Genomic DNA, 228,312 nt, shown 5'->3' on the forward strand with positions numbered 1-228,312 from the left:
CGCTGACCAAAGCGTTGATGATGCCACGCACTGTCTCATGGATCAGCCGCCGCCCATCCAGACCGGGGTGACGGGCCAGCACTTTGTCCAAATGTGTTTTAAACAGACGAACCTCGGCGGCCTGTTCCAGCGTAATCAGCCCGCTGCGAAGGCCATCATCGATGTCGTGATTGTTGTATGCAATTTCATCGGCCAGGTTGGTGACCTGGGCTTCCAGCACAGGCCTGCGGTTGGTCAGAAACCGGTCAGCCACGTCACCAAGCCGCTCGGCGTTGGGGCGGCTGCAATGCTTGAGAATGCTCTCGCGGGTTTCGAAACACAGGTTCAAGCCGTTGTAGGCGGCGTACTTTTCTTCCAGCTCGTCCACCACCCGCAGGCTTTGCAGGTTGTGCTCAAAACCGCCGTGGGGCTGCATGCATTCGTTCAGGGCGTCTTGCCCGGCATGGCCAAACGGGGTGTGGCCCAAGTCGTGGGCCAAGGCCACCGCCTCAGTCAGCTCTTCGTTCAGGTCCAGGTTGCGGGCAATGCTGCGGGCAATCTGCGCCACTTCAAGGCTGTGGGTCAGGCGCGTGCGGTACAGGTCGCCTTCGGTGTTCACGAACACCTGGGTTTTGTACTCAAGCCGGCGAAAAGCCGCACTGTGGATGATGCGGTCACGGTCGCGCTCAAATTCACTTCGGCCAAAAGGTGGGGCCTCGGGAAACTGCCGCCCACGCGAATTGGCGGCGCTGACGGCGTAGGGGGCCAGGTGCTGCTCGGCGTCTCGCATTCGGCTCAGTCCCCTGCGCCCATTTCCTGCAAGGTCTGGCGCACCAGCGCTTCATCCGCAGGCGATGTGTTGGCGCTGCCCAAGCCATTGAGCAGCACGTATTTGATGGCACCGGCGTCGTTCTTTTTGTCATGGGCCATCAACTCCATGAAACGGTTGACGCCAAGCTTGGGGGGCAAGGCCGGCAGGCGGGCCTGAATCACCACCTTTTTCAGCCGGGCCGCTTCCTCTCCCGTCAAGCGCCCCATACGGCGGCACAGTTCGGCGGCAATCACCATGCCGCAGCCCACGGCCTCGCCGTGGTACCACTGCCCATAACCCATGCCCGCTTCAATGGCGTGGCCAAAGGTGTGGCCGAAATTCAGGATGGCCCTCAAGCCGCCCTCTTTTTCGTCCTTGGACACCACATCAGCCTTGATCTCGCAACTGCGTTTGACGACCAAGGCCAACAGTTCCGGGTCTCGGGCCAGCAAGGCGGGCATGTGTTGTTCAACCTGGTTCAGGTAGGCCGTGTCGGCAATGGCACCATGCTTGATGATCTCCGCCAAGCCACAGCTCAATTCCCGGTCGGGCAACGTGTTCAGCGTGGCAATGTCAGTGATCACCAACTGCGGCTGATAAAAAGCCCCAATCATGTTCTTGCCCAGGGGGTGGTTGATGCCGGTCTTACCGCCTACAGAACTGTCCACCTGGCTGAGCAAGGTGGTAGGCACCTGGATGAACGGAATACCCCGCATGAAGGCCGAGGCTGCGAAGCCGCCCATGTCGCCAATCACGCCGCCGCCCAAAGCCAACAACACGGTTTTACGGTCGCAGTGGTGTTGCAGCAGCGCATCAAACACGCGCTGCAAGGTGGGCCAATCTTTGTATTCTTCGCCATCGGGCAGGGTTACGGTAAGCACACTCCGGGCACCGGCCTCCCGCAGGGTTTGCGCAACGCGGTCTGCGTACAGGGGCCCCACCGTGGTGTTGGTGCAAATCATCACGGTTCTGCCCTTGACGACTGGCTCAAACAGGCCCGCACGGGCCAGCAAACCGCTGCCAATGTGTATGGGGTAGCTGCGCTCGCCCAGATCCACGTTCAATGTGTACATGCTCATTCGTTGTCCTCTGCGCCCCTGGTTTGGGGGGCCACGACCGACGCCACCAAACCCAAGGCATCGCAAATCCGCTGAACCAGATGGCTCACGGGTTGACGGCCGGTTTCTATCGTCAAGTCTGACACTTCAGTGTACAGGGGATGACGCAAGGTCAGCAGGTCTTCTATGGTTTTGCGGGGGTTGGGGCTTTGCAGCAAGGGGCGGTTTTTGTCCATGCGGGTGCGCTGGTACAGCTCCGCAGCAGACGCACTGAGGTACACCACAGGGCCCACTTCTTTCAGGTGCACACGGTTGGCCTGGGCCAGTACAATGCCGCCCCCTGTGGCCACCACCAAGCCTTGGCGCCCGGTCAAGCTGGTCAGCACCTGGCTTTCGCGGCGGCGAAACCCGGCTTCGCCCTCGATTTCAAAAATGGTGGGAATGCTGACGCCCGTTTGTTGTTCAATCAAATGGTCGGTGTCAACGAATTCCCAGGACAGATGTTTGGCCAAGGCCTTGCCGACTGTGCTTTTGCCGGCACCCATCATGCCCACCAGCACAATGCTTGGATGAGACACGTTGTCTGTTTTCGGTGAATGACCAAGCCATTGTACGGCGGAAAACCCCTGCTGCGGGCAGGGGCTGGGGCTCAGGAGTCTTGTAGCACCACCGGGGTCAGGAAGATCAGCAGTTCAGCCCTGCGTTTGCGGTCATTCATACCCGAGAACAGCTTGCCAAACAGGGGAATGTCACCCAAGCCCGGCACCTTGGTTCTGGTGTCGTTGTCCTCTTCCTCAAAAATCCCACCCAGCACCACGGTACCCCCGTCGGACACCAGAACCTTGGTCTTCACCCGGCGAGTGTCAATGGCAGGGCCATTGGCCGTTGTGATGCCGACGGAGTCCTTGGACACATTCACATCCAGCAACACGGCGCCATCCGGAGAAATCTGCGGAGTCACCTCCAGCTTCAGGTTCGCCTCTTTGAACTCAATCGCTGTAGCGCCACTGCTGGTGGCGATCTGATACGGAATTTCCGTGCCCTGCTCAATCAAGGCGGGCTCTTTGTTGGATGTAATCACCTTGGGATTTGAGACAGTTCGGATTTTGTCTTGTTGCTCCAGCGCCTGTAGCTGCAGGCTCAGCAAGCGCGTGGAATTGGAGTTCAGCAGCGTGTAAGCCAAGGTTGTACTGGCGTCCGGGGATGAGTTGATAAAACCCTGCTTGCCCACTGAATTGGACACCGCTGTGAAATCTGCGGAACGGCTGGACGCGCCGCGCACCCGCACACCGAGTTCACGCGACACCGTGGTGTCAGCCAACACCACCCGCGCTTCAATCATCACCTGTTTCACAGGCTTGTCCATGCTTTCGATGATGCCTTGAATGCGGGCAATCCGTGTTGGGGTGTCCTGAATGAAAATCTGGCTGGTGCGCTCGTCAGACAGAATCGTGCCGCGCGCCGACAGCAACTTGGACTCCTTGGCCTTGAGCACGTTGACCACATCGGCCGTCTTTTGATAACTGACCACAAAGGTGCGCGTCACCATCGGCTCCATGTCGTCCTGAGCCCTGCGAATGGCCGTGTCCAGTTGCTCGCCCGCCAAATCTGCGGCGTTGGACACCAACAGCACATTGCCGGACTGGCTGTACACCAAACCCTTGGAACGCATCACAATTTCCAGCGCTTGATCCCAGGGCACATCTTTCAAGTGCACAGTCACCTTGCCCTGCACGGAATCACTGACCACCAGGTTCATTTTGGTGAAATCCGCAAACACCTGCAGCACCGTGCGAATATCGGCATCCTTGAATGCCAAGCTGATGGGCCTGCCAATGTATCGGGCCGAATTGCTCACCACCGCCTCATCCCGTTTCACTGTGGGTGGGCCAGACACCGCAGCCTTCATCTCCTGCAAGGCCACGGCCGGAATGGCTTCGGGTTTGCCCATGGCTGGGCGAGTTGCCGAGGCTTTCACCAAGTCGGGCAGCGCAAAAGTTTGGGCAGGTGTGGCGGGGTGGTTGAACACCAGCTCCACGCGGTTACCCACCTTGCGCATTTCGTGGCCGGTGGTGGGTTTCCGCATCCACACCGACAAAGCCTGATCACCTGGCGAAAGGTAAAGGTTACGCAAGGCACCAGAGGGCGTGTCTGGCAGTTGTCGATTCACCTTGTCGCCCATGCTGACCTTGGGCAAGCGGAACCGCAACTCGTCTTTCACCGTGGCGCTGTCAATGCGTACATCGGGGCGGTCAAACTCCAACCCAAGAATGTCCTGGCCGGCCTCTGTCCTGACCGACCAGGACAACAGCATCGGCCGGTGTTCCACCACATCAGGGCTTTTGACAACCTTACTCACATCCGCCAGCAAAGGGCTTGTGGCTTTGATCGCAGCCGCATCAACCAAGCCGGGCGTGTACGGCTTGGGCCCTGAGAACACCAACTTCAATTGCTGGCCGTTGTCCACTTTGTCCAAGGTGTAGGGGTTGGCCGCAAACACCACCAAGCGGGCACGGTCCTCACCGCTGACCCACTGCAGTTGCTTCAGCCTGCTGCCGGGCCCAGGGTTCAAGGATACCCGTGAAGCATCCACCGACTCGGAAAAATCAATCACCTGACGGTCCGGGTTGCTCACCCGAAACACCTTCACCGACTTGTCCAGCGGCTTGTCGAAGGTCAACACCACCACGGTGCTGTCCTGGCCTTCTTGCAACTCAGCCTGGGTGACGGTGGCTGCAAGGCCATGCCCCCCCGCCACCATGCCCGCGAGCAAAGCAGCCATTCTGGTAAGCCGCACAGGCGACATTGCTGCGGATTGGTTTGATCGCATGATCATGGGTTGTCCCCCTGGGCGGTGCTGTTCGAGTCGAGAATAAGATGCATGGTTTTCATTCGTTGGCTGTCGCGTGACGGATAGCTCAGTTCCACCTCACGCTGGGCCACCGACACCACGCGGAAACGGCCTTTGAGGGCGCTGCCGCGCACGGCGACAAAATCCTGCGCGCCATCATTGAGAATGGCGGCCAGTTGCCCGTTGACTTCCAGCATGCCGACCAATTTCCACCCTTGGTCCTGCGCGTCCTCGGCAGCCACCTGCGCCTGCATAGGCCCAACATACTGGGCCAACAAGCGCCCCTCTACGGGCGATACCTGCGGTGGCTTGGGTGGGTCAAACACCAATTGCGCGGGGTCGATGGGGGTGGGTACTTCGCTGGCCTTCAAGCGGGCCATCACGGTATTCATGGCCGGCTGGTGTACCTCATGGGGTTCACGTAACTCGGGCAGCAAGGGCACCACCAGGGTGGTAATTAACCAACTGATCATGGCTTTGACGCCTCCTGACTCGTGACACTGCCCGGCGGGCTCTCTTCCAACTGGGCGTAGGCAAACAACTTGCCACTGAGTTTCCAGCGGGTGTGGTCGTCTTCCAGATTGAGTTGAAATTCCTCAAAATTGGCCTGACGGGACAGACGCGCAACATGGTTGGGCAACAGTGACATGGGGGCGCCACGCCCATTGACCACCAGCGACACTGGCACGATCCGCATCACATCCAGATTGTTGGAGGCCTGAGGCACAAATTCGGTCAGGCCAAGGTTGTTGCTTTGAATGGTTGCATTGAGCTTTTTCAGGAAGAGTGCAACCTCGTCGCTGTCCGGCAAAGACTGTTGCAACAAAGGCAAGCGAACCCGCAATTGGGCCAGCCGCAACTCAATTTGGGGTTGCTGCAATAAAAGGCTGGACTTGGATTCCAAGCGGCCGACTGCATCGTTGATCTGGGTGTCCTGTTGGGCCAACACCTCATAACGGCCTCGCCAATCCAACAAATAAAAAGCCCCGGAAACCACCACCAAAAGCCCGAGATAAACCCCCACCCACTGCACGCGGGTGAGGCCCTGCAAGCGGGCAATCCACTGCGACAGCTCAGCGTTGAATGCGTCCATGGGCCAATTCCTGTGAAGCTGGGGTGAAGGTGCGTAGCTCGGTGGTTTTGATGGCCAACTCGAACTCATGAGGGGAGGCCGCTTTGTCACTGGCTGAATTGGCGGGCCCAGCGTTAGGGTTTTGTGCATCAACCTGGCGCAGATACTTCACGCGCACATCCTTGAGCAAACTGCCCTCTTTCTCCATGCCCTGAACCCATTCGGCAAATTGGGGCACCGAATCGGTGTAGCCAGACACCGACCAATCACCCTCTTTCATGGTCAGCGACTTCAACCCAACCTGGCCCGGCATGGTGGCCTCCAGGTAAGAGAACATGCGGCTGACACGCAATGATTTGCGTTCCACGTCTTCCAGCGCATCCACCTGGTTTTGCAGGCGGTTCATCTCATCCTTCAAGGTCTGTACTTTGGCAACACGGTCAGCAATCTGGCGCTCCACGGTGCCCAACTCCTCCATGTAGGCGGTTTGGGCAGCCTCTCGTTCCGACAAGTCCAAGCTCACGCACAGAGGAATCAGCAATGCCACAACCACAGCGGCCGCCAATGTTGCGGTTGTACGCAGGCGGGCAAGGCGGTAACGGTGCGCCCGGTAGGGCGCCAGGTTGAACAGAATCACGCGCATGGCAGGGCCTCCAAAGCACCAAAGGGCACCACGTCCTCATGCCAATGGGTGGCGAGGTCCCGCCGTGGGGAAACCTCCAGCCACAGGGGGGCCAAAAATGCACTCCGACGGATAATCACATCAATGCCTCGGGTGCCCATCATGGCCCCACCCACAATCAACACTGGCTTTTGCTCGGACAAGGCCCCATGGTCTCGCGACCAAATCGTGACAATCCGCTCCAGCGCTGACACGGCCTGCACCGTGGTGAACCCCTCGTCGCTGGTTTCCAGCGCTTCATTGATGAGCATGGCGTCCTGATACACCGTCAGGTGAATCCGGTGTTTGTCCAGGTGGGCATACAGCATGAGGCTGCCGCCGGTGCGTGTTTGGCCCTGGGGCAGCATCTGCAGGTAACCATTCAACGCGGCCAGGTTACTGACGGTGATGCCGCACAGTTTGAGTTTGAGCGTGCTGCAGGCCATTTCAATTTCGTCCACGTGGCGCTGGTCTATACCCGCCACCGCCCAAGCCACAGACCCATCGCTGAGTGTGGACTTCAATTGCCAATCGTGCGCAATCGCCCGGTCAGCGTCGCCCACGACAGATTCCAGCAACTCCTCCACCTGATAGCGGATGGTGTCTTCCTGCTCGTTCTCCGGGGTGTTCAATTCACCGAAATAGGCCCATTTGTCGGGCACGCTGATCACCACACCGGAAGGCTTCACGCCGCTGGGCAATTGGCCCAAGGCATTGCTCAACGTATTGGCCAGCGCCTCGGATTGCACAATGCCAGTCTCGGGGTTAAGCCATTGGGACAGGGGGCTGGCCCCGGAGGCCAACACGCGTGACAGCTTGAAACGCTGTTGTTGCTCCACAACACCACACACCCAACGGGCCTGGTTTTCCTGAAGACTCAGCGAGAGCACAGTACTGCTGTTGTGCCGCAACGACGACAGCCACGCATCGACCCATTTCATGTGTAAAGCCCCATATGCAAGGACTTCAGCGTAGGGCAAGCAGTGTCAGGGTTCTAACCCTCAACCGAGGGTCCAACCAGTAGGGTTAGAACGTTCGAGTGGACATTCCGGTTTTACCGGGGCAGGAAGGCTACAATGGCCACTCCCGGTTACCACTACACAACACCTGTGACTACACCCCACAAGCCCACCCTTTCCTCGCAACGCGGATTCCTGGCCACAGCCCTGATGCTGGCTGGGGGGCTGGCGGTTGCTGGTGCACTGCTGCTTGGTGTCGCCCTGTCCCTGATTTTTCCCAAACTGCCAGCGCTGGACAACCTGACGGACTACCGCCCCAAAGTGCCCCTTCGGGTGATGACGAGTGATGGGGTGCTGGTGGCCGAGTTTGGCGAGGAACGCCGCAGGCCCGTCCAAATCTCCCAAGTACCGCTGGTGATGCAGCAAGCCATTCTGGCGGCCGAGGACGACCGCTTCTACCAACATGGCGGCATCGACTTCTTCGGCGTGGCCCGTGCATTGGTCACCAACATCACCTCGGGCGGGCGCGCGCAAGGCGCCAGCACCATCACCATGCAGGTGGCCAGGAATTTCTTCCTGACCCGCGAAAAAACATGGACCCGAAAACTGTACGAGGTGCTGCTCGCCTACAAAATTGAAGCCAACCTGAGCAAAGACCAAATTCTTGAGCTGTACATCAACCAGATCTACCTCGGCCAGCGGGCTTACGGCTTCCAGGCGGCCGCGCAGGCTTACTTCGGCAAAAAACTTCAGGACATCAACCCCGCCGAAGCGGCCATGCTGGCGGGCCTGCCCAAAGCCCCCTCCGCCTTCAACCCGATTGTGAACCCCAAGCGAGCCAGGGTGCGTCAGGAATACGTACTGCGCCGCATGCACGACCTGGACTACCTCACGAAAGAGCAGTACCAGACAGCGCTGAGTACCGAGCTGGTCTACCGCACGCGCAAAAACATGGACGATCCGGATGCCCCAACCGATTTCGTCAACGCCGATTATGCGGCTGAAATGGCCCGTCAAGCCGCTGTCGAGTTGTACGGTGAAGAGGCCTACACCGCGGGCATCACCGTCACCACCACGCTGATTGCCGACGAGCAGCGCGCTGCACGCCGCGCCTTGCGCAACACCGTGATGGATTACGAAGTACGCCAATACTTCCGTGGGCCGGAAGGCTTCATGGCCCTGCCCGATGACGCAGCCCAGGCCGAAGAAATCATCGCTGACGGCATCAGCGACTACCCCGACTACGGCTTTTTGGAAAGCGCCGTGGTGCTGTCGGCCAATGCCCGCGAAGTGGTGGTGTCGCAAGGCCATGGCGAATCCCTGAAACTCACCGGCGCCAGCCTGAAACCCGCAGAAAGCTGGCTCAACGACCGGGCGCCCGCCAACAAACGCCTCAAACGCGGCGCTGTGGTGCGCATCCTCAAGCGCAAAGACCAACCGGTCATGCTCACGCAAATTCCTGAGGTTGAGGCCGCCTTCATCGCCCTGAACCCCAAAAATGGCGCCATTCGCGCCATGGCCGGTGGCTTTGAATTCCAGCGCAACAAGTTCAACCACGTCACCCAGTCCACACGCCAGCCCGGCTCCTCATTCAAACCCTTTGTGTATTCGGCGGCACTGGAAAAAGGCGTGATGCCCACCACCATCGTCAACGACAGTCCCATCTTCTTCCCGGCCAGCGTACCCGGCGGACAGGACTGGAGCCCCAAAAACTACGACGGCAAATACGACGGCCCGATGCAGTTGAAAGACGCTTTGGCCAAGTCCAAAAACATGGTATCCATCCGCGTACTGCAAAAAGCCACGCCGCAGTTTGCACAAAAGTGGGCCATGAACTTCGGCTTCTCCGAAGAAGCCGTACCCCCTTACCTCACCATGGCACTGGGTGCTGTCACCACAAACCCCCTGCAAATGGCCAGCGCATACGCCGTGTTTGCCAACGGGGGCTATCGCATCAAGCCTTACCTGATTGAGAAAATCACCGACAACACCGGCCGCGTGGTGGCCACTGCCAAACCCGCAGTCGCTGGCGAGGAAGCCAACCGGGTCATCGACGAACGCAACGCCTTCATGATGACCAAACTGCTGCGTGAAGTGGTGGAACGCGGCACCGCCACCCGGGCCAGGGCCTTGAACCGTGGCGACATCGTCGGCAAAACCGGGACAACCAACGACAGCCACGACGCGTGGTTCGCTGGCTACAACCGCGACATCGTGGGCGTGTCCTGGGTCGGCTACGACCAACCCCGTAACCTGGGCGCCCGCGAAACCGGTGGCGGACTGGCGCTGCCCATGTGGATCGAATACATGAAAGTGGCACTGAACAGCTCGCCAGAGGTACCGCTGGTAGTGCCTGCCGGGGTGGAAATGGTGGCAGGCAACTACTACTACACCGAATACACCCCAGGCCAGGGCGTGGCCAAAATTGAAGGCGGCGAAGGCGAGGAGGATGGCCCCGGCCTGTTCAATTTCCTGAAAGGCCTGGGCGGGGTTTTCAACTCTGAAGGCGGCGCACCACCCCAACCCCCTTCAGGCGGCGACTCCACCCTGGCGGTGCCGGTTCCAACCCCCAAGAACCAGGTGCCCGATGAAATTGAAAAGCGGTTTGGCAACCGCTAAGGCACGCTGAAGCCTTCAAGCCTTCAAAGCAAGCGCCGGGCATGGTTGACCAATCTGCCCGGCCAGCAACTGAACAAAATGCTCGGCAAAGGGTGAGCCGCTGCGCGTGTCCACCCAAGCCTGGCCGTTGTGTTTGTAGTGGAACCCTCCAGACCGCGCAGCCAGCCACAATTCATGGTTAGCGACCTGGCTGTTCAGAATCATCTTGCCGTGGTCTTCAAAATCCAGCGTCAACACATTGCCGCTGCGGCTTGAATCTGCATCCAGATCCAACGTGTCCGTCAGGGTTTCAATATACTGTTCAACTTGAACCAAAGTGTGGTCCACCAAGGCCTGAAATTCGGTGTCTGTCATGAAACGATCTTCCCTTTACGCATGTGCGGTGCTTGTGTTGGCGACTGGCCTTAACGCAGCCTGTGGGCAACGTGGCCCGCTGACCCTGCCCAACCCGCCTGCGCCCATGGCCAAGCCTGATGGCGCAACCACCGCCAAGCCAGCCTCAGCAGGCCCGGCTGCCTCCAGCAGTACCCAACCTTAAGAAACACCGAGATTCTACCGTGCCCAACACCGACGTGAACCCCAGCAGCCTGAGCGAACAACTTCAAACTGACCCCAACACGGGCCGCCTGGCCTTTGAAGGGGCCGACCTGCACTCCCTGGCCGAACAGTTCGGCACACCGTTGTATGTGTATTCTGCAGAAGCAGTGCGTCAGGCCTATCTGGGGTACGCGCAGGCTTGTGAAGGTCTGGCTGAGGTCACCATCCACTACGCCATCAAGGCCAACTCCAACATTCACCTGCTCAAGCTATTGGCCAGCCTCGGTGCTGGTTTTGATCTGGTGTCCGCCGGGGAATTGGCGCGCGTGCTGGCGGCGGGCGGCAACCCCGCCAAAGCGGTGTTTGCCGGCGTGGGCAAGTCCGTGGCCGACATTGAATACGCACTGAAAGCTGGCGTGGGCTGCTTCAACGTGGAGTCAGCGGCTGAAATGGTGCGGCTGGGCGAAGTTGCCCAACGCCTGCAAATCAAGGCCAATGTGTCGGTTCGCGTCAACCCGGATGTGGACGCCAAAACCCACCCCTACATTTCCACGGGCCTGAAGGAAAACAAGTTCGGCGTGTCCATGGCTGTGGCGCCCAGCGTGTATGCCCATGCCCAAGCCCACCCTTGGTTGAACGTGCATGGCATTGACTGTCACATCGGTTCCCAACTGACAGACCCCAGCCCCTACTTCGACGCGCTGGACCGCGTGCTCGGCTTGGTGGACCAACTGTCTGCCCAAGGCATACAAATCGACCATCTGGACTTGGGCGGCGGCATCGGCATTCGCTACCGCGACGAAAACCCGCCCAAACCTGCCGATGTGCTGCCCCAGTTGATTGCACGCGTGCGTCAGTGGGCGCAGGCCAAGGGCAGGCCCATGCCCACACTGGCTTTCGAGCCCGGGCGCTCCATCGTCGGCAATGCCGGGGTGCTACTCACCCGGGTGGAATTCCTGAAGAACAACGAAGACAAACACTTCGCAATTGTGGACGCGGCCATGAACGACCTGATGCGCCCCGCCATGTACGAGTCATTCCATGCGATTGTGCCTGTGGCCCCCAACCCCACCGCCACGGCGCAGGACTACGACATTGTGGGCCCTGTGTGTGAATCAGGCGACTGGCTGGGCCGCAACCGAACACTGTCGATTGCACAGGGCGATGTGCTGGCAATTCTGTCTGCCGGGGCTTACGGCCTGACCATGGCCTCAAACTACAACAGCCGCGGACGGGCTGCCGAAGTGTTGATTGAGCAGGGCAAAGCCCGCCTGGTTCGCAGGCGGGAAACTATCGAGGACCTGCTGGCGCCCGAACTGGGGCTTTGATCACCCACCGCGCTGCAAGAATCACCAAAACCCCGGCGCCATAAAGTGCCGGTCTTTCCCACAGGTTTTTGTCCAGCTTCAGCCACAGAAAATGCGTGGCTGCCAGCGGTGCGGCACAGTAAGCCAACAGATGCACCCGCTTCCACCGCGCGCCACCCAGCCTGCGCACCACCGCCTTGGGCGAGGTCACAGCCAAAACCAGCAACGCAGTAAACGCCACGGCGCCCAGCATCACGTAAGGACGCTTGGTCAAATCCAGCAGCACTTCTGACCACAGCAAGACCCGGTCCAGCACCGCGTACACCACCACATGCAAGGCGGCATACCAAAAGCCCGCCAAGCCCAAGGTGCGCCTAAGTGGCGCCAGCTCAGTGCGGCCGGTCGCCACCCTCAACGGGGTGACGCTCAGGCTGCACATCAGGAAAATCAGCGCCCAAATGCCCAGCTCACGCTCCAGCGTTTCTACCGGGTTAGCGCCCAGGCTTTCAGTCAAAGCACGGCTGATTAACAAAGCCAAGGGCACACTGCACAGCACCCAAGCGGCCCGGCGCAAAGCCACGGGGCTGAAACGCCCCAGCGTGCTCAAAACCACTTGGCCAAATCCATGCCGGTGTACAAACGGCCCACAGACTCGGCGTAGCCATTGAACATTTCTGTTTTGCGTCGGGGTGCAAACAGGCCCCCGAGAGCCCCCTCACCCAGCCTGCGCTCACTGGCCTGGCTCCACCGTGGGTGGTTGACTTCCGGGTTTACGTTGGAGAAAAAACCGTATTCGCGCGGTGCACTCTGGTTCCAACTGGTCACAGGCTGCTTTTCGGTCAAGCGGATACGCACCAGCGATTTCGCACTCTTAAAGCCATACTTCCACGGCACCATCAAGCGAACCGGCGCACCCGACTGGTTGGGCAACACTTTGCCGTACTGCCCGAAGGTCAGCAGGGTCAGGTCATGCAAGGCCTCATCCATGCGCAAACCTTCCTGGTAGGGCCAGTCCAGCACGGGTGATCGCAAACCCGGCATCTGGGCCGGGTCCGCCACGGTTTCAAAGGACACAAACTTTGCGCGGCTGTTAGGCTCCACGGCCTTCAACAAGGCCGACAGCGGATAGCCAATCCAAGGCACCACCATGGACCATGCCTCCACGCAACGGAAGCGATACACCCGCTCCTCCATGGGCGCCAACTTCAGCAAATCCTCAATCGCGAAAGTGCGGGGCTTGTTGCATTCGCCCTCCACCACCACCGCCCATGGCCGGGTTTTCAGGCTGCCACCCAAACGGGACGGGTCGGACTTGTCGGTGCCAAACTCATAGAAGTTGTTGTAACTGGTGGCAATGGTCGCTTCGGTGGGCTTTTCCACCGTGGTCCATACCGTGCTGGTTTTGGCTTTCAAGTCGGCCAACTCATCCAGCCGGGTTGAACCCGTCACTTTCACCGCAGCCTGCGCGCTGCCCAAACCACCAAACGGCAAGGCCAAGGCGCTGACGCCCACAGCGCCGAGCAGGCGTCGCCGCTCCATGAACACGGCTTCAGGGGTCAACTCGGAGGACGGCACTGCCTCCCAAACAGGTTGAATAACAGGTGCACTGCGACGACTCATCACGCTTCTCCAGCAAGTCCAAGGTCAAGCATGACGATCAAGCCCGTACCCCCTCTGCGGATACAGACTCACCCCATGTGATTAAAGTTCCCCGTAGGAATGCAGGCCCGACAGAAACATATTCACGCCCAGAAAGGCAAAGCCCGTCACCAACAGGCCCACCAAGGCCCAGTAAGAGGCCACCACACCGCGCAAGCCTTTGACCAAGCGCATGTGCAGCCAAGCGGCGTAGTTCAGCCACACCACCAGCGCCCAGGTTTCCTTCGGGTCCCACTGCCAGTAGGCACCCCAGGCTTCTGCGGCCCACAGGGCACCCAGAATCGTGGCCACGGTGAAGAAAGCGAAACCCACTGCGATGGATTTGTACATCACATCATCGAGCACTTCCAGTGAAGGCAGGGCGTCTGCAATCCGCTTGCGCATCAGCAAAATCCCGCCGACCACCACGCAACCCACACCGAAGTAAACCGCCCAGTACACCGACAGCCCGCCGTTGCGAAACACCAGTGGTTCTAGGAACATCAACACACCCAGCACGCCGGTGGGCAGAAGGGCCTTGATGCTCGGCGCATTGGCATGCACCTTCAGCAAATAGGCGAAAGCCACCATGGCCGCCAGTGAGAATGTGCCGTAACCAATGAAGTTGGCCGGCACATGAATTTTCATCCACCAGCTTTGCAGCGCGGGTACCAAGGGTTGAATCGCATAGGCTTGGCGCTCCACACCGTACCATGCCAAAAAGCCCACCGCCGCCACCACCACCAGCATCACAAACGCACCCAACTGTCGGGTTTTGTAAGCCTGCTCGTAGTACAGGTAGTACAGGCCCGTAATCAGGGAAAACAGCACAAACACTTCGTACAGGTTGGACACAGGAATGTGCCCTACATCAGGCCCAATCAGATAGCTTTCGTACCAGCGCACAAACATGCCGGTGAACCCCATCAGCACCGCGCCCCAAGTGCAGGCTGTACCCACGAAGGACGCCGTTGGGGAACGGCCCAACAGCCCAATCCAGTACGCCGCCGTGGCCAGCACAAAAAGCACGCCCATCCACAGAATGGCCGACTGGCTGGACAACAGGTACTTCAAGAAAAATCGCTGCTCTGCGCTGGCCAGGCTGCCACCGTACATGGCCAGCGAACCCAGGCTCAACACCGCCACCGCGGAAACCAAGGCCTTCAAGGCACCCCAGCGGTACCCCATGTAAGCCACCACCGGCACACAGCACCAGAGAATGGCCAGTTCATACACATCCATGAACGCTGAGTATTGGCGGGTTGCATAACCGGCACCCAGCAACAAGGCCAGCGTGTAGGCGGCATCGGTCCAATGAACTCGGCGGGCAAACCAACCTGCTCGTTCAACCGGCAAGCCGGGCTTACCTTGTTCGGCATTCACCCAGGTAGTACTCATTCACACTTCTCCATCAACTACAGGCTTAGGCTCGGGCTTCTGAATGGCCCGGCTCGACAATTCTTCAACCAAACGGGCAAACTCGCGCTCGAATTCCAAAGTGCGGCGGGGGGTCGACATCCCCACCATTAAACGGGTGCCCTGTTCCGTCGGTGTGACCCAGAAAAACACCCGGCGTTCCCGAATGTAGAACATCGAAAATACGCCGATGCACAAGAACAGACAACCCAAATACACCACCCACTGACCCGGTGCTTTGGCCAACTGGAACACGCTGGCCTTCACCTCGGAAAACTGGTCCAACTGGAACATCACTGGCGCGCCATACAAGGCCAGGTCCGACAGGGCAATCTGCGCATCCTGCACAAAACGGCCATGCACCGCATCGGCTTTGGCGGGCGGCAATCCGTGGCCTTCACGGCTGAACTGGTACACCTCCCACATGGCCCCCTGCAGCAGCCTCACCAACACATCCGTGGCCCGTTCGCGCTGGTCTTCGGGCACCGTGTCTTCAATGAACTTGGCCAAGGCGGCCAAGCCCCCGGGCTGCCCATTCAAACCCGCAAAATGGTCCAAAGCCTTGCGGGCGCTTTGGGCCACGCTGGCCACCAGCTCGGGGCCTTCGCTGCGGTCCCCAAAGGCCACTTTGGCAAAACGCCGGGCAGCCGCTTCACGGACGGTTTCATTCTGCAAGGCAGCCCTCAACCGCATAAATCCGTCCAATTGCCCTTGGTCGTCCACCGGCATGCGCACGTACTTGAAACTTTCGGCCGGGGTGTCGCGCACGCCACTCAAGTAATAGCGGCCACCATCCAGGTCCACAGGCAGCATGTAGTTTTGAAATTCACGGGCCTGCCCTGCTTCATCCCTGAGCTTGTAGGTGATTGAAGGCCCAATGTTGGTGGGCTTTGTCGCCTGCTTGCCTTTCACACCCGGGCCAATCACGCTGGCCAGATTACTCCTGAATGGCGTCAGGCCATCCCCGGCGGTGGGCGAGCCAGTCGCCGCACCCGCATCTTGCGGGTTGGTGGGCAACTGCTCCACGTTAATGGCCTTGAACCCGGTGAACTCAATTTTGTACGGCAAGTTCAACAGCCCCAGATTAGCCGTTGTGCCCACGGTGCCCGGCAGGTCCACGCGGTAATCGCGGTCGCCGGTCAAGGGAATGCCTTTGAGCGACAGGCGGGTACCCCCATCGTCAAAGCTGGACTGGTACACCGTCACCCCTTTGTAAATCAGGGGTTTGTTCACCTCAATGGTCGCGTTGAAACGCTTTTGCGTCTGCGGGTCAAACACCTCCACATCGCTGGCGAACAACTTGGGCATGCCCGTGCTGTAGAAATCAATGCGGAACTGCTTCAGGGTCAACTCAAAGGGCAAATCTTGAATCAGCAACCCCTGATCGGTGTTGAGCACCGCCACGCGGCTGCTCTCCCCCTCCGGCAACAACAGGCTGGCCCGGTAACTGGGGTTCATCACCCCCAAACGCGACTCTTCAGGAATAACGGATGAAATCTCGCCGCCCGCCACGGGCTGTTTGCCGGTGGCCCACACCGCCACTTTCAAGGGAATTCCGCTGTCCAGCAAACCGCCCACGCAAATGACAATGATGGCCATGTGGGCTGCAATGTACCCGAAGCGGTTTGCACTGCCCGCCTTGGCCGCCACCATGGTGCCGTTGCTGCGCACATCCTGCCGCGACTTAAACCCCTTGTGGGCCAGCCACTCCGTCAGAATTGCGGGCATCTGGGCAGGCTGCTCAGTGAACTCGCCTTCCCAGCGGTGCGCAAAGGCGCGCAGGCTGTTTTCGCGCATGGTTTCGCGATACACCCGCATTTCCTTGATCATCTTGGGCGTGTTCCGGTACACGCACAGGGAAGTCGATGTCACCAAAAAGGCCATCACCCCAATGAACCACGGTGCGTTGTACACCTGGAACAAGCCCATGGGCTTGAAAAACTCCGCCCAAAACGGGCCAAACTGGTTGATGTAATTCACCCAGGGCTGGTTCTGCTGAACCACAGTGCCTATCGCCGACGCCACACAAATCAGGGTCAGCAATGAAATGGCAAACCGCATGGACCCCAGCAGCTCCATCCAGCTCGCCCACACGGTTCTGCCTCGGTTGCCTCCCGGCGCTTGCTGCAGGTCTGTTCCGCCTGCTTGACTCAGTTCATCCACTGCACTCTCCACACCACTTCAGTCCACTGGGCCTTCAGGCGCAAAAAAGGGGCCGATGTAGCCCCTTTCTCACAGCTCCCTTGTCAGACCCGAATTCGCGGGATTCGTTTCAGGCCCACAGGCCTGTCATCAACGCAGGCCAGCGATGTAATCGGCCACGGCCTTCATTTCACGGTCCGACATGCGCGCCGCAATTTTGCTCATTTGTTCACTGTTTTTGCGCACGCCTTCACGGAAGGCCACCAGTTGGGCCTCGGTGTATTGGGCATGCTGTCCGCCCAAGCGTGGATACTGCGCAGGAATGCCAGCGCCATTGGGGCTGTGGCAGCCAGCACAGGCGGGCACCTTCTTCTCTGCAATGCCACCGCGGTAAATTTTTTCGCCCAAGGCAAGGGTGTCTTTGTTCCGTGCGGTGCCTGGCTTTTGAGTTTGGCTGGCCAGGTAAGCCGACACATTGCGCATGTCTTCATCCGACAAGCCAGCCGCAAAACCCGCCATCACGGCATTTTCGCGCTGGGCTTTTTCCTGGCCGGGTTGCACTTTGAAGTTGCTCAACTGCTTGACGAGGTACTCGGGGTGCTGGCCAGCCAGCTTGGGGTAAATGTTGGCGCTGGCATTGCCATCGGCACCGTGACAGGCGGCACATTGCTGCTCAACAATCGCCTTGCCCTTGTTCAGGTCAGGCTTGGCCACCTTGGCCGTTTCGCCGGCCTGAGCGGCCGACACTGCAAGAACCAAAGACGCGAATACGGCAGACGCAATGCGCATGTCACAACCCCATGAAATTGATATTTTTTTATGTCGCAGAAACCCGTCTAGCACGAAGATTTCCACAAACTCCCGATTATAACCACGCAAAAAGAATCCATGCATCTAAAATGGGCGCATGACCATCAATTTCCACAACACTCACTTCGAGATTTCCGCCTCCAAAATGGCGGAATGTCCGGGCGCCAGCGTACCCGAGATCGTCTTTGCAGGCCGATCCAACGCAGGCAAGTCCACAGCCATCAACACCCTGTGCAAACAGCGCCAGTTGGCCTACGCCAGCAAAATGCCCGGGCGCACCCAGTTGTTGAACTTCTTTCACATTCTCAAAGAAGGCGAACCATTTGCCCGCTTGGTCGATTTGCCAGGCTACGGCTTTGCGCAACTGGCCCAGAGCAGTCAAAGCCACTGGGACCGCGAACTGGGCAGCTTCCTGGCCCAACGCATCAGCCTTCGGGGCTGTGTGCTGATTGTCGATGCCCGCCGTGGGCTTCTGGAACTCGACCACGCCCTGCTGGACTGGCTGACGCCGCGCCAATTGCCCGTGCACATTCTGTTGTCCAAGGCAGACAAATTCAATCGGCAGGAACAAACCCAGGCCCTGCGCACCGCGCGTCAAGCCGTTCAAGCCCGCGTCGACAAGGGGCAACCCATCACCATCCAAATGTGGTCCGCACTGAAAAAGCAGGGCTTGCCCGAACTCGAAACCTGCCTGAACCAATGGATCTTCCCGGAAGAACCCGGCCCAACCACTGACTCCGGAACCGCGTCATGACCCAACACCTCGCCCAACGCCCGCGCAGGCTTCGCCGCACCGACGCCCTGCGCCGCTTGGTGGCTGAAAACACGCTCACCGCCTCAGACCTCATTTACCCAGTGTTCCTGCTGCCGGGCGCCAACCAACGTCAAGCCGTGGCGTCCATGCCCGGCGTAGAGCGTCTGTCACTGGACCTCCTCTTTCACCAAGCCGAGCGCTGCCTCGAGTTGGGCGTACCCGTGCTGGCGCTGTTCCCGGTCATCGAAGCCGAACGCAAAACCGAAGACGGGCGAGAAGCCACCAACCCGGATGGTTTGGTGCCCACTGCCGTGGCCGCGCTCAAGGCCCGCTTCCCCGAATTGATGTTGCTGACCGACGTGGCGCTGGACCCGTTCACCACCCATGGCCAGGATGGACTCATCGACAAAAACGGCTATGTGCTCAACGACGAAACGGTCGAAGTACTGCGGCAACAAGCCTTGGTGCAGGCTCAGGCTGGCGTGGACATCGTCGCTCCCAGCGACATGATGGACGGCCGCATTGGTGCCATCCGCGAAACCCTCGAAGCGAACCGCTGCATACACACCAACATCATGGCCTACAGCGCCAAGTATGCTTCCGCGTTTTATGGCCCATTCCGCGATGCCGTGGGCTCACAAGCCAACCTCGGCAAAAGCAACAAGAAGGCGTACCAGATGAACCCGGCCAACAGCGATGAAGCGCTGATTGAAGTGGGCTTGGACATCGACGAAGGCGCCGACATGGTGATGGTCAAACCCGGCATGCCCTACCTCGATATTCTGTGGCGTGTGAAAGAACACTTTGCCCGCCCAACCTTTGCCTACCAAGTCAGCGGCGAATACGCCATGATCAAGGCCGCCGCCCAAAACGGCTGGTTGGACCATGACGCCGTGATGATGGAAAGCCTGCTCGCCTTCAAACGCGCGGGGGCAGACGGGGTGCTGACTTATTTCGCGCTTGAAGCAGCTACGCTGCTCAAACAAGGCTGACCACGCATGACCCGCTGGACCCTGTTCACCGACCAAGGGCCCCAGCGCCTACATGCTGCCCCCGATGCGCTGCCGCCCAGGCACGCCGAGTCAGGCCAAACAAAGGCATTTCTCTGGCTCGACACCGACCTGGATGAACCGCTGGATTGGCTTGCCGAGGTGACACGCCTCACCGGCCAAACGCTGGATGAAATGCACCTTGAGGACCTGAACAACCCCCTGCATCCCAGTCACCACGACCGGGCCGACCATTACAGCAGAACGATTGTACGAACCTTGACCAATCGGCCAATCTTCGACGACGAACACCGCCTCACCATCAAAACAAGGCCAGCTTATTTTCTGCTGTTCGATCGGCTGTTGGTCACCCAACGCGCCAAAGACAGCCGAACCTTCTGTTCAGCCATCGACCACCTGAATCAGCCCAATTGCACCCATCCTGACCAAGTGGAGCAGTTCCTCACCTTCAGGAAGTTTCCGGAATCGCCTGACGAACTGATGTCCCAATTGCTGAGCAACCTGATCGACCGTTTTCTGGCCATCCGCGTTGAACTCAGTGACCGCCTCGAGCGCTGGCAGCGCGACCTGCTCAGCCCCAGAAAAAAGTTTGAAGATTGGACCACCCTACTGGCCGTTCGCGCTGAACTGAACAAACTGGAATCACTGGCCGAAGACCATTACGACGCTGTTCGGGATTGGGAAGAAGACCTGCGAAAGCACCACCGGCCAAGCCAGGCTGTTCAAGTCAACCTACGCGACACCTTGGACCACATCCGGCGTGTGGTCAAACTGGCCGACCGTCTGGGGGCCAACACCGAAGCCGCCGTACAACTGCACTTCTCGGCCACCGCCCACAAAACCAATGAAATCGTCACGGTGCTGACCATGCTCACCGCCGTGTTCATGCCACTGACCTTGATCACTGGGGTGTTCGGCATGAATTTTCAGAGCATGCCCTGGATCGAATCAGGCTGGGGGTTTTGGGCCTGCATGGGCCTGATGGGCGCTTCATTGCTCAGCTCGGTCGCACTGATGCTACTTATCCGCGGGCGGCGACACGTCAAGCGCTAAGGAGCGCCCCCCTCAGTTCAACCCCAACAAAGGGCGGGTGCCACGCAAGGTGGCGGAAAACTTGCCCGCATTTTCAAAACCGATCACCCTGTGCACCTCACTCACCTGCGAGGCCGGGAAAAACAGCATCGCAGGCGGGCCAAACAGGGCATACCGTTTCATCAGGGCTGCATCGTCCGGCGTGTTGGCGGTCACATCCACCTGCACCATCCGCACCCCCGTGAGCAACTTGCGCACCTCAGGGTTTGGCAACGTAAACGCCTCAAACTCCTTGCAGGCCACACACCAGTCCGCATAGAAGTCCAGCATCACCGGTTGCTCACTGGTCCGAAGCAACTGCTCCACCTGCCCGGCGGGCACACGCTCAAAATCCGCATGGGCAATGTCAGCACGCGCCAACGGCGAACCACCTGCAGTCAGCGGTTTCAAGGGTTGCAGCACACTGTCCGAACCTGCCCACCAACCCACAGTGAACACCGCGGCAGACACCGCTGACAACAAGGCCAGCGCCGACATCAGCACCCTGCCTCGCATGGAGAGGGCCGTGCCCGCACGCCACAACGCGCTGGCCAACACCGCTGCCCACATCGCCCACAGGGCCAGCAACACTGGCGCAGGGGTCACCGGTGCCACAGTCCACAGGGCCACGGCCAACAGCACAAAGCCGAACAGCACCGTCACCGACTCCATCCAGGCCCCAGCCTTGGGCAAATAGGTGCCTGCACCCGCAGCAAACACCACCAAAGGCAAGCCCATGCCCAAGGCCAACAAAAACAGCGCAGCCCCACCCATCCAGACATTGCCAGTCTGGCCGATGTACAACAGCGCGCCCGCCAAGGGCGGTGCAACACACGGCCCCAACAACAATGCCGACAACACCCCCATCACCAGCACCGGTGCGTACTGCCCCCCGGCCAATTGGCCCGTCCGCGCCTGAATCCACCCTTGCACTGACGACGGCATCTGCAAGGAATAACCCAGCAACATCACCAAACCGAGAGCACCCAACAAGCCACCAAACGCCCACAACACCGGGGGCTGCTGCAGGGCAACCACCAGGCTTTGTCCACTCAACCCCGCCAACACCCCCAACACCGCATAGGTCAGCGACATGCCCAACACATACACCAGCGCCAAGCCCACGGGCCGGGCACCGCGGGCGCCCTGCGGGGCTCCTTGTTGGCCCACAATCAAACTGCTCAAAATCGGCAACATCGGCAACGTGCACGGGGTGAAGGCCAGCAAAAGCCCCAAGCCAAAGAAGGCCGGCAGCACCAACCAGGCGGGCTGTTGGCTCAAGCGCATCATCAACTCACTGGACTCGTCTTTGACAGTGGCCGAGGCCTGCGCCGCATCCATCGGGGCGTTCTCAGCCTGCGCGCCGCCCAGCCAATTCGACAAAGCGCCTTTGCCCCGGTCCAACGCATCACCCAAGGCTGATGTGGGCATCAGGCCCAGCGCTGTCAACATGGGTGGGTAACACAGCCCCGCATCCGCACACCCTTGTGACACCAGGTTGCCCAAGGCCTGTGGTGAAGCCCCATCGGCCAGCTCATACCTCACTTGAAAAGAAAGTTCACCCCGAAGCGCCTCAATCTCCTGATTCAAAAACTCATCGAACTTGCGGTCACCCTTGGGCAATTGGACAAAGTCCAGGTACTTCACCCCGGCAACGGGCTCCAGCTTGAACCGCTCGCGATACAGGTAGTACCCTTGGGCCACCTCAATGCGCACATTCATCAGGCAATCCGCATGGCACGTGGGGTCAACCGCTTGTACATGAACCTTAAAGGCCTGCTCCGGCGGCAAGAACTCCTGCGCATGGGCAATGGGCATGGCCGACAACACAACCATCCAGCACCACGCTTTCACCAACAACCCCATCTTGTTCAACATCGCAGTCCCAATCCTTCTTGCGGCCCGCCCCAGTCGGTGCCATCGTGCTTACTCAAGGGCAATGCCCATCACCCATTCTGCCGAGCAAAGCGCTGTTTGCTCAAGGCCACGGCCCAATAACTGGCCAACACGGTGTAGACCACAATCTGCAGCAAAAGTGCGGGGGCATCGGTCCACACCCCTTGGTGCACACCCCGCATCAAGTCCACCACCAGCGAAAGGGGCAAATGCCCGGCAATGGCCGCCAACCAGCCCGGCAATTGCTCTCTTGGAAAGAACGCGCCAGACAAAAACGTCTGGGGCGTAATCACCAAGGTGAAATAAAACATAAAAAAGTCATACGATGGGGCCCGTGCATTCACACACAAACCCATCGCCGCAAACATCAAACAGGCCAGGCACAGCAATAGCCAGCCGAACAGCCAGAAAGCCCAGTCCCCCACGCCCAGCAAAGCCAGTACCACCATCATCGCCAAAGTGCTGATGCCGCCTTTGGTGGCCGCCCACAGCCATTCCCCCAACACAATTTCACTCAGCCGCACCGGGGTGTACATGATGGATTGCCAGGTGCGCTGCACCTGCATGCGTGAAAAGGCCGAATACAGCGATTCAAACGTGGGCGCATTCATCGCGCTGATACACACCGCACCCACCGCGATGTACGTCAGGTACGGTTGACCTCCCACCGTATCAACCAACGATCCAATGCCCAAACCGAACGCCATCAGCGCAAACACTGGGTCGATCACATTGGCCAACAACGAAGGCACGGCCAACTTCCGCCACACCAGGGCATTTCTGCGCCACACCTGTACCACCGCATACGGGCTCACAGTCCAAGCCTTCATGCCGACACCTCCTGAACACCGCTGCCTTCAAGGGTGCGGCCCGTCAGCCGGAAAAACACATCTTCCAGATTGCCCGGGCGATACAAACAATCCACCTGCTCGGGGCGATCAAGCCTGATGCGCTCCAGGCAGCGGTTGGCCATGTCATTCCTCACAAAGGCAGTTTGTCCGCGCCATTCAAGGTCCGCATCATCGATGTGCAATCGGCCCTTTAGGTAGGTTTGGGCGCCCGCCCCCCACACCTCCAGCACGGTGTGCCCAGCATGGGTATTGATCAACTGCTCCGGGGTATCCAGTGCTGCAATCCTGCCTCCATCCAGCACAGCCACCCGGTCAGCCAAACGCTTGGCCTCGTCCATGTCATGGGTCGTCAACAAAATCGCCATACCCTCCAGCTTCAACGCTTGAAGCCCTTCCCAGATCGCATGGCGTGCGGCAGGGTCCAGCCCCGTGCAGGGCTCATCAAGAAACAGCATGCCGGGCGCATTGATCAGGGCGCGCGCCAGTTGCAAGCGTCGCCTCATTCCACCTGACAGGGTATTCACATGGTCATGGCGTCGGTCTTTCAAGCGCGCAAAATCCAGCAAGGCATCCACTCGCCCGCTCAATTCGTCCGCCTTCAGTCCAAAATACCGGCCAAACACCTGCAGATTCTCCTGCACCGTGAAGTCCGGGTCCAAGGCATCGTATTGCGGCACCACACCCACACGTCGTCGGGCAGATTCCGGGCTATCAAGCACAGTCACCCCCATCAACTGAACATCGCCAGCGGAAGGCGCAGTCAGCCCCAAGGCAATGCCCACAGTGGTTGACTTGCCCGCACCATTGGGCCCCAGCAAGGCAACACACTCACCCTGCTCAATCGTCAAATCAAGCCCTTTCAGCACTTCACGCTCGCCAAATCGCTTGAGCACACCGCGCATGCTCAAAGCCGGCAATCCATTAAAACCGCTCATCATCATCCCGAAACAAAAAATGCCGTGTCAGCATAACGCTAACACGGCATTGTCTTGGGTTAGGGGCCTGTTTCACCAAAGCGAAAGCTGCACCCTGATCCGGTGAGGCAACGAACACGCCGTCGCCTCTTGGCAATTACGCCTGCTCTTCAGCCACTTCAACCACTTCAGCGGTTTCAGGACGGTCCACCAGCTCAACCAGAGCCATTGGCGCATTGTCACCCTTGCGGAAGCCGAACTTCAGAACACGCATGTAGCCGCCAGGACGGGTGGCGTAGCGGGGTCCGATTTCGTCAAACAGCTTGATGACCATTTCACGGTCACGCAGGCGGGAGAAGGCCAGGCGCTTGTTGGCCAGGGTCGGTGTCTTGCCCAGAGTGATGATGGGCTCAGCAACCTTACGCAGTTCCTTGGCTTTCGGCAGAGTGGTTTTGATCACTTCGTGCTTCAACAAGGCATTGGTCAGGTTCCTGAACATGGCCAGACGGTGGCTGCTGGTGCGATTCAGCTTACGCAATCCGTGACGGTGACGCATTTTTTGTATCCTTCAATCAATCAAACGCTAAGCTCAGGGCTTATCGAGGCCAGCGGGAGGCCAATTTTCCAATTTCATACCCAGTGTCAGACCACGTGCGGCCAACACCTCCTTGATCTCGTTCAACGATTTGCGACCCAGGTTAGGGGTCTTGAGCAATTCGTTTTCAGTGCGCTGAATCAAGTCACCGATGTAGTAAATGTTTTCAGCCTTCAAGCAGTTCGCGGAACGAACAGTCAGCTCCAGGTCGTCGACAGGGCGCAGCAGAATCGGATCGACCTGCGGTGCACGAGAGACAGCCTCGGGCTCAGCCGTGTTTTCAAGCGCGGCAAACACAGACAGTTGCTCCACCAAGATACGAGCCGCCAAACGGATCGCTTCTTCAGGGGACAACACACCGTTGGTGTCGATGAACATCACCAAACGGTCCAGATCGGTACGCTGTTCCACACGGGCACTTTCCACCGCGTAGGACACACGCTTGACCGGGCTGAACGATGCGTCCAACACGATACGACCAATGGCCTTGCTGGGCTCGTCAGGGAAACGGCGCACGGTACCGGGCACATAACCACGGCCCTTCTCAACCTTGATCTGCATGTCCAGCTTGCCGCCTTGCGACAGGTTGGCAATCACATGCTCAGGGTTCAGCACCTGAACATCGTGAGGCAGCTCGATGTCACCCGCAGTCACTACACCAGCGGTGTCGCGCTTCAGGGTTACTGTCACCACATCACGTGATTCCAGCTTGAACACGATGCCCTTCAGGTTCAGCAAGAGGTCAACAACGTCTTCCTGAACACCGTCCAGTGTGGAGTATTCATGAACAACACCCGCAATCGACACTTCGGTCGGGGCATAGCCAATCATGGACGACAACAACACACGGCGCAGAGCGTTACCCAAAGTGTGGCCGTAACCACGCTCAAAGGGTTCCATCACGATTTTCGCGGCGCTTGGGCCAACTGACTCAACCTCAACAATCCGAGGCTTCAGCAAACTTGCATTAAACATTCACAATCCTTGTCAATACCCTCGGCTCGTTACACCGATAAGGCTGGGGATTAATCGATTCAGAGATTCAGTCCAGCAATGGGCTATCAGCGTGAATACAATTCAACGATCAAGCTTTCATTGATTTCCTGGGACAGGTCAGCGCGATCTGGCAAAGCCTTCATGGAACCTTCCAACTTCTTGGCATCCACGGAAATCCAGATCGGGAAACCGGTCTGCTCAGCCAAGCCAACAGATTCCAGAATACGGGCCTGTGTTTTGGACTTTTCGCGGACAGACACCACGTCATTGACCTTGACCACGTAGGAAGGAACGTTGACGGGCTGACCATTCACCAGAATGGCCTTGTGGCTAACCAGCTGACGTGCTTCGGAACGTGTCGAACCGAAACCCATGCGATAGACCACGTTGTCCAGGCGGCTTTCCAGCAACTGAAGCAGCGTTTCGCCAGTGTTGCCCTTGCGGCGGGAAGCTTCGGCGAAGTAACGACGGAACTGACGCTCGAGAATGCCATACATGCGTTTGACTTTTTGCTTCTCACGCAGTTGCAGGCCATAGTCGGACGTGCGCGCACCGGAAGTGCGGCCATGTTGACCAGGTTTGGAATCCGCTTTGCACTTGGAATCCAGGCTGCGGCGGGTGCTCTTCAGACCGAGATCGGTGCCTTCACGGCGGGACAATTTACATTTTGGACCAGTATAACGAGCCACTTGAAACCTCTTTCATTAGACGGGCGAACCCGCTTCAGTCAAACCCGGAAGATTTGACAATGGACTTACGAAAATCAGATGCGACGACGCTTGGGAGGACGGCATCCGTTGTGTGGGATCGGGGTGATGTCGGAAATGCTGGTCACCTTGATACCCAATGCATTCAGGGCACGAACACTGGACTCACGGCCAGGCCCAGGACCCTTGATCAACACCTCAACAGTCTTGATGCCACATTCCTGGGCGGCCTTGCCGGCCACTTCAGCAGCCACCTGGGCAGCGAAGGGGGTCGACTTGCGTGAGCCCTTGAAACCTTGAGCACCAGAGGTAGACCAAGCCAGTGCATTGCCCTGACGGTCAGTGATGGTGATGATGGTGTTGTTGAACGATGCGTGTACGTGCGCAATGCCGTCAGAGATGTTCTTCTTGACCTTCTTGCGGGCACGGGTATTTGTAGTTCCTTTGGCCATTTGGCGACTCTTCCCTTAAATCCGATTATTTCTTCAATGCAATACCGGCACGCTTCGGACCCTTGCGAGTACGGGCGTTGGTGCGGGTACGCTGACCACGCACGGGCAAGCCCTTGCGATGGCGGAAACCACGGTAGCAACCCAAGTCCATCAAACGCTTGATGTTCATGGTCACTTCACGACGCAGGTCACCTTCGGTCAGGTATTTGCCCACTTCGTCACGCAGGCCTTCCAGATCCGCGTCGTTCAGGTCTTTGACCTTCTTGTTTTCCGGAATGGAAGTCACCGCACAAATTTTCTTGGCAGTGGAACGACCAATGCCAAAAATCGCAGTCAAACCAATGACGATGTGCTGATGGCTTGGAATGTTGATACCGGCGATACGAGCCATTGAAATCCCCTTCTATTAACCTTGACGCTGCTTGTGGCGCGCATCAGAACAAATCACACGGACCACGCCTTTGCGCTTGATCACTTTGCACTTTCTACAAATCTTCTTTACCGAAGCCTGAACTTTCATGGCGAACTCCAAAAAGAACCAACTTACTTGGCTCGAAAAACAATACGTGCCCTGGACAGGTCGTACGGTGTCAATTCCACCGTCACCTTGTCACCTGGAAGAATGCGGATGTAGTTCATTCGCATCTTTCCAGAAATATGACCGAGCACAACGTGACCATTTTCCAACTTCACCCGGAAAGTGGCGTTGGGGAGGTTCTCAACAACCTCACCCTGCATCTGGATAACGTCGTCTTTAGACAATCCTTACCTCGTCGAACCGGAGCCCTTGAAACTGGACTTCTTCAAGAGACTTTCGTACTGATGGGACATCACGTAGGCCTGAACCTGCGCCATGAAATCCATCGCAACCACCACGATAATCAGCAGCGAAGTGCCACCGAAGTAAAACGGCACGTTGAAACCCAGCACCAAAAACTCAGGCAGCAAACACACCAAGGTGATGTAAGCCGCACCCACTAGCGTCAACCGCATCAGAACCCGGTCGATGTAGCGGGATGTTTGTTCGCCTGGACGAATACCGGGCAAAAATGCACCACTGCGCTTCAAGTTGTCTGCTGTCTCACGGCTGTTGAACACCAGCGCTGTGTAGAAAAAACAGAAGAACACAATGGCTGCCGCATACAACAACATGTACAGGGGGTGCCCCGGGGACAGCGTCTGAGACACTTCCTTCAAGAACCCAACCACAGCCCCTTCGCCAGACCCAAACCAGCTACTCAACGTTGCAGGCAACAGGATAATACTCGAGGCAAAGATGGGAGGAATCACACCAGCCATGTTCAACTTCAATGGCAGGTGGGACGTTTGCCCACCGTACACCTTGTTGCCGACCTGTCGTTTGGCGTAGTTCACCGTGATCTTGCGCTGGCCGCGCTCAACAAACACGACCAAATAAGTCACAGCAACCGCCAAGACGCAGATCAACAGAGCAACCAGCGCACTCATCGCACCAGTCCGAACCAATTCAAACAAACCGCCGATGGCACCGGGCATTCCGGCTGCAATGCCTGCAAAAATCAGAATCGAAATACCGTTACCCAATCCGCGCTCGGTGATCTGTTCACCCAGCCACATCAGGAACATCGTGCCTGTGACCAAGGAAACCGCTGTGGTAAACCGAAAACCCAGACCAGGATCGATCACCAAGCCTTGCTGCGATTCCAGCGCTATCGAGATACCGATGGCCTGAAAAGTCGCGAGGAAGAACGTCCCGTACCGGGTGTACTGGGTAATCTTGCGACGCCCAGCTTCGCCTTCCTTTTTCAAGGCTTCCAACGAAGGCACAACCACCGCTGCCAGCTGCATCACAATCGACGCAGAGATGTACGGCATGATTCCAAGTGCAAACACGGTGAATCGCGACAAGGCACCACCAGAGAACATGTTGAACATGCCCAAGATGCCGCCCTGCTGGGAATCAAACAGTTGCTTCAACGCTGCGGGGTCGATACCAGGCACAGGCACATGCGCACCGATGCGGTAAACCACCAAAGCCAACAACAAGAACACCAACCTGCTGCGCAGGTCGGAGAACTTGCCCGATGAGGCCAATGAGGTTGGATTCAGAGCCACGCGTCACTCACATCAAGCGTTGACGGAACCACCCGCTGCCTGAATGGCGGCCAAGGCACCTTTGGTGGCCTTGATCCCGTTCAGGGTAACAGCGCGTTTGATTTCACCGGCCAGAATCACCTTGACGGTCTGTGCATTGGCAGCAATCACGCCTGCTTGCTTCAGTACAACGGGGTCAATCTGGTCAACACCCAATGCTTCCAGATCGGACAGGCGAACCTGAGCGTTGAAGGCACCAGTCAGCGAGGTGAAGCCACGCTTGGGCAGGCGACGATGCATAGGCATCTGACCACCTTCAAAACCTACTTTGTGGAAACCACCAGCACGGGATTTTTGACCCTTGTGTCCACGGCCTGCAGTTTTACCCAGGCCCGAGCCGATACCACGACCAACGCGACGCTTGGGGAACTTGCTGCCAGGAGCGGGAGCGAGTGTATTCAGTTCCATTATGCAGCCTCTACTTTCAACAGGTAGGACACCTTGTTAATCATCCCACGCACGGCCGGCGTATCAATCAACACCTTGCTGTGGTTCAGACGACGCAGACCCAACCCACGAACCGTGGCGCGATGGTCTTCCTTGGTGCCAATAATGCTCTTGACCAGGGTTACTTTGACTTGAGCGCTCATGATCAGGCCCCGAACAGTTGATCTACCGACAGGCCACGCTTGGCAGCAATCTCGGCAGGAGTTTGCAGTTTGGACAAAGCGTCCAAAGTTGCACGAACCAGGTTGTAGGGGTTGGAAGAACCGTGGCTCTTGGCCACGATATTACGTACACCTACAACTTCCAGCACAGCGCGCATAGGGCCACCAGCGATCAAGCCAGTACCTTCCTGGGCGGGCGCCAGAAACACCTTGGAGGCGCCATGGCGACCTTCAACCGTGTGATGGATAGTGCCATCGCGCAGAGAAACCTGAGCCATTTGGCGACGAGCCTGCTCCATGGCCTTCTGAACTGACACAGGCACTTCACGGGACTTGCCCTTGCCCATGCCGACACGACCATCGCCATCACCAACCACAGTCAGTGCTGCGAAACCCAGAATCCGGCCGCCCTTGACCACTTTGGTCACGCGGTTCACGGCAATCATTTTTTCCTTCAGACCGTCATCACGGGCCTCGGGTGCCGCATTTTTACCTTGCATTCTTGCCATGATCACACCTTAGAATTTCAAGCCAGCTTCACGGGCTGCATCGGCCAGCACCTTGACGCGGCCGTGATAAGCCAAACCGGAGCGGTCGAACGCAACTTCCGAAATACCTGCGGCAATCGCACGCTTGGCAATCTCGGCACCCACCAAAGCGGCTGCGTCCTTGTTGCCACCGGACTTGCCGCCCAGTGATGCACGAACTTCCTTGTCCACTGTCGACGCGGAGGCCAACACTGAACCGCCGTCAGCGGAGTGGATGGCTGCGTAGATGTGAGAGTTGGTGCGGTAAACGCACAGACGCGTAGCGCGGGCCAAAGCGATGCGCTTGCGGGTCTGTTTTGCACGACGTAGACGTGCTTCTTTTTTCGTTTCCATAATGGTCCTCTACACGCCTTATTTCTTCTTGGTCTCTTTGATCACCACGTGCTCGTCCGAGTAACGAACACCTTTGCCTTTGTAAGGCTCTGGTGGACGGTACGCACGAATTTCCGCGGCAGTCTGACCAACGACTTGTTTGTCGGCACCTGTCAGGATGATCTCTGTGGGTGTCGGGGTCGCGGCTTTCACACCTGCTGGCAGCTTGTGCACCACAGGGTGAGAAAAACCAAGGGCCAGATTCAGAGAATCACCTTGAACAGCGGCTTTGTAACCCACGCCAACCAGCTGGAGCTTGCGCTCAAAGCCTTTGGTGACACCGACCACCATATTGGCCAGCAGGGCACGGGCTGTACCCGCTTGGGCGTTGTCTTCTGTACCTGCCTCATTGAGGGGCTTAACAGTCAACACACCATCAGCAAAACTGGGAACAACCAGGTCATTGACCACCAGCTTCAACTCGTCTTTGGCGCCCTTCACGGACACTGTCTGACCAGAGATCGCCACGGTCACGCCGCTGGGCACTTGAATAGGAGCCTTCGCTACACGAGACATGTTCTATTCCCCTTAGGCAACCAGGCAGATAACTTCGCCGCCGATGCCGTTTGCACGGGCCTTGCGGTCAGTCATCACACCCTTGGATGTTGAAACAATTGCTACGCCCAGGCCATTCATCACCTCGGGAATATCGCCCTTGCCTTTGTAGATACGCAAGCCGGGACGTGAAACACGCTCGATCTTTTCGATCACAGGGCGGCCAGCGTAGTACTTCAGCTCGATGCTGAGAACAGGCTTGGCAGCCTCGCCAACAACAGCGTAGCTCTCGATGTAACCTTCGTCTTTCAGCACTTTCGCAATAGAAACCTTCAGCTTGGAAGAAGGCATTTCAACCGTCGCCTTGTCCACACCCTGCGCATTGCGGATGCGTGTCAGCATATCGGCGATTGGATCACTCATACTCATAATTCAGAACCCCTTACCAGCTAGCCTTGGTGATGCCGGGAATCTCGCCACGCATGGCAATTTCACGGATCTTGTTACGGGCCAAACCAAACACGCGGAAGGTGCCACGAGGACGACCTGTCAATTCGCAACGATTGCGCTGACGCGTGGGATTGGCATTGCGGGGCAGCGCCTGGAGCTTCAAACGAGCTTCATAACGCTCGGCTTCGCTCACAGATTGATCTGCAATAGTTTTCTTCAGTGCATCGCGTTTGGCGGAATACTTCTTCGCCAGATCCGCACGCTTCTTTTCACGATTAATCAAAGCAAGTTTTGCCACGATGCACCTCAGTTGCGGAAGGGGAACTTGAATGCGGCCAACAGGGCTTTCGCCTCTTCGTTGGTTTTCGCAGTCGTTGTCACGCTGATGTTCAAACCACGCAGCGCATCAATCTTGTCGTACTCGATTTCCGGGAAGATGATCTGTTCTTTGATGCCGATGTTGTAGTTACCACGGCCATCAAAAGACTTGCCAGACACACCACGGAAGTCACGAACGCGGGGGAAAGACACAGTGATGAGTCGATCCAGGAATTCGTACATGCGGGGACCGCGCAAAGTCACCATACAACCAACTGGGTAACCTTCACGAATCTTGAAACCGGCGATCGCCTTCTTGGCACGAGTGACCACGGGCTTTTGACCTGCAATTTTTGTCAGATCACCAACGGCGTGCTCAATCACTTTCTTGTCATTCACGGCCTCACCCACACCCATGTTCAGGGTGATTTTGGTGATACGGGGCACCTGCATGACCGACTTGTAACCAAACTGCTTGGTCAACTGACCAACCACTTCAGTTTTATAAAACTCTTGGAAACGGGACACGATGAACCTCTCAGTTGGCCAGTTGCGCGCCGGTCTTTACCAGCACTCGCACGGACTTGCCATCAACTTCCTTGACCGCTACGCGGCTTGGCTTTCCGGTTTCTTTGTCAAACAAACTGACGTTCGACTGGTGGATAGGCAAAGTTTTGTCAACAACACCACCAGTTACGCCACGCATTGGGTTGGGCTTCTGGTGCTTCTTCACCACATTCACGCCCTCAACCAGCAGGTACTCAGCATCAACACGCTCGAGAACCACACCTTTTTTGCCCTTGAATTTGCCGGTCAACACCAGCACTTCGTCGCCTTTGCGAATCTTGTTCATTTCGACCTCACAGGACTTCAGGGGCCAGAGACACAATCTTCATGAACTTCTCATTACGGAGTTCACGGGTCACTGGTCCAAAAATACGCGTGCCGATGGGCTCGAGCTTGGCGTTCAGCAGCACAGCCGCATTGCCGTCAAACTTGATGAGCGCGCCGTCAGGACGACGTACACCTTTGGCGGTGCGAACCACAACAGCGTTGTAGATCTCGCCTTTTTTGACACGACCACGAGGCGCCGCATCCTTGATGGAAACCTTGATGACGTCGCCAATGCCGGCATAGCGGCGCTTGGAACCACCAAGAACCTTAATGCACATGACAGAGCGTGCACCAGTGTTATCGGCCACTTCGAGCCGTGATTGCATTTGTATCATGGATTGTCTCTAACCAACTTAGTCACTGAAGTGACCAGTTTTGGTCCCGCATGGGTTGAAAAGAATAGCCTGCTAGTCTAGCAGGCTAGTACTACACAATCAAGCAAAAGTTTAGATAACTTTCGCTTTTTCCAACACTTTTGTCACACTCCAGGATTTTGTCTTGGAAATGGGACGACCCTCACTGATCTCAACCAAGTCGCCTTCGGCCACTTCGTTGGTTTCATCGTGGGCGGTGAACTTGCGGGTTTGAACCACAAACTTGCCGTACACGGGGTGCTTGATACGATTTTCAACAGCCACCACAACCGATTTGGTCATTTTGTCGCTGATGACGCGGCCTACCAGGCTGCGCTTCAAACTGGTCTTGACTTCGGCGTTCATGCGGACCTCTTCAGTTGAGTCATCACGGTTTTGACGCGCGCGATGTCTTTACGGACTTTGGACAACTGGGACGAGTTGGCCAGCTGCTGGGTAGCAGCTTGCATGCGCAGGGAAAACTGTGCGCGCAGCAGCTCTTCCAACAGTGTGACCAATTCGGCGACGGTCTTGCCACGCAATTCAGACGCTTTCATGATTAACCTCCAATCTGACGGGTGACAAACACTGTCGAGAGGGGCAGCTTGGCCGCAGCCAAACGGAACGCCTCACGCGCCAGCTCTTCACTCACTCCGTCCATTTCATACAGCACCTTACCGGGCTGAATCTCGGCGACGTAGTATTCCACGTTACCCTTACCGTTACCCATACGAACCTCTGCAGGCTTGTTGGTGATCGGCTTGTCGGGGAATACGCGAATCCAAATCTTGCCGCCCCGTTTGATGTGGCGAACCATTGCACGACGTGCAGATTCAATCTGGCGTGCAGTCAGACGGCCACGGGCAGTCGACTTCAAACCAAATTCACCAAACGACACACTGGCGCCACGTGTGGCCAGGCCAGTGTTGCGACCCTTGTGCTCTTTCCTGTATTTGCGACGTGATGGCTGTAACATCATGCGCTCCTAATCACTGTTCAGCGGAAGATCCAGCGGATGCTTCCTCTTTGTTAGACCCAGGACCATCTTTGCGGGGCTTGCGGGCACCAGCAGGACGACCGGCCGGACGACGTGGGCGACGCTCTTCCTTCTCGACTTCAGCAGGCGCTGCAGCCACATCACCACGACCAAGGTTGTCGCCTTTGTAGACCCAAACCTTGATACCGATAATGCCGTAGGTTGTCGCCGCTTCGCTCGTGGCGTAATCGATGTCTGCACGCAGGGTATGCAAAGGCACTCGGCCTTCGCGGTACCACTCGGTACGCGCAATTTCAATGCCGTTCAGACGACCGGAAGACATGATCTTGATGCCCTGGGCACCCATGCGCATCGCATTTTGCATCGCACGCTTCATGGCGCGACGGAACATAATCCGGCGCTCGAGCTGCTGGGCGATGCCGTCGGCGATCAACTGGGCGTCCAGTTCTGGCTTACGGACCTCTTCAATGTTGACGTGCACGGGCACACCAACCAGCTTTTGCAGGCTGGCCTTCAACACTTCAATGTCTTCACCTTTCTTGCCGATGACCACACCTGGGCGCGCTGAATAGATCGTCACACGGGCGTTCTTGGCAGGACGCTCGATGAGTACGCGAGCCACGGAGGCGTTCTTCAGCTTTTTCTTCAGATAATCGCGGACTTGAATGTCCTCGATCAACATCTTGGAAAAATCGCGGTTGGACGCATACCAGCGAGATGCCCAGTTGCGAGATACAGCCAGGCGAAAGCCGGTTGGGTTAATCTTCTGACCCATGTAACCCCCTTAATTTCCAACCGTCACATAAATGTGACTGGTTCGCTTGGTAATGCGGTTGCCGCGACCTTTTGCACGAGCGGTGAACCGCTTGAGCACAGGACCTTCTTCCACATGAATGGTTTTGACCTTCAATTCATCAACGTCAGCACCGTCGTTGTGCTCAGCATTGGCGATTGCGCTTTCCAGCACCTTCTTCACGATGAAGGCGGCCTTCTGGGGTGAAAAGGTCAGGATGTTCAGAGCCTGATCCACCTTTTTACCGCGGATCAGGTCAGCCACCTGGCGCCCACGCTGGGGAGACAGGCGTACACCTTTCAAAATTGCACGAGTTTCCATGTTCTACCCCTTAGCGCTTGGCCTTTTTGTCGGCGGCGTGACCCTTGAACGTACGGGTCAGCGCGAATTCGCCGAGTTTGTGACCAACCATGTTTTCGTTGATGTACACAGGCACGTGTTGACGGCCATTGTGAACAGCAATCGTCAGACCAATGAACTCTGGGAGTACAGTGGAACGACGCGACCAGGTTTTGATAGGACGCTTGTCCTTGGACGCTACAGCGGCCTCGACTTTTTTGATCAAGTGGGCGTCGCAGAACGGACCTTTTTTCAGTGAACGAGACATATTGACTTACCCCACTTATCGCTTGTGACGGCGCTGGACAATCATCGTGTCCGTGCGCTTGTTGGAACGTGTGCGGTAACCCTTGGTTGGTTGACCCCATGGGCTGACTGGCACACGACCTTCACCGGTCTTACCTTCACCACCACCGTGTGGGTGATCGATCGGGTTCATTGCAGTACCACGCACGGTTGGGCGAATGCCCTTCCAGCGCACTGCACCGGCCTTACCGATTTTGCGAAGGCTGTTTTCTTCGTTACTGACTTCACCGATGGTGGCGCGGCATTCGATGTGAATGCGGCGGATTTCACCGGAGCGCAGACGCATCTGAGCGTAAGTGCCTTCACGGGCCATCAACATTGCGGAACCACCTGCGGAGCGAGCCAGCTGCGCACCCTTACCAGGCAGCAACTCGATGCAATGCACCGTCGTACCCACGGGGATGTTGCGGATGGGCAGGGTGTTACCAATCTTGATCGGCGCTTCAGAACCGTTCAGGAGCGTTTGTCCGACTTGCAGACCACGAGGTGCAATGATGTATGCACGCTCACCATCGGCGTAACAGATCAGGGCAATGTGCGCAGTACGGTTTGGGTCGTATTCAATGCGCTCAACTTTGGCGGGAATGCCATCCTTGTTGCGCTTGAAATCCACCAAACGGTAGTGCTGCTTGTGACCACCACCTTTGTGACGGGTCGTGATGTGACCATTGTTGTTGCGGCCGGATGTCTTGGACTGTGACTCGAGCAAAGGCGCGTAAGCCTCACCTTTGTGCAGGTGTGGATGCACAACCTTGACAACGCCACGACGACCTGGCGAAGTGGGTTTAAGTTTGACCAATGGCATGTTACGCAGCCTCCGAGAAATTGATTTCCTGACCGGCTTTCAGCGACACGTACGCTTTGCGCACGTCGGAGCGACGACCCATGGTCCGTCCGAAACGCTTTTGCTTGCCTGCCCGATTGATCACACGAACGGCCTCAACCTCCACCCTGAACATCAGCTCAACGGCGGCCTTGATCTCGTCCTTAGTCGCATCGGCGCACACTTTGAACGCCACTTGCTCGTATTTGTCAGCCAGCATGGTGCTCTTTTCGGACACGATGGGGGCCAACAGGATTTTCATCAAACGCTGGGTATTCATGCGTACATCTCCTGCAGCTTGTCGAGCGCAGCGCGGGTAACCACCACTTTCTTGAAGTGAATCAAGGAGAGGGGGTCTGCGTAACGGGGCTCAACTACAGCAATATTGGGCAGATTGCGAGAGGCGAGATACAGGTTCTCGTCAACGCTATCCACGATGATCAGAGCGGACTCCAAACCCAGGCCTTTGATCTTCTGATCCAGCAGCTTGGTTTTGGGAGAGTCGAGCTGGAGAGACTCCAGAACAACCAGACGCTCTTCACGACCCAATTGGGACAAAATCGAACACACACCAGCGCGGAACATTTTCTTGTTCACTTTCTGGGTGAAGTTTTCGTCGGGGCGGTTCGGGAAAATCTGGCCGCCTCCGCGCCACAACGGGCTGGACACCGCGCCAACACGAGCACGACCGGTGCCTTTTTGCTTCCAAGGCTTACGTGTGGAGGCCTTGACTTCCGCACGGTCTTTTTGAGCACGTGTGCCTTGACGCGCATTCGCCTGGTACGCAACCACCAGCTGATGAATCAGCGGCTCGTTGTACTCACGACCGAACACCACATCAGACACCTGAACAGTTTGAGAGGCCTGCCCAGAATCGCCAATTACTTTCAATTCCATCAGGTTCTCCTTATGCCTTCGCCTTGACAGCCGGCTGAACCAGCAGCTGACCACCTTTGGAACCGGGAACGGCACCCTTGATCAGCAACAGGCCGCGCTCTGCGTCAACACGAACCACTTCCAGGTTCTGGGTTGTACGATTTACGTTACCCAACTGACCCGCCATGCGCTTACCGGGGAAAACACGACCCGGATCCTGGGCCATACCAATGGAACCAGGCGCATTGTGGGAAATCGAGTTACCGTGGGAAGCCCGCTGGGAGCTGAAGTGGTGACGCTTGATGGCACCGGAGAAGCCCTTACCCTGAGTAACACCACTCACGTCAACCTTTTGGCCAACAGAGAAGATGTCCACGGACACAGCCGCGCCAACCTGCAGCTCTGCAAGCTTGGCCGCCTCGACGCGGAATTCAACCAGGGATGAAGGGGCTTCGATAGAAGCTTTGGCGTAATGACCCGCCTGAGCTTTGGAAACGCGAGACGCACGGCGAGAACCATACGCGAGCTGAACAGCGGTGTAGCCGTCTGACTCTTGCGTTTTGAGCTGCGCAACACGGTTAGACGACACATCCACCACAGTCACGGGAATAGAAACACCCGCTTCTGTAAAGACGCGCATCATGCCGATCTTGCGACCAATAAGGCCTAGACTCATGATTTCTCCAATTTCGGCTACGATTGGCCGAATGATAAATTCTCTCGGACTTACACCCTTTTTGGGGTAAGCCCTCGAGTATAAACGCTATTTTGATTTACTGCAACTTGATCTCAACATCCACGCCAGCAGGCAGGTCGAGTTTCATCAATGCATCCACTGTCTTGTCGGTGGGGTCCACGATGTCCATCAAACGCTGGTGAGTGCGGATTTCGAATTGATCACGAGATGTCTTGTTCACGTGGGGTGAACGCAGAATGTCGAAACGCTTCATGCGAGTGGGCAGAGGCACGGGGCCTTTGACCACAGCGCCGGTGCGCTTGGCGGTATCAACGATTTCCAAGGCTGACTGGTCGATCAGTTTGTAGTCGAAGGCCTTGAGGCGGATACGGATTTTCTGGTTGTTCATAACAATTCCTAAAGAGCTGTGGAGTGTGACCGTACCATTACGGCTCACCTCATTCATTCAACCAAAGGGCTGCACCCGCAACCCTTTGGTCCCAAGCAATTGAATTACTTGGTGATCTTGGCAACCACACCGGCGCCCACCGTACGACCGCCTTCGCGGATCGCAAAGCGCAGACCTTCTTCCATCGCGATCGGGGCGATCAATTCAACATTGATCGACACGTTGTCGCCGGGCAGTACCATTTCCTTGTCAGCAGGCAAGCTGATGGAGCCGGTCACGTCCGTTGTACGGAAGTAGAACTGGGGACGGTAGTTGTTGAAGAAGGGGGTGTGACGACCACCTTCTTCTTTGGACAGCACGTACACTTCGGCGGTAAAGCCTGTGTGTGGCTTGATCGAACCGGGTTTGCACAGCACTTGGCCGCGCTCTACGTCTTCACGCTTGGTGCCGCGCAGCAGTACGCCCACGTTGTCACCGGCTTGGCCTTGGTCCAGCAGCTTGCGGAACATTTCCACGCCTGTACAGGTGGTCTTGGCGGTGTCTTTGATACCCACGATTTCAATTTCTTCGCCGACTTTGACGATACCGCGCTCGATACGGCCTGTCACTACGGTACCGCGACCGGAGATGGAGAACACATCTTCGATAGGCATCAGGAATGCGCCGTCCACTGCACGCTCAGGCGTGGGGATGTAGCTGTCCAGGGCTGCGGCCAGGGCCTTGATGGCACCTTCGCCCAGTTCGCCTGCGTCACCTTCCAGGGCCAGCTTGGCTGAACCTTTGATGATGGGCACGTCGTCGCCTGGGAAGTCATAGGAAGACAGCAGTTCGCGCACTTCCATTTCAACCAGTTCCAGCAGTTCGGCATCATCAACCATGTCGCACTTGTTCAGGAACACGATGATGTAAGGCACGCCAACCTGACGGGCCAGCAGGATGTGCTCGCGAGTCTGGGGCATGGGGCCGTCAGCGGCGGAACACACCAGAATGGCGCCGTCCATCTGGGCCGCACCGGTAATCATGTTCTTGACGTAGTCGGCGTGGCCGGGGCAGTCAACGTGCGCGTAGTGGCGAGTCTCGGTTTCGTACTCAACGTGCGCTGTGTTGATGGTAATACCACGGGCCTTTTCTTCAGGGGCCGCATCAATCTGGTCGTAGCCTTTGGCTTCACCACCAATCAGGCGGGCCAGAACCGTTGTGATCGCCGCTGTCAAAGTCGTCTTTCCGTGGTCCACGTGACCAATCGTTCCTACGTTGACGTGCGGCTTCTTACGCTCAAACTTTTCTTTTGCCATTGCAAATACCTCTCGATTCTTTAAATTTCAATTACTTGGCACGGGCGCTGATCACAGCATCCGCAACGTTCTTGGGCGCTTCGGAATAGTGCTTGAATTCCATGGTGTAGGTTGCGCGACCTTGAGTCAGAGAACGCAATGTAGTTGCGTAACCGAACATTTCAGCCAGAGGAACCTCGGCCTTGATGGCTTTGCCACCACCAACCATGTCATCCATACCCTGAACCACACCACGGCGTGAGGACAAGTCGCCCATCACGGTACCGGCGTAGTCTTCCGGTGTTTCCACTTCAACCGCCATCATCGGCTCAAGCAGAACCGGGCTGGCGCGACGCATACCTTCCTTGAAACCCATGGAGGCGGCGATCTTGAACGCAGATTCGTTGGAGTCCACGTCGTGGTAAGAACCGAAGTGCAGGGCGACCTTCACGTCAACAACGGGGTAGCCAGCCAACACACCACTGTGCAGAGACTCTTCGATACCCTTTTGAACCGCAGGAATGTATTCGCGAGGAACCACACCGCCCTTGATTTCGTCCAGGAACTCGAAGCCTTTTCCAGCTTCGTTGGGCTCAACACGCAGCACAACGTGACCGTATTGACCGCGGCCGCCGGACTGGCGAACAAACTTGCCTTCCACTTCCTTGACGGTTGAGCGGATGGTTTCGCGGTAAGCCACTTGAGGTTTGCCCACGTTGGCTTCAACACCGAATTCCCGCTTCATGCGGTCGATGATGATCTCCAGGTGCAGCTCGCCCATACCGGCGATGATGGTTTGACCGGATTCTTCGTCGGTGCGAACACGGAAGGAAGGATCTTCTGCAGCCAGACGGCCCAGAGCGATACCCATCTTTTCCTGGTCAGCCTTGGTTTTTGGCTCAACGGCCTGCGCAATCACAGGCTCAGGGAACACCATGCGCTCCAGGGTGATCACAGCGGATGGATCACACAGGGTTTCACCGGTGGTCACTTCTTTCAAGCCCACGCAAGCGGCGATGTCGCCAGCGCGAATTTCTTCAACTTCCTGACGGTTGTTGGCGTGCATCTGAACGATACGGCCGATACGCTCTTTCTTGCCTTTGACCGGGTTGTACACGGTGTCGCCTTTGTTCAACACACCGGAGTACACACGCACGAAGGTCAGCTGACCAACGAATGGGTCGGTCATCAGCTTGAATGCCAAGGCAGACAGTTTTTCGTCGTCGCTGGCATTGCGGCTGGAGGGCTGCTCGTCTTCATCGGTACCGGACACGGGTGGAATATCCACGGGTGAAGGCAGAAATTCGATCACAGCGTCCAACATGCGCTGAACACCTTTGTTTTTGAACGCGGTGCCGCACAGCATGGGCTGAATTTCAGTGGAAATCGTGCGGGTACGCAGGCCCAGCTTGATTTCTTCTTCGGTCAGATCGCCCTCTTCGAGGTACTTGTTCATCAGGTCTTCAGACGCCTCAGCAGCGGCCTCAACCATCTCGCTGCGCCACTTTTCGGCATCAGCCTGCAAGTTGGCGGGAATGTCGCGGTACTCGAACTTCATGCCTTGTGAAGCGTCGTCCCAAATGATGGCCTTCATCTTGATGAGGTCAACCACGCCTTCGAAGTTTTCTTCAGCGCCGATGGGGATTACGACGGGAACGGGGTTGGCGCGCAGACGCAACTTCATCTGGTCATAGACCTTGAAGAAGTTGGCACCGGTGCGGTCCATCTTGTTCACGAATGCCAGACGAGGCACGCGATATTTGTTGGCCTGACGCCACACAGTTTCAGACTGAGGCTGAACGCCACCCACCGCACAGTAAACCATGCAAGCGCCATCCAGAACACGCATGGAACGCTCAACTTCAATGGTGAAGTCAACGTGCCCTGGGGTGTCAATGATGTTGAAGCGGTGTTCTGGGAAGTTCAGGTCCATGCCTTTCCAGAAACAGGTTGTCGCAGCGGACGTGATGGTAATACCACGTTCCTGCTCCTGTTCCATCCAGTCCATGGTGGCCGCACCGTCGTGCACTTCACCGATTTTGTGGTTTACACCGGTGTAGTACAGAATACGTTCGGTGGTTGTGGTCTTACCGGCATCGATGTGCGCGGAAATACCAATGTTGCGATATCGCTCAATGGGCGTCTTGCGAGCCATGTGCTGCTCCAGTGAATATTAGAAACGGAAATGCGAGAAAGCCTTGTTGGCTTCGGCCATGCGGTGAACTTCGTCACGCTTTTTCATGGCACCACCACGACCCTCGGCCGCTTCCATCAGTTCGCCTGCCAAACGCAGATCCATGGACTTTTCGCTGCGCTTTTTCGCAGCTTCACGCAACCAACGCATGGCCAACGCCAGACGACGGGAGGGGCGAACTTCCACCGGAACTTGGTAGTTCGCGCCACCGACACGGCGTGACTTCACTTCAACAACAGGCTTAACGTTGCTGATTGCGGTGCTGAACACTTCCAGAGGGTCTTTGCCAGCTTTGGTGGCAATGTTGTCGAAGGCGCCATACACGATACGCTCAGCGACGGCTTTTTTGCCGGACAGCATGATGACGTTCATGAACTTGGCAACATCGGTGCTCTGGAACTTGGGATCTGGCAGCACTTCTCTGCGCTGCACTTCGCGACGACGTGGCATTTTAAATTCCTTATCTTCAGCGTGGGACCTGCCCACTATTGCATCTGCTTACTCGACCCAACCGGGCCGCACGGAATGCTTTCTCAACACACCAAAACCGTAGTTTCGGCACTTTTTTGGCACTGCAATTTGGCAATGTAGCCGGGGTACGTGACCCGCAAATGAATGCGGATTACTTGGAACCGCCACCTGCTTTTGGACGCTTGGAACCGTATTTGGAACGAGCCTGTTTACGGTCTTTAACGCCTTGGAGATCCAGAGAACCGCGCACGATGTGGTAACGCACACCTGGCAAGTCCTTTACACGACCGCCGCGGATCAATACCACGGAGTGTTCCTGCAGGTTGTGGCCTTCACCACCGATGTAGGAAATCACTTCGAAGCCGTTGGTCAGGCGAACTTTGGCCACTTTACGCAGCGCAGAGTTTGGCTTTTTAGGAGTAGTTGTGTACACGCGAGTGCATACACCACGCTTCTGGGGACAGTTCTCCAGAGCGGGGCTTTTGCTTTTCGCAGTCACACTGGTGCGGGGTTTCCGCACTAGCTGATTGATGGTTGGCATAGTCTCTAAGTTCCGGTTTAGAAAAAAACAAAAGGGCTACGATTGCTCGCAGCCAATTTAGCCCGCGATTGTAGTACGTAACCGAATCGCAGGTCAATGACTCGGGGCGACTTTCGTCGCCCCAAATCGATGCACCAACAAGGACTTAGGCGTCCTCGGAGGTGTCCGCCGCTGGCATATTGAACAGGGCTTCGGCTTGCGCACGTGGGTCCTGCTCCGCTTCCAGCATGCGGAGTTCCTCGGCCTCGCGGGCCTCTTTGTCTTTGCGGGCCTTGTGGTACGCCAAGCCGGTACCGGCTGGGATCAAACGACCCACAATGACGTTTTCCTTCAGACCACGCAGATCGTCGCGCTTGCCCATGATGGCCGCTTCGGTCAATACGCGGGTGGTTTCCTGGAAGGAAGCCGCGGAAATGAACGAGTCGGTGGACAAAGACGCCTTGGTGATACCCAGCAAGATATTTTGATAGGTGGCTTCACGCTTGTTCTCGGCGCGCATTTTGTCGTTTGCATCCAACAATTCGGAGCGTTCGACCTGTTCGCCAGGAATAAACCCGGTTTCGCCAGCGTCATCCACCACCACACGGCGCAGCATCTGACGAACAATCACTTCAATGTGCTTGTCGTTGATCTTTACACCCTGGAGACGGTAAACGTCTTGAACCTCGTCCACGATGTAGCGGGCCAGCGACTCGATACCGAGAAGACGCAGAATGTCGTGCGGATCGGCTGGGCCGTCAACAATGGACTCGCCCTTGTTGACCACTTGACCATCGTGAACCATGACGTGCTTGTCTTTGGGGATCAAGAACTCATGAGACACGCCTTCAAGGTCGGTGATGACCAGACGCTGTTTGCCTTTGGTGTCTTTACCGAAGGACACGGTACCGGTCACTTCAGCCAGCATACCGGCGTCTTTGGGTGAACGGGCTTCGAACAGCTCGGCCACACGGGGCAGACCACCGGTAATGTCACGGGTTTTCTGGCTTTCCTGAGGAATACGGGCCAGAACTTCACCCACTGAGACGTCCATACCGTCACGGACGGTGATCAGCGCACCCACGGGGAAGCTGATGTTCACGGAATGGTCAGTGTTGGCAATTTTGACTTCATTGCCTGCCGCATCCAGCAGTTTCACCTGAGGACGCTCACCTTTGCCACCGGCGGTACGACGCTTGGCGTCAATCACCACCAGTGTGGACAGACCTGTGACTTCGTCGATCTGCTTGGCAACGGTTGCGCCTTCTTCGATGTTCTCGAATTTGATCTTACCGGCGTATTCGGTCACGATTGGGCGAGTCAACGGATCCCAGGTGGCCAACACGGTACCAGCCTTGACCTGATTGCCGTCAAGAGCGGACAGGGTAGCACCGTAAGGTACTTTGTGACGCTCACGCTCACGGCCAAAGTCGTCGGTGATCAGCACTTCGCCCGAACGGGAAATGACGATCTGCTCGCCCTTGCCGTTGGTCACGTAACGCATGGTCGACGTAAAGCGGATGATGCCGTTGGACTTGGCTTCAATGCTGGACACCACGGCAGCGCGGGACGCCGCACCACCAATGTGGAAGGTCCGCATGGTCAGCTGTGTACCGGGTTCACCGATGGACTGCGCGGCGATCACACCCACCGCTTCACCGTTGTTCACCAGCGTACCGCGGCCGAGGTCACGGCCGTAGCACTTGGCACACAGGCCATAGCGGGTGTCGCATGACAGCGGGGTGCGTACGCGCACTTCGTCAATGCCCAATTGGTCGATGAGTTCAACAGCGTCTTCATCCAGCAGCTTGCCGGTTTCGAACACGGTTTCCTGAGTTTCAGGGTTGACCACGTCAGCCACGGTGACACGACCCAGAATACGGTCTCGCAGTGCTTCGATGACTTCACCACCTTCAACCAGGGCTTTCATGGCCACACCATTGGATGTGCCGCAATCGTCTTCAACCACCACCAAGTCCTGAGTCACGTCAACCAGACGGCGAGTCAGATAGCCGGAGTTCGCAGTCTTCAAGGCCGTGTCGGCCAGACCTTTACGCGCACCGTGGGTGGAAATGAAGTACTGCAACACGTTCAGACCTTCGCGGAAGTTCGCGATGATCGGTGTTTCAATGATGGAGCCGTCAGGCTTGGCCATCAGGCCACGCATACCCGCCAACTGGCGAATCTGGGCGGCAGAACCCCGCGCACCGGAGTCGGCCATCATGTAAATGGCGTTGAACGATTCCTGGCGCACTTCCTGACCGTTGCGATCGATCACTGGCTCGGTCGCCAGTTGCTCCATCATGGCCTTGCCCACCTGGTCGCCAGCGCGGCCCCAGATGTCAACCACTTTGTTGTAACGTTCGCCTTGGGTTACCAGACCAGAGGTGTACTGCGCCTGAATTTCCTTCACTTCCGCTTCAGCAGCGGCAATGATGGTTTGTTTCTGTGCGGGTACGACCATGTCGCCCATGGCGATGGAGATACCACCGCGAGTCGCCATGCGGAAGCCGAACTGCATCAGTTTGTCCGCGAAAATCACGGTTTCACGCAGGCCACAGCGACGGAAAGAGGCGTTGATCAGGCGGGAGATTTCTTTCTTCTTCAGCGGACGATCGATGAAGGAGAATGGCAGCCCGGGTGGCAGGATTTCAGACAGCAAGGCACGACCAACCGTTGTTTCATAGCGGGTGCGCTTGGCGGTTTTTTCGCCGGTTTCCTTGTTCACCACGAATTCGTTGATACGCACGGTGATGCGGGTGGCCAGCTCGACTTCTTTGTTGTCGTAAGCGCGATTGACTTCGCCCACGTCTGCAAACACCAGACCTTCGTTTTTGCCGTTGACCTTGTCGCGGGTGGTGTAGTACAGGCCCAACACGATGTCTTGTGAGGGTACGATGGAAGGGTCACCGTTGGCCGGGAACAGCACGTTGTTGGAGGCCAGCATCAAGGTGCGGGCTTCAATCTGTGCTTCCAGGGACAAGGGGACGTGAACAGCCATTTGGTCACCGTCGAAGTCGGCGTTGAATGCCGCACAAACGAGGGGGTGCAACTGGATGGCCTTGCCTTCGATCAGGACCGGCTCAAACGCCTGAATACCCAAACGGTGCAGCGTTGGCGCACGGTTCAGCATCACAGGATGTTCGCGGATGACCTCTTCCAGAATGTCCCACACAATGGGTTCCTGGTTTTCGACAAACTTCTTGGCCTGCTTGATGGTGGTGGCAATGCCCATCACTTCCAAGCGGTTGAAAATGAAGGGCTTGAACAGTTCCAAAGCCATCAGTTTGGGCAAGCCGCACTGGTGCAGTTTGAGCTGTGGGCCCACCACGATCACCGAACGACCGGAGTAGTCCACGCGTTTGCCCAACAAGTTTTGACGGAAACGACCGCCCTTGCCTTTGATCATGTCGGCCAGCGACTTCAATGGGCGCTTGTTGGCACCGGTCATGGCTTTGCCGCGACGGCCGTTGTCCAGCAGGGAATCCACCGCTTCCTGCAGCATGCGCTTTTCGTTGCGCACAATGATGTCAGGAGCGTTCAGCTCGAGCAGACGCTTCAGACGGTTGTTCCGGTTGATGACGCGACGGTACAGGTCGTTCAGGTCGGAAGTCGCGAAGCGACCACCGTCCAACGGCACCAGTGGGCGCAGTTCGGGAGGCAGCACAGGCAGCACTTCCAAAATCATCCACTCGGGCTTGATGCCCGACTTCTGGAAACCTTCCAGCACTTTCAAGCGCTTGGCAATTTTCTTGATTTTGGCTTCGGAGCTGGTGGCAGCCAACTCGTCGCGCAGTGTGGTCACTTCGCGATCGATGTCGATGGACTTGAGCAACTCACGAATGCCTTCAGCACCCATGTGGGCAATGAAGTCATCGCCGTACTCTTCCTGCTTGGCCAAGTAGTCTTCTTCGGTCAGCAGTTGGGCGCGTTTGAGCGGGGTCATGCCGGGCTCAACCACCACAAAGCCTTCAAAGTACAGAACACGCTCGATGTCGCGCAGGGTCATGTCCAACACCATGCCCAAACGGGACGGCAGGGACTTCAGGAACCAAATGTGCGCAACAGGGGAGGCCAGGTCGATGTGACCCATGCGCTCACGGCGGACCTTGGCCAGCGTGACTTCAACGCCACACTTTTCACAAATCACACCACGGTGCTTTAAGCGCTTGTACTTGCCGCACAAACATTCGTAATCCTTGATGGGACCGAAAATTTTGGCGCAGAACAAACCATCCCGCTCGGGTTTGAAGGTGCGGTAGTTGATGGTCTCAGGCTTCTTGACCTCACCGAAAGACCACGAACGGATTTTGTCAGGAGAAGCAATCGCGATCTTGATTGCGTCGAATTGCTCGTCCTGTTGGACCTGTTTAAACAGATCAAGTAATGCTTTCATCGAATAACCTCCGTCGCGACCGATCAGAAACGGTCCAGATCAATGTCAATGCCCAGTGAGCGGATTTCTTTCACCAACACGTTGAAAGACTCCGGCATGCCGGCATCGATGGTGTGATCACCCTTGACCAAATTCTCGTACACCTTGGTTCGACCGTTCACGTCGTCAGACTTGACGGTCAACATTTCCTGCAGCACATACGAGGCACCGTAAGCTTCAAGCGCCCAGACTTCCATCTCACCGAAGCGCTGGCCACCGAACTGGGCTTTACCACCCAGCGGCTGTTGCGTCACCAGCGAGTATGGACCGGTTGAACGGGCGTGCATCTTGTCATCGACCAAGTGGTGCAGCTTCAGCACGTGCATGTAGCCCACAGTCACCTTCCGGTCGAAGGCTTCGCCAGTGCGGCCATCGATCAGGGTGATCTGCGTTTTGTGGTCGTTAAAGCCCAAGGCTTGCATGCGTGGGTCATCGCTGGGGTAAGCCAGCTCGAGCATGTCAAGAATGTCTTTTTCATTCGCACCGTCGAACACGGGTGTAGCGAACGGCATACCTTTGGACAGGTTCTTGCCCATTTTGATGATTTCTTCATCAGTCATGGAGTCCAGATCAACCGGTGTGCCAGTGCTGTTGTACACCTTGTTCAGGTATTCACGCAGACGGGCCACAGCGTTTTGCTGTTGCAGCATTTCGCTGATGCGATCGCCAATGCCCTTGCCAGCCCAGCCCAAGTGGGTTTCGAGAATCTGACCCACGTTCATACGGGAAGGTACGCCCAGCGGGTTCAGTACGATGTCCACAGGACGGCCATCGGCCATGTGCGGCAGATCTTCGACGGGAACGATCTTGGAGACCACACCCTTGTTACCGTGACGGCCGGCCATTTTGTCGCCGGGCTGCAGACGGCGCTTCACAGCCAGGTAAACCTTGACCATTTTGAGCACGCCTGGGGGCAACTCGTCGCCCTGAGTCAACTTCTTGCGCTTCTCTTCGAAAGCAAGGTCAAACTGGTGACGCTTGTCTTCGATGGACTTCTTCAGCGTTTCCAACTGGGTAGCGGCCTCTTCGTCGGCCAGACGAATGTCGAACCAGTGGTGACGATCGACTTCACCGAGGTAATCGGCGGTGATTTTGCTGCCCTTGGCCAACTTGGATGGACCACCATTGGCCACCTTGCCCACCAGGAAACGCTCGATACGGCTGAATGTGTCAGCTTCTACGATACGCATCTGGTCGTTCAGGTCCAGGCGATAGCGCTTGAGTTCATCGTCAATGATGGACTGGGCGCGCTTGTCGCGGACAATACCTTCACGGGTGAAAACCTGAACGTCAATCACAGTCCCTGTCATGCCGGAAGGCACGCGCAGTGAGGTGTCTTTCACGTCAGAGGCTTTTTCACCGAAGATTGCGCGCAGCAGTTTTTCTTCAGGAGTCAGCTGGGTTTCGCCTTTGGGGGTTACTTTACCAACCAGCACATCGCCGGCCTGAACCTCGGCACCGATGTACACGATACCGGACTCATCCAGACGTGACAGTTGGGCCTCGGACAGGTTGGAAATGTCGCGTGTGATTTCTTCGGAGCCCAGCTTGGTGTCGCGGGCAACCACAGACAGCTCCTCGATGTGGATCGAGGTGTAGCGGTCTTCGGCCACCACACGCTCGGAAATGAGGATGGAGTCTTCGAAGTTGTAGCCGTTCCAGGGCATGAACGCGACCAGCATGTTTTGACCCAAGGCCAATTCGCCGAGGTCGGTGGACGCGCCATCAGCAATCACATCGCCACGGGCGATGATGTCACCCCGGTTCACGATGGGGCGCTGGTTGATGTTGGTGTTCTGGTTGGAACGGGTGTACTTGATCAGGTTGTAGATGTCGACACCGACAGAACCGGTTTCAACTTCATCGTCGTTCACGCGAACCACGATACGGTTGGCGTCGACGTAGTCAACCACACCACCGTGGTCAGCCGTGATCACGGTGCCCGAGTCGACAGCCACAGTCCGCTCAATGCCGGTACCGGCGAATGGCTTCTCGGGGCGCAGACAGGGCACGGCCTGGCGCTGCATGTTGGCGCCCATCAAGGCCCGGTTCGCATCGTCGTGCTCAAGGAACGGAATCAGTGACGCCGCAACGGACACGATCTGACCAGGGGCCACGTCCATCAGTTGAACGCCAGAGGGATCAACCAACTCGAATTCACCGGCCACCCGGCAGGACACGAGGTCGCCAACAAGGCGCTTCTTCTCGTTCACTTCCGCGTTCGCCTGAGCGATCACGTAACGGCCTTCTTCGATGGCGGACAGGTACACGATTTCATCGGTGACCACGCTGTTCTCAACCTTGCGGTACGGGGTTTCGAGGAAACCGTACTCGTTCAGGCGGGCGAACATCGCCATGGAGTTGATCAGACCAATGTTTGGACCTTCAGGAGTTTCGATCGGGCACACACGGCCGTAGTGGGTGGTGTGTACGTCACGAACCTCAAAGCCGGCACGCTCACGAGTCAAACCGCCCGGGCCGAGTGCGGACACACGACGCTTGTGGGTGATCTCGGACAGTGGGTTGGTCTGGTCCATGAACTGCGACAGCTGGGACGAACCGAAAAACTCCTTGATGGCCGCAGAGATGGGCTTGGAGTTGATCAAGTCGTGGGGCATCAGGTTTTCGGCTTCAGCCTGACCCAGACGCTCTTTCACTGCACGCTCAACCCGCACGAGGCCAGCACGGAACTGGTTTTCAGCCAATTCACCAACGCAACGCACGCGGCGGTTACCGAGGTGGTCGATGTCGTCGATCTCGCCGCGGCCATTGCGCAGGTCGACCAGAATTTTGATGACGGCCAGAATGTCGTCATCGGTCAACACCATGGGGCCTTCCACTTCAGGGCGACCCACGCGGCGGTTGAACTTCATGCGACCAACGCGGGACAGGTCGTAGGCTTCTTCGCTGTAGAAGAGGCGATTGAACAGCATTTCCACGGCTTCTTCCGTGGGCGGCTCGCCAGGACGCATCATGCGGTAGATGGCCACGCGCGCAGCAGTCTGGTCAACCGTTTCATCGGTTCTCAGGGTCTGGGAAATGTAAGGCCCTTGGTCCAGTTCGTTGGTGAAGATGGTCTCGATGGACTTGACGCCGGCATCGCGGATCTTGCCCATGGTTTCTTCAGTGATTTCATCGTTGGCGTTGGCCACCACTTCCCCGGTGCTGGGGTCGATGATGTTTTTGGCCAAGGTACGGCCCACGAGGAAGTCCTCGGGCACGGTGATCTTGGTCAGGCCGGCGGCTTCGATGTCACGGATGTTCTTGGCGTTGATGCGCTTGTCTTTCTGGACCAGCACCTTGCCGGATTTGTCCACGATGTCGAACTTGGCCACTTCGCCCTTGAGACGGCTGGTGACCACGTCCATTTGCGCGCCTTCGGATTTGATCTCGAATTGATCAAAGTCAAAGAAGGTGGACAGGATCTGCTCGTTGTTCATGCCAATGGCTTTGAGCAGGATGGTGACCGGCATTTTGCGGCGACGGTCAACACGGAAGTACAACACGTCTTTGGGGTCGAATTCGAAGTCGAGCCAAGAGCCGCGGTAAGGAATGATCCGCGCGGAGAACAGCAGTTTGCCGGAGCTGTGGGTTTTGCCACGGTCGTGCTCGAAGAACACACCGGGTGAACGGTGCAACTGGGACACGATGACACGCTCGGTGCCGTTGATCACGAAAGAACCATTACGGGTCATCAGGGGCAGTTCGCCCATGTACACCTCTTGCTCCTTGACCTCCTTGACCGTGGGCTTGCTGGCCTCGCGGTCCAGCAACACCAGGCGCACGCGTGCGCGCAGGGGCGAGCAGAAGGTGAGGCCACGCTGCTGACATTCCTTCACGTCGAAGGCGGGCTCACCCAAAGCGTACTGGACGAATTCCAGACGGGCGTAGCCGTTGTGGGACACGATCGGGAAGACAGACTGAAACGCTGCCTGCAAACCCTGTTCCTTACGTTGTTCAACGGGTGCGCCCAGTTGCAAGAATTCCGTGTAGGAGTCCAACTGGGTGGTGAGAAGGTACGGAACATCCAAAACTGGAGGCCGTTTCGCAAAGCTTTTGCGTATGCGTTTTTTCTCGGTGGCAGAGTAAGACATATTTTCTGTCCTGATGGTCGAGCGGATTAAGCGATGGGCATGCAGACGCGCATGGCTTAATCAACTACAGAGTGTTTTCCGGAACTGAAGCGCAAAAAGCCCGGAGGCAAAAATACCTCCGGGCGTTTTGCACAGCGACATTACTTAACGTCGACCTTGGCACCAGCTTCTTCAAGTTGCTTCTTGATGTCAGCGGCTTCAGCTTTGGAAACGCCTTCCTTCACTGTCTTGGGTGCGCCGTCAACCAGATCCTTGGCTTCTTTCAGGCCCAGACCGGTCAATGCACGAACAACCTTGATCACGTTCACTTTGCTTTCGCCAGAGGCGGTCAGCACAACGTCGAACTCGGTTTTTTCTTCAGCAGCAGCAGGCGCAGCGCCAGCAGCAGGAGCAGCAACTGCAACAGCAGCAGCAGCGGCGGATACGCCGAACTTTTCTTCCAGATCCTTGATCAGTTCAGACAGTTCGAGTACGGACAGGCCAGCGATGGCGTCGATGATTTCGGCTTTAGTTGCCATGGTATTTCTCCAGTTAAAAGTTTGATTCGGTGAATCTGAACAAAGTTATGCAGACTGCGATTCTTTCTGGTCACGCACTGCAGCCAATCCACGTACAAATTTCGTTGGTACTTCGTTGAGGGTACGAACGAACTGTGCGATGGGGGCTTGCATGGTGCCCAGCAATTTCGCCAACAACTCTTCACGGCTTGGCAGGGTTGCCAGGGCTTTGACGCCGTTGACATCCATCACCTGTCCGGGCATAGCACCGGCGGTGAGCACCAATTTGTCGTTGGTTTTGGCAAAATTGACCAACACCTTGGCTGCTGCTACGGGATCATTGCTGATGCCATAGATGAGCGGGCCGGCCATCTTGTCGGACAGCGCCTCGAAAGGCGTGCCGGAGACGGCGCGACGGGCCAGGGTGTTTTTCAGAACGCGCAGATACACACCTGCAGCACGGGCTTCCCGGCGCAGTTGAGTCACACTTTCCACAGACAGACCACGATATTCAGCAACGATGATCGATTGGGCGCCAGCCACTTGGGCGGACACTTCTTCAATCACAGCTGCTTTTTCTTGGCGGTTAAGAGCCACGGTCTTTCTCCAAAAAGAAGCGCTATTGCACTGTTAAAAACAGGCGACCGAAATCAAGCTTTGAACATTCATTCATTACTTTCCTCGGGACCGCCATCTACGTTGGATCACATGTTTTAAAGCGTTGCCTGAACTACCAGCGCCGCTTCCAACGGTCTTTGATAACCTGCCACCTGCTGTGCGGCGAACCACACCGCGGGTGACAGCCCAAAGTTCTTATTGACCCAGCACGGTGGCTGAATCGACGCGAACCCCACCACCCATGGTGCTGGAGACCGCAATTTTCTTGAGGTATACGCCTTTGGACGAGGCTGGCTTGGATTTGTTCAAGGCATCAACCAGGGCAGCCAGGTTGGTCTTGAGCTGATCCACGTTGAACGAGGCGCGTCCGATGGTGCAGTGGATAATACCGGCCTTGTCGGTACGGAACTGCACCTGACCAGCTTTGGCGTTTTTCACTGCAGTGGCCACGTCGGGCGTCACTGTACCAACCTTGGGGTTAGGCATCAGGCCGCGAGGGCCGAGAATTTGACCCAGGGTACCCACAACGCGCATGGTGTCGGGGGAAGCGATAACCACGTCAAAGTTGATGTTGCCAGCCTTGACTTCAGCAGCCAGGTCTTCCATGCCGACGATGTCAGCACCAGCGGCTTTGGCTTCGTCAGCCTTGGCACCTTGGGCAAACACAGCCACACGAACGGACTTGCCAGTGCCTGCGGGCAGAACCACGGAACCACGAACCAGCTGGTCGGATTTACGTGCATCGATACCCAGGGCGATTGCCGCGTCGACGGACTCGTCGAACTTGGCAGTTGCTGTTTCCTTGATCAGGTTCAGAGCCTGCTCAACGGGGTAGGTGGAGTTGCGATCGATTTTTGCGCGGATCGCTTGTTGGCGCTTGGACAGTTTTGCCATGTTACAGACCCTCTACCGTGATGCCCATGCTGCGTGCGGAACCGGCCACTGTGCGAACAGCAGCTTCCAGATCGGCGGCAGTCAGGTCAGGCATTTTTGTTTTGGCGATTTCTTCAGCCTGAGCGCGGGTGATCGAGCCCACTTTGTCCATGTGAGGACGAGGTGAACCCTTGGTGATTTTCGCCGCTTTCTTGATCAGGATGGTCGCGGGGGGCGTCTTCATGATGAACGTGAAAGACTTGTCCGCGTATGCAGTGATCACCACAGGAATTGGCAGACCAGGCTCAACGCCTTGAGTCTGGGCGTTGAACGCCTTACAGAATTCCATGATGTTCAAACCGCGTTGACCCAGGGCTGGACCGATGGGGGGCGAGGGGTTTGCTTTACCGGCTGGCACTTGCAGCTTGATAAAGCCAATAATCTTCTTGGCCATGAATGCTCTCCGTGAGTTCTAACGCAACCGAAGTTGCTCCTCGTTTTGCTTGTCGTACCGTGAACCCTGCCAGCAAATAAAACAGGCGGCTGAAAACTGACGCTTAAACTTTTTCGACTTGATGGAAATCGAGTTCAACAGGCGTGGCCCGACCGAAAATAGTGACTGAAACACGCAGCTTGCTTTTTTCGTAGTTCACTTCTTCGACGTTGCCGTTGAAGTCCGCAAACGGACCTTCCTTGACACGCACCATTTCGCCCACTTCGAACAGCACTTTCGGACGGGGCTTCTCAGCGCCTTCCTGCATTTGCTGCATGATCTTGTCGACTTCTTTCTGGGAAATCGGCGTGGGGCGGTTGCCCACACCACCCACAAAACCAGTCACTTTGGAGGTGTTTTTAACCAAGTGCCAGGAATCGTCGGTCATTTCCATCTCGACCAGCACATAGCCGGGGAAGAAACGACGCTCGGTGATGGACTTTTGACCACCCTTGATTTCCACCACTTCTTCAGAGGGGACCAAGATGCGGCCAAACAGGTCGGAAATCTCGGAACGATCAATGCGCTCCTGCAGGGCGCGCTGAACGCTCTTCTCGAGGCCCGAGTAGGCGTGAACGACGTACCAACGTTTAGACATTATCGGGTCCACCCCAGAAGCAGATCGTAGAACACCCATTCAATGGTCTTGTCGACGATCAAGAGGTAAATGGCCATGACCACCACAAAACCGAACACGACCGCAGTCATTTGGGTGCCTTCTTTGCGAGTGGGCCACACAACACGCTTGGACTCATTCACCGAATCTTTGGCGAAGGCCACAAAACGCTTGCCGGCAGCCGACACAAGAAATGCACCCAGAGCCAGCGCCACACCCAAGACAACCACCGCCAAGCGAATGAAGAAGTCTTGCGAAGAAAGCACCTGATAGGCGACCGCGCCACCGATGGCAAATACCACGGACAATGCCAAGAGGGCTTTGTCCTTGCCCGACGATACGGTTTGAATGTCGCTCTGTGCCATGTTCTTAAAATGTAAGCCGCCGCTGAGCCATGTCAGCGGCGACGGTCCTACCAAAATTGGCAGGGCAAGAGGGAATCGAACCCCCAACCTTCGGTTTTGGAGACCGACGCTCTGCCAGTTGAGCTATTGCCCTTCAGAATCACTTAGTGATCTTGGCAACCACACCGGCGCCCACCGTACGACCGCCTTCGCGGATCGCAAAGCGCAGACCTTCTTCCATCGCGATCGGGGCGATCAATTCAACATTGATCGACACGTTGTCGCCGGGCAGTACCATTTCCTTGTCAGCAGGCAAGCTGATGGAGCCGGTCACGTCCGTTGTACGGAAGTAGAACTGGGGACGGTAGTTGTTGAAGAAGGGGGTGTGACGACCACCTTCTTCTTTGGACAGCACGTACACTTCGGCGGTAAAGCCTGTGTGTGGCTTGATCGAACCGGGTTTGCACAGCACTTGGCCGCGCTCTACGTCTTCACGCTTGGTGCCGCGCAGCAGTACGCCCACGTTGTCACCGGCTTGGCCTTGGTCCAGCAGCTTGCGGAACATTTCCACGCCTGTACAGGTGGTCTTGGCGGTGTCTTTGATACCCACGATTTCAATTTCTTCGCCGACTTTGACGATACCGCGCTCGATACGGCCTGTCACTACGGTACCGCGACCGGAGATGGAGAACACATCTTCGATAGGCATCAGGAATGCGCCGTCCACTGCACGCTCAGGCGTGGGGATGTAGCTGTCCAGGGCTGCGGCCAGGGCCTTGATGGCACCTTCGCCCAGTTCGCCTGCGTCACCTTCCAGGGCCAGCTTGGCTGAACCTTTGATGATGGGCACGTCGTCGCCTGGGAAGTCATAGGAAGACAGCAGTTCGCGCACTTCCATTTCAACCAGTTCCAGCAGTTCGGCATCATCAACCATGTCGCACTTGTTCAGGAACACGATGATGTAAGGCACGCCAACCTGACGGGCCAGCAGGATGTGCTCGCGAGTCTGGGGCATGGGGCCGTCAGCGGCGGAACACACCAGAATGGCGCCGTCCATCTGGGCCGCACCGGTAATCATGTTCTTGACGTAGTCGGCGTGGCCGGGGCAGTCAACGTGCGCGTAGTGGCGAGTCTCGGTTTCGTACTCAACGTGCGCTGTGTTGATGGTAATACCACGGGCCTTTTCTTCAGGGGCCGCATCAATCTGGTCGTAGCCTTTGGCTTCACCACCAATCAGGCGGGCCAGAACCGTTGTGATCGCCGCTGTCAAAGTCGTCTTTCCGTGGTCCACGTGACCAATCGTTCCTACGTTGACGTGCGGCTTCTTACGCTCAAACTTTTCTTTTGCCATGACGACCTCGATGCGAGCACCCGGCGCGATTGGGTGCGGTTTAAACACAAAATTTTGGTGCTCATGGGCAGGATCGAACTGCCGACCTCTCCCTTACCAAGGGAGTGCTCTACCACTGAGCCACATGAGCATGTCTTACAAAGCCTGGAGCGGGTGAAGGGAATCGAACCCTCGTCTTAAGCTTGGAAGGCTTCAGCTCTACCATTGAGCTACACCCGCACACCTTGTGCGCCTTACAGCACGCACTCGGTTAAACTGCTTGAATTCTGGTGGAGAGAGCTGGATTCGAACCAGCGTAGGCGTAAGCCAACAGATTTACAGTCTGCCCCCTTTAGCCACTCGGGCATCTCTCCGAAAGAGAACCCCGGATTATGTCCCTTATTTTTGTATTCGTCAACCCCATGCCTGCATTCCGTTTGTTTTGTATTCTCATTCTCGGCTTTTCCAGCGGCCTTCCCCTTGCGCTGACTGGCAGCACCCTTCAAGCCTGGCTGACCGTGGAAGGCGTGGACATCAAAACCATCGGCCTTTATGCAGTGGTGGGGTTTCCTTATACCTACAAGTTTTTGTGGTCGCCTTTGCTGGACGCCATCAATCCACGGTTGTTTGACCAGCGACGGGGGTGGATTGTGTTGATGCAACTGGCCTGTGCCGGGCTGGTGGCCGCCATGGCTTTTGTGGATGCCCATTCGGCCTGGAACGTGGCTGCGGTGGCGGTGGCGATTGCGTTTTGCTCTGCCACGCAAGACATGGCGATTGATGCCTACCGAACCGACCTGCTTCCGGCCCAGGAACGTGGACTGGGGGCTGCTTATTACGTGGCGGGCTACCGCACGGCCATGCTGGTGTCAGGCGGGCTGGCCTTGATTCTGGCCGGTGAATACCTGGGCTGGAAGGGCACCTATTTGTTGATGGCTGGCCTGCTGGCTTTGAGCGCAGTGGTGACCGGCTTTAGTCCAACAGCAGAAAACCCGGATGCTCAGTCGGCCCGAAAAAATGTGCTGGGCTTGGTTCGGGAGTCGGCCCGGGACTTTTTCGGTAAGCCTGCGGCGGTCTGGATTCTGCTGCTGATTGTGCTTTACAAGATGGGCGATGCCTTTGCAGGGTCGCTGACAACAGCCTTTCTGCTCAAAGGGCTGGGCTTTACGCTGACCGAGGTGGGGGCGATCAACAAGACGGTCAGCCTGATTGCCACCTTGATTGGCGCATTCGCCGGTGGCTATGGTGTCAAGCGTTGGGGGCTGTTCAATGCGCTGTTGGTGTTTGGTGGTTTGCAAGCGGTGTCGAACCTGACGTTTTGGGGGCTGGCAGTGAGCGCGCCCAATGTGGTGGCGATGGGTGCCGCGGTGTTTGTGGAGAACCTGTGTGGCGGCATGGGCACTGCGGCTTTTGTCGCCCTGCTGACCAGCCTGTGCAGCAGGGAGTTTTCGGCCACGCAGTACGCGTTGCTGTCGTCTTTGGCGGCGGTCGGCCGGGTGTACCTGAGCGCCCCCGCAGGTTATGCGGTGGCGGCTTGGGGTTGGGACGGCTTCTTTTTGGCGTCGACTGCGGTGGCTTTACCCGGCCTGGTTGCTCTGTTTCTCTTGCGTTCGAGCCTCAAGAAACTGGCGGGGTGAACAGCTGCGCCATTTTTGAAAGGCATGGATGAATGCCGAGGTGGAGGCGTACCCCAAGCGGGACGACACTTCGGACACACTCAAACCAGTGGAACACAGCAGTTCTTCGGCCATGGTTTGACGCACCTCGGTGAGCAGGTCACGAAAACTGGTGCCTTCATCGGCCAGGCGGCGGCGCAGGGTACGCTCGGTCATGAAGTGGTCGCTCGCGATTTGGGCCAGGCTGGGGGTGTTGGAAATGTTGGCCAGCAGTTTGTTGCGGATCCAGGCCGACGTTCCTCCACGCTCCGTGCGCAGTTGCAGCAACTGCTGCAGTTGGCGATCGAAATACTCGACGGACGCCGGGTTGCCTTTGGGCAGGGGCGTGCTCAGCAAGTCGCGTGAGAACACGACCGCGTTTCTGGACGACTCAAACCGGGGCACTCGACCATACACGGCCTCGTATTGGGCCAATGGCGCAGTGGGACGCATGGAAAATTCAAGGTCCATCAAGGGCATTGCTGCGCCAAACAATTCCCGTTGAATGACCTGAATGGCTGAGGAATCGCGCTCAAGCACAAAGGCTCGGGCTGCGGGTGGCAGGTGATCGACATTCAGCACGATGGCCACGGAATCACTGCGCTCGTCCAGGTCGATCCGGGAAAAAGCAAAGGACAAATCCAGATAGCGCAAGCCCATGTGGACCGCCTCTCCAAAGTTTGGACAGGTAAGCAAGGCATACCCCCAAAGGCCATAGGTGGCCAGGTGATATTCCGCCCCAGCCATCAAGCCCAAACCGGGTGTTTGCCCCTGAAGGCGAACGAGATTGAGTATGACTTGAAGCTCTTGCTCGGGCCGGATTTCAAGATGAGGGTCCTGCAGGTGGGCAGGCGCAATCGATGAGCCCGACAACAAGCCACTGAGCGGTGAGCCCAGCCGCTGTCCGAGTTTGCAGAGAATTCCAACACTGGTTACCGATCGCCGAGGGGCGGCCGCCTTGTTCATGGTGCGTGTCTCCTTCCGTGATTTGCATGTCCGGAATTATCAATTTTTATTGATTGTAGACCAGTTGGCCGATGGATGTCTGCTTCTACACTGAGATGATGATGACGAATGGAGAAAGGCGATGTCTTCGGTAGAACCCCTTGAGGTGTTGATTCTGGGTGCTGGCTTTGGCGGCCTGGGCATGGGCATCGCGTTGAAAAAGGCGGGCGAGCGGCGTTTTGCCATTTTGGAAAAAGCCGCCGAGGTGGGCGGATGCTGGCGGGAGAACACTTACCCGGGCGCAGCCTGCGATGTGCCTTCGCACTTGTATTCATTTTCGTTTGAACCCAAGGCCGACTGGAGCCGTCGGTTTGCCCATCAGGCTGAAATTCTGGGCTACCTGAAAAGCTGCGCCCTGAAATATGGCCTGCATGACCATCTGAATTTCAATGCGGAGGCCAAGGAGGCCTGGTTCGATGAAACCAATCAGTTTTGGGTGGTGAAAGACGCCAAAGGCGGCGTGTGGCGGGCGCGACACGTGGTCAGCGCCGTGGGGCAATTGAGCCGCCCGTTGATTCCCGCCATTGAAGGCCGATCTTCATTCAAGGGGGCGGTGTTTCATTCCGCACAATGGGACCATGACACGGTGATTGATGGCCGCAGGGTGGTTGTGATTGGCACGGGGGCCAGCGCGATCCAGTTTGTGCCGGAGCTGGCCAAGCGGGCAAAGTCGGTGACGGTGTTCCAGCGCTCGGGGGCTTGGGTGATTCCCAAACCTGACAGGGCGTATGGGGTGGTGGACAACCTGGTGTTTTCCGCCGCGCCTTTGGCACAGGCCATAAGCCGCGCCTGGACTTACGTGGAACATGAAAGCCGGGCCATTGCATTTACGCAGCAGCCGTGGATTTTGAAGCTCTTTGAAAGCCGGGCACGAGCGCAGATGCGCAAGCACATCAAGGACCCGCTGTTGCTGCAGAAGATTGAGCCCGACTACGCGTTGGGATGCAAGCGGGTCTTGATCTCCAATGACTGGTACCCGGCCTTGGCGCGCGCCAATGTGGATGTGGTCACCGAGGGAGTGGCCCACTTCGAGGAACACGGGGTCCGCGACGCCAGCGGGGTGTTGCAGGAGGCCGATGTGGTGATTTATGGCACCGGGTTTGCTGCCACAGAGTTTCTGTCGCCGATGAAGATCACTGGACGGCGGGGCATGGTGCTCAATGAGGTGTGGGCCAAGGGGGCGGAAGCCTACCTGGGCATGACGGTGCACGGATTCCCGAATTTTTTCATGCTGTACGGCCCAAACACGAATTTGGCCCACAGTTCGATCGTGTACATGCTGGAATCGCAGATTGCGCATGTCATGGGCGCCTTGCGCTTGAAGCAACGCAAGGGCGCCTCCTTGATTGAGGTGAACGCAGACACGCAATTCGGATTCAATGACCGTTTGCAGCAACGAATTTCGAAATCGGTTTGGGATAGCGGCTGCACAAGCTGGTATAAAAACGAATCCGGGAAAAACATCAACAATTGGCCCGGCTTCACCTTCGAATACCGGTGGAAAACCAAAAAGCCGGACACCCGACATTACAGCTTGAGCTGAGCCGCAACCAGCGGGCTTGCTTGCCAACAGGAGACACCACTTTTGAACGCCCTGCTTCAGGAATTTGGTTTAAACGGCCCCGATTTTGAGGCCCTGAAACGCAAACACAGTACACCCCATTCTCGCTTTGTGAAGTGCATGGGGCTGGATGTCCATGTCAGCATCGAAGGCCAAGGCCCCGATGTGGTGATGGTTCATGGCTTTGCTGCCAGCCTGCACACTTGGGACGATGTGGCCCGCGAACTGGTGAAACAGCACCGGGTGATTCGCTTTGATTTGCCCCCCTTCGGGCTAACAGGGCCCGTGTTGGATGAAAGCGGCAAGCCACGAAAGCTGGATGTGGCGTTTTATCAAACGTTTGTGGATGCGCTGCTGGACACGCTGGACGTTAAGCGCTGCGTGATGATTGGCAATTCGTTTGGTGGCTTCCTGAGCTGGGACCAAGCGCAACGACACCCGGAGCGGGTTCGGGGTGCGGTGCTGAGCGACTCGGTGGCCTATCAGCAGCCGTTGCCGATTTACATCAAGCTGTTCACGATTGCGCCGATTGCGGGGCTGGTGAAACACTCGGTGCCCGCATTTTTGCTGCGCATGGCAATTCGGGATGTGTATGGCGATGCCAGCAAGATCAAGCCTTTTGTGTTGAAACGATACCTTGAGTTGTTCATGCACAAGCCCAACCGCAGCGCAGTGCCCGGAATGGTCGGCGTGTTCACGGATGGCGAGTTGGGTGCCCACCGTCTGCCCGACATCAAAGTGCCCTGCCTGATTGTTTGGGGCGATGCGGACCGCTGGGTGAAACCGGAGATGGGTGAGCGCATGCACAAGGACATCCCGGGTTCACGGCTGATCAGATACCCGGGGGTAGGGCATATTCCGATGGAGGAGACACCGGAACAATTTGCCTGTGATTGCATGGAATTCATTTCGACCTTGCCGGGGGCTTGAGCCATGAAGAACAAAGTGGTGTTCATCACTGGCGGTGCACGAGGTTTGGGTGCTGGCTTGGCACAACGGGTGGTGTCGGCTGGCGGCCAGGTGTTTGTGGTTGACCTCAACGAGCGGGATGTATTCACGCAAACAGAGGCGCTGGGGGCCAATGCGGCGGGCTGTGTGGCCAATGTGTGCTCGCTTGGGGACATTGAGTTGGCGATGGAGGCCTGCGCTGCACGTTTTGGTCGCATTGATGTGGTGGTGGCCAATGCAGGCATTTTGCGCATGGGCTCGATTGAGTCGATGAACCCTGCAGATTTCAAAGCAGTGCTGGATGTGAATGTGAATGGGGTGTTCAACACCATTCGCGCGGCGATTCCTTACCTTCGGGACACGCAAGGTTATCTTCAGGTGGTGTCGTCACTGGCGGCGGCCATTCACACACCCCTGATGGCGCATTACGCAGCCTCGAAAGCCGCTGTGGAGGCGCTGGCGGACGTGGCCCGACAGGAGCTGGCGGTCGACGGCATCGCAGTGGGCTGCGTGCACCCCACCTTCACCAACACGGCGATGATCAAGGAAGTGGATGCCGGGGTTTTGTGGGGCGGGCACAAGGGTGCGTTTGCCGCTGTTGAACCGGAGCAGGTGATTGATGCGATGTTCAAGGGCATCCGCAAACGGCAACGCAAGATCATCGCGCCCAAGCAGATCGCGCCGTTGATTCTGGCGCCGGGCTTGTTCCATTGGGCGGCCGAACAGATCAGCCGCCTTCATGGCTCGGACGCCGCATTCAAGGCCTTTCAGCGGGAAGAGCGGAAAACCAGCCGCAAAACCAAACAGCCCGCCTAAAGGCCGGGCGCTGGGCTTAATCGGCGTAATCGGGGCTGATGCGGTTCAGTTTGCGCAGCAAGGCAGGCCAGGCGATGTTGCCACCGGCATTCAGGGTGACCTTTCGGGCGGCCTGCTGGATGCCGGCTACGATGGCACCGGGCACTTCGATGACATCGGCACCCTGCGCCAGGGCATGCACCTGAATTTGGCATGCCCGCTGCAAAAAGAACATGCGAAGGAAGGCCTCGGCGACGGTGGTGTCGCAAGTCAACAAACCGTGATTGCGCAGAATCATGCTGCGTGTGGCGCCCAAGTCGGCCACCAGCCGAACCTTTTCGTCCGGATTCAGGGCCACGCCTTCGTAATCGTGGTAACTCAGGCCCGACAAGGGGAACAGCGAATGCTGTGACAGGGGCCGCAAGCCTTCGCGCTGCGTGGACACGGCAACACCTTCCACTGTGTGCAGGTGAATGACGCAGTTGGCGTCTTCGCGGGCCTCGTGAATGGCGCTGTGAATGGTGAAACCAGCGGGGTTGATGTCGTAGCTGGACTCCATGACCTTGTTGCCCTGCAAGTCAACTTTCACCAAGCTGCTGGCCGTGATTTCTTCAAACAACATGCCGTAGGGGTTGATCAGGAAGTGATGGTCGGGGCCGGGCACCCGCGCGGAGATGTGGGTGAACACCAAGTCATCCCAGCCATACAGGGCCACCAGGCGATAGCAAGCGGCGAGGTCGACTCGCATTTGCCATTCGGCGTCGGACACGAGCGGCTTGACACTGGATGGCGTGTGGGGTGCATTCATGGCTGTCTCCTTGCTGGGGGCTGTTGTGCATTGATGGCTGTAGGTTCGCCCGCCTGTTTTTCAGTGTACCAGCGGCGCTGGGGTGCGCGTGCGAATATTTCGGATTGAAGTGCATGACATTCGGGGGCATGATGCTGGCAGAGACAACGGGCCATTGACCGCTCACCAACACTCCAGAGGCGAAAAGCCCATGACTGACACGCACGAAACCCAAACGATAGAACTGGAACAATGGCGTGAGGAATACCGGCAGGCCCACATTGGCCCCGGTTATCGCGGTCTGCTGCATTTGGCTTTCACCACCAGCCTGTCGCTGCTGATCATCGGGCTGTGCATCCACCACCTTGCCCCCATGCATGGATGGGAATGGGGCACAGTGCCACTGACCTTGGTGTACGCCAACTTTGCCGAATGGGCCGGGCACAAGTTTGTGATGCACAGACCGGTTCGGGGATTGAACTTGGTGTACAGGCGGCATGCCTTGCAACACCACCGCTTCTTCAGCCAAAACCACATGGAAATTGGATCGACCCGTGACTTCAAGGCGGTGCTGTTTCCGCCGGTGCTGGTGAGCTTCTTTTTGGTGGCGTTTTTTCTGCCGATCGCCCTGATGCTGGATTGGGCTGTGGGGCGCAATGTGGCGCTGTTGTTCACCGCGTCAGGCTTGGGATACTTTCTGAATTACGAGCTGCTGCACCTGTCTTACCACCTGAGGGCCAACCATTGGGTGCATCGCATTCCCGGGTTTTCAGCATTGGCCCGGCTGCACACCACTCACCACGACCCTCGGGAGATGGCGCATCACAACTTCAACATAACCTACCCACTGATGGACTACGTGATGCGAACTTGGAAGCGCCGCTGAGCAATGACGGGTAATGGGTCAGTGGGCGCCGGACTGGTCATCCCATGCCGCCAAAATAGCGGCCCCCATGATCAGCATCCCACCGATAGCCACTTGCCCGGTGAGTACTTCGTTCGCAAAAAGCACCGCACTTGCCGTGGCGAACACCACTTCGGAAAGCATCACCACCGAGGTGACATTGGCCGGCAGGCGAGACGCGCCAAACTGCAAACCATAATTGGCCACCAACAAAGCCACGGCAAACCCAGCCAGCACAGCAACACCCAACCACCCCGGGAAGGCTGGAACTGGAATGCCAGAACCGGTGAAGGCCAATACACCCAAGGCCAGCGCAACCACCGCAGGCACCACCGCCCCGCCGAGGAACATGCCAAGCAGGCGGGCCTGCGCCGAGCTGGATTGCTGATGGCGCAAGAGGACATTGTTCAAGGCAAAAGCGGCACCGCCCATGAGGCCCAACCACTCGCCGAGTGCCGAGGGCACCGGGAAAGCCACTTGCCCCTCAGGGCTTAGCACCAGGGTGGCGCCCAACAGGGCCAGTGCGATTCGAATGATCGATTTGACTGTGATGGCTTCGTTGAGCACCCACCGGGCCAAAAGTACCGCCCAAACAGGCATGAGATAAAACAGCAGGACCACCCGGATGACATCCGCGATGGTGATGCCCCAGTTAAAACCCACCATGGTTGTGCCTGCAGCCAGGGCCAGCAACCACAGGGCTGGGGTGGCCAAGACTTCCCTGAGGGTGGAAGGACGAAACAGCACCAACGCGGCCGAGCCCAGCAGATAGGTGGCCGAGGACGCCCACAGGGCGTGCAAGCCCAACTCGTTGAGCGTGCGCAAGGGCCACCAGGACGTTCCCCACACCAGGGCGTTAAGCACCAAGGCCAGATAAGGCCAAAGGGACAGAGGCTGCTTAGGCACAGTTCACCACCACCCGGCCTTGCAACTGATTGGACAGAACCAGACGCGCGCTGTCGAGAGCCTGGGGCAGACGCACTTCTTTGATCATGAAATCGAGGTCGTATTCGCCCAAGGCCTCGGCCAACATGCCCCAAGCACGCGCCCTTTCTTCGTGGCTGCGATACACACAGTTGATGCCCCGCAAGGTAATGCCGCGGAGAATGAAGGGGGCCACTGACGCGGAAAAATCCATGCCCTGCGCCAAGCCACAGGCTGCAACTACGCCCCCATATTGAGTTTGTGCGCAGGCATTGGCCAAAGTGTGACTGCCCACGCTGTCCACCACGGCGGCGAACTGCTCTTTTTGCAAGGGCTTGCCGGGGCGAGACAGTGAATCGCGGTGAATGAGGTGCGTAGAGGCCAAGCCCAACCTTGCAAAATGCGCAGCCGCCGATTCGGACACAGGTGCGCCCGTGGCATCGATGGAGCCGGTCAAACCAACCACCTCGTAGCCGAGGTGTTTGAGTAACAGGCAACTGACCGACCCTACACCACCGCTGACGCCAGTGACCAACACTGGGCCATCGCCGGGGCGAACGGGGTGATCGAGCAGCGCCATGACGCACAACGCGGCCGTGTAGCCAGCGGTGCCCAAGGCGGCGGCCCAACGGGCACTGCGGCCTTCAGGCAGGGGCGACACCCAGTTGGCTGGCACACGCACTTGCTCGGACAGCCCACCCCAGTGGGTCTCGCCCAAGCCCCAGTCATTGACTTGGCAAAGCGTGCCCACAGGCCACAGGTCGGACTGGGACTCAATCACCTGCCCCACCGCATCAATGCCATGCACCATGGGGTAGGTGCGGGCAATGGGTGCAGTGTGGGTCAGCGCCAGCGCGTCCTTGTAGTTGAGGCAGGAGTACAGGACTTTGATGCGGACCTCACCCGGCGGCAGGGATGCCTCATCCAGGCTCCTGAATTGGGCTTCTTCGGCTTGCGCCGTGTCCGATATCCACGCGTTGATCATGCTGTCTCCTGTTTTTCGCCCGGCAATCATCGCACAAACGAGGGCACAGGTTTGCGCCGCAGGGTCAGCTTCAATACACTCTGGGCTTGTCCTTCAATTGATGAACGAACTGTGCGCAAACCCACCGCAAAAAGCCTGATTCTCGACCTGCTGCTGGCCAACGATGGCCGCCCCTTGTCGGCACGGCAAGCCATTGCGGCCTGCGCGATTTTCGACATCAGTGTGAACAACACCCGTGTGGCGCTGGTTCGGCTGTCGGCTGAAGGGCTGATTGAATCGGCTGGACGGGCCTTGTACCAGTTAACTGACGATGCCCACCTGCTGGCCGACGACGTGGCCACTTGGCGCACAAAGGCCCAGCGGGTTCGCCCTTGGGCTGGCGATTACCTCGTGGTTCAAGCCGACAAACTGACCCGGGCTGAAGCCAAGCAACAACGTGCGCGCAACCGTTCCCTGCACATGTTGGGCTTTCAGGCCTTGAACCCTCACCTGTTCATTCGTGCCGACAACATTGAGGACAGCCCTGACGCGGTGCGGGCACGCCTGTATCGGCTGGGGCTGGAAGAAGACGCACCCGTGTTCCGCGCCAGAGATTTTGATAAAGACACGGAAAAACGCATTCACGCTTTGTGGAACCCGGGCCAATTGGAGACTTTGTACACCCAGCATGAGCTGAAAATCAGGACGTGGTTGGAGCGCCATGATTTGCTGGAGGTGGAGGTGGCTGCGCGGGAGAGTTTCCTGCTGGGCAGCCAAGCCATCAAACATGTGGTGTATGACCCATTTCTGCCTGAGCAGTGGGTGAACATCGACGCACGGGAACGGTTCATTCGAATCGTGCATGAACTCGATGGCGTGGGAAAAACCATCTGGATGAAACTGTGGAGCGAACTGGACACTTAGGCCAATTCCTTCACTTCTAGAGTAAACATTCATCCGAAACGACCAACAGCCCGTATACACTTCGACTTCGTGATTTTTCGCAACGCAACACAGGCCGGCTTGACGTGAAAACATTATTCAAAACAGCGCTAAAGCTCAATGAAGTGGCTGCACAGACTGCAACGAATGCTGCGGACTGGCTGTTTCGCAAGGACATTCTGGTTCAGTCCGGAAAGACCGGCTATGACGTGATTGCTGAACTGGACCCGATGCGGGTTCGGTATTACGAACCGGAGTTGCAAGCCCCACGGGCTAGCTTGGTGGACGGCGAAGAAGAAACCCCACCCCAGCGCCAACACGGCATTCCCTTGGTGCTGGTGCCCCCACTGGGTGTGACCACTGAAACCTTCGATTTGATGCCAGACCGCAGCCTGGTCAAATTCATGGTGCAAGCGGGCTTTCGTGTGTACCTGATTGACTGGGGCAAGCCTGAGCGCAAACACGCCCACCTTGGGCTGTACGACTACAGCCACGACATGATGGGCGAGGCGCTGAAGGCCATCCGCGCGCACAGCCGGTCGGAGGACATTTCCCTCATGGGCTGGTGCATGGGTGGGCTGCTGTGCCTGCTGTACGCCGGGTACGGGGAAGACCGACGGATTCAGAACCTGGTGACCATTGCCAGCCCGGTCGACCTGCGCAACGGCAGGAACATCATGAGTGTGGCCTCAAACACGTTGAATGTGACCGCACGGTTTATTCGCAAATACAGCGAATTCCGGCTGGACCGGATCAACCCTGCCCTGTTCAGCCCACCGGGCTGGGTGGTCAGCCTGGGCTTTAAATTGACCGCGCCTGTGGCCAGCATCACCACCTATTGGGACTTGTTGACCCGCCTGTCTGACAGGGACTTTGTCGTGCAGCACACCACCACCTCGGATTACCTGAACAACATGATGCTGTACCCGGGCGGTGTGGTGCGTGACTTCATGGTTCGGTTCGCGGTGGACAACAAATTGGCCAAAGGCCGCATGAAGGTTGGGGATAAATTCACCGAACTGCAAAACATCCGCAGCAATCTGTTGGTGTTTGCGGGCGACACCGACCACTTGGTGCCCGCCAGCATGGCCAAACAGAGCTTGAAGCTGGTGAGTTCTGATGACAAGACGTTCATGCTGGCGCCCGGCGGCCACATGGGCGTGATTCTGGGCAGCAAGGCGGTGAGCAATGTGTGGCAAACCAGCGCGGACTGGTTGCGGCCCAGGTCTCAGGTTACCAAAACACCCGCCCGCCGCAAGAAGGCTGCCAAAGCAGCCGCTTGATCAAAGAACGATAGACACCAGCTCGTGCCCGGTGAGGGCACGGTAGATGGCATCGAGCTCATCTTGACTGGAGACCCTGACGGTGCAAGTCAGGCTGATGTAGGTGCCCTTGCTGCTGGGACGCATCTCGATACTGCCGGGGTCAAAGCCGGGGTTCATGGCGCCGAGCAGGTCGGCGATGACCTGCGCAAACTCGGGCACGCTCTTTCCCATCACCTTGATGGGAAAGTGGCATGGGAACTCGATCAGGCTGTCCTTGCGCGGGCCGGAACCAATCACATCCATCACAGGCCTCTTATTTGTCGATCCAGAGCTTGGCTGAATCCACCAAGCGGCCGAAAATACCAGCCTCGTCCACATTGCTCAGTGCCACCAGCGGCACAGTGCCCACGAGTTGGCCATCCAGGGTCAGCTTCAAGGTACCCAGCTCAGTGCCCGCCTTGATGGGGGCGATCAGGGTTTCCTTCTTTTCCACACTGGCTTTCAGGTTGGCCGCGCTGCCTCGGGGCACGTTGTACATCAGGTCGCGTATCACGCCGAGTTGAACCTCGCGGGCCTGGCCTTTGTACACGACGCTCGTGCTGATGGGCTGACGGGCGCCATACAACTTGACGGTGTCAAACATCTGGAACCCATAGTTGAACAGCTTCAGGCTTTCCTGAGTGCGGGCTTGGTCCGATGCGGTGCCCAACACAATCGACAGCAAACGACGGTCAACGCCATTGGGCAACTTGCGAACGGCCGAGCTGACCAAGCAATAACCGGCGGCGTCAGTGTGGCCGGTTTTCATGCCATCAACGGAGGAATCGATCCACAACAGTCGGTTGCGGTTGGGCTGGCGAATGCCGTTGTAGGTGTACTCCTTGGTGGAATACATTTTGTAGTAGCTTGGAAAGTCTTGAATGATGCGGCGGGCCAGAATGGCCAGGTCGTTGGCCGTGGTGTAGTGCTGCGGGTCGGGCAGGCCACTGGCGTTGCGGAAGTTGGACTCGTTCATGCCCAGGCGTTTGGCCTGCTGGTTCATCAGGTTGGCGAAATTGCTTTCGTCGCCGCCCAGCAGTTCGGCCAGCGCACGCGTGGCGTCATTGCCGGACTGAACGATCATGCCGTAGAGCAGTTCTTCCACGTTCACGGGTTTGTTGGGCTCGATAAACATGCGGGAGCCCTCTGCCTTCCACGCGGTGGGCGACACGGGCACCTGCTGGTCCAGTTTGATCTGCTTGTTCTGCAAGGCCGAGAACACGAGGTACGCAGTCATCAGCTTGGTGAGTGAGGCGGGCTCAAGCCGCTGGTGGCTGTTCAGTTCGGCCAAGGTTTGGCCAGTGGTCAGGTCCAACAACATGTAACCCTTGGCGCCGATGTCGGGCACAGGGGGCATGGCTGAATTTTGGGCATGCACGGCTGTGGCCGCCAGGGTGCAGGCCAGCGCTACAGTGCGCAAGGTCTGCCGAAACAGAGTGAAACCGGACTTGAACAAAACACGCTCCTTGATTGTTGTGAATTCGACAGGCCTTCAGGCTCAGGCTGGGTAATAACGCACCAGCATGTCTTTGAGTTGAGGCAACTTGCCATGAAAAAAATGCTCCACGCCGGGCATCACCATGACGGGTATCTGCTGGCGATTGGCCCATTGCATCACCGTGTCCAGCGGCACGGTGTCATCCACTTCGCCGTGGATGACCAGCGTGTCCGCAGGCACATCCGCCACATTGAAGCGGCTGGTGGCCGTGCCGACCAAGGCCAACTTACCCACGGGCACGCCTTGGGAGCGCAATACCTGGGCCGCATGGCTGGCCACAAAAGCACCAAACGAAAAACCGGCCAGCGCCACCGGTTGCTCGAGCAGTTCAGCAGGCAACAGTTCAGACCGGGCCCGCTGGACAAGGTTCACCAAATCATCACGCTCGCCCTGCCCATGGTCGTGGACACCCGCACTCTGGCCCACACCCCTGAAATTGAACCGCACCGTCACCAAACCCAATTGCAGGAAGGCCCGGGCAATGGTTTGCACCACTTTGTTGTCTTTGGTGCCACCAAACAGCGGATGCGGATGCGCCACCACGGCCAAGCCGCGCAAAGCCTCTGTGGGCTCGTCAATGGACACCTCGATGTCGCCGGCCAAACCTGGCCACACTGCATGACGGGTTCTGGGGTTCATGGCAGTCGCAGGCGCTCAACCACCTCACCACGGACCAAGTGACTGTCGATGATTTCATCCACATCCTCTTTGTCCACGAAGGTGTACCAAACCCCCTCTGGATAGACCACCAAAACTGGCCCCTCATCGCAGCGATCCAGGCAACCCGCTTTGTTCATCCGAACTTTGCCTTGGCCATTCAGGCCCAGTTCCTTGATGCGGGCTTTGGCGTAGGCGTGCACCTCGGAGGCGGCACAATCGCCACAACTGCGCTCGCCGTTGTCACGCTGGTTCGTACAGAAAAACACATGCTTGTCGAAGTAGCTCATGCGCAGAGACCTGAAGGGGAGAGGCGAACAGAGGGCCGCTTGGACAAACGCCAAGAAGGAGCATTAATTATCGCCGAAAACGGGCCTCAGGCCGGCTCAGGAAAATCAAAATGGTGAGTGCAAGAATGGGCCAGAGCTCACTGATCCAGCGCCCTGCCTCCTGAAGTGAGCGGAACAAGCCAATCCAGCCGGGGCCACGCACTGTCAAATCGGGGTCATAAACCCCAGGCAATAGCAAAGTGAGCGACCACCCAACCACCAAGTGAAGCAGACTCAAGCGGGCCAGGTGATGAGGTGCAAGCCGTTCAAACGACACGGCCACCGCCGCCAACACGGCCAAAAACAACCCAGCACCGTGCGCCCCCAGCCAAAGGCCCGATTGGTAAACCCACGCATCCACAGGAAAGAGAATCAAGCCCTCAAGGCTGCGCAGCAACACGGTGATTGCGATCAGCACCAGCACCATCCGCAGCCGTGGTGAACCGGACTGGGTTTGTGCCAAACCAATCAGCCAAGCACACATCAACCAACAGTAATTCAGCACATTGGGTGCCCATTGCTCCACCTGCAAAATGAATGAGGCTGGCAGGCCAAATGGCGTACTTTGAATTTGGGGGCCGGGAATGTCGAACAAATTGCCCAACCAAAACCCCATGCTGAACGGCGGGTTTTGGGGTGGCAATATGGCCAGAAACCACAACACCAAGAGCAGCGCCCCCAGCCAGGCACGGTCAATCAACCACGATTCCAGCCGACGGTTCAGCCCAGCAACCCATGGGTTACGGGCCGTCAGCGCAACCGCCAGCAAAGCCCCCAACACCCCGCCCATCACATTGGTGAGCACATCCATTTTTGAGGGCACACGGGTGGGCAGATAGGTTTGAAGGGCTTCCACCGAAAACGACAAGCCAAGGCACACCACACCGACCAGCAGAACATCGCGGCTGCGCACCGACCGGCTGGTGCCCAAGGCCAAACAAAACCCCAGCGGCAAATAGCCAGCCACGTTCACGATGATGTCGGCCCACAGCAAGGTTTGATGAATGGGCACCCACGGGCCCAGAACAAATTCAAACGGGCCTATGCCGATTGAGCGCCAATTCACATAAGGAAACAGGCTGAGGTGAACCACCAGACAGGCGTACACGCAGGCGAAAATCAGCAGCCCGCGATGCGGGTTCGTGGTCCGCAAGGCGTCCTGAATCAAGGGCTGGCGTCGGTCTGGTGTCGGCAAAAGTGGCTCGGAACAGAACAGGAGTGGGGTATGATGGCCCCACTGTGCGGATTCCCGCATGCGATTGAAAGACTGTGATGATGTTAACCCAAGCTGAGGTTCACTGGATCGTTGTGGATCAAGTGGACTCAAGCAACTCCGCGCTGCTTGAGCACTGCCGGCACACCCCCTGGACCGGTATTGTGGCCATGCTGGCCCACCGCCAGACGGGTGGGCGGGGCCGTGCCGGGCGGGTTTGGCACAGCGCAGCGGGCCAAAGCCTGTGCCTGTCGATCGCACTGCCGATGGCAGGCAGTGCCTTGCCCTGTCTGCCCCTGTGCGCTGGAATCGGCGTGGCTCAGGGGCTGACCAGCCTCGGGGTGCAGTCCCAGTTGAAGTGGCCCAACGACATTCTGATTGATGGCGCCAAAGTTGGCGGCATTTTGTGTGAAGCGACAGACACGGCTTGCGGCCCTGCTGTTGTGGTGGGCATCGGCATCAACATTGGCGCGGTGCCGGAACAACCCACCGCAGCCCCAAGCTCACCCACTGCACCGCTGCCCCGCACCAGCCTTCAAGCACACTGGCCTTTGAACAAACCCATGCCTGAAGCCCAAACCTTGGCCGAGCGACTGCTGCCCTGCGTGGTGTCGGCCATTGAAGCAGCCTTGAATGGGCAACAGGCCAGCCTCATGGCGCAGTTCAATTCGCGCGATGTGTTTCGGGGGCAGGTGGTTCAAGTGTGGGACGGACCTGATTTGCACCTGGAAGGCAAGGCTTGGGGCGTGGGCACCGAGGGCACCTACTTGATTGAGACTGCGCATGGCCTTGAAACCGTGCTGGTGGGGGACCTGTCCCTGCGGAGCCGACCATGAAGCGCCTGCTGTTGATGGATGCGGGTAACACCCGGATCAAATTTGCCGCCGCATCCGCGCCCACCGGCCTGGGCCAATTGCCCACACTGGACGCTGACTTGCCCGGTAGCGCCATGCCCAGCGATGAAGTGTGGCCTATTGGCGCTTTGCAAGCCGCGCTGGCGGACCAACTGCGCTTATACGATGGCATTCATGAAGTGCTGTGGTGCAGCGTGCTCGGCACGCGTTTTGAGCCATTGATGCAAGCCGCCTGCGAAGCCCTGAAAGTCAGCCAACGGCGAATTTCGCCCACCAACAACCCACTGATGCGAACCCGCTATGCGGACCCCTTCATTTTGGGGCAAGACCGATGGGCACTGTCACTGGCTGTGGCCCACCGCGCACAGCTTGAAGGCAGCGTGGCACCACAACTGGCAGTCAGCCTGGGCACGGCCACCACGGTGGACCTGGTGTTGCCAGGCACCCCTGGCGAACACGCCGGCGGCTGGATTGCGCCCGGGGTGCACACCATGCTGAGCAGCCTGGCCCAACAAACAGCCCAGCTTCCCATGGCCCGCCTTACCGATGTGGATTGGCCCACCCGCACGCACGACGCCATTGGCGCGGGGGTGCTGCACAGCCAAGTCGGCCTGATTGCCCAAGCCTGCCGTGTGGCCGAACAGCACACTGGGCAAACGCCGCAGGTGTGGCTCAGTGGCGGCCATGCACAGGCCATGTTGCCCCATTGGCCCTCTGCCCGCCTGCTGGAACGCGGTGTGATGGAAGGCCTGTGGGTGGACGCGGCCTGTCAGGCTTTGGGGGCCGCACCATGAGCCGGGCCCGTCAAACATACACGGTGTTGCTGCTGGGTGTGGCATTCAACGGGGTGCTGGCCGCTGTGTTTTGGCTGTGGCCATTCATGCCACAACGTTCAGCGGGCGACCCCGGGAAACGTGCGGAACTGGTGGCCATCGAGCGGCCTTGGGCTGTAGCAGCCCCAAGCACCGACGCGCCCAAAGCACCCGCCGTCAAGATCGACCTTCAACAGGGGGCCAGCAGCCTGAACCAAGCCATTGAGGAGGCGAGCGCACAGGCCGATCCGTCCGTGCGCGGGTGCCGCCTGTGGGGTCCGTTTGTGGCCGGTGATGCCGACCGAATCGCCAGCGCCTTGAGTGAATGGACAGGACAGTCGCAACGGGTGGAACGGGAAGTGCCGGTGGGCTACATCGTGTATCTGGACAAAACCCGGACTGGCCCCGCCGGGGACATTGCCCTGCTGCAATCCAAGGGCATACGGGACTGGTTTGCCATCAACACACCGGGGCCATTGCAAGGCACGATTTCACTGGGCCTTTTCAGGGACAGGGACAGGGCTGAGCAACACCGAAAAGACATGCAGTCCAAAGGACTGGACCATGTAGAGATTCGAGAACGGCTGGGCCCCAAACGTGGTTACTTTGAACTGCGGGGCACCCCCGCCCAAATGGACAAACTACAAGCCATTTACGCCTTGGTGCCCAAAGGTGAACTGCTGGATTGCCCTGCGGCGGCCAGTTGAGCGGGGTTACAGGTCGCCGCTGTGATCATCCGCCCAAGCGGCCTGCAGCAACAAGGCATCCTCCGGCAGTTCCACACCCCGGGACCACACCAGCGCCTTGAACTGGCTGCCCATTTCATGGTCAGCCAGCAACATGTGAACGGCTTGACGGGCGGGCCCACCCCGCACAGGGTCGCTCCAGTCGGGCCATTGGCTGGCCATGTCCAGAATACCCAGCCCACGCAACAAGCCTGACTGCGTGCAATACCCCTCCAACTGCCCGCCAGCCGCCGACAGCGCCGCATACATGGCGCTGAAGTCCACGTGGGCAGTCAAATCTTGTTGACCCGGGTTGAGCAGAAAATCGTCATGCGCCACATGGCGGGCCGTGGCTCGAAGGGTGCCTTGGGTTCGTGACGGGTGGTAATACAAACCGGCGTGGTAGCCATAATCCACCATCAAGGCCACCCCATTGAGCCGTGCCGTCAGGGTGCGCACCCAGGCCTGTGCCTGCTCACACACTTCAGACTGGTAGCCTTCCGGCCAGGGGCCGTGCGCCTGCACCAAGGGCATCACCCGGTCGCACAGGTCTTTGGGGGCAGCTTCCCATTGCCAAGTCAGCGCCTCACCTTGGCGCACTACCCAGGCCTCTTGAATCGCTTGCTCATGCCAGCGGAAACGGCGCACGGGCATGGCATCCAGCACCTCGTTGCCTATCACCACACCGTCCAACACATCGGGCAGGGCACTCAACCATTGCACCTTGGCACGCACGTGGGCTGGCAGGGTGGACAGGGTTTGCGACTGCTGCGCTTTCAGACCAGCCGACAGGTCCACAATGAAATACGCCTCGATGTCTTCGCCCAACTGGCTGAGCACTGCGTGGGCCAAGGCACCGGTGCCTGCTCCAAACTCATAGATGTGGCGGGCGGGCAAAGCCGCCAGCACGGAGGCCAGTCCGCGCGCCAAGGCATGGCCAAACAGGGGGGTTAGCTCGGGGGCGGTGATGAAGTCCCCGCGTGCGCCGAACACAGCCTCCCCGCGGCTGTAATACCCATGCTGCGGGTGATACAGGGCTTGGGCCATGAAGGTGTCAAACCGGACGGCTTGATCGAAATTCCCCAGCAAAGGGAGCGCTTGGTTTACAATCACGGGTTATTCTTTGAAAACAAAGTCTTGGCATGGCCAACCGAGCGCCCCTGCATGGTGGTGCCCTTTCCCATGCCACAGACACCGCATTTTTCCCCGGATTGTACCCGATGCCTGAACACCGTACCGAATTTGCGCTGGTCACCGGCGGCGCCAAAAGGCTGGGGCGCGCCATTGCGCTGGAACTGGCGCGTGACGGCTGGAACATTGCCTTGCACTACCGCCATTCCCGCGAGGATGCCCAAGCCACCGCTCAGGCCATAGAAGCTGAAGGGGTGCGCTGCGTGCTGGTGCATGGCGACCTTGAGGACGACAAGCAGGTGCAAGCTGCGTTTGCCCAGGCCTGCGAAGCCGGGCCTGTGCGCTGCGTGGTCAACAACGCCTCGCTGTTCGAATTCGATTCCGCCCAGGGGTTCAACATCGCCCTGTTTCAGCGGCACATGGCCAGCAACCTGGCCGCCCCTGTGCGCTTGGCCCAACTGCTGCACGCTCAAGTACCCGAGGGCGAACAGGGTGTGGTGGTGAACCTGCTGGACCAAAAGCTGCACAACCTGAACCCGGACTTTCTAAGCTACACCCTGAGCAAAGCAGGCCTGCAGACGGCAACCACCCTGCTGGCCATGGAACTGGCCCCCAAAGTGCGGGTGACCGGCGTGGCCCCGGGCTTGACCTTGATTTCGCATTTGCAGACCGAAAACCAATTTGAACAAACCCACCAGATTTCACCGCTGGGCAAGTCCAGTGACCCGCAGGACATCGCACGTGCCGTGGTGTTTCTGGTGAACAGCCCTGCCATCACCGGCACCGCCTTGGTGGTCGATGGTGGTCAACATTTGGTGCCGATGGCCCGCGACTTCAGCATGATGAACCCATGACAGACTGGTTTTTTGATTCAAGACTGGCGGATTGTCGGCGCGTGTTCATACGCGATTTCGACGTGTCCGCCGCCATTGGCGTGTTTCCTCAAGAGCTGGGCCGCACACAGGCGGTGCGCATCAACATCGACTTCTGGGTGAAATGCGCCTCCACGCCCTCAGAGCGCGACCTGCTGGCCGACGTGGTGGACTATGACTTTGTCCGCCCCGGCATTCACGGGCTGATCCAATCCGGCCACATTGGCCTGCTGGAAAGGCTGGTGGACCAAACCCTGGACTTGGTGCTTGAACACCCCAAGGTGGTGGCGGCCCGCGTTCGCGCTGAAAAGTCTGAGGTGTACCCCGACTGCGAATCCGCAGGTGTTGAAGTGTTCCGCTTCAAGCAGGCCCGCTGAACCCCATTTGATTTTTTGAGTTGATTGCCATGACCCAGTTTTCCGAACAGGCCCTGCAGTTCTTCCCGCCCAAGGTGGCGACGCAGGATGAAGGGACAGACTCATTCCCCACACGGGACGAGCAAAAGGAAGCCTTCGAGTTCAACAAACTGCAAAAGCGTTTGGTGAAGAATGTCGGTGAGGCCATCGGCGACTTCAACATGATTGAAGCTGGCGACAAGGTGATGGTGTGCCTGTCGGGCGGCAAAGACAGCTACGGCCTGCTGGACGTGCTGATGCTGCTGCGTGAGCGCGCCCCGATCGATTTCGACATCATCGCTGTGAACCTGGACCAGAAGCAGCCAGGTTTCCCGGAGGAGGTTCTGCCCACGTACCTGCGCAGCATCAATGTGCCTTTTCACATTGAAGAACAGGACACTTATTCCATCGTGAAACGGGTGATTCCTGAAGGCAAAACCACCTGCTCCTTGTGCTCACGCCTTCGCCGGGGCATTTTGTACCGCGTGGCCAAGGAACTGGGTTGCAACAAGATTGCCTTGGGCCACCACAAAGACGACATTCTTCAAACCTTGCTGCTGAACCTGTTCTACGGAGGCCGCATCAAGGGCATGCCCCCAAAACTGGTCAGCGACAACGGCGAGCACACCGTGATTCGCCCCTTGGCCTATTGCCGGGAAAAGGATTTGGCCCGTTATGCCCAAGCCCGGGAATTTCCGATCATCCCGTGCAACCTGTGCGGCAGCCAGGAAAACCTCAAGCGCAAGGAAATGGCGCAATTGCTGAACCAGTGGGAAAAGCAGAACCCACGGTGGATTGCGAACCTGTTCACGTCGCTGTCGACGGTGGTACCTTCCCACCTGATGGACCGAAAACTCTTTCCGTTTCAAACCATCAAGCCCGGTGACCCCAAGCCTCAGTTTGGGGCTGAGGGGGACATTGCGTTTGATTCTGACGACGCCTGTTGAGCCAAAACGATACTTCTCTTCGTTTTCTGCGGGCGACCTGCACGGTCCTCCCCGCCCTTGGCGACGGTCCATTGGTTGATCCCTCGCGTGACCTCTCGATCGCGGAGGTCGCCCCTCCAAAACACACGGTCGGGGCCGCCCTCTGATCGCGCCTGCTCGGTCCGCTTGGGCCAATGTCCCTGAATGTCGCTGCAGGGGAGGAGCACCGTGCGTCGCCCGGCATTCCACCACCAATCGATGCCCGGGTCTGTACAGTGAACATTCAAGCGCCCCGGCAGGTTGGCCACGCTAGGCGGACGAGCGAGCGACCAGACTTGTCTGAGCCCTGCAAGGGCGAGTTGTCTGGGAGGCGAGTCCGCGCGTGGACACCTTTGCCTTCGGGGCGCTGTTCACTGTACAGGCCCGCGTATCGGTTGGGAGTTTTAGGAAGCCCTTGCAGATTGCCTGCATAGCACCACCTCCGACTACCGAAGAAACAAGCGATACGCCGGGTTGTCGGTTTCATTCACCACGGGGTAGCCGAGTGAGGTCAAGAAATCGTCGAACTCTGCACGGTCCTCGGGTGGCACCTGAATGCCCACCAGAATGCGGCCGTAATCCGCCCCATGGTTGCGGTAATGGAACAGGCTGATGTTCCAGCCCGGGTTCAGGGAATTGAGGAATTTGGTCAGCGCACCAGGCCGCTCCGGAAATTCAAAGCGGTAGAGCAGCTCATGCTCGGCCACCTGAGAGCGGCCGCCCACCATGTGGCGCAAATGCAGTTTGGCCAACTCGTCGTCAGTCAGGTTCAGGGATTCAAAGCCGCTTTCGCCAAAACGGCTGGCCAACTCGTCGGCTTGCCCACGGCTGGAGACCTGCACACCCACGAAGATGTTGGCCACGCTAGAGTCGGCCATGCGGTAATTGAACTCGGTGACATTGTGGGGCCCCAACAGGGCGCAGAAGCGACGGAAACTGCCGCGCTCTTCGGGCAAGGTCACTGCGAACACCGCCTCGCGCTGTTCGCCCACCTCGGCCCGCTCGGCTACAAAACGCAAGCGGTCAAAGTTCATGTTGGCACCACAGGAAATGGCGACCAAGGTCTGGTTTTCCAGCCCATGCTGCGCGGCGTACTGTTTCAACCCAGCCACGGCCAGCGCACCTGCGGGTTCAAGAATGCTGCGGGTGTCCTGAAACACGTCTTTGATGGCCGCACAGGCTTCGTCGGTGGTCACACGAACCACGCCATCAAGGTACTGGGCACAAAGGCGGTAGGTTTCTTCACCCACCAGTTTGACCGCGGTGCCGTCTGAAAACAGGCCCACTTCTGGCAGGGTCACCCGCTGCTGCTGCTCAAGGCTTTGGGCCATGGCGTCAGAATCCACGGTTTGCACGCCAATGATTTTGATGTCAGGCCGAAGTTGCTTCACATAGGTGGCCACCCCTGCGGCCAGGCCGCCACCGCCAATCGCGATGAAAATGGCGTGGATGGGGGCTTGGTGCTGCCGCAGAATTTCCATGCCCACCGTGCCTTGGCCGGCAATTACATCTGGGTCGTCGAAAGGGTGAACGAATGTCAGGCCATGGTGTTTGGCCAGCTCAAACGCGTGGGCAGCGGCATCGCTGTAGCTGTCGCCATGCAACACCACTTTTACCCAATCCCCCCCGAAACGCTTCACCGCATCAATCTTCAAGGCCGGGGTGGTGACGGGCATCACAATGGTGGCCGTGCATTTCATGCGGGCCGCAGACACCGCCACCCCTTGCGCGTGGTTGCCCGCCGATGCGGCGATCACGCCCTTTTCCAACTGCAAGGGCGTGAGGTGCGCCATTTTGTTGTAAGCGCCACGCAGCTTGAAGCTGAACACGGACTGCATGTCTTCCCGCTTGAGCAAGACCCGGTTGCCTGTTCGCAAGGACAGGGCATGCGCATGGTCCAACGGGGTTTCAATGGCCACGTCGTAGACCTTCGCGGTGAGTATGCGTTTGAGATAATCCAGACCCACAGGGCACCTGCACGGTAGTTTGATTGGGGGAACAGCCTCGAAGTTTAATCCATGCCCGCCACAGCCAAGGGGCTTGCGGCATAATTGGTGCCTATTCATCCGGACTCGCCCTCAATTTCATGGCCACCAGCAAACCCCGCAAACCCGCCCCCAAAGCCGCACCGAAGCAGTCGGCACGCTCCAGCCGGGGCTCGACCTTGCCTGCATTTGTCTTTGGCATGGTCTTCGGTTTGCTGATCGCTCTGGGCGTGGCACTGTTTGTGACCAAAACCGAACTGCCGTTTTCAGGCGCAAAAACACAGGCCGACGAAGCCAAGGTGTCGCCGGGCCCCGGCAAAGGTGTGCCCGACCCCAACAGCCCGATCTACAACAAGGCGGGTGCGAATTCAGACTCCGTGGTCACCACTGACCCCGATAAAGCGGCTGTGGCTGGCCGCCCCGGCGCTGCGGAACCAAATACACAACCCATCCCTCAAACCCAGTATTTTCTGCAGATGGGCAGTTTTCGGAACCGGGAAGATGCCGAGCAACTCCGGGCGAAACTGGCTTTTGTAGGCACCGAATCCGAGATTTTCGTGGGTGAAGTGAACGGCAATGTCGTCAACCGAGTGAGGGTTGGCCCGTTTACTTCAGCAAACCAGGCTTATCAGGCCCGCGTGCCGTTGACCAAGGGTGGCTTTGACGCCACCGTCGTGAAGGAGTAAACACATGAAGCGTCGTGACATTCTGCAAGGCGCAGCCGCAATCGGCACCCTGGCATTGACAGGCCTTCCACTGGCGCAGGCACAAGACGCCGCTGCATTTCGCAAAGCCAAGAAAGACACGCCCCGCAGTGCCCCCGGCAAAATTGATGTGGTTGAATTCTTCTGGTACGGCTGCCCGCATTGCTACCACTTTGAGCCGGCGTTGAACGCCTGGGTCAAAGCACTGCCTTCCGACGTGAATTTTGTGAAAGTGCCCGTGAAATGGCCCAGCAACCGGGTCAACTTCGAGGGCCACCAGAAGCTGTACTACACCCTGGAAGCCCTCGGAAAAATGCCCGCAGCCCACACCAAGGTATTCGAGGCCATGCACAAGGACAAAAAGGTGCTGGCCAACGATGCGCAAATCTTCGATTTTGCGGAATCCATTGGTATTAATCGGGAAGAATTCGCGAACGCCTACAAGTCGTTTGCCGTGAACACCAAATGTGCCAAAGCAGTGGCGTTGCTGGAGGCCTATGGGCCAGAAGGCGTGCCCACGCTGGGCATTGACGGCAAGTTCATGACCTCGGCGTCTATTGCAGGGTCCGAAGAAAATGCTTTGCGAACCGCCGACCTGCTGATCAAGCGGGCACGCCAGGGCTGAACGTGAGCAACAGCGCGCTTCGCCACTGGGCGATTGGCTTGGCCTGCCTGGCCTTGGCGGCCTGTTCTAGCGCGCCGGTGCGAAAAGCCGAAGCCCCCAAGGTGAACAAACCAGCCTCCACCGCTGCGGCCAGGCCTGCGCCACCGCCTGTGGTGGGTACACCCCCGCCGCCCGGCTGGGAGGCTGCGCCCCAAGGTGGCGGCTATTACATGGATGATGGGCCCGGCGACATCCGGCCCGCCAATTTGGATGAGATGCAATCGGCTGAACCCCAGCTTGAGCCCATCCAAGCCAATAAAACCCGCCCCTACCAGGCCTTGGGCCAAACTTTCTACCCCCAGAAAACCCTGGAAGAGCCCTACAAACAGCAAGGCCGGGCCAGTTGGTACGGGCGCAAATTCCATGGAGCCAAAACAGCCACTGGCGAGATTTACGACATGCACCAGATGACAGCGGCCCACCCCACGCTGCCGCTGCCCAGCTACGCCAAGGTCACCAATCTGTACAACGGCAAATCGGTGATCGTCCGGGTCAATGACCGGGGCCCATTCATGCGTAACCGGGTCATCGACCTGAGCTATGCGGCCGCCTACAAGCTGGACTACATCAACCACGGCAGCGCTGATGTGATTGTGGAAAAGCTCACCCCGGACATGATTGCTGCCTACCAAGCCGCCAAACAGGCTGGGCAAGACCCGGTCGCAGCCTTGAATCGAAAGGACCGAGCCACGTCAGCGCAAGCACAGCCCGCCATCAACACGGCCCCGGTGCAGACAGTGGCGTTGCCCTCCATTGCTTACCCCGCAGCCCCCGCCACCACCGCAGCCCCAAGTGGGTCGGTGTACTTGCAAATGGGTGCATTCGGCAGCAAAAGCTCGGCGGACAACCTGCTGAACCAAATCAACCCGCAGATTGGGGCCTACGGCCAGCGCGGGCAGATTCTGTCTGAATCGGGCCTGCACCGCGTGTTGGTGGGCCCATTTACGTCGCTGGAACAAGCCCAGTCGGCCGCAACGCAACTGGCGGTCACCACGCAGATCAAACCGCTGGTCAAGCAAGACTTGATTTTGCCTTGACCGCCCCCATGTCGGTCAGAACGGGCACCGCAGAGTGCCCAAGACCGCAACGCCACCACACGACAAGGAAAGGCATGGAGCAATATCACGGAACAACCATCCTGTCCGTTCGCCGGGGGCGCCATGTCGCCTTGGGCGGCGACGGTCAGGTGACCCTGGGCCACATCGTGGTCAAGGGCTCGGCCCGAAAGGTGCGCCGCTTGCACCACAACAAAATTCTGGCCGGGTTTGCAGGCGGCACAGCCGATGCGTTCACCCTCTTCGAACACTTCGAAGCCCAGCTTGAAAAACACTCCGGCCACCTGCTGCGCGCCGCCGTGGAACTGGCCAAGGAGTGGCGCACCGACCGCATGCTGCGCAGGCTTGAAGCCATGCTGGCTGTGGCCGATGAAGAGCACTCACTGATCATCACGGGCAATGGCGATGTGCTGGAGCCTGAACAAGGCTTGGTGGCCATTGGCAGCGGCGGCTCGTATGCGCATTCCGCCGCCAAAGCCCTGCTTGAGAACACCGACTTGCCGCCCGATGTCATCGTGAAAAAAGCGCTGACCATTGCAGGCGACCTGTGCATTTACACCAATCAAAGCCACACCATTGAAGTGCTGGGCGCGCCACAAGGAAGTACACCATGAGCACCCTGACCCCCAAACACATTGTCGAAGAACTCGACAAACACATCGTGGGGCAGCAAGCAGCCAAACGTGCCGTGGCTGTGGCCCTGCGCAACCGCTGGCGCCGCATGCAGGTGGCAGCCCCCCTGCGGCAGGAAATCACCCCCAAGAACATTCTGATGATTGGCCCTACAGGCGTGGGCAAAACTGAAATTGCACGCCGCTTGGCACGCCTGGCCAACGCGCCCTTCATCAAGATTGAGGCGACGAAATTCACCGAGGTTGGTTATGTGGGCCGCGATGTAGACACCATCATTCGTGACCTGGTGGAAATCGCCCTGAAACAAACCCGCGAAGAAGCCCAAAAAAGCGTGGGTGTGCAGGCCAAGGATGCCGCGTTTGACCGAGTGCTTGATGCCCTGCTTCCCCCGGCACGGGATTTCGGCTTCACTGAGTCCAGCGCCAACAGCGATGACAACAACCGCACCCGTATTCGCTTCCGTGAAAAGCTGTTCAACGGGGAACTGGACGACAAGGAAATCGAGATTGAAGTGGCCCAAGCCGCGCCGAATCTCGATGTGGTGGGGCCACCGGGTATGGAAGAGCTCACCGGCCAATTGCAGTCGATGTTTTCCGGCGTGATGGGTGGGCGAAAAAAAGCCCGCAAAATGAAAGTGGCTGAAGCCCTTCGAGTGATTGAAGAAGAAGAGGCTGCCAAACGCGTGAATGAAGAAGACGTGCGTGCGCGTGCCATCGCCCGGGTGGAGCAGGACGGCATCGTTTTCCTGGACGAGATCGACAAAATTGCGGCCAAGTCCGACGGGCGCAGCGCCGATGTGTCCCGCCAGGGGGTTCAACGCGACCTGCTGCCCCTGGTGGAGGGCACCACCGTGAACACCAAGTACGGCATGGTGAAAACCGACCATGTGCTGTTTGTCGCCAGCGGTGCGTTTCACCTGTCCCGCCCCTCTGACCTGATTCCTGAGCTTCAGGGCCGATTCCCGATCCGCGTAGAACTGGAATCACTGACGGTGGAGGATTTCAAGCGGATTCTCACCAGCACAGACGCATGCCTGACCGAGCAATACAAAGCCCTGTTGGCCACCGACGGCATCACGCTGGAGTTTCGAGAGGATGGCGTGCACCGCATGGCCGAAATCGCCTTCAGCGTGAATGAGAAAACCGAGAACATCGGCGCGCGCCGCCTGTACACCGTGATGGAACGCCTGTTGGAGGAAGTGGCTTTTGAAGCCGAAGGCCAGGGCACCACGGTGGTGATTGACGCCGCCTTTGTGGACAGCCGCCTTGGTGAAGCGGCCAAGTCGGAAGATCTGGCCCAATTCATTCTTTAATGCGGGCTCTGGATTGGGCAGGGCAAAACACCCGGCCCAATTCGCTAAAATGTCAGCAGGTTCAAGGCCCTTGTGTGACCACTCACGGGCCTTGTTGTTCACCCTCAGCCTGCCGATCGCCCCATGAGCACTCAACCGATTACCCCCGACATCACTGCCCAGGTTCTGTCTGAGGCTTTGCCCTACATTCGTCGCTTCCACGGCAAGACCGTGGTGGTGAAATACGGTGGCAATGCCATGACGGATGAGTCCCTGCAAAAATCCTTTGCGCGTGATGTGGCCTTGCTCAAACTGGTGGGGATTAACCCCGTGGTGGTTCACGGTGGTGGCCCGCAAATCGACGAAGCCCTCAAGCGGGTTGGCAAACAGGGCTCATTTGTTCAAGGCATGCGCATCACGGACGCTGAAACCATGGAAGTGGTGGAATGGGTGCTTGGTGGCCAGGTGCAGCAAGACATCGTCATGATGATCAACCAGTGTGGCGGCAAGGCCGTGGGCCTGACGGGCAAGGATGGCGGCTTGATTCGCGCCCGCCAGATGAAGCTGGCCGACCGCGACGACCCCAGCAAATTCCATGACATTGGTTACGTGGGTGAAATCGCCTCGATCGACCCTGCAATTGTCAAAGCCCTGCAAGACGACGCGTTCATTCCCGTGATTTCCCCGATCGGATTTGGCGAAGACGGCATGGCCTACAACATCAACGCCGACTTGGTGGCGGGCAAAATTGCCGAAGTGCTGAAAGCAGAAAAGCTGGTGATGATGACCAACACCCCCGGCGTGCTGGACAAGGCAGGCAAGTTGCTGACCGGGCTGACGGCCAAACGCATCGACGAGCTGTTTGCTGACGGGACCATTTCCGGCGGCATGCTGCCAAAAATTGCCGGGGCACTGGAAGCTGCAAAAAGTGGCGTAAACTCAGTTCACATTGTGGACGGACGAGTACCCCACTGCCTGTTGCTTGAACTGCTGACCGAGCAGGGTGTGGGCACCATGATCAAGAGCCACTGAACACACCACCACAAGGGGGAGACATGTCCAGCAAACGCATTCCCAACCTGTCGGTCACCGACGGGTTTGATTTTGTGAAAAAAATCTGGGGAAGCCTCCCCATCCCCAGTGTGATGAGCCCCACCACAGACCTGGACGAGCTGGACAAACGCATCTCCGACCTGAAAGCGGTCGAGCAGTGGCTGAACGTGAACCTCAGCATGCTGCGCGCCACTATTCAGGGCCTGGAAGTACAACGAGGCACCATTGCCACCATTAAATCATTCGGGTCCAACCTGGGCCTGGGCGACCGCCAAAGCGATGTGAACATGGCGGTGAATGAAGAAATCATTCGCAACGCCATGCAAGCGGCGACCAGTGCGGCCACAAGCGCTGCGAGCATGGTGCCGCCCATCCCGCGGGTGAAGCCGGTGGAGGTCAAGGCGCCTGAACCAGAGCCAGAACCGGCCCCGGAAAAACCATCAGCCAAAGACTCTGCTGAATCCAGCCAATTACTCTCCAATGCAACCGCATGGTGGGGGCTGTTGCAGGACCAATTCAACAAAGTGGCCCATGCAGCCTTGTCAGGCTCAGGCCTGCCCGGCGAGGCGGGTGACAGCGCCCCGACGGGCAAGTCCGCCCCAGCGAAAAGCAGCGCGCGAAAAACATCGACCAAAGCCGGTGCAGACAGCAAGCGCAGCACCCCCAAAAAACCGACGACCAGCAGGACCCGTAGCCGCACATGATGTTCCGTTTTGGTCATGCCACACACCCCAACTGGCGCGAGGCGCTGGAACTGGTGTTGGCCCAGTTGGAAGGGCAGTTGCAACTGGAGCAGTTTGCATCCGACCCTTCGCGCCCGCAACGCATTGGGCTGGTGTACGCCACCGACCCCTTCGCCAACGATTTGCCTGCGCTGCTGGCCACCCTGCGCCAACGCACGGGTGTCACTCAATGGGTGGGCGGCGTGGCAGTTGGCGTGTGCAGCAGCGGGGTGGAGTATTACCAGGAACCCGCCGTGGCGGTGATGCTGATGGAGTTTCCCGCTGATTCAGTGCGTGTGTTCTCCGGCAAGCTGCCCTTGCCCAAACCGGGCACCGTCAATGGTGGCGGGCGTTCAGTCATGCATTCAGCGCTGGTGCATGTGGACCCGCTGTCTGAAGACATCGACGACCTGCTCGAAGACCTTGGCCTGAAAATGAGTTCGGGTCAGATTTTTGGTGGACTGGTGGGTGCTGCCAACCCCCAAAGCCACCTGGCCCTGGAACCCTTGGCAGGGGGTGTTTCCGGCCTGATGTTTGCAGAACACGTGCCCATTGAAGTGCGCATGACTCAAGGCGTACAAACCGTGGGCAGTGAGCATGAAATTACCGGCTTGCGCGGCAACTTTGTGGAAGAACTGGATGGGCAGCCGGCGCTGAACGTGCTGATGGCCGACCTGGGCGTGGACGCTGACCAGTCCGAGGACGAACTGGCCACGCAGGCCACCGAGCTGTTGGCGCGGCGTTTTTCACACGGTTTATTTGTCGGCTTGACCGACAAGGCGCAGGCCGAATCCATCGTGCGCAAAGGGTTTGCGGGCGGCAAACTGGACAACCACCAGTTGCGGGTTCGCCCGGTGGTGGGCATGGACCCTCAACGCAAAAGCCTGGCCATTGGCGATGAATTTGCGCTGGGCGACCGCTTGTCCTTCTGCACGCGCGATGAGAACTCCGCCCGTGTGGACCTGACCCGCATGTGCGCAGAACTGCGTGATGAACTGGACGCGCCTGCGCCCCGCATCAACGAACTTCAGGCAGCCGGGTTTTCCGGCATTCTGGCCCAACGCAGGCCACGGGGTGCGGTCTACATTGCCTGCAATGGCCGGGGTTCAGCCCTGTTTGGCCTTCAGGGTGTGGAGCAGCAGATTGTGCGTGAGCAGTTGGGTGACATCCCGCTGGTGGGCTTCTCGGCCAACGGGGAAATTTTCAAGGGCGCGCTGTACGGGTACACCGGCGTGCTGGCCCTGTTCTTTTAATGGCCTGCCTGTGCGGCCCAACCTGTCGAGCTGAATAAAGAATGATGAATGTACTGATCCTGGCCGCAGGCAAGGGCACCCGCATGAAATCGGCACTGCCCAAGGTGCTGCACCCGGTGGGCGGACAGTCCATGGTGGGGCGGGTGGTCAACACCGCCCAAACTCTGGGTGCCGGGCAAGTGGTGGTGGTGGTCGGCCACGGGGCTGAAGCGGTGAAGACTCACCTGCAGGGCCCAGGCGTTGTGTTCGCGCTTCAGGCCGAACAACTGGGTACAGGCCATGCCGTTCAATGTGCAGCACCTCAGCTTGAGGCAGGTGACATCACGCTGATTCTGTATGGCGATGTGCCGCTGATTCAGGCTCACTCGCTGAGCCCGATGATCGAGGCGGCGCGTTCAGGCCAAGTGGGCTTGATGACCCTGAGCATGGACAACCCCCACGGCTATGGCCGCATTGTGCGTGATGCGCAAGGCCAGGTGACCGGCATTGTGGAACAGAAGGACGCCACAGCCGACCAACTGGGTATTCGTGAAGTGAACACGGGCATTCTGGCCTGCCCCACAGCCAGCCTGACCCGCTGGGTGAACGCCCTGCGCAACAACAACGCACAGGGCGAGTACTACCTGACCGACATCATCAGCATGGCCCACGGCGAGGGCGTAGCCATTGCCACCTGCCAGCCTGGGTACGATTGGGAAGTCACCGGTGTGAATTCACGACAACAACAGGCAGAACTGGAACGGGTGTGGCAACAGCATTTGGCCATGCAACTAATGAGCAACGGTGTGCAACTGGCCGACCCGGCACGCATTGACATTCGCGGGAACCTGCGCTGCGGGCAGGATGTGTCCATCGACGTAGGCTGCGTGTTTGAAGGCGAAGTCACCTTGGGCGATGGCGTGCAGATTGGCCCTTACTGCGTCATCAACCAATGCACGGTTGGCGCAGGCACCCGCGTGGACGCCTATTCCCATTTGGTGCAAGCCGAGGTGGGCGCACAGGCCATCATTGGACCGTATGCACGCCTGCGGCCTGGCGCAAAGCTGGCCGATGAAGTGCACATCGGCAACTTTGTGGAAGTCAAAAATGCCAGCATTGCCAAAGCCTCCAAGGCCAACCACTTGGCCTACATCGGCGATGCCCGCATTGGCGAGCGTGTGAACGTGGGCGCGGGCACCATCACTTGTAACTACGATGGCGCCAACAAACACCTGACCGTGATTGAAGACGATGTGTTCATCGGCTCGGACACCCAACTGGTGGCCCCAGTCACCGTGAAACGTGGCGCCACTCTGGGCGCGGGCACCACACTGACCAAGGACGCACCCGAAGGTGCGCTGACTGTGTCGCGCGCCAAACAATTGACCATCGAGGGCTGGAAACGCCCCGTCAAAACCCCCAAGAACAAGGAATAAGCCATGTGCGGCATCGTCGGTGCATTGTCCAAAACCAATTGTGTGCCAGTCCTCATTGATGGCCTGAAAAAGCTGGAATACCGCGGCTACGATTCCGCAGGGCTGGCCATTCAAGCCGACCACGATGCCCGCATTGAACGGGCCCGCAGCGTGGGCCGCGTGGCAGAACTGGAAGCCACCACACAAACCCTGCAAGCCCGCGTCGGCATCGCACACACCCGCTGGGCCACGCACGGTGTGCCCAGTGAACGCAATGCACACCCACATGTCAGCGATGGGCAGGGCATCACAGTGAGTGTGGTGCACAACGGCATCATTGAAAACCATGAAGAAATTCGTGCAGTACTGACCGCCGAAGGCTATGTGTTTCACTCCGACACCGACACGGAAGTGATTGCCCACCTCACCCACAAAAACCTGCGCAAGGGCGGCAGCCTGTTGCAAGCGGTTCAAGCCACGGTGCAAGCCCTGCATGGTGCATTTGCCATTGGCGTGGTGTGCAATCAAGCCCCGGGGCAAATTGTGGCGTCCAAAAAAGGCGCGCCGCTACTGGTAGGGCATGGCCAGGGCGAAAACTTTCTGGCCTCGGACGCGTCAGCCTTGGTGGCTTACACCAAGATGATCAGCTATCTGGATGAAGGCGATGTGGTGTTGCTCACGCACGATCAAGTGCAGGTGTTCAACGCGCAAGGGCAAGCCACAGAACGCGCAGTGATTGAAAGCCAGTTGTCGGCCGACGCGGTGGAGCTTGGCCCCTACGCCCACTACATGCAGAAAGAGATTTACGAGCAGCCCGGCGCCATTGCCGCCACGCTGGAAATGGTCAGCAACGCACAGGCAGTGAAGCCCGAGCTGTTTGGTGCGCAGGCCCCAGCCGTGCTGCCCGGCATTGCTCAGGTGTTGATCATTGCCTGCGGCACCAGCTACCACGCTGGCGCAGTGGCCCGTTACTGGCTGGAATCGATTGCCGGTGTACCCACCAACGTGGAAATTGCCAGCGAGTTCCGTTACCGCAAAAGCGTGGTGCTGCCCAACACCCTGGTGATTACGATTTCCCAATCCGGCGAAACTGCGGACACACTGGCCGCGCTGGAGCATGCAAAGAGCATGGGTATTGAACATGCCCTGTCCATCTGCAACGTGCCTGAATCAGCCCTGATTCGCGCGAGCAACCTGAAATTTCTCACGCGTGCGGGCCCTGAAATTGGCGTGGCCTCCACCAAAGCCTTCACCACTCAGTTGGCCGCACTGTTCACCTTCACCCTGGTGATGGCCAAGCTGCGCGGGCAACTGGACGAAGTGCAGGAAAAAGCCCTGCTGGCGCAACTGCGGCACCTGCCCTCGGCCATGCAGAATATTCTTGCGCTGGAGCCCGCCATTCAAGCCTGGGCCAGCCACTTTGCAGACAAGCGGCATGCGCTGTTTTTGGGGCGCGGCGTGCATTACCCCATCGCGCTTGAAGGTGCACTGAAGCTGAAGGAGATCAGCTACATTCACGCCGAGGCCTACGCTGCTGGCGAGCTGAAACACGGCCCGCTGGCGCTGGTGGATGCCGACATGCCCGTGGTGGCTGTAGCGCCCAAGGACACGCTGATTGAAAAGCTGAAATCGAACCTGCAGGAAGTGCGGGCGCGCGGCGGCGAGTTGTATATTTTTGCGGACCGCGACACCGCCATTGAGGCCAGCGACGGCGTGCATGTGATCAAACTGATCGACCACGCCGGGCACCTGTCGCCCATTCTGCATGTGCTGCCCTTGCAACTGTTGAGCTACCACGTGGCTTTGGTGAAGGGTACGGATGTGGACAAGCCAAGAAATTTGGCCAAGAGTGTGACGGTGGAATGATCGGCTGTGATCAGAGGCTACAACACCAATTATCTTGAATTATCTGGTTTTGGATAATTTATCTTTCTACGGATAAAACTTGATAATTGCCAAAACCACTCACTGCGGCGCAAGCGCGTGCGGTAATCATTGGAAAGCCGCCAGAATTTGTCGATGATAAACACACGGGAATTGCTGGCTACGTTGATGAGCCTGCCTCTAGCTGCATTGGTGTGCCATTGGTGGCTGGGCTGCATTCATTCCGAACGAGTATGGGCCTGGCTCAACAACGCTTTAGGCGGCCAGAACCCCGGAGCCGCCTCGGACATTGAGCTGATACTTACGTTTATTGCGGCTTGGGGGCTATCCGCCGTACTGTTGACAGTGACATTCAAGGCAGTTCAGCGGTTACGCTGGTTTGCGTAGCCAAGAAACCAAACGCCAGAAAAACCATACACTGACCCACGCCAGTGGGGCGCTGAGTAGCAGGGCCATAATGATGTCAGCGTCCGCAGCCTCCTCACAACAACTCACGCCCAGCAGATCATAAAACCACAAAGTCCATGACTCGGGGATCCACCGCAACGGGCTGTTTGGAGATAGCAGGAACCAGTACTTGCATAAGCAAATCCACAGGAGCAGAAACAAACCCAGCTTTAAAACTTTGGCGGCGTAGTTTCCGATAGCTGGTTTCATGACACCACCAAAACACCATAGGCTTTCAGGGCAGTGCCCGGGAACTCAGAAGTTCCGGCGCTTTGCAAAAGTCTTCGCACCGTTCTGAAATCAGCAATATTGGGTAGCGTTACACAGCCCCGGCTGATACCCTGCCCAATTGCAGGATGCAGCCTGAACTGTCCACGTTGAAGGCCTGCGCAAATCATGGAATCGTCAATCTGATCATCCAGAGCAAACAAAGAAAACCAATCTGATTTGTCCCCAAGATAATCGTATAACCACCCCAATTTCCCGCCTGCTTGTCGATCAACAATCAAGTAACGTCCGATAGGAATCGGTCCAGCGCCTGTAGAACACATTGATTCGCGTTTGTTCAAATGCCCGCCTGTGCCAGAAAATGCGGGCACGCTGAGCACCTGCTCACCCCAACGAACGATCAGGGTACTAAGCCTTTGACCATTCAGCTTAAACTCGCAGTGAACTTTGGACAATTTAGCCTCTGTAGCTTGATCTGACTGCCAGAAGCATAGCGCCAGCCTTTCAGGGTGAGTTTAGTGTGGGTCCGGCCTGTTGCCTCACCCCACAACCACCACCGCATCCACTGTTGCATCCATCGTCACTGCCCACAAACGCGAGGCCAGGTCGCGCTGCGTGAGAACGCGGTTGACACCATCAGCGGCGGTACAGCAGTCGCTACTGAGCAGCACACTGCGCGCTCCGGTGCCCAACAATTCAAGGTGCCGGGCCTGGGCCCCTGCGAAGTTGTCCTGCGCAAAACGTTCGATGGGAATTAGCCCCTTGTTGGGCAGCAAGGCAGTCAAAAAACGGGACAGGTTGGCGCGGGAAATGTCGCCACCGCCCAGCAGCGGCGCGAAATTCACTTCGTTGATGATGGCGCCGGTGTGGTGCCAGGGTTTGCTGATGTCCTCGGTGATGATGTCAATACCTGCCACAACCAAGCCAAACAACCGGGCTGCACGGCAGGCAATGTCGAGATTGTCCGGGTGTATTTGCGCAGACACGTCTTCATCCACACCGCCATCGCGGGTGGATTCAATTCGCCTTAGGCTCACGAACTGAGCCTGAACTGGAATGCTTTCAGCAGTCAGATTCTGCCGCACCAGCTCCGCATGGGCCGCTTCATCCAAGGGCTTCAGTTCACTGCGCGCCCACGGTGGAAGTTGCGCTTGTTCAGCCAGTGCAAGGCCGACCAATTGGGCCACAGTGTTGACACCATCACCGAACACGCCCATGGGCCTGCGTTTCACCGCATACAACAAGGCCCCGTTGAACATGAACAGGCGGTGACAGGTGCCCTGCACCTGTTGTTCTACGATGGCCTGTTTGGATGGCGACAGTTTCACGGCCTGTTCAAAGGCTGCAGCCAATGCTGCCTCATCGACAATATCAACCACCACACCCTCGCCCCGGTCCAAGTCGGACGGTTTGACGACCAAGGGAAAGCCCAGTTGTTGAGCCACCGCCGGCAAGTCCTGAGCCTTGCCCACCACGCGGTGATTGGGCGCAGGCAAGCCCGCCATGCGCAGCAAGTTGGCGGTAACCGCCTTGTTTTGGCTGAGCTTGGCACCGATGGCTGAATCGCCGTCACACACGCTGCGGTCCAAGCGACGGGCCTGGCTGCCCAAACCGAGCTGGTACACCCCAGCCCCCAAGCACCGGTAGGGGATGCCCATGGCATGGGCCGCGCGAAGCACTGGCAGGGTGGATTTTCCAGACCCCGACTGGGCCCGAAACGCATTCAACACCGACCGCTCGATGTCTGCAAACAAGGCCGCTTTGTTGGCGTCGTTCACCGGGTTTTGGTTCATCCACAACAGATATTTCACCGCAAGGCTGGTGGCCTGCTCATACACGGCGGACGGCCAAGCACCCCTGTACGGAAACTGAAGCGATGCGGTGACCACACCAGACTCGCCCGCCTGCACCGTGGCCAAAGCGGGCAAGTCAAACACCGGAAAGTACGCCCACTGCAGCACGCCCGTGGTCAGGCGCTGAATGGCCTCCATCAGGCCAACCTGCGTGTCGGAGGGCTCCTTCTGGGGGCGGGTTGCGGGGGTATTGGCCGATACAGGCGGGGTTTGCAGCACCCCATTGAGCCACTCATCCAGCTGATTGAGCTGAACGGTTTGTGGAGCGGTGAATTTGAAGTTGACCTGAATGGACAGCAGATTGAACACACTCATGAATTGGGCCCATCCGGGTTGGCAAACAAAGCCCTCAAGGCTTTGAAATCGACTTTGCCCTGCGCAGTTCGAACAATGGGATGAATACGAAATTGCACAGGGGCTTTGTACCCGAGGCGTTCTTGGGCAAACGCCTCAAGTTTGGGCAAATCAACCAGTTTCCCATACTGTGGCTCGACCACACAGACGGGTTGATCGCCAAAGCGCTCATGGGGCAGGGGCAAGGCCTGCACGGCCGCCACACCGGGACAGTCGAGCATGGCCAGTTCAATCTCGGCGGGCTCGATGTTGATGCCGTTGCGAATCATGAGGTGGTCTGTTCGTCCCAGGTGTATGAGTTGGCCATCCGGGTTGAGTTGGGCGAAATCGCCGGGGTAAAACCAACCGTCATGCAGGCCATGGCGGTACACTGAAGCATGCGGTGCACCGGGTTCAGTGGGCTGCACGATGCCCCGCACCAAGGCCGGGCTTTTGACACGCACCTGCCCCTTTTGACCGGCAGGCAGCGGGTTCAAGGCGTCGTCCACCACTTCAAGCTGCACGCCATGGGCAGGCAGGCCCACCGTTCCCGCCGTGGTGTGAACGTGAGGCGGCAAAGCGGCTGAAATCAACAGGCATTCATTGGTGCCATAGGTGACATGCAGGTTCACGCCCAAGCGGTCGCGCACTTGGTGTCGAAGCGCCATCGACACGGGCGCACTGCCGGTGGACAAGTGGGCCAGATGTTTCACGCCATTGACCACCTCGGTATCCGCGATGTCCAACAATTGATGCAAATGCAGGACCGACATGCGCAGGTGCATGGGGCCCCAGCGGCCATAGTGGGCGAACGGCAACTCCGCGCCGTCCAACACATAGCGGCCCTGGTTCAAAAGCGTACACAGCGCATAGGTTTGAATGCTGGAGAATTCAAGACTGGTGACACAGCACAGGGTTTGCTCACGCCCATAGCTGGGGTGCTGGGCAAATACTTGGGCCCGCCCTTTCATCACCGCGTGGTGTACCGGGATGCGCTTGGGCTGACCTGTGGACCCAGAGGACAATGCAATCAGCATCGGCGCTGTGGGCTGAGGGTCGAGCAAGCCCTGATGGCTTTGCGGTTTGTGTTGAAGGTCAGTGAAACTGAGGGTTGAAAAAGCAACACCGGGGGGCACTGAAGAGTCTTCTGCCCGATCCGACAAAAAGTGCCTGGCTTGAAGTTGGTTCAACCACGCCTGTTTTTGGTGGGCCGTGCGGGACTTGGGAATACAAAACGCAGTGGCCCCAATGCGGGCCGTGGCCAACATGGCCAACAACAGCAGCAATTCACTGGTGAAGGTGTAGGCCACAAGTTGGCCCGGCTTGACCCCGCATTGCTGAAACCGCGCGCACACGCGCCACACCCACGCATCCAGTACGGCATAGCTGATGGACTGGCCACGACTGACCAGCGCGGTGCCCTGCGGGCAGTGACGCGCCCAATGTTCCAGCGTCAAGGTGATGTTGTCGGTGTCAGCCGCCTGCAAAGGGCCACCTTCCTGCGAGTGAAAGTCTCCGTTGGATTGTCTCACGCGCAGAAGGCACTTGGCTGGGCTTTGTCCCTCAGGACGCGCGAACGCGACGGGCCCTGAACAACTGGATTGGGCTGGCCAACAAGTAAACCAGCAAAGCCTTGAGCGGATGCTCGTTGGGCACTGGCGCTTTGCCTTTGCCCATGCGTTGAATTTGACGGGTGTACCACTGCACTTCCAGCAAGCCGGAGGAGTCGATGCGCTGGATGCCGGTGATCAGGGGTTTGATGGGAAACAGCGGGGCCTTGCCATCAATGAGGCGTTTGGGCAACTCGGGTTCAACAGCGATGGAACGGGCCAGGCCCACCACATCCACCGCACCGCTGTTCAGGGCGGCTTTCATACCGGAGGGGGTGCGGAAACCACCCGTCAACATCAGTGGCGTTGAGCACACTTGACGAACCTTCTCGGTGAAGTCGATGAAGTAGGCTTCACGGGCCACGGTGCTGTCCTTTTTCGGGCCTGTGGCCCCAGTCATCGCGGGGGCTTCATAGGTGCCGCCCGACACTTCAATCAGGTCCACACCGCGGGCCGACAACTCAGCAATCACCGCCAGTGATTCTTCTTCAGTGAAGCCGCCGCGCTGGAAATCAGCCGAGTTCAGCTTGATGCCGACCGGGAAGTCGGGGCCCACCTGGCGGCGCACTTCATCGTACACGGCCAGCACAAAGCGGCGACGGTTCTCAGGAGAGCCACCCCACGCGTCGGTGCGCTGGTTGGTGTGAGGGCTTAGGAACTGGCCCACCAAGTAGCCATGGGCACCGTGGATCTGCACGCCATTGAACCCGGCCTTTTTGCAGATGCGGGCGGCTTCGCCCCAGCGGCGGATGATGTCGAGAATTTCGTCCTCACGCAGTTCGCGCGGGGTACCAAACATCATTTGCAAGTCTTTGCGGAACGGCACGGCCGAGGGTGACACGGTTTCTTTGTTCAAGCCCTTGGGGGTTTGCTTGCCAGGGTGGTTGATCTGCACCCAGACCTGCCCGCCCCCCGACTGGCCCGCACGGGCCCAAGCGGTGAGCAACTCATGGTCGCGTTCGTCTTCAATCACCACATTGCCCGGCTCAGCAAGGGCGCGGCGGTCGATCATCACGTTCCCGGTGATGGACAGGCCAATGCCACCTTGTGCCCAGCGTTCATAGACCTTGACCAGCTTGGGGGTGACTCGGGCGTCCATCGTCCCCAGGGCTTCGCTCATGGCGGCTTTGGCCAGGCGGTTGGGTAGGGTGGCCCCGCAAGGCAGGCGCAGTGTGTCTCGCAGTTCGATGGTCATGCTTGTCGTCCTCGGCGTGTTGTGATTTTTTGGAATGAAAAGGATGGTAACGTGGCCGAACCGACTTGTTTTAGAGAAGTTGCCTAAAAAAATGTCACGCATCCGATTGTCCGCTGTGATGAAACAGTTCTACCTGGAGAACTGGGCCTTGTTGTTGACCGTTGCACTGGCGCTGGCGCTGGTGATGAGCCTGTGGAGTGTGCTGGCGCCTTTTGTGGCGGCTTTTGTGCTGGCTTACCTCATGGCCGGCCCGAGCCGATGGGTGTACAAGCTGCTGCGGGGCAAAGTGCCTTTGGGGCTGTGTGCGGTACTGACCTTCCTGCTGTTGTTGACTGTACTGGGCAGTTTTGGGCTGTTGTTCATCCCGGTGGTGAACACCCAGCTTGAGCTGATTGAAAACAACCTGCCCCAATTGCTGACCAACATCAAAACCACCGTGTTGCCGTGGCTGAAGGACACGTTTGGCGTGACTGTCGCAGTGGACAGCTTGGAGTTCAAAAACCGCGTGGCGCTGCTGCTGAAGGACAACCGGGCCTGGCTGGCCGACCTGGGCACGTCCATTCTTCGGCTGGGCTCGGCCTCGGTGTTGGACCTAACTGGTTTTGTATCCCTGATGGTGATGGCCACGCTGTTCATCCTGCCCGGCTGGTTGAGCCTGTCCACCTCGGCCAAGGACATTGTGCCGCCCCACCTGTTAAAACGCATGCAACCCATCGCCCTGGAGATTGACAGTGTGCTGATGGAGTACATCAAGGGCATGGTGATTGTGATCGCCTTCCTGAGCACCTACTACTCCATTGGACTGTCTATCGCAGGGCTGCAAAGCGGTTGGGCCATCGGCATTCTGGCGGGTCTGCTCAGTGTGGTGCCCTACCTTGGGCTGACCTTGGCCATGATTGTGGCCGTGCTCACTTCCGCGCTGGAGCTTCAAGGCCTGTGGCCGATTTTCTGGGTGCTTGTGGTGTTTGTCAGCGGGCAGTTGCTGGAAGGTTTTGTACTCACACCCATGGTGGTGGGCGACAAAATCGGCCTGTCGGCCTTCTCGGTGATTTTCGCACTGGCCTTCTTTGGCGCCCTGTTTGGGCTGGTGGGCGTGTTTCTGGCCCTGCCCCTGGCGGCCATTGCCAAGGTGGGGTTCAGCCACGGCATGAAATGGTACACCCAGACCCGCTACTACACGCAAAAGGCCGGATGAAAAAACGGCCTGAATGCTGAGGCAAACAGGCCGTAGGGAAGGTGCCCAAACCAGCATGGGCAACCTCGACAGAAGTGGAAAGCCGGGGTTGTTGAAACCGGCTTATGCAGCGGAGGCTTTCAACTGACCATTCATGCGGGCGCGGATGGCGCTCTGCAGCTCGGTGTTGGGCTGGCGGCCAGCGCCTTCAATTTTCTGCACAAACGCATCAATGTGGTTCAGGTATTCGCTGTTGTCGTGCATCCAGGGGTGGAAGTCCTTGCGGAAATAATCGGTGAACTCGCCGCTGAGCAGGGGCTTGCGCAACACGCCGACTTCCTTGCCCCACAGCATCCATGCGCAGGTGGCAAAGCCTTTGAGGTGGCCGCCTTTGATGGTTTTGTCTGCAAACACCAAGCGTGCGTGGAAGTACGCCACCACAGGCCAGAAGACGACGGTGGTCAACACCATGGCAGCGCGGCGCAGGAAGCGGTTGGTGGCTGTGTCGGGCATGACGTGGTTCCACACATCGTAAGCCACAGCTTTGTGCTCGGTTTCTTCATAAGCGTGCCAAGTCCACATGTCTTTGTAGGCTTGTACGGACTTTTCGCCCAGCACCTTGGGGTTGCGCAGCAACTGGTCGCCCATCAGCGCGGTGTAGTGTTCCAGCGCAATGGTGACGCACAGGGTCATTTTGCGGCCAAGGCGCTTTTTCACACCCGCCAGCATGCGCCACAGGAACTTGTCCAGTTGGGAGGCGGGCAAACCAGCACGGTCCAGCATTTCGTTGTACTCAACATGCTCGCGGCTGTGCATGGCTTCTTGGCCAATGAACGCCACCACGGCTTTTTTCAGCTCAGGGTCGGTGATGTCATCGCGGTAGGCACGAACAGCGTCCATGAACATGCGCTCACCCGCAGGGAACAGCAAGGACAGGGCGTTCAGAAAGTGGGTGACGTGTGCACCGCGCTCATGCCAGTTGCTGACATGCTCTTCGGGCAGATTGATCTTGACGTCACGGCGGACAGGAACAATGTTCTTCATGATTGACTCCTACACTTCTGTTGTTATTGGTGTCACATACAACAGTGACAGTACTCAATGTAACAATAAAGAAGTCAGGTGACAATACACAAATTTGAAAAGCCACTCTAGTTTGTAATATTGAATGACTAGGGTAAACCCTTGTAATTAATGGGTTTACCCTCAAACAATTGTTCAGTTGCCAGGCAGGTTTTCCAGAAAACGTGCGGGAATCGGGGTTGAGCGGCCAGTGTCCGGGCTGACCCAGACCAACTTGGCACTGCCCGTGGACACCAGGGTTTGGGGGTCATCGGTGCGGCGCAATTCATAATGCTGCACGAGGCTGCTGCGGCCCCGATCCCCCGCCAGAATGCGAACCTCCACCGTGCCCGGGGCCTTGAGTTCTTTCAGGAAACTGCACTCGGTGTGAATGATGACCACATACGCCGGGTTGTTGTCCTCGGGGGTTTGAGGGTAACTGCCCAGCCACTCGGTGCGGGCCTGCTCAAACAGGCGAAAGTAGACGGTGTTGTTGACATGGCCCAGTTGGTCCATGTCCCCCCAGCGCAAAGGCACTTCAGTGGTGTACAACACGGGGCGAGGACTTGCTTCAGTCATGGTGTGCTCACTCATGGGGTGTCTGGGTTGTTCTGTTCTTTGCGGCGCTCAGCACGCCACGCCCAAGGCGCTTGGGGGTCGGGGCGTGCCCACAAGCCAGAGCGCGCGGTCTGTGCGTGTTCTTCGGCCTGCCGGTACAAGGCTTTGTCCTGCGCACTTTGCTTCTTGGCGAATTCTCGATACCACCACGCATGGCCCGCTTGAACCAAGCTCAGGTTAATGTCCACATCGTCTGCACACACCGCTTGTTCGCAGGGTTGCCCGGGGCGCAGAACCTTGGCCACCTCGCGGCCATATCGGTCGCGGTCCACCACGGCAATTTTCACGGTGTCGTTGAGCAGTTGGTCTTGCAACCACCCTTGCGCAGCCAGGCCGTGGGCCTGCTTGAGTTCAGGGGCATCCACGGCAAACAGGCGTACCTTGTGCTGGGCGCCATCGGCAAGCACGGTGATGGTGTCACCATCAGCCACCCGAACCACGGTGGCGGAGTACACACGGCCCTTGGGGGTGTCCGGGTTGTTGTCATTGGCGCCACTGTTGGGGCCGTAAGGGCTGAGGTACACCCCAGCCAAAGCCAGCAGCAACGCAGCCAGTTTGCCCAGGTTGGCGGGGCTGATGAACGTGCGACGGGATCTTCGTTTCATGATTGACAACTGGGTGGCCGATGACCTTGCGCTGCACGCTGCACAGGGAAGGCTTCGGTTAAGATGTGTAAAAAACAGGGCGGCATGCCAGCCACGGCTGCAAGCCTACAGCAAACAAGAAAACACGAGGGCAACATGGACAGAATCACCCTGAATTTTAACGCAGACCACACCGTGGCGACTGTGGCCTTGAACCGGCCCAAACAACACAATGGTGTGGACTGGCAGATGCTGAAAGAGATGCGCGAGGTGCAGAAAAAGCTGGCGCGGGAAAAGGGGCTGCGTGCCGTTCTGATTAAAGGGGAAGGCCCTTCTTTTTGCGCGGGGCTCGACTTCAAGTCTGTGCTGTCCAGCCCAAAAACAGCGGCGGTGATGTACGCCAACCTGTGGTTGCCCATGCGCAACATCTTCCAAAGCTGGAGCACCGGCTGGCGCGACTTGGGTGTGCCGGTGATTGCGGTGGTGCATGGCAATTGTTTTGGTGCAGGTCTGCAATTGGCGTTGGGCGCAGACATTCGTATTTGTACCCCTGACTCAACACTGTCCATTCTGGAAGCCAAATGGGGGCTGGTGCCCGACATGGGTGGTGGCGCCTTGTTGCGTGAATTGCTGCCGCTGGACAAAGCCAAAGAACTGACCATGACGGGCCGCATGCTCAAAGGCACCGATGCCTTGGCTTTGGGCTTGGTCACGCATGTGTCCGAGAACCCACAAGCCCACGCCGATGAATTGCTGCGGGAAATCCTCACCCGCTCGCCCGACTCGGTGGCGGCCAGCAAGTTCATGTTGCAACACATCTGGGGCATCGACCAAGGCGCGCACCTGACGCAGGAACGCCGCTGGCAGCGCCGGTTGATGGGTTTCAAAAACCAGCGTATTTCAGTGGCCCGCAACAGCAAAGCGGAGCAGGCCAACATGCCATACGCCCCCCGACAGATTCGCGGTTAAACCCGTTAAAACCACAACGAGAAGAACGGAGACAACACGATGAAAGCACTCACACCCAATGACCAGCTGTTTCTGTGGCTGGAGCGTCGCAACCAACCCATGCATGTGGGTGGAATGATTCTGCTGCAACCGCCCGGAGGGCAAGCCAGTGCCACCTTTGTGAGTCAGGTGGTTCAGCACATGCGGCAATTCGACCGCCCTGTTGCGCCATTCAATCAGAGGCTGACTGGCAAGCTGGGCATGTGGTTCTGGGTGCCTGATGAGGAATTCGATCTGGAAGCGCATTTCGTGCACCTGTCGCTGCCCAAACCGGGGCGTATCCGCGAGTTGCTGGAGTTGGTGTCGAAACTGCACGCCAATTTGATGGACCGGGCCAAACCCTTGTGGGAATGCTATGTGATTGACGGGCTGGAAGATGGCCGCGTGGCCATCTACATGAAGGTGCACCACGCACTGGTGGACGGTGTGGCCAGCATGAAGCTGTTGCAGCGGTCCATGGCCACCAGCCCCGATGTCACTGACCTGCCGCCATTCTGGGCGAACCCCACGCTGCGACCACAGCGCCGATCAGAATCCTCTGACCAGTTGCTGACCACTGTGCGTAACGTGCTGGAAGGGGCCAAATCCCAATTGACGAGCCTGCCCAAAGTGCTCAGGGAAGTGGGCCGCTCCTTGTGGCAAACCAGCGTAGCTGACCCTGATTTTGTGTCAGTGATTCAGGCGCCTCGCAGTGTGTTGAACCGGCGAATCACAGCCTCGCGGCGTTTTGCGGCACAAAGCTGGTCGATGGACCGCATCAAGGCTTGTGCCGAAGGCCTGAGTGTGACCCTGAACGACGTGGTGCTGGCCATGTGCGGTTCAGCCCTGCGGGCCTACCTGCTGGACTTGAAGGCCCTGCCTGCACGCCCGCTGGTGGCGATGGTGCCGGTGTCGCTGCGCAAAGACGACTCCGCCACAGGCAACCATGTTGCCCTGCTGTTGGCCAACCTGGGCACCGACACGGAAGACCCGGTTGAGCGTGTCGAAAAGATTGCCCGCTCGGTGAACCACTCCAAGGAACGGTTCGCCAACATGAGCCAGACAGAAATCATGAATTATGTGGCCACCATGATGGGCATCAGCGGCTTGAACCTGTTGACGGGTCTGGCCCCCAGGCTGCAGGCCTTCAACATTGTGATTTCCAATGTACCGGGGCCCAAGCACACGCTCTATTTCAACGGCGCGAAGGTGGACGGGGTGTACCCGGTGTCCATCGTATTGGATGGCCACGCCCTGAACATCACGCTGAACAGCTACGACGGCAAACTGGAATTCGGCCTGATTGCCTGCAGGCGCACCATGCCCTCCATGCAACGCCTGTTGCAGTACCTGGAAGATGGGCTGACCGAGCTGGAACGCGCAGCGGGCATCGCAGTGCCCGCCAACGCCACCCCCAAAAAACCCAGTCGCAAAAAGGCGGCTTAAGTGGGCCAGAGGAGGCTACGGCGGTAACACCTTACTCGCCACCAGCCAAAGCATGGCTGAACAGGTAGGGCCAGCGCTGAAACGAGTCGTATACAGCCTGGTCCTGCTGAATGTCCTGATACACAGCGTGATCAAACCCTTCAAACTGGGACGAAAGGGCGTAAATGTCATGCGCCAAATCCACCGGCGGCATGAACAACTGAGGCGGGTCCTCAATCGACCAGTCCACTGGCCCTTGGGTGTTGGGGCGGTCTGTACTCATGGGGCCTCCGCCACAGGTTTGTCAGGCAATGCGGCACGTTCGGCAGGCCCCAATACCCGCCAGTCGGTGCCCGGCGCTTTCAGCCAAAACGAATCCCTGTATTCCATCACTGTGATATTGCCCTGCTGCGCCACATGACGGGTCGCCGGCAAATCGTTGAGCAACACTGGCCAGGCCGGGTCCGCCTGCTTTTGGGCATCGGCTTGAAGCACGCGCCCCAGCAATTCCGACAAGGCGAGGTAACTGCTGGGCTGTTTGATGTTCACTGGTGACCGTGGCTCGCCCGCTGCACGCGCGGTGGGCGAAACCCAGTAGCCAATCACCGGCACTCGGGTAATGCCCGGTGTGGGCAGCTCCCGCAGGCCCACCAGTTGACCAAACTCGCCCGACAAACCCGCCCCATGCTCAGGCACCACCAACACCAGGGCGCGCCGTCCACTTTTGCGGATGTCGGCAATCAGGCTTTGAATGTCGGTCAACAGGCGTTCTACACGCAGGGGGTAGGTGCTCAGGCTGTCCTGCCGGCTACCGGGCAGCACATTGCCGTCGTGCAGGGTGATGGTGTTGTAGTACAAAGCCACGGCAGGTTTGTTGCTGCTGAGTCTGCGGCTCCACCAGGTGCGCAGGTAGTCACCGTCGCGCCCCACGGCGCTGCCATCAAAAGCCTGCACGCCGGCAGGCACGGCCGTGTGGCTTAGAGGGTCTGGCACTGTGGCCCCAAGGTTGCCTTTGACCAACTGTCGGAAGTTGTCAAAAGTGCCGTTGTGGTTCATGCCCATTTCAACGGCATAGCCTGCTTGCTGCAACTGGCCGAACAGTTGGCAACCCTCATGCGCGGGGCTGTACAGCGATTTGTGATTGCCCTGCCCGCAACGCCCGCGCAACAGGCGTATGGCCGCTGGGCCGGAATAACTGGTGGCTGAATTGAAATGGTCAAACACAAAGTCAGCCCCCCTCAACAACGGGTGCTGGGTTTGGCGGGCAACCTGCAAATCAGCCCACGACATGGAGCAAACCTGCAGAATCAGCACATCAAAACCGGGGGTGCTGGGCAAGCTGTGCAAAGCCTGCGCGGCCAGGTGTTGCTGTGCCTCAAAAAACGACTTCAACACCCCGTCGGGTGTATTGCCCTGGGCATCTGCCGTGGCGCCAAGGTTACGCTCCCGAAGGGCATTCAAGGCTTCATAATCACGACGCCCCAAGGCCAGCAGCTCGGCGGGTGAGTCATTCTCCCGGCCAGTGGCCAGGGGCTGCTCCTGCCGACCCTTGGCCAAAAATGCCTGCACCTGCTCGCGTTGTGCATTGACGCCTTGTACCAGCGAAACCCCCAACACACCAAAGAACACCCAAGTACTGATGCGCAGATAACGGTTCAGCACGCGCACCAGCAGGTAGGCGGCCGTAATCACCCACAACTGCCAGGGTGCCACCGAACGCTGGGCCAACTCCCACAAATACTGGGGTGAAAAGCCAAACAATTGGCGAATCTGGTCAATCAGGGCCCACGACACCACAAGCCCCAATTCATGAAGCATCAAGGCTGTTGCAGGGGCCACCAAGGCCAAATCACGCAAAGCCCCAAACCACCATCCCAATTTGCGGCGCAAAGGGCTGCTCAGCACCAACAGGCCAAACAGCACGAGGTTGAGCCACGGGTGAAGCACCAGCACGCCGCCGGCGTGCAAACCCAATTTGATGAGGAAATAGAGGTTCCAGACCAGCATGGTGCTTACTGCTCCCAACGGGCAGCCGTGTCACTGTGCCCCAAGGCGCGGCGTGCCACGCTTCGGCCAATGTCACGCAACCACACAAACAGCCGCTCATACCCAATCCAGCCTTTGCTGAGCACATCTTTCAGGCCGCCTAGCGCCCGGTCACGGCGTTCATCTTCCTGCCAGTTCAGCCAGGCGTCGGCGCGGCCAAAGGTGCACTGAATCAACTGCGCTTCCTGCTGGGGCGAGAGGTTGGTGAACTGCACCTCCACGCGGTCGGTTTCACACAGGCTAAGCTTGGCGGGAAACAGAAACTCCCGGTCACCACGGTGCAGGCCCACCTGCACGTCGCTGTGCAGGCCAAGCCGCTGGGTGTCATTGACAGCCAAAGTGAGCCCAGCGGCGGAGTATTCCTCGGTGTGACAACTGATTGTGTAACCGCCGGGCAAACGCAGAAAGGCGGGCATCAACATGCGCACCCGGTGGTGGACGTGTTTCTGAACAGACTCGGTGGCCACACCCACTGCAGCCCCCAAGATGGCCAGGTTGAACGTACACCACAGCAGGTTCATCAGCACAGTGCCGGTTTCATGGGTATTGAACCAGAACAGCCGCCCAAGGCCTGTGACAAAACCGAGCAGGTTCAACAACAGAAGAACAAGATAAGGCCTGGCGATGTTGGCGTCGAAATAACTTTCGTCAATCAGCCCACCCTTGGCGGTGACGTTGAACTTGCCTAAACGCGGGTTAATGAAGGCCAGCGTGGTGGGCAATACGATGTAATAGGACAGCACGGTTTCATACACTTCTGACCAGAAACTGCGCCGGTATTTGCCCTGCATGACCGAGTTGGTGTAGCTGGCCATGATGAGCTGCGGCAGGGCGTAACTGAGGATGGTCAAGGCCGCTGCATTGATGAGGTGATACTCAAAAAACAGATAGGCCATGGGCATCAGCAAAAACACCAGCCGTGGAATGCCGTAGAAAAAATGCAGCATGGCGTTGGAATAGCAGATGCGCTGAAAAACACTCAGGCCCTTTTTCAGCAAGGGGTTGTCGAGCCGGAAAATCTGCGCCATGCCCCGCGCCCAGCGTATGCGCTGGCCAATGTGGCCAGCCAGGGTTTCTGTGGCCAAGCCCGCGGCCTGAATGTTGTTCAGGTACGCGCTGCGGTAGCCCAAAGCGTGCAGCTTCAAGGCTGTGTGGGCGTCTTCCGTCACGGTTTCAACCGCAATGCCACCCACGCGCAGCAGGGCCTGACGTTCAATGATGGCGCAACTGCCGCAGAAAAACGAGGCGTTCCAGAAGTCGTTGCCGTCCTGAATCAGCCCGTAAAACAGGGAGCCCTCATTGGGCATCTGCCGGAAAAAATTGAAGTTGCGTTCAAACGGGTCGGCAGAGAAAAAATGGTGGGGCGTCTGAATCAGTGCCAACTGTGGGTCTTTGCGGAACCACCCCATGCTGGTTTGTAAAAAAGAGCGCGTGGGAATGTGGTCGCAGTCAAAAATGGCGATGTACTGGCCATCGGTGTGTTGCAAGGCGTAGTTGATGTTGCCTGCCTTGGCGTGGCTGTTGTCGGGGCGTGAAATGTATTCAACCCCAGCTTGCCTGGCGAACTCTTCAAAGGCAGGGCGATGGCCATCGTCCAGAATGTAGACATTGATTTTGTGGCGAGGCCAATCAAGGCCTTGCGCGGCATACACCGTTGGGCGCACCACTGACAAGGGTTCGTTGTAGGTGGGAATGAACACATCGACTGTGGGCCAGTTGGCAAAGTCCACGTCCATGGGCACAGGCTTCCGGCGCATGGGCCACGCGGTCTGAATAAACCCCAGAATCAGAATAAGCCAGGTGTACGCTTCAGAAGCCAACAACACCGAGCCCAGAAACATTTCCACGCCGCTGTTCAAATCCATGGAACTGGTAAACCGCCAGAACACATAGCGCCCCAACACCAGCAACGTCAACGCCATCAAACACAGGTGGGCAAACCGCTGGGGGAAACGCTTGAACAACATGGCCAGCACATACACCACGGCGATGAATACCCATTGGCCCACAAGGCTCAGTGAGGCCTGCGCGGTGAAGGCCAAAGTGACCACCGCCACCAGGCCCACGGCAAACCCCAGCCAGGGCGTACGGTCCATCAGGTTAAGGGCGCCCTCAAGCCTGCGGCCCCGGCCCAAACGTGCTGCAATTCGGGCAGTGGCCTCGTCCAGCCCAGCGCGCAAGCCTCGGACCGGCTGCTTCAGGCCCCAGTTCCACAGCCAGGTCAGCGGCCGGGCAACATCAGCCACCGCATGCATCACCATGGTGAACAACAGCCCGGGCCAACGCACCTTGGTTCGCGCACTGCCCGGCTGCACAGGCATTGCAAGGCTGCCGGGGCGCAACCAGAGGGCCAGCAACAGGCGGCGAACTCGCCCAGCCGGGCTCATGCCGGGCCAGGGTTGCAGGTCAAGCCACCTCTCTATGCGGCTAAGCAAAGGGCCACGCGGTGTCATGACAACTCCGAATCAATCCAGTTGCACAGCTTTTGATGGTCCTCCACCAACTGCGAACGCGGTGCATAGCTCATCAAAGGCACGCCGGCGGCCACACTCTCGGGCAGGGCTTGGTCCTCGTGCAAATAAAAGGGCAGCAAACGATGGCCCAATTTGCTTTTGCACAGGGTCCACAAATCCAGGTGCAACACCTTGGACGAATCAAACCGGTTCATCACGAAGTAAGAGGCCCCTCGGCTGGCCAGCAAGCCGGGCAGCACCCGGTCTATGCCCAAGGCGCTGTTGGTGTCTGGGGCCATCAGCACCAGGTTCAGGTCAGTCAGGCGCAGCACAGCCTGACACGCGGCAGACGGCCAGCGCGGCAAATCGATGATCACCAATTCCTGAGGCTCCACATCATTGAGCAAGCGGCCGGGCAATAACTCGGGTTGTTCCGCCATCAATTGGTCGAATTTGATCAACGCATTTAAATCAGCCTGCCCAAACGACATGGCCTTGAATCCACCGTCGTGACCGAGCATGCCTTCATCAGGCAAACACTGCCCGGTCACACAGGCCAGCACACCCGGTTCATCGCCGGGCGTACCCAGCCCCAGATGAACCGGCAGCGTGTTTGCGGGGTCCAACTGCAGCAGACGAACCTGACGGCCCACTGCGGCCAAATTCGAGGCCAACGAAACGGCCAGTGAAGTACGTCCGACTCCGCCTTCGGTGGACAAAATGGCGATGGTGATCATTCGTCTTTCCCCTCGGGCTCTACAGCCACCCAGCGGCCATGGCGTACCCATTGTTCAGTGTGGCGGGGCAAAGCATTGCGGCTCCAGTTCACCCAATCGCTCAGCCAAATTCGGCTGGCAGGCTTGCGCATGAGGTAATCCAACAGCCACACCCCGGCAACCACACCGATCAACAAACCGACAACGGCCAACAACAGCCCCGCGCCAGAAATCCAATTCATGACATTTTCTCCCGCCCGATCCAGGCCCCCAGTCGGCTCAACCAAGGTCGCTCACCTTGGCCTTGGGTTTGATCAGCCCACAACTCCGCCAAAGGTTTGGCGGGTTCATCGTCATTAAGCAAAGCGTCCACTGCAACGGGTTCAAGCTCATCCCGCACATCCATCAGCAAACCCAGCTGGGTGGAGGCCTCGGTCAGGTGAATATGCCCGCTGAACAGCGTTTCCAGCGGCTCCCTGAAACACTGGCGCAAGGCCGTGTCCAGTTGCTCATCGGTGGGCTCGGCGTCCCACAGCTTCAACACATACAAGGCTTCCCGCGTGGCTGTAAACACCGCACCCGCCGGACCAAAATCGACCAAGCGCAAAGCAGTTCGTGCGTTAACGTGGTTGATCAGCGACAAGCGGGTCAACACCCCATGCAAACCCCAGCGGCGGGCCACGCTGGTCATCATGGTGCATTGGGTTGCAAACTCGCGGTTGCCCAACAAAGTTAACCGCCCCGGCATGAACACCTCATGCACATCTCTGGCGTAATACGCCAAGGGCTGTCCGGCGGGTGTCGCCGGGCTCATGGCCTGAGCCTGAAGCCCCAACTCAGCCAAACAATCCGGCCAAGCCCCAGTCACCACCGAATCAGCGCCCAACCGCAACAACACAGAGGCGTCAGTGGGTTCCAGCGACGAGTCGGCCTGAACGTGGATGGCCACAGGGTGGTCCACCGGCGAGTGGTAACGCCACTCATACAGCGTACGCGCGGCCTGGCCCAAACTGGTGAATGAACTCAGCGTCAGCAATTTGTGTTCAACAGTGTCTGCGGTGGCCATGCTCCACAATTCCGAGCGGTAACCCCATGACGTGGTCCACCATGGTTTGAAATCCACCACGCCCTCGGGCGTGGTTTCAACCAAACCATCAGCAAACAGGCACCAAGGTGCGAACTCGCCCTGTACGGGCAGAATCACACTCACCCCGGCATGGCGCGCCCAGCGCTGCAACAACTGCATTTGGGCCAATGAAGTGGCCTTGTCGATGGGCTCGTCACCCTGGTCAAACCACAACTCAGCTTGCTCAAGTATGACCCAGCCCGGTTTGAGGACGATCATCGAGTCCAGCGCGCGGCAGAACTGCCGGACACCGTCGCGTTCAACACCTTCGGGCAGCGCCTGCAGGGCACGGGTGGACACCACATCCAAACCACGCAGGGCTGGCGACTGGGTGGCCAGTGCAGGCGCCAACACTTGCCGCACATCCGCAGCAGGCAAGGCCGTAAGCCACAAGCAAGCCGGCGGCACAGTGCCGGGTGTGGCCTTCAACCAATGGCGTACCCAGTCAACAGCCACCTTTTGGGCTTGTGCATTGCGCACCACATACACGCCGTCTTTGGGGGTCTTGAACATCAGAACCTCGAATAGGGCGTGACGCTTTCGGGCGGAGCGCTGAATTCAAAGCGGTCTCCGAGACTGAATTTCATGTAAACGGACAGACGATCAGGGTTGTAGCCCTCGGAACGGTCAATCTCGCCACTGGCCCCAACCGCCCACGCGGGCGTTAACTGGTGCTCGATGCTGGCGCGCAGGCTGGTGCTAATGCCCCCACCGGGCCCACCGGCATTGCGCACCGCATTGCCCTGCGCCGCCGCAGCCAGCGCGAGTTGCGGGTCCAAGGGGTAAAGGTCGGTGGCGTCTTCACGGGATTCGCTGGCCCCCACCCCCGCCTGAACGCGCCAGGACCACGCCTGCGTCCGGCCGGTCCAAGTCACGGGGAAGGTCAGCGAGGCAAAGGCTTGGGGGCTGTAGTAGCCACCTTGCCCATAGGTGTAGAAGCGCAGGTTGCGCTGGAACGACCACAAAAACAGGGACGCGCCCAGTTCCACCTTGTGGCCCGGCCTTTGGAACACGGTTTTGCTGAGAATGCCTTGCAGGTTCAATTCACGGTTGTCTGGAATGTGTCGCCCAGTGATGACATTGGCCCGTGCAATGCCTACAAAATCCAGCGTCGGGGTTACCGGTGTGTAGTACACCGCCGAAACGCCATTGCGCCGGGCACCGCCCCAGGCTTGCCCTGTCAATGGGTCGATGGCCCCGGTGGACGACAACACACTGCCGGACACCATGCGGCGGGCCAATTCAAGGCGCAGGGAGCCGTCGCCAATCGACTGCCGCCATTGAACGCCACCCACCCAACTGTTGACCGGCAAATCGCCTACCGTGCTGCCCACGTCCAACCGCAGAGCCCCGGTTTGAACCCCGACGCCCAGCACCTGCCCCTTGAAGTTCTGGCTCAGCAGGTTCTGGCGTATGGCCGGGTCGTTGGCTGTGGTGGTGCCCAATTGCGCGAAGTTGGCCGACTGCGGCACGTCCACGGTGCCAGCACGGGCCTCCAACTGATCGAGGCGGACAAAGGCTGTTTTCTCGAAATCCAAACCCCATTCAATCTGAACGGGAATCTCACGGCTGCGAATGCCCGACACCCCGGGGCTACCGGCAATCGTCGCTTCGTCGTAGGCCATGCGCACTCGGGGCACAACACGCCGGGTCAACTCCTCGCGTGCTTGAACCACCTCAGGCTCTGCACGCCATGGGGTGGGTTGGGACAACAGTCGGCCCATGGCGTTGTACTGTCCCTCATCCTGCATGCGTGCCAGTTGGGCCCGGTATTCACCGTAGCGGATTCGCTTGTCCAACGCAGACATGCCATCGGTCCAGTCTGTGCGGGGCACTGCTTCCATCAACGCCAGGGCTTGGTCGGTTCGGCCAAGGCGGGTTGCAATCAAGGCAGATGCAAACCGCATCTCGCGCCCCTCATTCAGCGCCAAACCCTGATCCATCACGGTTCGGGCACGGCTTAAGTCAGCAGGCTCGCCCGCATCAATCAACACACCAGCCAGGTTGAAACGGAACCACGGATAATCCGGGTTTAGCACCACCGCCTTGTCAAGCAGACCGACGGCTTCGCGCAACTGCCCGGCCTTGGCCAAGGCATCGGCTTGGTTGGCCAGAGAATCCCCTTGTTCAAATGCCGAAGGCTGCGGATCGGCCTGTGGGGTACTGGCTTCCTGCGCCTGAGTTTGTTGTTCAGGCTCATTGCGTGAGCCTGAAGGTGATGCCCTGCCCACAGCGTTCCCCCGCGCAGCCAGCACGGCCGGGGCTGGGGCCAAGGCAGCCAAAGCGGAGGCATAACGGGTGTCTTGCGGGTACTGGTTCTGCAACTGCTGCAAACCCACGCGGGCTGCGGACCGCCCTTCAGGCGTGTCCCCCATGATGCGATACACCTGCAAGGCTGCATCACCCATCAAGGGCTCGCCAAGAATGCCTGTGAGTTTTGCAAGCAGTTTGCTGCGGTCGGCTTTGGGGGAATTCCATTGAAACTTCAATTCAGCCAAGCGTTGGCGTTGAGTGGTGGCCAACTCGATACATTGGGCCAGCTCACGCACCGCAGGATGGGTGGCGCCGTGCACTGCCAGCAGGCGCTTGTACCACAACTGCGCAGCCTGCACCTCACCGCGCCTAAGCTCAATCAAACCCTGCCAGCGCAAAGCAGACGCGTTTTCAGGGTCCATCAACAGTATGCGGTTGTACGACTGCGCAGCCAGGTCAAGGCGCTGCCGTTCCAGCCAATACTGGCCCTGGCTGTGCAAGGCCAGCCAATTGGTGTAACTGGCCGACGAAGCCACAGTTGCAGCAACCCCAGTTGGCCACACAGCAGCGGCCACGGCCAGCACAAAAGCACTGGGCCAAGCCACAACCCTCGGGGCCGAGTACTTACTCACACCGACGGCCCTCCAAGGCTTTCACCTTCAATTCCCCAGTGGGCCCAAAGCTGGCCAGCCCTTCCAGATGAGACTGGGCAAACAAGGTGAGCGCGGAGTTGTAGTAGCCATAGTTGCGCCAAGTGGCTTGGTCGCCCCGGCGTAGACCCTGCCTTTCGAGCAATTTCGCCAAGTCCACCAGCCCGAGCTGGCGAAGCACCGGGGCCACCGCCACTTGAAAACCCGCAGGACCGGCGTTGGGCGCAACACCTGTGCCGTTGGGCTCAAACCATTCCGGCATGTGCCCACGTTGACGAACCAAGGCTGCCCAAGGTTTCAGGCGGGCCAACAACGCAGCTTGAACCGGGTCTTGCGGTGCAGTCATGCCAATCCACAGGTAGGCTCGAATGGCGTCGTAATCCCCCCGTGCCTCGTCCGGTGGCAAGCCCAGCACACCCTTGTCCACAACCACCCAATCCGGCACACCATTGGGAAAAACAGTGTCCAGCACAAGGCGCTGGCTGCCCAGGTAAAGCCTTGCCCATCGGGGCTCATCAGCCCAGGCCTGGGCCAAGCGGGCCATCTGAAAACCGGGCACATAACTGGGGTTGAGTTTCACCTGTCCACTGGCCTGCACGAAACCGACACGCCCCGGCAACAGGCTTAATCCGAGGCCATCCACCTCCAGGGTTTCTTGGTCCAGAATCAAACGGCCCAAGGCCTGCGCCTTTTGGGCATAGGGCGCATGGCACCAAAGCCGGCTGGCTTCCAGCAAGGTGTAAGCCATCCAGAGGTCCGCATCTGAAGCGCTGTTGGGGTCAATCACCCCCCATTGCCCATCGGCCTTGCGGCCCCAATGCCAGGCGGGCAAATGTCGATCCAGGCTGCCGTCTGACAGGTTGTTTTCAGTCCAGGTCAACAGGCGATCAAAGGTGGGCCGATCGTTGGCCACCAAGGCAAAGAAGAGGGCATAGGCCTGCCCCTCAGACACGGTGCGCAAGTCGTCCTGACTGTGGTCCACCACGCGGCCATCGTCACTCACAAACGCCGAACGAAAGCCCTCCCAGCCGGGCCAGGTGGCGGCCGATGCCCGCATGCATGAAGCCAACAGCCCGGCAAACGCCAACACAATCAAGGCTTGGGCCCAAGGGCCCCGTTTCAGCCTGCCCGCCATCAGTGGGCACGCCCCCGACGGCCAGCGCGGCGGGCCAGCCAACCGTAGGCCAACAAGGCCAGCAGTACACCGCCCAAAGCGCCACCCAGTGCAATCAGAATGGGGTGTTCGGAGAAGGCAATGCGAATGCGCAACCTCCAGGGCAAATACCCGCTAACCCAGGTAGACCCGGTCTGAAAACTCTGAACCTCTTCACCACGCAGCAAAGTCACACTGCCGCGAATCTGGGGAATGTCGTCATAACTGGACAGGGCCGCCATGGCCCGCGCAAACGACGCTTCATCCGTGCCAGTCACCACCAGTGCAGACTTCTCACGGGTCCAGGGTGACTCAAAACCCAGAATGGCGCCCAGTGGCCCAGTGCCCTGAATCAAGGCGCGGGCCTGAGTCGCGGGCGGGGCTTCGTCCGCTCCGCTCCACAGGGCCTGAAACCAGCTCACCGCGCGCCCAAGCCCCAGGCTGCGCTGGGCTTGGTCCAACACCATGGGCAGGCTCATTTTTGCGCTGTCCAGCCAAGGCAGGCGGTCTGTGGCCCCCAGTGCCACCCAATGCTTGCCTGCGCCTTGCGCATCCTCGGGCCCCAAGGCCACAGTCACTCGCGACGCGGGCAGGCCTGTCCACTGGCCGAACAGGCCCATCATGTTCAAATACGCCTGCACTTCGGCGCCGGAAGGGTCCTTGGGCAGGATCATCGCCGTGTCCGACAAGTCCGCGAAAATGCTGTACGGGTAGCCGCCGTTGGCGAACGCGGTCAGGTTGGGCATCCGGGTGTAATGCGGCAGGGTTGAAAAATCCAGAGTCGATTCCGGGTCCACACTGCCCCGCGCCACTTCATTGGTCTGGGTGCAGGCTGTGTGCCCTTCAGGCTGGAAACCAAAGCCGAAAGTCAGTTCGTTACTGCCACCCACACGGAAAGCCGGCACCTGGAATGCGGACTCGCTGCTCAACTCTGCGGCACCCAGCAAGTCGATGTTCAAGCGGCTTTGTGCTTCATCCTGACGGGGCGACAACCGGAAAGACTGAATCAACGCGTTGTTGATTTCCACGTTGAGCAGGGAATCATTCCACCGCGATGGGGCGGTGTACCGGTATTTCAGCGCCATGGGAATGTTCTTGCCGGCCCAACTGAATAAATCGGGCGGCAGGCGCAGGTTAAGCCGCACGCGGGGCCGGTCTGCAGTGGCTTCCAATTGGGTGCTGTAGTCCATCAACTCCGCAAAACGCACGGGCCGATGGGTGGGCACATAACGCGGCGCGTCGTAGGGTTTGCGGGGTGCGCCCAGGTTCACCTCTTTGATGCTCGCCTGCTGCCCGCTGAGCACCTGGCCTTCAATCACCAACCCGTTGACGGCGGTCAACAGCTCCTCTTCCGTGCGGCCCACAATGTAAAGCCGCTTCACCCAGGGTTTGGTGGGGCTGGAATCCATCCACAGCATGGGGCCGGTGATGTTCGGTGTTTTGGTACCCGCAGGCAACTGGTCTGCCAAGGCCAGAATCACCGTGTGCTGGTCATCCGACGGGTTAGCCACCGGCTGAAACTCAGCCTGCCGATAAAAAGCCTGGGCCCCCATCCACGAGGCCAACACCCCTGCGGCTTTCAGCGTATTGGGCGAAAGCTGCTTGGGCAGCACCACGGGCAATTGAAGCTTGCGGTTGTCGCGGCGGTCGAAAAACGGTGCAGGCAACAAGGCAAGGTCGTTGACCAGGGGCTGTGGGTCCACCTGCAGGGTCAGGGTTGAATCGGGCCGCACATCAAGGCGCAGGGTTGGGTTTTGGGGGTCACGACATTCGGTGTCGTAAGTGCCGTCGTACTCAATACGAATGACCGAGAAATCCGTGAACAGGGTAGGGTCCATCACCAAACGGACCGAGTTCAACACCCCGGCTTTGGCGGCGCTCAGTTGGGCCATGGCCGACAACTGATTGTTCACATACACCCGGATGAACGACTGGTCATGCCGCATGCCCTGCGGGTACATCACCTTCAGTTCCAGGTGCGCGGCCCTCACCGCTTCATCCAGCCTCACGCCGGCATTCAACTCCACCGATCGGTTGACCCCGTTCAGTTTCAAACCCGAAGGCTGCCCCATCTGGGCCAGAGTCAGCACGCGGGTCTGGCCCAGCGATGCCGAGGCTGCGGGCGCTGTGGGTTCGGTCTTGGCGCTTGGCGCTGCATACACAGCACCGGGCGCAGTCAGCAACATCAAGGCACACAGCGCGGACAGATTCAAAATTCGCATAGGCATCGGTACATCGGTTGAGTTCAGGCCAGAGGCAGGCCCAAAACCTTCGGTCAAAAAGGTCCCCCAAGTGTGGGCGACATCCTTCGACAGAGTGGGCACGGGCGCCAGACAATATCGTATTATTGCCCAGAAGACAGAACAACAGTCACGCGTTTTCCCCATCCTTCGTTGTGCATGGGCATGTAACGGCTGTGACACAATGGTACGAACAATAGGATAACCCCATGATTTCCACAGAGAACCAAGGGCAAGTATTGGTGGTCCGCGTCAACACCGTGCGGCTGGACAGTGCGGTGGGCACCCTGATACGCAACACCGTGATCGCCCAACTGGACTCGGTGAGCCGTGTGGCTCTGGACATTTCCCAAGTCAAGCTCGTGGACTCGGGTGGCCTTGGTTCCTTGGTGGCCTTGCTGAAAAACGTGGTCAGCAAACAAGGCAAGCTGGCGTTGGTCGGCATGCACAAATCAGTGCGGATGATGTTCGAGCTCTCACGCATGGACCGCCAATTCCTGTTGGTTGACCAACTCGACGCCGCATTAAGCACCCTCAACAACGCCTGAGCAACCCGCACCCCGTGACCCAAACCACTCTGCCGCGCATTCTGGTTGTTGACGACTCGCTGGTCGAGCGTAGCCTGTTTGTCGGCATGGTGTCCAAATGGGGTTATTCGGTGGAAGTGGCGGGCAACGCCGAAGCGGCCCTTGAACGCATCATCAACGAACACTTCCAATTGGTGTTGGTGGACTGGCAAATGCCGGGTATGCCCGGCACCGAGTTGTGTGCCCGCATTCGGCACTTGGCGCTGGACCACGCGGTGTACGTCATTCTGATGTCAGCCCGGCCTGACGAAGAGTTTCTGATTGAAGCCCTTCAGGCCGGTGCAGATGACGTGCTGGGCAAGCCGGTAGACGGCAACGAACTGGAGGCACGGCTTCAATCGGCTCAACGCCGCATTGGTTTGCATACCGAGCTTCGCCAGCAAACCGAGGCTCTGTCGAAAGCCCATCTGAAAATTGATCAAGACTTGCGGGCCGTCTCAAGCCTGCAACGCAGTTACCTGCCACCTGCGCAAAGCCCATTTGAAAAACTCGGATACCGCTGGCTGTCAGTGCCTTCGTTGTACGTGTCGGGCGACCACTTGCATGTCTTTGAGCTGGAACATGGCTACATCGGCTTTTACCTGCTGGACGTCTCCGGCCATGGCGTCCCGGCTGCCGTCAAATCCATGCAGTTGATGCAAATGCTGGCCGACCAGTCCAGCGCCAGCGTTCTGTACGAACCCAGCAACCCCTTCACCGCGTGCCGCCCCATCGCAAGGCCCTCGCAAGTGGTGGGGCGGCTAAATACCCTGTTTCAGCAGACGGAAGTGGACCTGTCGTACTTCACCTTGATCTACGGCACCATCAACCCTTCCAAACGGCTGATTACCCTGTGTCAGGCTGGTCACCCAGCGCCACTGTTGCTGTCGGCCGACGGCTCGGTCAGCGCCATCGGGGATGGCGGATTTCCAGTGGGGCTGTTTGATGGCGTTGAGTTTGACGACATCGAAATCCAATTGGAGCCCGGGCAAGCCCTGCTGCTGTACTCCGACGGAGTCACTGAAGTCTCCAACGACGAGCTGGATGGCTTTGGGCCGGAACGCCTGATGCGGGTGGCTGGCGAACTGGCTGGTGCAGGGCGACTGTCCCAACTGCCGGAGGTGGTGGTGGAGACGATTCAGCGCTGGGGTGGCGACAGCGTGGCCCAAGGGTTCACCGACGACGTGTCTTTGTTGTTGCTCTCCCTCGACGACCTTCACCACGCGGACAACATCCCGGCTTCAGGCGGCCCGGAGCCTTTGGCCCCCACATACCGGCTGCCCCAGCCTGTCCACGCGCCACCCGTGACTGAAACCGAGTCATCCGGCTATTCCATTGTGATTGTCGATGACTCGAAAACCTTTCTGCGCATTTTCGAAGCCATGCTTCAAAGCTGGGGCTACACAGTATTCACAGCCAGGGATGGCGATGAAGCGCTGGATTTGATCGACCTGCACAACCCCGACATGGTGCTCACCGACTGGGACATGCCGGGCATGTCCGGGATTGAATTGTGCAGTCGAATCCGTGAGCGCCAGCAGTCTCATGTGTACGTGATCATGATCACCGGGTTTGCCGGGCGCGATGACCTGCTGCAAAGCCTGCGGGTCGGCGCAGACGACTTCATGACCAAGCCGGTGAACCCGGGTGAATTGAAAGTGCGTCTGAAAACCGCCGAGCGCATGATCAACCTGCATCGCAAGCTGGCTTCACGGCACAAGGAACTGGCGGGGCTGTACGAAAGCCTGCAGCGGGACATGCGGGAAGTGTCGCGCATGCAGCGCGCCCTGCTGCCCAAAGCAGAAAGCAGCCCGTGGCCCTGCGCCATTCAAACCCTCTACCAACCCCGAGAATTCGTGTGTGGGCAACAGGTCGGCTTGTTGACCACCCTGCCCAATGAACTCGGCTTTTTCATGCTCAACCTGCCCGGTGACGACACTTCCACGGCCCTGCGTGCAATCGCCCTGGCCCGCTGGTTTTCGATGAACCGGGCCACCGACCTGTTGTTCCCGCTGAACCCGGTCACGCACAAAGCCTGTCGCAACCTTAGCCAACCCGACTTGGTTCGCCGTGAGCTCGATGCCATCACGCCCACACTGGGTGCAGGCGCCTGCGACTTTGACCTGCTGTATGGTTTGCTGGACACCCGACAAGGCACCTTGCTGGTGGCCGGTCTGGGTGGATGGGTGTTGTGTGTGGCCGATCATGAAGGGCGTGTGGAACTGCATGAGAGCCACCCGGGCGACCTGGCCACATTGTTTGAAAACGTGATCACGCCGGGCAGCAAAATCCTGCTGGCCCCCCTGCACACGGCGCGGGCACTCTCGCTGAATACCTCGGCGGATTGGTCCAGACACATCAACGGGTCGAACCACCTGGACAGTGATCCCTTACACAGCCTGATTCAGGCCCTTCAGGGCAATGGTGCAGAGTCCCCGGAACACCTGATGCTCAGCGCCTTGCAATGGCGCAACCACGACCCACTCCATACCCTCGAACTGGGGCAGGCTGAACTCACCCAGCACATCAACCGGTGCCTGGCCCTGGCCAGTCGCCTTGACGACTCCCTGACCCAATGGCCAGACCCCCTAAAGCTGGGGGCAGCCCGCCGGCACCTGGCCCTGCAGGGCCTCAGTGACACCAACAACATCCCGGCCATCGGCGAAGCCCTGCGGGAGTTTGCACAGAACATGGGGCTGCCCGAAGCCATGGTGTACAACGCCCACCTGGCCCTGTCTGAAGCGCTGACCAACATCATGATTCACGGTTACGCAGGGCGCACACCCCTCCCCGTCACGGTCGTCTTAATCGGCTTTGAGTTCGGGCTGGCCATCGTGGTGAATGACTGGGGAACCGCCATTCCGGAGAGTGCGCTGGAACAGACACGCACCCACGGCGACTTTGATGAGATTGAAGCGCTGGAAGACATGCCCGAAGGCGGCATGGGGCTGAAATTCATGCACCTGGTGAGCAGCCGGTTTGAGTACCGCAGCGAGGGCGAGGGCAACACCCTGACCCTGCTGCTGGGCAGCGAGAGTCAAACGGGCTGAGGCCCAGCCGGATCAGGCTTGTTTTGCTCGGGCTCAACAAACGCGGCATCGTCGGCGTCAGCACTGCCCGGAGTGGGCTCAACCCAACCCGACTTCAGAAAATTCAAGCCCTCGATGTTTTCCTCGGCAAACTTGTCGAGCAAACCCATGATGCGTTCGTCCACAAACTTGCTGGCACTTTTTTGCAAGGCGCGGGACACTTCGGACTCAATGGCCATCATCGCCAAGGGGCGAATTTTCCAGATCAACTCCACCAACCGGGGCAAATCTTCCTTGGGCGGCAGGTTGTCGCCATACTTGTCCAGTTCCTGAACAAACAGAGACACCGCTTGGTCGCAGAAACTTTCCAGTTGCGTGCGCAAAGAAGAAATCAGATTCAGCAGGTCGGGCAGGGGGATGCCCGCGCGGGCCATTTCAGCACCGGCCATCAGAATTTTGGGGCTGGGTGCCCGGTAGCGCAACCCATCGGGTTCAAGCAGGCCCAACTCAATGGTTCGTGCCAATGCACCCCGGCTCATGTTGGTGCCAAACAGAGTGGCCAAATGAATGGGGTTGAAATTCTTGGGGGTTTCGTCGGTCCAGGGGCTGGTGATGGCGTGGGTCAGGCCCAGCAATTGCCGCAGGTCATAGCCCTTGTCAATCGCATCCAGCATCTCCTGAATGTTGCCCAGTGTGTACCCACGGCCCAACATTTGGCCAATCAGGCGCAATCGGGTCAGGTGGTCTTCATTGTAAAAACCCACACGCCCCCGCTTTTCGGGCGGCGCCAGCAAACCACGGTCCTGGTAGGCACGCACGTTCCGAACCGTCGTGTTGGCGGCACGGGCCAAATCGTCGATGGTGAACTCGCGCCCGGCGGCCACACCACCGGCATCTTTGTGAGGGGTTTTCTTGAAGCGGAATGAGACCATACCGGAATTGTAACCAAATGTGAGAGGATTGAGCCAGTTTGGGCTCACTACGACCATGATGACGCATTTCACACCCAATACGGCCCTTCGCTGGCGCAGTCTGCTGGCTTTTGCATGGCTGCTTGGCCTGCCCTGTGCACACGCCACACCTGACGCAGGCGAACTGGCGCTGCAACAATGCCGGTACATTGAAGACCCCCAACTGCGCCTGCGGTGCTTTGACCAAGCCACCGGTGGCCCGCTGCTGCCGGGGCAAACGCCCGCAGACGCCGAACCGGTCCAGATGACCCTGGACGAGGACCGCAGGGAGTCCGGCCAAGGGCTTCAATTGTTCAGGGGGCACCCCGACCAAACACTGTCGTGGCTTGACCAGCGTTGGGAACTGTCGCCACAAGCCAAGCGGGGCACCTTTCAGGTTCGCCCCTATCAGCCGGTTTACCTGTTGCCGGTTTTCTTGAACTCCAACCCCAACACCCGCCCAGACAGCCCCAACCCCGCCAACCGCGTTACTGCTGGCCCGGAGAACCTGGACAGCAACGAGATGAAATTTCAGCTCAGCCTGAAAACCAAGGTGGTTGAAAACCTGTTCGGTGACAATGGGGATGTGTGGTTTGGCTACACCCAAAGCAGCCGCTGGCAAACCTACAACACCGGCTTGTCACGGCCATTCCGGGAAACGAATTACGAACCCGAGGTGATGTTCACTTGGCGCAACAGTTGGCAGGCCTTCAAGGACGCCACGGGTTGGGACCCCAAGCTTCTTGGCATCTCGCTGAACCACCAGTCCAATGGCCGGGCACTGCCGCTGTCGAGGTCGTGGAACCGTGTCATGGGTATTGTTGGGCTTGAGCGGGAAAACACCTTGGTGCAGTTCCGGCCGTGGATGCGCATCTCCGAGCCTTCAGCCACTGACGACAACCCTGACATCTCCGATTACTTGGGGCGTGGGGACTTGCTGGTGGTCCACAAGGTTCGCGGGCATGAATTGTCGGCACTGGTGCGGCACAACTTCCGCGGGGGCGATCAATCGCGCGGTGGGGTCCAACTGGACTGGGGCATCCCCCTGCGGAACAATCTTCGTGGGCACATCCAGTACTTCTCCGGCTATGGCGAAAGCCTGATTGACTACAATCACAGGTCGGATTACTTGGGTGTGGGTTTCTCACTGGTGGGATGGTATTGAAACGGATGCGGATTCAACCTTGGCTGGGCAGGCTGCTTATCCTGAGCGCAGTGTGTGCGTTGTCAGGCGGGCTGCAGGCCCAACAAGCCACAGCCCCAACGCCCACCGCCCCTGCCAAGGCCGATGAGCAGCCCCTGGCCTTGATCATGGCCAGCAAAGGCCCCGCCATGGTGACCAACCTGAAACGGGAGCGTTACCCGGCTTTGCCCTTGCAGCGCCTGTTCAAAGGCCACCAAATCGACCTGAACGCCGGTGCCCGCGTGGCCATTGCCCTGCCCGGGGCAGGTCAGCAACGGGTCTACACGGGCCCAGCCCGTTTGTGGGTTGGCGCAGGTGCCATCTCTGTTCGCCCGGGGCCAGCGCCTAAAGTGAAAGCCCTGAGCGATGATCAGCTTGACCTGCTGCAACAATGGTTGACCGAGTACCCACGGCGCGGGAACAAAGCCGACCTGAAACCCACGGGCAATCTGGAAGTGCTTGAACCCCGGCAAGAGGCCTTGCTGCTCAGTCGCTCTCCGGAATTTCAGTTCAGGGGCGAATTGCCCCGCGAGGGTTCATTGCTGTTGTTTGACGGGCAAGGCAAACGGTTCTGGGTGCAGCAACTGGACAAGGACTGGATTCACTTCCCCAGCAGCGTCGGTTTCGACTGGGGCCAAAACTTCACCTGGGAAGTGCGCAAAGCCACGGGGGGAAGGGTGTTGTCGGGCAGCTTCCGAATCGCCAGCGAGCACACGGCCCGCACCTTGTTGGCCGCCCGCGTACCCCAAAACGAGGACAGCCCCTTGGAAGACCTGGCGTTCTACGCCATGCGCCTTCAACTGGCCAGGGCCTATGATGAAGCAGACAGCATATGGACTTACCTGGGCATTGCCGTGGACCGAAACGGGCGCCCAGCCCGCATTCCGCCCGAACAACTCAGCCGCCTGTCCAAGGCTCAGGGCTGAGCCTTTTCTTCCAACTCAGTCCAGCGCGCATAGGCCTGTTCAAGTTCAGCCTCAAGAGCAGCCAGCTTCTGTTGAGTGGCGTTCATTTGGGCTGCGGGTTGTTGGTAAAACCCGGGGTCGCTGATGGCAGCCACCAAGGCAGCCTGCTCGGTTTCCAACTGTTCAATGCGGGCGGGCAAGGCCTCCAGTTCACGCTGTTCTTTGTAGCCCAGCTTTTTCGGTTTGGCTGGGCTCACGGATTGGGCCTGGGCCGCACTGGGCGTTGGCGCTGCGCTGGCTTGGGCAGCCTGGCCGACAGCAAGCCATGGGTCAACAGTGCGGGTGCGCAACCAATCCTCATAGCCGCCGACATAATCGCCCACTTGGCCCTGCCCCTCAAACACCCAACAGCGCGTGGCGATGCGGTCTACAAACTCACGGTCGTGGCTCACCACAACCAACGTGCCTTCATAAGCCACCAAACGCTCTTCAAGCAGCTCAAGGGTTTCAATGTCCAGGTCGTTGGTGGGTTCGTCCAGCACCATCAGGTTCGACGGCGTGGCGAACAGTTGGGCCAAGAGCAAACGGGCCCGCTCGCCGCCAGACAGACTTCGCACTGGCTGACGCGCACGGTCAGGGGTGAAGAGGAAATCCTGCAAATAGCCCATCACATGGCGGGGCTGACCGTTCAGGGTAATGAACTCCTTCCCGGCACCGATGATGTCCACTGCCGTGTCCTGCTCGTTGAACTGGTTGCGCAACTGGTCAAAATAGGCCACTTCCAGTTTGGTGCCCAATTTCACCAAGCCTTGGTCGGCCTTCAAATCGCCCAGAATGGCGCGCAGGGCCGTGGTTTTGCCCACGCCATTGGGGCCCAGCACCGCAATTTTTTCACCACGGAGAATCACGTTGCTGAACTGGCGCAGCAAGGTGAGGCCGCCCAGTTGCACCGTCAAGTCGGTGATTTCAGCCACCACTTTGCCGCTGCGTTCAGCCTCCTGTACTTGCACCTTGGCCGTGCCCACCACCTGCCTGCGTTCGGCAAACTGGCGGCGCATGTCGATCAGGGCACGCACCCGGCCTTCATTGCGGGTACGGCGGGCTTCAATGCCACGGCGTATCCACACTTCTTCCTCGGCCAGCTTCTTGTCGAACAGGGCATTGTTCTTTTCCTCGGCCGCCAAAAACTCCGCTTTGCCTTTGAGAAAGCCCTCGTAACCACCCGACCAGCTTTTCAATTGACCGCGGTCCAGGTCGCACACCCGGGTGGCCAATTTACGCATGAAGGCCCGGTCGTGGCTGACAAAAATAACGGCACCCCGAAACTGGCGAATCTGCTCTTCCAGCAATTCAATGCTGGGAATGTCCAAGTGGTTGGTGGGCTCATCCAGCATCAACACATCCGGGTTGCTGACCAAGGCGCGGGCCAGCATCACCTTGCGCTTCATCCCGCCGGACAGGCTGCCAAAAGACACCCGGCCATCCAGCTTCATGCGCGACAGCGCCTGGTCCACTTCGCTGGACAAATGCCAGCCATGGGCAGCCTCCAGCGCATGGTGCGCGCGGTCCAGGCTTTGCTGGTCCTGTGCAGACAACTGCCCTTCGGCGCTCAGCCGTTGGACTGTGCACACCGCCTCGCCCAGCTCACCCAGGCCCAAGGCCACAATGTCGTACACCAAGGCGTCCTGTGCGTGGGGCACCGCCTGTTCCAGACAACTGACGGTCAGGCCATCACGGCGAATCACCTGGCCTTCCTCGGCCTGCCACTCGCCACTCAGAATGCGGAACAGGGTACTTTTGCCTGCACCATTTCGCCCAACCAGGGCCACGCGTTCCCGCTCTTCCAGCGAAAACTCCACCCCGTCCAGCAACACGGTGGCACCAATGCGGTAACGCACCCCTTTCAAACCCAACAACATGTTTTAGAACTCCGACAAAGCCAGCGCCGTACACAGGGCCGCGTCTGGTGTGAACTGACCCGCATTCAAGGCCTGAATACAGGCTTGGCGTGTCATGCAATGAAAACCACGAACTTCGCCATCCCGGTTGGCTGGCAGGCACCCGTCACGCAACACCGCGCGGTAAAGGTGCACCCACTCACGGTGCCAGCCCCCCCGCAACATGGGTCGGTTCATCAAGAGGCAGCCCTGCCCGGTGCGCAAAGGGGCCAGGGCTTGCAACTGCTCCGGGGCAAGACCAGCCTCTTCCGACAGTTCACGCCACACGGCCGATTCCGGGGTTTCACCACTGGCCACTGCGCCAGCCGTCAGGTTGTCCAGCATGCCGGGGTTTTCCGATTTGGTCCATGCGCGCACCCCCACCCACACCAAGCCAGCGGCATCTTCTACATGAATGTGCACCGCACGGCTGCACAGGCCAAACGGTTTGAACAAGCCCCGCTCGGCATGGGCCAGCACTTGTCCGTCATGGTTAATCACCGGCAAGGTTTCATTGCGCCAGCCGGGGACCAAGCCTTCCTCCTTCAGAAGCTGGCCCAAACGGGCCCACGCTGCGGTGTCCTCGTCGATTGCGTTGGGGTGCCAATGCCACAGGCCTTGCTCCTGAGTAAAGTGCAAGCCAGCCCGGGTGGCGGCCCCCATCAACATTGGCAGTTGGGCCCGCCTGCAGTACCCAGCGGTTCGCCCGTGGGCAAACCAGGCCTCAAATTCCGGCGCGGGGTTGCTGTGCTCATCACGCCAACGCGCAGCCCAAGGCGCAAGGGCGGGCAACACCGAGGCAGACACCCAGGCCCGGCTGGCCACTCCTTGAGGCATCAGGTTTGCACCAGCTTTTTGTTGTTCTGGATGCTCATCAGTATCCCAACCCCCATGCCCAGCGTCACCATGGCAGTGCCGCCATAACTCATGAGTGGCAAGGGTACGCCCACCACCGGCAAAATGCCGCTCACCATGCCCACGTTGACAAAGGCGTAAACAAAGAAAATCATGGCAATGGCCCCGGCCAGCAACCGGGTAAAGACTGTTGGCGCATTGGCCGCAATCACCAGGCCGCGCACAATCAGGCAGATGTACAGCAGCAACAGCACCATGGCACCCAGCAAACCAAATTCTTCGGCCAGCACGGCGAAAATGAAGTCGGTGGTGCGCTCGGGAATGAACTGCAAATGGGTTTGTGTGCCCTGCAAAAAGCCTTTGCCGGTGAAGCCTCCAGACCCGATGGCCACGGTGGACTGAATGATGTGAAAGCCCTTGCCCAAGGGGTCTTGGGTGGGGTCAATCAGCGTCATCACCCGCTGGCGCTGGTATTCATGCATCAGGGTCCAGAACACCGGCAAGGCTGCCAGGAATGAGGCAAACAAGCCCGCCAGCACTTTCCACGAAAGGCCCGCGAAAAAAATCACAAAAAACCCGGAACCGAACACCAACAACGCGGTGCCCAAATCAGGCTGATGAAGAATCAGAATGCCGGGAATGGCCAGCAAAATTGCGGCCACCATAAACTCTTTCCAACCCAGCGCATTTTCACGTTGCTGAAAAAACCAGGCCAGCAACAGCGGCATGGCGATCTTCATGATTTCTGAAGGCTGAATCCGGATAAAGCCCAAATTCAACCAACGTTGGGCCCCTTTGGAAATGTCACCAAACAGCTCAACAGCCACCAACAACAACACCCCGACCAGGTAAAGCGGCGGGGCTATGCGCATCATGAACTGGGGCTTGAGGTTGGCAATCAGCCACATCACCATGAAAGCAATGAAAAAATTGCGCAAATGGTCGGCCATACGGCCTTCGAAGTCGTATGCGGCACTGAACTGCACCACCAGTGCAAACAACATGATGCACAGCAGGGTGAAGCCCAGCGCCGGGTCAAACACGGCCACATAAGGTCTGATTTTGGGCCACAGGGGTTGACGGTTGATCGACCTACTCATACAACTCCTCCTTGGCCGCATTCTGGGCGTCCGCCGCTTTGTTGGCCTGGGTCGCACCCGCCTTGGTGATCGGCACACCCTCAATAGTCCAGAACTGGTCCAGCACCTGTTTGACGACCGGGGCTGCGGACTGGCTGCCGAAACCCGCGTTCTCAACAATTGCCGCAAGCGCTATGCGGGGTTTGTCCATCGGCGAAAAGGCGATGAACCAGCCATGGTCGCGGAAGCGCTCATCGTGCGCCCGGTCTTTGTAGGACTCGCCTTTTTTCAAACCAAAGGTTTGCGCTGTTCCGGTTTTACCCGCCACCTCATAGGCCGTGTTTCTGAAGACCGCCTGTGCCGTACCGGCCAACACCGCACCGCGCATGCCGTTTTTGACGGCAGCCAAATGGTCGGGGTTCAACTGAAGGTCACGGGCAATCTCGGAAGGGCGTTCTTGCACCTGCCCAGTGGCCGGGTCTTGAAAGGCCCTCACCAAACGGGGCTTGGCGTCAATTCCGCCGCTGGACAACACCGCCGTGGCATGCGCCAACTGCAAGGGCGTGTACGCGTTGTAACCCTGGCCAATCGCCACGGAAATGGTTTCGCCGTTGTACCAGCGGCGCATCTCGGGACGCTTGAAGGTTTTGTTCTTCCACTCGCGGGACGGCAGCACACCAATGCGCTCACCATCCAGGTCAATGCCACTGGGCTGGCCAAAACCAAACAGGGCCATGAACTCCGAAATCACGTCAATGCCCATCTCGCTCCCCAACACGTAGTAGTACGTGTTGCAGGATTCAGCGATGGAGCGGTACATGTCCACCCCCCCGTGGCCACCCACCTTGTCGTCCATGAACCGGCGGCCACCGTAATCGAAGAAGCCCGGGTCGCGCAGCACCCAACCCGGGGTTCTGAACCCCTTGGTCAACGCCGCCATGGACATGAAGGGCTTGAAAGTGGACCCCGGGGGGTAGGTTCCGGCCAAGGGGCGGTTCAGCAATGGGCGGTCCTGGCTTTCGTTCAGGGCCTTCCAGTTCTCAGGGTCAATGCCTTCAACAAACAGGTTGGGGTCGAAACTGGGGGCACTGACAAAGGCCAACACATCCCCGGTGCTGGGGTCTATGGCCACCAAAGCCCCCCGGCGGCCTGCCAGCGCTTTTTCTGCGGCTTCCTGCAAGCGAATGTCAATCGACAGCATCAGGTTTTTGCCCGGCTTGGCTGGCGAGCGTGACAACACCCGAACAGCCCGCCCACCAGCCGAGGTTTCCACCTCCTCAAAACCGGTGATGCCGTGCAAATCAGCCTCATAGCGCTTCTCAAGGCCATCCTTGCCGATGTACACCGTGCCTCGGTAATTGTCTTCCATGCCCAGGTTCTCAATGCGTTCCTGGTCTTTCTGCGAAATGCGGCCAATGTAGCCCAGCAGGTGGGCAGCCTGCGAACCATGCGGGTATTGGCGGAACAGGCGCGCCCGTATTTCCACCCCTGGGAAGCGATAGCTTTGCACCGCAAAGCGGGCCACTTCTTCGTCAGTCAACCGGGTGCGGATGGGAATGGACTCGAACCGCTTGGTTTCAGCCTTGAGTTTTTTGAATCGCTTTTTGTCCAGTGCCGAAATGTCCACCACCTGCGACAAGTCGTCGAGCAGCTTGTTCAAGTCAGTGGTTTTGGACGGGGTAATTTCCAGCGTGTAGGCCGAATAATTGTTGGCCATCACCACGCCATTGCGGTCAAGAATAAGCCCCCGGTTGGGCACCACGGGCACAATGCTGATGCGGTTTTCCTCAGCAATGCTGCGGTACTTCTCGTAACTGATGATTTGCAGCCACAGCAACCGGGCCAGCAGCACCGCAAACAGCACCACCACGAACACGCCCGCAAACAGCAGGCGGAACCTGAACTGGCGCAGGGCTTGTTCGGGATGGGTGAACTCGGTCATATCGGACGGTCTTCATCCCGATTCATGGGAATCTTTTGAGGGGCCAACAACAGGAACTGCGCCACGGGCCACAGCGCTGCAGTGAACAGGCTTTCCAGAAAAATCCAGAACCCGGGGAATGGATCACCAAAGGCCACCCTGATCAACACAGTGACCGCCTGGGCCGCCAGAAACAGCGGGAAAATATGCGCAGCCTGCATCACCGGCGTGAACCACATCACCCGCCGGTGAATGGTGATCGCGAAATAAGACAGCAGGGTGTAGGCCAAGGCATGCTCACCAAACACGCTGGAGGCATGCACGTCCACAATGGCACCAAACACCCACGCGGTGCCGATGCCAATGCGCCGGGGCTGGTGAATGTTCCAATACACCAGCACCAAGGCCATGAAGTCGGGCAGCACCACATCCCGGTCCACGGGCAGGAATTTCAGCATCATGGCCACCGCCAGGGAAAGGGCGATGAACCACGGGTTGACCGGGCGCAAAATAGCGGGTGTGCCCACTGAGTTAAGGGCCATCTTTCACCTCCGTGTCCAGCACCAGCATGAAGCGGTTTCGGTCCACACCGGCCAGCGGCTGGCATTGAATGGAGGCAAATGCCCCGTTGCGGTCGACAGTCTGCACACGGGCCACCGGAATGCCTCTGGGGTACACCCCATCCAGGCCCGAGGTCACCAACACATCGTTGGGCTCTACATCGGAATTGGGCGCCACAAACCGCAGCTCAAGGGCCCCGCTTTCATTGCCACCAAAGGCCACGCTGCGCAAGCCGTTGCGCAGGTTCTCGACGGGAACGATCTGGTCTTTGTCGGTGATGAGCGACACTTCAGACCGGCTTGGGAACACACGGGTTACCTGGCCCACAAGCCCCAACTCATCGATCACAGGCATGCCTTCCTTGACGCCCTGAATCAAGCCCTTGTTCAACACCACTTTCTTGGTGAACGGGTCGCGGGTGTCGCTGATGACTTCAACCAGCACCGAGGCCTGCACCTGCACCACCTGCGTCACGGTCATCAGCTTGCGCAGCTTCTCGTTTTCAGCGCGCAGGGTTTCCAGTTCATGGAGTTTTTGACGGCTGAGCAGGCGGTCTTTGCGCAAGGCCTCGTTTTCAGCCTGCACAGAGGCCAGGGTGGTGATGTAATCGGATGCGCCGACCAGCAAATCGCGAGGCACCGCGGCCAGCCGCTGCAGGGGGTAGAGTGCCGTGCCAATGGCTTTGCGCACCACCTCCATGCCACTGTAGCGCACATCCACAAACAGCAACACCACGGAGAGAAAGACGAACGCAAGCAGCCTGGCCCGTGCGGACGGGCCTTGCTTGAACAGTGGCGGCGGCGAATACTCCATACGACCCCTTCAGGCCCAGGCCAAACAGCAGATGACCCGGCGGGTGTTGCTTACTCGCTGGTGAAAATGGTGCCCAGCTTGTCCATGCGCTCAAGCGCCAGGCCACAGCCACGCACCACACAGGTCAAGGGGTCCTCGGCCACATGCACGGGCAGGCCGGTTTCTTCCATCAACAGGCGGTCCAAGTCACGCAGCAGGGCGCCACCACCAGTCAACATCATGCCGCGCTCGGCAATGTCGGCACCCAGTTCGGGCGGGGTTTGTTCCAAAGCGGATTTCACGGCCGACACAATCGCATTCAGCGGCTCGGTCAGGGCTTCCAGAATTTCATTGGACGAAATGGTGAAGCGGCGGGGAATGCCCTCGGACAGGTTGCGACCAGTCACTTCCATGTCCTTGACTTCTGAACCGGGGAATGCGGAACCAATCTGCTTCTTGATGGCTTCTGCAGTGGGTTCACCAATCATCATGCCGTAATTGCGGCGGATGTAGCTGATGATGGCTTCATCAAACTTGTCGCCGCCCACACGCACACTGCCGGCATACACCATGCCGCCCAGGGAAATGATGCCCACCTCGGTGGTGCCACCGCCAATGTCCACCACCATCGAGCCAGACGCTTCGGACACGGGCAGACCTGCGCCAATGGCAGCCGCCATGGGTTCTTCAATCAGGTAGACCTGAGAGGCACCAGCACCCAGCGCGCTTTCGCGGATGGCGCGGCGCTCCACCTGGGTAGACCCACAAGGCACACAAATGATGATGCGGGGGCTGGGGGAAAACAGACGGCTTTCATGAACCATCTTGATGAACTGCTTGAGCATTTGCTCAGTCACGGTGAAGTCGGCAATCACGCCGTCCTTCATGGGGCGAATGGCCTCAATGTTGCCTGGCACCTTGCCCAGCATTTGCTTGGCTTCAAGACCGACCGCAGTGATGGTCTTCTTGCCGTTGGGGCCACCTTCCTGGCGAATCGCCACCACGGAGGGTTCGTCCAGAACGATGCCCTTGGTGCGTGCGTAGATCAGGGTGTTGGCCGTGCCCAAGTCGATGGCCAAGTCATTAGAAAAATAGCTGCGCAGAAAGCCAAACATGATGCGAATAACCTGTACTGTGTGATTGATGGGCCTGCCAAGCCTGTGCAAACCCAAAGATGTCCCGAGACGCCGTTTATTATCAGTGCTTCACTTCATCACTGGCGTAATCCATGATGATACTCTATAAAATATGGTTTTATGACCGATTTTCTGGTTTCACCGGGCGGGTTTAGCACCCTTTAGAGAGGATGCTCAGGCCTGAGCCCACACGGAGATTTTGCATGTCCCTCCAATCCGGCCAAATCAACAAAATTGCGGCGCTTTCACGGCTCAAACTGGCCGCCGATCAAGCCCCGGCGCTGGAGCAACAACTGAACAACATCATGGCCCTGGCCGACCGTTTGGCCGCCGAGGACACCACCGGTGTTGAACCCCTGTCACACCCGCTGGCCATCATTGCACCGGTGGCACTGCGCCTTCGAGAAGATGCTGTGACAGAAACCGACCGTCGCCAGGCCAATATGGCCAATGCGCCAGCCGCTCAAGATGGCTTGTTTCTGGTGCCACGGGTGATTGAGTAAATCACTGGCCCTTCAGGCCAGCCTCAAAAGCGGCCTCAAGGGCGACTTAACGAACGCGTGTCATGGGCGCTGTGTTGACACACAGCCTCCGGGCAGACCCACCAACACCGAACTGGTGAACCCCATGTCAGTCCAATACCAAGGAATCCGCGCACTGCGCACATTGCTGGACAGCCGCAAGGCCAGCGCCACTGAACTGGCGCAAGAGTCCCTCCAACTGGCCCGCGCCAGCGCCTCACTGAATGCCTTCACCGACATTCGGGACGAACTCACGCTGGCCCAGGCCAAGGCCGCAGACGCCCGACTTGCCAGTGGCGAACAGTCGGCTTTGTTGGGCATTCCCATGGCCCACAAAGACATTTTCGTCACCCAAGGCTGGGCCAGCACCGCAGGCTCCAACATGCTCAAAGGCTACCTCAGCCCCTTTGACGCCGAAGTGGTCGACCGCCTGAACAAAGCCGGCATGGTCAATGTGGGCAAGGTCAACTGCGATGAGTTTGCCATGGGGTCCTCCAACGAAAAAAGTGCATTTGGGCCCTGCCACAACCCTTGGGACACCCAGGCCGTGCCCGGCGGCTCCTCCGGAGGCTCAGCGGTGGCCGTTGCCAGCGGCGTGGTTCCCATGGCCACAGGCACCGACACGGGCGGGTCGATTCGCCAACCCGCGTCCCTGTGCGGCATCACCGGCATCAAGCCCACTTATGGGTCTTGCAGCCGCTACGGCATGATTGCCTACGCCTCCAGCCTGGATCAAGCCGGCCCCATGGCCCGCACCGCCGAGGATTGCGCCTTGGTGCTCAACGCCATGGTAGGCTTTGACACCAAGGACAGCACCAGCGTGGAACGCCCCCGCGCCGGTCAGGAAGATTTCACCGGCCTGCTGGGCCAGCCTCTGAAAAACGGCGATGCCACACAGCCACTGAAAGGCCTGCGTGTGGGCCTGCCTGCCGAGTTCTTCTGCGATGGCCTGTCAGCCGATGTGCGCGCCCCGATTGACGCAGCCCTTCGCCAACTGGAACAACTCGGCGCCACGCTGGTGAACATCAGCCTGCCCCGCACTGAACTGTCCATTCCCGCGTACTACGTGATCGCCCCGGCCGAGGCCAGCTCCAACCTGTCCCGCTTCGACGGCGTGCGTTACGGCCACCGGGCCAGCGATTACACCGACCTGAAATCCATGTACGAAAACTCGCGCAGCGAAGGGTTCGGCCTTGAAGTTCAGCGTCGAATCATGATCGGTGCCTACGTGCTGTCACACGGCTATTACGACGCCTATTACCTTCAGGCCCAGAAGGTGCGCCGCCTGATTGCGCAGGACTTCCAGTCAGCCTTTACCCAGTGCGACGTGATTGCCGGGCCTGTCAGCCCCACCGTGGCCTGGAACATTGGCGCTTTGAATGCCGATCCAATACAAATGTACCTGGCCGACATCTACACGCTGGGCGCCAGCCTGGCGGGCCTGCCCGGCATGAGCGTGCCCGTGGGCTTTGGCCAGGGCAACCGCCCAGTGGGCATGCAACTGATCGGCAACTATTTCCAGGAAGGTGAATTGCTCGCCGTGGCTGACCACTATCAGCGCCACAGTGACTGGCACCTTCGCACCCCGGCTTGAAGGAGTCCTGACATGCAATGGGAACTCGTGGTGGGCATTGAAACCCACGCCCAATTGATGACCAAATCGAAGATCTTCTCCGGTGCCAGCACGGCCTTCGGGGCGGAACCCAACATACAGGCCTGCCCTGTGGACCTGGCGTTGCCCGGCGTGCTGCCCGTGATGAACCGGCAGGCCGTGGCCTTGGCCATTCGCTTTGGCTTGGCCGTCGGTGCCAAGGTGGCGGAACACTCGGTATTTGCCCGGAAAAACTATTTTTACCCCGACCTGCCCAAGGGCTACCAGATCAGCCAGTTTGAAATTCCGGTGGTTCAAGGCGGTTCGCTGAGCTTTGTGGTCGGCGACCAAACCAAAACCGTGCGCTTGACCCGCGCCCACCTTGAAGAAGACGCGGGCAAAAGCCTGCACGAGGACTTCGCAGGCCAGTCGGGCATCGACCTGAACAGGGCGGGCACACCGCTGCTGGAAATCGTGACCGAGCCCGACATCCGCAGCGCCGACGAGGCCGTGGCCTACGCCAAAACCCTGCACTCGCTGGTGACCTGGCTGGGCATCTGCGACGGCAACATGCAAGAAGGCAGCTTCCGCTGCGACGCCAACGTGTCCGTTCGCCCCAAAGGCCAGAAAGAATTCGGTACCCGCTGCGAAATCAAGAACCTGAACAGCTTCAAGTTCCTGCATGCAGCCATTCTTTATGAGGCGCAGCGCCAGATCGAACTCATCGAAGACGGGGGCACCGTGGTGCAGGAAACCCGCCTGTATGACCCGGACAAAAACGAAACCCGTTCCATGCGCAGCAAGGAAGACTCGCAGGACTACCGCTATTTCCCTGACCCCGACCTGCCACCGCTGACCATCAGCACGCAATGGATTGAGCAAGTCAAAGCCGACATGCCTGAGTTGCCGGGTCAAAAACAGCAACGGTATCAAGACGAACTGGGCCTGTCCGCCTACGATGCAGCCACCATCACCGCCACCCGCGCGATGACGGACTACTTCGAAGCGGTGCTGGCCAGCAGCAGCAAAGACAGCGCCAAAACAGTCGCCAACTGGCTGCTGGGCGAGTTTTCGGCCAGCTTGAACAGGGCCGACCTCACCCCCGAACAAGCCCCCATCGCCCCTGCACTGCTGGCCAGGCTGGTGGCGCGCATCGCCGACGGCACCCTGAACAACAAAACCGCCAAGGTGGTGTTTTCAGCCCTGTGGGAAGGTGAGTTCAGCGACGTGGACTCCTGCATCAAAGGCAAAGGCCTGGAGCAGATTTCCGACACCGGCGCGGTTGAAAAAATTGTCGATGACGTGCTGGCCGCCCACCCCGGCCCAGTGGCCGAGTACAAAGCAGGCAAGGAAGCCAGCTTCAACTTCTTGGTGGGGCAGGTGATGCGCGCCGCCAAGGGCAAAGCCAACCCAGCCCAAGTGAATGAGTTGCTGAAACGCAAACTGACCACGTGACAGAGGTCTGCGGCCCAGCCCCGCGAACAGCCGGGCTGGACATCAGTTACAAATCGTGGGCGTAATCCACAATCAAGGGCGCGTGGTCAGAAAACTTTTCGCCCTTGTACACCGATGCGGCCTGCACCGTGGGGTGCAGGGCTGCACTGGCCATCTGGTAATCAATACGCCACCCCACGTTTTTGGCATAGGCTTGGCCCCGGTTACTCCACCAGGTGTAACAACCCTCGGTTTCCGCGGGGTACAGGGCGCGGTAGGTGTCCACCCAGCCACGCTGTTCAATCACGGCATCAATCCACGCCCGCTCCTCGGGCAGAAAGCCTGAGTTTTTCAGGTTGCCTTTCCAGTTCTTCAGGTCAATTTCCCGGTGGGCGATGTTCCAATCCCCACACAGCACCACGGGCTTTTTGGCCGCTTCGAAACGGTCAAGCACCCCATTGAAATGGTCCAAAAAACGAAACTTGGCCTGCTGGCGCTCATCGCCACTGCTGCCCGAGGGGAAGTAGATGGAGGCCACAATCATGTGCTCGAATTCTGCGGTCACCATGCGGCCTTCGGCATCGAACTCGGCATTGTCCAGCCCGTAATCCACTCGCAACGGGGCCACGCGGCTGTAGATACCCACACCGCTGTACCCCTTCTTCTCGGCTGGCATGAAAAAGCCGGTGTAGGCGCCAGGTGTTTTGTGCTCGTCCGACAGGTCTGCGTGCTGGGCTTTGATCTCCTGAACACACACCACATCCGCGCCAGACTGGACCATCCAGTTGAAAAATCCTTTTGTGTGCGCTGATCGGATTCCATTCAGATTTGCTGAGATAATGCGGGTCATTGTGCAGTGCTTCTAAAAAATTAAGAGGTTAGTCGTGACCGATTCCGCCCACACGCTTTCGGACCAGTTTCTTCAATTTGCCGTTGAAAAACAGGTACTTCGCTTTGGCGAATTCAAAACCAAAGCCGGTCGCATGTCGCCGTACTTTTTCAATGCGGGGCTGTTCAACACCGGCGCGTCATTGCAGCGCCTCAGTGAATTCTACGCAAAAACATTGCTGGAACAGACCGCTGCCCGAGGCGTGCAGTTTGACATGATTTTCGGCCCTGCCTACAAAGGCATCCCCTTGGTGGCCGGCACCAGCATGGAACTGTCCCGCCTGGGGCGCGAAGTGCCTTTTGCCTACAACAGGAAAGAAGCCAAAGACCACGGTGAAGGGGGCGTGCTGGTGGGCGCCCCACTGGAAGGCAAAGTGGTCATCATTGATGACGTGATCTCCGCAGGCACATCGGTGCGGGAATCAGTCGACATCATTCGCCGCAGCGGCGCTGAACCTGCTGCCGTGCTGATTGCGCTGGACCGTATGGAAAAAGGCGTTCGTGACGGGCAAGACACCGAACACTCCGCCGTGCAGGAAGTTGAGCAGCATTACGGCATTCCTGTCATTGCGATTGCCAACCTGCAGGACCTCTTGCGTTACCTGCTGACCCAATCGGCCAATGTGCGGCTGGCGGGGTGGCATGAGAAGGTGAAAGAGTACCGCAGCCGGTATGGGGTTTGAAGCAAGGTTGTTGATGAATTGGCCAGCCTAGCCTAGTCACCCAAACAAAAACCCCGACACTCGGTCGGGGTTTTTTCATTTCGCCTGCGGCTCGCACCGCTGGAGAGTCGAGTCTTACTTCACTGCGATGGCTTTGCCGTCGGCAGTTTTTACGTTCTTCCAGGAAGACAGGATCATCTTCACAGTGGCGTCTGGCAGGGGCACGTAGTCCAGTTCCACAGCCAGCTTGTCGCCTTTGGCGTAGGCCCAGTTGAAGAAGCTCAGTACATCAGCGGCTTTCACTGCGTCAGCCTGTTGCTTGTGCACCAGGATGAAGGTGGCACCGGTGATGGGCCATGCGTTTTTGCCAGGCTGGTTGGTCAGAATTTCGTAGAATTCGTTTTTCCAGTCGGCGCCAGCAGCAGCGGCCTTGAAGGTTTCATCGTCGGGGCTGACAAACACGCCGTCTTTATTTTGCACTTGTGCAAAAGTCAGTTTGTTCTGCTTGGCGTAGGCGTATTCCACGTAACCAATCGAACCGGGCAGGCGCTGTACAAAGGCGGACACGCCTTCGTTGCCCTTGCCACCCAAGCCCACAGGCCACTTCACTGCGGTGCCTTCACCCACTGTGCTCTTCCAGTCGGCGCTGACTTTGCTCAGGTAGTTGGTGAAAATGAAGGTGGTGCCGGAACCGTCAGCACGGCGGATCACACCGATGTCCTGGTTAGGCAGTGTCAAGCCGGGGTTCAGTGCCACGATGGCGGCATCGTTCCACTTGGTGATCTTGCCCAGGTAGATGTTGGCGATCAGTTCACCTGTCAGCTTCATCTGACCGGGGTTGATGCCGGGCAGGTTCACCACAGGCACCACACCGCCAATCACGGTGGGGAACTGAACCAGGCCCTTGGCGGCCAGGTCTTCAGGCTTCAAGGGGGCATCAGAAGCGCCGAAGTCCACGGTTTTGGCTTCGATCTGCTTGATACCACCGGAAGAACCGATGGACTGGTAGTTCACCTTGTTACCGGTTTCTTTGTTGTATTGGTCGGCCCATTTCGAATAGATGGGTGCGGGGAAAGACGCACCTGCACCGGTGATTTCAGCGGCGTTTGCAACGCTCACGCCCAGGCTCAGGGCGGTGGTGGCCAGCATGGCGGCCAGAGTTTTTACATTCAACATAGTTACCTCTCTTTAGAAGATGGCTTGATGATGCAGGATGAATATTGCAGGTTTGTGACAAAAACATAACCTGTACAAAACAAAAAAGCCACGGCATTCCCGTGGCTTTCTGAACACATCACAACGCCTTGGGCTTAACCAAAACGGCCGGTGATGTAGTTTTCCGTTTCCTGCTTCTTGGGCTTCAGGAAAATCTGGTCGGTCACGCCAAACTCCACCAGCTCACCCAGGTACATGTAGGCGGTGTAGTCCGACACACGGGCTGCCTGCTGCATGTTGTGAGTCACGATGACCACGGTGTAGTCCTCTTTCAACTCGGTGATCAGCTCTTCAATGCTGGCCGTGGAAATCGGGTCCAGCGCAGAACAAGGCTCGTCCAACAGCAGCACTTCCGGCTTGATGGCAATACCCCGCGCAATGCACAAGCGCTGTTGCTGCCCGCCCGACAGGCCGTTGCCGCTCTGGTGCAGTTTGTCTTTCACTTCTTTCCACAACGCAGCCTTGGTCAAAGCCCACTCCACGCGTTCGTCCATTTCCCCTTTGGAGAGCTTCTCGAACAGGCGCACACCAAAAGCAATGTTCTCGTAAATGCTCATGGGGAAGGGCGTGGGCTTTTGAAACACCATGCCGATCTTGGAGCGAATCAGCGCGATGTCTTTCTTGGTGGTCAAAAGGTTCTCACCATCCAGCAGAATTTCGCCTTCGGCACGCTGCTCGGGGTACAGGGCGTACATCTTGTTGAAGATGCGCAGCAGGGTGGACTTGCCACAGCCCGATGGGCCGATGAATGCAGTCACCTTCTTTTCGGGAATCTTCATGTTCACGTTTTTCAACGCATGAAAATTGCCGTAGTAGAAGTTCAGGTTGTTCACTTCGAGCTTGATGCGCTCAAGGGTCGTGTCGGTGATCATGAGGGTCAACCTAGAAAATTATTTCGAGTTCTTCAGGATGGAACGGGCAATCACATTCAGGCCCAACACACCCAGCGTAATCAGGAACACCCCGGCCCAGGCCAATTGCTGCCATTCCACGAATGGGCTGAGGGCGAAGTTGAAAATGGTCACCGGCAAGCTGGCCATGGGCTTGCTCATGTCGGTGCTCCAGAACTGGTTGGACAACGACGTGAACAGCAACGGCGCGGTTTCACCGGCAATGCGGGCCACTGACAGCAGCACACCCGTCAAAATGCCGGCGTAGGACGAACGCACAGTGATGGACAACACCATTTTCCACTTCGGTGTACCCAAGGCATACGCGGCTTCACGCAAGGCAGCGGGCACCAGCTTAAGCATGTTTTCTGTGGTTCGGATCACGATAGGAATCTGCAGCAGGGCCAAGGCCACCACACCCGCCCACGCGGAGAAATGCCCCATGCGGGACACCAAAATCGCGTACACAAACAAACCAATCACAATGGATGGGGCCGACAACAGAATGTCGTTGATGAAACGCACCACAGACGACAAAGGGTCGTCCTTGCGGCTTTCAGCCAAGTGAATACCGGCCAAAATGCCCAGCGGCGTACCAATCACCGTGGCAAAACCCACCATCAGCAAAGTGCCCACAATGGCGTTGGCCAAACCGCCGTCGGCGGCGCCAGGGGGCGGCGTCATTGCCGTGAACAGTTGCAGGGACAAACCACCCACACCCAAGGTGACGGTGGTGTACAAAATCCAGATCAGCCAGAACAGGCCAAACGCCATCGCCACCATGGACAGCCCAAGGGCAAACAGGTTGACCAAGCGGCGTTTGTTTTGCATGCGGGCCTTGTCGGCCTCGCGCTTGCTCATCTTCACTTGGGCCGAGGATTGCAGGTCTGTTTTTTTCATGAGTTGATCCGCAGTGGAAGACATGAGCATCACCGCCCGTTACCCGACAGGCGGGCCAGCAGAACTTTCGACGCCACCAACACCAGGAAGGTGATCAGGAACAGTATCAAGCCCAGCTCCATCAGTGCTGACGTGTGCAGGCCAGGCGCGGCCTCCGCAAATTCATTGGCCAGTGCCGAGGTAATGCTGTTGCCTGGCGAGAACAGGGACACATCGTTCAGGAAGTTGGTGTTGCCAATCACAAAGGTGACCGCCATGGTCTCCCCCAGCGCACGGCCCAAGCCCAGCATGATGCCGCCGATCACGCCCACCTTGGTGTGGGGCAGAATGATTTTCCAGATCACTTCCCAAGTGGTGCAGCCCATGCCGTAGCCGGCTTCCTTGAGCATCACCGGGGTCACTTCAAACACATCGCGCATCACCGCCGAAATGTAGGGAATGATCATGATGGCGAGGATCACACCCGCACACAGCAAGCCGATGCCAATGGGCGGGCCGGCAAACAGCGCGCCAATCACGGGCACCTTGCCCAAGGTGGCCCCCAAGGGCGCCTGAATGTACTTGGCAAAAATGGGAGCGAAAACCAGCAAGCCCCACATGCCGTACACAATGGAGGGCACGGCCGCCAACAACTCAATGGCGGTGCCCAAAGGGCGACGCAACCAGGGCGGTGCCAGCTCGGTCAGAAACAAGGCAATACCGAAACTGACGGGCACTGCAATGATCAAGGCGATCAGGGACGTGACCAAAGTGCCGTAAATGGGTACCAGTGCGCCGTAACGGTCGTTGGGAGGGTCCCAGTCCGCAGTGGTCAAAAAGCTCAGGCCAAACGTCTGGATGGTCGGCCAGGACGCGATGAACAGCGACACGATGATGCCGCCAAGCAAAAACAGCGTCAGTGCGGCAGAACCGGTGGTCAGAACACCAAAAATGGTGTCCCCACGCTTGCTCGGCGGTCGAAAGGTTGACGTGGTGTTGGACATGGTGTTGGCCGTTTCTGAAGGTGAATTCTGTCGCAGGTTGCCAAGAATACCCCGGATTTGTGACAGAAACATGACACAAAAAAGAAGGAAATGTAAACAGCCTGCAAATCCAAGGGCTTAGCGCGGGTCCTGCTTGTAAAACGTGATGGGCACCACTGACGGAGGCGGGCTATTGAAAATGTCTTTGCGGATCTTGCCCATGACGTGCATTTCACAGGGTTTGCAGTCAAATTGCAGGGTGTATTTTTGGTCCCCGTTGATCAGCGTCATGGGCTCGGCCTTGACCTGCCCCTGCACACCCTTCACCCCCTTCGCCTGCTTGGGGCACAGGTTGAAGGAAAAACGCAGGCAATGCTTGGTGATCATCACGGGCACTTCGCCGGCTTCTTCGTGGGCCTCGTAAGCCGCAGCAATCATCTCCACCCCATGGGCACGGTAAAACTCACGGGCCTTGTCGTTGTACACATTGGCCAGAAAGCTCAGCGATTTTTCCGGGTATTGCACCAAAGGTTGAACCGGTGCTTTGCGGGCGGGGCGCACCCAAGCCTGCAAGCGTGCGGCCTCCAGTTGGGCAATCGCATCCCGGCGCAGGGCATTGATGACCGAAGTGGGCACAAACCAGGCCTCAGACAGGTTCATGTTCAGGCCCAAGGCGCTAAAACAGGTGTTGCCCAATTTGCCCAGTTGCCCGCGCAGCGTGTCCAGTGCCCGCTCGGGCTGGCTGGCCACTTCCAGCGCCTGCAGGTGGGTTACACAGGCGCTCACCCCGTCTTCATCCATCAGGTTCAGAGTCAGCCCATCCACCAGCCCCTGCTCGTTCTTGTGGTCTTCCAAGGTCAACCAGAGGCCGATACGGCGCTCAGCACTGTCTTTGGCCAAGGCCATGTCCCAGGCGTGGTCGCGGTTGCGGTGCACGGGCAGGCCGGGCTTCAGGCCCGTGTAGGTGGCCACCGGGTCCTTGGGGCTGATGCGATACACCGTTGCCCCTTGATCACCCTTGGGGTTGGGCAGTGCGTCTGCCCGGTTCACATGCAGGCCCACCACCTCGCGTTTGCGCATGAAGTTCAGGCCGTCGCCGTTGTTCAGCACCTCGGTGGACTCAATATCCACATGCCGCTCGCCCACCGCCACCACATGGCCTATGGGCAAACCGATGAATTTCGGGGAGTCGAAAGCACCAATGTCGATTTGGCGGCCATTGGCGAAGTAGTCGGTGGCCCCCCGGTGGAAGTTGCGGTCCGGGTCGGGGCGGAAGTAATGCCGAGTCTGTCCGCTGGAAGCACGGGTGAACTCGCCGCGCTCTTCCATGATTTCATCCAACAAAATGCGGTAGTGGGCGGTGATGTTCTTGACGTACGCCATGTCCTTGTAGCGCCCCTCGATTTTGAAGGAGCGCACACCCGCGTCGATCAGGTGTTCCAGGTTGCCACTCTGGTTGTTGTCTTTCATCGACAGCAAATGCTTGTCGAAGGCCACCACAGCGCCGGTTGAATCCTTCAGGGTGTAGGGCAGGCGGCAGGCCTGTGAACAATCGCCCCGGTTGGCACTGCGGCCCGTCTCGGCGTGACTGATGTAGCACTGCCCGGAGAACGCCACGCACAAAGCGCCATGAATGAAGTATTCCAGTGTGGCGGAATCACCAATGGCTTGATGCACCTGAGCAATGTCACGCGCGGTCATCTCACGGGCCAGCACAATCTGGGAAAAGCCGCTGTCGGCCAGAAATTTCGCCTTGTCCACGGTGCGGATGTCACATTGGGTGCTGGCGTGCAACTGAATGGGCGGCAGGTCCATCTGCAGCAAACCCATGTCCTGAATGATCAGCGCATCCACCCCAGCGTCATAGAGTTGCCAGATCAAGGTACGGGCTTCGTCCAGTTCCGCATCGTGAAGAATGGTGTTCAGGGTCACGAAAATCCGCGCATGGTACCCGTGGGCAAAGCTGACCAATCGTGCAATGTCCTGCACCGAATTGCTGGCGTTGTGGCGCGCCCCAAAGGTTGGCCCACCCAAATACACCGCATCAGCGCCGTGCAGGATGGCCTGGCGGCCGATTTCTACGTCGCGGGCGGGGGAGAGCAACTCCAGTTGGTGGGGCAATAAACTCATTGATTTACCGGGATTTTCTGCAAAGGGTGAACATTATTTCAAAAGTCCGGTCAGAGTGAAAGAAAAACCTGTGGGGGCGTCATTCCACGCCCACCCGGACAACAACAGGAGCAAGCCACGCATGAGCCCACCCCGACCCCACTCACAACGACGCAACTGGCTTGGGCTGCTGGCCCTGGTCGGCTTGTTGGGCACCAGCGCCCCTTGGGCACTGGCCCAGTCCACAGGCACCCGCATGGGCAGTGCCGCACAGACCGCCGCCACGCGAGAGGCCATTTTTGCAGGCGGCTGCTTTTGGTGCATGGAAGAGGCTTTTGAAAAAATTCCGGGTGTGGTCAGTGTGGACTCAGGCTACACCGGCGGGCAGGTCAGCAACCCCGATTACAAGTCGGTCAGCAAAGGCACCACTGGTCACATCGAGGCCATTCGCGTCACCTTCGACCCCACACAAACCAGCTACGACACGCTGCTTCGCCACTACTGGGCCAACATCGACCCCACCGCCGAAAACCGTCAGTTCTGCGACACAGGGCCCCAGTACCGATCCGCCATTTTTGCCATGAGCGACGAACAACTGAAAGCCGCGCAGGCCAGCAAACAAGCCCTGGAGCAGAGCAAACGCTTTCCCAAGGTGTACACGGAAATTCTGATGGCCAGCCCCTTTTACATGGCCGAGGAATACCACCAGGACTACTACCGCAAGAACCCGTTCCGCTACCGGTACTACAAGTCCACCTGCGGCCGGGAAGCCCGCCTTGAGCAGGTGTGGGGCAAAAACAGGCCTTAAGGCTTACAGCACCCAGTACAGCGCGAGTGGCACCACGGCAAGGCTCATGAGGTTGCCCACCATCACAATGGACGCCACCCGCTGGGGCTCCTGCCCATATTGTTCTGAAAACACGAAATTCAACACGGCCGGGGGCAAGGCGCCAAACACAATCAACATGGCGGCATGCCCGGCCGTCAGCGGCAGCAACCACACGCACAGCGCAGCAAACACCAGCCCGGTGGCTGGGCACACCAGCCCGGCCACCACACCCAGTTTCACATCGGAAAAATCAGCCTGAGTCAGCCTGACCCCCAGCGAGAACAGCAACAGCGGAATGGACACGTCACCCGTCATGCGCACCGCGAAGTACAGGGGTTCCCACACGGCAATGCCGGACACACTCACCGCCAGGCCCGCAATCGACGCCAGCATCACCGGCTCGCGCCACAGGTTCCACAGCCGGGCGTTGGGGCTGAGCATCCAGGTGCCCAGGGAATAGTGCAGGGTGTTGCTGACCAAAAACATCATGACCGCGGCGGGCAGTGCGTCCTGACCGAAGGCCAGAATGGCCAATGGCAGCCCCATGTTGCCGCTGTTGTTGAACATCATGGGGGGTACGAAGGTTTTCCAGTTCACCCCCAGCAAACGGCCCACGGGCCAGGCCAGCAAACCAGACCCCAACACCACGATGGCCGCACCCGCAGCCAGTACTTTGTACGACTCCCAGTCGAAACTTTTGCTGGCCAGCGCCGAAAACACCAGCGCCGGCACAAAAATGTCCATGTTCAACTGGTTGGCAAATCGCATGTCCGGCTTTTTGACTCGGCCGTACCAATAGCCCGCCAGAACAATCGCAAAAATTGGGAAAACAATCGAGACAATGCGCAACAGCATGCCGTCAGCCTTGAACATGAATGGTCAACAGAGAGGCGCAGTGTACGCCACTGCCCTGCATCGCACGATTCGGGTTTTCAGCGTGTTGCGCAGCGCGTGGTATCAGGGCTGAGGGCCAAACAACTTCTTCATGGCCGGGTGCTCAAGGTTTCTGGGGTGGGTGAAGGCGTAATAGTCTTCCATCACGCCCGTGGCATCGCCCACGTGTTCCACCACCCCGTCGCGCACCACGTCGGCAGTCAACAGGGCGGGTACCGCAAACAAGCCCAAGCCTGCGCGGCCAAAGGTGTCCAGCAAGGCCAGGTCATCAAACTCGCCCACCACACGAACCGACAGGCTTTCCTGTTCCAGCCATTGCTCAAGCTTTAAGCGCAGCACGTTGTTGCGCGAGGGCATCAAAAATGGCGCGCCCTGCAGGCTTGCAGGAAAGCCGGCTTGATACTGGTCGCGCAAGGCGGGGCTGCCAAACAGGCGGACCGGGTAAGACAGCAGCCGGGCCACCCGCAGGTGCGCCGTGCCTTGCCCGCCGGGCCGCTCGGCCAACACCAAATCCAGTTGGTGCTGAACCAGCTCGGCACACAAGGCCTCAAACCGCCCCTCGGTGCACACCAGTCGCACCGGGCGCTCCAGTTGAAACACGGGCTCAATCATGTGGAACGACACGGTTTTGGGCAAGGCATCGGCAATGCCCACCGACAGGCGCAAGGTCAGGTCGAGCTGCTCATCGTCCATGGTTTCGGCCAATTGCTCGCCCAACTGAAAAATCTGGTCGGCGTAACGCAAGGCCACACGCCCGGCTTCGGTCAGCCCCAGGCCCCGGCCCACAGGCTGAAACAGTGAGCGCCCCAAGCTTTGCTCCAACTGCGAAATCTGGCTGGACAAGGTTTGCGCCCGCAAGCCCAGTTGGTCTGCCGCCGCAGTCAAGCTGCCGGTTTTGGCCACCATCCAGAAATAGCGCAGGTGGTGATAATTCAGTTCATTGAGCTTCATGGTGAACCTTCGCGGCTTTTCAAGCCCTCAACCTTTCGAGTTATTCGAACATAAATTCATTTTTTATTCCATTTATTCTGTGAAAAAAAGACCGTAGACTGCACCTCGTCGTGGTTTCTTTGTGAAAGGACACATCATGAAACGCATATTTTTGTTCCTGGCCACCAACCTGGCCATCATGGTGGTGCTGGGCATCACCGTTCACCTGCTGGGCCTGAACAAGTTCATGGCTGGCGGTCAACTCAACCTGCTCACCCTGCTCGGCTTCTCGCTGGTGCTGGGCTTCGGTGGTGCGTTCATCAGCCTGTTGATGAGCAAAACCATTGCCAAATGGAGCACTGGGGCACAGGTCATCGACCAACCCCGCAATGAGACCGAGCGCTGGTTGATGAGCACCGTGGAACGCCTGGCCAACCGCGCCAACATTCCCATGCCCGAAGTGGCCATTTTTGAAGGGGCCCCCAACGCTTTTGCCACCGGCCCCAGCAAATCCAACAGCTTGGTGGCGGTCAGCACAGGGCTGTTGCAGAGCATGACACGGGAAGAGGCTGAAGCCGTGATGGCCCACGAAGTGGCGCACGTCGCCAATGGCGACATGGTCACGCTGACGCTGATTCAGGGTGTAGTGAACACCTTTGTGGTGTTCATCGCCCGGGTGGTGGGTTTCTTTGTCGACCAAGCCCTGCGCAAGAACGACGAGGAATCCAGCGGCACAGGCATTGGTTACTTTGTAACCGTGATGGTGATGGAAATTACCTTGGGCATTTTGGCGTCCATCATCGTGATGTACTTCTCGCGCCAACGGGAATACCGGGCTGACGCGGGTGCCGCCGAACTGATGGGCAACCGTCAACCCATGATCAACGCCCTGCGTCGTTTGGGCAACCTGCAATCCGGCGAATTGCCTTCACAGGTGGCCGCATCGGGTATTGCAGGCAAAGGCGGTGTGATGTCGCTGTTCTCCAGCCACCCCGCCTTGGAAGACCGTATCGCTGCGCTGTCGCGCTGACCCTCCGTACAGCAAACCCGGCCGCTCAGTCCGGGTCTGTTGCTCTTGGCCCTGTTGGTTTTGCCGGACCGACAGGGCCTTTTTTTGACCCTTGGCCTAGAACATCACCCGGCGGACCGAGGTAAAGGTTCGTCGCCAATACGGTTCGTCCAGGCTGTTCAGCGTCACCCCTTCGCTGGTGGACGCGTGCAAGAACCACCGGGAACCCACATAAACGCCCACATGGCTGCTTTGCCGCCCTGTGCGGAAAAACACCAGGTCGCCGGGCAGCACGTACTGGGGCTCAACCTCAAACCCCACACGCGATTGCTGGTCGGTTGACCGGGGCAGGCTCACCTTGAACAGGCCCGACAAGGTGGTTTGAACAAACGCGGAACAATCAATGCCTTGACGGGAAGTGCCACCCAAGCGGTAGGGCGTGCCTTGCCAGTCGCGAAGTTGGGCCAGCAGGCTTTGCTGCACTTCAGCCAAAGGGCCTTCAAGGGTTTGTATTCGGGCCCCTTTGGGCAAATCGGATGGGGGCAAGCGGCTGATGCTGGAAGGCACCGTGCTGCACGCCGATACAGCCACCAGCAAGCCCACCGCACAAACCTGTGCACATGTGCGGCCCAACCTCATTTAAACCACTGCCTTGCGCTCACTGAACCTCAACAACCCTTTGACAAACCGATACACCAGCCAGGCGCACAGCACCCAATACAGCAGAAAACCCACACCAATCAACATCAACACCAAAGCCACCACAAACCACAGCAGCCCAAACCAGAAGGTACGAATCAACCACTGGAAGTGGCTTTCGTAAATGGTGCCGGCTGCCTCGGGCCGCTTGATATAGCAGAGAATGAGGGCAATCAGGATGGGTACAAAGGCGGTGAACAAGCCAATCGCCCCCAGCACGTAAGCCACCAACACCACCAAGCGGTTGCTGTCCTCCGCGTGTGTATTGTGCGTTTCCTGAAACATATTGAACTCCGTACCGATGGGATTCCCATTGTACAGACGCCAGCCCAACGCAGTATCCACGCCGAAGTTGCTCCTGCGCAAGGGCGCGCCTCCGGCCTGCGGCCAAGGAAAATGACCACAGCGCAATGGAGTAAACCATCTAATCTAAACGAGTGTTAACACACTGATTTCGCTCAATATTTCTTACATTGCAGACTGATACGGTTAGCGATCGTTACTTTTCAGTAACTTCAATGAAATGATTTCATTGAACAAAACGCCCAAGTGACTTTTGCGCTTGCCAGATGCAACGCAGCCCAGCCATCAATTTGGCTACAGATGTCGTCGGAATACTGCGAGTTGTACGCTTTTTACGAGCTTGCAGGCGTGCCGGGCAGCCCGTACACTGGCCCGAACCCCTCAAACGGGGTAACCACTACACCTATAACAGCCCCTCGGGAGAGCGTTGACATGCGCCATGTCCTGCCTGCAGTACCTTTGATCATCGCCTTGGCACTGAGCAGTGCCCTGGCCCACGCCCAAACTACCGCCAACCCAGCCAAAATCGAAAAGAAAACCGGCACAGTGGATGTCAGCCAGGAATACTGGCCTGCAGCGGGCAAATATCCAGTGCCCAACACGCCCTACCAACACACCTTGCGTTCTGTGTCCCTGGACGATTTGGCCAAGCGCAACATCCTGCCCTTGGGGATTTACGACGGCACACCCCAGTTGAATGCCAACAAAGACTGGTACGAGAAAAATTTCTACGCCACATTGGCCGCCAAGAAAGTGTGGAACCCCGGCACCAGCCCGAAAACACATCCGTTCCAAGGCCCGATCACCTGGAAGTACGAACCCATTCCCCAGCTTCCCCCACCCCCATGCGACCAACCCCAGCCCACGGGTTACGACGCTGAAGGTTGCCGTTACGCCAACACCCTGTTCAAGGATGTGGAAGCCAAAGACCCTGCCAAGGCCAAACAACTGCGAGAACAGGTGCGCCGCGGACGCGACGTGTGGTTCAAAGGCACCTTCGGCAACCAGGACGAGCCGTACCTGCACTTTGCGCGCGCGGCCGGTGGCCAGGACAAAATCTGGTACCCCTGGCTGGACACCCGCGAACGTAAAAACCGCTTCTCCAAGTACGGCCTGATCAACGACCCCGACTGCACCGAGGGCGATGCCTCCACCAACTGGTGGGACAAATGCCCCGACCCACACAGCAGCGGTGTGCTTGGTTACCGCAAGTACTACGCCGACCCCACCAAAGACGAGAAAACCGGCAAGGTGGTGTTCGACCCCAAAACCAGCCCCTACACCAAGGGCGAACTGGAAAAGAACATGCGCTACGTGGTGGGCCACCCCTGCGTGCAATGCCACGTGGGCTTTGACCCCACCAACCCACCCAAAGACCCCAACCAGCCGCGCTGGGAAAACCTGTCGGCCACCATCGGCAATCAGCACATCGTTCAGCCTCTGATGTTCTTCCAGGGCACAGACCACGACGCCGTGGTGCGCCAAGTGTTGAAAGCGGGTCGCCCCGGCACCATCGACACCTCATTGGTGGCCAACGACTTCCAGAACAACCCCGGCACCCAGAACAACATCATGGACTTTCAAAACCGCCGGGTGTTTGAACACGTGATGAAGAATCCGGTGACGGGTGAAATCAAAAAAGGCCTGACCCAGAACGTGCTCAAAGGCGGCGAGGATTCCGTTGGCGACCGTTTGGCCTTGATCCGTGTGTACGTGAACATCGGCATGTGCACGGAAGAATGCTGGACACCCAACTTCCCGACACCGGGCAAGCTGCTGGGCGCGAAATCCAAACAGAGCCCGTTCTCCATCAAACAGTGTGCGGCCGAGTGCGAGCCCTGGAACTACGCCGACGCCAAAATGCATGACCTGGCCGCGTTCCTCATTACAGGCGGGCCCACTTACCTGGGCAATGCCAAGGAAACCGATGGCACCCCCGGCACCAAGTTTGTGGACTTCAGCAAAGTGCCCCAAGGCCGCAAGGTGTTTGCCCGCGAATGTGCAAGCTGCCACTCGTCCAAAGTGGCCCCCGAAAACATTCGCCGCGACAAGGCTGCACTGGAACGCTTCTACGAAGGCCATGTGTTTGGGTCCGAGCAGTTCTGGAAATACGAGTTCACGGACGAAGAGCGCAACTCCGCCAAATTCCTGGCCCAGTACATGACCAAGGATGCAAAAGGCACCCTGCGCCCCAAACAGTTCGCCAAGGACGGCGTGTTTGGCCAAGACTGGCTGGGCAATGACGAACCCACGCCCTTCCACGAAATTGGCACCAACATGTGCCGCGCCCTGCACGACAACCACAATGAAGGCCACATCTGGGAAGAGTTTTCGTCAGAAACCTACAAGCAGCGCAAAAGCCCCGGCAAGGTGGCTGTGACGCTGAACCAGATGGTGCCCGGCTTGGGCGGCACCAAAGTGGGCGAACGTGAAGTCAAAGGCGGACCAGGCTACCTGCGCAACATCAGCTTGTTGTCGGTGTGGGCCACTGCCCCGTTCCTGCACAACAACGCGATTGGTGAAATGCCTGTGCTGAAAGACGGTACACCGGACGCCACCGTGGCGGGCCGCATCAAGGCCTTCGAGATGGCCTACGAGGAATTGATGATGAGCGACGACCCCAAGGTCAAACCCTCTCGCCCTCAGAAAGTGTCCAAAACCGACACCGACATCAAACTGGCCCTGCAGGAAGACCAAGGTGGCCTGATCAAGTTGCCCGTTAAAAAGGGCACCGAGATTGGCAAATTCACCAGCAGCGACCCCCACCGCCCCGTCACGCAGAAATGCGACGACTTGGTGGAAAACAAGGGACATCAGTTCGGTGTCAGCCTGTCCAAAGAAGACAAGCATGCACTGCGCGAATTCCTGAAACTGATGTAAGCGGCTTGAGGGTGTGACGATGGGTGTGATGGCCAAACGGGGCCTGGCTGCTGCGCTGCTGCTGGCCGTGGCCGCAGGAGGGGCGATGTACCTGAGCCGCGACGACAAACCCTTGAGCCAGGCCAGCGTGGCGGCACTGGCCAAGAACACAGCCCTAGGTGGGGCCGAGAAGTTGCTGAGTACGCAAGTGCTCAGCGATGACGACCTGCCACCCGAAGGCACACGCTCCCTGTTTGACCACCTGGCCGCCCAGGCCGGTGGTGTGCCTTATCCATTTGAAAAACTGGTTGAAACGGTTCAAAAGCTCAGCCCCGATGGCCAAGCCCCGGTGCTGGTCATGCTGCCGCACGGGCGTTCCCTGCTGAAAGGCCAAAGCGACGACACCCGGCCCCGTGTGCTGTTGGCCGCCGACTTTCAAGCCCCCAACACTCCCGCCGCACTGGGTGTGAACATGCGGGGCCAGCTCTTTCTGGGCTTTGTTGAAAACGCCAATGAAATTGAAGTGCTCAGTTACAACGAAGCAGCCGGGCGCTTCGAATTTCAACTGGTGCAGGACTACTCAGCCACGGGCGCACGCAAACTGGTGTACGCAAGGCGGCAAATTTGCGTCACCTGCCATCAAGGTGCAGCCCCTATTTTTTCCCAGCGCCCTTGGGAGGAGACCAACGGCGCCTCGGGCACCACCGAAGCCATTCTGCGTGCACGCACAGCCGCCGGGGTTGACCCACACAGCTACTTGGGCATCCCCACCTCAGCCCCACTCTCGGCACCGGAACGGTTCGACGAATTGACCGACATCGGCAACTTCTTTGCCGCCACTCAGACACTGTGGATCGATGGCTGTGGTGACCCTGCCCAACTTGGCGCCACTGCCGTTGACTGCCGAAAAACCCAACTGAAACTGGCACTGCGCTACAAAGCGCAACCGGGCGAGTTCCGTGAAGAAGGCCCTTTGGTAGAGCGGTTGCGACAGGCTCAAACCATGAGCCTGGGCACACGGACCATTGCCGTGGCCGAAAGCGACCTGAGCAACCGCAACCCCGTGCTGGAGCAACAGGGGATCAAGGCGTGGTTCAAGCAGTTCACCGGTGCGCGCATCAAGTTGGGTGACGGTGCACGCAACAACGAAGAACTGGAGGCCTTTGACAAACTGCCCAAGCTGCCTCTGGAACTGGATCCCCTCACCCGCAGGCCGCCCAAACGTGTGCTGAATGCCCAACACGTGGACGCCGCCTATGGCTTGGCCAGCCTGCTGACCGAGAGCGACATACAAACCCTGATGCATGCCGCCGACTGGCAAATCGCCAAGCTGGACCAAGCCGTGGACAAGCTGCCCGCAGAATTGTTCGGTGCCAAGCCCTTCGTGCGTTCAACCATGGTGCGTTCCCTGCTGAGCAGCCGCGAATTACCCCTGGTGGCGCGGCAAGGTCCACGGCCCCTGGCGTTTGCCTACACCGAGGTGTCTGACATGTCGCCGCCTGTTGTCAGCGGTGTGCCACCTTTGGCCCTGTCGGCCAACTCGGCCTTAAAACCCTATGAAGATTACTGCTTCTCCTGCCACCGAGGCAACCCAGCCAAGCGCCTGAACTTCATGGGCGCCGATTCCGAGGACGCCGTGTTGGCACAAATGCGCGACAAAGTCGAGATACGAGACGCACTGGATTGGGAACGATACGACGGCACCGACAAAGCCTCGATCTTGATGCCCCCCCGGGATTCCCGGCAATATGCCCTGATGAAAGACGCCGAGAAAAAAGACCCCAAACTGCGCGACACCATGCGCGCTGTGGTGCCCGGCCTGTTTGGCTTCTGACCCCACCTTCGGAGAACCGCATTCATGCGCCTGACGCACACCCTTCGCCCCCTGCTGTTGGCCACTGGCTTGGCATTCGCCCAAAGCAGCATGGCCCAACCCCTGTTTGCCAACCTGTACAAACAACAGTATGGCTACACACCCGCTTGCACAGCCTGCCATCGGGACGGTGGGGGCTCGGTCCTGAACGCATTTGGTGAACAGTTCAAAGACGCGGGCGAGACAGCCGCCGCATTTGCCAAAATTGCAGAGAAAGACGCTGACGGTGACGGGTTCAAGAATGCGGTGGAGGCCATGGCCAAAGCCAACCCTGGCCGCAAAGAATCCACACCCGACAAAAAGGGCGACTGGCTGGATGTGTCCAGCCTGATTCCCAAAGAGGTGCAACAGCGCTTCCCCGGCATCAAGGAATACCTGCCGCGCGATGCGTTTCTGACCCCGCAGGACCTTGAGCGCGCGAAAGGCTTGGGGGCTACATTGAGCAACAAAGATGACAACACCCTGTACGTGGCCCTTCAGGACCGCAAACCCGCTGGCGTGGGCCTGATCTTCCCGGGCGAATACCAGGGCAAAGCCTTTTACCTGTTGATGACCACCGACCGCCAGCTCAACATCACGGCCATCGAACCCCTGAACACCCGCCAAGTCAAAGAAGCGGCAAACCCTGCGCTGTACACCCCCTTCAAAGGCATGGCGCTGGACAAACTGCCCGCCGCCCAAGGCAACGACCTGAAGGCTGCAGTGGCCCAAGCCGTCAAGAAGGCTGGCACACTGGTGTATGTCCGCCTCAAATCCAGTTAAGCCATGTTGACGAATACCCTGTTGCGCTGCCTTTTCGCCTTGATGGCCACGCTGGTGCTGACCTTGCACAGCCCGCCGGGCGTGACCGCCCCAGCTGAGCCTACAGCGGCCACCACACAGCCCACAGCCCCACAAGACCCATTCGATTTCTTCAGCGACAAACCGGTGGACAGCGCTGAAGTGGTCAAGGTGCCTGAACCCAACCCTGCGTGGATTCGGATCGGTGGCCCTGCGGGCTTGGTGTCGCTGGGCGTTTTGCTGCTGCTGCTGACCAAATGGCTCATCCCCTTTGAGCGGCACACGGTGGACATCAACCTGCGCAATTTCCCGCCCGCTGCAAAACGCGGCATGGCCATCGCCGTGGTGTTGTTCGGCTTCGCATTTGTGTTTGGCGCCAGTCAGATTTACTACCAGTTGCAGTTCTTCGACAGCTCAGCCGACTACATCGCGAGCATGTCGGTGGGCAAGCTGATTGTGATGACCCACGCCCACCTGTTCGGCTTCACCACCGCCTTCTTCATTGTGGGCATCCCGTTTTCCATGCAGTTCAACCACATCCGGCTTTACCAGTGGATCTTTCCGATCGGCTTGACGGCTGCGTTGATCGACGTGGTCAGTTGGTGGGGCATCAAATTCGTCGACCACAGTTTCGAGGTGGTGTCGATGGTGTGCGCGATGCTGTTTTCAGCGAGCTACCTGTGGATGCTGATTGGCTTGGTGCGCACCTTGGCATTTCCGGAAGTCATCTGGGCCTCCGACAAAGACAAATCCATCCGCGAAGCAGCGCTGAAGAAAAAAGAAGAGGCCCGCAAAGAATTCCGAAAATTCTTCAGCTGAGCCTCCGGGTTTGCTGCGCACAGGGCGCCGACCAATGTCAGTTGCTGCACGTCAGGCCTTGCTCGCCTCCCTCACAGGATTGCGGGCGGCTAAGTTCACCGGTGCCTTCCGTGGCTGGGCGGCCCGGCCCTACTTCAGCCACAACGCCCTGAATCACCTTGTTCTCCACGTTCTCGGTGCGCACCACCGAACGGGTCTGCTCCTGTCGGGCCAAAGCCGCTGACCCTTGAGCATTGCTCAATGCGGAGGCTTCTTGAGGTGACAGGGCCACCGACCCGTTGTAACTGACAGGCACACGGGTCAAGCTGCCGGCCCCATCGTAGTAAAACGCATACGATGCGGAGTTTTCCGGGCCACTGAGGAAGACCACCTGCCCGGGCACCAAGGATGCGCCTTCAAACGGCAACACCGTGGTAAAGCCGCCTAGTCCAGGCTGGCCCACAGTGCCAATTTCCACGGCAATCGCACCGCTGCCGTCAAACTGGCTGCTGGCACCAGCACCGAACGGGCTGACCTGCCGTGGAGACACCCCATTGCCTGAGGCCAAAACCGGTATGGCCAAAGTGAATGCAGGATAGGACGCAGCAGCCCCAACCAAGGCATCGTTGTAGGGCAAGCGGGCACGAATCACACCGCCGTCACGGGTTGCCAACCCACCGGCCCGCACATTGACCATGTCCGCATTCACGCCCATGCCATTGACCACGACAGCCGGTTCATTGGACACACTGAACAGACTCAAGCCCCGACACACAGGCTGCTACGCTGGACATCAACGAGCAGCCCTAAGCCCGCCGGTCAGGCCTTGTTCTTGCGCATTTCAGCCAGTTGAGCCTGCAGCGCGTCAATGCGCTTGTGGTTGTCTTCCGACCCAATGTAGGTGCGGAACAGCCATTCCTGCGTGCGCATGGACATGTCCAAGTCCTGAGACAACACCACATTCGACAGGCGCTTGGTTTCAGCCAAACAGGCGCGGTCGAACTGGGCCATGTCCTTGGCAATCTGAGCCACAGAACTCAGCAACTCGCCCTCGGGGAATACCTTGCTGACATAGCCCATGCGCTCGGCTTCCTGCGCGTCGTAAATGCGGCCGGTCAGCGCCACTTCCTTGGCGCGGCCCATGCCGATGATGCGCCACAGCGGGTCCATGATGGGCGTCAACGACAACACAATTTCACGCTGGCCGAACTTGGCGCGGGTGGACGCGTAGCGGATGTCGCACATCATGGTCAGGTCGAAACCACCGGCAATGGCGGCGCCACCCACCGCGCAAATCACGGGCTGCTCGCAGAACAGAATGGCGCGGTAAGCGCGGTGGAACAAGGCGGTGTAGGCCTCGTTGCTGACTTTCTCCAGCTTGCGAATTTCGTTCAGGTCAAAGCCTGCGGAGAAGTATCGCTCGCCGCCGGTGAACACCACCACGTTCACATCGGGCCGCGCGCCCAGCTCGTTGAACATGCGCTCCACTTCCAGCAAAACGTCGGGGGCCAGCGCATTGCCCTTGTCGGGGCGGTTGATGGTGACGGTGGCCACGCGGTCGGCCACGTCCAGCAGCAAATATTGGTAAGTCATGGTAGTCGTTCTTGTTGAAGTGAATCTGAACCAGCGCGCCAGTGGGCGGGCTGTGTCTCCTGTGGATTGATTGTAGCCCAGCGCCTGGTTGTGCATCGGACAATGCCCCGGTTCAATCCAGTCTTGGTTACCCGGCAGTATCATCAAGGTTACCCAACACCCTTCGGACGCTCCATGAAAATTCACCACCTGAACTGCGGCACCCTTTGCCCCTACTGCGCACGGCTGATCAACGGCAAAGGCGGCTGGACCGAGAAAGGGCGGCTGGTGTGCCACTGCCTGGCGCTGGAAACCAAGGTGGGCGTGGTGCTGGTGGACACTGGCTTTGGCGTGGCCGACGTGGAGAAACCCAAAGCCCGCTTGGGCAGCGCGTTTCTGGCGCTGACCCAACCCACCCTGAAACGCGAAGAAACCGCACTGGCCCAGCTTGAGGCCATGGGCTTTAGCGCCAAGGACGTGACCCACATAGTACCCACCCACCTGGACCTGGACCACGCCGGCGGCCTGAGCGACTACCCCCACGCCACCGTGCATGTGCTGGACGCTGAACTGGCCCAAATTACCCGCCCCACCGCACGGGACAAAGTGCGTTTTCGGGCCCTGCAGTTTGCCCACGGCCCGCGTTGGGCTGAACACCGCAACCCCACGGTGGACTGGTTTGGGTTCAAGGCCATTGCCCCCATTGCCGAACTGGCCGACGACCTGCTGATGGTGCCGCTGGTGGGCCACACCAAAGGCCATTGCGGTGTGGCCGTGCGCAACGGCAGCAAGTGGCTGCTGCACTGTGGCGACGCCTACTTCCACCGGGCCGAAGTGGGCCACCCCGACCCCATGCCCGCCGGTTTGCGGATTTTCGAGAAACTGGTACAAACCTGGCCGCAAGCGCGGATAGACAGCCAGGCCCGTTTGAAGGCGCTGGCTGAAAAACACGGGGCAGAAGTGGAGCTGTTTTGTGCGCACGACCCGGAGGAACTGGCGCGGTACCAATAAGCGCCCCCAAGAATAGGGGCATAGGCATTTGCTAAGGATGCCTTAATATTTCAATGGAATATTGGTGTTTGCTCATACATGAATTCTTGGAGTAACACCATGTTCCTCACCCCGCTGACCCGTGGCCGCCAAGCCATGGCCGCCGCTCTGCTGGGCCTGCTGATGGCCCAAGGGCCTGCACAGGCCGATGACCAGAAAAAGCAAACCACCCAACCCGGCACCACCAAGAGCAGCACGCCCACAAGCAACACTGCGCCTGCCTTGCCGGCCACCGGGGGCGTGAATGGCCGCTTGCTGGCCAGCAACTGCTTTCAGTGCCACGGCACCGACGGCAGTGGCGGCTTTGAAAAACTGCGGGGCGAAAGCGAAGCGGAAATCTACTCCGAGCTGAAAGAATTTGCCTCGGGCAAGGAGCACCCCAACAGCATCATGGCGGCCCACGCCACGGGGTTCACAGACGCACAAATGCGCCTGATCGCCAAATACTTCGCCAGCTTGAAATAAGGAGCCCGCCATGAAACGCCGTGAATTTTTGCAACTGGGCGCAGGCGCTGGCCTGGCTTTGAGCGCAGGGCTGTACCCACTGATTGGCCGCACCGCCAACCCCCAAGTGATTGTGGTTGGGGGTGGCATGGCCGGTGCCTCAGCCGCCAAATACATTCGGCTGTGGAGCAAAGGCTTGATTGACGTGACCTTGGTTGAACGCGACGCCAGCTACACCTCCAACATCATGAGCAACGAGGTGTTGACCGGCAAACGCGCCAATATGGGCACCTTGAATTATTCTTACAACACCTTGGTGAGCAAGTACGGCATCAACCGCGTGCAAGGCAACGTCACCGAGATTGACTCGGTGAACCAAACCGTGCGCGTGCTCAACAGCGCAGGTGCCCAAAGCCTGCGGTATGACCGGCTAGTGCTGGCCCCTGGGGTTGAATTTGACCTGATGCCGGGCATGCAAAGCCTGGACCAATACGACACCGTGGTGCCCCACGCGTGGAAAGCAGGCCCACAAACCACCCTGCTGCGCCAGCAACTGATGAACATGGCTGACGGGCAATCGGTGGTGATTTCCATTCCTCTGGCCCCCTACCGCTGCCCACCCGGCCCTTATGAGCGGGCCTGTGTGATTGCCGACTGGTTGAAGACGAACAAACCCAACTCGCGCCTGACCCTGCTGGACGCCAATGCCACCATTCAAGCGCAAGCGGCCAACTTTCAGGCGGCGTTCACAGGCGCTTACGGCTACACCGTGGACTACAGGCCCGGTGTGACGATCGACCAGGTTCAAGTGGTGCCGGGTGCCCACCGCGTGCGCTACCTGAAAGACGGCGCAAGCACCACCCTCACCGCCAACGTGTTCAACCCGATTGCCCCCCAACGCGCCCCCGCCTTGCTGCGCAACGCAGGCCTGTTGAATGGCAACTTCGCGCCGGTGGACTTGTTGAGTTATGAATCGAAACTGAAACCGAAGATCCACGTGATTGGCGACGCCAGCGCCAGCGGCATGCCCAAGGCAGGCCACATCGGCAACCAGGAAGGGAAGACCTGCGCCAACGCCGTGGTCAACCTCCTGCTGGGCAACGCCTATGCGATGGCGGATGCATCCCCTGTGCTGAACTCAGCCTGCTTCACACCCTTGACCAGCACCAAAGCCTCTTGGTTGTCAGCGGTGTACCAGTACTCCAACGGTGTGATGGTGCCGGCCACCAACAACGGCGTGACGCAGCCCCGCGCATCCAGCGGAGCCAGCGCGGAGAACTACAAAGACATGAACAAGTGGTTCTCAACCTTGATGGGCGACACCTTCGCTTGACGAAGGTGGGTTAACGGTAAACCTACCAGGTGTTGGCCCCACCGCATCGTTGGTGGCCACATCGGGGGGTTACTCAAAAACCCTCAAGTCAATCGACTCACCCATGGCTTTGAAACCATCTTTGTTGGGGTGCAGGTTGTCCCCACTGGCAAAGGCTTGTTTGTAAAACAGCGGGTTTGTATCATCCCGCAGCACGGCATCAAAATCCAGAACATGGCTGTACACACCGCTTGTCCTGATCCACTCATTTACTTTCAGGCGGGTGTTGGTGGCAACCAGCACATAGGTAGGCCCCAGGGTGGATGCAATCGGCACCTTTCCAGCCTGGCGAATTTTGGTGGCCAGGTCTTCGAGCCCCTTGATAATTTCCGGGGCAGTTCGCGCAAAATTCACATCGTTGATACCCAATGAAACAATGACCCACTTCACATTGGGCATGGTCAACAAGTCCTCTTGAAGCCTTGTACGCCCTGATTTGGATTGTGGAGAATCGAGCAGCAGCATATTGCCGCCAATACCGGCATTCGTCACGGAAATCCTGTTGCCGTAAGCCTGAACAAGCCTGTTGGACAACACGTCTGTCCAGCGGTTGTTTGCATCAAAACTGGCGTACACACCGTCGGTGATCGAATCACCGAGCACTGCGACGGTTGATTCCACACCATCAGTCACCTGGGCCTCAAGGCGGTCAATCAGAAACCAGCTACCCATTGGATTGGTGAACAATTTACCGTCCGTGGATTCCGCATGATTACCCTGATTGGGGTCAGTTGCGTACGACGTCATCAGTGATGAGGCGTGCCAAGACAACAACCCGGATGTTTTCGGGATAAACAGAGAGATTGCAAGCGCTTGTGATGGCAGTACGGGCAGGATGAAGGTGTCGCTGGTTAATGTCTCCCCAGCCGGGATAACAAACTGTGTGGCGCCATTGAATGTGATGCGTACGTTGCTGCCTGCAACGACGGATGGCCCCTCTCCTTTTAGGCCAACGAATACATCCTGAAGCTGAAGTGGCTTGTCGCCAAACTTGTTGGACAACACCAAGCGCATGGTGTTGGCAGCCACGGTGGGGCGAACAATTTGACGCAAGGTTTGATTGGTGGCCCGGTTGCCCGGAAACACAGCCAAAAGCGGATAACTCAGCGACACACCGGCCACAGTCGGCAAGAAATAAGGGCTCAAGGTTCCCCCGGTGTCCTGCTGTTTTGGATCAACCGGAAAACCAATGGGATAGGCTGCCTGAACCGCTGTGCCCCACACAGGAACCCAAGCGAGGTCAGCTTGTGCAGGGCCAGTTCGCACCGGGCTGCTGGCGCCATCGGGGTTTTGCCCCTCCATACACGCGCAAAGCAATAGGCTCAGTGTCAACAAAAGTGGGCGCAACATGTTGCCTCCCCTTAGCGTAGAAGTTCCAAGGGAATGAAGTCACCCATGGCCTTGTAGCCATTGCTGTTGGGGTGAAGCCCATCACCGCTGTCGTATTCTGCTCGCATGTACCCTGGCCGGTCAGGGTCCTCTACACACTTCGCAAAATCAATCACACCATCGAACTCATTCTGTGTCCGTATCCATTGATTCACTTCGTCTCTCAGTGCCTTGGCTTCTGCCGAGAAGTGAATGAGGGGTGCACGGAAAGGCAGCTGGCGAATACCTGAAGGCAACAATGTTGCAATGTAAGCCTTGATTCCCCGGGCCTTCAAGCGGCCCAACAACTGCCGGTACCCTGCAATCAATTCCGCCGCGGTGGTGCCCGGAGGAATACCGATGTCATTGGTGCCAATCAGGACAATCACATGTGAAACCCGGTTCACCCCAAGTACGTCTCGGTCCATCCTCTTCAATAACCCGGGGCCCGAGTTGAACAAGGCAGTGAGCGGAAAATTGGGATCAGACAGTAAACGATTTGCCCCAATGCCCATATTGGCAATGGACTGGACAGCAACAGGCTCTTCAGCCGTGGCCAAACGCTTGGCCAGCACATCACTCCAGCGTGAGTTGCTGTTGATCTCCGACCCGGTTCCATCGGTGATGGAGTCACCAACGACGACCAGGACCCCCCTCTGGTCGCTGTTCTGCACCTGAAGTTCGCTCAGGTAGGCACTGCTCACCCAGCGCAGCGGGAACTGAGAACTGGACTCTGCCGAGGCCAGTTCAGCAGTTGACCCAGGGGCAATGTATGCCTCCTGATTGGTCTCAAGGTGGCCTGTCAAAGTGCCATGATGTGGCCCCTTGAGAAAGAGGGTTACGGCCAATTCCTCACCAAAACTCACCTGAAGATTGAACGGATCACTCAGGTAGTCATTTTGCGCCATGGACAGGGCCTGCTGACCTTGGTTGAAAGTGACCAAACGGTTGGTGCCAGCCTTAACCTCTCCATTGCCCGCATGAATACCCACGTGAACCTGCTCCACAACCAGAGCAGAATCACCAAATATATTGCTGAGCTTGAGTCGAAACACCTCACCACCTGCTGTTGGTTTAATCACCATCCGCAACGTGGTGTCATTCAAAACAACAGGGACTGGCAATGGTTGCCCGGGAATGCGACCTGTGTTGAGAAAGTTGGCTGTAACAAGCCCCATCGGGGCCCACGACCACACAGTCACCCACGGAGAATTACTCGACTCAGTCGGTGCAACCGTTGAGCCTGCAAGCAGCGTTGCGTTGTCTGAACCCACACATGCAGACAGAAACAACGCCATGGAGATCAAGGCAACACGGGCAAGCACCAAAGGGGTACGCATGCTGATCACCAGGCGATTGTGGTGGTGCCAGTGATGTTGGAGATGACCAAATAGTCACCCCGCTTGATCAAGTCCATGCCCTGGGCTGCCTTGCCATTGGCCCAAATCACCTTGCCATTCATCGCAACCATTCTGTCAGCGCCTTTCAGCGGTACGGCAATTTTTCCTTGGGTACCCTCGGGGGCAATCACCGTCATTTTGAAACCGGTGTCAGTAAGCTCCCAGCGCGATTCAATCAAGCCGAACGGCGTATCAGCCCGTCCTTGCGCCCAGGTCAAGTCGCCAAGTTGAGGTTCGACCAACCACTCTGAGAAGCCCGGCTTCACTGGGCGAATGCCTGTGATGTAACCGGTCAGTGCGTTGATTGGCCCAGCACCCCATCCATGTGCCGCCGAGGTGAATCCCTCATTGGGACGCTGCAGTGAAGGCTTTCCAAAGGGGTCAATTTTCAGGTTGTACGCCGGAATTTCGCCATTGATCCCAACCCGTTCCCAAAGGGTGGAAGCGGGGTCTGCCTTGGTCATGTGACCCCACATTTTGCGCATCAGATTCAACGCCCCTGGGGTGTCCTGAAAACTCAGGCGGGCCGTCAATTCTCGGGAAGCGATGAATGGCGCATACAGTTTTTGCATGAATGGATCGTTATTGAGCTCGCCGGTGAAAGTACCGTAGGGCCCTTGCAACTTGGTATCCATAAAACTCAGAATACGCGCGGCCTGCGCCTCATTCACGATGCCACCAAGAACAGCTTCCACATTACCGTCCACGGTGTGGTTGGTTTGGGGATTAAAGCTGTTGCCAATGAATGCGCCAGCCGACTCATCCCAGAAAGTTTTCATCATCGCAAGGCGGCGCTCTTCAGCACGCGCTTCGATTTTTTTGGCTGCCTCGTCACCCTGCCCCAACTCACGCTCCAACTCGGCCAGGCGCTTGTAGGAACGATAAATCACGGCATTGGTGTGCATCTGCTCGCCAGAAGCGATGTCGAACGGTTGCCAACTGATTTCACCGACATAGGCAGGAATACAAGCCCCTGTTGATTTACCGATCAGCGAGAAGGTGTCAAACAATTGAGCGAGCACCTGGCCCAAGGGGCCTGCAGCCGAGATTAAGGCAGGAGAAGGTGTATCCGACCCAATTTGACCGGTGCAATACACACCTTTGTTTGAACGACTTTCAAAGTAATTCATGGTGCGCCGTGCAACCGGCAACATGGCCTTCACGAAAGTCTTGTCCCCGGTGTACAGGTAATAATCTGCCAGTCCGATGACCCACCATGCAGTGTACTCACCAAGGCGTCCAATCTCTTCCTGCGCTTCCAGAGCGTGGGGCACCGGTCCGTCGGGCGTTAAGTCCGAGTAGTCTTCCTTGCAGGTGACATAAATCTGACTGAACATGGGCAGATAACCGCTGGGATACTGCTGGCAACCAAACATGGCCAGCGTGTCCTTCATGATCTTCCTGCCGTCCTTGTGCGAGTAATACGCGGCCAGGCCTTGATTACCCACATCCCCCAGCCACACCATACGATCGCGTTTGGCCCCATCAACGTACACAAACCGTTCACGTTGAGGGTCCTTGAGTGCGGTCATACTCATGGTGTAAGCAGAGTGCGACCAGATGGTGTTCAAAAGCGAATCACTGGACAGGAAACGACCAGAATACCCAAACCCCTTCTGCGTAGAATTGGAAACCCGCAGGTGCGTCGGTTTGACGCGAATGTAGTCAATTTTGGAGAGACCGGCATTGCCCAGTGCAATTGAAATCCAGCGCTGGCCACCTTGAATGCCCGACACAACGTATTTGCCTTTGGTCCGCACAGGGATGTCATGGGAACGGCCCTCTGGATCATCATCCTGACCTGCATTGTCGCCGGTGTAATCGCCGTCGTTGTTGAGCCAAATTCTGCGCTCTGCAAAGGCCAGGTGGGTTCGTGCTGTTGATCCGTCACAGAAACCGACCTCCACAATGCCACCCGTGTTGATACCCAGATCAATCACCACACGGTTCGGATTCAACTCCAACAATGGGGCGGTTGATTTGATGGTTGCGCATTTGCCGTCGGCTGTTTTCAGGAAATCCGGATTCTCGATCTGTGCAGAATCCCCTTCTGCAATCACGTCTGCCGGGTAGACATAGTCGCCCGTTGGGTCAATCAGAATGTCTGACCAACCGTCTTTTTCGGACAGAGGGCTGGAGGAGGTGAGTACAACACGACTTTCTTCTGCAGGAGAAACCGGGCTACCGGAGCTGGCTTCGCCTGAAGCAACGTTATCGCCACCGCAAGCTGCCAGGCTGGAGGCAATCAAGAAAGGAATGACACAGCGAATATAGGTCGGTTTCATGGCAATCATCAGCATCCGTTTACTTTATAAAATTTTGCTGATGCTAATCAAAGCCGGGGATTCAGTATTACCAAATCACGACAAGTCTTTATTCAAGGGGGTCGGCAATTTACCGATTGGGCACACGTGGATTGCCACCTGAGTTTGGTCAGCGCTGCGATTCGCGCACGGCCAGCGGCGTACGGCCAGTCCACTGGTGAAATGCCCGATTAAAAGCGGCCTGACTGGAATAACCCAGCAAATCTGCGATGTCTGACAGCGCAATTCGGGGATCGCGTAAATATTCAATCGCCAAGCCGTGGCGGGTATCGCTGAGAAGCTGCTGGAATCGAACACCTTGGTCTTCCAATACCCGCTGCAAGGTTCGGATTGAACAACACCGCAAAGCGGCCAAATCCCCGAGCTGGGTTTTACCCTGACGAATCAGTTGCAGGAGTTGAATTCGAATGGCCTCCAATTCCGGGGTCAACTTTCGGACATACTGAAGCCGGCGAGCAACCCATTCATCGACATCCTTGTATTGCATTGGCTCCGGCTTGGCTTTGGGTAACTGCAGGGTGTTCATGGGCAAAAGCAGTCGCGGCATTTCTGCGCCAAACCTCACCTCAGCCTTGAAATAAGCTTCATAGTCCGCTGCGTTGAGCGGCTGTGCACCGACGAACTCGACGCGGACTGGCTGAATATCCTGATGGGTCACCAATTTCAGGAAGCGAAGTATGGCGCCCAAACCGACTTCGTCGGACGCCTGACTTACCCAACCATGAATTTGCGGAATGTGAATATCAATGGCGCCTTCAGAGAACGCGATCTGGGTTGGATTGTTCTCCGAAACCAACTGGGTGTTGTCTTGACTCAGTGCCAAGCACTCCAGGAGGCTGTCTGCATTCAACAATAGATAACCCAGATACCCGAAATGACTGAACCGCATGCGCTCGGCGACACGCAAACCGAATAAATCCTGATTAGTGATGTGTTGGGCGTCCGTCAGCATCTTCTTCCAAACGCTAACCGGAACACGCCCACCGTAATCGATGAGGCGGCCCAAAATGCGTTCGGCATTAAATCCACAGGCTTGCAGATGCTCGTACAACATTTCTACGTAAGAAGAATCGACCGTTCTCACAGGTGCCCCTTAATCGCCGATACCCGGTTTGGCCCCGATGACGGCAGGCGATTGAATCTGCTGCTTCCACTGGACGGGGCTTTTGCCGGTCCACTTTGTAAAAGCACGGGTGAAGGCACTGTGTTCTGAATAGCCAAGCAATAACGCGATTTCAACCACCTGAAGGCGAGGGTCCCGAAGATACGAGGTGGCCAACTGGTGCCTGACCACACCCAACTCGTCTCTGAAACAAGTGCCAACATGCTGCAAGCGCTTTTGCAGGGTTCGCGATGACAGCCCCAGTTGAACACTGACTCGCTCTATATCGGGCTCACCTTGATGAAGTACATCTGCAATGGCTCTGCGCACTTGCTCAACGGTTTCGTCTTGTTGAGGCAAGTCAGACAGCAAACGGTCAGCGTGTTGTTCCAGAACCTTAATCAAGATGGGGTCCGGGCTTTTCAAGGGCAAAGCAAGAACCTCATGAGACAACTGAATCATCGGTTCGCGTTGACCGAAACGAACCTCGCAACCAAAATAGGTTTCATAGGGGGTGATGTCCGCCGGTGCAGGATGCATAAACTGCACCTGAAGGGGTCGAAAACTTCCACGCACAAGGCTGCGACAGAACTGAATCAGCACGGCAAAACCTGTTTCGTCCACCAAACGGCCGGGCTGGAATCCGCGATTGTCCCAAGTCAGATCGACACCCTCTTCATGAACGTGTTTGATCATCGGGATGACATCGAAGATGAGGCGTTGGTAACGATCAAATTTGTGCAGTGCCGCAGCAAAATTGTCACAGGCCAACAGCACGGCCCCCAAGATCCCCAAGTGGCGCACTGTGATCGAGGCCCCCAAATGCAAAGCAATCAAGGGGTCGTCAAGCCGCTTTTCTGCAAGGGCCAGCATGTTGGCCCAATGTTCAATACTGATGCCGCCAGAACCGTCTGCTGCAACTTGAGGCCACGGCTCGCCCAGCAATTTCTCGGGATCAAAGCCCTTTGACTCCACATAGTCGTGAAGCAATTGCGCGTAGGTTACCGGTACGACTCGTCGGTGCAGTGGGATTGTCATTGTTTTTATGCTCCCCGTCGGGCGGGCGGAAAATGTCAAGTGGCCCAGCACAAATGGTCAAGCCAGCCAATTCGACAAGCCATAGTATGCCGAAATTACAAAAACGGAGAAACCCATGACGACTTGGTCCAACTCGCCCCTAGAGCCGATTGAAGTTCGCTTTCCTTCCGAAGGGCAGATGTGCGCAGCCTCCCTGTATCGTCCCTTGGGTGTAGGGCCATTTCCTGTCATCGTGATGGCCCACGGGCTTGGCGGAACCCGACGTATGCGACTGCCTGCCTACGCTGAACGTTTTGTGACCGCGGGGTACGCCTGCCTGATTTTTGACTATCGCCATTTTGGTGAAAGCGATGGCGAGCCCCGTCAACTGCTGGACATCGGCAAACAGTTGCTTGATTGGCAAGCGGCCATTGAATATGCCCGTGGCCTGGAAGACATCAATCCAGACCAGGTTGTGATTTGGGGTACATCGTTTGGCGGCGGCCATGTCATCGCGACTGCGGCGAAAGACGGAAGATTGGCTGCAGCCATCGCTCAGTGCCCCTTCACCGACGGTTTTGCTTCGGCACTCACCGTCGACCCCATCACCTCGCTGAAGTTAACTGCGATTGCCTTGGTGGATCGAATCGGCAGCTGGTTTGGCGCAGCACCCAAATTGGTCTCTACTGCCGGGCGCCCCGGTGAAGTTGCCCTGATGAACGCCCCAGACGCATTCGACGGCTACCTGGCCTTGGCCGCAGACGGTGAACCTGTCAAAAACCAGGTTGCCGCACGGTTTGGACTGGACATTATTCGGCACTTCCCCGGTCGAATGGCCAGCAAGATCACATGCCCGATTCTGTTCTGCGTTTGCGAAACCGATTCTGTGGCGCCGGCCAAAGCGACGCTGCGCCACGCGGCCCGCGCGCCCCATGGAGAAATCAAACTTTACCCAGATGGGCACTTTGACATTTATCGCGGCGACGCATTCGAGCGCGTCGTGAACGACCAACTCGACTTTCTCTCTCGCACTTTGCCACGCCGTTGATCGTCGAACACACCTTCTACCCATTATTCAGGAGTCGTCATGCCTCGCTATTCGCTAAACGGTCGTACCGTTCTGATTACCGGTTCAACGGGAGGCCTGGGCGCTGCTGTAGCAACAGAACTTCGAGCCAGGGGTGCAAACCTCGCATTGCTCGACCTCAATGGCGAACAGGTTATGGCCCAGGCAGCCACACTCGGATCGGAGTCCGTGGCCTACGGGTGGGCTGTTGACGTTCGCAAACTGGAAAGTGTTCAAGCCGCAGTAGATGCAGCCGCATCGCATTTTGGTGGCATTGATGTGGTGATTGCGAACGCTGGCATCACCTCCATGGCCCCACTGGAAAGCCACGACCCCGCGCTGTTTGAGCGGGTCATCGACATCAACCTGAACGGCGTTTGGCGTACGTTTCGGGCTGCGTTGCCCTACATCAAGCAATCAAAAGGCTATTTGCTGGGCGTCTCATCCATGGGGGCGTTTGTTCACTCGCCGTTGCAAGGCCCGTACGTGGCCAGCAAAGCCGGTGTGTGGGCATTGTGCGACGCCACCCGGCTTGAGGTGCGCCACTACGGGGTTGAGGTTGGAAGCCTGCACCCGACGTTTTTCAAAACGCCGATGATGGACGAAGTGCATGCCGACCCCGCAGGACATACCTTGTGGGGTGGAAACAAGAAAGGTCTGTGGAAAATGATTCCATTGGAAACCGTTGTGGAATCGGTGGTCTCTGGCATTGAGCGTCGCGCAAAAATCATCGTACCCACTGTTCAGAACTCCCTCGTGGCGCGAGTTCCGGGGCTGCTCAGGCCGATTGTTGAGCGTATTGGTTTTGTGGGCAACACCATTCCAGATGCCATTGCCAAAGCCGCAAAACCCCCAGTCATTTAAAAACACAAGTCAGTTCAAGGGATACGAACATGATCTACAAAAAAGCCTTAATCACCGGTGCGAATGGCTTTATCGGACGGACGATCGCGCGTCGACTTCAGGCAGAAGGAATTGAGGTGGTTGGTGTCGACAGCCACACTGGTGGGCAACCGGGAATGATTGCTGGCGATATTGCTACGCCCGGTACCTGGCAGGACGCCTTTTCAGGATGTGATCTGGTGATTCACACGGCCGCTGTTGTGTCCAATGCGGTAGATGCCGAGACAACGTGGCGCGTGAATGTTTTAGGTACCCGACACGTGGTTGACGCGGCAATCAAGGCTGGCGTTACACGCCTGATTCACCTTTCATCGGTGAGGGCGTTTTCTGATGTGAACTTCCCGGATGGTGTGGATGAACAATGGCCTGTTCGCACCGATGGAAACGCCTATGTTGATACAAAAATTGCCAGTGAACATGTCGCCTTACAAGCCCATGCTGCGGGTGAACTTGCCGTCACCATCATTCGCCCTGGCGATGTTTACGGCCCAGGGTCACGACCATGGGTCGTGCTCCCCATAGAAGCCATGAAGTCGGGTTCCTTCGCCCTACCCGCCGACGGTAAAGGCATATTTTCACCCGTTTACGTCGATGACCTCATTGACGGACTCTTGCTGGCGGCAAGGCACCCCAAGGCTGCTGGGCAAATTTTTACCCTGTCTGGGCCTGAAACCTGCACCACCAGCGAATACTTTGGTTACCTGCATCGAATGCTGGGTCGCTCTGGCTCGCCCAAAACCGTACCCACAAGCCTTGCACTGGGCGCTGCCGCTGTTGTTGCATTCGTGGCTCGACTGCGTGGCGTTGACACTGAAATCAATCCAACCACGATTCGTTACCTGGCGCGAACCGGCGGCTACTCATCAAAAAAAGCTGAACAACTGATTAATTATCGACCATCGGTGAGCCTGGAACAGGGCATGCACCGCACCGGTGTGTGGCTGCGCAGTGAAGGCTTGCTCTAAGGAAGACATGAACAAGCGAAGGTGGGTTAACGGTAAACCAACCAGGTGTTGGCCTCGTACAGGGTGATCAGCTTAACTTGCAATCTGCAGGATCAGGCCTCAACATGGATGGTGTGTAGAGCCCTGTTGGGGGTTTAGATGATGAGTCAGTTCAATGTGGGTCAGATGTGTCCAATCGGTGTATCAACTATCAGAATCGTCAAACGTTGATCAAGAATAATTGAACACTGACGGACAAACCCCAGCAAACATACAAGGGCAGAAAACTGAGACACACTCATCGAACCCAGTGATGAGCCACAACAGCACAAAAAGTAACCCCCCTGGTGCGCATCGTTGAGAGGCGTGGGGGGTGTTGTTACATTCAACTATACGCAAACTTATCGGCGATTCTTCCCGACGGCGATCAACTAGACGACTTCGCTATATGGCTTCGTCGAGATCATCCTGGTGGCTTGATCAAACATGACTGGCGTCCAACACGGTTGCGGTTTGGCGAGGTAATTTGGGCATCCCCCAATGCACGCCTGAATTTGCGTGTCGGCGAAGAGCGCCCTTGGGTTGAGCGCTTTCTTACTGGAGTGGCGCCGCCAACATGGGTGGCGCCCAAGCGGCGCCGAACAAGGCTCTTTCCAGACGATCAACGAGAACTTTGCTTAGCAACAGCATGGAGGCTGGTAGACGACGGGCAGACTGTCCTCATCTTCTGCCCGGAACGACGTAGCGTTGAACCGTTTGCGGACGTGATTGTCGACCTGCATGAGCGCGGCGCACTACAGTCGTTACTGGAAGCAGACCCTGCTGTTCTCGCTACTGCAATAGCGCTTGGTGAGGAGTGGCTGGGCCCTGACAGTGCAATCCTCAAGTGCCTGCGTCTCGGGGTGGCACTCCATCACGGGGCTTTGCCAACGGCCTACCGGAAGGAGATCGAAGGCCTGTTGCGTAGCAATATCCTCAAAGTCACTATTTCGTCGCCAACTTTGGCTCAAGGCTTGAACTTATCCGCTACCGCTGTGGTCATGCACTCCCTCCACCGTGCTGGAACTAGGATCGACATCTCCGAGTTCAAGAACGTGATCGGCCGGGCCTATGTCGATGTAGAAGGCCTCGTGCTCTTCCCCATGTTCGACGAGATTCCGAGAAAACGAAGTAACTGGGAGGCGCTCATTGATGATCTCGGTGCTCGTAATATGGAGAGTGGGCTGGTGCAACTCGTTGCGGTACTGCTGTCCCGTATGAGAGGCCAAGTCGGCGCTGACCTAGATCAGCTCATCGACTATGTCGCAAACAACGCAGCGGCGTGGACTTTCCCCGAAGTCGCGAATGAGAGCACCGAAGATCGTGCACGTGCCCTTGCAGATTGGCAGCAGCATGTTGCGACGCTCGACACGGCCGTCCTGAGTCTCATTGGCGAAAACGAGATTCCAGATGATGAGGTTGCGACGGCGCTGGACGATATCCTCCAATCCTCCCTGTGGCATCGACGTCTTCTGAGACAGAACGAGCAGGTTCAACAGGTTCTAAAAGCCGGCTTGATTTCTCGCAGCCGATATATCTGGAGCCAATCGACTGCTGCGCGCCGCCGTGGATACTTCTTGGCAGGTGTGGGGTTGGGAACCGGGCAGGCGCTAGATGCCATTGCAGAGGAAGCAAACCCTCTACTAATTCAGGCCAACGGGAGCATTCTTAATGGCGATGCTGAGGCCGCGATAGCCGCAATTACTGCGATTGCGGAACGCGTCTTCGTCATCTATCCATTCACACCAGATCCTATGCCGGAAAATTGGCGCGACATTCTCCGCGCTTGGCTTCTCGGTGAGCCTCTTTTTTCCATCGCCGCCGGCCAGGAATCGGAGACTCTGCAGTTCATTGAGGGGGGGCTTGTCTATCGCCTTCCTTGGGCGATGGAGGCAATCCGGGTGCGCGGAGTTGCCAATGGCGACACCATTGACGGACTCCTTACTCTTGATGACTATGAGCTTGGCCTTGCGGTGGCTGCTGTTGAGACCGGAACATTGAATAGGTCTGCAGCGATCCTCATTCAGGCGGGGTTCAACTCTAGGCTTGGCGCTATAAAGGCTGTCACTGACAGTGGAGCGACTTTTCAAACAGCCCAAGCACTTCGCCATTGGCTCGATTCGGGTGAGCTTGTGGCATGGACCGTACAACCTGATTGGCCGACACCAGAGACCAGGGCGATGTGGATCGAGTTTGCGCAAAGCTTCACACCGCGCGTGAACCGCGTCTGGGCAGACCGCCGGTACTGGGCGGGGTGACGTGGCTCGGAGTACCGCCACCACCAGGAACCCCAGTTCAACTCCATTATTGGGCAGGTCAGCCACGCGTGCTTGCTGCGGACGGTGCGCCGCTGGGGACCATGCAAGCTGTACTTGTGCCCGGGAGGGCCGGTCTGTTACGTGCCCAAGTGTCTCAAGACGTAGGTCGGATAGACATAGTGTATTTGGGGCCTGATGATCTCGTTGGCGGCTAGTGGGTATCAATACTGGAAGAGTCTGCTTTTTGTAACAGACCGGTCATTTGCGTTTAGTGGGCCATCGTCCACTTTGGCCGAAACACCGTCATTTAACACCCAACCTGAATTTCTGGACAGGCGGCCCAAAAATTAGCAAGCCAAACCAGAGCAGTAAGGTCGATGTTAAGCTCCACCAAAAACGCCCGTAATGCAACTTAAGGCTTAGGCCTGAGCCTCTTAAAACATGCGCCGCTTGAACCCCAAAAAACTTCTGTTGAGTAAATGGACAGCTGTCACCCCTTTGCGCAAGGAGAAGCATTTCATTGTGAGTAGCGCAGTTCGGCCGGACGATGACAAGCTACCCGTAGAACGGTTCGTGCTTGAAGCCGTACACTCGGGTAACTCTCAGATCATCCACTGGCGTGAACTGCTGAACGAAGAGCAGTGGATTCAGGGCTGGAAGTGAATCAAGAAGCTGCTGAAGTGTTTTGCAGCCTCACACCAACCCATGCGCCTGTTGGTCAGCGTGGTAGCTTGACCGCACCATGGCACCCACCGCAGCGTGTTCAAAGCCCATTTCATAGGCTTTTTGTTCGAACACTTTGAATTGGTCGGGGTGCACGTAGCGGCGCACCGGCAGGTGGTGGCCTGAAGGGGCCAGGTATTGGCCGATGGTGAGCATGTCGACGTTGTGGTCCCGCAGGTCTTGCATCACCTGAAGAATTTCGTCGTCGGTTTCGCCCAGGCCCAGCATCAGGCCGCTTTTGGTCGGCGTTTCGGGGTGCAGGGCTTTGAAGTCTTTCAGCAGTTTCAGGCTGTGGTGGTAGTCCGACCCTGGGCGTGCTTCCTTGTACAGGCGGGGCACGGTTTCCAGGTTGTGGTTCATCACGTCGGGCGGGGCGGCGTTCAGGATGCCCAAGGCGCGGTCCAGCCGGCCACGGAAGTCGGGCACGAGGATTTCAATTTTCGTGTCGGGCGACAGGGCGCGGGTTTTTTCAATGCAGGCCACAAAGTGGGCTGCGCCACCGTCGCGCAGGTCGTCGCGGTCCACGCTGGTAATCACTACGTAGTTCAAACGCAGGGCGGCAATGGTTTTGGCGAGGTTTTCGGGTTCGTCCACGTCCAGCGGGTCGGGCCGGCCATGGCCTACGTCGCAGAATGGGCAGCGGCGGGTGCATTTGTCACCCATGATCATGAAGGTGGCGGTGCCTTTGCCAAAGCATTCACCGATGTTGGGGCAACTGGCCTCTTCGCACACGGTGTGCAGCTTGTGCTCGCGCAGAATCTGTTTGATTTCGTAGAAGCGGGTGCTGGGCGAGCCTGCTTTGACGCGGATCCAGTCCGGCTTTTTCAGTTGCTCAACCGGCACAATTTTGATGGGGATGCGCGCGGTTTTGGCGGCGGCTTTCTGTTTGACAGAAGGGTCGGTGACCTGGTCGGCGGACCGCACTACATCGGGATTTTCGGGCTTGCTCACATCACACTCCGGCTGGGCTGGTGGTGGGCGTTGTGCCCGGAGTACCCATGATCACCGCCTGTTGCTGGCGTGCCAAGGCCTCACTACAATTTTTCACCAGAAGAATTTGCATTTCATCCAACGAAATTTTAACACCGATTGAGCGCAAGTCGATGGTTTCCAGCCCTGCATACCCGCACGGGTTGATTTGCAGGAAGGGGGCCATGTCCATGTCCACATTCAGGGCAAGCCCATGGTAGGTGCAGCCTTTGCGCACTTTGATGCCCAGCGCGGCTATTTTGGCCAGCGCTCCGCCTTTGGGCAGGTACACGCCGGGGGCGTTGGGTTTGCGCTGCGCACCGGGCACACCGGCCTGGGCCAGGCTGAGGATGATGGCGTCTTCCAGCAAGGCCACGTATTCACGCACTTTCAGCCCCAGCCGGGGCAGGTTGACCAAGGGGTAAATCACAATTTGGCCGGGGCCGTGGTAGGTGATTTGCCCACCCCGGTCCACTTGTACCAGCGGTATGTTGCTGCGCTGCAACAAATGGGCAGGGTCACCTGCCAAGCCAAGGGTAAACACCGGCGAGTGCTGGCACACCCACAATTCGTCGGCAGTGGCGTCGGTGCGGGCTTCGGTGAAGGCCTGCATGGCGCGGAAGGTGGGTTCGTACTCCACCAAGCCCAGTGGGCGGACTTGAAGGAACATTCCACTGGGGTGTGTCCCGGCTTGCGGAGCTGGAAAGTCTTGGGGGATCATGGGTGCATTGTGTTCCAAGGCCCTGTACGGGGTCAGGTGTAGTGTATGTCATCCGAAGCCATTGAATGGTTCGATGTGCCCAGTGTGTTGGGCCGCCGGGCTGCCGCCTTGCTGGGTTTGTCCAGAGTACCCATTGTGGAGCTGGATGAAAGCCACCGCCCTTTGATTTTGGCACATCTGCTGGCGCTGGGTCAGGAAGACCGCCGTTTGCGCTTCAGCTACGCGCTGGGCGACGGGGCCATTGCGAAGTACGTCACGAAGATTGATTTTTCTCAGGACTCGCTGTTCGGCATTTTCGGAAAAGACAACGTGTTGCTGGGTGTGGTGCACATCAGCATTTTCCCCAGGAAGGAAGGCTCAACCGCGCCCAAGGCGGCGGAGTTGGGTTTGTCGCTGAATGCGGACATGCGCGGCCACGGCCTGGGCACGCTGCTGTTCAAGCGGGCTTTGCAGCGCGTGCGCAATGAAGGGGTGGAACGCCTGTTTATTTTCACGCTGGTGGACAACGACGCCATGCTGGCAATTGCCCGCAAGCTGGACATGCGGGTGCACAATGCCGACGGGCAAACCGAGGCGCACTTGGACATACGCCCGGGCAACACCGGCACGGCCATTCGCGAATTTGTGGATGAGCAGTTGGCCGAGGTGGACCACCTGTTTAAAGCCAGCTTGAACCAGTTCAAGCGCTGGGCTGAAGACATTGTCAGTTAAACCCATTCAAACCAAACCCATGCAGTTGCACGCTGATTTAAGCAAACGCGCGGTGGTGGATACCACCGCTTTGGAATGGGTGACTTCGCCCACACCCGGCATTGACCGCCGCATGATTGAACGCGACGGCGGCGAGGTGGCCCGCGCCACGTCGGTGGTGCGCTATGCACCCAACAGCCAGTTTCCCCGCCATGAACACGGTGGCGGTGAGGAAATTCTGGTGTTGGAAGGCGTGTTTGAAGATGAGCATGGCAGTTACCCGGCGGGCTCGTACTTGAAGAACCCGGTGGGCACTGCGCACGCGCCAGGGTCGGCCCCCGGCTGTGTGATTTTCGTGAAGCTGCGCCACCTCAGCCCGCACGACCAGCAACAAGTAACCCTACGCCCCGAGGACTACACTTGGCGGCCCGGCTTGGTGCCAGGCCTGAGTGTGATGCCGCTGGACAGTTTTGAAACACGCCACACGGCCTTGGTGCGCTGGGCACCGGGCACGCGCTTCACCGCGCACCAGCATTGGGGCGGTGAAGAAATTTTTGTGCTGGAAGGCGTGTTTGAAGACGAGCACGGGGCCTACCCCGCAGGCACCTGGCTGCGCAGCCCGCACCGCAGCCTGCACACGCCATTCTCAACCCAGGGTTGCCTGATTTTTGTGAAAACCGGGCACCTGGGCTAAGCCTTACATGGAACGGCGGTACTGCCCGCCCACTTCGAACAATGCGCGGGTGATTTGCCCCAGCGAGCACACGCGCACCGCGTCCATCAACACCTCGAACACATTGTCGCCAGCCATGGCGGCCTGTTGCAGGCGCTTGAGCATGGCCCCGCTTTCGCTGGCGTGGCGGGTGTGGAAGTCGGCCAGCCGCTGCAACTGGCTTTGCTTTTCTTCTTCGGTGGCGCGGGCCAGTTCAAGCGAGTTGAGGGCTTCGTCGTCCGCGCCGGGGTTCAGGAAGGTGTTGACACCGATGATGGGCAAGGTGCCGTCATGCTTCTGAATTTCATAGTGCATGGATTCTTCTTGAATCTTGCTGCGCTGGTAGCCGGTTTCCATGGAACCCAGCACGCCGCCGCGTTCGCTGATGCGTTCCAGTTCTGAGAGCACAGCCTCCTCAACCAGTTCGGTGAGTTCATCAATGATGAACGCGCCTTGATTGGGGTTTTCGTTTTTGGCCAGGCCCCATTCCTTGTTGATGATGAGCTGAATGGCCATGGCGCGGCGCACGCTTTCTTCGGTGGGCGTGGTGACGGCTTCGTCGTACGCATTGGTGTGCAGGCTGTTGCAATGGTCGTAAATCGCGATCAACGCTTGCAGGGTGGTGCGAATGTCGTTGAAGGAAATTTCCTGCGCATGCAGGCTTCGGCCACTGGTTTGAATGTGGTACTTCAGCTTCTGGCTGCGGTCGCTGGCGTTGTAGCGGTTGCGCATGGCCACGGCCCAAATGCGGCGCGCCACACGGCCCAGCACGGTGTATTCCGTGTCCATGCCGTTGGAGAAGAAGAAGCTGAGGTTAGGTGCGAAGTCATCAATGTGCATGCCACGCGCCAGATAGGCTTCCACAAAGGTGAAGCCATTGGACAGGGTGAAGGCCAATTGGGAAATTGGGTTGGCCCCCGCTTCGGCAATGTGGTAGCCACTGATGGAGACGCTGTAGAAATTGCGCACCTGCTTGTCGATGAAGTACTGCTGAATGTCGCCCATGACACGCAGGCTGAACTCGGTGCTGAAAATGCAGGTGTTCTGGCCTTGGTCTTCTTTCAGAATGTCGGCCTGCACGGTGCCGCGCACGGCTTTCAAAGTGGCCGCCTTGATTTGCGCATGTTCTTCAGCAGTGGGCGCACGGCGGTGTTCGGCCGTGAACTTGTCCACTTGCTGGTCGATGGCGGTGTTCAGGAACATGGCCAGAATGCTGGGCGCGGGGCCGTTGATGGTCATGGACACGCTGGTGCTGGGGGCGCACAGGTCAAAGCCGCTGTACAGCACTTTCATGTCATCCAGCGTGGCCACGCTGACGCCGCTGGTGCCCACTTTGCCGTAAATGTCGGGGCGCAGGTCGGGGTCGAAGCCGTACAGGGTGACGGAGTCGAATGCGGTGGACAGGCGTTTGGCCTCGCTGCTGGCCGACAACAATTTGAACCGGCGGTTGGTGCGGGCGGGGTCGCCTTCACCGGCAAACATGCGGGTTGGGTCTTCGCCTTCGCGTTTCACCGGAAACACGCCAGCGGTGTACGGGAAGTAGCCGGGCAGGTTTTCCAGCATGACAAAACGCAGCAAGTCGGCTTTGCTGGTGAAGCGCGGCAGGGCCACGCGGTTGATTTTCAGGCCGCACAGGGTGGTTACGGTCAGTGGCGCGGTGAGGGTTTTGTCGCGCACGGTGTAGGTGAGCACATCGCCTTCGTAGCCACGCGCAATGCGTTCGTACTCGGCCATGGACTGGCGGGCCTCGGCACTCAGTTGCGCACCGGGTGCGTCCAGAATGTCGCCCAAGGCGTCAGCCGCTTTGGTTTTTTCAGGTTTGGCCTGAATCAACAGGCGCTGGGCTTCTTGCAGGCATTCCCGTTGGTACATGGCCTGCACGTCGCGGGCCACCTGTTTTTTGTAGCCACGCACGGTGTCCACAATTTCAGCGAGGTAGCGCGTGCGCTCGGCTGGCACCACGGCCTTCAACAGCGTGGAATGGCGGGTGGTGAATTGGGCGAACAAACCCGCTTGGGGTTTGGCCAGTGGCAGGGCTTCGCGCAGGGCGCGGTACAGGCTGCTGACACCGTCGTCGTTGAACCGGCTGGCCAGTGTGCCGTAAACGGGCATGGCGTCGGGCATGGTGGTGAAGGCCATGCGGTTGCGCTGCACTTGTTTGGCCACGTCGCGAAGCGCGTCCAGCGCGCCTTTGCGGTCGAATTTGTTGACGGCCACGAAGTCGGCGTAGTCCAGCATGTCGATTTTTTCAAGCTGGCTGGCTGCGCCGTATTCGGGCGTCATCACGTACAGGCTGAAGTCCACATGCGGCACGATGGCTGCATCGCCCTGGCCAATGCCGGGGGTTTCCACCATCACCAGGTCGAAGCCGGTGACTTTGCACAGGGCAATGATGTCGGGCAGGGTGGCAGGCACTTCCTGTGCGGAATCGCGCGTGGCCAGTGAGCGCATGAACACACGCGCTTGGGCAGGCACACCGGGCTGGGTTTGCCAAGGGCCGATGGCATTCATGCGGATGCGGTCGCCCAGCAAGGCACCGCCGGTTTTGCGGCGGGAAGGGTCCACACACACCACGGCAATGTTCAGTTGGTCGCCATGGTCCATGCGCAGGCGGCGAATGAGTTCATCCGTCAGGCTGGACTTGCCCGCACCGCCCGTGCCGGTGATGCCCAGTACAGGGGTTTTTGAGGCTTGTGCCAAAGTGCGGAGTGCTTGAAGGCTGTCGCCACCCCAGGCTCCGCGTTCCAGCGCGGTGATGGCTTGCGTGAGCTTGGCCCAATCAGCTTGCAAGGGTTCCAGCCCGGCCGGGTTGACGCTGGGCACCAGTGGGGTGCGGCGGGCGCGGTGTTCGGCGGCACGGGCAATCATGTCGCCGATCATGCCTTCCAGGCCCATGCGTTGCCCGTCTTGCGGGCTGTAAATGCGGTTGACGCCGTAGTCTTGCAGGGCCTGAATTTCTGAGGGCAGAATCACCCCGCCACCACCGCCAAACACTTGGATGTGCCCAGCGCCACGGCGGCGCAGTTCGTCCACGGTGTACATGAAGAATTCGTTGTGGCCACCCTGGTAGGAGCTGACGGCCAGGCCATCGGCGTCTTCATCAATGGCCGCGTCCACCAATTCCTGCACCGACCGGTTGTGGCCCAGGTGGACCACTTCAGCGCCCTGGCTTTGCAGCAGGCGGCGAATCATGTTGATGGCGGCGTCATGCCCGTCGAACAGGCTGGAGCCTGTGACAAAGCGCAATGGGGGTGTGGTGCTAGTGGCGGTCTGCGCGACCTCGCCCTGGCTGTATTTCATCCTTGTCTCCTGCATTTGCTTGGGCATCGCGACTGTTGACCGTCGCGTTCATGTTCATCGAGGCATCAAGCCTGTCCATGAGAACAGCATAACAAATGACCAGAAGCAGGAAACTCAGCAAAAGCCCGCCCGAGATGATCCAATAGGACAAAGGAATCCCGAAAAGCTGTTGGGTGGACCCGAAAGCGAAGGTGACGGAGCCGAGGATGAGGGTGATCCACACGCCCAGAATGCCCAGTGTGATGCGCTTGACGCGGGTCCAGTACCGGAACTGGCGGGCGGTGAGCAGCTTGTCCGGGGTGCTTGTCATGGGCGCGGGGGCTTAGGCCCGTTGGGGCTGGAAGCGGTACACGGCCAGGGTGCTGCGCAAGGCACCCAGAAAGTCCACGGCATGACCATCGACAAACAGGCGCTTGCCGGTGAGGGTCAGGCCGATGCTGAGGACGAGTTCTTCGAAGTCGCGCACCGTGCACAGGTGGATGTTGGGCGTGTTGTACCACTGGTAGGGCATTTGTTTGGACACGGGCATGCGGCCCAAGGCGATGGCCAGTATGTGGTACCAGTGGCCAAAGTTGGGGAAAGACACGATGCCTTCGCGGCCCACGCGGGCAATTTCCCGAAGAATACGCTCGGTGTTGTGCATGGCTTGCAGCGTTTGCGAGAGGATGACCACATCAAACGCGGCGTCGTTGAACATGGCCAGCCCGGCTTCCAGGTCTTGCTGAATGACATTGACGCCATTGGCCACGCATTGCTGAATTTTGCTGTCGTCAATTTCCACGCCATAGCCGGTGACGCCTTTGTTGCGCATCAGGCGGGCCAGGAAGGCCCCGTCGCCGCAGCCCAAGTCCAGCACACGGGCGCCTTGGGGCACCCAGGACTCGATGAGGTCAAGGTCAACACGGGGCACGGTGATGGGCAGGGCTTGGGACGAGCCACGGGTGATGGACCAGCTCATGCCACCTCCTTGGCGATGCGTTCGAAGTAGCGGCGCACCACGTTGTGGTAACGCTCGTCTGTCAGCAGGAAGGCGTCGTGCCCATGAGGCGCGTCAATTTCGGCGTAGGTGACGTCGCGGTGGTTGGCCAGCAGCGCCTCCACAATTTCGCGGGTGCGGTCGGGTGCAAACCGCCAATCGGTGGTGAAGCTGACCAGCAGGAAGCGCGCCTTGGCCGCTTGCAGGGCTTGGGCCAAGTCGCCGCCGGTGTGGCGGGCGGGGTCGAAATAGTCCAGCGCCTTGGTGATCAGCAGGTAGGTGTTGGCATCGAAGTAATCGGCAAACTTGTCGCCCTGGTAACGCAGGTACGACTCCACCTGAAAATCCACATCCAGCCCGTAGTTATAGTCGTCATTGCGCAGGTTGCGGCCAAACTTCTCGGTCATGTCGTCGCCCGAGAGGTAGGTGATGTGGCCGATCATGCGGGCCAGCCTCAAACCACGCTTGGGCACCACGCCGTGGGCGTAGTAGTGCCCGCCGTGGAAATCAGGGTCGGACACGATGGCCTGACGGGCCACTTCATTGAACGCGATGTTTTGGGCGCTGAGCTTGGGGGTGGACGCAATCACCATGCAGTGGCGCAGGCGGTCAGGGTAGCTCAGGCTCCATTGCAGGGCCTGCATGCCGCCCAAGCTGCCCCCCATGACGGCGGCAAATTGCTGAATGCCCAAGCGGTCGGCCAGCCGGGCTTGGGCATTGACCCAGTCCTGCACCGTCACAAAAGGGAAGTCGGCGCCGTAAGGCTGCCCAGTGGCCGGGTTGGGGGAACTGGGGCCGGTGGACCCAAAGCAGGACCCGAGGTTGTTCACGCCGATGACAAAGAAGCGGTTGGTGTCCAGCGGTTTGCCGGGGCCGATCATGTTGTCCCACCAGCCGGAGCTTTTGTCTTCGCCCTCGTACAGGCCCGCCACGTGGTGAGAGGCGTTCAGGGCATGGCAGATGAGCACCGCATTGCTGCGGTCGGCGTTCAAGGTGCCGTAGGTTTCCACCATCAGGGTGTAGGGCGCAAGCGAACGGCCACACTCGAGCACCAAGGGCTCGGTGAATTCAAAGGCTTGGGGTTCGACAAAACCCACGGACTGAGGATCGGACACGGTGTTCACGGCGTATTGGTTTTGGGCAAAACTTGCCTGTAAGCCCCTGAGTATAAATCGCAAAGGGCCAGACCGGGCTGTGAAGCGTGCTCAGTCCTCGTTCAGTTGATCCATGAGGGCCTGGATTTTGTCGACTTCAAAGCCCCGGGTGATGCGTTTGACCAGTTTTTGGGTGACTTCGAAGTCGGTTTTCATCAGCAGTTCTTTCACGTCCAGCAACTGGGAGGGGTGCATGGAGTATTGCGTCAGGCCCATGCCCAGCAACAGGCGCGTCAAACGGATGTCGCCTGCCATTTCGCCGCACACGCTGACTTCAACCCCGCCCTTGTGGGCGCTGCTGATGATTTCATGCACCAAGCGAAGCACGGCGGGGTGCAGCGGGTCGTAGAGGTGGGCGACTTGGTGGTCCACCCGGTCAACGGCCAGGGTGTATTGAATCAAGTCGTTGGTGCCGATGGAAACGTAATCCAGATACTTCAGGAAATGCGGCAGGCTGAGGGCTGCGGCGGGCACCTCGATCATGCCGCCGATGGACACTTCCTGAGTGGCCTGAATGCGCCGCTCCAGCAGTTGCTCGCGGGCCAGGTCGATGTAGGCCATGGCCTGCCGGGTTTCGCGCAGGTTGGTGAGCATGGGCAGCAGAATTTTCACTGGCCCGTACTTGGCCGCACGCAGCACCGCGCGGATTTGAGTCAGGAAGATTGCAGGTTCGGCCAAACTGAACCGGATGGACCGCAGACCCAGCGCCGAAGTGCTGGAGGCAGGCGGGCCGCCGCTGCCACCGTCCACCTGCAGGGTTTTGTCGGCGCCCAAGTCGAGCGTGCGAACCACCACAGGTTTGCCCTTCATGGCCTTGATCACCTTGCGGTAGGCCTCGAACTGCTCGTCCTCGGAGGGCCAGTCTTTCCGGTTCATGAACAGGAATTCCGAGCGGAACAGGCCCACACCGTCGGCGTTGGATTCAACCACGCGCTCTACGTCGTCCGGCAATTCAATGTTGGCCATCAACTGAATGCGGCGGCCACACTGGGTTTTGGCTTCGGTGTTGATGAGGCGTTTGAGCCGCTGGCGCGACAAGGCCAAAATGGCCTGTTTGCGCTGGTATTCATCAATGACGGAGGGGGTTGGGTCGAGAAACACCGCACCAACCTTGCCATCGACCACCACCAAGTCGCCGTTGTGCACAAATTCCAGCGCGCGGGGCACACCCACCACGGCGGGAATGCCCAAGCTGCGGGCCACGATGGCCGTGTGGCTGGTGGCACCGCCCATTTCAGTGACGAACGCGCCCACGCGGCGGCCCTTGAGCTGCACCATGTCGGCGGGTGAAATGTCGTGGGCAACGATCAACCAAGGGTCTTCATTGTCGTCTTCGGGCGGCAGCGGCAAAGCCGTGGCGTGGCCGCGCAGGGCTTTGAGCACGCGCTCCACCACTTGGCGCACGTCGGCATTGCGTTCGCGGAAGTAATCGTCTTCGATGGCGGCAAACTGTTCCAGCAGCACTTCCATCTGCTCGACCAAAGCCCATTCGGCGTTGATCATCTTGCTGGCAATCAACTCTTTGGGCGCTTCGCACAGAATCGGGTCCTGAAGAATCAGGCTGTGCAGGTTGAGCAAGGCGTCGAACTCGGCCGGGGAGTCTTGCGTCAACTGGCCGCGAATGTCGGTGAGTTCTTCGGTGACGCGTTTGACGGCCAGATCAAACCGCTTTTTCTCAAAACGGACTGATTTTTTGTCGATGCGGTTGCGCGGAATGTCGCGCATGGCCGTGTCCCATACCAGGGCTCGGCTTACCGCGATGCCGCGCGACACAGCAATGCCATGCAAGGCCAGGGTCATGTCTGCTCCGAAGTGTTTCCTGGGCGCTTGGGCGCCTCTGTGTGTTCTGGGTTACTGGGTCGAAGGCTTACTCGCCTTCTCCGAATTTGTCGTTGATCAAGTCCACCAAAGCATCGATGGCCTGTTGCTCGTCTTGTCCATCGGCTTCAAGGCGAACGTCCTGGCCTTTGCCGGCAGCCAGCATCATGACACCCATGATGCTTTTGGCGTTGACCCGCCGACCGGCTTTGGAGATCCACACTTCGCTCTGGAACTTGCTGGCTGTCTGCGTCAGTTTGACGGAGGCACGCGCATGAAGACCCAGTTTATTGCTGATGGTGATGTCTTGCTGAATCATGATTCGGTGCAGGGTTGTTGGTTTGTCGTTGTGGGGTGGTGGGGCCGGTGCTGACAATGCCATTGCGCCCGCCACTGACCAGTTTTTCGCCCACTTCTGAAAGGGGCACATTGCGGTAGCTGAGCGCGCGCACCAGCATGGGCACGCTGCAACCAGCCACCAGCACGGTGGGCACGTTCAGGCCCTCAGCCGCGGCGCGCTGTGCTGCGTTGGACGGGGTGGCCCCAAACAGGTCGGTGAGAAACACCACGCCTTCGCCGGTGTTCACATCTTTGGCAGCTTCCTGAATGCGCAGCACGGTGTGCTCGACCACAGCGTCGGCCGCTACATCAATGGCCACCACGCCCTCGGGCACTTCACCCAGAATGTGTCGAATGACTTCCAGCGTGGCCTGCCCCAAGGGGGCATGCCCTACCAGCACCAAGCCTAACATGCGGACTCTCCAAGCACAGCAGCCTCAATGGCTGACACGAACTGCCCTGCTACATCATAGCCAGTCTGGTCCATGATTTCGCGGAAACACGTCGGGCTGGTGACATTGACTTCGGTGAGATTGCTGCCGATCACGTCCAGCCCCACCAGCATCAGCCCACGCGCTTTCAGCACTGGGCCTAGAGTTCGGGCAATGGCCAGGTCGGTTTCAGACAAGGGTTGCGCACGGCCTGTGCCCCCGGCAGCCAGGTTACCCCGATGCTCGCCCGCCTTGGGCAAACGGGCCAGGCAATAGGGCACGGGTTCGCCGTTGATGAGCAGCACCCGTTTGTCGCCATCGACGATTTCGGGAATGTAGCGCTGGATCATGGCGGTTTTCTGACCATGCTGCGTCAAGGTTTCAAGAATGACGCCGGTGTTGGGGTCACCCTTGGTCATCCGGAAAATTGAGGAGCCGCCCATACCATCCAAGGGCTTGGCAATAGCGTCAGGCCAAGTGTCCAAAAACGCACGCAGTTGGTCGGCGTTGCGGGACACCAGCGTGGGCACCACGAACTGCGGAAACTGGGCGATGCTGAATTTCTCGTTGTGGTCACGAATCGCCGAGGGTTTGTTGAACACGCGAGCGCCTTCGCGCTCGGCTTGCTCCAACAGCCAGGTTGAGGTGACGAATTCGGCATCGAAGGGTGGGTCTTTGCGCATGATGACTGCGCCCAGGCTGTTGAGGGCCTGTGTGTCTTCGGACAGCACGGTGTACCAAGGCTTTTGGCTGCGGTCGATCTGTATCCACACCACTTTGGCGGACACCGGTTGCCCTTGCGCCCACCACAGCCCGCCGTCCTCAATCACGCCGATGCGGATGCCCTTGGCCTGCGCGGCTTCCAGCATGGCGATGGACGAGTCCTTTTTCGGGTTCAGGCTGTGCAGGGGGTCGATGACACAGACAAAACTGGACAGGCTCATGATGTGAGCCCCACGCCAGCAGTCGATTCAATTTCCTGTGCGGCGGCCAAAGCAGCCAAGCGGCCAATGACGCCATAAGCATAGAAGCGGTTGACTGCGGCGTCGGGTTGATCGCTGCAATCGGGCGTGTTGCAAGGCGACTGGAAGGCCAGGGGCACAAAGTGCATGCCGGGCGCGTTCAGGTTTTCATCGCGGCCACGGCCAGTGTGCACACGGTAGAAGCCACCGACCACGTACTTGTCGATCATGTACACCACGGGTTCGGCCACGGCGTCGTCGATGCTTTCAAAGGTGTGAACACCCTCTTGGATAATCACGTCCGACACTTCAAGGCCTTCTTTAACCACCGACATTTTGTTGCGCTGTTTGCGGTTGAGGGCAACCACCTCGGCAGCGTCCTTCACGGTCATGATGCCCATGCCGTAGGTGCCTGCATCGGCTTTGACCACCACATAAGGCTGCTCGGTGATGCCATATTCGGCGTACTTCACCCGTGTTTTGGCCAGCACTTCATTGACGGCATCGGCCAGCGATTCCTCGCCCACACGCTCATGAAAGTTCAATTGGCCGCGCTGCGCGAAATAGGGGTTGATCAACCAGGGGTCGATGCCCAGTTCTTCAGCAAAAGCCTCGACAACACTGTCGTAGGCAGCGAAGTGCGTGCTTTTGCGGCGGGTGGCCCAGCCTGCATGCAGCGGCGGCACCACGATTTGGCCGTTCAAACCTTGCAGCGCTGGGGGCACACCGGCAGACAGGTCGTTGTTCAACAACACAGCGCACGGCTCAAGGCCAGCCACCCCCACGCGGTTGCCTTTGCGAACCAGGGGTTCGATCAACAGGCTTTGACCATCGGGCAGCTCGAACCGGGTGGGTTCGGTGATTTCCTCGGACACAGAGCCCAAGCGAATGTCCAGCCCGGTCTGCTTGAGAATGGCCACCAAGCGGGCCACGTTGCTGAGGTAAAAGGTGTTGCGGGTGTGGCGCTCGGGCACCAGCACCATGCTTCGGGCTTCGGGGCAGATGCGCTCAATGGCGCTCATGGCCGCCTGAATGGCCAGCGGCAACATTTCGGGGGCCAGGTTGTTGAAGCCGCCGGGGAAGAGGTTGGTGTCCACCGGGGCCAGCTTGAAGCCGGCGTTGCGCACATCGACCGAGCTGTAGAACGGGGGAACGTTGTCGTTCCAGGCCATGCGGAACCAGCGTTCGATGGCGGTTGTGTTGTCGAGGAATCGCTTTTCCAAGTCCAGCAGGGGGCCTGTCAAGGCGGTGACCAAATGGGGAACCATGTGGTGAGTTCCAGGTTATGCACAGGCTGTCAGTGTAATGCGCTTTGCGGGGCTTGGGCGTTGTGCAGTGCAAACCGGCGTGGGGGCGGGAAAACGCCCAGCGTTCAGCTTTACCCCAACCGATACCCGGGCCTGTACTGTAAACAGCGCCCCGAAGGCCAAGGTGTCCACGCGCGGACTCGCCTCCCAGACAACTCGCCCTTGCAGGGCTCAGACAAGTCTGGTCGTTCGCTCGCCCGCCCTGCGTGGCCAACCAGCCGGGGCGCTTGAATGTTCACTGTACAGACCCGGGCATCGATTGGCGCTGGAGTGCTTGAATTCTGGGCGACGCACGGTGCTCCTCCCCTGCAGCGACATTCAGGGCCATTGGCCCAAGCGGACCGAGCAGGCGCGATCAGAGGGCGGCCCCGACCGTGTGTTTTAGAGGGGCGACCTCCGCGATCGAGAGGTCACGCGCGGGATTAACCAATGGACCGTCGCCAAGGGTGGGGAGGCCGTGCAGATCGGCCGCGAGAGCCGTTCGCACTCGGGGTGCTGTTCACTGTGCAGACCTTGGCGTCGGTTGATAGCTGGCGAGCACAGGCAACAAAAAAGGCTCCCGAAGGAGCCTTTGGAGCCCCCGCCCGAGGGCGGAGGGGAGTTCCAACTTTCGTTGGAGAGTGAACTTTACTTCACGTAGGCTTGTTCGCCGTGTGAGCTGATGTCCAGACCTTCGCGTTCGGCTTCTTCCGGTACGCGCAGACCAATCACCAGGTCAACCACTTTGTAAGCGATCACAGACACTACAGCAGACCAGACGATGGTGATAACCACGGCCTTGGCTTGCACCAGAACCTGGCTGGCGATGGAGTAATCACCGGCAGCGATCATGGTCACAGTGGTCCAGTCGGCCACAGCGGATGGGCCGCCCAGGTTGGGGCTGTTGAACACACCGGTCAACAGGGCACCCAGGATACCGCCTACGCCGTGAACACCGAACACGTCCAGAGAGTCGTCAGCGCCCAGCAGTTTCTTCAGGCCAGACACGCCCCACAGACACAGGAAGCCAGCCAGCAGACCGATGATGATGGCACCGGCGATACCGACGTTACCTGCAGCAGGAGTGATCGCAACCAGACCAGCTACCGCACCCGAGGCTGCGCCCAACATGGAGGCTTTGCCTTTGAGCAGTGCTTCACCAGCACACCAGGCCAGCACAGCAGCAGCGGTGGCTACCAGGGTGTTTGCGAAGGCCAGGGCAGCGAAACCGTTGGCTTCCAGAGCGGAACCGGCATTGAAACCGAACCAGCCCACCCACAGCAGAGAGGCACCAACCATGGTCAGGGTCAGGCTGTGAGGAGTCATGGCTTCTTTGCCGTAACCCACACGCTTGCCAACCATGTAAGCACCCACCAAGCCAGCCACAGCGGCGTTGATGTGAACCACGGTACCGCCAGCGAAGTCCAGCGCGCCCAGTTGCCAGATGTAACCGGCTTTGGCGTTCATGGCGTCAACCACTTCAGCGCCGGTGTAGGCATCAGGACCCATCCAGAACCACACCATGTGGGCCACTGGGATGTAGCTGAAGGTGAACCACAGCACCATGAAGGCCAGCACAGCGCTGAACTTCACACGTTCGGCGAAGGCACCGACGATCAGGGCACAGGTAATACCAGCAAATGTGGACTGGAAAGCCGCGAAGATGATTTCGGGGATGACCACGCCTTTGCTGAAGGTGGCGCCGTTGGCGAATGTACCTGCGGCGTTGTCCCAAATACCGGCCAACATCACACGGTCAAAACCACCGATGAATGCGTTGCCTTCGGTGAACGCGAGGCTGTAGCCGTAGATGAACCACAACACAACGATCAGGGAGAAGGTCACCATCACTTGCATCAGCACGGACAGCATGTTCTTGCTGCGGACCAAGCCGCCGTAGAACAGGGCCAAGCCAGGCACGGTCATCAAGATCACCAGCAGCGTGGCCAGCATCATGAATGCGTTGTCGCCTTTTTCAGGCACGGGTGCAGGAGCAGCCTCGGCAGGTGCTTCAGCGGGAGCGGCTGCAGCAGGCGCTGCAACAGCAGGAGCCGCAGCTTCAGCAGCAGGCGCTGCGGCGGCGGGTGCGGCAGTTGGAGCTGCCGTGGATTCCTGGGCAAAGCTTGGGCTCATTGCACTGAAACCCAGTGCCGCCGCTGCCAGCCAGACAGTCAGAAATTTTTTCATGGGGTTCCTCACTCGATTAAAGTGCCTCTTTACCGGTTTCGCCTGTGCGAATACGGGTAACACTCAATAGGTCGAATACGAAAATCTTGCCGTCGCCGATCTTGCCGGTCTTGGCTGCGGTTTCAATGGCCTCGCAGGCTTGGTCAACCAAGCTGTCGTCCACTGCAACTTCGATTTTCACTTTGGGCAGGAAGTCCACCACGTACTCGGCGCCCCGATACAATTCAGTGTGGCCTTTTTGACGGCCAAAACCCTTGACCTCGGTCACGGTGATGCCTTGAACGCCAATGGCAGACAGCGCCTCGCGGACCTCATCCAGCTTGAATGGCTTAATGATTGCTGTGATTAGCTTCATTACGCTCTCCTGAAAATGAAATTGAAGAGGGTTAAAACAGCGCCCCTCTTCAGAGCGCTGTCTCAGCCCAATTAGAAGGACTTGGAAACGGACAACACAGCAGCCGATTTGTACAGGTTGCGCGTTACACCGCGGCCATCATTGGCTTGGTAGAAGCCTTTGTTGTCCAGGTCGGTCACGTTGTGCAGAGTCAGACCCAGTGTCAGGCCAGCCACAGGCTTGGTCACACCCAGTGTGTAGTGGGTGTAGCTGATGGCATTGGCGCCAGCGTTGTCATTCTTGATGTCAACGATACCGACGCGTGCGTTCAGGGTCAGGTCCCAGAAGGGCAGGCCATCGGTGTAACCCAGGTCGAGGTAAGTGGTGCCCTTGGCATCAGTTGCGGGGGCAGCACCGCGGAAACCGAAGTAGCCGTCGCTCACTGTGTAGTACAGTTTGCCGCTCAGGGGGCCGTAGCTCAGGCCACCGTACACTTCAGTGGTGTCCAAGCCCACTGTGCTGGGGTAGTAGTAGCGAATGGCGCCGACGTCGTAGCCAACACCTTTGAATTCACCTTTGTAACCACCGTACAGGTCCATTTCCAGGTTTGCACCGGCAACGCCTGGTCCGAAGTCAACGTTGGAGTTCCAGTTACCGACGTAGAAGCCGCTGGAATGGGCGTAATCGAAACCACCTTGCAAGGCAGGCTTGGTCAGGGTTTGGGAAATACCACGGAAGCGATAGTCTGATGTAACAGTCACGTTGGCGGTGATTGGATTGTCAGCAGCGGACGCAGCCTGGAAAGCCCCGAAAGTTGACACTGCAGCGAGTACTGCGTTGGCCAGCAAATGTTTTTTCATCTCACTCTCCTAAAAAAAGATGAATGCCGTGTAATTTTTGGCAAGACGGGATTAGCGAGAAGCGTGCCACCCCAAATGGGTCAGTAAAATAATGACAAATCCCCCGTTTTCGGGCACCTTGATTTATCAGTATTTGGCATTCGCTCCCCGTGCACCACTATAGTGCACCATCGTGGTGCAGAAAACCCCTACTTTTGGAGTCTGGCCGTGAGTACCAACCCCTTTGATGCTGTCAGCCGCCGCGTGTCCGATTTCCTGGGACAGCGGGGCCTGCAAAACCTTGAAAACCCGGTCACCCAGTTGATCCGCCAAAGCCTTCAGGACATGGAATTTGTGACGCTGGAAGAGTTTGAGATTCAGAAAGCGGTGATCGACCGCCTTCGCCAAAAGGTGCTGGCCCTTGAAGACCGGGTGAAGGCACTGGAACAGGGCAAAGGCTGAAACCCACCACCCAAGCTTCACCCATCCTAGCGACACACCGCACCCCAAGTTCAGGGGCGCGGGCCGGTGTTTCCCATAATGGTCTGCTTACCCTTTGGGCCAGACCATGCCACTTGCCACGCTGAACAGCCTTACCTTCATCGGCCTGAAGGCCATACCCGTGCACATTGAGGTGCATTTGTCGTCGGGGTTGCCTTCGTTTGCGCTGGTTGGTCTGCCCGACGCGGAAATTCGAGAGTCCAGGGAACGGGTGCGATCGGCCCTCATCAACAGCGGTTTTGAGTTTCCTGCCCAACGCATCACCGTGAACCTGGCGCCGGCCGACCTGCCCAAAGGCAGCGCTGCCTTTGATTTGGCCATCGCCCTGGGCATTGCCCAAGCCTCGGGCCAATTGGCCAAAGCGGACACCAGCGGCTGGATTTTTGCGGGGGAACTGTCGCTGTCAGGCGCCTTGGTGGGGGTGCGCAGCCCCTTGGCGCTGGCCGCTTCGGTGCGCCGGGACAACCAAGGCCGCAACCCCGCCCGCCAATTGATGCTGCCCAAAGCGCAGGCGCAAGCCGCAGCCCAGGTGCCTGGCCTTGCGGTGTACGGCGCCAATTCCCTGTTTGAAGTGGCGGCCCACTTGGTGGGCCATGGCACCCCGCTGGAACCCACCGCCCCAAACGTTGCTGAGGGTGGCGCTGCCCATGAAGGTGCCGACATGCGGGAGGTGATTGGCCACAATGTGGCCAAACGGGCCTTGCTGACCGCCGCTGCCGGGCAGCACCACATTCGGCTGGTGGGGCCGCCGGGTTCGGGCAAATCGATGTTGGCCCAACGCTTGTCGGGTTTGCTGCCCGCGCTGCCCTTTGAAGAGTCACTGGATGTGGCCGCCATTCGAAGCCTGAAGGGCGAAGGGGACCGGCTGGACGCTCAGCGCCCTTACCGCAACCCGCACCCCAGTACATCCATGGTGGCCTTGATTGGTGGTGGCAACCCGCCCATGCCCGGGGAAATTACGCTGGCGCATCAAGGCCTGCTGTTCACTGACGAAGTGCTGGAATATGACCGGCGCGCCTTGGAGGCCCTGCGTGAGCCTCTGGAAACCGGGCGGGTCAATATTTCCCGCGCGGGGCACCAAGCCAGCTTTCCGGCACGTTTTCTGTGGGTGTGCGCCCACAACCCCTGCCCCTGCGGCTGGCTGGGCCACCCGGTGCGGGAATGCCGATGCAGCCCTGAACAGGTGCGGCGCTATCAGGGGCGGTTGTCGGGCCCGCTGGCCGACCGGTTGGACATTTCGATTGAAGTGCTTCCCGTGGACCACGCCGAATTACTCGCCGCTGAAGGCAACACCACCGAGGGGCGCGAGCCCCGCAGCACGGCAGACCTGCTGGCCGAAGTGCAAGCCTGCAGAGCGGTTCAGCTGGAGAGGCAACACTGCCTGAATGGCGAATTGGGCCCCGGCCAAATTGCCCTGTATTGCAAAACCACACCCGAGGCTGAAAAGCTGTTGCTGGCCGTGGCCCGGCAACTGCACCTGTCGGCCCGGGGGCTACACCGCATTGTGCGGGTGGCACGCACGATTGCCGACCTGGACCACAGCGAACGCATCGACCGCAAACACATGGCCACCGCCATTCAGTACCGGCGCAGCCTGAACCAGAACCCCGCCGGCCCCGTGCAGGGCAAGCCGGTGGCCAGCGCGGCGTAAGCGCAAATGGGTGCTGCTTAGCGAACAGGCATCTGCAAATGGCTTAATGCGCGGCCTGGGCGAATGAACCACAGCCAACTGGCCACCTGCCCGGCCAGCAACAGGCCAAGGGAACCCCGCATGGCATCGGCACGGCCAAGCCCCAAGGCCATGAGCGCATCAATTCCCAAGCCGATGCCCCATTGAATGCTGAAGGCGCCCACGAAAATCATCAGGTTCAGGGCGGTGCTTGAACGGCCGGTGAGGTGACGAGAAAACGGTTTGTTGCAGGTGGTGTAAGTCATCACCGAGGTGGCGGTCATCAACCCGTGCACCAGCCACACCCACAAGGATGATTGTTTGCCCAGCAGCAGTTGCACCCCAAAAATGGCCAAGGCCAGGCCCATGCCCACCACCAGAATCAGGTCTTCGTCTTTGCCGGCTTTGCTCATGCGGCGGGTTGCCGTGCCCACCACCAGATAGCCCAACATCAGCGCTGCCGAGATCCAGAACATGTTGATGGCGGCTTGGTGGTTGCTCAAACCGACCACATCGGTGAACCACGGGCCAACCCACAAGCCTTGATAGGCCATGAAGCCCCCTTGCAGCACCGTGGCCATGGGCGCCACGCGCCAGAAATGGGGGTGACGGAAGATGGTGCGAAAACCCGCCGCCATTTCGCTAAGGGACTCGGCCTTCTGCGGCTTGAACAAGGCCGGCATGGCAAACCACAGTGACGCCGCACTGGCCACACACAACACGGCCGAGGCCACAAACACACCACGCCAGCCCAAGTGGGGCAACAGCGCTTCAACCGGCGTGGTCACCGTGAGGGCGCCCAAGGAGCCTGCAGTCAACATCCACGACGACATGCTGGCCTGCATGTGGGGCTTGAAGTAGAGGGAATACGCCTTGATGGCAGCCATGAGGCAGGCCGAAACGCCGACGCCGATAAGCGCCCGGCCCACCCACAGGCCGGTGAAGCTGTCCGCAGCGGCAAACACCAGCGCCCCTAACGCAGCGACGCACACCAGCACAGCCTCAACCCGCCGGGGGCCATAACGGTCCAGCATCACGCCAACCGGCAACTGCATGACTGCGAAGGCCAGAAAATACGCGGAGGCCAAGAGCCCCAATTGCCCGGCACTCAGGCTGAGTTCCTGCACCAAGGGTTGCGCAATGACGGCGTTAATCGCCCGGTACGCATACGACAGCATGTAGGCGGCTGCAAACAGCAGAAACATTCGAACGGCCAGGCGGCCGGAAACCCAGATTCGCTCATGGCCGTCAGGGTCCAGCTCGCGATGCAGGTCAGGGTGTTGAGTCAACATGGTGGTGGTTTTGGGATGTAAATGGTGTTTTCAGGTCAGCGGCCCAGCAGGCGAAACCCCGTGAACCAAGGGGTGCTGACCTCGGCGCCCAATGCGGTTGCAGGGCCCATGGCCACCACTTCAAACAACACGTCGCGGTGAACAAAAAAGCGGGCCATGACGACCGCAGGCCGACCATCGGGCAGGCTGCCTTGAAGACTGATCCGCTGCCCGGGCAGGCCCAGCCATTCCTCGCTGCTGAGCTGCGGGGTTGGCGCCCGCACATTGTTGGCCAAAGCCTGGGCCAAGGCGGCCGTCAATGCTTGGCCCCGGCCTGCCCAAGCGCCAGTGAGGGGCACGGTGCCCACCGCGAAATACACGTCCTGCGCCTGTGCCGCCTGTAAGGTGAGGGGCACTTGGGCTTGCAGCAATTGCAATTGGCGAGTCACCTGCACCGGCTTGTCCGGAAAGGTGGCGGAATAGCCCAAGTCTTCATTGGGGACAACTCGCCAGTTGAACGCCGGGGAACACGCCGACAGGCCTGCCAACAGAAGAGTCAGCAGACCGAGGAAAAAAGCACGACTGTGCTGGACACGAGGCTTGGGGACCATGAAAACGCTCACAATACACCTTTGAGGGCCACCCATTGTAGTGTGCCCAATGAACCCGCCCACCGACCGATTGATTGCGAGACCAGAAAAGATGGCGATCGTGAAATTCAAATCCAAAGCAGCCGCCGACATTGTGATGTTCAAAAACAATGCGGAGGACTTGTTTCGGGTGATGGGGCTTGAGCTGTCAGGCCGTGGGGTGATTGAACCCGCCGACCTGCCCGCCTTGCACGCCCAATTGGTGGCCGCCATCAACACGGAGAAGATGGCGCAGGCCGAGCCCGTGGATGAAACCGACCTAAGCGCTGAAGAAAAGGCGGCGCTGAGCAACCAGGTCAGCCTGGGGCAACGTGCTTACCCCCTGCTGCAGATGATGGAAGCCGCCATGCGCAAGCAGGTGGATGTGCACTGGGGGTTTTAAGCGCGAGCCTCGCGGCGGCGCACTGGCCCGGCCTGGTGTTCAACCGCATTGCGGGTGCCTTTGCCCACGCCAATCAAAAAGCCCAGTTCAGCCACCACGAACAGGGGGCCAATCACCAGGCCCATCAAGTCGTCCACAAACGCAGGTTTGCGGCCTTCATAGTAGTGGCCCACAAACTGGATGATCCAGCCCAGCACGAACAGGCCCACACCCACCGACGCCCAGGCGATGGTGCCCAGGTTGGCAAACTGGTTGGCCACCAACAGCAAAGCCCCATGGGCCACAAACATGGCCAGCCCGTAGCCCACACTGAGGCGGAAGTAATAGAGGCTTGAGAGCAAAAACGCCAGCAAGGCGGCATTCAATGACAGGCCAGCCACGTCAAAAACCGGGCGGGACAGCAGCACAAACATGGACAGCACAATGATGGGAATGCCCACAAAGTGCGTGGCAATGTTGCGGGGGTCGCGGTGATATTCAGCGTATTTGCCCAATTGTTGGTGCAAAGCGGACATGGTGTTCTCCAACACAAACTGCGGTGTGACTAATGAGGCGCCAGTGTCGCAAAGGCTGGCGCTTGAATCTGTCAATTGCCTGACATAGTACGATCCATTAAGATCAACTGCACGTCACAACTCCAACACACAACAAGACGGACCCACATTCCCATGCAAATTGAGCACATCCAGTTGATCCTGAACCGGGGCCGGTGGTTTTCGAACCTGCCAGCACCGCTGAAGCAATGGCTGCTGGATTACGGGCAACTCAAAACCCTGACTGCCGGGCAGCGCCTGTTCTCGCGCGGCGACCAGGCCGACGGCATTTATGCGGTGCTGAAAGGGTCCATGCAAGTGGTGGGCGCCAGCAAATTTGGCGCGGAAGACAAACAGGTGATGCTGACGCTGATTGACCCACCGGACTGGTTTGGCGAGATTTGCCTGTTTGACCGGCAACCCCGCACCCACGATGCGCTGGCCGATTCGGCCTGTACCCTGTTTCATGTGCGCCAAGGCATGCTGGACATGGTGTGCCAGGAACACCCACAGTATTGGCGCGATTTCGGTTTGCTGTTGACCCAGAAAGTGAGGCTGATTTTTGGGGCGATTGAAGACGCTGCGCTGTTGCCCACGCCCATACGGCTGGCCCGGCGTATTCTGCTGATGGCCGAGGGTTATGGCATACGGGCGGACAGCGGCCAGTTGAGCAGCCGTGTGTTGCATGTGTCGCAGGACAAACTGTCGGACATGCTGGCGGTGTCACGCCAAACCATCAATCAGATTCTGAAAGAGATGGAAGGCGAGGGCATTTTGGCCTTGCGCCGGGGCAGCATTGAAATCATGAGCATGGACTTGCTGCGCGACAAAAGTCACATCAAGTAATTCACTCTCAGGGGTTCAAGGCCACTGTTTTTCCAGCCAACACCACGGGGCCGGTGGGTTTGTCCGCATAGGGCGAGCCGCCCGCAGGTTCCAGGCTGACGGCAAACAATTGTTGATCGGTCAGGCCAGACAGCGCCTGTGCGGGCAACACCCAAGGTTTGCCCAGTTCAACCAAGCCTACGGCACGCACAGTGGCATCGCTGGGCCCTTTGGTCCACAACTGCAAGGATTTGCCCTGCACGCCGGCTGCGCCGCCCTGCACGGGCGAGCCGCCCAGTTGGTAAATGCGGACCATGTTGTCGGGCGCAGCCTCCACCAACCATTCGGTGCTGTTGTCCGGGCTTTTCATGATGGCCACGTAACGGGCCCCACCCGTGGCGGGTTCAGCACCGCCCAGCACTTGCACCGACAGCACCACGGCCACCACGGAGGCGGCCACAGCCCAGCCTTGCACCAAACGGCCCCACCAACCGGACAGGCCAGCCTTGCCAGCTTGGGCGGACGGGTTCTGAATGCGGGCGGCCACACCAGTCCACACCGCGGGGTTGACGGCGCTGGCTGCCGGAATGTTGGCGGCCATGCGGGTGAACTGTTCAGTCCAGTTCCGCACCTCGCGTGCCAGTTCCGGGTCCTGATTCAGGCGGGTTTCGAATGCGCTGCGCTCGCCCTCGGGCATGACCCCAAGCACGTACTCACCGGCTTCAATGACCCGAATGTCTTCGGGGGAATCGGCCTGATGCTCAGTCATGACAGGCACTCCTTCAATTTCAACAGCCCACGACGTATCCAGGACTTCACGCTGCCCAAGGGCGTATTCAAACGCTGGGCGATCTGTTCGTGGGTGTAACCCTCCACAAACGCCAACATGATGGCGTTGCGTTTGGCTTCATCCAGATGCCCCAGGCAGCGGTTCAGGCGCCCAGCTTCCTGGGCCAATTCCTGATTGTCCTCCTCTGACAGCTCAGGCAACACCAGGTCTTCCGAACTGGTCTCGTGGGCGTTCTTGCGCAGCAGGTTCAGGGCCTGGTTGCGCACGATGGTGTACACCCAACCCCGGGCTGAACCCAATGCTGGCGAATACATGCGCGCCCGGCTCCACACTTTGACCATGCCGTCCTGCAGGGCCTCTTCGGCCAACTCGCGGCGTTTGAGAATTCGCAAGGCAACGGCGTAAAGCCACCGCCCATCGCGCGCGTAAATGGCCTGCAGGGCAAATTGCTCGCCCCGAGCGCAGGCCATCACGGCCTCTTCATAGTCAAAGTCCTCGCCAGAGGCACTCACCTGTGATGTCATTGAAAGCTCAACCCGGCAGGGTTCCGTTTGGATGCAGCATGCGGCCCCCTCGACGGGGGACAAGGGTGATTAGTCTTCCAGCAGGGCACGCAACATCCACGCAGTTTTTTCGTGGATGTCCATGCGCTGGGTCAGCACGTCGGCGGAGGGCTGGTCGTCGGCCTCATCCACCACCGGGAAAATTTCGCGGGCTGTGCGGGCAATGGCTTCATGGCCTTTGGCCAGCAGTTCGACCATCTCCATGGCCTTAGGGGGCTTGGCGGGGGCGTCGGGCAGGGTACTCAGCTTGGCAAACTCGGCGTAAGAGCCGGGGGCGTGGAAGCCCAGCGCACGAATGCGTTCGGCGATGGGGTCCACGGCATTCCACATTTCGGTGTACTGGTCCATGAACATGGTGTGCAAGGTGTTGAACATCTTGCCGGTGACGTTCCAGTGGAAATTGTGGGTGGTGAGGTACAGGGTGTAGGTTTCCGCCAGCAGGCGGCTCAGACCTTGGGCAATGGCGGCGCGTTGGGCGTCGGGAATGCCGATGTTGATGGAAGGCATGTCGGGCTTTTTGCCAGCGACTTTCTTGGGGGCTTTGGCAGCGGGCGCTTTGGCCATGAGACAACTCCTGAAAAAAGGGTTAGCGAATGTCGGGCCTGGCCATGCGGGCCACACCGGCAACAGTCACTGAACTGAAGAACAACTGGTCGCCCACGGGGGTGACTTGGGTGATGTAATGGTACTGGTCAGCCTTGAGGGCTTGCAAATTGGCGCGCACCTGGCCTTGGTCGTCCACTGCCACAGCCATGGCGGTGCGGTTGACCGGGAAACTCACCACTTCCAGCAAGTGGCCCACCAAATTGCGGATGGTCGGGTACGGTGCCAGCAGGTCCACGAGCTTGTCGCGGCTGCTGGGCAAGGCCACCCAGTGCAGGCCTTGGGCGTCGGTGCGGATGTTGTCGGGGAAACCGGGTAGGTTGTCGATGAGCACTTCGGTTTGCCCGGCTTTGGGCCCGGCGATCCAGTGCCGGTGAACCCAGTAACTGCCTGTTTCGGTGAACACCACGGCGTCACCGGCTTTGGACAGGGTCACGCCGTTGACGAAATTCAGGGCATCCTTCACCAAGCTGACCTGATGGGTGGCGAAGTCGTAACGGTACAGGCGACCATGGCCACCGTGTTCCAGCAGGTCGATGACCACCGCGTCCATGCCGTACTTGGTGGATGCATCGGAAAAATAGGCGGCTTGGCCATCCGGGGTTACGGCCACATCGTCCACAAACCGCATGGTTTGGCCTTCAAACTGCGAGGCCAGCACCTTCACGCTGGTGCTGGGGGTGGACAGGCCCGCCACATCCACTTTCAACAAACCACGCTGGCCGTCAGCCACCACCAAAAAACCCTCTGGGTGAAACGTCATGCCCAAGGGCCGGCCACCGGTGTTGACCACCATTTCCAAAGGTACGGCATCGGCCTGGCCCGGCATGGCCAATTGACTGGGGCTGAAACGAACAATGTCGCCATTGGCCAGCCCGGTGTACAGCTTGCCATCGGGGCCCAAGGCGAGCGATTCAGGTTGCGGCAGGTTGGCCCGGCCATGCACGGTGATGGCGGCCAAGGCGTCGTTGCGCTGGTAGGGGCCTGTGTCCAATGACGGGGCAGGGGCAGGCGCCCACGCAACCGACTGAATGTTGTTTTTGCTGCACAGGGCCAGGCCGCCGATGACGACCACGGGAAGCAGCACCACAGGAACGATGATTTTGCGCCAAAGGCTCATGCACACCCCTGTCTTTGTTGGTTATGGGACAAAGGGTGATGATAAAGGAGGATTTCGGCGGTTTTAGGGGGCTGGCGCTTTTTGCAGGCGAGTCACGATCAGTTGCGAACCCGCTTTGCGGACGGTGAAGCGCACCTTGTCGCCTTCTGCCAAGCCTTCCAGGTTTTGCGTGTTGTCGACGCTGAACACCATGGTCATTGGGGGCATCCCCACCGAACGCAATTCGCCATGCCGTAACGTGAGTGTTCCTGCGGCCTTGTTGACGCGGCGAACCTCGCCCTCGGCCCAGGCTTCGGCGGCATCAGCAGGTGCTGTTTGTGCGCTGTGCCCGGCATGGTCATGGGCTTGGGCGAGGGCTGCGGATGAGGCTGCTGAAAGGCCCCCGAGAGAACCGGCAAGCAACACCAGATTCAACGATTGTTTAACGTGACTGTTCATTAAAAACACTCCTGCTGTTCAGTGGCCGGCGTGGCCGCCGGGTTTTCGGATTTGAATGGGTGGCCGACTGGGCTTGACCAGTGGGGCTGGCCTGCTTGGCTCGGGAACAGGGCCTGTGGCCTCCGTGGCCACAGTACCCGCAGGGTGTTTGAACCAGCCGGGGTCGGTGTAGTCGCCAGTGGGTTGATCCTTGCGAACCTTCAGGACCGTGAACATACCGCCCATTTCCAGTGAGCCAAAAGGCCCGTCGCCCGTCATCATGGGCAGGGTGTTGTCGGGCAGCGGCATGGACATGGACGACATTTCGGCCATCCCGGCCTGACCCATGGCCATGTAGTCGGGGATCAGGTTGGTGATTTTCTCAGCCACTCCTCGTTGGTCCACGCCAATCATCGTGGGCAAACCATGGCCCATGGCATTCATGGTGTGGTGGCTTTTGTGGCAGTGCAAGGCCCAATCGCCTTCTTCATCTGCGAGAAACTCCATTTGCCGCATCTGGCCCACGGCAATGTCCACAGTGACTTCGGGCCATCGGGCGGAGCGCGGAACAGGCCCACCATCGGTGCCGGTCACCTCGAACTCATGCCCGTGCAAGTGAATGGGGTGGTTGGTCATGGTGAGGTTGCCCACGCGCAGCCGGACGCGCTCGTTTTTACGGGCCACCAGCGGGGCAATCCCCGGAAACACTCGGCTGTTCCAGGTCCAGAGGTTGAAATCCAGCATGGTCATGACCTTGGGCGTGGCCGCCCCGGGGTCGATGTCATAGGCGTTGAGCAGGAAACAATAATCGCGGTCCACTGGTTGGATGTGTGGATGTTGGCCCTTGGGATGGGTGACCCAAAAGCCCATCATGCCCATCGCCATTTGTACCATTTCGTCGGCGTGCGGGTGGTACATGAAGGTGCCGGGCCGCCGCGCCACAAACTCATACACAAAGGTTTTCCCGGACGGGATGGGGGGCTGGGTCAGACCACTGACACCGTCCATGCCATTGGGCAGGCGCTGGCCGTGCCAATGCACACTGGTGTGCTCCGACAGGCGGTTGGTGACATAAATTCGAACCCGGTCGCCTTCGACCACTTCGATGGTGGGGCCAGGGCTTTGCCCGTTGTAGCCCCACAAATTGGCCACCATGCCAGGGGCCAATTCCCGCTGAACTGGTTCTGCAACAAGGTGAAACTCCTTGACGCCTTGATTCATGCGCCAAGGCAAGGTCCAACCGTTCAGGGTAACGACGGGGTTGTACGGACGGCCATTGGGTGGCAACCAGGGGCCTTGGGTGTCGGCACTGGCCTGGAAAACCGGCTCGGGAATGGCCGCCATGGCCACGGGGGCCACAGACGCACCCGCCAGGGCCAGCGTGGCGTGTTGGATGAATGAACGTCGTGTGGGGTTCACGGTCGGGAAGCTCCATCAATGCCGGTCGACGGCGGCGTAGGACTGAGCAGCGGTGCTTTGGGGCATTGGTGACTGGGCATCGATGGGCCGCCCAACGACACTGGCCTGCAAAGCCGCATCCGCCCGCCAGAATTGAGCCTGTGCATCCAGCGCCCGCGACACCACCGCGATTTGTTCACGGTTGTCGGCCAGCAATTCGAACACGCTGATCATCATGGCGTTGTAACGCAGCAGGTTTTCCTCGGCCATTTTTCGGCGCAGGGGTATCAGTTCGGTTTGGTAGTGTCGGGCCAATTCATGGGCGGTTCGGTAAGAATCATGCGCCTGCCGTACATGGGAGGAGGCCTGAACAAGGACAGTCTGAACACGCGCGGCGGCCGCCTGAAGTGAGGCATCCAGACGCTGGCGAATCACTCTGCCGTCATCAAACAGCGGCAGGGTCAGGTCAAGTTCGCCCCCCCGCCCTCGGCTGCCTTGGCCCGTGCTGGTGTCGCGGGCTGAATCGCGCCGGACACCCAGCTCAACGTCCAGCCAACTGGCGGGAATGACTACGCCCCGGCGTGCCGATTCATGGTTCAGCCAAGCCAGGGCCACTTGCAAGTCAATTCGGTCACGGGCCTGTTCCATGGTGTCTTTGACACTGGAAGGGGCCGCAGGAATGTCCGGCAATCGCCCTGGCAAACGCAAGCGCTCTGCGTGTTCCGCCGACAAACCCAAGAGGCGCACCAAAGTTTCACGGGTTTGTCGAACAGACAGATTGGTTTGGGCCACCATGGCAACGGCATCGGCCTGAAAGCCCTGTTGCCGCATACGGTCCAGCGCCGTGAAGTTGCCGGCCTGCTGCATGCGGTGTGCCAATTCGGAGCTGGCCGAGGCACTCTCAAACACCTGTTGGGCGTACTGTGCACGCGCTTGCGCGGCCACAGCATCAACCCAAGCCATGCGCACGGCAGTGACGTGGTCCACCAGAATTTGGGCTTGCATGGCCTGCCCCCACTCCAGGGCGCGGCCCGCCGCAGCCTGCCGCCAAGGCAAGGTCAACACATCAACCAAGCCGATGGTCAGCAGGCGGCCGATGTCCACTTCTGGGCCGGTAACCAAGCGCTCCAGAGACAGTACCGGGTTGGGCAGTCGGCCCTGCTGCACCAAGGTGGCTGTGCGGGCGGTTTGCTCGGCGATCAAGGCCTTCATCACCGGGCTGTGACGCAGGGCCACGGCCACCGCTGCGGCTTGGCTCAACTCAGAAGACAGCGCCTCGTCCAGTTCTGCCGGCGCCATGGCGGAATTGGCCCCAGCCCAGAGGCCTTGGGTGAACTGGGGATACTGCTGGTTCAGGTGTTGGGTATCCGCCTGAGGGTTTAAACCCACGCAGGCTGACAGCAAGGGCAACGCAGCGCAAAGCACCAGCCAAAACGGGTGGCGCTTGGGCAGTTGTACTTGAGACATGGTGGGCCCTTCTGAACGACAGTAGGGCCCACGGTAAACCTTCCAACTGTAGGAAGGTCAAGCCTGCATTCAGGCCTCGGCTGGCTGGAGCGCGGGGCTGACGACAGGCTTGCTGTTGACCGCCGTGGCGGCCTTGGCGGCCGGGGAGTTGGCGAGATAGTCCGACGCGATGTCGGTAGAGCCTTCCAGCGTGGGGTCGTACCAGGGGCTGAAATACGGCAGGGTGCGGTAAGCCAGCCACAAAGGCGAGGGCAGCAGGCCCCGGCGTGATTCAGAGAACCACTTGGCCCACATCCAGGGCCGGAACACAGAAGGCTTTTTGCCAGCAAAACGGGCGTCTTGAGACATCAGGTTGGCAGCGCCATCGACCCACAGCCCGAAAATCAGCGGGAAAACCAGCAAGGTCATGTAGTACCGGGAGAAATAAGACCCCCCTAAGTGCTTGTACAAGTCGAAAGCCACGCTGCGGTGTTCAACCTCTTCAGCGCCGTGCCAGCGCAACAGGTCCAGCAGCACTGGGTCGGCCTTCAGCTCGTCCCAGCGTTTGTTTTCAAGCACGTACATGCCCAGCACACAGGTGAGGTGCTCAATGGTGGCCACCAGGCCCAAACGGGCACGCAACCAAGGCATTTCAGCCCATTTGGGCAGTTGTTTGCCAAAGGGCTTGTCGTCGGCAATCACGCCGAACAGGTACTTCATCACGGCCCGGTTACGGCTGGGGTCAATGCCCCGCTGCACCAGGTATTCCTCGGTGGCCGCGTTGTGGCCACGGGCGTGCATGGCTTCCTGCTTGATGAAACCCCGCACGTCTTCTCGCAGTTTTTCATCGGTGATCATCGGCAGGGCCTTGTTGTACAGGCGGCAGAACCAGAATTCACCCTCGGGCAGAATCAGGTTGATCTCGTTGATGAAGTAGCTGGTGAAGGGCTCGTTGGGAATCCAGTCCAGAGGGGTGTTCTCCCAATCAAACTTGACTTGGCGCTGGCGCAGTTCGACGTCCGTTTTGGACGCAGGCCCTTGGTCTTGATGGCGCTTGAGCAGCGCACCCAGAATCTGTTTCATGTCAGGTCTCCTAGCACTGGGCTTGGGCGCTTACCTTACAACTTTGCGCCTCTTTATTGCCATTGAGTAATGTAATGGTTTGAGTGTAACCAACTCCCTAAAACTTGAGAAGAGGCCACGCTCTAGTTTTCGCTTGTCTACGACAAACGCGGGGTATGGCCTGACAAATTTGGGTGGTGTGGCGCGCGCTTCATCCCAGTAGCCTAGACGTCACCCTGTTGAATACACACGAAAAACCACCCACACGCCGCCACCACCGATTTGGAGAACGAGGATGAATCAATGGAGTGTTTCCCGAAAAATCTGGCTGATTCTGGGCGTGCTGTGCGCTCAAGGTCTGCTTGTCATGGGCCTTTTCTTTCACCAGAACACCCAGCAAAACCAATTGGTACAACAATTGATTGATGCCCAGGTAGACCCAATTTTGCTGGTGGGCACCACCGCCGAGAACATTCAGAATGCGCGCATCCAGTTGCGTGACCTGTTGATCAGCCGTGCTCAGGGTAAGTCCCCTCAAGAGATTGCCAGTTACCTTGAAGTGATCAAGGGCCTGGCCGGTAAAGTGGACCAAGCAATGAGCACCCTCGAACAAGGCGCCAAAACCCCCATAGAACTTGAGCAATGGCGCAAAGCCAACCAAGGCTGGGGAGATTTGAAAGGCATTGTGGGGCAAATTGTGAAGGCTTCGGATGCGGGTGACCAAGCCACTGCCTACGACCTGATTCTCACGGTGTGCCATGTGGCTGCAAAAAGCACCATCAGTGGGCTGGAAGACCTGGCCAAAAGCAAAAAGGCCCGGTTTCTTGAAGAACTGAACCAGGCCCAAGCCAATTCTGCGCAACGCGCGTGGGTCACCGTGGGCATCGCCAGCCTGTCCATGCTGGTCATTCTGGTGTTTGGGCATAAAGTGGTCAGTTCTGTCACCGGGTCTATCAGCCAGGTGGTGCAGCTAAGCCAACGCATTGCGCGGGGCGACCTGCGTGAAGTGCCTCGCTCGACGGCGCAGGATGAAACCGGCCAATTGGTGAACGCGCTGGCGGACATGAATGACGCCTTGCGCAGCACGGTGACGGATGTGAAATCGGGCGTGGACCTGATGAACCGGGCCTCCAGCCAACTGACTCAATCCGGTGAAACATTGCGGCAAGCCGCGCACAAACAATCGGAATCGGCCACATCGACCGCCAGTGCGGTGGAAGAGTTGAATGCCAGTGTGTCCAGCGTGACTGAATCGGCTGAAAGTGTGCTGGAAACCGCTCAGAACGGCCTGGAACAAACCTCGCAGAGCAGCACCAAAATTGAAGCCTTGGTGTCGGACATTGGTCAGGTTGAAACCAATGTGAACCACATTTCCCGTTCGGTGGGCGAGTTCATTGAAGCGACACAGCAGATTTCCGAGTTGAGCCAGCAAGTTGGCGAGATTGCCGAACAAACCAACCTGCTGGCCTTGAACGCTGCCATTGAAGCGGCGCGCGCGGGCGAGCAAGGGCGCGGCTTTGCGGTGGTGGCCGATGAGGTTCGCAAGCTGGCCGAGAAAAGCTCGCAGTCTGCGCAGTTGATTTCACAAACCACAGGCACGCTGAACAACCTGGCCACGGTGGTGGAAGAGGCAGTTCAGCACGGGTTGAAATCCATCAACGCGTCACGCCAACAGGCCGGCGAAGCCATGCACAGCATGCAGGGCACCCGCGGTAAAGTCAGTGAAGCGGCCACAGGGGTTGATTCAATTGCCCGAGGCATGCGCGAACAACGGGAAGCCACCGCCTTGGTGGCCCACACCATGGAAACCATTTCGGCCATGGTGCAGCAAAGCCATCAAGCCATTGATGAAAACCACCGGTGCGTGCAGGAGTTAAGCCGTGTGGCCAACACCCTGCAAGACACCGTCAAACGCTTCACTGTGCATTAAGCGCCACAGTGCTGTCGGCTTTGAAGCCGCCGCCCAAGGCACGGATCATCAGCAGGGTTGCCCCCTGCTGAGCTTGCCAGGCACCGGCCCAACTCAGCTGCGCTTGCAACAGGTTGCGCTGGGCATCCAGCAATTCCAGTTGGTTGGCCACACCGTTGTCCACGCGCAATTGCGCCAAGCGCACTACTTCGGCCAAGGCCTGCACCTGCTGTTCACGGGCCGTCAGGCGTTCGCGGGCTTCACGCTGCGCCACAATCGCGTCATACACTTCCTGAAACGCGGTGCGTACACTGGCTTCATACTGAAGCACAGCTTGGTTGCGGCGGGCCACGGCGGCATCGCGCTCATCAAACAGGCGGCCTGCCTGAAAAATCGGCTGGGTCAACTGAGCCTGAAAATTCCACACCTTGGCTGGGCCTGTGAACAGGCGGTCCAAGGCCGCGCTTTCCCGGCCACCGAAGGCACTTAAGCCAATCGATGGAAAGAACGCTTTGCGGGCCACTTCGAGGTTGGCTTCCGAGGCCGCCAATTGTTGCTCGGCAGCAGCCAGGTCGGGGCGGCGCAGCAACAATTCAGAAGGCGTGTCTGCGGGCAGGATGAAGACGCGGGTCAGCTTCAGGTTGTCAGCCGACAAGGCATCGATGCGTGAAGACTTACCAGCCAGCAACACCGACAAGGCGTTGTTCACTTTGGACAGTTGTTCCCGGGTGTCCGGCAACTGCGCTTTCACGGTTTGGTATTCCGCCTCGGTTTGGCGCAACTGCAACTCGTTAATGAGGCCCACTTCGAAGCGTTTCTTCGCCAAAGCGTAAGCCTGCTCGCGGCTGGTCAGCGTTTGTTCCAGCACATTCAGTTGCAAACCCAAAACGCGAACTTGCGTGTACAGCGACGCTGCAGTGGCTGCCACACTCAGCCGCACACCGCGCAGGTTGTAGGACTGGGCCATCAAAGAGGCGCGGGCTGCATCAGTTTGCGCGGCAATTTTGCCCCACAGGTCCAGCTCCCAAGTGGCCCCAAGGCCCAAGCGTGTGCTTTCATTCACATTGGGGTTGAAGAAGGGGCTGTTGCCGGCTTGGGTGGTGCGGCCACGCGACTCGGTCAACTGACCAAAAATGGCTGGCCAACGGGCTGACTTGGCGATGCCCAACACTGCACCGGCCTCATTCAGCCGCTCATTGGCCAAACGCACATCGGTGTTGTTGCTCAGGGCGGTTTCGACAGTTTCGTTCAAGCCAGGGTCGCCCAGCAAGGTCCACCAGCGTTCGTCCTGAAACTCATTCACGGTGACACCACGTGCGCCTGCTGGGAGCTCCACCGCCACTTTGTCCGCCACGGGTTGCGCCTTGTTGGCTTTCAGCAGGGGAATGCCCGAGGCACAGGCAGTCAGTGTCATCAGGACACCGGCATTCAACATCCAACGGGTCAGGGTTTTTAACTTCATCATGTTCCCCTTCTTAGAGTTCAATCTGTGAATTCTGGTCGTCGCCCTCATGGCGGCGGCCACCTTGCTTGCTTCGATCAATGAGGCGGTAAAACAGCGGCACAAAGAAAATGGCCAGCAGCGTGGCGGCGGTCATGCCGCCCATCACACCCGTGCCCACCGCAGTTCGCGCACCAGCACCCGCCCCACTGGAAAACGCCAGCGGCACCACGCCCAGAATGAAGGCCAGCGAGGTCATCAAAATTGGGCGGAAGCGCAAGCGGGCTGCTTCAAGCGCAGCGTCCGAGGCACTCATGCCTTCGGTGCGCTTCAACACGGCGTATTCCACAATCAGAATCGCGTTCTTGGCGGCAAGGCCCAGCAACGTCACCAAACCAATCTGGAAGTACACGTCGTTGTTCATGCCACGCAGCCACACGGCCAGCAAGGCACCGAAGATACCAAACGGCATGGCCAACAGCACCGACATGGGCAGGCTCCACTTCTCGTACTGGGCAGCCAGAATCAGGAACACCATGAGCGCACCGAGAATCAGCGAGAAGCTGGACGAACCGGCTGATCGTTTTTCCTGATAGGACGCCCCCGAGAACTCGATCTGGAAATCGTGCGGCAGCACTTCTTCGGCAATTTCTTCAATCGCTTTCAAGGCCTCACCGGAACTGACCCCCGGCGCACCACTGCCCAGCAACTTCACGGCGGGCAGGTTGTTGAAACGCTCCAGCGTTTCCGGCCCTTGCGAGTAGCTGACCTTGGCCAAGGCGGAAATGGGGATCATCTCGCCCTTGGCGGAACGCACATACATACGGCCTATGTCGTCCGGGGTTTTGCGGTACTGTTGCTCGGCCGACATCAACACTTGCCAAGTGCGGCCAAACTTGTTGAAGTCGTTCACGTAGTACGTGCCCAATGTGGCGGCCAGTGTGTCAAACACATCGTTGACGTTCACACCCATGGCGCGCGCCTTTTCACGGTCCACATCCACATACAACTGGGGCGTGCCGGGCCTCCATAGGGTTTGTACCCCGGCCAGCCTTGGGTCACTGTTGGCCTTGGCCTGGAAAGCACCCATCACTTGCGCCAGTTTTTCAGGGCCGCCCTCGCCTTTGTTCTGAATGTAAAACTCAAAACCACCGGCGGTACCCAAACCGAAAATGGGCGGAGGTGCAAACGCCAACACCAAGCCTTCCTGAATGCCTGCAGTGCGGCCAAACAGTTCGCCCACCAACTGCGGGGTGGTGGCGGTGCGTTCGTCCCAGTGGCGCTGGGTAACAAACAAGGTGGCCGCGTTGTTTTTGAAACTGCCGCCCAGGAAGTCGAAGCCTGTGAATGCCACCGCGTACTCGTTGGCCGGGTTGGCCTGAGTGGCGTCCAGCACTCGTTTAACTACTTCGTCAGTGCGCTGCAGGGTAGCACCATCGGGCAGGAACACCGCCGCAATGTAATAACCTTGGTCTTCGTCGGGCACCAAGGCGCCGGGTGTGAACTTGAACAAGCCCCCGGTGGCCACCAGCATCACGATGAACACTGAAACACCCAGCACAGGCCGCATGCTGACAAACTTCACGCCGCCCACGTAGCGGTGGGTGACCCGTTCAAACCACGCGTTGAAGGCGTCGAAGAAACGGTTGGGCCGCTTGTGCTCGGCTTTCAGAATGAGCACGCACAGGGCTGGGGTGAGTGTCAGCGCCACCACACCGGAGATGATCACCGCAATCGCAATCGTGATCGCAAACTGTCGGTACAACTCGCCCGTGAGGCCGCCCAAGAAGGCAATCGGAATAAACACCGCCGACAACACCAGCACAATCGCAATCACGGGGCCAGTCACTTCCTGCATGGCTTTGATGGCCGCTGCACGGGCTTTCAAGCCCTCCTCGTGCATGATGCGTTCCACGTTTTCCAACACCACGATGGCGTCGTCCACCACAATCCCGATGGCCAGCACCATGCCGAACAAGGTGAGCGTGTTGATGGAATACCCCAGCATGTACAAGCCGGCAAACGTACCAATCAGCGACACCGGTACCGCCAGAATCGGAATCAGTGTGGCGCGCCAGTTTTGCAGGAAGAGGAACACCACCAGAAACACCAGCACCATGGCTTCAGCCAGTGTTTTGACCACTTCGCGAATGGACACTTTCACGAAACGTGTGGTGTCGTAGGGCACTGCGTAAGTCAGGCCCTGCGGGAAATCAGCCGACAGTTCTTTCAGGGTGTTGTTCACATTCTCGGCCACATCCAGCGCATTGGCGCCCGGCTGCAGAAACACACCGACCAAGGTGGCGGATTTGCCATTGACCCGGCCCATGAAGTCATAGTCGCGCGAGCCCAATTCCACCCGCGCCACATCCTTCAGGCGCAGTGAAGAACCATCCGGATTCACACGGATCAGGATGTTTTCGAATTCCTTGGGGTCGGCCAGACGGCCTTGGGTGGTGACGGTGTACACCAACTCTTGCCCGCTGGCGTTGGGGCTTTGGCCCACCTTACCGGCCGCGAACTGCGCGTTCTGCTCGGTGATGGCGCGGGCAATGTCACCCGCAGTCAGCTTGAGCTGGGCCATGCGGTCGGGCCGAATCCACACGCGCATGGCGTAGTCTTTCGCCCCGAAAATCTGCACGTTGGTGGTGCCGGAAATTCGCTTGATCCGGTCCAGCACGTTCAGGGTCACGTAGTTGGAGGTGTAGAAGTCGTCAAACCGCCCGTCGTCGGAGTAAAACGCAATCACCTGCAAAAACGCCGATGAGCCCTTGTTGACTGTGACGCCCTGCCGGCGCACTTCCTGAGGCAGGATGTTTTCCACCTGCTTGACGCGGTTGTTGACGTTCAGGGCGGCTTGGTCGGGTTTGGTGCCAATCTCGAAGGTGACCTGAATTTCAACCACACCACTGGAAGCGGACGTGGAACTCATGTACATCATGTTTTCCACGCCGTTGATGGCGTTTTCGATGGGGGCCGCCACGGTGTCGGCAATCACGCGAGCTGACGCACCGGGGTAAACCGCCCGTACTGTCACCACCGGAGGTGCAATTTCAGGGTATTGCGCAATGGGCAAACCACGCATGGCGGCCAAGCCAGCCAGCATGATGAAAATCGACAACACAGCCGCAAACACAGGCCTGTCGATGAAGAAACGCGAAAACATGGTGTATTTCCTCGAAGGTCGTCAGGTCACTGTTTGGCGGCTGGGGCAGGCTGCTCGGCAGCCGCTTTGGGGGCGGCTTCCGTTTTGGCTGCGGGCGCTTGGGCCGGGGCGGCAGCATCTACCGGCTGAACAGGCGTGCCGGGGGGCGCTTTCATGAACCCATCGGTGATCACTTTGTCGCCAGCGGCCAAGCCAGAATTGACCACCCACTGGCTGCCTGCCCATTGGGCCACCTGAACCGGACGGGGTTCCACCTTGTTCTCGGCACTCACAGTCATCACAATTTTGCCGCCCATGGGGTTTTCAATCACAGCGCGTTGAGGCAGCAATACCGCGCCTTTCTGGCTGGCACCACTGATGCGCAAGCGCACAAACTGGCCAGGGTTCAGCGCGTCCTTGGCATTGGCCAACAGAGCACGTGCGTCCACAGTGCCAGTGCCGGGGTTCACGCGCACATCCTGAAAGCTCAGGCGGGACTTCAGCGCAGTCGGTTTGCCATCCGCGCCCAGCACTTCCACCAGCAGCCCGTCACGGGGCACTTGAATGCGGCCTTCCTGAACACCCGACTTCAGATTGTTGTGGTCTTGCTCGGGCCAGCCGAAATTCACATACACCTGGTCCACCTGAGTCACTGTGGTCAGCAATTCAGACGGGCCTGACACCAAACTGCCTTCCGACTTCAACGAACGGCTGGCAAACCCACTGACTGGCGATTCCACACGGGCGTACTGCACATTCAGGCGCGCTTCTTTCACACGGGCCGAGGCCACGGACAAATCGGCCTTGGCCACCTCGAAGGCGGATTGCGCCGCATCGGCTTCGGCTTGCGACACCGCCTTGCTCTCAATCAGGGGTTGCACGCGCTTGTAGTCGCGCTCAGCCTGCGCCAAGCGCACCTTGGCGGCATTTTCGTCGGCCAGGGCACGGGTGAGTGCAGTTTGGTAAGGCGCGTCATCCAGCTTGTACAGCGATTGGCCCGCCTTCACACGGCCGCCTTCGCTGAACAAACGCTTTTCCAAGATTCCGCTGACGCGGGCACGAATTTCCACTTCCCGAATGCCGCTGACTTGGGCGGGGTATTCATAGGTCAGTTCCAGATCAGCAGGTTGCACCTGAACCACGGGCACAGGCATGGCCTGCCCGGGGCCACCCGCCCCGGGTGCGCCGCCTTTGCCGCACGCGGCCAACACTGCAGCCAAGCCCAGAACACCACCCCAACGCAAGGCTTGAACAGACAGTTGCGCCGCGCGATCCAATTGATTATTCAGCATGTTTTCCCCGTTGTCAGATGCGATAGGGCCCGTGCTTTTGACACAGCCCTTCCGAATTTTCTGTTGATTTAATGACCGATTCGTCAGATAATACATACATTCACGAGTGTATGTAAAGATTTTTACCATTTTGTGGCAGAACCGTCGTGGCACGTAAAACGAAAGAAGAAGCGCAGGAGACGCGCAGCCTGATTCTGGACACCGCTGAGGCTGTGTTTGGGGAAAAAGGCGTGTCCCGCACCACGCTGAACGACATTGCCAAGGCCGCCAACCTCACGCGGGGGGCCATCTACTGGCATTTCAAAAACAAAGCGGACTTGTTTGATGCGATGCTCAAACGGGTCACCCTGCCCATGGACGAATTCACCGGGCAACCGGACAGCACCAGCAGTTGCGGCAACCTGTTGTACATCCGTGAGCGGACCATGCACGTGGTGCGGCTAATGGCCGGAGACCCCCGCACCCAGCGGGTGTTCGACATCGTGATGCACAAAACCGAGCTGGTCGATGACATGCTGCCCATTCGGGACCAGCACTTGGAGGCACGGCAAGGCTGTCTGGACGACATCGGAGCCAGCCTGGCCGCAGCCCAACAGGCTGGGGAACTGCCGCCCCACATCAACCCCACGGACGCAGCCATTGGCCTGCACGCCTTGATTGACGGGCTGTTCGCCAATTGGGTGCTGAACCCCAAGGGCTTTGATTTGGCCCAGCAAGCGCAATCCGCACTGGACTGCTACCTGCGGGGCCTGGCCACCAGTTCACCCGATGGCGCGTGCAGCGCCCGAAAAACGGACTAGACCAAACCCGTCACCGGAATGCCTGCGCCGTGAATGTCGCGCGCAGCGGGCGACAGCAAAAAGGCAATGACTTCCGCCAGTGATTGCGGCGCAACCCAGCGTTCAAAGTCAGCGTCGGGCATGGCTTCCCGGTTGGCGGGCGTATCCAGAATAGACGGCAACACCGCATTGGCGCGTATGCCCAAATGCCGGTTTTCAGCCGCCAGCGCCTCAGTCAACTTCAACACCGCCGCTTTGCTGGCGGCGTAAGCGCCCATGCCGTCGCCTGCGGTGCCGTGCGCTGCATAGGCGCCCACGTTCACAATCACCCCGCCTTCCTGCGCCTGAAACTGGGGCAACACGGCTTGGCACATGTTGACTGCGGTTTGCACATTGGTCGCAAACAGGGTTTGCCAGGTGTCCGGGTTGCTGTCGATCTGGCGTTCCCACACAAACGTGCCTGCCAGGTTCACCACTGCGTCCACCTGTCCGAAGTACTCCCAAGTCTGGTTCAACACCTCGTCGGCATGCTCAGGCACCGTCAAGTCCACATTGCCGATGGACACGGCATCGCTGTCCCCATCCCACTCGGGCTGGTTCAGGTCCACCAACATCAGGCGATAACCGCACTGGGCCAAATGGGCTGCGACGGCCTGCCCCAGGGCCCCTGCCGCTCCGGTCACGATCACCACGGGTTGACTCACGCCTTACCTCCACACCTTGCATTGTTCAGAACGCGCATTGTGACATGAGGCCCCCTTCACGGGGGACCACCTTGCCGGGCAATCCTGCCTGCCGTTGAACTGCCGTTGCCAATTCATCGACGTTGAGTTGGAGAAATGCGATGTGGCAGGGCATTGTGTCCGGGCTGTTTGGCCTGCTGGGAATTTTCGCACCCTCAAGCGAGTTACCGGACACCGCAGCGTTTGAGGAACAGGTGCCGCGTTTTGCACAACACTTTGCGGTGGACTCGGGCCGTGTGCGTGTGCTGCGCACCGACAAAAGCAGCCCATCACCGCTGTTAATGTACGCCAGCACGCGCGTCTGCCTGTTGCAGGTGAATGAAAACAGCCAGTCGCGGCGGGTGTGGGCCCATTTTCTGAATGGCGCGCAAGGCGAACAACTGGAAGCGGTCATCGTTTTTTCAGCCGGGCATGAATTGACGCACTGCGCGGTGGCTGAACAAGGCCGACGCGCCCGCTTTAAGCCTCAACTGGAACAAACCCTGGGTATCCGTTTTGCCAACAACACCCAGTTTGAAGAAGCCTTGGCCGACTTGGTGGGTTTGGCCTACCTCAAGCGAGAAAAGCCCGAGATGCTGGATTGGATGCGCGACCGACTGCGCACTGTTCGCATGGATTTTTCCTCACGAAACCCCGACCACGACAGCAGCGCCTTGCTGTCTGACGCCAACATCGACAAGGCCGCCGAGTTCTTCAAGCCGGATAAGCTCCAACGCGCCGCACTGGCTGAAAACACGGGCGGCTAGGCCTTTCGGTGTAAGCAGGCCAGTAAAGTTACGTCATTCATCCGGAGCATGACCGGCCCCCCTCCTTCGGCTACACTAGGTCGAAAAGAGGAGACCACAATATGATTAAAAACGCGTGTGCCGGGGCTTTGTTGGGTTTGATGTTCCATGGTGCTGCAATCGCAGCCAATCAAGATGCCCCACTGGTGCTCACCACCAGCTTTGACAGCATCAAAGGCAAATTCGGCCAAACCTCGGAAACCACGGCCCGCAGCTTCACCGTGGGGCTGACTCTTGTAGGCGAAAACACGCGGCTTTCTGCATTCCTGCCTTACATCACCCTTGAAGGGCCCGGCACAGTGATCAACGGCGCGGTCACCGGCGGTGCTGGCGGACAGAGGCGCTCGGTCAAAGGCGTGGGCGACATGCTGATCACCGCCTCGCGTGATGTGGTCGGCACCATTCAAAGCAAGGGCTTCCACTTGGCCGCCACTGGCTTGATCAAACTACCCACTGGCGACGACAAACAGGGGCTGGGCACTGGCAAAACAGATTACGCGGCGCAAGCCGACATGGCCTACCGCTTTCAGAATGGTGTTTCACTGACCCTGAACGCCGGGCGCCAGTACTACGGCCAAACCCCACAACTGAAGTTGCTGGACGGCAATTACACCACTGCAGGCATTCAAGTTCCTCTGGGCAGTTCTTTGCTGATGACCGTCTCTGCCATCCAGCGCGACCGAATTTTGCAAACCGCCCAAGAGCGTCGTGAACGCAACCTCGCCTTCATCTACGGGCTGAGTCGCACCTCCGCCGTGCAGTTGGGCATGACCACGGGCAGCACCACCGCCAGCCCGGACCGCGCAATTTCACTGAGCCTGATCACACAACTGGACTGACACCGGGTGCGGCGCTGCGGTACACTGGGCCGGATTTCACCTGCCCGGAACCGCCGTGACCACCTCTTTACAACACCTGCTGGACGCCAACGCCGAATGGGCCACCGCCCAGGTTGACCGCGACCCTGAATTCTTCAAACGGCTGGAAAACCAGCAGTCCCCGGAGTACTTCTGGATCGGCTGCTCGGACAGCCGCGTGCCTGCCAACACCATCGTGAACCTGCAACCCGGCGAGGTGTTTGTTCACCGCAACGTGGCCAACCAGGTGTTTCATGGTGATTTGAACTGCCAGTCGGCTACGCAGTTTGCGGTCGAAATTCTGAAAGTGAAACACATCATCGTGTGCGGCCACTACGGCTGCTCAGGCGTGCGTATTGCCATGCGCGGTGACCGGGTGGGCTTGGCTGATGCCTGGGTCCGTCCCATTCACCAGTTGGCCCGCCACCATGGCTTGGTGCCTGCCGAGGGCTCGGACGAAAAACCCTGCCTGGACGCGCTGTGCGAGCTGAATGTGATTGAGCAAGTCAAACGCCTGTCCGAAAGCACCTTGATTGAAGACGCGTGGGACCGGGGACAAGACTTGACCATCCATGGCTGGATCTACAGCCTGAAAGACGGGCTGGTGCGCAACCTGAACATGTCCGTGGCAGGCCGGGACACTATTGAGCCGGTGTACACCAATGCGGTCAATGAACTGAAAAAACGTTACCGCTGAGTCAATTCTGGTCTAGAATGGGATTAATAATTCAATCGTTTGTTTGAATTGTTCACCCCATCCATAGTTATCAGGAGACAAGACAATGGCACTTTCCACCCAAACCAAACTGGGCGACCTGCTGGACAATGACGCGAGCAAGGCTATTCTGGAAAAGCACATGCCCGGCATTTCCACACACCCCCAGATTGCCATGGGCCGTGGCTTTCCTTTGGCCGTTGTGGCCAACTTCTCCGGTGGCATGATCACCGCTGAGATGCTCGAAAAGGTTGACGCCGACCTGGCCGCATTGGGCTGATGGGCGCACCGGTCATGCTGCGCATCGCATGCAGTGACTGGTATACACACGGCGAACGGGCCCGGCCTGTTCGCCGTTCTGTTTTTGTTGTCGAACAAGGCATTCCGGAAAGTGAGGAATGGGACGAGTTCGACGCCGTGTCTGTCCATGCTTTGGCATGGCTTCACGAACAGGTGGTGGGCACCGCCCGGCTGTTGCCAGACGGTAAAATTGGCCGCATGGCTGTGTTGGCCCCCTACCGAACCCAAGGGATAGGCTCGGCCCTGCTTGCAGAGCTGGTTCAAACAGCCCATGCCCGTGGGCTGAACACCGTGCGCCTGAGCGCGCAAACCCATGCCCTGGCGTTTTACGCCAAACACGGATTCCGGGCCTATGGACCGCCTCATGAGGAGGTGGGCATACCCCACCAGTGGATGACACTGGATTTACAGCAATAAGGACAAGACGAGTGGCCAGACCCTCCAAAGACAGCAAAGCAACCAGCAAGAACGACGATGGCCGTCGCGGCGAGATCATCCGCGCTGCCGCCAAACTGTTCCGCGACAAAGGCTATGACGGTGCCAGCATGCGTGCCATTGCCAACGCCGTGGGCATGCAATGCGGCAGCCCCTTTTACCATTTCGCCAGCAAGCAGGACATTCTGGTGGCCGTGGTTGAAGAGGGCCTGCGGCAGGGGCTGGAAAAAACCCGTGCGGTGGTGGACTCAAGGCTTTCAGCCGATGCGCAGTTTCGCGCCTTGGTGAAGGTTCACCTGAGCATCATTCTTGAGCCGGGCAACGACTTCATTCCGGTCATGCTGTACAACTGGCGTTGTCTGGATGCCGTTCACCAACGCAGGTTGATTGCAACGAAAGACGAATACGATGCGATTTGGCAGGAGGCCGTCAACCGGCTCAATGCCGAAGGGCATTTGGGTGGAGACACCCAGTTTGCACGCTTGATGGTGCTGGGTGCGATGAACTTCATGGTGTCTTGGTTTAAGCCGCGCAAGGGCGACAACCTGGACAACCTGACGGATCGGGTTGTCCAGTTTTTCCTGGGCTAAACAGTCAAGGCTGATTAGCGCAGAATGCCCAGCAGGCTGGCGGGGCGTGCAGCAATCAGGTTCTGCACCAGACCGGAAGTCATGGAGGTGATGGCCCCCAACTGGCCGCCGTTGACCAAGCTGGCGGTTGCGGCAAGGTTGGCCACACCGCTGACGGCAGCCAGGTTGCCGACAGCCAGATTACCCGCACCAGCCACGCCGGTTGTTATTTCAACGCCCGAAGTGCGGTCGGCAACACCCTGCAACAGGTTGAAAGCACCAGCAGTCACACCCTCCACCGCGGTGCCCGCTTTGACATAGGTGGCGTCCACTTGGCCCAGCACACCTTGAACCAAGCCACTGCTCACTTCCAGACCGGCAGTCAAGCTGGCCTGGGCACCACCGCCTAGGCCATCGGCTTTGGCTTGCAGATTCTTGGTGGCCAACAACCCTGCTTTGGCCACTTCAGTGGCAGGGGCTTCAGCCTTGGGGGTGTCGCCTTTGGGCACATCGGCCACGGGCGTACCGGTTTTAGGCGCTGCTGCAACAGGGGCTGGCGCTTCAGGGGTTGCGGCAGGGGCTGGGGCTTTGATCTGGCCCAGTTGCAGACCCATCACCCCCTCACCCTTGGCCGTCATGGCTGCTTGGCTTTGTTGGGCGTGGGCTTGAGCAAATGCATTGCCCCAACCCATCAGGGTCACGGTGTCCGCGCGCGAGGCGGTGGGCAGAACGATTACAGACAAAGCGGCAACCAAAGCAATTTTCTTGAACATCATGTTGATCTCCTGGAAAGGGGCTCGACCCGAGATGAGCCCTGCTTTGTAGATAACGGAGACATGAGGTAGGAAAAACATAGCTCTTGAGAGGGGCGCACCGTCAGGTACCCCCCCTACGTGGGTGTAGATTTCCCCCGTTTTATTCAATAGGCATGGTAAGTAACAGTTGCGCCATCCCCTTGCCCAGGGGGTCATTGCGCATGGACGCCATCCCCCCACCATCCAGCGCCTGCTCAATCACCAAGTTGATGGCGTTCACCTGCGGGCAGTCATACAACGTGACCGGTCCTTGCGCCAAATGCCCCAAGTACTGCGCCACACGCTCAGGCCGCGCCTGGTAGCGCAGCAAGGCAAGCCACTCAGGCCGGCGCGCCACCAAACCCACGTTGCTGGTGTTGCCTTTGTCCCCGCTGCGGCCATGGGCAATGGCCAGCAAGGGCTGGCCGCGCAAACCCTGCGGCACCTCAACGGCAGATACATTGGGGTTTGCAGCGCCCGCCGTGGGTTCCCACGGGCCAGTGGGGTGCCTTGGCTCCGCGTAGTCGATTGTGGTGTCTTCCAGCATCACTTTCGGGCCAACGCGGGCCTTGGGCACAAACGCACTGAACAGTTTCACCAAAGGCACCACGCCGGGCCGTCCCATGCCAAAGTTCCCACTGGTGCCCGGCGCGTAACTGGTGCCTGCTGGCGCCACCTCGCGGGCAAAGAGCGCTGCGGCTTTTTTATCCGAATGAACAATCGCAATCCGCACCACCGCCTCATGGCCCAACCGGGCTTGGGCATGGGGCCCAAGGTCCACTTCGCTGCCCAACACTTCAATCTGGGTGCGGGTGTAATCAGCCAGCCCCTGCCGCTTGAACATGGCCCGGGTGCGTTCAAGAATGGCCTCGGCGGTGCGCTGCGCTTTGGCTTGGGCATCAAAGCCCACAATGCTCAGCAAACCAATACAACGAAAACCATCCGGGTAGGTGGCGCACACTTTGAGCTGGTCCGAAGGGGGCAAGCCCGTCGCCCCTTCAATCCGCACCCGGTTTTCTGCAACCTGGCGCATGCGAACGGTGGTGAAATCGCAGACGACATCAGGCAAGGCGTAGCGGGCCGGGTTGTGTACCTCGTACAGCATCTGCTCAGTGGCCACCGCCACGTTGACCAAGCCCCCGGTGCCCTCAGGCTTGTGAAGCTCAAATGTGCCATCAGCCTCGACGCTCACCACCGGGTAGCCGATGTTGGCCCAGTCCGGCACGTCGTGCCAATCGGTGAACAGCCCGCCCGTGGCCTGTGCACCGCATTCCACCATGTGGCCAGCCAGGCTGCCTTGCGCCAAGGGGTTCAAATCCTGAGGGGTCCATTTGAACTCATGCACAAGGGCCCCCAGCACCATGGCGCTGTCCACCACACGCCCGGTAATCACCACATCGGCCCCGGCATCCAGGGCGGCGGCAATCGGAAAGGCCCCCAAGTACGCATTGGCTGTGAGGAAAAAGGGCGGGGCGGCCTGGCCGCTGTGCTGGTCGTGAAGGGTTTGCCCTTCCTTGCGCAGGGCAGACACCAAGCCAGTGACATCATCACCACTGACCACACCGATGTTGACCGCCAGCCCCAACTCATCCATCGCCGCTTTCAGGGCCGAGGCGCAGGCCCCCGGGTTCAAGCCACCAGCGTTGGCGATGATGCGTATGCCTTTGGCTTTGGCCACCGGCAGGGCTTTTTTCATCACATCCACGAAATCCAGGGCATAGCCGTGCTCAGGGTTCTTCATGCGCATGCCCGCCATAATCGCCAATGTCAGCTCGGCCAGGTAATCGTAGGTGATGTAGTTCAGGCCGGGCACCTGCAACAGTTGTTCAGTGCCCAAGGTGCTGTCGCCCCAGAAGCCGCAAGCCCCGCCGATGTGTATTGTTTTGCTCATGCGCGTGTTTCCGTGTTCAATTGGGTTCAATTGCGATTGTTGTGGATTGCAGTGATCATAGCCAAGGGTAGAATAACAATCAAACGTTCGTTTGATTTTTGGAGGCTTCATGAACCGTTTCAATTCCGTATTTCGCGCCGGTTTGTTCGACGGCCAGGTGGTCGTCGTCACCGGTGGGGGGTCTGGCATTGGGCGGTGCACAGCCCATGAATTGGCCAGCCTGGGGGCCAGTTTGGCCTTGGTGGGCCGCAAACTTGAAAAGCTGGAAAAAGTGCGTGATGAAATTGCGCAAACCTGCCCGGTGAAAGTCAGCCTGCACACCTGCGACATTCGCGAAGAAGAACAGGTGAAAACCACGGTGGCGGGCATTCTGGCCGAACACGGCAAGATCGACCACCTCATCAACAATGCGGGCGGTCAATTCCCCTCACCTTTGAACATGATCAGCGGCAAAGGCTGGGAAACCGTGGTGCGCAACAACCTCACTGGCGGTTTTTTCATGGCACGCGAGGTGTTCAACCAGCACATGATGCTGCACTTGGGGCAAAAAGACATGTCCATCAGCAACATCATCGCCGACATGTGGAACGGCATGTCCGGCATGGGGCATTCCGGTGCTGCACGGGCAGGCATGCTCAACTTTTCGGAAACTGCATCCAATGAGTGGGCCCCGGTGCGCGTCAATGCAGTGGCTCCGGGTTTCATTGCATCAAGCGGAATGGACACCTACCCTGAACCCATGAAGCTGACCATCATGGAGCTGGACAAAACCATTCCCCTGCAACGCTTGGGTCTGGAAGCGGAAGTTTCTTCGGTGCTCACCTTTCTGGCCAGCCCGGCAGCCTCGTTCATTTCCGGCAGTTGCATCCGGGTTGATGGGGCCGCGCCCAACGCCCGGCGCATTTGGCAGGTCGGCACCGGCAAAGCCAACCCGGCTTTCAACAGCTTTCACCTCGGTGGCGTACCCGAAGTGATTCAGCGGCGGGACGCCCAGCGCAACAAGGGTGGCTGAATGCGGGTCCAGTCAAACCCGGACAATTGGGGTTTGACTTTTACCCAAGTGCCACCGACAATTAATCAATCAAACGTTTGATCAATTTCTATGCCTATCCTCAGCACCGCCATTTCCAAGCAATCCCCCGATTTTCAGCGCAATGCCGAGCACATGGCCTCGGTGCTGGGCACGCTTCGCAGCCTGGAGCAACGCACCCGTGATGCCTCGTCCAAGGCGGCACCCTCATTTGCCAAGCGGGGGCAATTGCTGCCCCGCGAACGTTTGGCCTTGCTGCTCGACGCGGGTTCTCCTTTCCTGGAGCTCAGCACACTGGCGGGCTACATGCAGGACGGGCAAAAGGCCGACAAAAGCATTCCGGGCGGCGGCATTATTGCGGGCTTGGGCTATGTGTCCAACACCCTGAGTGTGGTGGTGGCCAGCGACTCTGGCATTGAGGCTGGTGCCCTGCAAGCCATGGGCATTGAAAAAATGCAGCGCGCGCAGGACATCGCCCTTGAAAACCGCCTGCCGTTCATCAATCTTGGGGAATCCGCCGGGGCCAACCTGCTCAAATACAAAGTTGAGCATTTTGTGATGGGCGGGGGCAACTTCTACAGGCTGGCCAAGCTGAGCGCTGCCGGCCTTCCTGTGATCAATGTGCTGCACGGCTCATCCACCGCGGGCGGGGCCTACATTCCGGGCTTAAGCGACGTGGTGATCATGGTGCGCGAGCGTGCCCGCGCATTTTTGGCTGGCCCACCCCTGCTCAAAGCCGCCACTGGCGAAATTGCCACGGATGAAGAACTGGGTGGCGCCGACATGCACTGCTCGGTGTCTGGCCTGGGTGAACACATTGCCGAAGATGACCGCCATGCCATCGCCATCGCCCGCGAAGTGATGCGGCACATCGACTGGAACAGCAGCAACCGCGCCAATATCCCGGCGCTGAACCCGGCAGCCCCGGCACCCCGATTCCCGGCTGAAGACCTGCTGGGCATCATGCCCGCAGACATCAAAACCCCCGTGGACATGCGGGAGGTGATTGCCCGCATTGTGGACGACTCCGACTTTCTGGAATTCAAAGCCAGTTACGGCTCCGCCACCCTGTGCGGCACAGCCAAGCTGATGGGGCTTCCGGTGGGCATCATTTCAAACCTGGGGCCCATCGACACTGCCGGGGCCACCAAGGCCACCCACTTCATTCAAAGTTGCTGCCAAACCCGCACGCCAATTCTGTACCTGCAAAATACAACGGGGTACATGGTGGGCAAAGACGCGGAACAAGGCGGCATCATCAAACACGGCTCAAAAATGATTCAGGCTGTCAGCAACGCCACCGTGCCGCAAATCACCTTGCTGTGCGGCGCCAGTTTTGGTGCAGGCAATTACGGCATGTGTGGGCGTGCTTTTGGCCCCCGGTTTGTATTTGCGTGGCCCAACAGCAAAACTGCGGTGATGGGTGCGGAACAAGCCGCTGGCACCATGGCCACGGTGATGCAGGCCAGTGCGGCGCGCAAGGGCATGGAAGTGCCTGAGTTCATGCTGGACAACATGAAAAAGCAGATTGTGGACACGTTTGAATCGCAAACCAGCGCCTTTTACACCAGCGGCCTGTTGCTGGATGACGGCGTGATCGACCCGCGGGATACACGGCAAGTCCTGGCATTGGCCCTGGCCGCAAGCCTGCAACAGGAACGCACAGTGCAAACCATGCAGTTTGGTGTTGCGCGCATGTAAAGCGGTTAATTGCAGTGGCTGAAAAGGAACAAAGGCACCTTGTGGGTGCCTTTGTTGTTTCCGGCCTGGGTCGGAGCCAGACCGAAAGTTGATCGCAGGGCCATCCAGGCCCTACAACAGGTGCTTACACGGGCAGGCTGGTGGGCAACATGCCGGTGAGTTGGTCCAGCGGAGTGCCGGTGGAAGAGATCGGCAAACCACCACCCAGAGCGTCGGTCAGAATGGCCGGGTCCAGCAGGGCTGTAATCTGGTCCAGCGGTGTGCCAGTTTCAGGGAAGCTGGGCAGGCCACCGCCAGCACCGGGGGTGGGCAACCCACCGCCCAGTGCATCGGTCAGAATCGCGGGGTCCAGCAGGGCTGTAACTTGGTCCAGCGGTGTGCCAGTTTCAGGGAAGCTGGGCAGGCCGCCACCTGCGCCGGGGGTGGGCAAACCACCGCTCAGTGCATCGGTCAGAATCGCTGGGTCCAGCAGGGCTGTAATCTGGTCCAGCGGTGTGCCAGTTTCAGGGAAGCTGGGCAGGCCGCCACCAGCACCGGGGGTGGGCAAACCACCATTCAGGGCGTCAACCAGAGGCACCAACACAGGCTCCAGTGCGGTGAACAATTGCTCAAGGCCACCAGCCAGTGGCTCCGACACCATGGGCAGTGCGTCAGTCAGCGAACCCAGGCCATCAAACAGAGGCGCGGCGCCGTCGGCCAAGCTGGCCAAGCCGTCGTGCAGGGAACTCAAACCGGGCTCCAGCGCTTCAACCAGAGAATGCAGGCCGTCAGCCAAGGAGGGGGCAATCATGTCCAGCCCACCAGCCAATTGCTCGGACAACACACGCAGATTCACCGGGAGGGTGTCGGCCGCGGCGGTCACCAAACCATTTTCATCGCCAGCCAGCACATCAGTCAGCGGTGACAGGGCCTTGTCCAGCGCGGAAGTCACGGGGCTGAGGTTCTGGTCAAGCACGGTTGTAACGGGGCTCAAACCAGCCAGGGTGTCTTTGACCACGCCATTGACGGGGTCCAGCGCAGGGGCCAGTGCGTCTGTCACGGGGGCCAGTTCGGCGGTCACAGGCTCAAGGCTGTCTGTTACAGGGGCCAATGCTTCCACAGTGCTTTCAACGGGGGTCGCCACAGGGTTGAGCACATCGGTGTACACCGCGGTCACGCCAGAATCCAGCGGGCCAGTGGCGTTGGCCACAGTTTCAACAGGGCCGGGTACGCCAACGGACCCACCGGAGGAGCCGCCAGTTGAACCACCACTGCTGTCATCGTCGTTGTTGTTGCTGACCAGAAAGGCAGCGCCAGCCGCAGCAGCCAAGGGGCCTGTCAAACCACCGGCCAGCAAGCCTGCGCCCGCACCAAACAAACCGGAGATGGCACCGCCACCCGCCACGGCCACCACAGGGTTGCCCTTTTCGTCAGACGTCACTTCGAACTCGCCTTCGGCCACGTTCAGTTCGGCGCCCGCTTCAGTGGCCGCCAAGGTGGCTTTGGAATTCGCATTCAGAATGCCTTCGGTGGCGTTTTTGCCATCGGCAGCGGGAAACTCAATGTAGGCGGCGCCATCAGCGCCAGTGACCACGGTGTCCCCGGGGACAATCATGTCGCCTTCTTTCAAGGCCACTTGTTCACCATCCGGACGAGTCACCATGACTTCGCCCATGACACTTTTAATAATTCCAGTGATATTAGACACTTTACATTCTCCGACAATGTGTGTGAGTGATCGGCAAAAACCGCCGCTTGTGGAGGTTTTACCGACAAATATTCCGCTCAGATTCGAAAATTACCCACAATGCAACCATTGATTACATTCCCGGAAGGGACAAGGGCACCGCATCCACGCCCGACGCGGACTTTATAAGAATTTTAGGGATTTGAGAGGGATGCAGACGCACCCCTCTTTAGAGTGATATTTTAGCAAACTACGGGGTTAAACGGGGCTCAAGCGCACCAAGGGTTGCCCCATTCCCAGTTGTTCACCGACAGACACATGAATCTGCTCCACCAGTGCTGCCGATTTGGCTGAAATGCGGTGCTCCATTTTCATGGCCTCCATGCACAGCAACACCTGGCCGGCCTCCACATGGTCCCCAGGTGCAGCCAGAATCTGCGTTACCTTACCATTCATCGGGCTTTTCACCAGGGCCTGAAACACCCCTTCGGCCGGCGGCGGACTCAACAGCAAACTGTTGTTGGCCACCCAAGTGGCTTGAGGGCAGCCGCTCTCATGAATCCACACGCCATCGGCGGTGTGGCACACACGGGCTTTAACAGGCCGCGCATTCACCAAGGCTTGAACCTGCCATCCGCCCCCGGTTTCCTGGGCATGCAACTGGCTGACAGCCAAAACATCCACACCGGCCACACTGACATCGCAACGCCCGTCATCGGTCCACGCGCCGACCACCGCATCCACACGCTGCCCAGCCACCACCAAACGCAAGGGGCGGCTCAATGCCCGTGTACTTGAATACCCATTCAGCCCCGTGGGCCAAGTGGTCTGCCCCCCATGGGGCAAATGGGCCAGGCACACGGCGGCCAGAGCGGTCGCGGCTTGCGTGTCCCGGGGGCTCAATAATTCAGTGGCATGGTCGCCCAAAAACGCAGTGGTGGCCCTGCCCGCCTGAAAATCGGGGTGCTGGCAAATTCGTTGCAGGTACAGGCCATTGTGCTCAAACCCGACCAACACGGTGCGGCCCAAGGCATCGGCCAAACGCTGACAGGCCGCTTGCCGGGTGGGCGCATGCACAATCACTTTGGCCAACAGGCTGTCATACCAAGGGCTCACCTCGCCACCCACAGCCACCGCATGGTCCGTTCGGGCCTGCGGGTCCTCCGACCAGGCCAGCACCGGCCCGGTCTGGGGCATGAAATCGCGGGCGGGGTCTTCCGCGCACAGGCGCGCTTGAATGGAATGGCCGTCAAAACGCACATCGCTTTGCTGCACCGTCAACGGCTCACCGCCTGCAATTCGCAACTGCCATTGCACAATGTCCAGGCCAGTGATGGCCTCGGTCACACCATGCTCCACCTGAAGGCGCGTGTTCATTTCAATGAAATAAAACTGGCCCTGGGTATCCAGCAAATACTCCACCGTGCCCGCACCCACATAGCCCGTGGCCTGTACCAGCTTCAAGGCCGATGCGCCTAAGCGCTCACGCAAGGCCGCATCCACGGCTGGGCTGGGCGCTTCTTCCACAATTTTCTGGTGGCGGCGTTGCACGGAACAATCCCGCTCGCCCAGGTGAATGGCATGGCCGTGTTGATCCGCCAACACCTGCACCTCAATGTGCCGAGGGTTGATGATGGCTTTTTCCAGCATCACCCGCTCATCGTTGAATGCATTGCGTGCCTCGATCTGTGCCGAGTTCAGTTGCGACGCAAACTCCTCTGGATTCATCACCAAACGCATTCCGCGGCCACCGCCGCCGGCCAGCGCTTTAATCATCACTGGGTAGCCAATGCGCTGCGCAGCCTCCATCAGTTCCGACACCGTGGCGTCGGCCTTGCTGAAGCCCGGAATGCAAGGCAGACCTGCCTGTTCGGCAATGCGCTTGGCCTGGGCTTTGTCTGCCATGTCGGCAATGGCCTGCGGTGTGGGGCCCACCAAGGTGATGCCGGCATCCAGACAGGCCTGCGCAAACGCCGGGTTTTCCGACACAAAGCCGTAACCCGGGTGAATGGCGTCTGCACCGGCGCGCTGCGCTGTGGCAATCAGCGTGTCGATGCGCAGGTAACTGTCCAGCGACGGGGCAGGGCCGATGCAGTAGGCCTCATCGGCCTCGTGCACGTGCAGGGCTTGCGCATCGGCCTCGGAGTACACCGCCACCGTGCGAATACCCAAGGCACGCGCCGCGCGAATGATGCGGCGTGCAATTTCATTGCGGTTGGCAATCAGCAGCGTGCGAATGGCACGCACAGGGGCAGCAGTGGTCATGGGCTTACTGGGCTGCCTTTTTCTTGCCGGGCAGAATACCCATGAACTTGCAGATGATGCCCAGCATCACTTCGTCCGCGCCACCGCCAATTGAAATCAGTCGCCCATCGCGATACAACTGCGACGCGGGGTTCTCCCAGGTAAAGCCCATGCCGCCCCAGAACTGCAGGCACTTGTCGGCCACTTCGCGCACAAGTCGCCCACTCTTGAGCTTGCACATGCTGGCCAGCTCGGTCACATCCCCGCCGTCCACATAGGTTTCCGTGGCCTGCCACACCAGTGCGCGCAGGGCTTCAATCTCGGTTTTCAATTCGGCCAGCGTGAAATGCACCACCTGCTGGTCCAGCACGGTGCTGCCAAACAGGTTGCGCTGACGCGTGTAGTTGATGGTCTCGTTCAACACATGCACCATGCCTTCGATGCTGTTGGCCGCACCCCACAGGCGCTCCTCCTGGAACTGGATCATCTGGTACATAAAACCAGCCCCCTCCATTCCGATCAGGTTGCGTTGGGGCACACGCACATTGTCAAAGTGAATCAGCCCGGTGTCTGAACTCCACATCCCGATCTTGTGGATTTTCTTCTCCACCGTGATACCCGGCGTGTTCATCGGCACGATGATCAGGCTCTTGTTCTGATGGGGCTTGCCCTCGCTGGTGTTGGCCAACAGACACATCCAGTCGGCCTGCAAGCTATTGGTGATCCACATCTTGCTGCCATTGATGATGTAATCGCCACCGTCTTTGCGGGCGGTGGTTTTCACACCCGCCACATCCGACCCCGCACCGGGTTCGGACACGCCCACACAAGCCACCATGTCGCCAGCCACAGCCGGGGCAAGGAACTCTTTGCGCAGCTCATCGGAACCAAACTTGGCCAAAGCAGGGGTGGCCATGTCGGTTTGAACCCCAATGGCCATGGGAATACCACCACAGTGAATCTTGCCCAGCGCCTGTGCCGCCACCACCGAATAGCTGTAATCCAAGCCTGCGCCGCCAAACTCCTCGGGCTTGGTCAGCCCCAACAGCCCGAGGTCCCCCATCTTCTTGAACACCTTATGGGCCGGGAACATCTGCTCCTTCTCCCATTGGGCCACGTGGGGGTTGATCTCGTTCTCAACGAAGCGCTCGATGGTTCGCTGCAGCTCCTTGTGCTCTTGGGTGAGTTTCACGGTGTCTCCGAATATAAAAATCAAACGTTTGTTTGATTCTGGGGTTCGAATGACCGCTTGTCAAGCGTGGCTCAGCCCTGTTGGCTCTCGTCCTGCGTTGCGGCGGCTTCAATGATTGCGCGAAACACCGCTGCCGCCATCTCAATGTGCTGCGCCTGAATGTATTCCTCTTCCTCACAATCGGCGTACAGCATGCGGGCCAGCTTCACATTCACAATCACCGGAATATTGCGGCGCTTGGCCTCCATACGCATGGCCAGGGCATCATCATCCTCGCCCATCGCCAGAATGAACGGCAGGTCATGCACGCCTGGCTGATAGTCCAAGGCCACGGCGATGTGAGTGGGATTAGCCACCACCGCCTTGGCACCCGACATTCTGTTCAATGACGAATTCAGCAGATTGCGCCGTTCTGACGACAAGCGCCTTTTGACTTCCGGGTTTCCTTGTGTTTCCTTGTGTTCATCTTTTAGATCCTGATCACTCATCCTCAGGTTCTTCAAATGATGGCTGCGCTCCGCTGCCCAATCGACAATCGCGAACACCAGAAACAACAACAGGCAAACAATGATGGTTTTTTTCAATAAATGCCCCAACAAGGCAAATACCCCATCCATGCCCGCTCGGTAGCTCAACAGAATCTGTCCCAGTTCATCACGAACCAGCCACACCATCACCCACACCAAACCCACGATTTTGAACACCGAGATCACCAACTGAATAAAGCTCTTCTTGGACAGCAGGTTTTTCACGTTGTCCACGGGGTTGAATTTCTTCATCGACGGCTTAGCGGCTTCAGGGGCCACCACCAAACCGTTTTGCATCCAGCTAGCCCCCATAGCGGCTAAAGCACACACGCCCAAAAACGGCAAGGTGAACCAGGCAAACACTTCCAAAGCCGACCAAAATAGGTCCCGGTTGAATACCCAGGGCGTCTGAAAACCAGTGGCCACCACCTCGGTGACCAAACCCTCGAATTCATCCATCAAGCCACCAGCCAAGGCAAACGCACTGACATAAAACAAGGCCAATTTGGCCAGGACTTGCACATCCTTACTGACCGCAACCTGCCCCTTCTCCTTCGCATCGTCTTTTTTCTTGTCTGTTGCAGCGTGCTTTTTTTCTCCACTCACAGCGCATTCTCCAACAAACGGGTCAACGCTCGGCTGTAGGCTGAAAACTGCGAGATGATCTCGTCCTGCGCCACGTGAAGCAGCAATAGGGCCATGCCGATTCCCATCACACTGCGCAAACCATACTCAAGGTTGTACACCTGCAATTGCTGTGTAAACGCCGACACAATTTCAAAGGCCACTTCCACCACCAGCACCGCCAAAAGAACCGGGGCACTGAGCAACACACCAAAGAGAATTTGATCGGACACCATCCGCATCAACACGGGGGCCCAGCTGTTTGCACCCACCTTCACCTCAACTGGTCAGTTCATCTATGAGTACCAGCAGCTGCAAGCCACGTTGGACACGGTGGACAAAGAATATTTAGACAGTCAAATCAGCTTGATTCAAGACCTCATCAAGTCTCAAGAATCAATGGGCCGCGCGTGACCGGCCAAATGTACTTTGCCAAACAGCTTCGATACAGGGATTTTTCGAAGTGGGTGATGACCATGGCGGCGGTGATGGCAGCCGCCGAGGCGTAAAACGCGTCACGAACCCCAGCCAACAACAAGGCCACGCTGGCTTGCATGGCGGCCATGTCGGCTGAGTTGAAGTTGGACAGGCCAAACAGCAGGCCGGAAAAGGTGCCGATGATGCCGATACCGGTGAGTATGCCGGGCAAATGTTTGAAGTAATCGACCCCCAGGGGGCGGTCGATGACCGCAGAGACCGAGAACACATGGGCTGCGGGGACAGTCATGCGGGCGCGGATGTGGTGCACCTGCCCGTTGACCACACTCGTTTGGGTGTGCAGGGTTTTGGCGAAGTCTTTCCAAATGTTTTCAAGCGGGGTATTCATGAACACCCGGGCCACACCCGCTTTGCGAACCGATTCCTCACCATCGGTCATGGTTCGGATTGCCCCGCCCATGCGCCGCAGGTTGTTGGCCAAGGCCTTGGACGGCACTACGTATCGGCTGTAAAACAGGTAACAGGCGACCACCAGCAGAACAAACACCACCGCTGGGGGCAACAGTTGAATGAAGCCAATCAGTTTTGTATCCACGCGTGCCCCCGATTCTTGAACGTTAGCAGGCGTATAAACCCTCGCCTGCACGTTTAAGTTGAATCAGGGGCCCATGAAGTTCCATTTATTCATGGTGGTGGAATCGGCCTGTGCTCAGAACCCCAACACGGTCACCAAGGCCCGGCGCAAGTCTTCTTCATCCCGGCCAGAGAACTGGCGCAAGGCTTCGAGCTGGTCCTGCCCGATGGGCCCGACGTTGAAGTAGTCGCTGGCTGGGTTGGCAAAGTAAAAGCCGCTGACGCTGGCTGCGGGGCTCATGGCCAGGCTTTCGGTCAGTGTCATGCCGATGTCGCCAGCCTGCAAAGCCTCAAACATGGCGCGTTTGATGGTGTGTTCCGGGCAGGCGGGGTAACCCGGTGCCGGCCGGATGCCTTGGTACTTCTCGGCAATGAGGTCTTCATTGCTCAGGGCCTCGGCGGGCACGTAGCCCCACAGGTCGGTGCGCACCCGCTGGTGCAGGCATTCGGCAAAGGCTTCGGCCATGCGGTCTGCAATGGCTTTGAACATGATGGAGCTGTAATCATCATGGGCCTTGAGGAATTCCTGTTCTTTCTTGTCCACCCCGATGCCGGCTGTGACCGCGAACAGGCCGATGTAGTCCTCACCCAAGCCTTTGGGGGCAATGAAGTCAGCCAGCGATTTGTTGGCCACACCCTCGCGCTTTTCACCCTGCTGACGCAAGGGGCTGTAGGTGAACAGCACGTTGCTGCGGGTGTCGTCCTCGTAAACTTCAATGTGGTCGTCGCCCACGGTGTTGGCCGGGAAAAAGGCCACGGCCGCATTGGCCTGTAACCAGCGGCCTTCAATGCACTTTTTCAGCATGGCCTGCCCGTCTGCAAACACCTTGCGGGCGGCTTCACCCACCACTTCGTCTTGCAGAATGCGGGGGTAACCGCCATGCAAGTCCCAGGTCTGGAAGAAGGGGCCCCAGTCGATGTACTGGGCAATGTCGCTGAGGTCGTAATTCTTGAAATGCCGCTTGCCCAGGAACTTGGGCTTGGGCGGGGTGTAGCTGGCCCAATCGAATACGGGCTTGTTGGCCCGGGCGGCTTCCAAACTCAGCAGGGGCTGGGCTTTTTTGTTGGCGTGTTGATCGCGAACGCGGTCGTATTCGGTTTTCAGGTCGGCCTTGAACTGGTCGGCGGCCTCTTCAGACAGCAGGCTGGACGCCACGCCGACCGAGCGGCTGGCGTCGCTCACATACACGGTGGGCCCATCGTAGTGGGGTGCAATTTTGACGGCTGTGTGCACACGGCTGGTGGTGGCCCCGCCGATGAGCAATGGAATGCCACGGTCGCGGAAGTAGGGGTCGCGCTGCATTTCACTGGCCACGTAGGCCATTTCTTCCAGCGAGGGGGTGATCAGCCCGGACAAACCGATGATGTCGGCACCGATTTCTTTGGCCTTGGCCAGGATCTGCTCGGCAGGCACCATCACGCCCATGTTTTCCACTTCAAAGTTGTTGCACTGAAGCACCACGGTGACGATGTTTTTGCCGATGTCGTGCACGTCGCCTTTGACGGTGGCAATCAGGATTTTGCCTTTGGCTTTGGCGTCGCCCCCGGCAGCGACCAACTGCTTTTTCTCTTCCTCGATGAAAGGGATGAGGTGGGCCACCGCCTGTTTCATCACGCGCGCGCTTTTCACCACTTGGGGCAGGAACATTTTGCCAGCACCAAACAGGTCACCGACGATGTTCATGCCGTCCATCAGCGGGCCTTCGATCACGTGCAGCGGGCGGCCACCCTTGGCGGCAATGGCGGCGCGGCATTCTTCGGTGTCTTCAGTGATGAAGTTGGTGATGCCATGCACCAGGGCGTGGGCCAGCCGCTTTTCAACGGGCTGGTTGCGCCATTCGAGGTTTTCTTCGGCCTTTTTGCCCCCGGCTTTCAGGGTGGCGGCAAACTCGATCATGCGTTCGGTGGCGGACTTGCCAAAGTCGGGGTCGTTCGCAGGCAGCTCGGGTTTGCGGTTGAGCACGATGTCTTCAACGCGCTTTTTCAATTCGGGCTCTAGGTCGTCGTACACCCCGATCATGCCGGCGTTGACAATGCCCATGGTCATGCCATTTTTGATGGCATGGTAAAGGAACACGGTGTGAATGGCTTCACGCGCGGGCTCGTTGCCCCGGAAACTGAAAGACACGTTGGAGACACCGCCCGAAATTTTCGCGTGGGGCAGGTTTTTCTTGATCCATCCGGTGGCGTCGATGAAGTCGTTGCCGTAGTTGTCGTGTTCTTCGATGCCGGTGGCAATGGCGAAGATGTTGGGGTCGAAGATAATGTCTTCCGCTGGAAAGCCCACCTCATTGACCAGAATGTTGTAGGCGCGTTCGCAGATTTCGATTTTGCGCGCATAGGTGTCGGCCTGGCCCTTTTCATCAAAGGCCATGACGATGACGGCGGCCCCGTAACGTTTGCACAGTTTGGCCTGTCGCTTGAACTCGTCCACCCCTTCCTTCATGGAAATGGAGTTGACCACGGCTTTGCCCTGCACGCACTTCAAGCCTGCTTCAATGACGTCCCATTTGGAGGAGTCGATCATCACCGGCACACGGGAAATGTCGGGCTCGGAGGCCATCAGGTTGAGGAAGCGAACCATGGCGGCTTTGGAATCCAACATGGCTTCGTCCATGTTGACGTCCACAATCTGCGCGCCGTTTTCAACCTGCTGACGGGCCACGCTCAGGGCTTCGTCGTACTGCTCGTTGAGAATCATCCGGGCAAAAGCCTTGGACCCGGTGACGTTGGTGCGCTCGCCCACGTTGATGAACAGGCTACTGTCGTCGATGTTCAAGGGCTCAAGGCCGGACAGGCGGCACTTGGGCTCGACCACGGGAATGGCGCGGGGCTTTTGGTCTTCCAGGGCTTTGGCAATGGCCGCAATGTGGTCGGGCGTGGTGCCACAACAACCACCGGCAATGTTCAGGAAACCGGCTTGTGCGAATTCCTTGACGAGGCTGGAGGTGATGTCCGGCGTTTCGTCAAAGCCGGTGTCGCTCATGGGGTTAGGCAAACCGGCGTTGGGGTAGATGCACAGGGCGGCGTCGCAGATTTTGGACAGCTCGGCCACGTAGGGGCGCATCAGGGTGGCGCCCAGCGCACAGTTCAGGCCAATGGTGATGGGCTTGGCATGGCGCACGGAATTCCAGAAGGCTTCCACGGTTTGGCCCGACAGGATACGGCCTGACGCGTCGGTGACGGTGCCGGAGATCATGATGGGCAGGCGGTGGCCGGAATCCTCGAAATACTGGTCGATGGCAAACAGGGCTGCCTTGGCATTCAAGGTGTCGAAAATGGTTTCGACCAGCAGCAGGTCCACGCCGCCTTCCACCAAGCCTTGGGTCTGCTGGTAGTAGGTGGCCACCAGTTCATCAAACGTGATGTTGCGGGCACCCGGGTCGTTCACATCGGGGCTGATGGACGCTGTTTTGGGCGTGGGGCCCAAGGCACCTGCGGCAAAACGGGGTTTGTCGGGCGTGGAGTACTTCAGGCAGGCGGCTTTGCACAGGCGCGCAGCCTCGCGGTTCATCTCGTCCACGAGGTGTTCCATCTCGTAGTCGGCCTGGGCCACGGTGGTGGCGCCAAAGGTGTTGGTTTCGAGGATGTCGGCACCCGCGGCCAGGTACTGCTCATGAATTTCCGTCATGATCTGCGGCTGTGTCAGCACCAGCAGTTCATTGTTACCCTTCACGTCGCGATGGAAGTCGGCGAAGCGTTCGCCCCGGTACTGCGCCTCGTTGA

219 protein-coding genes and 4 tRNA genes (2 of these 223 running past the window's edge) are annotated in these 228,312 nt (G+C 58.6%); 70 read left to right on the top strand and 153 right to left on the bottom strand.

Annotated elements, in window-relative coordinates; all coding sequences use genetic code 11:
* From ACK4FF_RS00240 to ACK4FF_RS00275, 8 genes are all read right to left on the bottom strand, one after another.
* On the bottom strand, window positions 1-769 hold the 5' portion of the coding sequence (locus ACK4FF_RS00240) for a deoxyguanosinetriphosphate triphosphohydrolase (protein WP_409703198.1). The gene continues 368 nt to the left of window position 1, outside the view; 769 of the gene's 1,137 nt are visible here — the first part of the coding sequence; its start codon is at window positions 767-769; its stop codon lies beyond the left edge, outside the window.
* 5 nt (window positions 770-774) lie between these two features.
* The gene (gene aroB, locus ACK4FF_RS00245; RefSeq protein ID WP_409704807.1) at window positions 775-1,863 is read right to left on the bottom strand and encodes a 3-dehydroquinate synthase; all 1,089 of its coding nucleotides are present in this window, start codon (window positions 1,861-1,863) and stop codon (window positions 775-777) included.
* 2 nt (window positions 1,864-1,865) lie between these two features.
* The gene (locus ACK4FF_RS00250) at window positions 1,866-2,426 is read right to left on the bottom strand and encodes a shikimate kinase (protein WP_409703201.1); all 561 of its coding nucleotides are present in this window, start codon (window positions 2,424-2,426) and stop codon (window positions 1,866-1,868) included.
* A 71-nt stretch (window positions 2,427-2,497) separates the two neighbouring features.
* A complete protein-coding gene (locus ACK4FF_RS00255) occupies window positions 2,498-4,630 on the bottom strand; it encodes a type IV pilus secretin PilQ (RefSeq protein ID WP_409703204.1) in 2,133 nt (710 codons plus the stop codon).
* Window positions 4,631-4,680: 50 nt separating this feature from the next.
* The gene (locus ACK4FF_RS00260; RefSeq protein ID WP_409703207.1) at window positions 4,681-5,172 is read right to left on the bottom strand and encodes a hypothetical protein; all 492 of its coding nucleotides are present in this window, start codon (window positions 5,170-5,172) and stop codon (window positions 4,681-4,683) included.
* The gene (gene pilO, locus ACK4FF_RS00265) at window positions 5,169-5,792 is read right to left on the bottom strand and encodes a type 4a pilus biogenesis protein PilO (protein ID WP_409703210.1); all 624 of its coding nucleotides are present in this window, start codon (window positions 5,790-5,792) and stop codon (window positions 5,169-5,171) included. The genes ACK4FF_RS00260 and pilO overlap by 4 nt, the downstream gene beginning before the upstream one ends.
* A complete protein-coding gene (locus ACK4FF_RS00270; protein ID WP_409703213.1) occupies window positions 5,773-6,414 on the bottom strand; it encodes a PilN domain-containing protein in 642 nt (213 codons plus the stop codon). The genes pilO and ACK4FF_RS00270 overlap by 20 nt, the downstream gene beginning before the upstream one ends.
* Window positions 6,405-7,373, bottom strand: a complete 969-nt coding sequence (locus tag ACK4FF_RS00275) for a hypothetical protein (protein ID WP_409703216.1) — start codon at window positions 7,371-7,373, stop codon at window positions 6,405-6,407. The genes ACK4FF_RS00270 and ACK4FF_RS00275 overlap by 10 nt, the downstream gene beginning before the upstream one ends.
* A 135-nt stretch (window positions 7,374-7,508) precedes the next feature.
* Between ACK4FF_RS00275 and ACK4FF_RS00280 the strand changes: the two genes are divergently transcribed.
* Window positions 7,509-10,010 carry a penicillin-binding protein 1A gene (locus ACK4FF_RS00280; protein WP_409703219.1) on the top strand — a complete coding sequence of 834 codons (2,502 nt, stop codon included), beginning with the start codon at window positions 7,509-7,511 and terminating at the stop codon, window positions 10,008-10,010.
* Window positions 10,011-10,025: 15 nt separating this feature from the next.
* Here ACK4FF_RS00280 and cyaY read toward each other — a convergent pair whose 3' ends face one another.
* Entirely contained in the window at window positions 10,026-10,364 is a 339-nt protein-coding gene (gene cyaY, locus ACK4FF_RS00285) for an iron donor protein CyaY (RefSeq protein WP_409703222.1), read from the bottom strand.
* On the opposite strand from cyaY, the gene lptM reads away from it, so the two are divergent.
* On the top strand, window positions 10,363-10,548 hold the full coding sequence (gene lptM, locus ACK4FF_RS00290; RefSeq protein ID WP_409703226.1) for an LPS translocon maturation chaperone LptM: 186 nt from the start codon (window positions 10,363-10,365) through the stop codon (window positions 10,546-10,548). The two genes, cyaY and lptM, sit on opposite strands and share 2 nt — an antisense overlap.
* A gap of 49 nt (window positions 10,549-10,597) precedes the next feature.
* Window positions 10,598-11,875: a diaminopimelate decarboxylase gene (gene lysA / locus ACK4FF_RS00295; RefSeq protein ID WP_409704809.1), complete on the top strand. Its 1,278-nt coding sequence runs from the start codon at window positions 10,598-10,600 to the stop codon at window positions 11,873-11,875.
* Here lysA and ACK4FF_RS00300 read toward each other — a convergent pair.
* The 5 genes from ACK4FF_RS00300 to ACK4FF_RS00320 form a co-directional block, all read right to left on the bottom strand.
* A complete protein-coding gene (locus tag ACK4FF_RS00300) occupies window positions 11,838-12,467 on the bottom strand; it encodes a sulfite oxidase heme-binding subunit YedZ (RefSeq protein ID WP_409703229.1) in 630 nt (209 codons plus the stop codon). The genes lysA and ACK4FF_RS00300 overlap by 38 nt on opposite strands.
* Window positions 12,458-13,474, bottom strand: a complete 1,017-nt coding sequence (msrP, locus tag ACK4FF_RS00305) for a protein-methionine-sulfoxide reductase catalytic subunit MsrP (protein WP_409703232.1) — start codon at window positions 13,472-13,474, stop codon at window positions 12,458-12,460. The genes ACK4FF_RS00300 and msrP overlap by 10 nt, the downstream gene beginning before the upstream one ends.
* 81 nt (window positions 13,475-13,555) lie before the next feature.
* Window positions 13,556-14,890 carry a c-type cytochrome biogenesis protein CcsB gene (ccsB, locus tag ACK4FF_RS00310; RefSeq protein WP_409703235.1) on the bottom strand — a complete coding sequence of 445 codons (1,335 nt, stop codon included), beginning with the start codon at window positions 14,888-14,890 and terminating at the stop codon, window positions 13,556-13,558.
* Window positions 14,891-17,071, bottom strand: a complete 2,181-nt coding sequence (locus tag ACK4FF_RS00315) for a cytochrome c biogenesis protein ResB (RefSeq protein ID WP_409703238.1) — start codon at window positions 17,069-17,071, stop codon at window positions 14,891-14,893.
* 129 nt (window positions 17,072-17,200) lie between these two features.
* Entirely contained in the window at window positions 17,201-17,839 is a 639-nt protein-coding gene (locus ACK4FF_RS00320) for a c-type cytochrome (RefSeq protein ID WP_409703241.1), read from the bottom strand.
* A gap of 118 nt (window positions 17,840-17,957) precedes the next feature.
* Here ACK4FF_RS00320 and yihA point away from each other — a divergent pair, with 118 nt between their 5' ends.
* The 3 genes from yihA to ACK4FF_RS00335 are packed head-to-tail and all read left to right on the top strand — an operon-like array spanning window position 17,958 to window position 20,677.
* Window positions 17,958-18,614, top strand: coding sequence for a ribosome biogenesis GTP-binding protein YihA/YsxC (gene yihA / locus ACK4FF_RS00325; RefSeq protein ID WP_409703244.1), 657 nt, complete (start codon window positions 17,958-17,960; stop codon window positions 18,612-18,614).
* Window positions 18,611-19,606, top strand: a complete 996-nt coding sequence (hemB, locus tag ACK4FF_RS00330; RefSeq protein WP_409703248.1) for a porphobilinogen synthase — start codon at window positions 18,611-18,613, stop codon at window positions 19,604-19,606. Before yihA ends, hemB begins: the two co-directional genes overlap by 4 nt.
* A gap of 6 nt (window positions 19,607-19,612) precedes the next feature.
* Complete coding sequence (locus ACK4FF_RS00335; protein ID WP_409703251.1) at window positions 19,613-20,677, top strand: magnesium transporter CorA family protein; 1,065 nt, start codon at window positions 19,613-19,615, stop codon at window positions 20,675-20,677.
* Window positions 20,678-20,689: 12 nt separating this feature from the next.
* Here ACK4FF_RS00335 and dsbD read toward each other — a convergent pair whose 3' ends face one another.
* The 49 genes from dsbD to ACK4FF_RS00580 form a co-directional block, all read right to left on the bottom strand.
* The gene (gene dsbD, locus ACK4FF_RS00340; RefSeq protein WP_409703254.1) at window positions 20,690-22,573 is read right to left on the bottom strand and encodes a protein-disulfide reductase DsbD; all 1,884 of its coding nucleotides are present in this window, start codon (window positions 22,571-22,573) and stop codon (window positions 20,690-20,692) included.
* A 68-nt stretch (window positions 22,574-22,641) separates the two neighbouring features.
* On the bottom strand, window positions 22,642-23,421 hold the full coding sequence (locus tag ACK4FF_RS00345; RefSeq protein ID WP_409703257.1) for an ABC transporter permease: 780 nt from the start codon (window positions 23,419-23,421) through the stop codon (window positions 22,642-22,644).
* Window positions 23,418-24,344 carry an ATP-binding cassette domain-containing protein gene (locus tag ACK4FF_RS00350; RefSeq protein ID WP_409704811.1) on the bottom strand — a complete coding sequence of 309 codons (927 nt, stop codon included), beginning with the start codon at window positions 24,342-24,344 and terminating at the stop codon, window positions 23,418-23,420. Before ACK4FF_RS00350 ends, ACK4FF_RS00345 begins: the two co-directional genes overlap by 4 nt.
* A gap of 169 nt (window positions 24,345-24,513) precedes the next feature.
* Window positions 24,514-24,912 carry a 50S ribosomal protein L17 gene (gene rplQ, locus ACK4FF_RS00355; RefSeq protein WP_409703259.1) on the bottom strand — a complete coding sequence of 133 codons (399 nt, stop codon included), beginning with the start codon at window positions 24,910-24,912 and terminating at the stop codon, window positions 24,514-24,516.
* Between the two features lie 33 nt (window positions 24,913-24,945).
* On the bottom strand, window positions 24,946-25,926 hold the full coding sequence (locus tag ACK4FF_RS00360; protein WP_409703262.1) for a DNA-directed RNA polymerase subunit alpha: 981 nt from the start codon (window positions 25,924-25,926) through the stop codon (window positions 24,946-24,948).
* Window positions 25,927-26,012: 86 nt separating this feature from the next.
* Entirely contained in the window at window positions 26,013-26,636 is a 624-nt protein-coding gene (gene rpsD / locus ACK4FF_RS00365) for a 30S ribosomal protein S4 (RefSeq protein ID WP_409703265.1), read from the bottom strand.
* 74 nt (window positions 26,637-26,710) lie between these two features.
* Window positions 26,711-27,106: a 30S ribosomal protein S11 gene (gene rpsK / locus ACK4FF_RS00370; protein ID WP_409703269.1), complete on the bottom strand. Its 396-nt coding sequence runs from the start codon at window positions 27,104-27,106 to the stop codon at window positions 26,711-26,713.
* Between the two features lie 25 nt (window positions 27,107-27,131).
* Complete coding sequence (gene rpsM / locus ACK4FF_RS00375; protein ID WP_409703272.1) at window positions 27,132-27,497, bottom strand: 30S ribosomal protein S13; 366 nt, start codon at window positions 27,495-27,497, stop codon at window positions 27,132-27,134.
* Between the two features lie 15 nt (window positions 27,498-27,512).
* On the bottom strand, window positions 27,513-27,626 hold the full coding sequence (gene rpmJ, locus ACK4FF_RS00380; protein WP_256763017.1) for a 50S ribosomal protein L36: 114 nt from the start codon (window positions 27,624-27,626) through the stop codon (window positions 27,513-27,515).
* Between the two features lie 23 nt (window positions 27,627-27,649).
* On the bottom strand, window positions 27,650-27,868 hold the full coding sequence (infA, locus tag ACK4FF_RS00385; RefSeq protein WP_008249415.1) for a translation initiation factor IF-1: 219 nt from the start codon (window positions 27,866-27,868) through the stop codon (window positions 27,650-27,652).
* A 3-nt stretch (window positions 27,869-27,871) separates the two neighbouring features.
* Window positions 27,872-29,200, bottom strand: coding sequence for a preprotein translocase subunit SecY (gene secY / locus ACK4FF_RS00390; RefSeq protein WP_409703275.1), 1,329 nt, complete (start codon window positions 29,198-29,200; stop codon window positions 27,872-27,874).
* A gap of 12 nt (window positions 29,201-29,212) precedes the next feature.
* Complete coding sequence (rplO, locus tag ACK4FF_RS00395; RefSeq protein ID WP_409703278.1) at window positions 29,213-29,647, bottom strand: 50S ribosomal protein L15; 435 nt, start codon at window positions 29,645-29,647, stop codon at window positions 29,213-29,215.
* Window positions 29,647-29,829, bottom strand: coding sequence for a 50S ribosomal protein L30 (gene rpmD, locus ACK4FF_RS00400; RefSeq protein WP_409703281.1), 183 nt, complete (start codon window positions 29,827-29,829; stop codon window positions 29,647-29,649). The genes rplO and rpmD overlap by 1 nt, the downstream gene beginning before the upstream one ends.
* A 2-nt stretch (window positions 29,830-29,831) precedes the next feature.
* Window positions 29,832-30,356 (bottom strand): 30S ribosomal protein S5, encoded by a 525-nt coding sequence (gene rpsE / locus ACK4FF_RS00405; RefSeq protein WP_409703284.1) that lies wholly within the window; start codon window positions 30,354-30,356, stop codon window positions 29,832-29,834.
* Between the two features lie 9 nt (window positions 30,357-30,365).
* The gene (gene rplR, locus ACK4FF_RS00410; protein ID WP_409703287.1) at window positions 30,366-30,728 is read right to left on the bottom strand and encodes a 50S ribosomal protein L18; all 363 of its coding nucleotides are present in this window, start codon (window positions 30,726-30,728) and stop codon (window positions 30,366-30,368) included.
* A gap of 18 nt (window positions 30,729-30,746) precedes the next feature.
* On the bottom strand, window positions 30,747-31,283 hold the full coding sequence (rplF, locus tag ACK4FF_RS00415; RefSeq protein ID WP_409703290.1) for a 50S ribosomal protein L6: 537 nt from the start codon (window positions 31,281-31,283) through the stop codon (window positions 30,747-30,749).
* 12 nt (window positions 31,284-31,295) lie between these two features.
* Entirely contained in the window at window positions 31,296-31,691 is a 396-nt protein-coding gene (rpsH, locus tag ACK4FF_RS00420; protein WP_409703293.1) for a 30S ribosomal protein S8, read from the bottom strand.
* 13 nt (window positions 31,692-31,704) lie between these two features.
* On the bottom strand, window positions 31,705-32,010 hold the full coding sequence (gene rpsN / locus ACK4FF_RS00425) for a 30S ribosomal protein S14 (RefSeq protein ID WP_409703296.1): 306 nt from the start codon (window positions 32,008-32,010) through the stop codon (window positions 31,705-31,707).
* 8 nt (window positions 32,011-32,018) lie between these two features.
* Window positions 32,019-32,558: a 50S ribosomal protein L5 gene (gene rplE / locus ACK4FF_RS00430; protein WP_409703299.1), complete on the bottom strand. Its 540-nt coding sequence runs from the start codon at window positions 32,556-32,558 to the stop codon at window positions 32,019-32,021.
* A 10-nt stretch (window positions 32,559-32,568) separates the two neighbouring features.
* Complete coding sequence (gene rplX / locus ACK4FF_RS00435) at window positions 32,569-32,883, bottom strand: 50S ribosomal protein L24 (protein WP_409703302.1); 315 nt, start codon at window positions 32,881-32,883, stop codon at window positions 32,569-32,571.
* A gap of 7 nt (window positions 32,884-32,890) precedes the next feature.
* Complete coding sequence (rplN, locus tag ACK4FF_RS00440; RefSeq protein WP_409703305.1) at window positions 32,891-33,259, bottom strand: 50S ribosomal protein L14; 369 nt, start codon at window positions 33,257-33,259, stop codon at window positions 32,891-32,893.
* Window positions 33,260-33,370: 111 nt separating this feature from the next.
* Window positions 33,371-33,643 (bottom strand): 30S ribosomal protein S17, encoded by a 273-nt coding sequence (gene rpsQ / locus ACK4FF_RS00445; RefSeq protein ID WP_409703308.1) that lies wholly within the window; start codon window positions 33,641-33,643, stop codon window positions 33,371-33,373.
* The gene (gene rpmC / locus ACK4FF_RS00450; protein WP_409703311.1) at window positions 33,640-33,834 is read right to left on the bottom strand and encodes a 50S ribosomal protein L29; all 195 of its coding nucleotides are present in this window, start codon (window positions 33,832-33,834) and stop codon (window positions 33,640-33,642) included. Before rpmC ends, rpsQ begins: the two co-directional genes overlap by 4 nt.
* Before the next feature lie 2 nt (window positions 33,835-33,836).
* A complete protein-coding gene (gene rplP / locus ACK4FF_RS00455; protein ID WP_409704813.1) occupies window positions 33,837-34,253 on the bottom strand; it encodes a 50S ribosomal protein L16 in 417 nt (138 codons plus the stop codon).
* A gap of 13 nt (window positions 34,254-34,266) precedes the next feature.
* A complete protein-coding gene (gene rpsC, locus ACK4FF_RS00460; protein ID WP_409703314.1) occupies window positions 34,267-35,049 on the bottom strand; it encodes a 30S ribosomal protein S3 in 783 nt (260 codons plus the stop codon).
* Between the two features lie 9 nt (window positions 35,050-35,058).
* Window positions 35,059-35,388: a 50S ribosomal protein L22 gene (rplV, locus tag ACK4FF_RS00465; RefSeq protein ID WP_409703317.1), complete on the bottom strand. Its 330-nt coding sequence runs from the start codon at window positions 35,386-35,388 to the stop codon at window positions 35,059-35,061.
* A 10-nt stretch (window positions 35,389-35,398) separates the two neighbouring features.
* Window positions 35,399-35,674 carry a 30S ribosomal protein S19 gene (gene rpsS / locus ACK4FF_RS00470; RefSeq protein ID WP_409703320.1) on the bottom strand — a complete coding sequence of 92 codons (276 nt, stop codon included), beginning with the start codon at window positions 35,672-35,674 and terminating at the stop codon, window positions 35,399-35,401.
* A gap of 15 nt (window positions 35,675-35,689) precedes the next feature.
* Window positions 35,690-36,517, bottom strand: coding sequence for a 50S ribosomal protein L2 (rplB, locus tag ACK4FF_RS00475; protein ID WP_409703324.1), 828 nt, complete (start codon window positions 36,515-36,517; stop codon window positions 35,690-35,692).
* Between the two features lies 1 nt (window position 36,518).
* A complete protein-coding gene (rplW, locus tag ACK4FF_RS00480) occupies window positions 36,519-36,815 on the bottom strand; it encodes a 50S ribosomal protein L23 (RefSeq protein ID WP_409703327.1) in 297 nt (98 codons plus the stop codon).
* Window positions 36,812-37,432, bottom strand: coding sequence for a 50S ribosomal protein L4 (rplD, locus tag ACK4FF_RS00485; protein ID WP_409703330.1), 621 nt, complete (start codon window positions 37,430-37,432; stop codon window positions 36,812-36,814). Before rplD ends, rplW begins: the two co-directional genes overlap by 4 nt.
* A 10-nt stretch (window positions 37,433-37,442) precedes the next feature.
* Entirely contained in the window at window positions 37,443-38,087 is a 645-nt protein-coding gene (gene rplC / locus ACK4FF_RS00490) for a 50S ribosomal protein L3 (protein ID WP_409703333.1), read from the bottom strand.
* 97 nt (window positions 38,088-38,184) lie between these two features.
* Window positions 38,185-38,496 carry a 30S ribosomal protein S10 gene (gene rpsJ, locus ACK4FF_RS00495; protein ID WP_409703336.1) on the bottom strand — a complete coding sequence of 104 codons (312 nt, stop codon included), beginning with the start codon at window positions 38,494-38,496 and terminating at the stop codon, window positions 38,185-38,187.
* 104 nt (window positions 38,497-38,600) lie between these two features.
* On the bottom strand, window positions 38,601-39,791 hold the full coding sequence (gene tuf / locus ACK4FF_RS00500; RefSeq protein WP_409703339.1) for an elongation factor Tu: 1,191 nt from the start codon (window positions 39,789-39,791) through the stop codon (window positions 38,601-38,603).
* Window positions 39,792-39,822: 31 nt separating this feature from the next.
* Entirely contained in the window at window positions 39,823-41,925 is a 2,103-nt protein-coding gene (fusA, locus tag ACK4FF_RS00505; protein WP_409703343.1) for an elongation factor G, read from the bottom strand.
* Window positions 41,926-41,943: 18 nt separating this feature from the next.
* Window positions 41,944-42,414, bottom strand: a complete 471-nt coding sequence (gene rpsG, locus ACK4FF_RS00510) for a 30S ribosomal protein S7 (protein ID WP_409703346.1) — start codon at window positions 42,412-42,414, stop codon at window positions 41,944-41,946.
* A 172-nt stretch (window positions 42,415-42,586) separates the two neighbouring features.
* Entirely contained in the window at window positions 42,587-42,976 is a 390-nt protein-coding gene (rpsL, locus tag ACK4FF_RS00515; RefSeq protein ID WP_409703349.1) for a 30S ribosomal protein S12, read from the bottom strand.
* Between the two features lie 145 nt (window positions 42,977-43,121).
* Window positions 43,122-47,351 carry a DNA-directed RNA polymerase subunit beta' gene (gene rpoC / locus ACK4FF_RS00520; RefSeq protein ID WP_409703352.1) on the bottom strand — a complete coding sequence of 1,410 codons (4,230 nt, stop codon included), beginning with the start codon at window positions 47,349-47,351 and terminating at the stop codon, window positions 43,122-43,124.
* A gap of 23 nt (window positions 47,352-47,374) precedes the next feature.
* Window positions 47,375-51,484 (bottom strand): DNA-directed RNA polymerase subunit beta, encoded by a 4,110-nt coding sequence (gene rpoB, locus ACK4FF_RS00525; RefSeq protein WP_409703355.1) that lies wholly within the window; start codon window positions 51,482-51,484, stop codon window positions 47,375-47,377.
* Window positions 51,485-51,624: 140 nt separating this feature from the next.
* Window positions 51,625-52,002, bottom strand: coding sequence for a 50S ribosomal protein L7/L12 (gene rplL, locus ACK4FF_RS00530; RefSeq protein ID WP_409703358.1), 378 nt, complete (start codon window positions 52,000-52,002; stop codon window positions 51,625-51,627).
* A 45-nt stretch (window positions 52,003-52,047) separates the two neighbouring features.
* Window positions 52,048-52,578 carry a 50S ribosomal protein L10 gene (gene rplJ, locus ACK4FF_RS00535; protein ID WP_409703361.1) on the bottom strand — a complete coding sequence of 177 codons (531 nt, stop codon included), beginning with the start codon at window positions 52,576-52,578 and terminating at the stop codon, window positions 52,048-52,050.
* A gap of 216 nt (window positions 52,579-52,794) precedes the next feature.
* Entirely contained in the window at window positions 52,795-53,493 is a 699-nt protein-coding gene (gene rplA, locus ACK4FF_RS00540) for a 50S ribosomal protein L1 (protein WP_409703364.1), read from the bottom strand.
* 1 nt (window position 53,494) lies between these two features.
* A complete protein-coding gene (gene rplK / locus ACK4FF_RS00545; protein WP_409703367.1) occupies window positions 53,495-53,926 on the bottom strand; it encodes a 50S ribosomal protein L11 in 432 nt (143 codons plus the stop codon).
* A gap of 103 nt (window positions 53,927-54,029) precedes the next feature.
* Window positions 54,030-54,563, bottom strand: coding sequence for a transcription termination/antitermination protein NusG (gene nusG, locus ACK4FF_RS00550; RefSeq protein WP_409703370.1), 534 nt, complete (start codon window positions 54,561-54,563; stop codon window positions 54,030-54,032).
* A complete protein-coding gene (secE, locus tag ACK4FF_RS00555) occupies window positions 54,563-54,946 on the bottom strand; it encodes a preprotein translocase subunit SecE (protein ID WP_409703373.1) in 384 nt (127 codons plus the stop codon). The genes nusG and secE overlap by 1 nt, the downstream gene beginning before the upstream one ends.
* A 57-nt stretch (window positions 54,947-55,003) precedes the next feature.
* A tRNA-Trp gene (locus ACK4FF_RS00560) sits at window positions 55,004-55,079 on the bottom strand.
* 6 nt (window positions 55,080-55,085) lie between these two features.
* Window positions 55,086-56,276, bottom strand: a complete 1,191-nt coding sequence (gene tuf / locus ACK4FF_RS00565; RefSeq protein WP_409703339.1) for an elongation factor Tu — start codon at window positions 56,274-56,276, stop codon at window positions 55,086-55,088.
* Between the two features lie 55 nt (window positions 56,277-56,331).
* Window positions 56,332-56,406, bottom strand: a tRNA-Thr gene (locus ACK4FF_RS00570).
* A 15-nt stretch (window positions 56,407-56,421) separates the two neighbouring features.
* Window positions 56,422-56,495 (bottom strand) — tRNA-Gly (locus ACK4FF_RS00575).
* Window positions 56,496-56,543: 48 nt separating this feature from the next.
* Window positions 56,544-56,629, bottom strand: a tRNA-Tyr gene (locus ACK4FF_RS00580).
* Window positions 56,630-56,647: 18 nt separating this feature from the next.
* On the opposite strand from ACK4FF_RS00580, the gene ACK4FF_RS00585 reads away from it, so the two are divergent.
* Window positions 56,648-57,892 carry an AmpG family muropeptide MFS transporter gene (locus tag ACK4FF_RS00585; RefSeq protein ID WP_409703376.1) on the top strand — a complete coding sequence of 415 codons (1,245 nt, stop codon included), beginning with the start codon at window positions 56,648-56,650 and terminating at the stop codon, window positions 57,890-57,892.
* Here the strand turns inward: ACK4FF_RS00585 and ACK4FF_RS00590 are convergent.
* Window positions 57,833-58,876, bottom strand: a complete 1,044-nt coding sequence (locus tag ACK4FF_RS00590; protein ID WP_409703379.1) for an AraC family transcriptional regulator — start codon at window positions 58,874-58,876, stop codon at window positions 57,833-57,835. The two genes, ACK4FF_RS00585 and ACK4FF_RS00590, sit on opposite strands and share 60 nt — an antisense overlap.
* Window positions 58,877-58,997: 121 nt before the next feature.
* Between ACK4FF_RS00590 and ACK4FF_RS00595 the strand changes: the two genes are divergently transcribed.
* The 3 genes from ACK4FF_RS00595 to ACK4FF_RS00605 are packed head-to-tail and all read left to right on the top strand — an operon-like array spanning window position 58,998 to window position 62,240.
* Window positions 58,998-60,458, top strand: coding sequence for a flavin-containing monooxygenase (locus tag ACK4FF_RS00595; protein WP_409703382.1), 1,461 nt, complete (start codon window positions 58,998-59,000; stop codon window positions 60,456-60,458).
* A gap of 42 nt (window positions 60,459-60,500) precedes the next feature.
* Window positions 60,501-61,406, top strand: a complete 906-nt coding sequence (locus tag ACK4FF_RS00600; RefSeq protein ID WP_409703385.1) for an alpha/beta fold hydrolase — start codon at window positions 60,501-60,503, stop codon at window positions 61,404-61,406.
* 3 nt (window positions 61,407-61,409) lie between these two features.
* Window positions 61,410-62,240, top strand: a complete 831-nt coding sequence (locus ACK4FF_RS00605) for an SDR family NAD(P)-dependent oxidoreductase (protein ID WP_409703388.1) — start codon at window positions 61,410-61,412, stop codon at window positions 62,238-62,240.
* 16 nt (window positions 62,241-62,256) lie between these two features.
* Here ACK4FF_RS00605 and ACK4FF_RS00610 read toward each other — a convergent pair whose 3' ends face one another.
* The gene (locus tag ACK4FF_RS00610) at window positions 62,257-63,027 is read right to left on the bottom strand and encodes a class II aldolase/adducin family protein (RefSeq protein WP_409703391.1); all 771 of its coding nucleotides are present in this window, start codon (window positions 63,025-63,027) and stop codon (window positions 62,257-62,259) included.
* Window positions 63,028-63,217: 190 nt separating this feature from the next.
* Here ACK4FF_RS00610 and ACK4FF_RS00615 point away from each other — a divergent pair, with 190 nt between their 5' ends.
* Window positions 63,218-63,892 (top strand): hypothetical protein, encoded by a 675-nt coding sequence (locus ACK4FF_RS00615; RefSeq protein ID WP_409703394.1) that lies wholly within the window; start codon window positions 63,218-63,220, stop codon window positions 63,890-63,892.
* An 18-nt stretch (window positions 63,893-63,910) separates the two neighbouring features.
* Here ACK4FF_RS00615 and ACK4FF_RS00620 read toward each other — a convergent pair whose 3' ends face one another.
* Window positions 63,911-64,816: a DMT family transporter gene (locus ACK4FF_RS00620; RefSeq protein ID WP_409703397.1), complete on the bottom strand. Its 906-nt coding sequence runs from the start codon at window positions 64,814-64,816 to the stop codon at window positions 63,911-63,913.
* On the bottom strand, window positions 64,809-65,819 hold the full coding sequence (locus tag ACK4FF_RS00625) for an acryloyl-CoA reductase (protein ID WP_409703400.1): 1,011 nt from the start codon (window positions 65,817-65,819) through the stop codon (window positions 64,809-64,811). Before ACK4FF_RS00625 ends, ACK4FF_RS00620 begins: the two co-directional genes overlap by 8 nt.
* Window positions 65,820-65,930: 111 nt before the next feature.
* Between ACK4FF_RS00625 and ACK4FF_RS00630 the strand changes: the two genes are divergently transcribed.
* Window positions 65,931-66,722 (top strand): PaaX family transcriptional regulator, encoded by a 792-nt coding sequence (locus tag ACK4FF_RS00630; protein WP_409703403.1) that lies wholly within the window; start codon window positions 65,931-65,933, stop codon window positions 66,720-66,722.
* A 104-nt stretch (window positions 66,723-66,826) separates the two neighbouring features.
* Window positions 66,827-68,023 (top strand): alpha/beta fold hydrolase, encoded by a 1,197-nt coding sequence (locus ACK4FF_RS00635; RefSeq protein ID WP_409703406.1) that lies wholly within the window; start codon window positions 66,827-66,829, stop codon window positions 68,021-68,023.
* On the opposite strand, the gene ACK4FF_RS00640 is transcribed toward ACK4FF_RS00635, so the two are convergent.
* From ACK4FF_RS00640 to ACK4FF_RS00660, 5 genes are all read right to left on the bottom strand, one after another.
* Window positions 68,024-68,308: a DUF493 family protein gene (locus ACK4FF_RS00640; RefSeq protein WP_409703409.1), complete on the bottom strand. Its 285-nt coding sequence runs from the start codon at window positions 68,306-68,308 to the stop codon at window positions 68,024-68,026. It lies immediately after the preceding gene.
* Between the two features lie 10 nt (window positions 68,309-68,318).
* Entirely contained in the window at window positions 68,319-69,500 is a 1,182-nt protein-coding gene (locus ACK4FF_RS00645; protein WP_409703412.1) for a D-alanyl-D-alanine carboxypeptidase family protein, read from the bottom strand.
* 42 nt (window positions 69,501-69,542) lie between these two features.
* Window positions 69,543-70,181: an alpha/beta hydrolase gene (locus tag ACK4FF_RS00650; protein ID WP_409703415.1), complete on the bottom strand. Its 639-nt coding sequence runs from the start codon at window positions 70,179-70,181 to the stop codon at window positions 69,543-69,545.
* Window positions 70,178-70,489, bottom strand: coding sequence for a (2Fe-2S) ferredoxin domain-containing protein (locus ACK4FF_RS00655; RefSeq protein WP_409703418.1), 312 nt, complete (start codon window positions 70,487-70,489; stop codon window positions 70,178-70,180). The genes ACK4FF_RS00650 and ACK4FF_RS00655 overlap by 4 nt, the downstream gene beginning before the upstream one ends.
* Before the next feature lie 67 nt (window positions 70,490-70,556).
* A complete protein-coding gene (locus tag ACK4FF_RS00660) occupies window positions 70,557-71,723 on the bottom strand; it encodes a VanZ family protein (RefSeq protein WP_409703421.1) in 1,167 nt (388 codons plus the stop codon).
* 77 nt (window positions 71,724-71,800) lie between these two features.
* On the opposite strand from ACK4FF_RS00660, the gene ACK4FF_RS00665 reads away from it, so the two are divergent.
* The 3 genes from ACK4FF_RS00665 to ACK4FF_RS00675 are packed head-to-tail and all read left to right on the top strand — an operon-like array spanning window position 71,801 to window position 74,114.
* Entirely contained in the window at window positions 71,801-72,577 is a 777-nt protein-coding gene (locus ACK4FF_RS00665; RefSeq protein ID WP_409703424.1) for a biotin--[acetyl-CoA-carboxylase] ligase, read from the top strand.
* Window positions 72,574-73,389, top strand: coding sequence for a type III pantothenate kinase (locus ACK4FF_RS00670; protein ID WP_409703427.1), 816 nt, complete (start codon window positions 72,574-72,576; stop codon window positions 73,387-73,389). The genes ACK4FF_RS00665 and ACK4FF_RS00670 overlap by 4 nt, the downstream gene beginning before the upstream one ends.
* Window positions 73,386-74,114 (top strand): hypothetical protein, encoded by a 729-nt coding sequence (locus ACK4FF_RS00675; protein WP_409703430.1) that lies wholly within the window; start codon window positions 73,386-73,388, stop codon window positions 74,112-74,114. Before ACK4FF_RS00670 ends, ACK4FF_RS00675 begins: the two co-directional genes overlap by 4 nt.
* A 6-nt stretch (window positions 74,115-74,120) precedes the next feature.
* Here the strand turns inward: ACK4FF_RS00675 and ACK4FF_RS00680 are convergent, their stop codons facing one another.
* Entirely contained in the window at window positions 74,121-75,245 is a 1,125-nt protein-coding gene (locus ACK4FF_RS00680; protein ID WP_409703433.1) for a class I SAM-dependent methyltransferase, read from the bottom strand.
* 107 nt (window positions 75,246-75,352) lie between these two features.
* Between ACK4FF_RS00680 and ACK4FF_RS00685 the strand changes: the two genes are divergently transcribed.
* From ACK4FF_RS00685 to ttcA, 3 genes are read left to right on the top strand one after another with little or no spacing between them, the layout of a single operon-like run.
* Entirely contained in the window at window positions 75,353-76,117 is a 765-nt protein-coding gene (locus ACK4FF_RS00685) for an SDR family oxidoreductase (protein WP_409703436.1), read from the top strand.
* Window positions 76,114-76,512 carry a dihydroneopterin aldolase gene (locus ACK4FF_RS00690; protein ID WP_409703439.1) on the top strand — a complete coding sequence of 133 codons (399 nt, stop codon included), beginning with the start codon at window positions 76,114-76,116 and terminating at the stop codon, window positions 76,510-76,512. The genes ACK4FF_RS00685 and ACK4FF_RS00690 overlap by 4 nt, the downstream gene beginning before the upstream one ends.
* 29 nt (window positions 76,513-76,541) lie before the next feature.
* The gene (gene ttcA / locus ACK4FF_RS00695; protein WP_409703442.1) at window positions 76,542-77,477 is read left to right on the top strand and encodes a tRNA 2-thiocytidine(32) synthetase TtcA; all 936 of its coding nucleotides are present in this window, start codon (window positions 76,542-76,544) and stop codon (window positions 77,475-77,477) included.
* A 464-nt stretch (window positions 77,478-77,941) separates the two neighbouring features.
* Here ttcA and ilvA read toward each other — a convergent pair whose 3' ends face one another.
* Window positions 77,942-79,462: a threonine ammonia-lyase, biosynthetic gene (gene ilvA / locus ACK4FF_RS00700; protein ID WP_409703445.1), complete on the bottom strand. Its 1,521-nt coding sequence runs from the start codon at window positions 79,460-79,462 to the stop codon at window positions 77,942-77,944.
* Window positions 79,463-79,581: 119 nt separating this feature from the next.
* On the opposite strand from ilvA, the gene ACK4FF_RS00705 reads away from it, so the two are divergent.
* From ACK4FF_RS00705 to glmS, 10 genes are all read left to right on the top strand, one after another.
* The gene (locus ACK4FF_RS00705; protein ID WP_409703448.1) at window positions 79,582-80,166 is read left to right on the top strand and encodes an SPOR domain-containing protein; all 585 of its coding nucleotides are present in this window, start codon (window positions 79,582-79,584) and stop codon (window positions 80,164-80,166) included.
* Between the two features lie 4 nt (window positions 80,167-80,170).
* Complete coding sequence (locus ACK4FF_RS00710; protein WP_409703451.1) at window positions 80,171-80,809, top strand: thiol:disulfide interchange protein DsbA/DsbL; 639 nt, start codon at window positions 80,171-80,173, stop codon at window positions 80,807-80,809.
* Window positions 80,810-80,811: 2 nt separating this feature from the next.
* The gene (locus ACK4FF_RS00715) at window positions 80,812-81,885 is read left to right on the top strand and encodes a septal ring lytic transglycosylase RlpA family protein (protein WP_409703454.1); all 1,074 of its coding nucleotides are present in this window, start codon (window positions 80,812-80,814) and stop codon (window positions 81,883-81,885) included.
* A gap of 74 nt (window positions 81,886-81,959) precedes the next feature.
* The gene (hslV, locus tag ACK4FF_RS00720; RefSeq protein WP_409703458.1) at window positions 81,960-82,517 is read left to right on the top strand and encodes an ATP-dependent protease subunit HslV; all 558 of its coding nucleotides are present in this window, start codon (window positions 81,960-81,962) and stop codon (window positions 82,515-82,517) included.
* Window positions 82,514-83,848: an ATP-dependent protease ATPase subunit HslU gene (gene hslU, locus ACK4FF_RS00725; protein WP_409703461.1), complete on the top strand. Its 1,335-nt coding sequence runs from the start codon at window positions 82,514-82,516 to the stop codon at window positions 83,846-83,848. The genes hslV and hslU overlap by 4 nt, the downstream gene beginning before the upstream one ends.
* Before the next feature lie 123 nt (window positions 83,849-83,971).
* A complete protein-coding gene (gene argB, locus ACK4FF_RS00730; RefSeq protein ID WP_409703464.1) occupies window positions 83,972-84,859 on the top strand; it encodes an acetylglutamate kinase in 888 nt (295 codons plus the stop codon).
* Window positions 84,860-84,882: 23 nt separating this feature from the next.
* Window positions 84,883-85,584, top strand: coding sequence for a PhaM family polyhydroxyalkanoate granule multifunctional regulatory protein (locus ACK4FF_RS00735; RefSeq protein ID WP_409703467.1), 702 nt, complete (start codon window positions 84,883-84,885; stop codon window positions 85,582-85,584).
* A complete protein-coding gene (locus tag ACK4FF_RS00740) occupies window positions 85,581-86,855 on the top strand; it encodes an FIST N-terminal domain-containing protein (protein ID WP_409703470.1) in 1,275 nt (424 codons plus the stop codon). Before ACK4FF_RS00735 ends, ACK4FF_RS00740 begins: the two co-directional genes overlap by 4 nt.
* A gap of 44 nt (window positions 86,856-86,899) precedes the next feature.
* Complete coding sequence (glmU, locus tag ACK4FF_RS00745; protein ID WP_409704815.1) at window positions 86,900-88,270, top strand: bifunctional UDP-N-acetylglucosamine diphosphorylase/glucosamine-1-phosphate N-acetyltransferase GlmU; 1,371 nt, start codon at window positions 86,900-86,902, stop codon at window positions 88,268-88,270.
* A gap of 3 nt (window positions 88,271-88,273) precedes the next feature.
* Window positions 88,274-90,115, top strand: coding sequence for a glutamine--fructose-6-phosphate transaminase (isomerizing) (gene glmS / locus ACK4FF_RS00750; RefSeq protein WP_409703473.1), 1,842 nt, complete (start codon window positions 88,274-88,276; stop codon window positions 90,113-90,115).
* Between the two features lie 671 nt (window positions 90,116-90,786).
* Here glmS and ACK4FF_RS00755 read toward each other — a convergent pair.
* The 4 genes from ACK4FF_RS00755 to ACK4FF_RS00770 form a co-directional block, all read right to left on the bottom strand.
* Window positions 90,787-91,263 carry a DUF2778 domain-containing protein gene (locus ACK4FF_RS00755; RefSeq protein ID WP_409703475.1) on the bottom strand — a complete coding sequence of 159 codons (477 nt, stop codon included), beginning with the start codon at window positions 91,261-91,263 and terminating at the stop codon, window positions 90,787-90,789.
* Between the two features lie 84 nt (window positions 91,264-91,347).
* Window positions 91,348-92,976: a hypothetical protein gene (locus tag ACK4FF_RS00760; RefSeq protein ID WP_409703478.1), complete on the bottom strand. Its 1,629-nt coding sequence runs from the start codon at window positions 92,974-92,976 to the stop codon at window positions 91,348-91,350.
* Window positions 92,973-94,526: a class I adenylate-forming enzyme family protein gene (locus ACK4FF_RS00765; protein ID WP_409703481.1), complete on the bottom strand. Its 1,554-nt coding sequence runs from the start codon at window positions 94,524-94,526 to the stop codon at window positions 92,973-92,975. The genes ACK4FF_RS00760 and ACK4FF_RS00765 overlap by 4 nt, the downstream gene beginning before the upstream one ends.
* A gap of 31 nt (window positions 94,527-94,557) precedes the next feature.
* A complete protein-coding gene (locus ACK4FF_RS00770; protein ID WP_409703483.1) occupies window positions 94,558-95,799 on the bottom strand; it encodes an NADH:flavin oxidoreductase/NADH oxidase family protein in 1,242 nt (413 codons plus the stop codon).
* 91 nt (window positions 95,800-95,890) lie between these two features.
* On the opposite strand from ACK4FF_RS00770, the gene ACK4FF_RS00775 reads away from it, so the two are divergent.
* Window positions 95,891-96,994 (top strand): AI-2E family transporter, encoded by a 1,104-nt coding sequence (locus tag ACK4FF_RS00775; RefSeq protein ID WP_409703486.1) that lies wholly within the window; start codon window positions 95,891-95,893, stop codon window positions 96,992-96,994.
* A gap of 102 nt (window positions 96,995-97,096) precedes the next feature.
* Here ACK4FF_RS00775 and ACK4FF_RS00780 read toward each other — a convergent pair whose 3' ends face one another.
* From ACK4FF_RS00780 to ACK4FF_RS00790, 3 genes are all read right to left on the bottom strand, one after another.
* Window positions 97,097-98,017, bottom strand: a complete 921-nt coding sequence (locus tag ACK4FF_RS00780; RefSeq protein WP_409703489.1) for a metal-dependent hydrolase — start codon at window positions 98,015-98,017, stop codon at window positions 97,097-97,099.
* Between the two features lie 174 nt (window positions 98,018-98,191).
* Complete coding sequence (locus tag ACK4FF_RS00785; protein ID WP_409703492.1) at window positions 98,192-98,614, bottom strand: acyl-CoA thioesterase; 423 nt, start codon at window positions 98,612-98,614, stop codon at window positions 98,192-98,194.
* An 11-nt stretch (window positions 98,615-98,625) separates the two neighbouring features.
* Complete coding sequence (locus ACK4FF_RS00790; RefSeq protein WP_409703495.1) at window positions 98,626-99,258, bottom strand: thermonuclease family protein; 633 nt, start codon at window positions 99,256-99,258, stop codon at window positions 98,626-98,628.
* A gap of 135 nt (window positions 99,259-99,393) precedes the next feature.
* Here ACK4FF_RS00790 and ACK4FF_RS00795 point away from each other — a divergent pair, with 135 nt between their 5' ends.
* Entirely contained in the window at window positions 99,394-100,206 is an 813-nt protein-coding gene (locus ACK4FF_RS00795; protein WP_409703498.1) for a crotonase/enoyl-CoA hydratase family protein, read from the top strand.
* A 39-nt stretch (window positions 100,207-100,245) separates the two neighbouring features.
* Complete coding sequence (locus tag ACK4FF_RS00800) at window positions 100,246-101,670, top strand: WS/DGAT/MGAT family O-acyltransferase (protein ID WP_409703501.1); 1,425 nt, start codon at window positions 100,246-100,248, stop codon at window positions 101,668-101,670.
* Window positions 101,671-101,701: 31 nt separating this feature from the next.
* Here the strand turns inward: ACK4FF_RS00800 and bcsR are convergent, their stop codons facing one another.
* Genes bcsR through bcsB form a run of 9 tightly spaced genes read right to left on the bottom strand, consistent with a single transcriptional unit; the run spans window position 101,702 to window position 114,274 of the window.
* The gene (gene bcsR / locus ACK4FF_RS00805; RefSeq protein WP_409703503.1) at window positions 101,702-101,932 is read right to left on the bottom strand and encodes a BcsR/BcsP family cellulose biosynthesis protein; all 231 of its coding nucleotides are present in this window, start codon (window positions 101,930-101,932) and stop codon (window positions 101,702-101,704) included.
* The gene (gene bcsG / locus ACK4FF_RS00810) at window positions 101,929-103,656 is read right to left on the bottom strand and encodes a cellulose biosynthesis protein BcsG (protein ID WP_409703506.1); all 1,728 of its coding nucleotides are present in this window, start codon (window positions 103,654-103,656) and stop codon (window positions 101,929-101,931) included. The genes bcsR and bcsG overlap by 4 nt, the downstream gene beginning before the upstream one ends.
* A 5-nt stretch (window positions 103,657-103,661) precedes the next feature.
* Window positions 103,662-106,148 carry a UDP-forming cellulose synthase catalytic subunit gene (bcsA, locus tag ACK4FF_RS00815; protein ID WP_409703509.1) on the bottom strand — a complete coding sequence of 829 codons (2,487 nt, stop codon included), beginning with the start codon at window positions 106,146-106,148 and terminating at the stop codon, window positions 103,662-103,664.
* Complete coding sequence (gene bcsQ / locus ACK4FF_RS00820; protein WP_409703512.1) at window positions 106,145-106,885, bottom strand: cellulose biosynthesis protein BcsQ; 741 nt, start codon at window positions 106,883-106,885, stop codon at window positions 106,145-106,147. Before bcsQ ends, bcsA begins: the two co-directional genes overlap by 4 nt.
* On the bottom strand, window positions 106,882-107,106 hold the full coding sequence (locus ACK4FF_RS00825) for a hypothetical protein (RefSeq protein ID WP_409703515.1): 225 nt from the start codon (window positions 107,104-107,106) through the stop codon (window positions 106,882-106,884). Before ACK4FF_RS00825 ends, bcsQ begins: the two co-directional genes overlap by 4 nt.
* The gene (locus ACK4FF_RS00830) at window positions 107,103-108,503 is read right to left on the bottom strand and encodes a BcsE family c-di-GMP-binding protein (RefSeq protein ID WP_409703518.1); all 1,401 of its coding nucleotides are present in this window, start codon (window positions 108,501-108,503) and stop codon (window positions 107,103-107,105) included. The genes ACK4FF_RS00825 and ACK4FF_RS00830 overlap by 4 nt, the downstream gene beginning before the upstream one ends.
* The gene (locus ACK4FF_RS00835) at window positions 108,503-110,875 is read right to left on the bottom strand and encodes a cellulose synthase subunit BcsC-related outer membrane protein (protein ID WP_409703521.1); all 2,373 of its coding nucleotides are present in this window, start codon (window positions 110,873-110,875) and stop codon (window positions 108,503-108,505) included. The genes ACK4FF_RS00830 and ACK4FF_RS00835 overlap by 1 nt, the downstream gene beginning before the upstream one ends.
* Complete coding sequence (bcsZ, locus tag ACK4FF_RS00840; RefSeq protein WP_409703524.1) at window positions 110,868-112,028, bottom strand: cellulose synthase complex periplasmic endoglucanase BcsZ; 1,161 nt, start codon at window positions 112,026-112,028, stop codon at window positions 110,868-110,870. The genes ACK4FF_RS00835 and bcsZ overlap by 8 nt, the downstream gene beginning before the upstream one ends.
* Window positions 112,028-114,274, bottom strand: coding sequence for a cellulose biosynthesis cyclic di-GMP-binding regulatory protein BcsB (gene bcsB, locus ACK4FF_RS00845; RefSeq protein ID WP_409703527.1), 2,247 nt, complete (start codon window positions 114,272-114,274; stop codon window positions 112,028-112,030). Before bcsB ends, bcsZ begins: the two co-directional genes overlap by 1 nt.
* A 221-nt stretch (window positions 114,275-114,495) precedes the next feature.
* On the opposite strand from bcsB, the gene ACK4FF_RS00850 reads away from it, so the two are divergent.
* The gene (locus ACK4FF_RS00850) at window positions 114,496-114,834 is read left to right on the top strand and encodes an STAS domain-containing protein (protein ID WP_409703530.1); all 339 of its coding nucleotides are present in this window, start codon (window positions 114,496-114,498) and stop codon (window positions 114,832-114,834) included.
* Between the two features lie 14 nt (window positions 114,835-114,848).
* Complete coding sequence (locus tag ACK4FF_RS00855) at window positions 114,849-117,902, top strand: response regulator (RefSeq protein WP_409703533.1); 3,054 nt, start codon at window positions 114,849-114,851, stop codon at window positions 117,900-117,902.
* Here the strand turns inward: ACK4FF_RS00855 and ACK4FF_RS00860 are convergent.
* Window positions 117,890-118,813, bottom strand: a complete 924-nt coding sequence (locus ACK4FF_RS00860) for a MerR family transcriptional regulator (protein ID WP_409703536.1) — start codon at window positions 118,811-118,813, stop codon at window positions 117,890-117,892. The genes ACK4FF_RS00855 and ACK4FF_RS00860 overlap by 13 nt on opposite strands.
* 55 nt (window positions 118,814-118,868) lie before the next feature.
* On the opposite strand from ACK4FF_RS00860, the gene ACK4FF_RS00865 reads away from it, so the two are divergent.
* Both ACK4FF_RS00865 and ACK4FF_RS00870 read left to right on the top strand, forming a co-directional pair.
* Complete coding sequence (locus tag ACK4FF_RS00865) at window positions 118,869-119,996, top strand: phospholipase A (RefSeq protein WP_409703539.1); 1,128 nt, start codon at window positions 118,869-118,871, stop codon at window positions 119,994-119,996.
* A 5-nt stretch (window positions 119,997-120,001) separates the two neighbouring features.
* Window positions 120,002-120,940: a hypothetical protein gene (locus tag ACK4FF_RS00870; protein ID WP_409703542.1), complete on the top strand. Its 939-nt coding sequence runs from the start codon at window positions 120,002-120,004 to the stop codon at window positions 120,938-120,940.
* Here the strand turns inward: ACK4FF_RS00870 and ACK4FF_RS00875 are convergent.
* Genes ACK4FF_RS00875 through ACK4FF_RS00905 form a run of 7 tightly spaced genes read right to left on the bottom strand, consistent with a single transcriptional unit; the run spans window position 120,931 to window position 129,179 of the window.
* Window positions 120,931-122,838, bottom strand: coding sequence for an ATP-binding cassette domain-containing protein (locus ACK4FF_RS00875; RefSeq protein WP_409703545.1), 1,908 nt, complete (start codon window positions 122,836-122,838; stop codon window positions 120,931-120,933). The two genes, ACK4FF_RS00870 and ACK4FF_RS00875, sit on opposite strands and share 10 nt — an antisense overlap.
* Before the next feature lie 3 nt (window positions 122,839-122,841).
* A complete protein-coding gene (locus ACK4FF_RS00880; protein WP_409703548.1) occupies window positions 122,842-123,693 on the bottom strand; it encodes an NUDIX hydrolase in 852 nt (283 codons plus the stop codon).
* Window positions 123,693-124,811 (bottom strand): rod shape-determining protein RodA, encoded by a 1,119-nt coding sequence (rodA, locus tag ACK4FF_RS00885; protein ID WP_409703551.1) that lies wholly within the window; start codon window positions 124,809-124,811, stop codon window positions 123,693-123,695. Before rodA ends, ACK4FF_RS00880 begins: the two co-directional genes overlap by 1 nt.
* Window positions 124,804-126,732, bottom strand: a complete 1,929-nt coding sequence (gene mrdA, locus ACK4FF_RS00890) for a penicillin-binding protein 2 (protein ID WP_409703554.1) — start codon at window positions 126,730-126,732, stop codon at window positions 124,804-124,806. The genes rodA and mrdA overlap by 8 nt, the downstream gene beginning before the upstream one ends.
* The gene (gene mreD, locus ACK4FF_RS00895) at window positions 126,729-127,253 is read right to left on the bottom strand and encodes a rod shape-determining protein MreD (RefSeq protein ID WP_409703557.1); all 525 of its coding nucleotides are present in this window, start codon (window positions 127,251-127,253) and stop codon (window positions 126,729-126,731) included. Before mreD ends, mrdA begins: the two co-directional genes overlap by 4 nt.
* Entirely contained in the window at window positions 127,243-128,085 is an 843-nt protein-coding gene (gene mreC / locus ACK4FF_RS00900; RefSeq protein WP_409703560.1) for a rod shape-determining protein MreC, read from the bottom strand. The genes mreD and mreC overlap by 11 nt, the downstream gene beginning before the upstream one ends.
* A gap of 50 nt (window positions 128,086-128,135) precedes the next feature.
* Entirely contained in the window at window positions 128,136-129,179 is a 1,044-nt protein-coding gene (locus tag ACK4FF_RS00905; protein WP_409703563.1) for a rod shape-determining protein, read from the bottom strand.
* A gap of 224 nt (window positions 129,180-129,403) precedes the next feature.
* Here ACK4FF_RS00905 and gatC point away from each other — a divergent pair, with 224 nt between their 5' ends.
* The 3 genes from gatC to gatB all read left to right on the top strand — a co-directional run bounded on the left by gatC (window position 129,404) and on the right by gatB (window position 132,767).
* The gene (gene gatC / locus ACK4FF_RS00910) at window positions 129,404-129,703 is read left to right on the top strand and encodes an Asp-tRNA(Asn)/Glu-tRNA(Gln) amidotransferase subunit GatC (RefSeq protein ID WP_409703566.1); all 300 of its coding nucleotides are present in this window, start codon (window positions 129,404-129,406) and stop codon (window positions 129,701-129,703) included.
* A gap of 124 nt (window positions 129,704-129,827) precedes the next feature.
* A complete protein-coding gene (gene gatA, locus ACK4FF_RS00915) occupies window positions 129,828-131,315 on the top strand; it encodes an Asp-tRNA(Asn)/Glu-tRNA(Gln) amidotransferase subunit GatA (protein ID WP_409703569.1) in 1,488 nt (495 codons plus the stop codon).
* A 12-nt stretch (window positions 131,316-131,327) separates the two neighbouring features.
* Window positions 131,328-132,767: an Asp-tRNA(Asn)/Glu-tRNA(Gln) amidotransferase subunit GatB gene (gatB, locus tag ACK4FF_RS00920; RefSeq protein ID WP_409703572.1), complete on the top strand. Its 1,440-nt coding sequence runs from the start codon at window positions 131,328-131,330 to the stop codon at window positions 132,765-132,767.
* Window positions 132,768-132,813: 46 nt separating this feature from the next.
* On the opposite strand, the gene ACK4FF_RS00925 is transcribed toward gatB, so the two are convergent.
* Window positions 132,814-133,596 (bottom strand): exodeoxyribonuclease III, encoded by a 783-nt coding sequence (locus ACK4FF_RS00925; protein ID WP_409703575.1) that lies wholly within the window; start codon window positions 133,594-133,596, stop codon window positions 132,814-132,816.
* A 34-nt stretch (window positions 133,597-133,630) separates the two neighbouring features.
* Between ACK4FF_RS00925 and pyrE the strand changes: the two genes are divergently transcribed.
* Complete coding sequence (gene pyrE / locus ACK4FF_RS00930) at window positions 133,631-134,317, top strand: orotate phosphoribosyltransferase (RefSeq protein WP_409703579.1); 687 nt, start codon at window positions 133,631-133,633, stop codon at window positions 134,315-134,317.
* A 114-nt stretch (window positions 134,318-134,431) separates the two neighbouring features.
* Here the strand turns inward: pyrE and pstS are convergent, their stop codons facing one another.
* The 5 genes from pstS to ACK4FF_RS00955 all read right to left on the bottom strand — a co-directional run bounded on the left by pstS (window position 134,432) and on the right by ACK4FF_RS00955 (window position 140,393).
* On the bottom strand, window positions 134,432-135,472 hold the full coding sequence (gene pstS / locus ACK4FF_RS00935; RefSeq protein ID WP_409703582.1) for a phosphate ABC transporter substrate-binding protein PstS: 1,041 nt from the start codon (window positions 135,470-135,472) through the stop codon (window positions 134,432-134,434).
* A 134-nt stretch (window positions 135,473-135,606) separates the two neighbouring features.
* Complete coding sequence (gene pstB, locus ACK4FF_RS00940) at window positions 135,607-136,383, bottom strand: phosphate ABC transporter ATP-binding protein PstB (protein ID WP_409703585.1); 777 nt, start codon at window positions 136,381-136,383, stop codon at window positions 135,607-135,609.
* An 18-nt stretch (window positions 136,384-136,401) separates the two neighbouring features.
* A complete protein-coding gene (gene pstA, locus ACK4FF_RS00945; protein WP_409704817.1) occupies window positions 136,402-137,301 on the bottom strand; it encodes a phosphate ABC transporter permease PstA in 900 nt (299 codons plus the stop codon).
* A gap of 29 nt (window positions 137,302-137,330) precedes the next feature.
* Window positions 137,331-138,284, bottom strand: coding sequence for a phosphate ABC transporter permease PstC (gene pstC / locus ACK4FF_RS00950; protein ID WP_409703588.1), 954 nt, complete (start codon window positions 138,282-138,284; stop codon window positions 137,331-137,333).
* A gap of 117 nt (window positions 138,285-138,401) precedes the next feature.
* Window positions 138,402-140,393 carry a peptidase U32 family protein gene (locus ACK4FF_RS00955; protein WP_409703591.1) on the bottom strand — a complete coding sequence of 664 codons (1,992 nt, stop codon included), beginning with the start codon at window positions 140,391-140,393 and terminating at the stop codon, window positions 138,402-138,404.
* A 121-nt stretch (window positions 140,394-140,514) separates the two neighbouring features.
* On the opposite strand from ACK4FF_RS00955, the gene msrA reads away from it, so the two are divergent.
* Complete coding sequence (msrA, locus tag ACK4FF_RS00960) at window positions 140,515-141,180, top strand: peptide-methionine (S)-S-oxide reductase MsrA (RefSeq protein WP_409703594.1); 666 nt, start codon at window positions 140,515-140,517, stop codon at window positions 141,178-141,180.
* A 3-nt stretch (window positions 141,181-141,183) separates the two neighbouring features.
* On the opposite strand, the gene ACK4FF_RS00965 is transcribed toward msrA, so the two are convergent.
* Entirely contained in the window at window positions 141,184-142,074 is an 891-nt protein-coding gene (locus ACK4FF_RS00965; RefSeq protein WP_409703597.1) for an AEC family transporter, read from the bottom strand.
* 84 nt (window positions 142,075-142,158) lie between these two features.
* Entirely contained in the window at window positions 142,159-143,046 is an 888-nt protein-coding gene (locus ACK4FF_RS00970; RefSeq protein WP_409703600.1) for a LysR family transcriptional regulator, read from the bottom strand.
* Window positions 143,047-143,182: 136 nt separating this feature from the next.
* Here ACK4FF_RS00970 and htpX point away from each other — a divergent pair, with 136 nt between their 5' ends.
* Window positions 143,183-144,055, top strand: a complete 873-nt coding sequence (htpX, locus tag ACK4FF_RS00975; protein ID WP_409703603.1) for a protease HtpX — start codon at window positions 143,183-143,185, stop codon at window positions 144,053-144,055.
* A gap of 96 nt (window positions 144,056-144,151) precedes the next feature.
* On the opposite strand, the gene ACK4FF_RS00980 is transcribed toward htpX, so the two are convergent.
* Both ACK4FF_RS00980 and ACK4FF_RS00985 read right to left on the bottom strand, forming a co-directional pair.
* Window positions 144,152-144,673, bottom strand: coding sequence for an NlpC/P60 family protein (locus tag ACK4FF_RS00980; RefSeq protein WP_409703606.1), 522 nt, complete (start codon window positions 144,671-144,673; stop codon window positions 144,152-144,154).
* Window positions 144,674-145,018 (bottom strand): DUF4870 family protein, encoded by a 345-nt coding sequence (locus tag ACK4FF_RS00985; RefSeq protein ID WP_409703609.1) that lies wholly within the window; start codon window positions 145,016-145,018, stop codon window positions 144,674-144,676.
* 450 nt (window positions 145,019-145,468) lie between these two features.
* On the opposite strand from ACK4FF_RS00985, the gene ACK4FF_RS00990 reads away from it, so the two are divergent.
* The 4 genes from ACK4FF_RS00990 to ACK4FF_RS01005 are packed head-to-tail and all read left to right on the top strand — an operon-like array spanning window position 145,469 to window position 151,367.
* On the top strand, window positions 145,469-147,916 hold the full coding sequence (locus ACK4FF_RS00990) for a hypothetical protein (RefSeq protein ID WP_409703611.1): 2,448 nt from the start codon (window positions 145,469-145,471) through the stop codon (window positions 147,914-147,916).
* 28 nt (window positions 147,917-147,944) lie between these two features.
* Complete coding sequence (locus tag ACK4FF_RS00995) at window positions 147,945-149,729, top strand: hypothetical protein (protein ID WP_409703612.1); 1,785 nt, start codon at window positions 147,945-147,947, stop codon at window positions 149,727-149,729.
* A gap of 24 nt (window positions 149,730-149,753) precedes the next feature.
* Complete coding sequence (locus ACK4FF_RS01000; RefSeq protein WP_409703615.1) at window positions 149,754-150,530, top strand: hypothetical protein; 777 nt, start codon at window positions 149,754-149,756, stop codon at window positions 150,528-150,530.
* Window positions 150,531-150,533: 3 nt separating this feature from the next.
* Window positions 150,534-151,367: a hypothetical protein gene (locus ACK4FF_RS01005; RefSeq protein ID WP_409703617.1), complete on the top strand. Its 834-nt coding sequence runs from the start codon at window positions 150,534-150,536 to the stop codon at window positions 151,365-151,367.
* Window positions 151,368-151,404: 37 nt separating this feature from the next.
* Here the strand turns inward: ACK4FF_RS01005 and ACK4FF_RS01010 are convergent, their stop codons facing one another.
* Complete coding sequence (locus ACK4FF_RS01010; protein ID WP_409703620.1) at window positions 151,405-152,109, bottom strand: hypothetical protein; 705 nt, start codon at window positions 152,107-152,109, stop codon at window positions 151,405-151,407.
* Between the two features lie 56 nt (window positions 152,110-152,165).
* A complete protein-coding gene (locus ACK4FF_RS01015) occupies window positions 152,166-152,939 on the bottom strand; it encodes an enoyl-CoA hydratase/isomerase family protein (protein ID WP_409703621.1) in 774 nt (257 codons plus the stop codon).
* Between the two features lie 174 nt (window positions 152,940-153,113).
* On the opposite strand from ACK4FF_RS01015, the gene ACK4FF_RS01020 reads away from it, so the two are divergent.
* The 3 genes from ACK4FF_RS01020 to ACK4FF_RS01030 all read left to right on the top strand — a co-directional run bounded on the left by ACK4FF_RS01020 (window position 153,114) and on the right by ACK4FF_RS01030 (window position 155,745).
* Complete coding sequence (locus ACK4FF_RS01020; protein ID WP_409703624.1) at window positions 153,114-153,929, top strand: MBL fold metallo-hydrolase; 816 nt, start codon at window positions 153,114-153,116, stop codon at window positions 153,927-153,929.
* 99 nt (window positions 153,930-154,028) lie between these two features.
* Entirely contained in the window at window positions 154,029-154,433 is a 405-nt protein-coding gene (locus tag ACK4FF_RS01025; RefSeq protein ID WP_409703626.1) for a c-type cytochrome, read from the top strand.
* A 10-nt stretch (window positions 154,434-154,443) separates the two neighbouring features.
* A complete protein-coding gene (locus ACK4FF_RS01030; protein ID WP_409703629.1) occupies window positions 154,444-155,745 on the top strand; it encodes an FAD-dependent oxidoreductase in 1,302 nt (433 codons plus the stop codon).
* Between the two features lie 69 nt (window positions 155,746-155,814).
* Here the strand turns inward: ACK4FF_RS01030 and ACK4FF_RS01035 are convergent, their stop codons facing one another.
* The 5 genes from ACK4FF_RS01035 to ACK4FF_RS01055 all read right to left on the bottom strand — a co-directional run bounded on the left by ACK4FF_RS01035 (window position 155,815) and on the right by ACK4FF_RS01055 (window position 163,016).
* Window positions 155,815-157,134 carry a GDSL-type esterase/lipase family protein gene (locus ACK4FF_RS01035; protein ID WP_409703632.1) on the bottom strand — a complete coding sequence of 440 codons (1,320 nt, stop codon included), beginning with the start codon at window positions 157,132-157,134 and terminating at the stop codon, window positions 155,815-155,817.
* An 11-nt stretch (window positions 157,135-157,145) separates the two neighbouring features.
* On the bottom strand, window positions 157,146-158,492 hold the full coding sequence (locus ACK4FF_RS01040) for an SGNH/GDSL hydrolase family protein (RefSeq protein WP_409703635.1): 1,347 nt from the start codon (window positions 158,490-158,492) through the stop codon (window positions 157,146-157,148).
* A gap of 5 nt (window positions 158,493-158,497) precedes the next feature.
* Window positions 158,498-160,837, bottom strand: coding sequence for an alpha-L-rhamnosidase C-terminal domain-containing protein (locus ACK4FF_RS01045; RefSeq protein WP_409703637.1), 2,340 nt, complete (start codon window positions 160,835-160,837; stop codon window positions 158,498-158,500).
* Window positions 160,838-160,985: 148 nt separating this feature from the next.
* The gene (locus ACK4FF_RS01050; RefSeq protein WP_409703640.1) at window positions 160,986-161,960 is read right to left on the bottom strand and encodes an AraC family transcriptional regulator ligand-binding domain-containing protein; all 975 of its coding nucleotides are present in this window, start codon (window positions 161,958-161,960) and stop codon (window positions 160,986-160,988) included.
* 9 nt (window positions 161,961-161,969) lie between these two features.
* A complete protein-coding gene (locus ACK4FF_RS01055) occupies window positions 161,970-163,016 on the bottom strand; it encodes an AraC family transcriptional regulator (protein ID WP_409703643.1) in 1,047 nt (348 codons plus the stop codon).
* A gap of 115 nt (window positions 163,017-163,131) precedes the next feature.
* On the opposite strand from ACK4FF_RS01055, the gene ACK4FF_RS01060 reads away from it, so the two are divergent.
* The 5 genes from ACK4FF_RS01060 to ACK4FF_RS01080 all read left to right on the top strand — a co-directional run bounded on the left by ACK4FF_RS01060 (window position 163,132) and on the right by ACK4FF_RS01080 (window position 168,868).
* A complete protein-coding gene (locus ACK4FF_RS01060; RefSeq protein WP_409703646.1) occupies window positions 163,132-164,043 on the top strand; it encodes an alpha/beta hydrolase in 912 nt (303 codons plus the stop codon).
* 39 nt (window positions 164,044-164,082) lie between these two features.
* Window positions 164,083-164,925 (top strand): SDR family NAD(P)-dependent oxidoreductase, encoded by an 843-nt coding sequence (locus ACK4FF_RS01065; protein WP_409703649.1) that lies wholly within the window; start codon window positions 164,083-164,085, stop codon window positions 164,923-164,925.
* 29 nt (window positions 164,926-164,954) lie between these two features.
* Window positions 164,955-165,929, top strand: coding sequence for an NAD-dependent epimerase/dehydratase family protein (locus ACK4FF_RS01070; RefSeq protein ID WP_409703652.1), 975 nt, complete (start codon window positions 164,955-164,957; stop codon window positions 165,927-165,929).
* Window positions 165,930-166,384: 455 nt separating this feature from the next.
* Window positions 166,385-168,205 carry a hypothetical protein gene (locus ACK4FF_RS01075; protein WP_409703655.1) on the top strand — a complete coding sequence of 607 codons (1,821 nt, stop codon included), beginning with the start codon at window positions 166,385-166,387 and terminating at the stop codon, window positions 168,203-168,205.
* 441 nt (window positions 168,206-168,646) lie between these two features.
* The gene (locus ACK4FF_RS01080; RefSeq protein ID WP_409703658.1) at window positions 168,647-168,868 is read left to right on the top strand and encodes a TIGR02450 family Trp-rich protein; all 222 of its coding nucleotides are present in this window, start codon (window positions 168,647-168,649) and stop codon (window positions 168,866-168,868) included.
* Between the two features lie 30 nt (window positions 168,869-168,898).
* Here the strand turns inward: ACK4FF_RS01080 and lipA are convergent, their stop codons facing one another.
* The gene (gene lipA / locus ACK4FF_RS01085) at window positions 168,899-169,879 is read right to left on the bottom strand and encodes a lipoyl synthase (RefSeq protein WP_409703661.1); all 981 of its coding nucleotides are present in this window, start codon (window positions 169,877-169,879) and stop codon (window positions 168,899-168,901) included.
* A gap of 1 nt (window position 169,880) precedes the next feature.
* Window positions 169,881-170,567: a lipoyl(octanoyl) transferase LipB gene (gene lipB, locus ACK4FF_RS01090; RefSeq protein ID WP_409704819.1), complete on the bottom strand. Its 687-nt coding sequence runs from the start codon at window positions 170,565-170,567 to the stop codon at window positions 169,881-169,883.
* 96 nt (window positions 170,568-170,663) lie between these two features.
* Here lipB and ACK4FF_RS01095 point away from each other — a divergent pair, with 96 nt between their 5' ends.
* Both ACK4FF_RS01095 and ACK4FF_RS01100 read left to right on the top strand, forming a co-directional pair.
* A complete protein-coding gene (locus ACK4FF_RS01095; protein ID WP_409703664.1) occupies window positions 170,664-171,329 on the top strand; it encodes a GNAT family N-acetyltransferase in 666 nt (221 codons plus the stop codon).
* Window positions 171,330-171,348: 19 nt separating this feature from the next.
* Window positions 171,349-172,002, top strand: coding sequence for a cupin domain-containing protein (locus ACK4FF_RS01100; RefSeq protein ID WP_409704821.1), 654 nt, complete (start codon window positions 171,349-171,351; stop codon window positions 172,000-172,002).
* A gap of 3 nt (window positions 172,003-172,005) precedes the next feature.
* On the opposite strand, the gene icmF is transcribed toward ACK4FF_RS01100, so the two are convergent.
* The 12 genes from icmF to ACK4FF_RS01160 all read right to left on the bottom strand — a co-directional run bounded on the left by icmF (window position 172,006) and on the right by ACK4FF_RS01160 (window position 185,667).
* Entirely contained in the window at window positions 172,006-175,320 is a 3,315-nt protein-coding gene (icmF, locus tag ACK4FF_RS01105) for a fused isobutyryl-CoA mutase/GTPase IcmF (RefSeq protein WP_409703667.1), read from the bottom strand.
* Window positions 175,280-175,630 (bottom strand): sodium/substrate symporter small subunit, encoded by a 351-nt coding sequence (locus ACK4FF_RS01110; RefSeq protein ID WP_409703670.1) that lies wholly within the window; start codon window positions 175,628-175,630, stop codon window positions 175,280-175,282. Before ACK4FF_RS01110 ends, icmF begins: the two co-directional genes overlap by 41 nt.
* 12 nt (window positions 175,631-175,642) lie before the next feature.
* Window positions 175,643-176,278 (bottom strand): methionine biosynthesis protein MetW, encoded by a 636-nt coding sequence (gene metW / locus ACK4FF_RS01115; RefSeq protein ID WP_409703673.1) that lies wholly within the window; start codon window positions 176,276-176,278, stop codon window positions 175,643-175,645.
* Window positions 176,275-177,420 carry a homoserine O-acetyltransferase gene (locus ACK4FF_RS01120; RefSeq protein WP_409703676.1) on the bottom strand — a complete coding sequence of 382 codons (1,146 nt, stop codon included), beginning with the start codon at window positions 177,418-177,420 and terminating at the stop codon, window positions 176,275-176,277. Before ACK4FF_RS01120 ends, metW begins: the two co-directional genes overlap by 4 nt.
* A gap of 81 nt (window positions 177,421-177,501) precedes the next feature.
* On the bottom strand, window positions 177,502-179,250 hold the full coding sequence (gene ptsP, locus ACK4FF_RS01125; RefSeq protein ID WP_409703679.1) for a phosphoenolpyruvate--protein phosphotransferase: 1,749 nt from the start codon (window positions 179,248-179,250) through the stop codon (window positions 177,502-177,504).
* A 67-nt stretch (window positions 179,251-179,317) separates the two neighbouring features.
* Window positions 179,318-179,587: an HPr family phosphocarrier protein gene (locus ACK4FF_RS01130; RefSeq protein ID WP_409703682.1), complete on the bottom strand. Its 270-nt coding sequence runs from the start codon at window positions 179,585-179,587 to the stop codon at window positions 179,318-179,320.
* Window positions 179,556-180,020, bottom strand: coding sequence for a PTS sugar transporter subunit IIA (locus tag ACK4FF_RS01135; RefSeq protein ID WP_409703685.1), 465 nt, complete (start codon window positions 180,018-180,020; stop codon window positions 179,556-179,558). The genes ACK4FF_RS01130 and ACK4FF_RS01135 overlap by 32 nt, the downstream gene beginning before the upstream one ends.
* On the bottom strand, window positions 180,014-180,982 hold the full coding sequence (gshB, locus tag ACK4FF_RS01140) for a glutathione synthase (protein WP_409703688.1): 969 nt from the start codon (window positions 180,980-180,982) through the stop codon (window positions 180,014-180,016). The genes ACK4FF_RS01135 and gshB overlap by 7 nt, the downstream gene beginning before the upstream one ends.
* A complete protein-coding gene (gene gshA, locus ACK4FF_RS01145; RefSeq protein WP_409703691.1) occupies window positions 180,979-182,268 on the bottom strand; it encodes a glutamate--cysteine ligase in 1,290 nt (429 codons plus the stop codon). Before gshA ends, gshB begins: the two co-directional genes overlap by 4 nt.
* Before the next feature lie 666 nt (window positions 182,269-182,934).
* A complete protein-coding gene (locus ACK4FF_RS01150; RefSeq protein WP_409703694.1) occupies window positions 182,935-184,473 on the bottom strand; it encodes an ammonium transporter in 1,539 nt (512 codons plus the stop codon).
* Between the two features lie 16 nt (window positions 184,474-184,489).
* Complete coding sequence (locus ACK4FF_RS01155) at window positions 184,490-184,828, bottom strand: P-II family nitrogen regulator (protein ID WP_409703697.1); 339 nt, start codon at window positions 184,826-184,828, stop codon at window positions 184,490-184,492.
* A gap of 71 nt (window positions 184,829-184,899) precedes the next feature.
* The gene (locus ACK4FF_RS01160; RefSeq protein WP_409703700.1) at window positions 184,900-185,667 is read right to left on the bottom strand and encodes a TorF family putative porin; all 768 of its coding nucleotides are present in this window, start codon (window positions 185,665-185,667) and stop codon (window positions 184,900-184,902) included.
* A gap of 207 nt (window positions 185,668-185,874) precedes the next feature.
* Between ACK4FF_RS01160 and ACK4FF_RS01165 the strand changes: the two genes are divergently transcribed.
* The gene (locus ACK4FF_RS01165) at window positions 185,875-186,108 is read left to right on the top strand and encodes an accessory factor UbiK family protein (RefSeq protein WP_409703703.1); all 234 of its coding nucleotides are present in this window, start codon (window positions 185,875-185,877) and stop codon (window positions 186,106-186,108) included.
* 106 nt (window positions 186,109-186,214) lie between these two features.
* Window positions 186,215-187,798 (top strand): YifB family Mg chelatase-like AAA ATPase, encoded by a 1,584-nt coding sequence (locus ACK4FF_RS01170; protein WP_409703706.1) that lies wholly within the window; start codon window positions 186,215-186,217, stop codon window positions 187,796-187,798.
* 17 nt (window positions 187,799-187,815) lie between these two features.
* Here ACK4FF_RS01170 and ACK4FF_RS01175 read toward each other — a convergent pair whose 3' ends face one another.
* Both ACK4FF_RS01175 and ACK4FF_RS01180 read right to left on the bottom strand, forming a co-directional pair.
* A complete protein-coding gene (locus ACK4FF_RS01175; protein ID WP_409703709.1) occupies window positions 187,816-189,108 on the bottom strand; it encodes an MFS transporter in 1,293 nt (430 codons plus the stop codon).
* A 35-nt stretch (window positions 189,109-189,143) separates the two neighbouring features.
* Window positions 189,144-189,698 carry a hypothetical protein gene (locus tag ACK4FF_RS01180; RefSeq protein ID WP_409703712.1) on the bottom strand — a complete coding sequence of 185 codons (555 nt, stop codon included), beginning with the start codon at window positions 189,696-189,698 and terminating at the stop codon, window positions 189,144-189,146.
* Between the two features lie 91 nt (window positions 189,699-189,789).
* Here ACK4FF_RS01180 and ACK4FF_RS01185 point away from each other — a divergent pair, with 91 nt between their 5' ends.
* On the top strand, window positions 189,790-190,119 hold the full coding sequence (locus tag ACK4FF_RS01185; protein WP_409703715.1) for a DUF1840 domain-containing protein: 330 nt from the start codon (window positions 189,790-189,792) through the stop codon (window positions 190,117-190,119).
* Here the strand turns inward: ACK4FF_RS01185 and ACK4FF_RS01190 are convergent.
* Window positions 190,116-190,634: a DUF962 domain-containing protein gene (locus tag ACK4FF_RS01190; RefSeq protein ID WP_409703718.1), complete on the bottom strand. Its 519-nt coding sequence runs from the start codon at window positions 190,632-190,634 to the stop codon at window positions 190,116-190,118. The two genes, ACK4FF_RS01185 and ACK4FF_RS01190, sit on opposite strands and share 4 nt — an antisense overlap.
* Before the next feature lie 153 nt (window positions 190,635-190,787).
* Here ACK4FF_RS01190 and ACK4FF_RS01195 point away from each other — a divergent pair, with 153 nt between their 5' ends.
* Window positions 190,788-191,498 carry a Crp/Fnr family transcriptional regulator gene (locus ACK4FF_RS01195; RefSeq protein WP_409703721.1) on the top strand — a complete coding sequence of 237 codons (711 nt, stop codon included), beginning with the start codon at window positions 190,788-190,790 and terminating at the stop codon, window positions 191,496-191,498.
* A gap of 7 nt (window positions 191,499-191,505) precedes the next feature.
* On the opposite strand, the gene ACK4FF_RS01200 is transcribed toward ACK4FF_RS01195, so the two are convergent.
* The 8 genes from ACK4FF_RS01200 to ACK4FF_RS01235 all read right to left on the bottom strand — a co-directional run bounded on the left by ACK4FF_RS01200 (window position 191,506) and on the right by ACK4FF_RS01235 (window position 198,897).
* On the bottom strand, window positions 191,506-192,246 hold the full coding sequence (locus tag ACK4FF_RS01200; protein ID WP_409703724.1) for an anti-sigma factor domain-containing protein: 741 nt from the start codon (window positions 192,244-192,246) through the stop codon (window positions 191,506-191,508).
* Window positions 192,243-192,791, bottom strand: a complete 549-nt coding sequence (locus ACK4FF_RS01205; RefSeq protein WP_409703727.1) for a sigma-70 family RNA polymerase sigma factor — start codon at window positions 192,789-192,791, stop codon at window positions 192,243-192,245. The genes ACK4FF_RS01200 and ACK4FF_RS01205 overlap by 4 nt, the downstream gene beginning before the upstream one ends.
* A 69-nt stretch (window positions 192,792-192,860) precedes the next feature.
* The gene (locus tag ACK4FF_RS01210; RefSeq protein WP_409704823.1) at window positions 192,861-193,337 is read right to left on the bottom strand and encodes a Dps family protein; all 477 of its coding nucleotides are present in this window, start codon (window positions 193,335-193,337) and stop codon (window positions 192,861-192,863) included.
* A gap of 79 nt (window positions 193,338-193,416) precedes the next feature.
* Window positions 193,417-194,553 carry an SMP-30/gluconolactonase/LRE family protein gene (locus ACK4FF_RS01215; RefSeq protein WP_409703730.1) on the bottom strand — a complete coding sequence of 379 codons (1,137 nt, stop codon included), beginning with the start codon at window positions 194,551-194,553 and terminating at the stop codon, window positions 193,417-193,419.
* Between the two features lie 63 nt (window positions 194,554-194,616).
* Complete coding sequence (locus tag ACK4FF_RS01220) at window positions 194,617-194,991, bottom strand: copper-binding protein (RefSeq protein ID WP_409703733.1); 375 nt, start codon at window positions 194,989-194,991, stop codon at window positions 194,617-194,619.
* An 18-nt stretch (window positions 194,992-195,009) separates the two neighbouring features.
* On the bottom strand, window positions 195,010-196,389 hold the full coding sequence (locus tag ACK4FF_RS01225; protein WP_409703736.1) for a multicopper oxidase family protein: 1,380 nt from the start codon (window positions 196,387-196,389) through the stop codon (window positions 195,010-195,012).
* Between the two features lie 15 nt (window positions 196,390-196,404).
* Window positions 196,405-197,835: a TolC family protein gene (locus tag ACK4FF_RS01230; RefSeq protein WP_409703739.1), complete on the bottom strand. Its 1,431-nt coding sequence runs from the start codon at window positions 197,833-197,835 to the stop codon at window positions 196,405-196,407.
* Window positions 197,836-197,904: 69 nt separating this feature from the next.
* On the bottom strand, window positions 197,905-198,897 hold the full coding sequence (locus ACK4FF_RS01235; protein ID WP_409703742.1) for a metal-dependent hydrolase: 993 nt from the start codon (window positions 198,895-198,897) through the stop codon (window positions 197,905-197,907).
* Between the two features lie 274 nt (window positions 198,898-199,171).
* On the opposite strand from ACK4FF_RS01235, the gene ACK4FF_RS01240 reads away from it, so the two are divergent.
* The gene (locus ACK4FF_RS01240; protein WP_409703745.1) at window positions 199,172-200,806 is read left to right on the top strand and encodes a methyl-accepting chemotaxis protein; all 1,635 of its coding nucleotides are present in this window, start codon (window positions 199,172-199,174) and stop codon (window positions 200,804-200,806) included.
* Here the strand turns inward: ACK4FF_RS01240 and ACK4FF_RS01245 are convergent.
* From ACK4FF_RS01245 to ACK4FF_RS01255, 3 genes are read right to left on the bottom strand one after another with little or no spacing between them, the layout of a single operon-like run.
* Window positions 200,793-202,250 carry an efflux transporter outer membrane subunit gene (locus ACK4FF_RS01245; RefSeq protein ID WP_409703748.1) on the bottom strand — a complete coding sequence of 486 codons (1,458 nt, stop codon included), beginning with the start codon at window positions 202,248-202,250 and terminating at the stop codon, window positions 200,793-200,795. The genes ACK4FF_RS01240 and ACK4FF_RS01245 overlap by 14 nt on opposite strands.
* Before the next feature lie 10 nt (window positions 202,251-202,260).
* Window positions 202,261-205,392, bottom strand: a complete 3,132-nt coding sequence (locus ACK4FF_RS01250) for an efflux RND transporter permease subunit (RefSeq protein WP_409703751.1) — start codon at window positions 205,390-205,392, stop codon at window positions 202,261-202,263.
* Between the two features lie 26 nt (window positions 205,393-205,418).
* Entirely contained in the window at window positions 205,419-206,663 is a 1,245-nt protein-coding gene (locus tag ACK4FF_RS01255; RefSeq protein WP_409703754.1) for an efflux RND transporter periplasmic adaptor subunit, read from the bottom strand.
* Window positions 206,664-206,809: 146 nt separating this feature from the next.
* Between ACK4FF_RS01255 and ACK4FF_RS01260 the strand changes: the two genes are divergently transcribed.
* Entirely contained in the window at window positions 206,810-207,463 is a 654-nt protein-coding gene (locus tag ACK4FF_RS01260) for a TetR family transcriptional regulator (protein WP_409703757.1), read from the top strand.
* On the opposite strand, the gene ACK4FF_RS01265 is transcribed toward ACK4FF_RS01260, so the two are convergent.
* Window positions 207,460-208,146 (bottom strand): SDR family oxidoreductase, encoded by a 687-nt coding sequence (locus ACK4FF_RS01265; protein WP_409703760.1) that lies wholly within the window; start codon window positions 208,144-208,146, stop codon window positions 207,460-207,462. The two genes, ACK4FF_RS01260 and ACK4FF_RS01265, sit on opposite strands and share 4 nt — an antisense overlap.
* Before the next feature lie 140 nt (window positions 208,147-208,286).
* On the opposite strand from ACK4FF_RS01265, the gene ACK4FF_RS01270 reads away from it, so the two are divergent.
* The 6 genes from ACK4FF_RS01270 to ACK4FF_RS01295 all read left to right on the top strand — a co-directional run bounded on the left by ACK4FF_RS01270 (window position 208,287) and on the right by ACK4FF_RS01295 (window position 211,867).
* Window positions 208,287-208,931: a hypothetical protein gene (locus ACK4FF_RS01270; protein WP_409703763.1), complete on the top strand. Its 645-nt coding sequence runs from the start codon at window positions 208,287-208,289 to the stop codon at window positions 208,929-208,931.
* 101 nt (window positions 208,932-209,032) lie between these two features.
* Complete coding sequence (locus tag ACK4FF_RS01275; RefSeq protein WP_409703766.1) at window positions 209,033-209,809, top strand: transporter; 777 nt, start codon at window positions 209,033-209,035, stop codon at window positions 209,807-209,809.
* A gap of 55 nt (window positions 209,810-209,864) precedes the next feature.
* Window positions 209,865-210,524 carry a carbonate dehydratase gene (can, locus tag ACK4FF_RS01280; protein ID WP_409703769.1) on the top strand — a complete coding sequence of 220 codons (660 nt, stop codon included), beginning with the start codon at window positions 209,865-209,867 and terminating at the stop codon, window positions 210,522-210,524.
* Window positions 210,525-210,609: 85 nt separating this feature from the next.
* Window positions 210,610-210,822 (top strand): hypothetical protein, encoded by a 213-nt coding sequence (locus ACK4FF_RS01285; protein ID WP_409703772.1) that lies wholly within the window; start codon window positions 210,610-210,612, stop codon window positions 210,820-210,822.
* Window positions 210,822-211,259, top strand: coding sequence for a GNAT family N-acetyltransferase (locus ACK4FF_RS01290; protein ID WP_409703775.1), 438 nt, complete (start codon window positions 210,822-210,824; stop codon window positions 211,257-211,259). Before ACK4FF_RS01285 ends, ACK4FF_RS01290 begins: the two co-directional genes overlap by 1 nt.
* 11 nt (window positions 211,260-211,270) lie before the next feature.
* Entirely contained in the window at window positions 211,271-211,867 is a 597-nt protein-coding gene (locus ACK4FF_RS01295; RefSeq protein ID WP_409703778.1) for a TetR/AcrR family transcriptional regulator, read from the top strand.
* 14 nt (window positions 211,868-211,881) lie between these two features.
* On the opposite strand, the gene ACK4FF_RS01300 is transcribed toward ACK4FF_RS01295, so the two are convergent.
* Window positions 211,882-212,622, bottom strand: coding sequence for a hypothetical protein (locus ACK4FF_RS01300; RefSeq protein WP_409703781.1), 741 nt, complete (start codon window positions 212,620-212,622; stop codon window positions 211,882-211,884).
* 139 nt (window positions 212,623-212,761) lie between these two features.
* Window positions 212,762-214,531: an acyclic terpene utilization AtuA family protein gene (locus tag ACK4FF_RS01305; protein ID WP_409703784.1), complete on the bottom strand. Its 1,770-nt coding sequence runs from the start codon at window positions 214,529-214,531 to the stop codon at window positions 212,762-212,764.
* 109 nt (window positions 214,532-214,640) lie between these two features.
* On the opposite strand from ACK4FF_RS01305, the gene ACK4FF_RS01310 reads away from it, so the two are divergent.
* Together ACK4FF_RS01310 and ACK4FF_RS01315 are read left to right on the top strand one after the other, a co-directional pair.
* Entirely contained in the window at window positions 214,641-215,543 is a 903-nt protein-coding gene (locus ACK4FF_RS01310; RefSeq protein ID WP_409703787.1) for an SDR family oxidoreductase, read from the top strand.
* Window positions 215,544-215,633: 90 nt separating this feature from the next.
* Window positions 215,634-217,262: an acyl-CoA carboxylase subunit beta gene (locus tag ACK4FF_RS01315; protein WP_409703790.1), complete on the top strand. Its 1,629-nt coding sequence runs from the start codon at window positions 215,634-215,636 to the stop codon at window positions 217,260-217,262.
* Between the two features lie 124 nt (window positions 217,263-217,386).
* Here ACK4FF_RS01315 and ACK4FF_RS01320 read toward each other — a convergent pair whose 3' ends face one another.
* The 7 genes from ACK4FF_RS01320 to metH form a co-directional block, all read right to left on the bottom strand.
* Window positions 217,387-218,949: a hypothetical protein gene (locus ACK4FF_RS01320; protein ID WP_409703793.1), complete on the bottom strand. Its 1,563-nt coding sequence runs from the start codon at window positions 218,947-218,949 to the stop codon at window positions 217,387-217,389.
* A 237-nt stretch (window positions 218,950-219,186) separates the two neighbouring features.
* Window positions 219,187-221,193 carry an acetyl/propionyl/methylcrotonyl-CoA carboxylase subunit alpha gene (locus tag ACK4FF_RS01325; protein ID WP_409703796.1) on the bottom strand — a complete coding sequence of 669 codons (2,007 nt, stop codon included), beginning with the start codon at window positions 221,191-221,193 and terminating at the stop codon, window positions 219,187-219,189.
* 4 nt (window positions 221,194-221,197) lie between these two features.
* Entirely contained in the window at window positions 221,198-222,364 is a 1,167-nt protein-coding gene (locus tag ACK4FF_RS01330; RefSeq protein WP_409703799.1) for an acyl-CoA dehydrogenase family protein, read from the bottom strand.
* 71 nt (window positions 222,365-222,435) lie between these two features.
* On the bottom strand, window positions 222,436-223,497 hold the full coding sequence (locus tag ACK4FF_RS01335; protein WP_409703802.1) for an EscU/YscU/HrcU family type III secretion system export apparatus switch protein: 1,062 nt from the start codon (window positions 223,495-223,497) through the stop codon (window positions 222,436-222,438).
* The gene (locus ACK4FF_RS01340) at window positions 223,494-223,787 is read right to left on the bottom strand and encodes a flagellar biosynthetic protein FliR (RefSeq protein ID WP_409703804.1); all 294 of its coding nucleotides are present in this window, start codon (window positions 223,785-223,787) and stop codon (window positions 223,494-223,496) included. The genes ACK4FF_RS01335 and ACK4FF_RS01340 overlap by 4 nt, the downstream gene beginning before the upstream one ends.
* 110 nt (window positions 223,788-223,897) lie before the next feature.
* On the bottom strand, window positions 223,898-224,548 hold the full coding sequence (locus ACK4FF_RS01345; RefSeq protein ID WP_409703807.1) for a hypothetical protein: 651 nt from the start codon (window positions 224,546-224,548) through the stop codon (window positions 223,898-223,900).
* Between the two features lie 114 nt (window positions 224,549-224,662).
* A protein-coding gene (gene metH, locus ACK4FF_RS01350) for a methionine synthase (RefSeq protein ID WP_409703810.1) crosses the window boundary here: on the bottom strand, window positions 224,663-228,312 show its 3' portion. 148 nt of this gene lie beyond the right edge of the window; 3,650 of the gene's 3,798 nt are visible here — the last part of the coding sequence; its start codon lies beyond the right edge, outside the window — the gene reads right to left on this strand; its stop codon occupies window positions 224,663-224,665.

Source organism: Limnobacter sp., assembly GCF_046297615.1.
GTDB lineage: Bacteria > Pseudomonadota > Gammaproteobacteria > Burkholderiales > Burkholderiaceae_B > Limnobacter.

Excerpts from the sequence above, each read along its gene's own strand:
- aroB (WP_409704807.1), bottom strand. The coding sequence starts at position 1,863 with ATGTACACATTGAACGTGGATCTGGGCGAGCGCAGCTACCCCATACAC.
- ACK4FF_RS00255 (WP_409703204.1), bottom strand. The coding sequence starts at position 4,630 with ATGGCTGCTTTGCTCGCGGGCATGGTGGCGGGGGGGCATGGCCTTGCA.
- ACK4FF_RS00260 (WP_409703207.1), bottom strand. The coding sequence starts at position 5,172 with ATGATCAGTTGGTTAATTACCACCCTGGTGGTGCCCTTGCTGCCCGAG.
- pilO (WP_409703210.1), bottom strand. The coding sequence starts at position 5,792 with ATGGACGCATTCAACGCTGAGCTGTCGCAGTGGATTGCCCGCTTGCAG.
- ACK4FF_RS00270 (WP_409703213.1), bottom strand. The coding sequence starts at position 6,414 with ATGCGCGTGATTCTGTTCAACCTGGCGCCCTACCGGGCGCACCGTTAC.
- ACK4FF_RS00275 (WP_409703216.1), bottom strand. The coding sequence starts at position 7,373 with ATGAAATGGGTCGATGCGTGGCTGTCGTCGTTGCGGCACAACAGCAGT.
- ACK4FF_RS00280 (WP_409703219.1), top strand. The coding sequence starts at position 7,509 with ATGGCCACTCCCGGTTACCACTACACAACACCTGTGACTACACCCCAC.
- lptM (WP_409703226.1), top strand. The coding sequence starts at position 10,363 with ATGAAACGATCTTCCCTTTACGCATGTGCGGTGCTTGTGTTGGCGACT.
- cyaY (WP_409703222.1), bottom strand. The coding sequence starts at position 10,364 with ATGACAGACACCGAATTTCAGGCCTTGGTGGACCACACTTTGGTTCAA.
- msrP (WP_409703232.1), bottom strand. The coding sequence starts at position 13,474 with ATGAGTCGTCGCAGTGCACCTGTTATTCAACCTGTTTGGGAGGCAGTG.
- ccsB (WP_409703235.1), bottom strand. The coding sequence starts at position 14,890 with ATGAGTACTACCTGGGTGAATGCCGAACAAGGTAAGCCCGGCTTGCCG.
- ACK4FF_RS00320 (WP_409703241.1), bottom strand. The coding sequence starts at position 17,839 with ATGCGCATTGCGTCTGCCGTATTCGCGTCTTTGGTTCTTGCAGTGTCG.
- yihA (WP_409703244.1), top strand. The coding sequence starts at position 17,958 with ATGACCATCAATTTCCACAACACTCACTTCGAGATTTCCGCCTCCAAA.
- hemB (WP_409703248.1), top strand. The coding sequence starts at position 18,611 with ATGACCCAACACCTCGCCCAACGCCCGCGCAGGCTTCGCCGCACCGAC.
- ACK4FF_RS00335 (WP_409703251.1), top strand. The coding sequence starts at position 19,613 with ATGACCCGCTGGACCCTGTTCACCGACCAAGGGCCCCAGCGCCTACAT.
- dsbD (WP_409703254.1), bottom strand. The coding sequence starts at position 22,573 with ATGTTGAACAAGATGGGGTTGTTGGTGAAAGCGTGGTGCTGGATGGTT.
- ACK4FF_RS00345 (WP_409703257.1), bottom strand. The coding sequence starts at position 23,421 with ATGAAGGCTTGGACTGTGAGCCCGTATGCGGTGGTACAGGTGTGGCGC.
- ACK4FF_RS00350 (WP_409704811.1), bottom strand. The coding sequence starts at position 24,344 with ATGCGCGGTGTGCTCAAGCGATTTGGCGAGCGTGAAGTGCTGAAAGGG.
- rplQ (WP_409703259.1), bottom strand. The coding sequence starts at position 24,912 with ATGCGTCACCGTCACGGATTGCGTAAGCTGAATCGCACCAGCAGCCAC.
- ACK4FF_RS00360 (WP_409703262.1), bottom strand. The coding sequence starts at position 25,926 with ATGTTTAATGCAAGTTTGCTGAAGCCTCGGATTGTTGAGGTTGAGTCA.
- rpsK (WP_409703269.1), bottom strand. The coding sequence starts at position 27,106 with ATGGCCAAAGGAACTACAAATACCCGTGCCCGCAAGAAGGTCAAGAAG.
- rpsM (WP_409703272.1), bottom strand. The coding sequence starts at position 27,497 with ATGGCTCGTATCGCCGGTATCAACATTCCAAGCCATCAGCACATCGTC.
- rpmJ (WP_256763017.1), bottom strand. The coding sequence starts at position 27,626 with ATGAAAGTTCAGGCTTCGGTAAAGAAGATTTGTAGAAAGTGCAAAGTG.
- rplO (WP_409703278.1), bottom strand. The coding sequence starts at position 29,647 with ATGGAACTGAATACACTCGCTCCCGCTCCTGGCAGCAAGTTCCCCAAG.
- rpmD (WP_409703281.1), bottom strand. The coding sequence starts at position 29,829 with ATGAGCGCTCAAGTCAAAGTAACCCTGGTCAAGAGCATTATTGGCACC.
- rpsE (WP_409703284.1), bottom strand. The coding sequence starts at position 30,356 with ATGGCAAGAATGCAAGGTAAAAATGCGGCACCCGAGGCCCGTGATGAC.
- rplR (WP_409703287.1), bottom strand. The coding sequence starts at position 30,728 with ATGGAAACGAAAAAAGAAGCACGTCTACGTCGTGCAAAACAGACCCGC.
- rplF (WP_409703290.1), bottom strand. The coding sequence starts at position 31,283 with ATGTCTCGTGTAGCGAAGGCTCCTATTCAAGTGCCCAGCGGCGTGACC.
- rpsH (WP_409703293.1), bottom strand. The coding sequence starts at position 31,691 with ATGAGTATGAGTGATCCAATCGCCGATATGCTGACACGCATCCGCAAT.
- rplX (WP_409703302.1), bottom strand. The coding sequence starts at position 32,883 with ATGAACAAGATTCGCAAAGGCGACGAAGTGCTGGTGTTGACCGGCAAA.
- rplN (WP_409703305.1), bottom strand. The coding sequence starts at position 33,259 with ATGATACAAATGCAATCACGGCTCGAAGTGGCCGATAACACTGGTGCA.
- rpsQ (WP_409703308.1), bottom strand. The coding sequence starts at position 33,643 with ATGAACGCCGAAGTCAAGACCAGTTTGAAGCGCAGCCTGGTAGGCCGC.
- rpmC (WP_409703311.1), bottom strand. The coding sequence starts at position 33,834 with ATGAAAGCGTCTGAATTGCGTGGCAAGACCGTCGCCGAATTGGTCACA.
- rplP (WP_409704813.1), bottom strand. The coding sequence starts at position 34,253 with ATGTTACAGCCATCACGTCGCAAATACAGGAAAGAGCACAAGGGTCGC.
- rpsC (WP_409703314.1), bottom strand. The coding sequence starts at position 35,049 with ATGGGTCAGAAGATTAACCCAACCGGCTTTCGCCTGGCTGTATCTCGC.
- rplV (WP_409703317.1), bottom strand. The coding sequence starts at position 35,388 with ATGGAAACTCGTGCAATTTTGAAAGGTGTACGCCTGTCTCCCCAGCGT.
- rpsS (WP_409703320.1), bottom strand. The coding sequence starts at position 35,674 with ATGTCTCGTTCACTGAAAAAAGGTCCGTTCTGCGACGCCCACTTGATC.
- rplB (WP_409703324.1), bottom strand. The coding sequence starts at position 36,517 with ATGCCATTGGTCAAACTTAAACCCACTTCGCCAGGTCGTCGTGGCGTT.
- rplW (WP_409703327.1), bottom strand. The coding sequence starts at position 36,815 with ATGAATACCCAGCGTTTGATGAAAATCCTGTTGGCCCCCATCGTGTCC.
- rplD (WP_409703330.1), bottom strand. The coding sequence starts at position 37,432 with ATGGAATTGAAAGTAATTGGCGATTCTGGGCAGGCCTCTCAAACTGTT.
- rplC (WP_409703333.1), bottom strand. The coding sequence starts at position 38,087 with ATGAGTCTAGGCCTTATTGGTCGCAAGATCGGCATGATGCGCGTCTTT.
- rpsJ (WP_409703336.1), bottom strand. The coding sequence starts at position 38,496 with ATGAACAACCAGAAAATCCGTATCCGCCTCAAGGCCTTCGACTACAAA.
- tuf (WP_409703339.1), bottom strand. The coding sequence starts at position 39,791 with ATGGCAAAAGAAAAGTTTGAGCGTAAGAAGCCGCACGTCAACGTAGGA.
- fusA (WP_409703343.1), bottom strand. The coding sequence starts at position 41,925 with ATGGCTCGCAAGACGCCCATTGAGCGATATCGCAACATTGGTATTTCC.
- rpsG (WP_409703346.1), bottom strand. The coding sequence starts at position 42,414 with ATGCCACGTCGTCGCGAAGTGCAGCGCAGAGAAGTGCTGCCAGATCCC.
- rpsL (WP_409703349.1), bottom strand. The coding sequence starts at position 42,976 with ATGCCAACCATCAATCAGCTAGTGCGGAAACCCCGCACCAGTGTGACT.
- rpoC (WP_409703352.1), bottom strand. The coding sequence starts at position 47,351 with ATGAAAGCATTACTTGATCTGTTTAAACAGGTCCAACAGGACGAGCAA.
- rpoB (WP_409703355.1), bottom strand. The coding sequence starts at position 51,484 with ATGTCTTACTCTGCCACCGAGAAAAAACGCATACGCAAAAGCTTTGCG.
- rplL (WP_409703358.1), bottom strand. The coding sequence starts at position 52,002 with ATGGCAACTAAAGCCGAAATCATCGACGCCATCGCTGGCCTGTCCGTA.
- rplA (WP_409703364.1), bottom strand. The coding sequence starts at position 53,493 with ATGGCAAAACTGTCCAAGCGCCAACAAGCGATCCGCGCAAAAATCGAT.
- rplK (WP_409703367.1), bottom strand. The coding sequence starts at position 53,926 with ATGGCCAAGAAGATTATTGGCTTTATCAAGCTGCAAGTGCCAGCCGGT.
- nusG (WP_409703370.1), bottom strand. The coding sequence starts at position 54,563 with ATGTCTAAACGTTGGTACGTCGTTCACGCCTACTCGGGCCTCGAGAAG.
- secE (WP_409703373.1), bottom strand. The coding sequence starts at position 54,946 with ATGGCACAGAGCGACATTCAAACCGTATCGTCGGGCAAGGACAAAGCC.
- tuf (WP_409703339.1), bottom strand. The coding sequence starts at position 56,276 with ATGGCAAAAGAAAAGTTTGAGCGTAAGAAGCCGCACGTCAACGTAGGA.
- ACK4FF_RS00585 (WP_409703376.1), top strand. The coding sequence starts at position 56,648 with ATGTCCCTTATTTTTGTATTCGTCAACCCCATGCCTGCATTCCGTTTG.
- ACK4FF_RS00590 (WP_409703379.1), bottom strand. The coding sequence starts at position 58,876 with ATGAACAAGGCGGCCGCCCCTCGGCGATCGGTAACCAGTGTTGGAATT.
- ACK4FF_RS00595 (WP_409703382.1), top strand. The coding sequence starts at position 58,998 with ATGTCTTCGGTAGAACCCCTTGAGGTGTTGATTCTGGGTGCTGGCTTT.
- ACK4FF_RS00605 (WP_409703388.1), top strand. The coding sequence starts at position 61,410 with ATGAAGAACAAAGTGGTGTTCATCACTGGCGGTGCACGAGGTTTGGGT.
- ACK4FF_RS00610 (WP_409703391.1), bottom strand. The coding sequence starts at position 63,027 with ATGAATGCACCCCACACGCCATCCAGTGTCAAGCCGCTCGTGTCCGAC.
- ACK4FF_RS00615 (WP_409703394.1), top strand. The coding sequence starts at position 63,218 with ATGACTGACACGCACGAAACCCAAACGATAGAACTGGAACAATGGCGT.
- ACK4FF_RS00625 (WP_409703400.1), bottom strand. The coding sequence starts at position 65,819 with ATGATCAACGCGTGGATATCGGACACGGCGCAAGCCGAAGAAGCCCAA.
- ACK4FF_RS00640 (WP_409703409.1), bottom strand. The coding sequence starts at position 68,308 with ATGGATGTGATTGGTTCCGGCCCGCGCAAGGACAGCCTGATCGAGTTC.
- ACK4FF_RS00650 (WP_409703415.1), bottom strand. The coding sequence starts at position 70,181 with ATGAACCCCAGAACCCGTCATGCAGTGTGGCCAGGTTTGGCCGGCGAC.
- ACK4FF_RS00655 (WP_409703418.1), bottom strand. The coding sequence starts at position 70,489 with ATGAGCTACTTCGACAAGCATGTGTTTTTCTGTACGAACCAGCGTGAC.
- ACK4FF_RS00665 (WP_409703424.1), top strand. The coding sequence starts at position 71,801 with ATGATGTTAACCCAAGCTGAGGTTCACTGGATCGTTGTGGATCAAGTG.
- ACK4FF_RS00670 (WP_409703427.1), top strand. The coding sequence starts at position 72,574 with ATGAAGCGCCTGCTGTTGATGGATGCGGGTAACACCCGGATCAAATTT.
- ACK4FF_RS00675 (WP_409703430.1), top strand. The coding sequence starts at position 73,386 with ATGAGCCGGGCCCGTCAAACATACACGGTGTTGCTGCTGGGTGTGGCA.
- ACK4FF_RS00685 (WP_409703436.1), top strand. The coding sequence starts at position 75,353 with ATGCCTGAACACCGTACCGAATTTGCGCTGGTCACCGGCGGCGCCAAA.
- ACK4FF_RS00690 (WP_409703439.1), top strand. The coding sequence starts at position 76,114 with ATGACAGACTGGTTTTTTGATTCAAGACTGGCGGATTGTCGGCGCGTG.
- ttcA (WP_409703442.1), top strand. The coding sequence starts at position 76,542 with ATGACCCAGTTTTCCGAACAGGCCCTGCAGTTCTTCCCGCCCAAGGTG.
- ACK4FF_RS00705 (WP_409703448.1), top strand. The coding sequence starts at position 79,582 with ATGGCCACCAGCAAACCCCGCAAACCCGCCCCCAAAGCCGCACCGAAG.
- ACK4FF_RS00710 (WP_409703451.1), top strand. The coding sequence starts at position 80,171 with ATGAAGCGTCGTGACATTCTGCAAGGCGCAGCCGCAATCGGCACCCTG.
- hslV (WP_409703458.1), top strand. The coding sequence starts at position 81,960 with ATGGAGCAATATCACGGAACAACCATCCTGTCCGTTCGCCGGGGGCGC.
- hslU (WP_409703461.1), top strand. The coding sequence starts at position 82,514 with ATGAGCACCCTGACCCCCAAACACATTGTCGAAGAACTCGACAAACAC.
- argB (WP_409703464.1), top strand. The coding sequence starts at position 83,972 with ATGAGCACTCAACCGATTACCCCCGACATCACTGCCCAGGTTCTGTCT.
- ACK4FF_RS00735 (WP_409703467.1), top strand. The coding sequence starts at position 84,883 with ATGTCCAGCAAACGCATTCCCAACCTGTCGGTCACCGACGGGTTTGAT.
- ACK4FF_RS00740 (WP_409703470.1), top strand. The coding sequence starts at position 85,581 with ATGATGTTCCGTTTTGGTCATGCCACACACCCCAACTGGCGCGAGGCG.
- glmU (WP_409704815.1), top strand. The coding sequence starts at position 86,900 with ATGAATGTACTGATCCTGGCCGCAGGCAAGGGCACCCGCATGAAATCG.
- glmS (WP_409703473.1), top strand. The coding sequence starts at position 88,274 with ATGTGCGGCATCGTCGGTGCATTGTCCAAAACCAATTGTGTGCCAGTC.
- ACK4FF_RS00760 (WP_409703478.1), bottom strand. The coding sequence starts at position 92,976 with ATGAGTGTGTTCAATCTGCTGTCCATTCAGGTCAACTTCAAATTCACC.
- ACK4FF_RS00770 (WP_409703483.1), bottom strand. The coding sequence starts at position 95,799 with ATGACCATCGAACTGCGAGACACACTGCGCCTGCCTTGCGGGGCCACC.
- ACK4FF_RS00775 (WP_409703486.1), top strand. The coding sequence starts at position 95,891 with ATGTCACGCATCCGATTGTCCGCTGTGATGAAACAGTTCTACCTGGAG.
- ACK4FF_RS00780 (WP_409703489.1), bottom strand. The coding sequence starts at position 98,017 with ATGAAGAACATTGTTCCTGTCCGCCGTGACGTCAAGATCAATCTGCCC.
- ACK4FF_RS00785 (WP_409703492.1), bottom strand. The coding sequence starts at position 98,614 with ATGACTGAAGCAAGTCCTCGCCCCGTGTTGTACACCACTGAAGTGCCT.
- ACK4FF_RS00790 (WP_409703495.1), bottom strand. The coding sequence starts at position 99,258 with ATGAAACGAAGATCCCGTCGCACGTTCATCAGCCCCGCCAACCTGGGC.
- ACK4FF_RS00795 (WP_409703498.1), top strand. The coding sequence starts at position 99,394 with ATGGACAGAATCACCCTGAATTTTAACGCAGACCACACCGTGGCGACT.
- ACK4FF_RS00800 (WP_409703501.1), top strand. The coding sequence starts at position 100,246 with ATGAAAGCACTCACACCCAATGACCAGCTGTTTCTGTGGCTGGAGCGT.
- bcsR (WP_409703503.1), bottom strand. The coding sequence starts at position 101,932 with ATGAGTACAGACCGCCCCAACACCCAAGGGCCAGTGGACTGGTCGATT.
- bcsG (WP_409703506.1), bottom strand. The coding sequence starts at position 103,656 with ATGCTGGTCTGGAACCTCTATTTCCTCATCAAATTGGGTTTGCACGCC.
- bcsA (WP_409703509.1), bottom strand. The coding sequence starts at position 106,148 with ATGACACCGCGTGGCCCTTTGCTTAGCCGCATAGAGAGGTGGCTTGAC.
- bcsQ (WP_409703512.1), bottom strand. The coding sequence starts at position 106,885 with ATGATCACCATCGCCATTTTGTCCACCGAAGGCGGAGTCGGACGTACT.
- ACK4FF_RS00825 (WP_409703515.1), bottom strand. The coding sequence starts at position 107,106 with ATGAATTGGATTTCTGGCGCGGGGCTGTTGTTGGCCGTTGTCGGTTTG.
- ACK4FF_RS00830 (WP_409703518.1), bottom strand. The coding sequence starts at position 108,503 with ATGTTCAAGACCCCCAAAGACGGCGTGTATGTGGTGCGCAATGCACAA.
- bcsZ (WP_409703524.1), bottom strand. The coding sequence starts at position 112,028 with ATGGCGGGCAGGCTGAAACGGGGCCCTTGGGCCCAAGCCTTGATTGTG.
- bcsB (WP_409703527.1), bottom strand. The coding sequence starts at position 114,274 with ATGCCTATGCGAATTTTGAATCTGTCCGCGCTGTGTGCCTTGATGTTG.
- ACK4FF_RS00850 (WP_409703530.1), top strand. The coding sequence starts at position 114,496 with ATGATTTCCACAGAGAACCAAGGGCAAGTATTGGTGGTCCGCGTCAAC.
- ACK4FF_RS00860 (WP_409703536.1), bottom strand. The coding sequence starts at position 118,813 with ATGGTCTCATTCCGCTTCAAGAAAACCCCTCACAAAGATGCCGGTGGT.
- ACK4FF_RS00865 (WP_409703539.1), top strand. The coding sequence starts at position 118,869 with ATGATGACGCATTTCACACCCAATACGGCCCTTCGCTGGCGCAGTCTG.
- ACK4FF_RS00870 (WP_409703542.1), top strand. The coding sequence starts at position 120,002 with ATGCGGATTCAACCTTGGCTGGGCAGGCTGCTTATCCTGAGCGCAGTG.
- ACK4FF_RS00875 (WP_409703545.1), bottom strand. The coding sequence starts at position 122,838 with ATGTTGTTGGGTTTGAAAGGGGTGCGTTACCGCATTGGTGCCACCGTG.
- ACK4FF_RS00880 (WP_409703548.1), bottom strand. The coding sequence starts at position 123,693 with ATGCCTCAAGGAGTGGCCAGCCGGGCCTGGGTGTCTGCCTCGGTGTTG.
- rodA (WP_409703551.1), bottom strand. The coding sequence starts at position 124,811 with ATGAGTAGGTCGATCAACCGTCAACCCCTGTGGCCCAAAATCAGACCT.
- mrdA (WP_409703554.1), bottom strand. The coding sequence starts at position 126,732 with ATGACCGAGTTCACCCATCCCGAACAAGCCCTGCGCCAGTTCAGGTTC.
- mreD (WP_409703557.1), bottom strand. The coding sequence starts at position 127,253 with ATGGCCCTTAACTCAGTGGGCACACCCGCTATTTTGCGCCCGGTCAAC.
- mreC (WP_409703560.1), bottom strand. The coding sequence starts at position 128,085 with ATGGAGTATTCGCCGCCGCCACTGTTCAAGCAAGGCCCGTCCGCACGG.
- ACK4FF_RS00905 (WP_409703563.1), bottom strand. The coding sequence starts at position 129,179 with ATGTTTGGCTTTCTGCGCAGCTATTTTTCTAATGACTTGGCCATCGAC.
- gatC (WP_409703566.1), top strand. The coding sequence starts at position 129,404 with ATGTCCCTCCAATCCGGCCAAATCAACAAAATTGCGGCGCTTTCACGG.
- gatA (WP_409703569.1), top strand. The coding sequence starts at position 129,828 with ATGTCAGTCCAATACCAAGGAATCCGCGCACTGCGCACATTGCTGGAC.
- gatB (WP_409703572.1), top strand. The coding sequence starts at position 131,328 with ATGCAATGGGAACTCGTGGTGGGCATTGAAACCCACGCCCAATTGATG.
- ACK4FF_RS00925 (WP_409703575.1), bottom strand. The coding sequence starts at position 133,596 with ATGACCCGCATTATCTCAGCAAATCTGAATGGAATCCGATCAGCGCAC.
- pstS (WP_409703582.1), bottom strand. The coding sequence starts at position 135,472 with ATGTTGAATGTAAAAACTCTGGCCGCCATGCTGGCCACCACCGCCCTG.
- pstB (WP_409703585.1), bottom strand. The coding sequence starts at position 136,383 with ATGATCACCGACACGACCCTTGAGCGCATCAAGCTCGAAGTGAACAAC.
- pstA (WP_409704817.1), bottom strand. The coding sequence starts at position 137,301 with ATGAAAAAAACAGACCTGCAATCCTCGGCCCAAGTGAAGATGAGCAAG.
- pstC (WP_409703588.1), bottom strand. The coding sequence starts at position 138,284 with ATGTCCAACACCACGTCAACCTTTCGACCGCCGAGCAAGCGTGGGGAC.
- ACK4FF_RS00955 (WP_409703591.1), bottom strand. The coding sequence starts at position 140,393 with ATGAGTTTATTGCCCCACCAACTGGAGTTGCTCTCCCCCGCCCGCGAC.
- msrA (WP_409703594.1), top strand. The coding sequence starts at position 140,515 with ATGAGCCCACCCCGACCCCACTCACAACGACGCAACTGGCTTGGGCTG.
- ACK4FF_RS00965 (WP_409703597.1), bottom strand. The coding sequence starts at position 142,074 with ATGTTCAAGGCTGACGGCATGCTGTTGCGCATTGTCTCGATTGTTTTC.
- ACK4FF_RS00970 (WP_409703600.1), bottom strand. The coding sequence starts at position 143,046 with ATGAAGCTCAATGAACTGAATTATCACCACCTGCGCTATTTCTGGATG.
- htpX (WP_409703603.1), top strand. The coding sequence starts at position 143,183 with ATGAAACGCATATTTTTGTTCCTGGCCACCAACCTGGCCATCATGGTG.
- ACK4FF_RS00980 (WP_409703606.1), bottom strand. The coding sequence starts at position 144,673 with ATGAGGTTGGGCCGCACATGTGCACAGGTTTGTGCGGTGGGCTTGCTG.
- ACK4FF_RS00985 (WP_409703609.1), bottom strand. The coding sequence starts at position 145,018 with ATGTTTCAGGAAACGCACAATACACACGCGGAGGACAGCAACCGCTTG.
- ACK4FF_RS00990 (WP_409703611.1), top strand. The coding sequence starts at position 145,469 with ATGCGCCATGTCCTGCCTGCAGTACCTTTGATCATCGCCTTGGCACTG.
- ACK4FF_RS00995 (WP_409703612.1), top strand. The coding sequence starts at position 147,945 with ATGGCCAAACGGGGCCTGGCTGCTGCGCTGCTGCTGGCCGTGGCCGCA.
- ACK4FF_RS01000 (WP_409703615.1), top strand. The coding sequence starts at position 149,754 with ATGCGCCTGACGCACACCCTTCGCCCCCTGCTGTTGGCCACTGGCTTG.
- ACK4FF_RS01005 (WP_409703617.1), top strand. The coding sequence starts at position 150,534 with ATGTTGACGAATACCCTGTTGCGCTGCCTTTTCGCCTTGATGGCCACG.
- ACK4FF_RS01015 (WP_409703621.1), bottom strand. The coding sequence starts at position 152,939 with ATGACTTACCAATATTTGCTGCTGGACGTGGCCGACCGCGTGGCCACC.
- ACK4FF_RS01020 (WP_409703624.1), top strand. The coding sequence starts at position 153,114 with ATGAAAATTCACCACCTGAACTGCGGCACCCTTTGCCCCTACTGCGCA.
- ACK4FF_RS01025 (WP_409703626.1), top strand. The coding sequence starts at position 154,029 with ATGTTCCTCACCCCGCTGACCCGTGGCCGCCAAGCCATGGCCGCCGCT.
- ACK4FF_RS01030 (WP_409703629.1), top strand. The coding sequence starts at position 154,444 with ATGAAACGCCGTGAATTTTTGCAACTGGGCGCAGGCGCTGGCCTGGCT.
- ACK4FF_RS01035 (WP_409703632.1), bottom strand. The coding sequence starts at position 157,134 with ATGTTGCGCCCACTTTTGTTGACACTGAGCCTATTGCTTTGCGCGTGT.
- ACK4FF_RS01040 (WP_409703635.1), bottom strand. The coding sequence starts at position 158,492 with ATGCGTACCCCTTTGGTGCTTGCCCGTGTTGCCTTGATCTCCATGGCG.
- ACK4FF_RS01045 (WP_409703637.1), bottom strand. The coding sequence starts at position 160,837 with ATGAAACCGACCTATATTCGCTGTGTCATTCCTTTCTTGATTGCCTCC.
- ACK4FF_RS01055 (WP_409703643.1), bottom strand. The coding sequence starts at position 163,016 with ATGACAATCCCACTGCACCGACGAGTCGTACCGGTAACCTACGCGCAA.
- ACK4FF_RS01060 (WP_409703646.1), top strand. The coding sequence starts at position 163,132 with ATGACGACTTGGTCCAACTCGCCCCTAGAGCCGATTGAAGTTCGCTTT.
- ACK4FF_RS01065 (WP_409703649.1), top strand. The coding sequence starts at position 164,083 with ATGCCTCGCTATTCGCTAAACGGTCGTACCGTTCTGATTACCGGTTCA.
- ACK4FF_RS01070 (WP_409703652.1), top strand. The coding sequence starts at position 164,955 with ATGATCTACAAAAAAGCCTTAATCACCGGTGCGAATGGCTTTATCGGA.
- ACK4FF_RS01080 (WP_409703658.1), top strand. The coding sequence starts at position 168,647 with ATGCGCCGCTTGAACCCCAAAAAACTTCTGTTGAGTAAATGGACAGCT.
- lipB (WP_409704819.1), bottom strand. The coding sequence starts at position 170,567 with ATGTTCCTTCAAGTCCGCCCACTGGGCTTGGTGGAGTACGAACCCACC.
- ACK4FF_RS01095 (WP_409703664.1), top strand. The coding sequence starts at position 170,664 with ATGTCATCCGAAGCCATTGAATGGTTCGATGTGCCCAGTGTGTTGGGC.
- ACK4FF_RS01100 (WP_409704821.1), top strand. The coding sequence starts at position 171,349 with ATGCAGTTGCACGCTGATTTAAGCAAACGCGCGGTGGTGGATACCACC.
- icmF (WP_409703667.1), bottom strand. The coding sequence starts at position 175,320 with ATGAAATACAGCCAGGGCGAGGTCGCGCAGACCGCCACTAGCACCACA.
- ACK4FF_RS01110 (WP_409703670.1), bottom strand. The coding sequence starts at position 175,630 with ATGACAAGCACCCCGGACAAGCTGCTCACCGCCCGCCAGTTCCGGTAC.
- metW (WP_409703673.1), bottom strand. The coding sequence starts at position 176,278 with ATGAGCTGGTCCATCACCCGTGGCTCGTCCCAAGCCCTGCCCATCACC.
- ptsP (WP_409703679.1), bottom strand. The coding sequence starts at position 179,250 with ATGACCCTGGCCTTGCATGGCATTGCTGTGTCGCGCGGCATCGCGGTA.
- ACK4FF_RS01130 (WP_409703682.1), bottom strand. The coding sequence starts at position 179,587 with ATGATTCAGCAAGACATCACCATCAGCAATAAACTGGGTCTTCATGCG.
- ACK4FF_RS01135 (WP_409703685.1), bottom strand. The coding sequence starts at position 180,020 with ATGTTAGGCTTGGTGCTGGTAGGGCATGCCCCCTTGGGGCAGGCCACG.
- gshB (WP_409703688.1), bottom strand. The coding sequence starts at position 180,982 with ATGAGCCTGTCCAGTTTTGTCTGTGTCATCGACCCCCTGCACAGCCTG.
- gshA (WP_409703691.1), bottom strand. The coding sequence starts at position 182,268 with ATGGTTCCCCATTTGGTCACCGCCTTGACAGGCCCCCTGCTGGACTTG.
- ACK4FF_RS01150 (WP_409703694.1), bottom strand. The coding sequence starts at position 184,473 with ATGAAAAAATTTCTGACTGTCTGGCTGGCAGCGGCGGCACTGGGTTTC.
- ACK4FF_RS01155 (WP_409703697.1), bottom strand. The coding sequence starts at position 184,828 with ATGAAGCTAATCACAGCAATCATTAAGCCATTCAAGCTGGATGAGGTC.
- ACK4FF_RS01160 (WP_409703700.1), bottom strand. The coding sequence starts at position 185,667 with ATGAAAAAACATTTGCTGGCCAACGCAGTACTCGCTGCAGTGTCAACT.
- ACK4FF_RS01170 (WP_409703706.1), top strand. The coding sequence starts at position 186,215 with ATGCCACTTGCCACGCTGAACAGCCTTACCTTCATCGGCCTGAAGGCC.
- ACK4FF_RS01175 (WP_409703709.1), bottom strand. The coding sequence starts at position 189,108 with ATGTTGACTCAACACCCTGACCTGCATCGCGAGCTGGACCCTGACGGC.
- ACK4FF_RS01180 (WP_409703712.1), bottom strand. The coding sequence starts at position 189,698 with ATGGTCCCCAAGCCTCGTGTCCAGCACAGTCGTGCTTTTTTCCTCGGT.
- ACK4FF_RS01185 (WP_409703715.1), top strand. The coding sequence starts at position 189,790 with ATGGCGATCGTGAAATTCAAATCCAAAGCAGCCGCCGACATTGTGATG.
- ACK4FF_RS01190 (WP_409703718.1), bottom strand. The coding sequence starts at position 190,634 with ATGTCCGCTTTGCACCAACAATTGGGCAAATACGCTGAATATCACCGC.
- ACK4FF_RS01195 (WP_409703721.1), top strand. The coding sequence starts at position 190,788 with ATGCAAATTGAGCACATCCAGTTGATCCTGAACCGGGGCCGGTGGTTT.
- ACK4FF_RS01200 (WP_409703724.1), bottom strand. The coding sequence starts at position 192,246 with ATGACTGAGCATCAGGCCGATTCCCCCGAAGACATTCGGGTCATTGAA.
- ACK4FF_RS01205 (WP_409703727.1), bottom strand. The coding sequence starts at position 192,791 with ATGACATCACAGGTGAGTGCCTCTGGCGAGGACTTTGACTATGAAGAG.
- ACK4FF_RS01210 (WP_409704823.1), bottom strand. The coding sequence starts at position 193,337 with ATGCCTTCCATCAACATCGGCATTCCCGACGCCCAACGCGCCGCCATT.
- ACK4FF_RS01215 (WP_409703730.1), bottom strand. The coding sequence starts at position 194,553 with ATGAGCCTTTGGCGCAAAATCATCGTTCCTGTGGTGCTGCTTCCCGTG.
- ACK4FF_RS01220 (WP_409703733.1), bottom strand. The coding sequence starts at position 194,991 with ATGAACAGTCACGTTAAACAATCGTTGAATCTGGTGTTGCTTGCCGGT.
- ACK4FF_RS01230 (WP_409703739.1), bottom strand. The coding sequence starts at position 197,835 with ATGTCTCAAGTACAACTGCCCAAGCGCCACCCGTTTTGGCTGGTGCTT.
- ACK4FF_RS01235 (WP_409703742.1), bottom strand. The coding sequence starts at position 198,897 with ATGAAACAGATTCTGGGTGCGCTGCTCAAGCGCCATCAAGACCAAGGG.
- ACK4FF_RS01240 (WP_409703745.1), top strand. The coding sequence starts at position 199,172 with ATGAATCAATGGAGTGTTTCCCGAAAAATCTGGCTGATTCTGGGCGTG.
- ACK4FF_RS01245 (WP_409703748.1), bottom strand. The coding sequence starts at position 202,250 with ATGATGAAGTTAAAAACCCTGACCCGTTGGATGTTGAATGCCGGTGTC.
- ACK4FF_RS01250 (WP_409703751.1), bottom strand. The coding sequence starts at position 205,392 with ATGTTTTCGCGTTTCTTCATCGACAGGCCTGTGTTTGCGGCTGTGTTG.
- ACK4FF_RS01255 (WP_409703754.1), bottom strand. The coding sequence starts at position 206,663 with ATGCTGAATAATCAATTGGATCGCGCGGCGCAACTGTCTGTTCAAGCC.
- ACK4FF_RS01270 (WP_409703763.1), top strand. The coding sequence starts at position 208,287 with ATGTGGCAGGGCATTGTGTCCGGGCTGTTTGGCCTGCTGGGAATTTTC.
- ACK4FF_RS01275 (WP_409703766.1), top strand. The coding sequence starts at position 209,033 with ATGATTAAAAACGCGTGTGCCGGGGCTTTGTTGGGTTTGATGTTCCAT.
- ACK4FF_RS01285 (WP_409703772.1), top strand. The coding sequence starts at position 210,610 with ATGGCACTTTCCACCCAAACCAAACTGGGCGACCTGCTGGACAATGAC.
- ACK4FF_RS01290 (WP_409703775.1), top strand. The coding sequence starts at position 210,822 with ATGGGCGCACCGGTCATGCTGCGCATCGCATGCAGTGACTGGTATACA.
- ACK4FF_RS01300 (WP_409703781.1), bottom strand. The coding sequence starts at position 212,622 with ATGATGTTCAAGAAAATTGCTTTGGTTGCCGCTTTGTCTGTAATCGTT.
- ACK4FF_RS01305 (WP_409703784.1), bottom strand. The coding sequence starts at position 214,531 with ATGAGCAAAACAATACACATCGGCGGGGCTTGCGGCTTCTGGGGCGAC.
- ACK4FF_RS01310 (WP_409703787.1), top strand. The coding sequence starts at position 214,641 with ATGAACCGTTTCAATTCCGTATTTCGCGCCGGTTTGTTCGACGGCCAG.
- ACK4FF_RS01315 (WP_409703790.1), top strand. The coding sequence starts at position 215,634 with ATGCCTATCCTCAGCACCGCCATTTCCAAGCAATCCCCCGATTTTCAG.
- ACK4FF_RS01325 (WP_409703796.1), bottom strand. The coding sequence starts at position 221,193 with ATGACCACTGCTGCCCCTGTGCGTGCCATTCGCACGCTGCTGATTGCC.